206 protein-coding genes and 4 tRNA genes are annotated in these 207,304 nt (G+C 71.4%); 136 read left to right on the top strand and 74 right to left on the bottom strand.

All coding sequences use genetic code 11. The features are described from left to right. Positions 1–204 precede the first annotated feature (204 nt). Complete coding sequence (locus J2W20_RS11875) at positions 205–1,806, top strand: recombinase family protein (protein WP_307006836.1); 1,602 nt, start codon at positions 205–207, stop codon at positions 1,804–1,806. An 830-nt stretch (positions 1,807–2,636) separates the two neighbouring features. Then, the gene (locus J2W20_RS19220) at positions 2,637–2,954 is read left to right on the top strand and encodes an HNH endonuclease (RefSeq protein ID WP_373458014.1); all 318 of its coding nucleotides are present in this window, start codon (positions 2,637–2,639) and stop codon (positions 2,952–2,954) included. Between the two features lie 93 nt (positions 2,955–3,047). Here J2W20_RS19220 and J2W20_RS11880 read toward each other — a convergent pair whose 3' ends face one another. Together J2W20_RS11880 and J2W20_RS11885 are read right to left on the bottom strand one after the other, a co-directional pair. Then, positions 3,048–6,278 (bottom strand): N-6 DNA methylase, encoded by a 3,231-nt coding sequence (locus J2W20_RS11880; protein WP_307006837.1) that lies wholly within the window; start codon positions 6,276–6,278, stop codon positions 3,048–3,050. A gap of 161 nt (positions 6,279–6,439) precedes the next feature. Continuing rightward, the gene (locus tag J2W20_RS11885; protein ID WP_307006838.1) at positions 6,440–7,480 is read right to left on the bottom strand and encodes a hypothetical protein; all 1,041 of its coding nucleotides are present in this window, start codon (positions 7,478–7,480) and stop codon (positions 6,440–6,442) included. Between the two features lie 753 nt (positions 7,481–8,233). On the opposite strand from J2W20_RS11885, the gene J2W20_RS11890 reads away from it, so the two are divergent. Next, entirely contained in the window at positions 8,234–8,842 is a 609-nt protein-coding gene (locus J2W20_RS11890) for a recombinase family protein (RefSeq protein WP_307006839.1), read from the top strand. A 263-nt stretch (positions 8,843–9,105) separates the two neighbouring features. Here the strand turns inward: J2W20_RS11890 and J2W20_RS11895 are convergent, their stop codons facing one another. After that, complete coding sequence (locus J2W20_RS11895; RefSeq protein ID WP_307006840.1) at positions 9,106–9,519, bottom strand: hypothetical protein; 414 nt, start codon at positions 9,517–9,519, stop codon at positions 9,106–9,108. Between the two features lie 344 nt (positions 9,520–9,863). Here J2W20_RS11895 and J2W20_RS11900 point away from each other — a divergent pair, with 344 nt between their 5' ends. Next, the gene (locus tag J2W20_RS11900) at positions 9,864–10,703 is read left to right on the top strand and encodes an abortive infection family protein (RefSeq protein ID WP_307006841.1); all 840 of its coding nucleotides are present in this window, start codon (positions 9,864–9,866) and stop codon (positions 10,701–10,703) included. A gap of 124 nt (positions 10,704–10,827) precedes the next feature. On the opposite strand, the gene J2W20_RS11905 is transcribed toward J2W20_RS11900, so the two are convergent. Both J2W20_RS11905 and J2W20_RS11910 read right to left on the bottom strand, forming a co-directional pair. Beyond that, a complete protein-coding gene (locus J2W20_RS11905) occupies positions 10,828–11,484 on the bottom strand; it encodes a hypothetical protein (protein WP_307006842.1) in 657 nt (218 codons plus the stop codon). A 296-nt stretch (positions 11,485–11,780) separates the two neighbouring features. After that, positions 11,781–15,476: a bifunctional proline dehydrogenase/L-glutamate gamma-semialdehyde dehydrogenase gene (locus J2W20_RS11910; RefSeq protein ID WP_307006843.1), complete on the bottom strand. Its 3,696-nt coding sequence runs from the start codon at positions 15,474–15,476 to the stop codon at positions 11,781–11,783. 89 nt (positions 15,477–15,565) lie between these two features. Between J2W20_RS11910 and J2W20_RS11915 the strand changes: the two genes are divergently transcribed. After that, positions 15,566–16,477, top strand: a complete 912-nt coding sequence (locus J2W20_RS11915; RefSeq protein ID WP_307006844.1) for a LysR family transcriptional regulator — start codon at positions 15,566–15,568, stop codon at positions 16,475–16,477. Between the two features lie 9 nt (positions 16,478–16,486). Here J2W20_RS11915 and J2W20_RS11920 read toward each other — a convergent pair whose 3' ends face one another. Next, positions 16,487–16,945, bottom strand: coding sequence for a Dps family protein (locus J2W20_RS11920; RefSeq protein ID WP_307006845.1), 459 nt, complete (start codon positions 16,943–16,945; stop codon positions 16,487–16,489). 69 nt (positions 16,946–17,014) lie between these two features. Then, the gene (locus J2W20_RS11925; protein ID WP_307006846.1) at positions 17,015–17,998 is read right to left on the bottom strand and encodes a bile acid:sodium symporter family protein; all 984 of its coding nucleotides are present in this window, start codon (positions 17,996–17,998) and stop codon (positions 17,015–17,017) included. A 171-nt stretch (positions 17,999–18,169) separates the two neighbouring features. Here J2W20_RS11925 and J2W20_RS11930 point away from each other — a divergent pair, with 171 nt between their 5' ends. Beyond that, positions 18,170–19,816, top strand: a complete 1,647-nt coding sequence (locus J2W20_RS11930; protein ID WP_307006847.1) for a S53 family peptidase — start codon at positions 18,170–18,172, stop codon at positions 19,814–19,816. Between the two features lie 78 nt (positions 19,817–19,894). Here J2W20_RS11930 and J2W20_RS11935 read toward each other — a convergent pair whose 3' ends face one another. Beyond that, positions 19,895–21,001: a GTP pyrophosphokinase gene (locus J2W20_RS11935; protein WP_307006848.1), complete on the bottom strand. Its 1,107-nt coding sequence runs from the start codon at positions 20,999–21,001 to the stop codon at positions 19,895–19,897. Positions 21,002–21,071: 70 nt separating this feature from the next. Continuing rightward, positions 21,072–22,523 (bottom strand): sugar porter family MFS transporter, encoded by a 1,452-nt coding sequence (locus J2W20_RS11940; RefSeq protein ID WP_307006849.1) that lies wholly within the window; start codon positions 22,521–22,523, stop codon positions 21,072–21,074. A gap of 191 nt (positions 22,524–22,714) precedes the next feature. Between J2W20_RS11940 and J2W20_RS11945 the strand changes: the two genes are divergently transcribed. From J2W20_RS11945 to J2W20_RS11960, 4 genes are read left to right on the top strand one after another with little or no spacing between them, the layout of a single operon-like run. Continuing rightward, positions 22,715–23,734, top strand: a complete 1,020-nt coding sequence (locus J2W20_RS11945; protein ID WP_307007050.1) for a LacI family DNA-binding transcriptional regulator — start codon at positions 22,715–22,717, stop codon at positions 23,732–23,734. A gap of 17 nt (positions 23,735–23,751) precedes the next feature. After that, the gene (locus tag J2W20_RS11950; RefSeq protein WP_307006850.1) at positions 23,752–24,690 is read left to right on the top strand and encodes a carbohydrate kinase family protein; all 939 of its coding nucleotides are present in this window, start codon (positions 23,752–23,754) and stop codon (positions 24,688–24,690) included. Beyond that, complete coding sequence (locus tag J2W20_RS11955; RefSeq protein WP_307006851.1) at positions 24,687–25,214, top strand: YbhB/YbcL family Raf kinase inhibitor-like protein; 528 nt, start codon at positions 24,687–24,689, stop codon at positions 25,212–25,214. The genes J2W20_RS11950 and J2W20_RS11955 overlap by 4 nt, the downstream gene beginning before the upstream one ends. A gap of 42 nt (positions 25,215–25,256) precedes the next feature. Next, positions 25,257–26,090 carry an HAD-IIB family hydrolase gene (locus J2W20_RS11960; protein WP_307007051.1) on the top strand — a complete coding sequence of 278 codons (834 nt, stop codon included), beginning with the start codon at positions 25,257–25,259 and terminating at the stop codon, positions 26,088–26,090. Positions 26,091–26,269: 179 nt separating this feature from the next. On the opposite strand, the gene J2W20_RS11965 is transcribed toward J2W20_RS11960, so the two are convergent. Together J2W20_RS11965 and J2W20_RS11970 are read right to left on the bottom strand one after the other, a co-directional pair. Further along, the gene (locus tag J2W20_RS11965) at positions 26,270–26,419 is read right to left on the bottom strand and encodes a hypothetical protein (protein WP_307006852.1); all 150 of its coding nucleotides are present in this window, start codon (positions 26,417–26,419) and stop codon (positions 26,270–26,272) included. A gap of 85 nt (positions 26,420–26,504) precedes the next feature. Then, complete coding sequence (locus J2W20_RS11970; RefSeq protein WP_307006853.1) at positions 26,505–26,654, bottom strand: lmo0937 family membrane protein; 150 nt, start codon at positions 26,652–26,654, stop codon at positions 26,505–26,507. Positions 26,655–26,819: 165 nt separating this feature from the next. Between J2W20_RS11970 and J2W20_RS11975 the strand changes: the two genes are divergently transcribed. Further along, a complete protein-coding gene (locus J2W20_RS11975; RefSeq protein WP_307006854.1) occupies positions 26,820–27,779 on the top strand; it encodes a S1C family serine protease in 960 nt (319 codons plus the stop codon). Here J2W20_RS11975 and J2W20_RS11980 read toward each other — a convergent pair. Together J2W20_RS11980 and J2W20_RS11985 are read right to left on the bottom strand one after the other, a co-directional pair. Beyond that, on the bottom strand, positions 27,776–28,606 hold the full coding sequence (locus J2W20_RS11980; protein ID WP_307006855.1) for a PhzF family phenazine biosynthesis protein: 831 nt from the start codon (positions 28,604–28,606) through the stop codon (positions 27,776–27,778). The two genes, J2W20_RS11975 and J2W20_RS11980, sit on opposite strands and share 4 nt — an antisense overlap. Further along, complete coding sequence (locus J2W20_RS11985; RefSeq protein WP_307006856.1) at positions 28,603–29,085, bottom strand: NUDIX domain-containing protein; 483 nt, start codon at positions 29,083–29,085, stop codon at positions 28,603–28,605. Before J2W20_RS11985 ends, J2W20_RS11980 begins: the two co-directional genes overlap by 4 nt. Before the next feature lie 60 nt (positions 29,086–29,145). Here J2W20_RS11985 and J2W20_RS11990 point away from each other — a divergent pair, with 60 nt between their 5' ends. After that, positions 29,146–29,892, top strand: coding sequence for a glycerophosphodiester phosphodiesterase (locus J2W20_RS11990; protein WP_307007053.1), 747 nt, complete (start codon positions 29,146–29,148; stop codon positions 29,890–29,892). A 266-nt stretch (positions 29,893–30,158) separates the two neighbouring features. Further along, complete coding sequence (locus J2W20_RS11995; protein WP_307006857.1) at positions 30,159–31,817, top strand: alkaline phosphatase family protein; 1,659 nt, start codon at positions 30,159–30,161, stop codon at positions 31,815–31,817. Positions 31,818–31,941: 124 nt separating this feature from the next. On the opposite strand, the gene J2W20_RS12000 is transcribed toward J2W20_RS11995, so the two are convergent. Continuing rightward, positions 31,942–32,544 carry a TMEM175 family protein gene (locus tag J2W20_RS12000; protein WP_307006858.1) on the bottom strand — a complete coding sequence of 201 codons (603 nt, stop codon included), beginning with the start codon at positions 32,542–32,544 and terminating at the stop codon, positions 31,942–31,944. Positions 32,545–32,582: 38 nt separating this feature from the next. On the opposite strand from J2W20_RS12000, the gene J2W20_RS12005 reads away from it, so the two are divergent. Continuing rightward, positions 32,583–33,698: a glycerate kinase gene (locus J2W20_RS12005; protein ID WP_307006859.1), complete on the top strand. Its 1,116-nt coding sequence runs from the start codon at positions 32,583–32,585 to the stop codon at positions 33,696–33,698. Positions 33,699–33,797: 99 nt separating this feature from the next. On the opposite strand, the gene idi is transcribed toward J2W20_RS12005, so the two are convergent. Continuing rightward, positions 33,798–34,334 (bottom strand): isopentenyl-diphosphate Delta-isomerase, encoded by a 537-nt coding sequence (gene idi / locus J2W20_RS12010; protein WP_307006860.1) that lies wholly within the window; start codon positions 34,332–34,334, stop codon positions 33,798–33,800. Between the two features lie 28 nt (positions 34,335–34,362). Then, entirely contained in the window at positions 34,363–35,664 is a 1,302-nt protein-coding gene (locus tag J2W20_RS12015; RefSeq protein WP_307006862.1) for a uracil-xanthine permease family protein, read from the bottom strand. Between the two features lie 174 nt (positions 35,665–35,838). On the opposite strand from J2W20_RS12015, the gene J2W20_RS12020 reads away from it, so the two are divergent. After that, entirely contained in the window at positions 35,839–36,441 is a 603-nt protein-coding gene (locus J2W20_RS12020) for a malonic semialdehyde reductase (protein WP_307006863.1), read from the top strand. Between the two features lie 76 nt (positions 36,442–36,517). Here J2W20_RS12020 and J2W20_RS12025 read toward each other — a convergent pair whose 3' ends face one another. From J2W20_RS12025 to J2W20_RS12045, 5 genes are all read right to left on the bottom strand, one after another. Then, the gene (locus J2W20_RS12025; protein ID WP_307006864.1) at positions 36,518–38,002 is read right to left on the bottom strand and encodes an MFS transporter; all 1,485 of its coding nucleotides are present in this window, start codon (positions 38,000–38,002) and stop codon (positions 36,518–36,520) included. After that, entirely contained in the window at positions 37,999–38,466 is a 468-nt protein-coding gene (locus J2W20_RS12030) for a MarR family winged helix-turn-helix transcriptional regulator (RefSeq protein ID WP_307006866.1), read from the bottom strand. The genes J2W20_RS12025 and J2W20_RS12030 overlap by 4 nt, the downstream gene beginning before the upstream one ends. Before the next feature lie 133 nt (positions 38,467–38,599). After that, on the bottom strand, positions 38,600–40,252 hold the full coding sequence (pgm, locus tag J2W20_RS12035; RefSeq protein ID WP_307006868.1) for a phosphoglucomutase (alpha-D-glucose-1,6-bisphosphate-dependent): 1,653 nt from the start codon (positions 40,250–40,252) through the stop codon (positions 38,600–38,602). A gap of 77 nt (positions 40,253–40,329) precedes the next feature. Then, complete coding sequence (locus J2W20_RS12040) at positions 40,330–40,629, bottom strand: protealysin inhibitor emfourin (RefSeq protein WP_307006869.1); 300 nt, start codon at positions 40,627–40,629, stop codon at positions 40,330–40,332. Beyond that, positions 40,626–41,828, bottom strand: a complete 1,203-nt coding sequence (locus J2W20_RS12045) for a M4 family metallopeptidase (RefSeq protein ID WP_310077337.1) — start codon at positions 41,826–41,828, stop codon at positions 40,626–40,628. The genes J2W20_RS12040 and J2W20_RS12045 overlap by 4 nt, the downstream gene beginning before the upstream one ends. 144 nt (positions 41,829–41,972) lie before the next feature. Here J2W20_RS12045 and J2W20_RS12050 point away from each other — a divergent pair, with 144 nt between their 5' ends. After that, positions 41,973–42,683, top strand: a complete 711-nt coding sequence (locus J2W20_RS12050; protein WP_307006872.1) for a DUF4190 domain-containing protein — start codon at positions 41,973–41,975, stop codon at positions 42,681–42,683. Here J2W20_RS12050 and J2W20_RS12055 read toward each other — a convergent pair. After that, entirely contained in the window at positions 42,677–44,191 is a 1,515-nt protein-coding gene (locus J2W20_RS12055; RefSeq protein ID WP_373458007.1) for an amidase, read from the bottom strand. The two genes, J2W20_RS12050 and J2W20_RS12055, sit on opposite strands and share 7 nt — an antisense overlap. A 15-nt stretch (positions 44,192–44,206) precedes the next feature. Here J2W20_RS12055 and J2W20_RS12060 point away from each other — a divergent pair, with 15 nt between their 5' ends. The 3 genes from J2W20_RS12060 to J2W20_RS12070 are packed head-to-tail and all read left to right on the top strand — an operon-like array spanning position 44,207 to position 46,373. After that, on the top strand, positions 44,207–44,533 hold the full coding sequence (locus J2W20_RS12060; protein ID WP_307006875.1) for a rhodanese-like domain-containing protein: 327 nt from the start codon (positions 44,207–44,209) through the stop codon (positions 44,531–44,533). Between the two features lie 3 nt (positions 44,534–44,536). Beyond that, positions 44,537–45,472: a prephenate dehydratase gene (gene pheA / locus J2W20_RS12065; RefSeq protein ID WP_307006876.1), complete on the top strand. Its 936-nt coding sequence runs from the start codon at positions 44,537–44,539 to the stop codon at positions 45,470–45,472. Beyond that, positions 45,465–46,373, top strand: a complete 909-nt coding sequence (locus J2W20_RS12070; RefSeq protein ID WP_307006877.1) for an arylamine N-acetyltransferase family protein — start codon at positions 45,465–45,467, stop codon at positions 46,371–46,373. Before pheA ends, J2W20_RS12070 begins: the two co-directional genes overlap by 8 nt. A gap of 51 nt (positions 46,374–46,424) precedes the next feature. On the opposite strand, the gene J2W20_RS12075 is transcribed toward J2W20_RS12070, so the two are convergent. Next, positions 46,425–47,471 (bottom strand): diacylglycerol/lipid kinase family protein, encoded by a 1,047-nt coding sequence (locus J2W20_RS12075; protein ID WP_307006878.1) that lies wholly within the window; start codon positions 47,469–47,471, stop codon positions 46,425–46,427. A gap of 68 nt (positions 47,472–47,539) precedes the next feature. Here J2W20_RS12075 and serS point away from each other — a divergent pair, with 68 nt between their 5' ends. The 3 genes from serS to J2W20_RS12090 all read left to right on the top strand — a co-directional run bounded on the left by serS (position 47,540) and on the right by J2W20_RS12090 (position 51,144). Then, positions 47,540–48,826 (top strand): serine--tRNA ligase, encoded by a 1,287-nt coding sequence (gene serS / locus J2W20_RS12080; protein ID WP_307006879.1) that lies wholly within the window; start codon positions 47,540–47,542, stop codon positions 48,824–48,826. 235 nt (positions 48,827–49,061) lie between these two features. Then, on the top strand, positions 49,062–50,120 hold the full coding sequence (locus J2W20_RS12085; protein WP_307006880.1) for a hypothetical protein: 1,059 nt from the start codon (positions 49,062–49,064) through the stop codon (positions 50,118–50,120). Between the two features lie 187 nt (positions 50,121–50,307). Next, a complete protein-coding gene (locus J2W20_RS12090) occupies positions 50,308–51,144 on the top strand; it encodes an HAD family hydrolase (RefSeq protein WP_307006881.1) in 837 nt (278 codons plus the stop codon). Here the strand turns inward: J2W20_RS12090 and J2W20_RS12095 are convergent. Next, positions 51,141–51,788: a hypothetical protein gene (locus J2W20_RS12095; protein ID WP_307006883.1), complete on the bottom strand. Its 648-nt coding sequence runs from the start codon at positions 51,786–51,788 to the stop codon at positions 51,141–51,143. The genes J2W20_RS12090 and J2W20_RS12095 overlap by 4 nt on opposite strands. A 171-nt stretch (positions 51,789–51,959) precedes the next feature. Beyond that, on the bottom strand, positions 51,960–52,448 hold the full coding sequence (locus J2W20_RS12100) for an inorganic diphosphatase (RefSeq protein ID WP_307006884.1): 489 nt from the start codon (positions 52,446–52,448) through the stop codon (positions 51,960–51,962). A gap of 167 nt (positions 52,449–52,615) precedes the next feature. Between J2W20_RS12100 and dacB the strand changes: the two genes are divergently transcribed. From dacB to panC, 12 genes are all read left to right on the top strand, one after another. After that, positions 52,616–54,133 (top strand): D-alanyl-D-alanine carboxypeptidase/D-alanyl-D-alanine endopeptidase, encoded by a 1,518-nt coding sequence (gene dacB / locus J2W20_RS12105; protein ID WP_307006885.1) that lies wholly within the window; start codon positions 52,616–52,618, stop codon positions 54,131–54,133. A gap of 64 nt (positions 54,134–54,197) precedes the next feature. Further along, complete coding sequence (locus J2W20_RS12110; RefSeq protein ID WP_307006886.1) at positions 54,198–55,304, top strand: zinc-dependent metalloprotease; 1,107 nt, start codon at positions 54,198–54,200, stop codon at positions 55,302–55,304. Positions 55,305–55,390: 86 nt separating this feature from the next. Continuing rightward, entirely contained in the window at positions 55,391–56,473 is a 1,083-nt protein-coding gene (gene tilS, locus J2W20_RS12115) for a tRNA lysidine(34) synthetase TilS (protein WP_307007054.1), read from the top strand. Positions 56,474–56,525: 52 nt separating this feature from the next. Next, positions 56,526–57,077, top strand: coding sequence for a hypoxanthine phosphoribosyltransferase (gene hpt, locus J2W20_RS12120; protein WP_307006887.1), 552 nt, complete (start codon positions 56,526–56,528; stop codon positions 57,075–57,077). A 164-nt stretch (positions 57,078–57,241) separates the two neighbouring features. Further along, positions 57,242–59,272 (top strand): ATP-dependent zinc metalloprotease FtsH, encoded by a 2,031-nt coding sequence (gene ftsH, locus J2W20_RS12125; RefSeq protein ID WP_307006888.1) that lies wholly within the window; start codon positions 57,242–57,244, stop codon positions 59,270–59,272. 47 nt (positions 59,273–59,319) lie between these two features. Then, positions 59,320–59,934 carry a GTP cyclohydrolase I FolE gene (gene folE, locus J2W20_RS12130; protein WP_307006889.1) on the top strand — a complete coding sequence of 205 codons (615 nt, stop codon included), beginning with the start codon at positions 59,320–59,322 and terminating at the stop codon, positions 59,932–59,934. A gap of 10 nt (positions 59,935–59,944) precedes the next feature. Further along, positions 59,945–60,850: a dihydropteroate synthase gene (gene folP, locus J2W20_RS12135; RefSeq protein WP_307006891.1), complete on the top strand. Its 906-nt coding sequence runs from the start codon at positions 59,945–59,947 to the stop codon at positions 60,848–60,850. Positions 60,851–60,856: 6 nt separating this feature from the next. After that, the gene (gene folB, locus J2W20_RS12140) at positions 60,857–61,255 is read left to right on the top strand and encodes a dihydroneopterin aldolase (protein ID WP_307006892.1); all 399 of its coding nucleotides are present in this window, start codon (positions 60,857–60,859) and stop codon (positions 61,253–61,255) included. 3 nt (positions 61,256–61,258) lie between these two features. Continuing rightward, entirely contained in the window at positions 61,259–61,804 is a 546-nt protein-coding gene (gene folK / locus J2W20_RS12145) for a 2-amino-4-hydroxy-6-hydroxymethyldihydropteridine diphosphokinase (protein ID WP_307006893.1), read from the top strand. After that, positions 61,801–62,304 (top strand): DUF3180 domain-containing protein, encoded by a 504-nt coding sequence (locus J2W20_RS12150; RefSeq protein WP_307006894.1) that lies wholly within the window; start codon positions 61,801–61,803, stop codon positions 62,302–62,304. The genes folK and J2W20_RS12150 overlap by 4 nt, the downstream gene beginning before the upstream one ends. Continuing rightward, on the top strand, positions 62,297–63,268 hold the full coding sequence (locus tag J2W20_RS12155) for a Rossmann-like and DUF2520 domain-containing protein (RefSeq protein ID WP_373458009.1): 972 nt from the start codon (positions 62,297–62,299) through the stop codon (positions 63,266–63,268). The genes J2W20_RS12150 and J2W20_RS12155 overlap by 8 nt, the downstream gene beginning before the upstream one ends. 17 nt (positions 63,269–63,285) lie before the next feature. Continuing rightward, a complete protein-coding gene (gene panC / locus J2W20_RS12160; protein ID WP_307007056.1) occupies positions 63,286–64,197 on the top strand; it encodes a pantoate--beta-alanine ligase in 912 nt (303 codons plus the stop codon). Positions 64,198–64,231: 34 nt separating this feature from the next. Here panC and J2W20_RS12165 read toward each other — a convergent pair whose 3' ends face one another. Then, positions 64,232–65,080 carry an alpha/beta fold hydrolase gene (locus J2W20_RS12165; RefSeq protein ID WP_307006896.1) on the bottom strand — a complete coding sequence of 283 codons (849 nt, stop codon included), beginning with the start codon at positions 65,078–65,080 and terminating at the stop codon, positions 64,232–64,234. 164 nt (positions 65,081–65,244) lie between these two features. On the opposite strand from J2W20_RS12165, the gene lysS reads away from it, so the two are divergent. The 11 genes from lysS to J2W20_RS12220 all read left to right on the top strand — a co-directional run bounded on the left by lysS (position 65,245) and on the right by J2W20_RS12220 (position 77,335). Further along, complete coding sequence (gene lysS / locus J2W20_RS12170) at positions 65,245–66,699, top strand: lysine--tRNA ligase (RefSeq protein WP_307007057.1); 1,455 nt, start codon at positions 65,245–65,247, stop codon at positions 66,697–66,699. Beyond that, positions 66,699–66,845, top strand: a complete 147-nt coding sequence (locus J2W20_RS12175) for a hypothetical protein (protein ID WP_307006897.1) — start codon at positions 66,699–66,701, stop codon at positions 66,843–66,845. Before lysS ends, J2W20_RS12175 begins: the two co-directional genes overlap by 1 nt. A 147-nt stretch (positions 66,846–66,992) precedes the next feature. Further along, on the top strand, positions 66,993–67,334 hold the full coding sequence (locus J2W20_RS12180) for a histone-like nucleoid-structuring protein Lsr2 (RefSeq protein WP_307006899.1): 342 nt from the start codon (positions 66,993–66,995) through the stop codon (positions 67,332–67,334). Between the two features lie 315 nt (positions 67,335–67,649). Then, positions 67,650–70,169 (top strand): ATP-dependent Clp protease ATP-binding subunit, encoded by a 2,520-nt coding sequence (locus J2W20_RS12185; protein ID WP_307006900.1) that lies wholly within the window; start codon positions 67,650–67,652, stop codon positions 70,167–70,169. A gap of 188 nt (positions 70,170–70,357) precedes the next feature. After that, positions 70,358–71,689, top strand: coding sequence for an FAD-binding oxidoreductase (locus tag J2W20_RS12190; RefSeq protein ID WP_307006901.1), 1,332 nt, complete (start codon positions 70,358–70,360; stop codon positions 71,687–71,689). A 100-nt stretch (positions 71,690–71,789) separates the two neighbouring features. Next, positions 71,790–72,038 (top strand): hypothetical protein, encoded by a 249-nt coding sequence (locus J2W20_RS12195; protein WP_307006903.1) that lies wholly within the window; start codon positions 71,790–71,792, stop codon positions 72,036–72,038. A gap of 151 nt (positions 72,039–72,189) precedes the next feature. After that, complete coding sequence (dhaK, locus tag J2W20_RS12200; protein ID WP_307006904.1) at positions 72,190–73,191, top strand: dihydroxyacetone kinase subunit DhaK; 1,002 nt, start codon at positions 72,190–72,192, stop codon at positions 73,189–73,191. Continuing rightward, a complete protein-coding gene (dhaL, locus tag J2W20_RS12205; RefSeq protein ID WP_307006905.1) occupies positions 73,191–73,826 on the top strand; it encodes a dihydroxyacetone kinase subunit DhaL in 636 nt (211 codons plus the stop codon). The genes dhaK and dhaL overlap by 1 nt, the downstream gene beginning before the upstream one ends. Next, positions 73,823–74,497, top strand: coding sequence for a dihydroxyacetone kinase phosphoryl donor subunit DhaM (dhaM, locus tag J2W20_RS12210; protein ID WP_307006907.1), 675 nt, complete (start codon positions 73,823–73,825; stop codon positions 74,495–74,497). Before dhaL ends, dhaM begins: the two co-directional genes overlap by 4 nt. Positions 74,498–74,605: 108 nt before the next feature. Then, positions 74,606–76,708 (top strand): S9 family peptidase, encoded by a 2,103-nt coding sequence (locus J2W20_RS12215; RefSeq protein WP_307007059.1) that lies wholly within the window; start codon positions 74,606–74,608, stop codon positions 76,706–76,708. Positions 76,709–76,786: 78 nt separating this feature from the next. Then, positions 76,787–77,335, top strand: coding sequence for an amino-acid N-acetyltransferase (locus tag J2W20_RS12220; protein ID WP_307006908.1), 549 nt, complete (start codon positions 76,787–76,789; stop codon positions 77,333–77,335). Positions 77,336–77,343: 8 nt separating this feature from the next. Here the strand turns inward: J2W20_RS12220 and J2W20_RS12225 are convergent, their stop codons facing one another. Further along, the gene (locus J2W20_RS12225) at positions 77,344–78,279 is read right to left on the bottom strand and encodes an A/G-specific adenine glycosylase (protein WP_307007060.1); all 936 of its coding nucleotides are present in this window, start codon (positions 78,277–78,279) and stop codon (positions 77,344–77,346) included. 201 nt (positions 78,280–78,480) lie between these two features. On the opposite strand from J2W20_RS12225, the gene J2W20_RS12230 reads away from it, so the two are divergent. Further along, positions 78,481–79,191, top strand: coding sequence for a hypothetical protein (locus J2W20_RS12230; RefSeq protein WP_307006909.1), 711 nt, complete (start codon positions 78,481–78,483; stop codon positions 79,189–79,191). A 4-nt stretch (positions 79,192–79,195) separates the two neighbouring features. Here the strand turns inward: J2W20_RS12230 and disA are convergent, their stop codons facing one another. From disA to J2W20_RS12245, 3 genes are all read right to left on the bottom strand, one after another. Beyond that, the gene (gene disA / locus J2W20_RS12235; protein WP_307006910.1) at positions 79,196–80,272 is read right to left on the bottom strand and encodes a DNA integrity scanning diadenylate cyclase DisA; all 1,077 of its coding nucleotides are present in this window, start codon (positions 80,270–80,272) and stop codon (positions 79,196–79,198) included. A gap of 162 nt (positions 80,273–80,434) precedes the next feature. Then, positions 80,435–81,832, bottom strand: coding sequence for a DNA repair protein RadA (gene radA, locus J2W20_RS12240; RefSeq protein WP_307006911.1), 1,398 nt, complete (start codon positions 81,830–81,832; stop codon positions 80,435–80,437). 52 nt (positions 81,833–81,884) lie between these two features. Beyond that, entirely contained in the window at positions 81,885–83,036 is a 1,152-nt protein-coding gene (locus J2W20_RS12245; RefSeq protein WP_307006912.1) for an FUSC family protein, read from the bottom strand. Positions 83,037–83,259: 223 nt separating this feature from the next. Here J2W20_RS12245 and pstS point away from each other — a divergent pair, with 223 nt between their 5' ends. From pstS to pstB, 4 genes are all read left to right on the top strand, one after another. Next, entirely contained in the window at positions 83,260–84,375 is a 1,116-nt protein-coding gene (pstS, locus tag J2W20_RS12250; protein WP_307006913.1) for a phosphate ABC transporter substrate-binding protein PstS, read from the top strand. A 78-nt stretch (positions 84,376–84,453) separates the two neighbouring features. Beyond that, positions 84,454–85,470, top strand: coding sequence for a phosphate ABC transporter permease subunit PstC (gene pstC / locus J2W20_RS12255; RefSeq protein ID WP_307006914.1), 1,017 nt, complete (start codon positions 84,454–84,456; stop codon positions 85,468–85,470). A 1-nt stretch (position 85,471) separates the two neighbouring features. Beyond that, positions 85,472–86,578 (top strand): phosphate ABC transporter permease PstA, encoded by a 1,107-nt coding sequence (gene pstA, locus J2W20_RS12260; RefSeq protein ID WP_307006915.1) that lies wholly within the window; start codon positions 85,472–85,474, stop codon positions 86,576–86,578. 28 nt (positions 86,579–86,606) lie between these two features. Further along, positions 86,607–87,386 (top strand): phosphate ABC transporter ATP-binding protein PstB, encoded by a 780-nt coding sequence (gene pstB, locus J2W20_RS12265; protein WP_307006916.1) that lies wholly within the window; start codon positions 86,607–86,609, stop codon positions 87,384–87,386. A gap of 112 nt (positions 87,387–87,498) precedes the next feature. Here the strand turns inward: pstB and J2W20_RS12270 are convergent, their stop codons facing one another. The 3 genes from J2W20_RS12270 to J2W20_RS12280 form a co-directional block, all read right to left on the bottom strand. Beyond that, positions 87,499–88,515 carry an inorganic phosphate transporter gene (locus tag J2W20_RS12270; RefSeq protein WP_307006917.1) on the bottom strand — a complete coding sequence of 339 codons (1,017 nt, stop codon included), beginning with the start codon at positions 88,513–88,515 and terminating at the stop codon, positions 87,499–87,501. A 1-nt stretch (position 88,516) separates the two neighbouring features. Next, positions 88,517–89,134 carry a nuclease PIN gene (locus tag J2W20_RS12275; RefSeq protein ID WP_307006918.1) on the bottom strand — a complete coding sequence of 206 codons (618 nt, stop codon included), beginning with the start codon at positions 89,132–89,134 and terminating at the stop codon, positions 88,517–88,519. Positions 89,135–89,492: 358 nt separating this feature from the next. After that, positions 89,493–90,149, bottom strand: coding sequence for a hypothetical protein (locus tag J2W20_RS12280; RefSeq protein WP_307006919.1), 657 nt, complete (start codon positions 90,147–90,149; stop codon positions 89,493–89,495). Positions 90,150–90,288: 139 nt separating this feature from the next. Here J2W20_RS12280 and J2W20_RS12285 point away from each other — a divergent pair. After that, positions 90,289–90,361 (top strand) — tRNA-Lys (locus J2W20_RS12285). 355 nt (positions 90,362–90,716) lie between these two features. Next, positions 90,717–92,369 carry a substrate-binding domain-containing protein gene (locus J2W20_RS12290; protein WP_307006921.1) on the top strand — a complete coding sequence of 551 codons (1,653 nt, stop codon included), beginning with the start codon at positions 90,717–90,719 and terminating at the stop codon, positions 92,367–92,369. 6 nt (positions 92,370–92,375) lie between these two features. Here J2W20_RS12290 and J2W20_RS12295 read toward each other — a convergent pair whose 3' ends face one another. Next, positions 92,376–92,585: a dodecin gene (locus J2W20_RS12295; RefSeq protein WP_307006922.1), complete on the bottom strand. Its 210-nt coding sequence runs from the start codon at positions 92,583–92,585 to the stop codon at positions 92,376–92,378. Positions 92,586–92,632: 47 nt separating this feature from the next. Here J2W20_RS12295 and J2W20_RS12300 point away from each other — a divergent pair, with 47 nt between their 5' ends. Next, positions 92,633–93,466, top strand: a complete 834-nt coding sequence (locus J2W20_RS12300; protein WP_307006923.1) for a putative protein N(5)-glutamine methyltransferase — start codon at positions 92,633–92,635, stop codon at positions 93,464–93,466. A 7-nt stretch (positions 93,467–93,473) separates the two neighbouring features. Here the strand turns inward: J2W20_RS12300 and J2W20_RS12305 are convergent, their stop codons facing one another. Continuing rightward, the gene (locus J2W20_RS12305) at positions 93,474–94,175 is read right to left on the bottom strand and encodes a FadR/GntR family transcriptional regulator (RefSeq protein ID WP_307006925.1); all 702 of its coding nucleotides are present in this window, start codon (positions 94,173–94,175) and stop codon (positions 93,474–93,476) included. A 76-nt stretch (positions 94,176–94,251) separates the two neighbouring features. Between J2W20_RS12305 and J2W20_RS12310 the strand changes: the two genes are divergently transcribed. The 3 genes from J2W20_RS12310 to J2W20_RS12320 are packed head-to-tail and all read left to right on the top strand — an operon-like array spanning position 94,252 to position 97,500. Beyond that, the gene (locus tag J2W20_RS12310) at positions 94,252–95,769 is read left to right on the top strand and encodes a four-carbon acid sugar kinase family protein (protein WP_373458010.1); all 1,518 of its coding nucleotides are present in this window, start codon (positions 94,252–94,254) and stop codon (positions 95,767–95,769) included. Between the two features lie 12 nt (positions 95,770–95,781). Next, positions 95,782–96,705 (top strand): NAD(P)-dependent oxidoreductase, encoded by a 924-nt coding sequence (locus J2W20_RS12315; protein WP_307006926.1) that lies wholly within the window; start codon positions 95,782–95,784, stop codon positions 96,703–96,705. Positions 96,706–96,741: 36 nt separating this feature from the next. After that, positions 96,742–97,500 carry an SDR family NAD(P)-dependent oxidoreductase gene (locus tag J2W20_RS12320; protein WP_307006927.1) on the top strand — a complete coding sequence of 253 codons (759 nt, stop codon included), beginning with the start codon at positions 96,742–96,744 and terminating at the stop codon, positions 97,498–97,500. Between the two features lie 79 nt (positions 97,501–97,579). Here the strand turns inward: J2W20_RS12320 and J2W20_RS12325 are convergent, their stop codons facing one another. From J2W20_RS12325 to J2W20_RS12355, 7 genes are all read right to left on the bottom strand, one after another. After that, positions 97,580–97,777: a tautomerase family protein gene (locus tag J2W20_RS12325; protein WP_307006929.1), complete on the bottom strand. Its 198-nt coding sequence runs from the start codon at positions 97,775–97,777 to the stop codon at positions 97,580–97,582. Between the two features lie 66 nt (positions 97,778–97,843). Next, the gene (locus J2W20_RS12330) at positions 97,844–98,938 is read right to left on the bottom strand and encodes an LLM class flavin-dependent oxidoreductase (protein WP_307006930.1); all 1,095 of its coding nucleotides are present in this window, start codon (positions 98,936–98,938) and stop codon (positions 97,844–97,846) included. Positions 98,939–99,053: 115 nt separating this feature from the next. Then, on the bottom strand, positions 99,054–100,535 hold the full coding sequence (locus J2W20_RS12335) for an aldehyde dehydrogenase (protein ID WP_307006931.1): 1,482 nt from the start codon (positions 100,533–100,535) through the stop codon (positions 99,054–99,056). Beyond that, complete coding sequence (locus tag J2W20_RS12340) at positions 100,519–101,289, bottom strand: alpha/beta fold hydrolase (protein ID WP_307006933.1); 771 nt, start codon at positions 101,287–101,289, stop codon at positions 100,519–100,521. Before J2W20_RS12340 ends, J2W20_RS12335 begins: the two co-directional genes overlap by 17 nt. A 1-nt stretch (position 101,290) precedes the next feature. Beyond that, positions 101,291–101,842, bottom strand: a complete 552-nt coding sequence (locus J2W20_RS12345; RefSeq protein ID WP_307006934.1) for an amino acid synthesis family protein — start codon at positions 101,840–101,842, stop codon at positions 101,291–101,293. Further along, a complete protein-coding gene (locus J2W20_RS12350; RefSeq protein ID WP_307006935.1) occupies positions 101,839–102,459 on the bottom strand; it encodes an amino acid synthesis family protein in 621 nt (206 codons plus the stop codon). Before J2W20_RS12350 ends, J2W20_RS12345 begins: the two co-directional genes overlap by 4 nt. 47 nt (positions 102,460–102,506) lie before the next feature. Next, positions 102,507–103,196: a GntR family transcriptional regulator gene (locus J2W20_RS12355; protein ID WP_307006936.1), complete on the bottom strand. Its 690-nt coding sequence runs from the start codon at positions 103,194–103,196 to the stop codon at positions 102,507–102,509. 141 nt (positions 103,197–103,337) lie between these two features. On the opposite strand from J2W20_RS12355, the gene J2W20_RS12360 reads away from it, so the two are divergent. The 4 genes from J2W20_RS12360 to J2W20_RS12375 all read left to right on the top strand — a co-directional run bounded on the left by J2W20_RS12360 (position 103,338) and on the right by J2W20_RS12375 (position 107,008). Then, positions 103,338–104,282 (top strand): flavin reductase, encoded by a 945-nt coding sequence (locus tag J2W20_RS12360; RefSeq protein ID WP_307006937.1) that lies wholly within the window; start codon positions 103,338–103,340, stop codon positions 104,280–104,282. Positions 104,283–104,388: 106 nt separating this feature from the next. After that, on the top strand, positions 104,389–105,825 hold the full coding sequence (locus tag J2W20_RS12365) for a purine-cytosine permease family protein (RefSeq protein ID WP_307006938.1): 1,437 nt from the start codon (positions 104,389–104,391) through the stop codon (positions 105,823–105,825). Between the two features lies 1 nt (position 105,826). Then, positions 105,827–106,372 carry a cysteine hydrolase family protein gene (locus J2W20_RS12370; RefSeq protein WP_307006939.1) on the top strand — a complete coding sequence of 182 codons (546 nt, stop codon included), beginning with the start codon at positions 105,827–105,829 and terminating at the stop codon, positions 106,370–106,372. 87 nt (positions 106,373–106,459) lie between these two features. Then, positions 106,460–107,008: an NUDIX domain-containing protein gene (locus tag J2W20_RS12375; protein ID WP_307006940.1), complete on the top strand. Its 549-nt coding sequence runs from the start codon at positions 106,460–106,462 to the stop codon at positions 107,006–107,008. Between the two features lie 140 nt (positions 107,009–107,148). On the opposite strand, the gene J2W20_RS12380 is transcribed toward J2W20_RS12375, so the two are convergent. Continuing rightward, entirely contained in the window at positions 107,149–108,156 is a 1,008-nt protein-coding gene (locus J2W20_RS12380) for a D-2-hydroxyacid dehydrogenase family protein (RefSeq protein WP_307006942.1), read from the bottom strand. Positions 108,157–108,242: 86 nt separating this feature from the next. On the opposite strand from J2W20_RS12380, the gene J2W20_RS12385 reads away from it, so the two are divergent. Continuing rightward, positions 108,243–108,950 carry a pentapeptide repeat-containing protein gene (locus J2W20_RS12385; RefSeq protein ID WP_307006944.1) on the top strand — a complete coding sequence of 236 codons (708 nt, stop codon included), beginning with the start codon at positions 108,243–108,245 and terminating at the stop codon, positions 108,948–108,950. 6 nt (positions 108,951–108,956) lie between these two features. Here J2W20_RS12385 and J2W20_RS12390 read toward each other — a convergent pair whose 3' ends face one another. Next, on the bottom strand, positions 108,957–110,636 hold the full coding sequence (locus J2W20_RS12390; protein WP_307006945.1) for an MFS transporter: 1,680 nt from the start codon (positions 110,634–110,636) through the stop codon (positions 108,957–108,959). 335 nt (positions 110,637–110,971) lie between these two features. Here J2W20_RS12390 and J2W20_RS12395 point away from each other — a divergent pair, with 335 nt between their 5' ends. The 3 genes from J2W20_RS12395 to J2W20_RS12405 are packed head-to-tail and all read left to right on the top strand — an operon-like array spanning position 110,972 to position 113,117. After that, entirely contained in the window at positions 110,972–111,325 is a 354-nt protein-coding gene (locus tag J2W20_RS12395; protein ID WP_307006946.1) for an ArsR/SmtB family transcription factor, read from the top strand. Beyond that, entirely contained in the window at positions 111,322–111,741 is a 420-nt protein-coding gene (locus J2W20_RS12400) for an arsenate reductase ArsC (protein WP_307006947.1), read from the top strand. Before J2W20_RS12395 ends, J2W20_RS12400 begins: the two co-directional genes overlap by 4 nt. Next, positions 111,738–113,117, top strand: coding sequence for an FAD-dependent oxidoreductase (locus J2W20_RS12405; protein ID WP_307006948.1), 1,380 nt, complete (start codon positions 111,738–111,740; stop codon positions 113,115–113,117). The genes J2W20_RS12400 and J2W20_RS12405 overlap by 4 nt, the downstream gene beginning before the upstream one ends. Before the next feature lie 109 nt (positions 113,118–113,226). Here the strand turns inward: J2W20_RS12405 and J2W20_RS12410 are convergent, their stop codons facing one another. From J2W20_RS12410 to J2W20_RS12435, 6 genes are all read right to left on the bottom strand, one after another. Continuing rightward, positions 113,227–113,505, bottom strand: a complete 279-nt coding sequence (locus tag J2W20_RS12410) for an HPr family phosphocarrier protein (protein ID WP_066494625.1) — start codon at positions 113,503–113,505, stop codon at positions 113,227–113,229. Positions 113,506–113,582: 77 nt separating this feature from the next. Further along, positions 113,583–115,295, bottom strand: a complete 1,713-nt coding sequence (ptsP, locus tag J2W20_RS12415) for a phosphoenolpyruvate--protein phosphotransferase (protein WP_307007062.1) — start codon at positions 115,293–115,295, stop codon at positions 113,583–113,585. Between the two features lie 25 nt (positions 115,296–115,320). After that, entirely contained in the window at positions 115,321–117,351 is a 2,031-nt protein-coding gene (locus tag J2W20_RS12420; protein WP_307006949.1) for a PTS fructose transporter subunit IIABC, read from the bottom strand. A 12-nt stretch (positions 117,352–117,363) separates the two neighbouring features. Next, positions 117,364–118,326: a 1-phosphofructokinase family hexose kinase gene (locus tag J2W20_RS12425; protein ID WP_307006950.1), complete on the bottom strand. Its 963-nt coding sequence runs from the start codon at positions 118,324–118,326 to the stop codon at positions 117,364–117,366. Continuing rightward, positions 118,323–119,114 carry a DeoR/GlpR family DNA-binding transcription regulator gene (locus J2W20_RS12430; protein WP_307007063.1) on the bottom strand — a complete coding sequence of 264 codons (792 nt, stop codon included), beginning with the start codon at positions 119,112–119,114 and terminating at the stop codon, positions 118,323–118,325. The genes J2W20_RS12425 and J2W20_RS12430 overlap by 4 nt, the downstream gene beginning before the upstream one ends. Before the next feature lie 180 nt (positions 119,115–119,294). Next, complete coding sequence (locus J2W20_RS12435) at positions 119,295–119,549, bottom strand: DUF6458 family protein (RefSeq protein WP_307006951.1); 255 nt, start codon at positions 119,547–119,549, stop codon at positions 119,295–119,297. A gap of 189 nt (positions 119,550–119,738) precedes the next feature. Between J2W20_RS12435 and J2W20_RS12440 the strand changes: the two genes are divergently transcribed. Continuing rightward, the gene (locus J2W20_RS12440; protein ID WP_307006952.1) at positions 119,739–120,569 is read left to right on the top strand and encodes a hypothetical protein; all 831 of its coding nucleotides are present in this window, start codon (positions 119,739–119,741) and stop codon (positions 120,567–120,569) included. 67 nt (positions 120,570–120,636) lie between these two features. Here J2W20_RS12440 and J2W20_RS12445 read toward each other — a convergent pair whose 3' ends face one another. Further along, the gene (locus J2W20_RS12445) at positions 120,637–121,938 is read right to left on the bottom strand and encodes a DUF445 domain-containing protein (protein WP_373458011.1); all 1,302 of its coding nucleotides are present in this window, start codon (positions 121,936–121,938) and stop codon (positions 120,637–120,639) included. A 97-nt stretch (positions 121,939–122,035) separates the two neighbouring features. Next, on the bottom strand, positions 122,036–123,445 hold the full coding sequence (locus J2W20_RS12450) for an MBL fold metallo-hydrolase (protein WP_307006953.1): 1,410 nt from the start codon (positions 123,443–123,445) through the stop codon (positions 122,036–122,038). A gap of 108 nt (positions 123,446–123,553) precedes the next feature. Here J2W20_RS12450 and J2W20_RS12455 point away from each other — a divergent pair, with 108 nt between their 5' ends. The 3 genes from J2W20_RS12455 (at position 123,554) to J2W20_RS12465 (ending at position 125,587) form a co-directional block, all read left to right on the top strand. Beyond that, positions 123,554–124,426, top strand: a complete 873-nt coding sequence (locus J2W20_RS12455; protein ID WP_307006954.1) for a glycerophosphodiester phosphodiesterase — start codon at positions 123,554–123,556, stop codon at positions 124,424–124,426. A 73-nt stretch (positions 124,427–124,499) separates the two neighbouring features. Beyond that, positions 124,500–125,279, top strand: a complete 780-nt coding sequence (locus J2W20_RS12460) for an AzlC family ABC transporter permease (RefSeq protein ID WP_307007066.1) — start codon at positions 124,500–124,502, stop codon at positions 125,277–125,279. Further along, positions 125,276–125,587 (top strand): AzlD domain-containing protein, encoded by a 312-nt coding sequence (locus tag J2W20_RS12465; protein ID WP_307006955.1) that lies wholly within the window; start codon positions 125,276–125,278, stop codon positions 125,585–125,587. Before J2W20_RS12460 ends, J2W20_RS12465 begins: the two co-directional genes overlap by 4 nt. Positions 125,588–125,679: 92 nt before the next feature. On the opposite strand, the gene J2W20_RS12470 is transcribed toward J2W20_RS12465, so the two are convergent. Next, on the bottom strand, positions 125,680–126,306 hold the full coding sequence (locus J2W20_RS12470; protein WP_307006957.1) for a TetR/AcrR family transcriptional regulator: 627 nt from the start codon (positions 126,304–126,306) through the stop codon (positions 125,680–125,682). A gap of 94 nt (positions 126,307–126,400) precedes the next feature. Here J2W20_RS12470 and J2W20_RS12475 point away from each other — a divergent pair, with 94 nt between their 5' ends. From J2W20_RS12475 to J2W20_RS12490, 4 genes are read left to right on the top strand one after another with little or no spacing between them, the layout of a single operon-like run. Beyond that, positions 126,401–126,772 carry a thiamine-binding protein gene (locus tag J2W20_RS12475; RefSeq protein WP_307006958.1) on the top strand — a complete coding sequence of 124 codons (372 nt, stop codon included), beginning with the start codon at positions 126,401–126,403 and terminating at the stop codon, positions 126,770–126,772. 57 nt (positions 126,773–126,829) lie between these two features. After that, positions 126,830–127,492 (top strand): O-methyltransferase, encoded by a 663-nt coding sequence (locus J2W20_RS12480; protein ID WP_307006959.1) that lies wholly within the window; start codon positions 126,830–126,832, stop codon positions 127,490–127,492. Between the two features lie 6 nt (positions 127,493–127,498). Then, entirely contained in the window at positions 127,499–128,035 is a 537-nt protein-coding gene (locus J2W20_RS12485) for a GNAT family N-acetyltransferase (RefSeq protein ID WP_307006960.1), read from the top strand. Beyond that, positions 128,035–128,901 (top strand): spermidine synthase, encoded by an 867-nt coding sequence (locus J2W20_RS12490; RefSeq protein ID WP_307006961.1) that lies wholly within the window; start codon positions 128,035–128,037, stop codon positions 128,899–128,901. Before J2W20_RS12485 ends, J2W20_RS12490 begins: the two co-directional genes overlap by 1 nt. A 26-nt stretch (positions 128,902–128,927) precedes the next feature. Here J2W20_RS12490 and J2W20_RS12495 read toward each other — a convergent pair whose 3' ends face one another. Beyond that, positions 128,928–129,848, bottom strand: coding sequence for a LysR family transcriptional regulator (locus J2W20_RS12495; RefSeq protein WP_307006962.1), 921 nt, complete (start codon positions 129,846–129,848; stop codon positions 128,928–128,930). A 179-nt stretch (positions 129,849–130,027) separates the two neighbouring features. On the opposite strand from J2W20_RS12495, the gene J2W20_RS12500 reads away from it, so the two are divergent. Both J2W20_RS12500 and J2W20_RS12505 read left to right on the top strand, forming a co-directional pair. Next, the gene (locus tag J2W20_RS12500) at positions 130,028–131,404 is read left to right on the top strand and encodes an MFS transporter (RefSeq protein ID WP_307006963.1); all 1,377 of its coding nucleotides are present in this window, start codon (positions 130,028–130,030) and stop codon (positions 131,402–131,404) included. Further along, positions 131,401–132,144: a 3-hydroxybutyrate dehydrogenase gene (locus J2W20_RS12505; protein WP_307006964.1), complete on the top strand. Its 744-nt coding sequence runs from the start codon at positions 131,401–131,403 to the stop codon at positions 132,142–132,144. Before J2W20_RS12500 ends, J2W20_RS12505 begins: the two co-directional genes overlap by 4 nt. A gap of 113 nt (positions 132,145–132,257) precedes the next feature. On the opposite strand, the gene J2W20_RS12510 is transcribed toward J2W20_RS12505, so the two are convergent. Next, entirely contained in the window at positions 132,258–133,697 is a 1,440-nt protein-coding gene (locus J2W20_RS12510) for an amino acid permease (protein WP_307006966.1), read from the bottom strand. A gap of 253 nt (positions 133,698–133,950) precedes the next feature. Between J2W20_RS12510 and J2W20_RS12515 the strand changes: the two genes are divergently transcribed. Continuing rightward, entirely contained in the window at positions 133,951–134,742 is a 792-nt protein-coding gene (locus tag J2W20_RS12515) for an IclR family transcriptional regulator (RefSeq protein ID WP_307006967.1), read from the top strand. 31 nt (positions 134,743–134,773) lie between these two features. Here J2W20_RS12515 and J2W20_RS12520 read toward each other — a convergent pair whose 3' ends face one another. After that, on the bottom strand, positions 134,774–135,784 hold the full coding sequence (locus J2W20_RS12520) for an NADP-dependent oxidoreductase (protein WP_307006968.1): 1,011 nt from the start codon (positions 135,782–135,784) through the stop codon (positions 134,774–134,776). 98 nt (positions 135,785–135,882) lie between these two features. Here J2W20_RS12520 and J2W20_RS12525 point away from each other — a divergent pair, with 98 nt between their 5' ends. Continuing rightward, positions 135,883–136,479: a TetR/AcrR family transcriptional regulator gene (locus J2W20_RS12525; RefSeq protein ID WP_307006969.1), complete on the top strand. Its 597-nt coding sequence runs from the start codon at positions 135,883–135,885 to the stop codon at positions 136,477–136,479. Positions 136,480–136,585: 106 nt separating this feature from the next. Next, complete coding sequence (locus tag J2W20_RS12530) at positions 136,586–137,917, top strand: LCP family protein (protein WP_307006970.1); 1,332 nt, start codon at positions 136,586–136,588, stop codon at positions 137,915–137,917. Between the two features lie 24 nt (positions 137,918–137,941). On the opposite strand, the gene J2W20_RS12535 is transcribed toward J2W20_RS12530, so the two are convergent. Next, entirely contained in the window at positions 137,942–138,355 is a 414-nt protein-coding gene (locus J2W20_RS12535) for a hypothetical protein (RefSeq protein ID WP_307006971.1), read from the bottom strand. Between the two features lie 59 nt (positions 138,356–138,414). On the opposite strand from J2W20_RS12535, the gene J2W20_RS12540 reads away from it, so the two are divergent. The 4 genes from J2W20_RS12540 (at position 138,415) to J2W20_RS12555 (ending at position 142,801) form a co-directional block, all read left to right on the top strand. Continuing rightward, positions 138,415–138,828 (top strand): GNAT family acetyltransferase, encoded by a 414-nt coding sequence (locus tag J2W20_RS12540; protein ID WP_307006972.1) that lies wholly within the window; start codon positions 138,415–138,417, stop codon positions 138,826–138,828. A 137-nt stretch (positions 138,829–138,965) separates the two neighbouring features. Beyond that, positions 138,966–140,729 carry a urocanate hydratase gene (locus tag J2W20_RS12545; RefSeq protein ID WP_307006973.1) on the top strand — a complete coding sequence of 588 codons (1,764 nt, stop codon included), beginning with the start codon at positions 138,966–138,968 and terminating at the stop codon, positions 140,727–140,729. Positions 140,730–140,742: 13 nt separating this feature from the next. Further along, the gene (gene hutH / locus J2W20_RS12550) at positions 140,743–142,344 is read left to right on the top strand and encodes a histidine ammonia-lyase (protein WP_307006974.1); all 1,602 of its coding nucleotides are present in this window, start codon (positions 140,743–140,745) and stop codon (positions 142,342–142,344) included. A 220-nt stretch (positions 142,345–142,564) separates the two neighbouring features. After that, positions 142,565–142,801: a hypothetical protein gene (locus J2W20_RS12555; RefSeq protein WP_307006975.1), complete on the top strand. Its 237-nt coding sequence runs from the start codon at positions 142,565–142,567 to the stop codon at positions 142,799–142,801. An 85-nt stretch (positions 142,802–142,886) separates the two neighbouring features. Here the strand turns inward: J2W20_RS12555 and J2W20_RS12560 are convergent, their stop codons facing one another. The 3 genes from J2W20_RS12560 to hutG are packed head-to-tail and all read right to left on the bottom strand — an operon-like array spanning position 142,887 to position 146,095. Then, on the bottom strand, positions 142,887–144,569 hold the full coding sequence (locus J2W20_RS12560; RefSeq protein ID WP_307006976.1) for an MFS transporter: 1,683 nt from the start codon (positions 144,567–144,569) through the stop codon (positions 142,887–142,889). Next, positions 144,566–145,084, bottom strand: coding sequence for a MarR family winged helix-turn-helix transcriptional regulator (locus J2W20_RS12565; protein WP_307006977.1), 519 nt, complete (start codon positions 145,082–145,084; stop codon positions 144,566–144,568). The genes J2W20_RS12560 and J2W20_RS12565 overlap by 4 nt, the downstream gene beginning before the upstream one ends. A gap of 30 nt (positions 145,085–145,114) precedes the next feature. Next, the gene (gene hutG, locus J2W20_RS12570; RefSeq protein ID WP_307006978.1) at positions 145,115–146,095 is read right to left on the bottom strand and encodes a formimidoylglutamase; all 981 of its coding nucleotides are present in this window, start codon (positions 146,093–146,095) and stop codon (positions 145,115–145,117) included. A gap of 161 nt (positions 146,096–146,256) precedes the next feature. Between hutG and J2W20_RS12575 the strand changes: the two genes are divergently transcribed. From J2W20_RS12575 to J2W20_RS12585, 3 genes are read left to right on the top strand one after another with little or no spacing between them, the layout of a single operon-like run. Next, positions 146,257–148,371, top strand: coding sequence for an elongation factor G-like protein EF-G2 (locus tag J2W20_RS12575; RefSeq protein WP_307006979.1), 2,115 nt, complete (start codon positions 146,257–146,259; stop codon positions 148,369–148,371). A gap of 52 nt (positions 148,372–148,423) precedes the next feature. Next, entirely contained in the window at positions 148,424–148,744 is a 321-nt protein-coding gene (locus J2W20_RS12580; protein ID WP_307006980.1) for a PadR family transcriptional regulator, read from the top strand. Next, positions 148,741–149,529 (top strand): permease prefix domain 1-containing protein, encoded by a 789-nt coding sequence (locus tag J2W20_RS12585; RefSeq protein WP_307006981.1) that lies wholly within the window; start codon positions 148,741–148,743, stop codon positions 149,527–149,529. Before J2W20_RS12580 ends, J2W20_RS12585 begins: the two co-directional genes overlap by 4 nt. Here J2W20_RS12585 and J2W20_RS12590 read toward each other — a convergent pair. Both J2W20_RS12590 and J2W20_RS12595 read right to left on the bottom strand, forming a co-directional pair. Then, a complete protein-coding gene (locus J2W20_RS12590; RefSeq protein ID WP_307006982.1) occupies positions 149,507–150,073 on the bottom strand; it encodes an NADPH-dependent FMN reductase in 567 nt (188 codons plus the stop codon). The genes J2W20_RS12585 and J2W20_RS12590 overlap by 23 nt on opposite strands. Before the next feature lie 244 nt (positions 150,074–150,317). Then, on the bottom strand, positions 150,318–151,751 hold the full coding sequence (locus J2W20_RS12595) for an NCS2 family permease (protein WP_307006983.1): 1,434 nt from the start codon (positions 151,749–151,751) through the stop codon (positions 150,318–150,320). Between the two features lie 124 nt (positions 151,752–151,875). Here J2W20_RS12595 and J2W20_RS12600 point away from each other — a divergent pair, with 124 nt between their 5' ends. After that, a complete protein-coding gene (locus tag J2W20_RS12600) occupies positions 151,876–152,523 on the top strand; it encodes a copper resistance CopC family protein (protein WP_307006984.1) in 648 nt (215 codons plus the stop codon). A gap of 63 nt (positions 152,524–152,586) precedes the next feature. On the opposite strand, the gene J2W20_RS12605 is transcribed toward J2W20_RS12600, so the two are convergent. Then, positions 152,587–153,222 carry an FAD-binding protein gene (locus J2W20_RS12605; protein ID WP_307006986.1) on the bottom strand — a complete coding sequence of 212 codons (636 nt, stop codon included), beginning with the start codon at positions 153,220–153,222 and terminating at the stop codon, positions 152,587–152,589. Positions 153,223–153,488: 266 nt separating this feature from the next. Between J2W20_RS12605 and J2W20_RS12610 the strand changes: the two genes are divergently transcribed. Then, entirely contained in the window at positions 153,489–154,529 is a 1,041-nt protein-coding gene (locus J2W20_RS12610; protein ID WP_307006987.1) for a universal stress protein, read from the top strand. A 297-nt stretch (positions 154,530–154,826) separates the two neighbouring features. Here the strand turns inward: J2W20_RS12610 and J2W20_RS12615 are convergent, their stop codons facing one another. Next, entirely contained in the window at positions 154,827–155,201 is a 375-nt protein-coding gene (locus J2W20_RS12615; RefSeq protein WP_307006989.1) for a metallopeptidase family protein, read from the bottom strand. 63 nt (positions 155,202–155,264) lie between these two features. On the opposite strand from J2W20_RS12615, the gene J2W20_RS12620 reads away from it, so the two are divergent. The 5 genes from J2W20_RS12620 to J2W20_RS12640 all read left to right on the top strand — a co-directional run bounded on the left by J2W20_RS12620 (position 155,265) and on the right by J2W20_RS12640 (position 156,745). Beyond that, positions 155,265–155,337 (top strand) — tRNA-Glu (locus tag J2W20_RS12620). An 82-nt stretch (positions 155,338–155,419) separates the two neighbouring features. After that, positions 155,420–155,493 (top strand) — tRNA-Asp (locus tag J2W20_RS12625). Positions 155,494–155,543: 50 nt separating this feature from the next. Then, positions 155,544–155,616: transfer RNA gene (locus tag J2W20_RS12630), tRNA-Phe, on the top strand. A 257-nt stretch (positions 155,617–155,873) separates the two neighbouring features. After that, positions 155,874–156,203, top strand: a complete 330-nt coding sequence (locus tag J2W20_RS12635) for a cupin domain-containing protein (protein ID WP_307006990.1) — start codon at positions 155,874–155,876, stop codon at positions 156,201–156,203. Between the two features lie 209 nt (positions 156,204–156,412). Beyond that, positions 156,413–156,745: a hypothetical protein gene (locus J2W20_RS12640; RefSeq protein WP_307006991.1), complete on the top strand. Its 333-nt coding sequence runs from the start codon at positions 156,413–156,415 to the stop codon at positions 156,743–156,745. 375 nt (positions 156,746–157,120) lie between these two features. Here the strand turns inward: J2W20_RS12640 and J2W20_RS12645 are convergent, their stop codons facing one another. Further along, positions 157,121–157,843, bottom strand: coding sequence for a mycothiol-dependent nitroreductase Rv2466c family protein (locus tag J2W20_RS12645; RefSeq protein ID WP_307006992.1), 723 nt, complete (start codon positions 157,841–157,843; stop codon positions 157,121–157,123). A gap of 232 nt (positions 157,844–158,075) precedes the next feature. After that, positions 158,076–159,494, bottom strand: a complete 1,419-nt coding sequence (locus tag J2W20_RS12650; RefSeq protein WP_307006993.1) for an MFS transporter — start codon at positions 159,492–159,494, stop codon at positions 158,076–158,078. A 121-nt stretch (positions 159,495–159,615) separates the two neighbouring features. Here J2W20_RS12650 and J2W20_RS12655 point away from each other — a divergent pair, with 121 nt between their 5' ends. The 15 genes from J2W20_RS12655 (at position 159,616) to J2W20_RS12725 (ending at position 169,812) form a co-directional block, all read left to right on the top strand. After that, positions 159,616–160,164 carry a TetR/AcrR family transcriptional regulator gene (locus J2W20_RS12655; RefSeq protein ID WP_307006994.1) on the top strand — a complete coding sequence of 183 codons (549 nt, stop codon included), beginning with the start codon at positions 159,616–159,618 and terminating at the stop codon, positions 160,162–160,164. Between the two features lie 80 nt (positions 160,165–160,244). Beyond that, the gene (locus tag J2W20_RS12660) at positions 160,245–160,679 is read left to right on the top strand and encodes an Asp23/Gls24 family envelope stress response protein (RefSeq protein WP_307006995.1); all 435 of its coding nucleotides are present in this window, start codon (positions 160,245–160,247) and stop codon (positions 160,677–160,679) included. Next, positions 160,676–160,867, top strand: a complete 192-nt coding sequence (locus tag J2W20_RS12665; protein ID WP_307006996.1) for a hypothetical protein — start codon at positions 160,676–160,678, stop codon at positions 160,865–160,867. Before J2W20_RS12660 ends, J2W20_RS12665 begins: the two co-directional genes overlap by 4 nt. 5 nt (positions 160,868–160,872) lie before the next feature. After that, positions 160,873–161,301, top strand: coding sequence for a hypothetical protein (locus tag J2W20_RS12670; RefSeq protein ID WP_307007067.1), 429 nt, complete (start codon positions 160,873–160,875; stop codon positions 161,299–161,301). Then, the gene (locus tag J2W20_RS12675) at positions 161,294–161,923 is read left to right on the top strand and encodes a hypothetical protein (protein ID WP_307006997.1); all 630 of its coding nucleotides are present in this window, start codon (positions 161,294–161,296) and stop codon (positions 161,921–161,923) included. The genes J2W20_RS12670 and J2W20_RS12675 overlap by 8 nt, the downstream gene beginning before the upstream one ends. After that, positions 161,920–162,564 (top strand): hypothetical protein, encoded by a 645-nt coding sequence (locus J2W20_RS12680; protein ID WP_307006998.1) that lies wholly within the window; start codon positions 161,920–161,922, stop codon positions 162,562–162,564. Before J2W20_RS12675 ends, J2W20_RS12680 begins: the two co-directional genes overlap by 4 nt. A 119-nt stretch (positions 162,565–162,683) precedes the next feature. Further along, positions 162,684–162,956, top strand: coding sequence for a hypothetical protein (locus J2W20_RS12685; RefSeq protein WP_307006999.1), 273 nt, complete (start codon positions 162,684–162,686; stop codon positions 162,954–162,956). A gap of 216 nt (positions 162,957–163,172) precedes the next feature. Next, positions 163,173–164,465 (top strand): ABC transporter substrate-binding protein, encoded by a 1,293-nt coding sequence (locus J2W20_RS12690; RefSeq protein WP_373458012.1) that lies wholly within the window; start codon positions 163,173–163,175, stop codon positions 164,463–164,465. 92 nt (positions 164,466–164,557) lie between these two features. Then, positions 164,558–165,562 carry a carbohydrate ABC transporter permease gene (locus J2W20_RS12695; protein ID WP_307007001.1) on the top strand — a complete coding sequence of 335 codons (1,005 nt, stop codon included), beginning with the start codon at positions 164,558–164,560 and terminating at the stop codon, positions 165,560–165,562. Between the two features lies 1 nt (position 165,563). Beyond that, the gene (locus J2W20_RS12700; protein WP_307007002.1) at positions 165,564–166,445 is read left to right on the top strand and encodes a carbohydrate ABC transporter permease; all 882 of its coding nucleotides are present in this window, start codon (positions 165,564–165,566) and stop codon (positions 166,443–166,445) included. A 17-nt stretch (positions 166,446–166,462) separates the two neighbouring features. Beyond that, positions 166,463–166,717, top strand: coding sequence for a hypothetical protein (locus J2W20_RS12705; protein ID WP_307007003.1), 255 nt, complete (start codon positions 166,463–166,465; stop codon positions 166,715–166,717). 38 nt (positions 166,718–166,755) lie between these two features. Further along, the gene (locus J2W20_RS12710) at positions 166,756–167,775 is read left to right on the top strand and encodes a LacI family DNA-binding transcriptional regulator (RefSeq protein ID WP_307007004.1); all 1,020 of its coding nucleotides are present in this window, start codon (positions 166,756–166,758) and stop codon (positions 167,773–167,775) included. A 71-nt stretch (positions 167,776–167,846) separates the two neighbouring features. Continuing rightward, positions 167,847–168,755, top strand: coding sequence for a hypothetical protein (locus J2W20_RS12715; protein WP_307007005.1), 909 nt, complete (start codon positions 167,847–167,849; stop codon positions 168,753–168,755). Positions 168,756–168,859: 104 nt separating this feature from the next. Beyond that, complete coding sequence (locus J2W20_RS12720) at positions 168,860–169,231, top strand: phage holin family protein (RefSeq protein WP_307007069.1); 372 nt, start codon at positions 168,860–168,862, stop codon at positions 169,229–169,231. Further along, positions 169,228–169,812 (top strand): DUF3618 domain-containing protein, encoded by a 585-nt coding sequence (locus tag J2W20_RS12725; protein ID WP_307007006.1) that lies wholly within the window; start codon positions 169,228–169,230, stop codon positions 169,810–169,812. The genes J2W20_RS12720 and J2W20_RS12725 overlap by 4 nt, the downstream gene beginning before the upstream one ends. 29 nt (positions 169,813–169,841) lie before the next feature. Here the strand turns inward: J2W20_RS12725 and J2W20_RS12730 are convergent, their stop codons facing one another. From J2W20_RS12730 to nadE, 3 genes are all read right to left on the bottom strand, one after another. Then, positions 169,842–170,675, bottom strand: a complete 834-nt coding sequence (locus tag J2W20_RS12730; RefSeq protein WP_307007007.1) for a hypothetical protein — start codon at positions 170,673–170,675, stop codon at positions 169,842–169,844. Positions 170,676–170,715: 40 nt separating this feature from the next. Beyond that, complete coding sequence (locus tag J2W20_RS12735) at positions 170,716–171,528, bottom strand: exodeoxyribonuclease III (RefSeq protein WP_307007008.1); 813 nt, start codon at positions 171,526–171,528, stop codon at positions 170,716–170,718. Between the two features lie 75 nt (positions 171,529–171,603). Further along, positions 171,604–172,449: an ammonia-dependent NAD(+) synthetase gene (gene nadE / locus J2W20_RS12740; RefSeq protein ID WP_307007009.1), complete on the bottom strand. Its 846-nt coding sequence runs from the start codon at positions 172,447–172,449 to the stop codon at positions 171,604–171,606. Positions 172,450–172,467: 18 nt separating this feature from the next. Between nadE and dgoD the strand changes: the two genes are divergently transcribed. From dgoD to J2W20_RS12770, 6 genes are all read left to right on the top strand, one after another. Further along, positions 172,468–173,613: a galactonate dehydratase gene (dgoD, locus tag J2W20_RS12745; RefSeq protein ID WP_307007010.1), complete on the top strand. Its 1,146-nt coding sequence runs from the start codon at positions 172,468–172,470 to the stop codon at positions 173,611–173,613. A gap of 86 nt (positions 173,614–173,699) precedes the next feature. Next, a complete protein-coding gene (locus tag J2W20_RS12750) occupies positions 173,700–174,353 on the top strand; it encodes a bifunctional 4-hydroxy-2-oxoglutarate aldolase/2-dehydro-3-deoxy-phosphogluconate aldolase (RefSeq protein WP_307007011.1) in 654 nt (217 codons plus the stop codon). Further along, positions 174,350–175,303, top strand: coding sequence for a sugar kinase (locus tag J2W20_RS12755; RefSeq protein ID WP_307007013.1), 954 nt, complete (start codon positions 174,350–174,352; stop codon positions 175,301–175,303). The genes J2W20_RS12750 and J2W20_RS12755 overlap by 4 nt, the downstream gene beginning before the upstream one ends. Positions 175,304–175,395: 92 nt before the next feature. Then, on the top strand, positions 175,396–176,430 hold the full coding sequence (locus J2W20_RS12760; RefSeq protein ID WP_307007014.1) for a Gfo/Idh/MocA family protein: 1,035 nt from the start codon (positions 175,396–175,398) through the stop codon (positions 176,428–176,430). Positions 176,431–176,546: 116 nt separating this feature from the next. After that, positions 176,547–177,407 (top strand): sugar phosphate isomerase/epimerase family protein, encoded by an 861-nt coding sequence (locus J2W20_RS12765; protein ID WP_307007015.1) that lies wholly within the window; start codon positions 176,547–176,549, stop codon positions 177,405–177,407. Between the two features lie 12 nt (positions 177,408–177,419). Beyond that, the gene (locus tag J2W20_RS12770) at positions 177,420–178,583 is read left to right on the top strand and encodes a Gfo/Idh/MocA family protein (protein ID WP_307007016.1); all 1,164 of its coding nucleotides are present in this window, start codon (positions 177,420–177,422) and stop codon (positions 178,581–178,583) included. Positions 178,584–178,642: 59 nt separating this feature from the next. Here the strand turns inward: J2W20_RS12770 and J2W20_RS12775 are convergent, their stop codons facing one another. Next, positions 178,643–179,683, bottom strand: coding sequence for a LacI family DNA-binding transcriptional regulator (locus J2W20_RS12775; protein ID WP_307007017.1), 1,041 nt, complete (start codon positions 179,681–179,683; stop codon positions 178,643–178,645). Between the two features lie 141 nt (positions 179,684–179,824). Here J2W20_RS12775 and J2W20_RS12780 point away from each other — a divergent pair, with 141 nt between their 5' ends. The 12 genes from J2W20_RS12780 to J2W20_RS12835 all read left to right on the top strand — a co-directional run bounded on the left by J2W20_RS12780 (position 179,825) and on the right by J2W20_RS12835 (position 193,249). Continuing rightward, the gene (locus tag J2W20_RS12780) at positions 179,825–181,177 is read left to right on the top strand and encodes an ABC transporter substrate-binding protein (protein ID WP_307007018.1); all 1,353 of its coding nucleotides are present in this window, start codon (positions 179,825–179,827) and stop codon (positions 181,175–181,177) included. A gap of 27 nt (positions 181,178–181,204) precedes the next feature. Next, positions 181,205–182,233, top strand: a complete 1,029-nt coding sequence (locus tag J2W20_RS12785) for a carbohydrate ABC transporter permease (RefSeq protein ID WP_307007019.1) — start codon at positions 181,205–181,207, stop codon at positions 182,231–182,233. Further along, positions 182,230–183,156, top strand: coding sequence for a carbohydrate ABC transporter permease (locus J2W20_RS12790; protein WP_307007020.1), 927 nt, complete (start codon positions 182,230–182,232; stop codon positions 183,154–183,156). The genes J2W20_RS12785 and J2W20_RS12790 overlap by 4 nt, the downstream gene beginning before the upstream one ends. Continuing rightward, on the top strand, positions 183,153–184,010 hold the full coding sequence (locus tag J2W20_RS12795) for a sugar phosphate isomerase/epimerase family protein (protein ID WP_307007022.1): 858 nt from the start codon (positions 183,153–183,155) through the stop codon (positions 184,008–184,010). The genes J2W20_RS12790 and J2W20_RS12795 overlap by 4 nt, the downstream gene beginning before the upstream one ends. 49 nt (positions 184,011–184,059) lie before the next feature. Then, positions 184,060–185,481, top strand: coding sequence for a glucuronate isomerase (gene uxaC / locus J2W20_RS12800; RefSeq protein ID WP_307007023.1), 1,422 nt, complete (start codon positions 184,060–184,062; stop codon positions 185,479–185,481). 26 nt (positions 185,482–185,507) lie between these two features. Continuing rightward, on the top strand, positions 185,508–186,827 hold the full coding sequence (locus J2W20_RS12805; RefSeq protein ID WP_307007024.1) for a mannitol dehydrogenase family protein: 1,320 nt from the start codon (positions 185,508–185,510) through the stop codon (positions 186,825–186,827). 93 nt (positions 186,828–186,920) lie between these two features. Continuing rightward, positions 186,921–188,150, top strand: a complete 1,230-nt coding sequence (gene manD / locus J2W20_RS12810) for a D-mannonate dehydratase ManD (protein WP_307007025.1) — start codon at positions 186,921–186,923, stop codon at positions 188,148–188,150. Beyond that, positions 188,147–188,659 carry a gluconokinase gene (locus J2W20_RS12815; RefSeq protein WP_307007026.1) on the top strand — a complete coding sequence of 171 codons (513 nt, stop codon included), beginning with the start codon at positions 188,147–188,149 and terminating at the stop codon, positions 188,657–188,659. Before manD ends, J2W20_RS12815 begins: the two co-directional genes overlap by 4 nt. Positions 188,660–188,782: 123 nt before the next feature. Next, a complete protein-coding gene (locus J2W20_RS12820; protein WP_307007028.1) occupies positions 188,783–188,989 on the top strand; it encodes a hypothetical protein in 207 nt (68 codons plus the stop codon). After that, on the top strand, positions 188,973–190,622 hold the full coding sequence (gene uidA, locus J2W20_RS12825; RefSeq protein WP_307007029.1) for a beta-glucuronidase: 1,650 nt from the start codon (positions 188,973–188,975) through the stop codon (positions 190,620–190,622). The genes J2W20_RS12820 and uidA overlap by 17 nt, the downstream gene beginning before the upstream one ends. A 47-nt stretch (positions 190,623–190,669) precedes the next feature. Then, positions 190,670–192,097 (top strand): glucuronide transporter, encoded by a 1,428-nt coding sequence (gene uidB, locus J2W20_RS12830; RefSeq protein ID WP_307007030.1) that lies wholly within the window; start codon positions 190,670–190,672, stop codon positions 192,095–192,097. Between the two features lie 177 nt (positions 192,098–192,274). Next, positions 192,275–193,249 carry a phosphodiesterase gene (locus J2W20_RS12835; protein ID WP_307007031.1) on the top strand — a complete coding sequence of 325 codons (975 nt, stop codon included), beginning with the start codon at positions 192,275–192,277 and terminating at the stop codon, positions 193,247–193,249. A gap of 12 nt (positions 193,250–193,261) precedes the next feature. On the opposite strand, the gene J2W20_RS12840 is transcribed toward J2W20_RS12835, so the two are convergent. Further along, positions 193,262–194,878 carry a stealth conserved region 3 domain-containing protein gene (locus tag J2W20_RS12840; RefSeq protein WP_307007033.1) on the bottom strand — a complete coding sequence of 539 codons (1,617 nt, stop codon included), beginning with the start codon at positions 194,876–194,878 and terminating at the stop codon, positions 193,262–193,264. Between the two features lie 131 nt (positions 194,879–195,009). Here J2W20_RS12840 and lhgO point away from each other — a divergent pair, with 131 nt between their 5' ends. The 3 genes from lhgO to J2W20_RS12855 are packed head-to-tail and all read left to right on the top strand — an operon-like array spanning position 195,010 to position 197,867. Continuing rightward, entirely contained in the window at positions 195,010–196,212 is a 1,203-nt protein-coding gene (gene lhgO, locus J2W20_RS12845) for an L-2-hydroxyglutarate oxidase (RefSeq protein WP_307007034.1), read from the top strand. A gap of 37 nt (positions 196,213–196,249) precedes the next feature. Beyond that, a complete protein-coding gene (gene pyrE / locus J2W20_RS12850; protein ID WP_307007035.1) occupies positions 196,250–196,828 on the top strand; it encodes an orotate phosphoribosyltransferase in 579 nt (192 codons plus the stop codon). 37 nt (positions 196,829–196,865) lie between these two features. Further along, complete coding sequence (locus tag J2W20_RS12855; RefSeq protein ID WP_307007036.1) at positions 196,866–197,867, top strand: thioesterase domain-containing protein; 1,002 nt, start codon at positions 196,866–196,868, stop codon at positions 197,865–197,867. 64 nt (positions 197,868–197,931) lie between these two features. On the opposite strand, the gene J2W20_RS12860 is transcribed toward J2W20_RS12855, so the two are convergent. Continuing rightward, positions 197,932–198,690, bottom strand: coding sequence for an SDR family NAD(P)-dependent oxidoreductase (locus tag J2W20_RS12860; RefSeq protein ID WP_307007037.1), 759 nt, complete (start codon positions 198,688–198,690; stop codon positions 197,932–197,934). A gap of 116 nt (positions 198,691–198,806) precedes the next feature. Then, positions 198,807–199,637, bottom strand: a complete 831-nt coding sequence (locus tag J2W20_RS12865; protein ID WP_307007038.1) for an HAD-IIA family hydrolase — start codon at positions 199,635–199,637, stop codon at positions 198,807–198,809. A gap of 157 nt (positions 199,638–199,794) precedes the next feature. On the opposite strand from J2W20_RS12865, the gene J2W20_RS12870 reads away from it, so the two are divergent. From J2W20_RS12870 to J2W20_RS12885, 4 genes are all read left to right on the top strand, one after another. After that, entirely contained in the window at positions 199,795–200,202 is a 408-nt protein-coding gene (locus J2W20_RS12870) for a TOBE domain-containing protein (protein WP_307007039.1), read from the top strand. Then, a complete protein-coding gene (gene modA, locus J2W20_RS12875) occupies positions 200,199–200,999 on the top strand; it encodes a molybdate ABC transporter substrate-binding protein (RefSeq protein ID WP_307007040.1) in 801 nt (266 codons plus the stop codon). Before J2W20_RS12870 ends, modA begins: the two co-directional genes overlap by 4 nt. Before the next feature lie 97 nt (positions 201,000–201,096). Continuing rightward, positions 201,097–201,897, top strand: a complete 801-nt coding sequence (locus J2W20_RS12880; RefSeq protein ID WP_307007070.1) for an ABC transporter permease — start codon at positions 201,097–201,099, stop codon at positions 201,895–201,897. Beyond that, a complete protein-coding gene (locus tag J2W20_RS12885; RefSeq protein WP_373458013.1) occupies positions 201,894–203,015 on the top strand; it encodes a sulfate/molybdate ABC transporter ATP-binding protein in 1,122 nt (373 codons plus the stop codon). Before J2W20_RS12880 ends, J2W20_RS12885 begins: the two co-directional genes overlap by 4 nt. Here J2W20_RS12885 and J2W20_RS12890 read toward each other — a convergent pair. Next, complete coding sequence (locus J2W20_RS12890; protein ID WP_307007042.1) at positions 203,012–203,557, bottom strand: COG4315 family predicted lipoprotein; 546 nt, start codon at positions 203,555–203,557, stop codon at positions 203,012–203,014. The genes J2W20_RS12885 and J2W20_RS12890 overlap by 4 nt on opposite strands. Positions 203,558–203,726: 169 nt before the next feature. On the opposite strand from J2W20_RS12890, the gene J2W20_RS12895 reads away from it, so the two are divergent. From J2W20_RS12895 to J2W20_RS12915, 5 genes are all read left to right on the top strand, one after another. After that, complete coding sequence (locus J2W20_RS12895; RefSeq protein ID WP_307007043.1) at positions 203,727–204,302, top strand: hypothetical protein; 576 nt, start codon at positions 203,727–203,729, stop codon at positions 204,300–204,302. A 133-nt stretch (positions 204,303–204,435) separates the two neighbouring features. After that, positions 204,436–205,194: a hypothetical protein gene (locus J2W20_RS12900; RefSeq protein ID WP_307007044.1), complete on the top strand. Its 759-nt coding sequence runs from the start codon at positions 204,436–204,438 to the stop codon at positions 205,192–205,194. A gap of 31 nt (positions 205,195–205,225) precedes the next feature. After that, positions 205,226–205,963, top strand: a complete 738-nt coding sequence (locus J2W20_RS12905) for a class F sortase (protein ID WP_307007045.1) — start codon at positions 205,226–205,228, stop codon at positions 205,961–205,963. Positions 205,964–205,994: 31 nt separating this feature from the next. Next, the gene (locus tag J2W20_RS12910; RefSeq protein ID WP_307007047.1) at positions 205,995–206,441 is read left to right on the top strand and encodes a cupredoxin domain-containing protein; all 447 of its coding nucleotides are present in this window, start codon (positions 205,995–205,997) and stop codon (positions 206,439–206,441) included. 129 nt (positions 206,442–206,570) lie between these two features. Further along, a partial coding sequence (locus J2W20_RS12915; RefSeq protein WP_307007049.1) for an endolytic transglycosylase MltG occupies positions 206,571–207,304 on the top strand: 734 nt, incomplete at its 3' end.

Below are 207,304 nucleotides of genomic sequence, written 5' to 3' on the forward strand. Positions count from 1 at the left end.
ATCGCGTGTAACGGTGTTGTGGCGGGTTTGTTGGGGGGGCCCCCCCCCCCCCCCCGCGTCCTGGTAACTTCCGGCGGGGGGGGGGCGCCCCCCCCCCCCCGCCCCCCCCCCCTGCACCGCTCTGAGTCAGAGCTCCACGGTCATTGACGTCGGGTTCGGGTTCCCGAAGCGGTACTAGAGACACACATGGCATAGGGTGCTGTCATGGCTACAGATCCTTCGAAGCTCGCGTTCATCTACACACGAGTGAGTCAGGACCGAGAGGGCGGCGGCCTGGCCGTGTCCCGCCAGCTCGAAGACTGTGAACGTCTGGCTCGGGATCGCGGCCTGACTGTGGTGGACCACTTCTCGGACAACGACGTTAGCGCTTATACGGGCAAGCCCCGGCCGAAATACCGGGCCATGCTGGCCCACCTGTCCGACGTGCGGTCTGTGATCGTCTGGCACACCGATCGACTGCACCGGGACCCCACTGAGCTAGAGGAATGGATCGTGGCCACGGGCGGTGACACCGCCGCCAACGTGGCAACGCTCACGGTGCAGGCCGGAGACCTCGACTTGAACACTGCTGACGGGCGCTTGCGCGCCCGTATTAGCGGTGCGGTTGCCCGCCACGAATCGGAGCGCAAGTCTGAGCGCGTTCGGCGCAAGATCGCCGACAAGGTGGGGCGAGGGGAATGGCTCGGGGGATCGGTGCCGTTTGGGTGGGATGCAGTTGGGAGCGAGCTGGTGCTCAACGAGGAAGAAGCCAGCGTCGTAAGAGACTTCTCGATACGCGTCATCCAAGGTTCATCGCTCGGGTCACTTGCGCGCGAGCTGCAGGAGAGTGGACGTCCGGCCCGGAAGCCCCGCAAGGACGGCACACCGAGCAAGAGGATTGGACGGTGGACTCCCGAAAGAGTGAAGGAGATGCTCCTTAGGGCGCGAAATGCGGGCCTAGTCGAACTTAGGAACAAGACCACCGGTGAGATGGAAGTAGTTGGCACCACCAAGGCGCCGGCAATCGTGAGTGAAACGCAGTGGCGCGCCGTGGTCCGCAAGCTCACTGATCCCTCACGGCGGGTTCACACGAAGACGAACCGGCCCATCTACCTTCTCGGTGGCATCGGGCGCTGCAACTGTGGCGCACCCCTCCGGAGCGCGTCGGCTGCAAATGGGGGTCGGATCTACAAGTGTTCCCTTTATGGCACCGAGCGTGCGGCCACAGGGCCGCACACGAGTCGTAGCCAGAAGCCATTAGACGAGATGGTCCGTGAGTGCGCTGTCGCTGTTCTCAGCAACCAAGCGTTCATTGAGAGTCTGTCCGCCCCTGGTACCAGTGCTGAACGTCAATTGCTCAACGACGAACTCGCTGAGGTAGAGGCGCAGGAACAGGACGTGCTGGCTACTGTCGGCAAGTCTCGTATTGCTGGCCCCGTGCTGATCAAGCTAGCGGAAGAACGCGAACGCATCGAGCAGGCGCTCGCAGACCTCGAAGAACGTGGCGGGCGAGCCGCCACCGCGGATGCCATGATGGCGATGGCGGCTGTCGGGCAGTTCGATATGTTCCTCCACTTCGATGCCGTCGGTACCTGGGACTCATGGCCGATCGATCGAAAACGAGACTGGATCAGGCAGAATCTGCGGGTCACAATCCGCCCAGAGATTGAGAAGGACCCCCGAAAGTTCTGCCGTGAGTCCGTCGAGGTAACGCTTTGGGACGGCTCTCCCATCCCAACGCAGCACGCGCTCCCGCCTACGGGCGATGGAGCCGAGCCGGGTGGGCCGCCCGTGGGCGGCCGCCATCGTCGCCGCGGCTTGGGCTGACGCGGCCCTCATGACGTAGGAAGCAGAGGCTGGGGAATGAGGACCCGCCCGGGCTAGGCAAACTGTCGGACGCGCCGCCGGAGGAGCTAGACAGGTCGTGTCGTGCCTCTCCCTGTCCGGTGGCATCCGCCGGTAGACTGCTCCTCAGCACGCTGGCCCCCTAGGGCCAGCGACAACTTAATACTTCACACACAACAGAGCATCAGCCCCTACGTGGGCCGGTGCTCTGTTGCGTCTCGGGCCAGATCAAGAGAGGAGTTGAAGCCCGCGACAACGGCGACGGCCTGCCGGCCTCTGCCGAACCGAGAGTCGCAGCAGCTATTGGGCCACAGTGCCCGTCGCGCTCGGCTCCCGCCTCACACACCGGCCATCGACGGCCCTAGTCCACTAAGGAAGGACCACCTCTGACCATGCCCCCTCTGCTAGAAGCCGATCAAGCATCAGCTACCCCGCCACGGCAGAATGACCCCTCTGAGAGCAGCGCGCCATGGGGCGCAGTTCCCGCCCCAGCACTGGGCGAGACAGCCTCTCAAGAAACAATTCCACTGTTGCGTTCGGGACACATTCCCTGCGCCATCGAGGGATGCTCGTCGCCCCGCCACGCGGGCACGCCTGAGGGTCCGCTTTGCAACACCCACTACACGGCCTGGCGTCGAGCGCAGCCCAACAGGTGCTCCGTGCCCCGGTGCTCGGGGACCGCCCAGTTCGGGAAGGTCTGCCGACGACACGAGCCCACCCTCATCATGCAGGACAGGAAGCTTGCTGAGACCCTCGAACGGTTCTCGGCCAGCATCGGTGCCTACGCGGGCCACTGGCTGTGGACCGGCGCGATGAACGATGACTTGTACCCGACATTCACCGCGAACGGCCTCAAGTGGTACGCCCATCGGTGGGCGTACGCCTACTTCATAGGGCCCCACAGGGCCCGTCAGGAGCTCGATCACGTTTGCGGGATTGAACTGTGCGTACGGCCTGACCATCTGTTCCCTGTGGGCCACAAGGAGAACATCCGGCTCCGTGACCGTCGCTTGTACCTGCCGGATGCTTGGATCACGCCTAGGAACTATCGCCGTGTCTGGACACCCCGGGCAGACGAGTTTGCGCTACAGCACAACCTGCCAGCTCCGCGCTTTGGTCTCGCTAGCTGACTTGATCAGAGCGTTAGGGGAAGACGCTCGGTAGCGAGCTGGAGGGGCGCACTCCCTCCAGTTCGCTACCAAGCTGGCAGGACAATTCAACTGCTACACGACGAGAGAGGACTCTTCTAGAGCATCGCGAAGATCGTCCACGCTTTCTCCCTCAACGGTTGGGATAACATGCTCGATCGACCGCTTGAGTTCGACGGCCACGCCATTGGACGCTAGAGCCTGATCGATCAAGTTGCGCGCCTGTTGAAATGTCTTAGCGCCAGTCAAGTCCACACCTCGGGCTACATTCTCAGCGCGTTCAGCAAGAGTCGCAATCTCTTGATGATGCCGACTAGCCGAGTCCCAGGCGGGAAACGGAACCTGGAACACATACTTATCGAAGTCCCTCTCACCGAAGAGCCCGAGAGTCTGTAGCGGCTTTACCCGTTCTAGAAGCACCTCGCTATTCAAGATGGCTTCCAAGTACCTGGCTTCACCGATTGTGCTCGCGGACGCCCAGTAGAGCTTGTGCTCAACGATAGCCCGCGAGTCCTTTGTGATCGCGGCAGCTATCCGATTGCCTGAACTCGTATAGCAGACTCTGTACGTGGACTCTGTGACCAACTGTGCGCTCAGTTGCCCGTGGTAATCAAGGCGCTCGCGAAGCGGCCCAGCATTCGGATTTGAACGATTGCTCTCCCACGCAGTTTCCGCGGCCGACCACCAAGGGTCCAAGCCGGGATCGGCTTCCACTTCAGATCCCGAAAGTAGCTTCCTGTTCTTGATTGGAAGGACACACTCCAACGGCTCGGTCATCCTGTATGGCAGGACAGTTTCACCGAGGAGGAGCGGGAAGATGAAGTCTTCCGCCACGCTTGCCTCTATCGAGGGCAGGAACTTCCATGGCTTTTTATCCTGATTCGACCGTCGCGAAATCACCGACGTGCGGCCAGCGCCGGCCCCGAGAGGGCCGGGATCGGTTCGCAGCACGCAGACAAGAACACGGGGAAGAATCAGTGCGCCTTGTCGGAATCGCTTGGCATACGGAGAAACCGGCAGCGGATTATTCGGATCGTGCTGTACCACGACACCCGCGGACTCAGTCACACGGCCTTGCACCGCATCCCATGTCTGTGCATGATTAGAGAATTTTCCAGTCAGATACTTGGTCGCGGAGGGCAGTGCCTCCGCACCATTCCTGGCCTTCTGCCCGAAGACGACGCAGGACACCATCGGGAACCCCGTTTTGATCTTGACAAGTTCCCATGCTTCTCGAAATTGTGCGGTCAAACCTGCGACGGTCTGGCTGTTCGACTGCCAATTCCCCGTGCGGAACCCGTGATGCGGCTTCCTAGTGAGCGTCCCGTGCGGCATGATGAAAGCGAAGCTCCCGCCTACCTTCAAGTATAGTTCGATCGCACGGCAGACGAATAGTGTCGAGAGGTCGCGGCCGCTCGCTCCGAGGGGGCCTGACAGCAGATTCCTTTCACGCGCTAGGCGCTTGTATCGATCCTGCATGGAGCCAGTCATTTTTGAATAGCGGAGCCATGGAGGGTTCCCCACGAGGAGATCGACCCGGTTTTCGGGAAGAGACAGCCACAGTGGCCTGATTAGGTTTCGGACGTAGTACCCCCAAATGTGATCCCGTCCATTGAGGTGCAGCTGGCGAAGCGTAGAAAACGTCGCGCGCAACATCTCGCGGTCTTCTTCAGGGACGTCGTACCTAATGAGAATAGGATCAATGAGGTCGCGAACCTTACTGGAAGGCCCCGCTTTCATCTCACGCGCCCGCCTTCTAGGGTCCATCAGCTTGGAAGGCGCGAGCTCATTCTCCGCTGAACTAAGAACCTTGTCAGCCATCTCCGACACGATTGCGTCAAATCGTTGGGCGTCGTAAAGGATCGACTTCGGAAAAGCGAGATTGTCGTCGAACAGAAGTCCGCCGCCGGCGGACAAGAGATCTTCACCTGTAGTCTCGACTGTGATGGCCTCTTCAGACGACAGCAGGTTCGTTTGTTGCTCCCACTGGAGAGAGTCCCCGAGATACACGGGTATGGACACGGGTCCGCGCTTGGGGTGGCGGAGTCTCTCTGTTCCAATTGCTAGGAGATAGGTGACTCGCGCGAGCGTGACGGCCACCGGGTGTATGTCCATGCCGTATACCGAGCGCACTACCCCGTCAACGGCCTCGGGCACGCCCAAGCCGCTCGACTCAGCAGCATCAAGGTAATGACGGACAGCATGGAACAAAAACGTTCCCGAGCCGCAAGAGGCATCCAATACTTTTACTCGAAGGGGGTCGGGGTACTCATCTGCGAGTATCTTGTAGGCCAGCCAGTCGGGGGTGTAGTACTCGCCTAGGCTCTCGCGCGTGGCCTGACTGATGACGCTCTCGTAGAGGTGCTTGAGAACGTCGTGCTCGACTTGGTCCCATCGGAATTTTGCCACACGCGAGGCGAGGGACCGCACGAACTGCTCGCCGCCGTCAACCTCTAAAACCCAGTCGAAGAAGTCTGCCTCCACGACGCCGCGGATCTGGGCATGGCCAAACCGAGTTCCGTCTGCCAGATGCTGCGGGCTCACCGCATTAGGACCGCTCAGGTCGAAGCCCAGCACGGCGTGAGCGATCGATTCGGCCGTCAGCACAAGGAGCGTGTGGTCAAGGAACAGATGCTCGGCATCTTCGAACCCAGACCCGAATGCAGTACGAAGCAACTTCGCCCAGAGTTCGCGTTTGAGTGTCACCGTAGGGTTCGTTCGGTTCGCGTCCAAGAGCACCTTGAGCGAGGCATGGTCAGCGTGATGCCCTGGGGAATTCGAACCGAGACGCGCCTCGATTGCCTGTGGTGTCGGCTTAACCTGGGCGACCGTGGCAAGCACAGCGCCGAGCCACTCACGGAGCTTCTCAGCGTCGTCGGAACCGCGAATCAGCAGCGGCTCTGCGGCTTGAACGATGCCTCCCGCCGCTTGCGCGTCGGGGACATACAAGATCCACTCGTACCCGTCCGTAAGGACGCCAAGATAGCGAGCCCCAGTCTGCTGGCAGCGGGTCTGAACATACTGGCCAAGCTGTTCTTCAGCGGTGGCGAGGACATTGCCCGCTCTGAGATTCTTCTTGACCTCAATCACCGTTGTGCCCGACTCGACATCGATACGACGCCGGCTGCCGTCTCCGAGCTGAGCCTCCATCGCAACCGTTTGCACTTCGTCGGCGATGTCGTTTGCGTCCACGTTAAGTCCGGCCGCCAAGATGAATGCACGGACGTCTGCCTGTAGCGTCGCTTCGGACCTAGCCGGGTCCCGTCGAGCCATCCGTGCGGTCAGATCTTCAGGAGTCTCTGGCAACTCTCCCCCTCTTTGGTATTGAGAATGACACTACCGGTGACTTCTGCTTAGCCAGGACACCGCGGTCGCATGTCTCTAGGCCCAACCCCCAGTCGGCGCGACGGTTGGCTGATACCGAGTTCGGACGCCCGAGTTGCCGTCGGCACTCGGACCACTGCCGGCTACCTCAGGCGATCATTGGCGGCTAGAAGGTAGTACAGGTCGTGGGTGCGAGCAGTCCGCCGGCCCTCCGCAGCGTCACGGACAGCCTTGGCGGCGGAATGAACAACTGACCCTCCAGCCGCGGCAATCGCTGATCCGGACAACGCGCTGAGTTCCGCTATTGATCCAATTCCGAAAACTAGGGCGGCTCCGGCAGCACCTGTTGTGATTGCCTTGACGTCGGTCACGATGCTTAGCGCAGCATCCTTTGCGATCCGCGTTGCAGAGAGGTCCCGGCGCAGAGATTCGAGCGTTGGCTGGACCTCGTCGCGCCACAGATCATCCACTTCGGCTCGGAGCGCCGGGTCCAGAGGCCCAGAGACCAGTTTCGCTGAGAGATCAGCTATTCCCTTGCGATAGCTGATGAGGGGTACAGCGAGTTCTGATCGAGTTTCCAATATCGCCTCGATTGGCGCCTCTGGAAACGCTGGCAACCGCTCGACCAGTCCAATGCCTGTCGCTGCGCGTACGGCATGCTTCTCGGTCAGAGGATGAAGCTGGGCTTGTTCTTCTCGAAGCATGGCGTTCACGATGCCTGCGATCTGATCATCAAACATCAGGTGACTGCGGGGGTCACCCAATAGGCGCTTCAGAGTCTCGGCGTACTGATCCACAGTGAGACCCAAATCAGCGCTGATCTCGAAAGCATCGGCGGATAACGTGAGCAACCCGGCCTCGGCCGCGATGGCAAGGTCCGGCGCACCGGCCTGCTCCCACATCTTGCCGACTACGGCGTTGAAGCCATGGTCGCCGCCAAGAAAGCTGCTCACGAAACCGTTTACGGTCTCGCGGATCTGGCGGCTCCGCTCGGCCCCGAGAAGCCGCCGCCTCGCTTCTCGGTTGAGGTTGTTCAACTGTCTAAGAGCGTTGAGGGTCGCACGAAGATCAGCTATGTCACCGGTGAAGCCGAAGTGCCGGAGAGTTGCCTCGTCCAGTGCCCCCATCATTTCGAACACGAAGTCGGGACCTTGAGCTGCGCCAGCTGCAAAGGACGCGATCATAAAAGCACCTGGAGAGATGAGCTCTACCTCGTCGGCGTATAGGAGAGCAGACCGTACTAGTCGAGCATCTTCCTCAACCGACACTCCCCCTGGCCCCTCCTTGGGGCCAGTCGCTATCACGATCTTCAGACCGCCGCTTGCCTGGATGCGGACAGCAGCCTTGGGTCGTTTGACGCCCTGACGGCGTGGACGCTGGCGAGATGCTGGCACCCCAAGTCTCCCTAATTCAACGATCGTGCGGTCGTACTTTCTAAGGCTAAACGCGGGCGGCTCCGATGGACCGCAGCACCCTGCAGTGATCTGTACAGTTCGGCTGCATTCGTTGTCTATCCCGTACAGGCTTGGACGTGCGTTTCACCACCGGGTCGGAGAATCGTGTTATGGGGTCCTCCCCCTGGGGGGGCATGTCGGCTACTGCCCAACCGAGCACGGGGGTCCGACGGCGAGCATTGAAGCGAGCGCGCAGGCGCCATCCTCGCGGACTCACACCGACCAAACCCAGCCGAGCACGTCGGTGAGCCAGCCAAGCCCGCAGAACGGTACACAGCAAGCCGAGGAACTGAGGGCGACGGCGAGGGTGGAGAGCTGGAGCGCCCGAATTTCTCAGCTCTCACCTACCTATCAAAAAACCAAGGCTTGCTGACTCGGACCGCGACAGGCCTCCGGGCCTGTCAGATTTGCGAGAGCGAATGAGTAATTGATAGGTTCTCAATAACCCCTCAAACATGATGGGTAAACGCGAGAGGACCATCAATGGCCACGTACGGATACGCCCGAGTCAGCACGGCCGACCAGAACCCCCAGCTCCAGATCGATGCACTCGAGGCTCACGGCGTGGACGTGGACAACCCTAAGCGGCTCTACACGGAGCATGTCAGCGGCACCGTGAAGGCCAGCGACCGCGAACGCCTGGCGGCGCTCCTCGACCGCGTAGAGGCAGGGGACAAGATCATTGTCTGGAAGTTCGACCGACTGGGCCGCAACACCCTTGACGTGCTCTCAGTGCTCCAGACCCTCAAGGATCGGGGCGTCTATCTCGAATCCGTGACGGACAAGATCGACACCTCATCGCCCATGGGTGAGGCCATGTTCACAATCCTTGCCGCGTTCGCCCAGCTTGAGCGTGACCTCATCGCTGAGCGCACGACGGCGGGGCTGCAGGCTGCCCGCGAACAGGGCAAGCTTGGCGGCCGTCCCAAGGTCACCACGAGAGACCCCCGTGTCGCTCAGGCTGTCGCGTACCGCAAGCGCGGTTTCACCGTCGAAGAGACCGCCCACCAGATGAGCCAGGCGAACGGCAAGAGCATCAGCATCGCGACCGTCTATCGACTCCTGAGGCTGGGTCGCGATGCGACCCAGTAGGCTTGGGTCTCGTTCAACAGACCCGCGCCGGGGGTTGAGCGTTCAAGCAGGAGGGGCCCCGGATCATCACCTGATGACTCCGGGGCCCCTTCCGTTCCTGCGTTGTATGCGCTCAGCCGCCCGTACGGGCCCCTTCTAGGGCCCAGATCAGGCTTCCAGTCATCAGGGCTAAGTAGCGCCACCTGGGCTCTCTATGGGCCTCGCAGCGGCTCTCTGCGTGCGGCTGCCGTTTGCGGCTCGTGGCGTCGTCAGCGGGATGCTATTCAAAGCAGATTGGCGGCGTTGAATCGACGGCTGAACTCCGAGCGGGAACTGCCCCATGTGGAACCCATGAGCACGATTGGCACCTTGTATTCGGCCAAGAACTCATACACCGACTTTGCATCCATGCTCAACATCTCACCCATCTGGGTGACCGTCTCAAGGTCGCGATTCGGCGCTTCCATATGGGCGCCGCCTTGCGGGGCGCCTATCACGAGCTCCTCTTCGAGGGCCGGCAGATAGCTGGCAAGGAGCCGAAGGGCCTCGTCCCGGCCGATCCTCATTCGAAATGCAAAGTCGAATATTACGTCGGCAACGTCCTCCGAAACACTCATTATTGTGCGTCGAGGTGCAGCTGGACGCAAGTTCTTTTCTAGATTCATGGGCGCCAAGGTAGCACACATCTCGGCGGTCATGGAAAGATGTCCATTGTCTATTGGCATATGTTGCGAGTCGTGAAATATATATATGAATCTACAATTGAGAAATCTCTGATTCGCGCGGTTGGCTTTCCGGTCGCCGGCCGAAGGGGGAGGGGGATCGGCATGGAGGTTTGGCTCGCTCGGCTCAGGGCTTCAAACCGACCATCCCGAGCTCGCGCGGGCGCGACTCGGGCCCTCGCTCTGTCCCATAGGCTTCCTGCTGCCGAAGAGCCCGACGGTCATCCCGAGGTTCAGGGTGGTGAGCGGCTGCTCCCACATCGAGACCGACTGGTGCGGCGCGCCGCGCCGCCCGGCTTCCACCGCGAGATGATCGTCAGGTGACGACACAGCCGATCAGCCAGGAAATTGGAGCCGCGCTCGGGCGCTTCTTCTACTCGGGCGAGGGGCCTTCGCACTCAAAGCTGACTCGGGTGTTCATGGCTGGGGGATACGGGGACGACGATCCTTACGTGCCTGCTGCAAATGGTCGCCCGGCGAGCCCCAATAAGGAGCAGCGGGTGCTTCAAGTCTTCGGGGCAGCCGTCCGGAGGCCGGGTGGGGCGAGGGCTCTCGTGGAGGCGATGCTGACCGAGCTTCGGGTGCACGGGTCCTTCAGCCCCACAAGCTCTAAGTACAACCCTGAAGCCACAACCACTGCACAAAGGGCCTTCTCGCGGAAGGGGTGGCATCTAGACGAGGACGGACTTCTCCAGCCCATCGCTGGCATCGATGTCACTACGGGAGGGCGGCAGGCTCTTGATGAGCAACTTGAGAGACTACGTCGCAACAGTGAAGATCCGGGCGCGCTTCTAGGCACATCGAAGGATCTACTTGAAGCTGTCGCGAAGTTCGTCCTCAAGGAGATGGGCATGCCCCTCACCGGCAAAGAGAGCTTCAACCAGCTGTGGTACCTCGCACGAGAGCGACTTAATCTCTTGCCCCAGAACGTAGACACAAACGTCCCAGGTCATCTCTCAATCCGTGCGGTGCTCCAAGCGGCATGGGGCATCGCGGATCAGGTAAATGAACTTCGCAAGTTTCAAGGAACCGGGCACGGTCGGACGCTGCCTACTGGCGTAACCCGAGAACTGGCACTCTTGATCGTCCGCGAAGCGTGCAGCGTGGCAGAGTTTGTGCTGACCTCGCTCGACCGTCAGCTAGGTCGGCGCGCCGAGTAGTCCGCCACTCCACCATTCCCTTTAGAGAAGCACGAGCAAAACGGTGCGGCCCCCAGGCTGGGGCCCACCTGAGAGAAGCTGTCGGGGGCTGCCGCCCCGGCAAGCGTTCGAAGCTTCGAGAGCATCAGGGCATGTTTCTTTCCATCTCACCGAGCGCGTCCCTGACGCCTTCCATGACTGAATCTACGTAGTCCTCCACAGCGCCGAGTATGTCGAAGGCCTGTTTCAACATGCGGACGAGGTTGGGGAAGTCGATGCGTTCCTCTTGGGAAGGGTGATGGTCGCTTACGTACCGGAAGGTTGTGCCGCTCTCGTCCGCTTCGTGGAGTAGCCCGATGACTCGAACGACTTGCTCCGGAAACTCGGCTCGAAGATCGAAGCGCTCGTCCAGTTCATTGAAATGTGACCGGGCTTCTGCGAGCAGTGCGTCAAGATTGTGCCGATGCTTCAATCGCAATCTCTTGTTGACGTTCTCCCTGTCCAGGAAAGGATCGTTGGCGTCGGCCAGTTCGCGGCGAAGCCTCGTCCAATCACGGATTATTGACTTCAGTTCAAGCTCGTAAGCCTGTCTATACAGGGTTAGGAACGGCAGCAGGATCATGTCGTCCGCTGGCTGGCCCTTGAACGTGCCGGCCAAACGTTCGGCAGCTTCCGCGTAAAAGGCCGCTAGATGCCGGTCGGTCTCGTTCGATGCCTTGACAACTAGCCGCCTGTAGCTGGTCTCAGGCACCGCCTCAAGTAGCTGCCAGCTTTGCCGACTGTCAGAGTTCTCGCTGGTCATCCCGCTCTCTTTCGCATATTGCCTTACATGTGCGGTCAGTCTCCCATGCCCCACCTCTTGATTGCTTCCAGTCAATGATCTGGTCGACCTGAGGGGGTGGGAGTATCCCCGGCGGTGAGGAGCCCGCCGGGGCCGCCCCTGAGACTGGCGCCCGAGGGTCCCTATCGGTGAATCGCGAAAGACGCCGCGGCTGCCTTGAGCAGGCCAGACTGAGAAGCTGTCTGAGGGCTTAGGCAGCAAGGCCATCGGCATGGAGCCGGTGGCCTTGCTGCGACCTTAGAAGGCGGCACAGGGCGTTACAGCGTCACTGTCATCAATGTGGGGTTCGGGTTCCCGAAACGGTGCGCCGTCACCGAGACGGCCTGCTCGTGCAGGAACGGCAGGAGCTCCACCCGGCCGGCCGAGACGACCGGGTGCGCGTACACCGCCACGTCCGGGGTGCCGCCCACGGCCTCGGCGAGGGCCCGCGCGGAGGAGGCCGCGTCGTCGTCCGTGCCGGCGATCAGCCGCACGCGTCCCGCCCCGAGCGCCGCCGCGCGCCCCAGCCAGGAGGCGGAGTCCTCGACCGCCACCGTCACGCCGTGGCGGCGCAGGACGTCCGAGGCCGAGCCGGGAAGGCCGACGGCGGTGCTCACCGTCACGGCAGACCCGGCCACGAGCCCGGCCCCCGCAACCCGCAGCAGCTCGGCGACTCCGTGTCCAGAGGTCGGCGCCTCGAACCGGACCGTCACCGGGACGGGGCGGTAGCGGAACACGTTGCGCTCGCAGGCCAGGGCCGAGACGTCCTTCGAGACGCCGAACTCCTCGGCCCATGCCGCGGCGTCCGAGCCGAGGGCGGCAGCCAGCCACGCGGCGTCGTCCGCGGGGAGCGCGCCCTCGGCGGACGCGAGAAGGTCTGCGGCCGCCCGGCCGAGGCCCCGCTCCGCCGCTGGCGCGGTCCCGCCGGGTGCGTCCGCCCAGGAGCCGAGCCCCACGAGGTAGTTGGGACCGCCCGCCTTGGCGCCGGCGCCGACGGCGGACTTCTTCCAGCCGCCGAACGGCTGCCGCTGGACGATCGCACCGGTGATGCCGCGGTTGACGTACAGGTTGCCGGCGGCGATGTGCTCGGCCCAGTACGCGATCTCGCCGGCGTCGAGGGAATGGAGCCCGGAGGTCAGGCCGTAGTCCACCCGGTTGACGAGCTCCACGGCCTCCTCGAGCGTCCGCGCGGTCATGACCCCGAGGACCGGCCCGAAGTACTCGGTCAGGTGGTACTCGCTGCCGGGGCGCACGCCCGCGCGCACCCCGGGGCTCCAGAGTTTGCCGGAGTCATCGAGCTGGCGCGGCTCGAGCACCCAGTGCTCGCCGGGGCCGAGCTCGGTGAGGCCGCGGCGCAGCTTGTCTCCCGGCGGCTCGACCACGGGCCCCATCTGGCTCCGCGGGTCCCACGGGTAGCCCACATGGAGCGACTCGACCGCGTCGACGAGCTGGTTGCGGAACCGCCGGGACCGGGCGACCGAGCCCACGAGGACCACGAGCGAGGCCGCCGAGCACTTCTGGCCGGCGTGCCCGAACGCGGAATAGGCCACGTCCTTCGCAGCGAGGTCCAGGTCCGCGCTCGGGGTCACGATGATGGCGTTCTTGCCGCTGGTCTCGGCGAGCAGGGGGAGGTCGGGCCGGAACGAGCGGAACAGCTGCGCCGTCTCGTACCCGCCCGTGAGGATCACGCGGTCCACCTCGGGGTGCGCGATGAGGCGCTGGCCGAGCCCGCGCTCGGGCAGCTGCACGAGCTGGAGCACCTCGCGCCCGACCCCTGTCTCCGCGCGCGTCGCCTCGAGCGCCTCCCACAGCGCCGCGACCATCACCGCGCCGCTGCGGCGCGCCTGCTGGGCGGGCTTGATCACCACGCCGGAGCCGGCAGCCAGCGCCGCCAGCGTGGACCCCGCGGGGATCGCCACGGGGAAGTTCCACGGCGGCGTCACGACGGTGAGGCGGCTGGGCACGAACCGGGCACCCTCCACGGCGTCGAGCTCGCGGGCGAGGGTCGCGTAGTAGTGGGCGAAGTCGACGGCCTCGGACACCTCGGGGTCGCCCTGGTCGAGGGTCTTGCCCGTCTCCGAGGCCATGGCCTCGAGGAGGTCCGCGCGGTGCCGCTCGAGCGAACGGCCCATCTCGTCCAGCACCGCGGCGCGCTGCGCGCCCGTGAGCGCTCCCCAGACTCCGCCGGCTGACGCCGCCGCGCGGACGACGCCGTCGAGCTCGCCCTCCGTGCCGACCGTCGCCTTCTCGACCGTGTCCATGCCGATTTGGCTATATTCCGATCTGGCGATAATCGCTCGGCCCCACGCCCGATTGGCGGGAAGGTCCGGATCGGTGTCCGGGGTGTTGGCGAACCCGGCTCCCGCCCTCCATCTGGGAGTCACCTCCTGGGAGTCAGCTGAGGTGACCTCCAGAAGCTGACTCCCAGAAGGGGCGGGAAGGTCGGTGGTGCGGTCCTGGATCCGGTTCGGGGCCGGCATGGCCGGGGTACCGTCCGGACCGACGAAGGGAGCGGAGCCGAGGGCCGCGAGGGAGGCGAGGAAGCGTTCCTTCTCGCGCTCGAAGAGGGCAGCGCCGCGGGGGTCGTCCGAGCCCAGTTCGAAGACCGCGGACATGAAGTTGTCCTGGCTCGCGCCCTCCTCGAGGCGGCGGATCAGGTAGGCGATCGCGACGTCGAACTCGTCCGGGTGAACCACGGGCGTGTACAGCAGCAGGTGGCCCACGTCGGCCAGGACGGCCTGCGCCTGCGCGGACGCCATGCCGAGGAGCATCTCGAACTCGATGAGCCCGGAGCCTTCGCTTACCCCGGTGTCCACCCCGCGGGCCTTCGCGAGCAGCCACGCGAGGGCGATGTCGAACAGGTTGTGGCCGGCGACGCCCACGCGCACGTTGGCCAGACGCTCGGGCGTGAGCGCGTAGTCGAGGATCGCCTTGTAGGACGTGTCCGTCTCCCGCTTGGAGCCCCACGTCGCCGCCGGCCAGCCGTGGATCTCCGCGTCCACATGCTCCATCGGCAGGTTGGCCCCCTTGACCACGCGGACCTTGATCGGCGCGCCGCCGCCGGCCACGCGCTGCGCGGCCCATTCCTGGAGGTGGACCATGGCGCCGAGCGCGTCCGGCAGGTAGGCCTGCAGGACGATCCCGGCCTCGAGCCCCCGGAACTCCTCGAGCTCGAGCAGCCGCGTGAACACGGCGATCGTCAGGTCGAGGTCCTTGTACTCCTCCATGTCGAGGTTGATGAACTTGCGGGTGGGGGCCGAGGCCGCCAGGCGGTACAGCGGCGTGAGCGACTCGACGATGTGCTCCACGGCCTCCTCGAAGGCCCAGTGGTTGTGCGGTGCCACGGTCGCGGAGACCTTGATCGAGGCGTAGTCCACGTCGTCCCGGGCGAGCAGCCGGCGCGTGCCCTCGAGCCGCCGGGCTGCTTCGCCGCGGCCGAGGATCGCCTCGCCCAGCAGGTTCATGTTCAGCCGGATCCCGGGCTTGCGGATCTTGGCGATGGCGGGGCCCAGCCGGGAGTCCGAGGCATCGACGATCAGGTGGCCCACCATCTCGCGCAGGACCCGCCGGGCCACCGGCACCACCACGCCGGGGGCCGCCGGGGCGAGCGCGCCGCCCGCGGCAAGCGCCGCCCGCAGCGGCCAGGGGAGGAAGCGGGGGGCCTTGGCCGAAAGCGCCTTGAGGTTCTGCGCGGCGACGCCGAGGTCTTCCGGGCGCACCACGCCGTCCACGAATCCCACGGTGAAGGGCAGGCCGTCCTGGTCCTGGAGCACGCCTGCCAGCTGCGCCGCGGCCGCGTCGACAGGCAGCGCGGCGGCGGCGTCGAGCCAGCTGCGGACCTGCGCGACGGCGTCATCGGCGAGGTCCTGAGGACGGATCGGGTGCGGCGCACCCAGGGCGCGCGGGCCGGCTGCCGGAGCCGACGGGGCGGGGATGCTGCCCGCGGAGCTCGGGGCGTCGATGTGCGTGGTCATGAAGCCAGTATGTGACGCACAATACGAAAGGAGAAGCGATGATTTCCGATGGATACCCATGAGGAAACCCGATGAATTAAGGAGTCGCCGTGCTCGAGATCCGCCGCCTCAGGCTACTGCGTGAACTGAGCATCCGCGGGACGCTGGCAGGGGTCGCGGAGGCTCTCGCGTACAGCCCCTCCTCCGTGTCGCAGCAGCTGGCCCTGCTCGAGGGAGAGGCGGGCGTGCCGCTGACGCGGAAGTCCGGCCGCGGCGTCGTCCTCACCCCCGAGGCAGAGGTGCTCGTGGCGCACACCGAGAACCTCCTCGCCGAGCTCGAGCGCACCGAGGCGGCCCTCGCGGCGAGTGCGAGCGAGGTGCAGGGCACCGTGCGGCTGGCCGTCTTCCAGACCGCAGCGCTCGCGCTCATGCCCGCGGCCCTGCGCGCGCTCGGGGAGAGGCACCCGCTCCTGCGCGTGGAGATGGTCCAGCACGAGCCCGAGACGGCGCTGCGCGAGACCTGGGCGCGCAGCTTCGACATCGTGGTCGCGGAGCAGTACCCGCACCACGCGGCGCCCCGCTACCCCGGACTCGACCGGCAGCGGCTCACCCAGGACGCGATCCGGCTGGCCCTCCCGCCCGCGGGATCCGGCGGCGCGTTCGACGCCGTGGACGGCCTCGCCGCGGCGGCGGGCCTGCCCTGGGTCATGGAGCCGCGCGGGGCGGCCTCCCGGCACTGGGCCGAGCAGAGCTGCCGCGCCGCCGGCTTCGAGCCGGATGTCCGCTACGAGACCGCAGACCTGCAGGCCCACGTCCGGCTCGTCGAGTCGGGCAACGCCGTGGCCTTCCTGCCGGACCTCGTGTGGGTGGGGCGGACCCCGTCGGCGCGGCTCGTGGAGCTCGAGGCGGCCCCCCAGCGGACGGTCTTCACCTCGATGCGCTCTGCCGCGGCGCAGAATCCAGTCATGCTGGCCGTGCGGGGGGCGCTCGAGCAGGCGGCGCAGGCTGTCCTGCCGGCCTGACCAGGCGCCCTACGGCGCGGTGGTCTTGGCCTTCTCCGCGCCGACCATCCACGAGAGCTTCTCCAACTGGAGGAGGATCTGGTTGAGGATGTCGGTCGTGGCGGCGTCGTCCTTCTCCACGGCGTCGTACACCCCGCGCACCGTGGCACAGACGGAGTTCAGAGCGGCCACGACGGCGTCGACCGTGCTCGAGGTGCTCACGAGGCCGTCGGACGCCTCGGACAGGGAGGTGGTCTTGGCGATGGTGGCCGTCCGGCCGTCAGGAACCGCGTGGAGGGCGCGCATCCGCTCGGCGACCTCGTCGGCGTGCAGCCGCGCTGCCGACACCACCTCGTCGAGCTGCAGGTGCAGGTCGCGGAAGTTCGGTCCCACGATGTTCCAGTGCGCCTGCTTGCCCTGGAGCGACAGCTCGATCAGGTCCACGAGGATGGCCTGCAGTCCGTGGGCGAGCTGGTCGGAAGCCTTCATGGCGGGTCCTTTCCGTCGGGGCGAATCGGGATACCGGCCTCTTACCCCAGCCCGACGGAGCACAAAACTCTAGCGCCCGGCGTGCGGCGCCGGGCGGCGCGCGAGCCAGGCCGCCACCACCGCGCCGGAGACGTTGTGCCACACCGAGAACACCGCCGAGGGCAGCGCCGCGAGGGGCGTGAAGTGCGCGGCGGCAAGGGTCGCGGCGAGCCCGGAGTTCTGCATGCCCACCTCGAAGGCGAGCGCGCGCCGGGCCCTGCGGTCGAGGCGCCCGGCCTTGCCGGCGAGGTAGCCGAGGCCCAGCCCGAAGCCGTTGTGGAGCACCACCGCGAGCAGCACGATCCCGCCCGCCGCCACGAGCTTGCTGGCCGAGCCGGCCACGACGATCGCCACGATCGCCGCGATGACGACGGCCGAGATCCACGGCAGCGCCGGGAGGAGCGACGCCACGGCCTTCTTCAGGAACACGCGGACCACGAGGCCGAGGACTACCGGGATGAGGACGGTCTTGACGATGTCCAGGATCATCCCGCCGGCGTCCACGTGCAGGAACGACCCCGCGAGGAGGAGGGTGAGGGCCGGGGTCACGAGGGGCGCCACGAGGGTGGAGACGGTGGCGACGGCGACGGACAGCGCGACGTCGCCCTTGGCGAGGTAGGCCATGACGTTCGACGCCGTCCCCGAGGGCGCGCAGCCTACGAGGATTACGCCGACGGCCAGCTCGGGGGGCAGCTGCAGGGCCGTCGCGATGGCCCACCCTGCGCCCGGCATGATCACGTAGTGGGCCACGAGTCCGAGGGCCACCGCCCACGGGCGCCTGGCCACGGACGCGAAGTCCGGGGGAGTGAGCGTGAGCCCCATGCAGAACATGATGACGCCCAGGAGATACGGCACGGCCGGGGCGCCGGCCTTGACCGGTCCTGGGACCAGGAAGCCGATGAGGCCTGCGGCGAGCACGAGGACGGGGAAGACGGTGACAGCGAGCTTCGCGTCGCGGTCGGCCTTCGAGGGCGCGGGGGCAGGGGCAGTCTGCTGCGGGGGAGCGGGGGTCACCTCCCTATCGTTGCATCGGGCACCTAAAGGAGCGAGCCGCGCCCGTCATCCGGACCGCGAATCGCCGACGCCGGCCATGGTCCGGGTGCCGCCGTGGTCGTATCGTCGCCCGTACCGGATCGCACCCTCCCGCAGCAACGGGCCCGGTTGGGCCCACGAACGGAGAACGCCATGACCGACCAGCCCACCCCCGGGTCCTCCGCCGAGGAGCCCAGCGTCACCCTCGAGGGGTCGGAGCGCGCCCCCGCCCCCGGCCTCGCGGCAGGCCAAGCCGCCGACCCCGCCGAGCGCATCCAGGTCACCGTGGTGCTGCGCCGCAAGGCCCCGCTCCCCGAGGGGCCCGCGCAGGCCCCGCTCTCCCCGGAGGAGCTGGCCGCGCGCCACGGCGCCTCCGACGAGGACCTCCGGCTCGCCACCGAGACCTTCACCCGCCTCGGGGCCGAGGTGGTCGAGGCCGACGCCGCCTCGCGCAGGATCCGCCTGGCCGGCACAGTCGAACAGCTCAGCCGGATCTTCGGCACGAGCCTCGAGAAGGTCACGAGCTCCGGGCCGCACGGGCAGTCAGTCGCGCACCGCCACCGCACCGGGACCCTGCAGATTCCAGCCTCGCTGGACGGCGTGGTCACGGCCGTGCTGGGCCTGGACGACCGCCCCCAGGCGCGGGCCCAGTTCCGGGCCATCCCCCGCGCCGCAGCGGGCACGAGCTACAGCCCGCCGGACCTCGGCCGGATCTACGGCTTCCCGGCCGGGACCGACGGCACGGGCCAGACCGTGGCGATCCTCGAGCTCGGCGGCGGGTTCGGCCAGGCGGATCTCGACGCCTACTTCGGCGGCCTCGGACTGGCCACGCCCACGGTCACCGCGGTCGGCGTCGACGGTGCCCAGAACCAGCCGGGCCAGGACCCCCAGGGCGCGGACGGGGAGGTGCTGCTCGACATCGAGGTGGTCGGCGCCCTCGCCCCCCGGGCCGACATCGTGGTCTACTTCGGGCCCAACACGGACGCGGGCTTCCTCGACACCCTCGTCCAGGCCTCGCACGCGAGTCCCGCCCCGTGTGCCGTGAGCATCAGCTGGGGCCAGAGCGAGGACGCCTGGACCGCCCAGGCCCGCAACGCCATGGACCAGGCGCTCGCCGACGCGGCGGCCCTCGGCGTCACGGTCACCGCCGCGGCCGGCGACCGCGGCAGCACCGACGGCGTGGGCGACGGCAAGGACCACGCAGACTTCCCCGCCTCGAGCCCGCACGCCCTCGCGTGCGGCGGCACCCGTCTCGTCGCCGACGCGGCGTCGGGCACCATCACCTCCGAGACCGTCTGGAACGACTCGCCCACCACCTCCGCGACAGGCGGCGGGTACAGCGACGTCTTCCCCACCCCGGCCTGGCAGAACTCGTCGGCCGCGGCCCAGCACAGGAAGCCCGCACCCCACCCGGCCAAGCATGGGCGCGGCGTCCCCGACGTGAGCGCGGTCGCCGACCCGCAGACCGGCTACCGCGTCCGGGTGGACGGCACCGACATGGTGATCGGCGGGACGAGCGCCGTGGCACCGCTCTGGGCGGCGCTCGTCGCCCGGCTGGCCCAGGCCACGGGGCGGCGCTTCGGCCTGCTCCAGCCCGCGCTGTACACGCAGGCGTCCGCGTTCCGGGACATCACCTCGGGCACCAACGGCACCTACCACGCCGGCCCGGGGTGGGACCCGTGCACCGGCCTGGGCTCCCCGAATGGCGCAGCGCTCCTGGCGGCCCTGGGCGGCCAGACCTCCTCAGGCGGCCAGACCTCCTCGGGCAGCCAGTCCCCCTCGGGCGCCCAGTCCTCCTGAGCTGGCCGGGTGCCGGCACCGCGGACGACGCCGGGCGTCCCCCTCGTTCGGGCGGGCGCCCGGCGCCGTGGTCGCGGCCTACCGGCCCGTGAGCCGGTAGCGCTCGATCTGCTTGAGCCGCCGCTGGAGCGAGTCCCGCCGCGGGTGCGGCTCGACGTCGGCCGGTTCGGCGGTGAGCTCGATGTGCTCGCGGCCGTAGCGCCACAGCAGGAGATCGTCGAGGAGCCGGTCTGGGCCGGGAGAGTACCGGTGGTCGAGGGCCTTGCGGACGTCGGTGACCCGCTCGGCGTCGAGCAGCTCGACGAGCTGGCGGGTCTCGGCGAGCCCGTGCGCGGCCACGAGCTCGGCGGCCCAGCCCCAGTCGTCGTCGATCTTGCGGTCCACGTGCGGCAGGAGTGTCTGCCAGACCTCGCGGATGCGCTCGGGGGTGAGGGGTGCGGCGCCCTCGCCGGCCTCGTTCCAGAAGCTCACCACGGTCTCGTAGCGCTCGTGGAGCTCGGCGAACTCCTTCTCCACGACCTCGAGCATGGCCGCGGTGGCGGTGAACTGGCGGTCGAACTGGGGGCTCCAGGCCCTCGGGTCCTCGCCCTTGAAGCGGATGTCGTGCTCGATCTCGCTCCACGCGTGGGCGAAGACGGTGCGGATCTGGCACTCGAAGAAGTAGGAGCCGTTGGCCGGCAGCTCGGGGTTGAAGACGGCCTGGTAGGCGCGCACTGTGTCGTTCTGGAGGGTCCGCAGGATCAGGTGCCGGCTCGAGTACCCGTACGTGCCCGACTCGATCGAGCCGATGGCCTTCTCCCGGTCCCCGCGGCAGTCGAAGATCTGCCGCTGGCGCTTGATGAGGTTGGCCACCACCGCGTTCTCCGCCGGCAGCTTGGTGATGACCCGGACCCCGACCATGTCGTTCAGCGTCCGGAACGGGTCGGGGAACTTGAGCGTGGGCTCCCCTCCGGGCACGGCCGGGGGGTCGAGGCGGGAGATCTTCTCCCGGAAGGACTCGACCGTCTTGGTGCGGCCCGTGACGAACAGCGGCGTCACCTCTGCGTCCTTGAACATAGAGATGAGGGTCTGGATCATGTCCCTCGTGACGCTCTTGAGCATGGGCCGGACGCGCTCGTACGTCGCGACGGACGCGTCCACGATGGCGCGCTGCCCGGCGTCGAGGTGGTCATAGGTGGAGGCCATGCAAGAACCGTAGCAACCGGCGCCGACACCCGGCCCGGGCGGGAGCGACTCCCGCCCGGGCCGGCCGGGGCTACTTCTTGTGCACGAGGTAGATCGCGCCGGTGGTGACGTCCTCCTCGAGGGCCTCGAGGGTGCGCCCGCGGCTCTCGGGCACCTGGGTGATGACGAAGACCAGGGCGAGGGCGCCGACCGCAGCGAAGAGGAAGAACGTGCCGGTGATCCCCATCGCGGCGACCATCGAGGGGAAGTAGAGCGAGAGGAACCCGTTGACCACCCAGAGGGCGAACACCGCGACGCCGATGCCGAAGCCGCGCATGTGCAGCGGGAAGATCTCCGAGAGGTAGACCCAGACGGCGATGTTGAGGAAGGTCTGCATCGAGCCGACGAACGCCACGACGAGGAAGAGGATCACGAAGGGGCGGGCCGGGTTGCCGACCGGCAGGGCCATCGATGCGATGCCGATGAGGACGTGGCAGGCCGTGGTGAGCGAGAGGCCGGTGATGAAGGTGGTGCGGCGGTCGAGGCGGTCCATCATCTTCAGGGCGATGATGCCGCCGACCACGGCGATGACGCCGGGGGCGATGTTGGCGATCAGCGCGCCGTCCTTGCTGAAGCCGGACTCGGTGAGCACGGTCTGGCCGTAGTACATGATCGAGTTGATGCCGGTGAGCTGCTGGGCGACCCCGAGGCCGATCGCGACCAGGAGGATGCGCAGGAGGTTCTTGTTCGAGAAGATGGCGCGCCAGCCGATCTGGTGGCTCTCGCGCTCCTCCTTGGCGACGAGCTCGACGTCGGCGAGCTCGGCGACGGCGCGGTCGCCGGCCCGGACGGTCTTGAGCACGGCCAGTGCCTCCCCGTGGCGGCCCTTCTCGACGAGCCAGCGCGGCGACTCGGGCATCCGGAGCATGCCGAAGAACAGGGCGATGGCGGGCAGCGCGCAGATGGCGAACATGATGCGCCAGACGCCGGGGATGGTGCCGAAGACGTTGCCGATCACGGCGTTGATGACGAAGGCCGCGAGCTGGCCGATCACGATCGCGAGCTCGTTGCGGCCGGCGACGGAGCCGCGGATCTCGTAGGGTGCCAGCTCGGCGAGGAAGACCGGAACCACGGTCGAGGCGCCGCCGACCGCGAGGCCGAGGAGGATGCGGCCCAGGACGAGGACCTCGAAGTTCGGTGTGGCCACGACGGCGACGGTGCCGGCGAAGAACAGGACCGCGAGCATGATGATCGTGGTCCGCCGCCCCCACGTGTCCGAGAGGCGGCCGCCGAAGATCGCGCCGATCGCGGCCGCGAACACGAGCGAGGCGGTGACGACGCCCTCGGTGATCGGGGTCAGGCCCAGTTCGGCGGACATCGGGTTCAGCGCGCCGTTGATGACGCCGGTGTCGTAGCCGAAGAGCAGGCCGCCGAAGGTCGCGACGAGCGCGATGAGGCCGAGGCGCTTGGAGTGGGGGCCGGGGACGAGCGCGGGAAGCTTCGTCGCCGACGGTTGGTTGTGTGGTGCTGCCGTAGCGGACATCGGGGGACTCCTTTGTCTGAAGACTGCCGGGTCTGTGACCCGTCTCACTCCAGCCTAACGCGCGAAAGATGACTTTGTAAGGTCATATGGACAACATTTCAAAAAATCTCGAATGCCTCCAGGGTGGAACGATAGGGCACGTGCCCGCGCCGTCCTCCCCGCAGCCCCGGCGCCCCGCGACACAGGCCGACGTGGCGCGGGAGGTCGGCGTGTCCCGCACCCTGGTCTCCTTCGCCTTCCGCAACGCCCCCGGGGTGAGCGAGGAGACCCGGCACGCGATCTTCGAGGCCGCCCGCCGCCTCGGGTACCGTCCCAACCGGATCGCCGCGGACCTCGCCCGCAAGCGGGCCACCACGATCGGCCTCCACCTCCTCGACCTGCACAACGAGGTCTACGCCGACATCTTCGCCGGCGTCCGCGAGGCGCTCGAGGGCTCGGGCGTCCGGGTCATCCTGAGCGTCGGGGACGTGCGGGGCCGGGGAGGGACCGATCCCGGCGACGAGGTGGGCTCCCTGCTCGAGGCGCGGGTCGGCGTCGTCATCGCCGCGACCCTGACGGGGACGGACGCGAGCGTGCGGGAGGCGGCCGCTGCCGTTCCCATCGTGAGTGTGGCGCGCCGGATCGAGGGCGTGGACAGCGTCTACTCCGACGACGCTGCCGGGGCCCGCGCCGCCACCGGGCACCTGCTGGACCTCGGCCACACTCGGATCGTGCACCTCACCGGGCCGCACTGGGAAGGGCACACCGAGCGGCAGCGCGCTTACCGCGAGAGGATGCACGACGCCGGCCTGCCGCCCCGCGTCCTCGCCGCACCGGAGTTCACCTTCGAGGCGGCGCAGGCCGCCGCGGCCCGGATCCTGGACGGCCCGGACAGGCCGACGGCGGTGTTCGCGCACAACGACCAGCTGGCCCTCGGCGTGCGCGAGGCCGCCACGGACCTCGGGCTGAGGGTGCCGGAGGACCTCTCCGTGGTGGGCTACGACGACTCCCGCATCGCGCGGCTGGCGGGGATCCGGCTCACGAGCGTGGACCTCGACGCCCACGAGCTCGGGGCTGCCGCGGGGGCCGCGGCGCTCGCGCGGCTCGCGGATCCCTCGGCTCCTGCCGTGGACCGGTGCAGCGCCCCCCGTCTGGTGGTGCGCACCTCGACCGCGCCCCCGCCCGGATCCGCGCGCGAGATCGAGCGCTGCAGGGCCGTCCCGCACCCCTGACTGCTACCGTGAATGCCATGCTGACAGTCATCGGCGAGGGACTCATCGACGTGGTCCGCCGCCCCTCCGGCACCGAGTCGCACCCCGGCGGGAGCCCGCTCAACGTGGCAGTCGGCCTCGCACGCCTGGACCACCCCGTCCAGTTCATCGGACGCTACGGCGACGACTCCAACGGGCGGCTGCTCACCGATCACCTCCACCGCGCCAACGTGCTCGTGGCCCTGCCCGCGGACGGGAGCCCGACCTCCGTCGCGATGGCCGAGCTCGACCACCACGGCGCCGCGAGCTACCACTTCGAGCTCGAATGGCACCTGCCCAGCCTCCGCGACCGGCTCGACGAGCTCCTGGGCCCCACGACCCTCGTGCACACGGGCTCGATCGCCGCTGTCCTCGAGCCCGGCGCCGACCAGGTGCTGCACGCCGTGGAGCGCGCCCGGCCCCGGGCCACCATCTCCTTCGATCCGAACTGCCGCCCGACGATCACGACCGATGCCGACGTGGTGCGCGGCCGGGTCGAGCGGCTCGTGGCCCTCGCCGACGTGGTCAAGGCCTCCGACGAGGACCTTGCCTGGCTCTACCCGGGCGTGGACCCCCTGGACTCCGCCCGCCGTTGGCTCGGCCTGGGCGCCCCCGAGGGGCCCGCGTTCGTGGTCGTCACCCGGGGAGCGGAGGGGCCGTGGGCCGTGTGCCGCGACGGCGAGGCCTCCGCCCCGGCTCCGAAGGTGCGGGTGGCGGACACGGTCGGCGCCGGCGACTCGTTCATGGCGGCGCTGCTCTCCGCCATCGTGGACCGCGAACTCGACGGCGCCCAGCGCCGCCCCGAGCTGCGCCGCCTCGACGCCATCGAGCTCGGCCACATCCTCGACTTCGCCGCGCGCGCCGCCGCGGTGACCGTCTCGCGCCCGGGCGCCAACCCGCCCTCGCGCGCCGAGCTCCGCGCGGGAGGAACGCCATGAGCCAGGGGCCGTTCATGCTGACCAGCCAGGACCTCGTAGACGGCGCGGAGCTGCCGCGCCCGCAGGCCAGCGCCTACTTCGGGCTCGACGGGCAGGACCTCTCCCCCCAGCTGGCATGGAGCGGGGCGCCCGAGGGGACCCGCAGCTTCGCCGTGACCGTCATGGATCCGGACGCTCCCCGTGCGGGCAGCTTCTGCCACTGGGCCGTGGTGAACATCCCCTCCGAGGTCGAGGGGCTGCCCGAAGGGGCCGGTGGGGCACCCGACGGCATGGGTCCGGCCGATTCCGACGCAGGCCTCCCCAACGGCTGCCTCGAACTCCTCAACGACGCCGGCTTCACGGGGTTCGTCGGGGCCGGCCCGCCGCGCGGCTCGGGGCCCCACCGCTATGTGTTCACGGTCCACGCCCTCGACGTCGGCGCCGTGCCCGGCACCCCCCGCAGCAAGGGCTCGCGGGTCCTGCGGGACATCGCGGCCCACGAGATCGCGGCCGCGACCATCACCTGCACGTACGAGGTGCGCTGAATGTCCGGCACTGAGGGCGCCCGGGCCGCCGCCGAGCGGCTCATGCGGCTCGTTGCCAGCGACATCGACGGCACCATCCTGCGCCGGGACGGGCGGATCACCGAGCGCACGGTGCAGGCGCTGCACGCGTGCGAGGCGGCCGGCGTCGAACTCGTCTTCGTCACCGGGCGCCCGGCGCGGTGGCTCACGCCGCTGAGCGAGCAGCTCGGGCATGCCGGTCGGGTGATCTGCTCGAACGGCGCCCTCGTCTACGACCTCGAAACGATGTCCGTGGTCTCCTCGGAGGCCATCCGGCGCGAGACCATGCTGGAGGTCCGCGGCATCATCCAGGGGCTGTTCCCCGAGACGGCGTTCGCGGCGGAGACCCCAGCCGAGTTCGTCATGGAGACGGCGTTCGCGGAGCCCCGGCACCGGTCCCTGCTGGAGCAGGTCCGCCACGGCGACCTCGCCGAGCTGGTTCCGGGGGATGACGTCGTGAAGTTCATGGCGAAGATCGAGGGCATCACCGCCGACGAGTACCTGCGCGTCGTGGCGCCCCACGTCTCCCACCTCGTCTCCATCACGCACTCGGCCGTGGACCTGACGATGCTCGAGATGGCCCCGCTCGGGGTGAACAAGGCGGTGACGCTGGCCGAGTACGCGCATGCGCTCGGGATAGCGCCCGCCGACGTGGTCGCGTTCGGGGACATGCCGAACGACGTCGAGATGCTCGCCTGGGCGGGCGAGGGCTACGCGATGTCCTCGGGCCACCCCGAGGCGCTGGCCGCGACGGAGCTCCACGCTCCCGGCATCGAGGACGACGGCGTGGCCCAGGTCCTCGAGCGCAAGCTCGCCTCGGCCTCCCGGTCTCCGCGCTCCGGCACCCTGGCGCGGTAGACGGCGGTCGTCGGCGCAAGGCCCGGAGACGACAGGCCCGGAGACGCCAGGCCCGGAGACGACAGGCCCGGAGACGCCAGAGAGGGCCATGGGCGGGTTGTCCCGCCCATGGCCCTCTCCGCACGCCTCGTCCTGGACCCGGCCGGGACCGAGAGGCTGCCCGGCCCGCCGCTAGCGCATCACGCGCGCCGGTGGGACAGCTTCATCGAGCCGATGATGATCAGCACGAGGGCGGCCCACAGAAACATGTAGACGCCGCCGCCGATGTCCACCAGCAGGCCCAGGATGAAGACGGCCAGCATCACGAGGCCCCAGATCAACAGTTTCATCGACAACTCCCTTTGATCGCCCAGCACTCTGTCCGAATGCCTCCATTATGGCGGGAGCGGGGGCCGCGGGTGCAGGCGTGCCCGGTCAGACCGCCCTGCGGCCCCTGACGAAGTGCACGATCAGGGCGATGACGGCGAGCACGATGAGAATGTGGACAATGCCTCCGAGGCTCGGAAGCGCGATGAATCCGAGGAGCCAGAGGACGAACAGAATGAGTGCAATCCAGAGCAGCACGGTGATCTCCTAAGGTCGGTTGTACAACGTCTGGTTGTACAGCGATCCATCTCTTTCCCTGCACGTGCGTCATCCAAACAACCTCCCTTCCGCAGTTCTGCGGCCGGCGCCGTTCGCCCCGCGCGATACCCGGCATGCGCGGGACCTCCGCGGCGTTGGGAGAGCATGAGCGAGAACAGCGACGTCGGCGGCCCGGCCGGGGCAATCCCCTCCGGGGGACCGGCCATGGATGCCTACTCCCAGATCGTGACCGGCGTGGCCCGGCACCTGACGCCGCGCGTCGCCTCGGTGCGGACCGAGCGGGGGTCCGGGAGCGCCGTCGTGCTCACCGCCGAGCGGCATCTCGTGACGAACGCGCACGTGGTCGGGCGGCTCAACCACGGCGAGGTGGCGTTCGCGGACGGCACCGCAGGGCCGTTCGCGGTGGTGGGCCGCGACCCGCTCTCCGACCTCGCCGTCCTGCGCAGCGGCATCGACGTCCCCGAGCCGCCCGAGTTCGGAGACGCGGACACGCTGCTGGTCGGATCGCTCGTGGTCGCGGTGGGCAGCCCGCTCGGCCTCGAGGGCAGCGTCACCGCCGGCGTGGTCAGCGCCCTCGGGCGGTCCATCCCGGCCCGCGGGCGCACGGCGTCGCGCCTCATCGAGGACGTCATCCAGACCGACGCGGCGCTCAACCCGGGCAACTCGGGCGGGGCCCTCGCGGACTCGCGGGGGCGTGTGGTGGGGATCAACACCGCCGTGGCCGGATTCGGGCTCGGCCTCGCCGTGCCGGTCAACGCCACGACGCGCCGGATCCTCGACTCCCTCCGCCTCGACGGGCGGGTGCGCCGGGCCTACCTGGGCCTCGTGAGCGTGCCTACGCCGCTCGACGCGCGCTGGGCGGCCCGCACCGGGACGCGGCGGGCGCTGCGCGTCGCCGAGGTGGTGGGCGGGAGCCCCGCCGAGTCGAGCGGCATCCGGGCCGGCGACCTCCTGCTCGCCGTCAACGGCGAACCCCTCAAGGACGCCCAGTCGCTCCAGCGGCACATGTTCGCCGAGGCGATCGGGCGGCGCACCGAGATCAGCGTGCTCCGCGGCGAGGCCATGGTGGACGTCGTCACCGAGCCCACGGAGCTCGTGGACTAGAGGGACACCTGCCCCCGGATGCCCACCACCGTGTCACCGCCGACCCAGACGTCCGTGCCGTCCGAGGCGATCCGGACCAGGCCGCGCCGGCCGAGGACGGTGCCCTGCTGGGCCACGTAGGCGGTGGGCGCGCGGCCGCTGCCGATGAGCCACTGGGCGAGCCCCGCATTGAGGCTGCCGGTGACCGGGTCCTCAGGGACGGCAAGATCGGGGCAGAACGCCCGCACCTCGAAGGCGGCCCGGCCGCCGGGCGCGCGCGGGCCGATCACGCCCACCTGGTAGCCGCCCATGGCGGCGAAGTCCAGCCGCAGGCCGAGCACGGTGTCCGCGTCGCGGAGGAGAAGCCCCACCCAGCCCGGACCGTCGTCCACCCAGGCGGCCTCGACGACCTCCTCGGGAGCGAGCCCCAGCGAGGCTGCCACGGCGGCCAGGTCGGCCTCGTCAACCGGCCCCGAGCGCAGGAGGTCCGGGGCGGCGAAGGCGAGCCCCCCGGCGTCGTCCTTCACGGTCACGAGGCCCACGCCGCACTCCTGCACGACCCGCCCCTCAGTCGCCGGCACGCCGCCTGCTTCCAGCCAGGCCCGGGCCGAGCCGAGCGTGGGGTGCCCGGCGAACGGCAGCTCGCCGCCCGGGGTGAAGATGCGGAGGCGGTAGTCGGCGCCCGGCTGCGTCGGCGCGAGCAGGAAGGTGGTCTCCGAGAGATTGGTCCAGCGGGCGAACGCGGCCATCTCCTCTGCGCCGATCCCGTCGGCATCGTGCACCACGGCCACCGGGTTCCCGCGCAGGAACTCCGAGGTGAACACGTCGACCTGGCTGAACCGCCTCACAGGACCTCGACGCCGTCCTCGAGCTCGAGCGTGCGGGCCTCGGCGAGGCCGGTGAGCGCGGCCTCGATGTGCCGGGCACCGTGGTCGCCGAAGTACTCCCCGAACTCCTCCTCGCCCACGAACCGCCACTCCGTGAGCTCCTCCTCCTGGAGGGTGACCGGTGCGCCCTGGGGGAGCGCGCCGCCGTCGTACAGGAAGCTCAGCCCGTCCCCGACCGGGTCCGGGAAGGCCGAGTGGGCGATCAGCAGGAGCGCACCCGGCTCGATGTCGAGCCCGAGCTCCTCGCGGCCCTCGCGGCGGGCGGCCTTGCGCGGCGCCTCGCCCGGGTCCACGGTGCCGCCGGGCAGCAGCCACCCGTCCCGGTAGTTGGGCTTGACGGCGAGGACGCGGCCGTCCCCGTCGCGGATCACCAGACCGGCGGCGACCCGCCGTCGTGGAAGCGTGCGGAAGTACTCGCGGCTCGCGGCGCTCAGCTCCATGCCGCCAGCCTACTCGGGTGGCGGTAGCGTGGGGCCGTGCCGTTCCTCCACCCGGCCCCCATGGCCTTCGCGCACCGCGGCTTCTCGTCCGAGGGGCTCGAGAACACGCTCACCGCGTTCCGTGCCGCGTGGGACCTCGGCTTCACCCACCTCGAGACGGACGTCAGGGCGACGCGCGACGGCGCGCTGGTCGCCTTCCACGACGAGCGCCTGGACCGCGTCACGGACCGGACCGGGGCGCTGGCCGAGCTGGACTTCTCCGCCGTGGCCGCGGCGCGGATCGGCGCCTCCGAGCGCGTGCCCCTGTTCTCCGACCTCGTCGAGGAGCTGCCGGGGGCGTACGTCAACGTGGACGTGAAGTCGGCCGACGCCGTGGCGCCCCTCGCCGCGCTCATCGAGCGGATGCGCCTGCACGACCGGGTGCTCGTCACCTCGTTCTCCGACACGCGGCGCCGCGCCGTGCTGTCCCGGCTCTCCCGGCCGGTGGCGTCCTCTTCCGGCATCGAGTCCGCGGCCGTGATGCGGCTCCTCGGGGCGGCCCTGCCGGAGGCGCTGCTGCGCCGGGCGCTCGGGGGCATCGGCGCGCTCCAGGTGCCCGAGCGCTTCCGGGGCCTGCGCGTGCCCACCCCGGGGTTCGTGGCCCGCGCCCACCGGCTCGGCCTGCAGGTGCACGTGTGGACGGTCAACGAGCCCGCGGACATGCACCGGCTCCTGGACGCCGGGGTGGACGGACTCCTCACCGACCGGGCCGACGTCCTCCGCGGCGTGCTCCGCGCGCGCGGGGCCTGGCCCCCGTCTGGCCGCTGAGGGGTCTCTGGCGCCCACCTGCGGGGTCTCTGGCGTTCACGTGAGGGGTCTCTGGCGCCCACCTGCGGGGTCTCTCAGCGGGGAAACACCCCGGAGTTCTCCCTGAGTTCCCGGGGAACTCGGCAACGCCGAGCCGAACTCCCGGGGAACTCTCCGGCGGGGTGGCTCCACGGCGCCGGCCGCCCCGGCTGTACGTGGCAGCATCTGGGCGAGGCCGCATGCTGACGGCCCGACGCGGGGCGCCGAGGCGCCGGAACAGGAGAGCCATGAAGACCACCACGAAGCGCGCGGCTGCTGCCGTGCTCGGCGCTGCGCTGACCACGGCGGGCGCGGCCGGGGCCGCCGTGGCCGCCCCGGCGACGCCCCACAAGGCAGCCTCGGACCAGCACGTCCTGCTGCTCTCGGTGGATGGCCTGCACCAGTCCGACCTGGACTGGTACGTCCGCAGCCACCCCGGCTCCGCCCTCGCCCGCCTCGTGGGCCACGGCACGAGCTACACGGACGCCCAGACCCCGGTGCCCTCCGACTCGTTCCCCGGCATGGTCGGCCAGCTGACCGGCGGCAACCCCGGCACCACCGGCATCTACTACGACGACACCTGGAACCGGGCCCTCCTGCCCGCCGGCACCACCGACTGCACCACGGCGAAGCCGGGCGCTGAGGTGGCCATGACGGAGGCGGCGGACAAGAACCAGAACGCGCTCGACGCCGGCCAGGGCCTGACGGGGCTGCCGAACGGCATCCTGGCGATGACCGGCCAGCCCCGCTCGCTGCTCAACCCGGCGAGCCTCCCCGTGGACCCGACCACGTGCAAGCCGGTGTACCCAAACCAGTACCTCAAGGTGAACACGGTCTTCGAGGTCGCCAAGAAGGCCGGCCTCCGCACCGCCTGGTCGGACAAGCACATCGCCTACGACATCCTCAGCGGCCCCTCCGGCACCGGCCTCGACGACCTGTTCGCCCCCGAGATCAACTCCGATGCCTCGGCCGCGGGCTTCCCCGCCGGCAGCGACTGGACGACGGACAACGCCGCGACCCAGCAGTACGACGCCTATAAGGTGCAGGCCGTCGTCAACGAGATCGGCGGCAAGGACCACTCCGGGACCCAGAACGTGGGCGAGCCCGGCGTGTTCGGCATGAACTTCCAGACCGTCTCGACGGCGCAGAAGCTCCCGACGTCGGACGGCCTCGCCGGGGGCTACCTCGCCGACGGCGTCACGCCCGGCCCGCTGCTGACGAAGGCGCTCGACGACATCAACACGCAGGTCGGAAGGATGACCGACGCCATCGCGAAGTCCCCCGACGCGAAGAAGACCACGGTGATCCTCTCGGCCAAGCACGGACAGTCGCCGACGGACCCCGCCACCCTCAAGCGCATCGACGACGGCCCCATCATCGACGGCCTCAACGCCGCGTGGAAGGCCGCAGGCCACGCGGACGACCTCGTCGCGTTCTCCACGGACGACGACATCATGCAGCTCTGGCTCACCGAGCACACCCAGGCGGCCGCCGACTTCGCCAAGCAGTACCTGCTCGCCCACTCCGCGGGCGGCAACAGCATCAGCGGCTCGTCGCTCACGGTCCAGGACTCCGGCCTGTCCTCCGTCTACGCAGGCTCCCAGGTGGCAGACTTCTTCCACACGGCCGCCACCGACTCCCGCATCCCGGACATCTTCGGCGTCGTCCAGCACGGCGTGGTCTACACGGGCGGCACCAAGAAGATCGCGGAGCACGGCGGCGCCGACCCCCAGGACCGCCACGTCCCGCTCGTCGTCTCGCGGGGCACCGACACGAGCGCCTCGACCGTCGGCAGCAGCGTCGAGACCACGCAGATCGCCCCGACCATCCTGCGCGAGCTCGGCCTCAATGCCAACGACCTCCAGGCCGTGCAGATCGAGGGCACCCGGGCGCTCCCACAGCACTGACCGGGGCCCGCACCGGAGACCCCGCAACGGGCCGCCAGAGACCCCGCAACGCCTGCCCGGCGTTGAGGGGTCTCTGGCGCCGGCCTGTGCGGTCTCCAGCGCGGAGGCGAGGGACGCGCCGCCCTCAGGCGCCGTCGTCGGCCGCCGAGGAGCCCTCGGCGACGGCGCGCTCGATGCGCCGGTCCGGCACGATCCACAGGGCCGCGACCGCCACGTAGGCGGCCACGCTGATCCACACCGAGGCGAAGGCCCCCGCGCACCCGACCAGGTACAGGGCCATGGACCACTTGCCCTTGGCATCGTTGCGGATGGCCCGGGCGAGCCGGCTCCCGGCGCCCTGGAGGCGGATGAGCCGGGTCTGGAGGATCGTGTAGGAGACCGCGGCGGCTAACAGGTTGATCCCGTACACGAGCACCGGCAGCTCCGCGAGGCTGCTCTCGTCCATCCAGCGCGTGGTGAACGGGACCACCGACAGCCAGAACAGCAGGTTCAGGTTGGCCCACAGGGCACCCCCGTCGATCCTGCGGGTCAGGTGCATGAGGTGGTGGTGGTTGGTCCAGTAGATCCCGATGTACACGAAGCTGAGCACGTACGTGAGCAGCGTCGGCAGGACCGCGGCGAGGCCGTGCAGGTCCGGAGTCTCGGGGGTCTTGAGCTCCAGCACCATGATGGTGATGGCGATGGCGAGGACGCCGTCGCTGAACGCCTCGACGCGGTTGGTCTCCACGCGGACATTGTGCCAGCGGGTACTGGCAGGATGGTGCAATGCGCATCCTCATCGCCCCGGACAAGTTCAAAGGCTCGCTCACGGCCGCCGAGGCCGCCGACGCCATGGCCGAGGGCGCGCTGGCCGTCTACCCCGACGCCGAGATCGTCCGCGTCCCCGTGGCAGACGGCGGCGAGGGCACCCTCGAGGCGGCCGTCGCCGCGGGCTTCGAGGAGCGCATCCGCGCCGTCACCGGGCCGCTCATCAAGCCCGTCGGGGCAGCATGGGCCCTCCGCGGCGGCACCGCCGTGATCGAGACCGCGCAGGCGTCCGGTCTCGCGGCGCTCGGCACGGACCCGGATCCGGAGACCGCCGGCCGCGCCCACTCCTACGGCGCCGGCCAGCTCATCGCGGCAGCCATGGACGCCGGCGCCACCGAGATCGTGCTCGGGCTCGGCGGCTCCGCGATGACCGACGGCGGCTCCGGCGCCCTCCGCGCCCTCGGGCTCCGGCCGCTCGATGCGGCCGGGAACGTGGTGCCGCTCGGCGGGGCCGCGCTCGCGGACATCGCCTCACTCGACGACTCCGCCCTCGACCCCAGGCTCGCGGCGGCCACGCTGCGCATCGCCGTCGACGTCCGCAACCCGCTCATCGGGCCGGACGGCGCGGCCCACGTCTTCGGCCCGCAGAAGGGCGCGGATCCCGAGACGGTCGAGGCGCTCGACGCCGGCCTGCGCACCTGGGCGAAGGTGCTCGCGGGCGCGACGGGGCGCGACGTCGATGTCCCCGGCGCGGGCGCGGCCGGCGGCTTCCCTGCGGCCTTCCTGGCCTTCACCGGGGCGCGGCTCGAGAGCGGGTTCGACCTCGTGGCCGAGCTCGTGGGGATCGACGCCCGCCTGGCCGGGGCCGACCTCGTGATCACGGGGGAGGGCTCGCTCGACGGGCAGTCGCTCACCGGCAAGGCGCCGATCGCCCTCGCCGACCGCGCGCGGGACCGCGGCATCCCCGTCATCGCGGTGGCCGGCCGCATCCTCGCGGAGCCGGACCAGCTCGCCGAGCACGGGATCGAGGCCGCGGGCGCGCTCGTGGACCTCGCCCCGAGCCCCGCGGACGCGATCGCCCACGCGGCCCAGTACGTGCGCCGCGCGGTCGCCGAGCTCCTCGCCGGTGCCTGAGGCGCTCCTCGGGAGATTCTGCCTCCGCTTTCGGTCAAAGCCCCGCGCCGAAGCGCAGGGTTCTGTCCGAAGGCCAGGGTCGCCTCGGCCCGGGGACTCCTACCGCCCCTGGGCGCCCAGGGCGTCGAGCTGCAGGACGAGCCACGGGCTGAACGCGTAGGGCGCGGCGGCGACGGCGGCGCGGAAGTCGCCCGGGTCGGACCAGGCCCACTCGGCGACCTCGTCCGGATTGCCCTGGGGGTCCGCGGCGGCGACCGCCCGGAAGACGGGGCAGACCTCGTACTCGACGATCCCGGAGGCGTCGACCGCCCGGTAGCGGAAGTCCGGCAGGACCGGCTCGATCGAGTGGACCTCGAGGCCGAGCTCCTGCTGCGCCCGGCGCCGGATCGCGTCCTCGAATGCCTCGCCGGGGGCGGGATGGCCGCAGAACGCGTTGGTCCAGACCCCGGGCCAGGTCTTCTTGGCGAGGGCCCGACGGGTCACGAGCACCCGGCCGTCCGCGCCGAACAGGTGGCACGAGAACGCGAGGTGCAGCGGGGTGCTCTCGGTGTGGACGGTCGCCTTCGGAGCGGTGCCCAGCGGGGTCCCGTCCTCGTCGACGAGTTGGACGAGCTCTTCCGTGGGGGTGTCAGCCATGGGGCCATTCTTCCAGCAGGGGCGCGGCTCAGCGGTTGCGGACGGCGGGCTCGGTGGCATCGTCGGTCGCGGTGCCGCGCCAGCGGGCGAGCGCGCTCATGCCGTGGAAGACGACGAGGGCGGCAGCCGAGCCGAGCGCGATCCCGGCGAAGGCCAGGTCACCGACCTTCCATGTGTAGTCCGCGATGCCGACGATCAGCGCCACGGCGGCCGTGGTGATGTTCACGGGGTTGGAGAAGTTGACCCGGTTCTGCACCCAGATCTTCACGCCGAGGACGCCGATCATGCCGTAGAGCATCGTGGCCGCGCCGCCGAGCACTCCGGCCGGGACGGTGGCGATGAGCTCGCCGAACTTGGGCGAGAAGCTCAGCAGCAGCGCGGTGATGCCGGCGACCCAGTACGCGGCCGTGGAGTAGACCTTGGTCGCGGCCATCACGCCGATGTTCTCGGCGTAGGTGGTGGTGCCCGAGCCGCCGCCGAGGCCGGCGAGGACGGTCGCGGCGCCGTCGGCCATGAGCGCGCGTCCGGCCATGTCGTCCAGGTTCGCCCCGGTCATGGCGGCGACGCTCTTCACGTGTCCCACGTTCTCGGCGACGAGCACGAGGACCACGGGCACGAAGAGGCCGAGCACGCCGAGGTGGAAGGCGGGCGTCTGGAAGTGGGGCAGCCCGACCCAGGCGGCGGCGTCGATCTTCGAGAAGTCCACCTCGCCGCGCCACACGGCCACGATGTACCCGACCACCACGCCGATGAGGATGCTCAGGCGGCCCAGGATCCCGCGGAAGAGCACGGAGACGAGGATGATCGCCAGCAGCGTCACGAGCGCCGTGACGGGCGCGGCATCGAAGTTCTGCTTCGCCGCCGGAGCCAGGTTCAGGCCGATCAGCGCGACAATCGTGCCGGTCACCACCGGGGGCATCACCACGTTGATCCAGTGCGCCCCGAAGGCCTGCACCACGGCGCCCACGGCGGCGAGCACCGCGCCCGCCACCACCACGCCGCCGAGCGCCCCGGCGACGCCGAACTGCTGCTGCGAGGCCAGGATCGGGGCGATGAACGCGAACGAGGACCCCAGGTAGCTGGGCACCCGCCCCCGCGTGACCAGGAGGAACAGGAGCGTGCCGATGCCCGAGAAGAACAGCGTCGTGGCAGGCGGCATGTGCGTCAGGATCGGCACGAGGAACGTCGCACCGAACATCGCGACGACGTGCTGCAGGCCGACCCCGATGGTGATCGGCCACGCGAGCCGCTCGCCAGGGGACACCACCTCGCCGGGACGGACGGAGCGGCCGTCGCCGTGGAGCTTCCATCTGGTTCCGAGCAGGCTCATGGGGCGCCTTCCAAGCGTGGGGGGGGAGCGGGGATGCCGCAGGACATCCTACCGCCGGCCGGAAGCGCGGCCGCGATGTGGGCAACCTCACCCCCCGGTCGGGGATGCCCGCAGCATGTTCAGGGGTTGTCACCTTGATGAGGGCGGCCGCCGGGCCGCCGTGAGGAGACACGCATGAGCATCGCCCACCAGGAAGCTGCGCTCGACGCCGAAGCCGTCAACGCCCTCTTCGTCGAGGCCCGCACCGCCAACACCTTCACCGGGGAGGTGACCGACGAGCAGGCTCAGGCGATCTACGAGCTCGCCAAGTTCGGTCCGACCGCCTTCAACAACCAGCCGATGCGCGTCACGTACGTCCGCACGCCCGAGGCGCGCGAGCGCCTCGTGTCCCACATGAGCCGCGGCAACCAGGAGAAGACCCTCGCCGCGCCGCTCGTGGCCGTCCTATCCTTCGACACCGAGTGGCACGAGCGCTTCGAGACCTTCCTCCCGCAGGCCGCCGGGCTGAAGTCGATGTTCGACGACGACGTGGTGCGCTACGGCACCGGTCGCGACAACGCACACCTCCAGGCCGGCTACTTCATCCTCGCCGTGCGCTCGCTGGGGCTCGCCGCCGGTCCGATGACCGGGGCGGACTTCTCCGCGATCGACGCGGACTTCTTCCCGGAGGGCGGCCGCAAGAGCTTCCTCGTGGTCAACATCGGCCGCCCGGGCGAGGACGCGTGGGGCCCCGCGAAGACCAAGTTCGCCTACGAGGACGTCGTCGAGACCGTCTGATCCGGCAGTCCCCGACAAGGATCTGGCCGCCTGCCCGCAAGGGGCCGGCGGCCAGATCCGTTTCTGACGGCCGTTGCTAGTTCTTGGGGGCGACTGCCGGGTGCGAGCCGGTCGTCGGAGCCGGTGAGCGCCGCGGCAGGGGCCGTGACAGACGGGGCCGGGAGGCCAGCGGCTCGGCGGCAGCGTCGGGATCCGGTGCGGTCGCCGGGCGCGGCGCGGGCCCGCCGTCGTGCGCGGGAGGTGATGCAGGGACGCCGGAGGGCGGCCCCGCGTCCGGGGTGCGGGGGGAGGCGAGGGCGGCAGCCGCACGGGCCGCGCGCCGCTCGGCCCAGACGGCCCGGACCTGCTCGCGGAGGGTCCCCTCGCCCCAGCGCGCCAGCGCCCAGATCCCCACGGCTCCCGCCGCGAGCGCCGCGAGGCCCCCGGCCAGCACAGCCCAGCGGGTGCCGACCGCATTCGCGAGCCAGCCCACGAGCGGGGCGCCGATCGGCGTGCCGCCCTGGATCACCGCCATGTACAGGGCGAGGACGCGGCCCCGGTACTGGGGCTTTGTGGTGAGCTGCACGATCGTGTTGGCGCTGTTGAGGAAGGTCAGCGCCGTGACGCCGACGAACACGAGGACCACGGCGTACGAGACGTAGCCGGGCATGGCGGCCGCGACGATCGTGGAGACGCCGAGCCCCACCGCGGCACCCACAAGGAGTGTGAGCCGGGGCTGCTTCCGGCGCGCCGCCAGGAGCGCGCCCCCGAGCGTGCCGATGGCCTGGATGGAGCCGAGGAGGCCATAGGCGTCGGCGCCGGTGTGGAACACGTCGGCCGCCATGAGCGCGTTGGTGACCTGGAAGTTGAGCGTGAAGGTGCCCACGAGCCCGGCCATCACCAGGATGAGCAGGATGCGCGGCTCGGTGCGCACGTAGCGCACCCCGGCGATGATCTGGCCCTTGCCCCGCGCCAGCGGCGGCGTGCGGTGCAGGAGGTCCACCCGCAGGCGGGTGAGCGAGAACAGGACGCCGAGGAAGGTCGCAGCGTTGAGCATGAACACCCAGCCTGTGCCGATGAGGCCGATCAGCACGCCGGCGACCCCGGGCCCCGCGAGACGCGCGAGGTTGAAGGACGCCGAGTTGAGCGCCACGGCGTTGGGCACGTCGGCCCGGCCCACGAGCTCCGAGACGAAGGCCTGGCGCGGCGGGGCGTCGAAGGCGCTGGCCACGCCGAGCAGCAGCGCGATCGCGTAGATGTGCCAGAGCTGGGCCACGCCGGTGAGCACGAGGACGCCCTGCACGAGCGCGAGCAGCCCCATCGCGGTCTGCGTGGCGAGGAGGAGCTTGCGCTTGTCGAGGCGGTCGCCGAGGAGGCCCGCGTAGGGGCCGAGGAGGAGGATCGGCAGGAACTGCAGGCCCGTGGTGATGCCCACGGCAGCGCCGTCATGGTTGGTGAGCTGGGTCAGGACGAGCCAGTCCTGGGCCACGCGCTGCATCCAGGTCCCCACATTGGAGACCAGGGCGCCGGCTGCCCAGAGGCGGTAGTTGGGATGCTGGAGTGCGCGGAACATGCTGCTCATCGGGCGGTCATCTCCAGCAGCAGTTCGGCCGCGCGGTGCAGGGCGGCCTGGTCCCCGGGCGGGAGGGCGTCGAGGCGGCTCGCGAGCCAGGCGGACCGCAGGCGCCGGGACTCCTCGAGGACCGCCCGGCCGGCATCGGTGAGTCCGACGACGACGAGCCGCCCGTCCGTCGGGTGTTCCGTGCGCCCGACGAGCCCGCTGTCGCACAGGTGGTTCACGGTGCGCGTCATGCTCGGCGCCTGCACATGCTCGATGTCGGCCAGCTGGCGCATCGTGAGCGGCCCGCGCTTCCCCAGGACGGACAGCACCGAGTTCTGGCCGGGGCTCACCACATCGCTGGTCGCCTGCGTGCGCAGGATGCGGGAGGTGCGCATGACGGCGACGCGCAGCTCCGCGGCGAGCTCGAGGATGTCGGGAGATGCAGAGGTGGCCGGTTCAACGTCGGCAAGGTTCGGGGGAGTCATCGATACTTAGCTTAGCTCATTACCCGCGCTAAGGATATGATCGCGGTCACCCCACGACGATGTGGGGGCCACCCCCGGAGTCCACGCGAGGTGACTCCCAGGAGGTGACCGCCAGAAGGTGACTTTCAGATGGTCAGGCGATGACGGAGTCGACGAGCGCCTTCGCCTCGGCCTGCACCTGCTTGAGGTGGTCGGCGCCCTTGAACGATTCCGCGTAGATCTTGTACACGTCCTCGGTGCCGGACGGGCGGGCGGCGAACCACGCGTGCTCGGTCGTGACCTTCAGCCCGCCGATCTTCGCGCCGTTCCCGGGCGCCTCCGTGAGCTTGGCGGTGATGGGCTCGCCGGCGAGCTCGGTGGCCGTGACATCGCCCGCGGACAGCTTGCCGAGCTTCGCCTTCTGCTCCCGGGTCGCCGCGGCGTCGATCCTCGCGTACGACGGCGAGCCGTACTTCGCGGTCAGCTCGCCGTAGAGCTCGCTCGGCGACTTCCCCGTCACGGCCCTGATCTCCGAGGCCAGGAGGTTCAGGAGGATGCCGTCCTTGTCTGTGGTCCAGACGCCACCGTCCCGCTTGACGAAGCTCGCCCCCGCCGACTCCTCGCCGCCGAACGCGCCCTGGCCGGAGAGCAGGCCCGGCACGAACCACTTGAAGCCGACCGGCACCTCGACGAGCTTCTTCCCGAGCCCCTCGGCCACGCGGTCGATCATGGACGAGCTGACGAGGGTCTTGCCGACCACCGTGTCCGGGCGCCAGCCGGTGCGGTGGCGGTAGAGGTAGTCGATGGCCACCGAAAGGTAGTGGTTCGGGTTCATGAGCCCGCCGTCGGGGGTGACGATGCCGTGCCGGTCGGCGTCCGCGTCGTTGCCCGTGGCGATGTCGTAGCCCGCGCCCTGGGAGACCTTCTGGATGAGCGAGGCCATGGCGAACGGCGACGAGCAGTCCATGCGGATCTTCTCGTCCCAGTCCAGCGTCATGAAGGCCCACTGCGGATCCACGGTCGGGTTCACCACGGTCAGGTCGAGGTGGTGGCGCTCGCCGATCTCGCCCCAGTAGTCCACCGAGGCCCCTCCCATCGGGTCCGCGCCGATGCGCACGCCGGCGTTGCGGATCGCCTCGATGTCCAGCACGAGGGGCAGGTCGTCGACGTAGGAGGAGAGGAAGTCGAACTGGCCGGTGGAGTCCGCGGCGAGCGCGTCGGCGAGCTGGATGCGCCGCACGCCCGCGAGGTCCGCCTCGAGGAGCTCGTTGGCGCGGTTGGCGATCCAGCCGGTCGCGTCGGTGTCCGCGGGGCCGCCGTGCGGCGGGTTGTACTTGAAGCCGCCGTCCGAGGGCGGGTTGTGGCTCGGGGTCACCACGATCCCGTCCGCCCGGCCCGGGTCGTCCTCGGCGCGGCCGGCGTTGTACTTGAGGATCGCGTGGCTCGCGGACGGGGTCGGAGTGTAGCCGTGGCGCGCGTCGACGAGGACCTGCACGCCGTTCGCGGCGAGGACCTCGAGCGCCGTGTTGGTCGCGGGCTCGGAAAGGGCGTGGGTGTCCTTCGCGAGGAACAGGGGGCCCTGGATGCCCTGCCCGGCGCGGTACTCCACGATCGCCTGGGTGATCGCGGCGATGTGCTTCTCGTTGAACGAGGCCTTGAGGCTCGAGCCGCGGTGGCCGGACGTCCCGAAGGCCACACGCTGGCCCGGGTCGCTCAGGTCCGGCGACACGTCGTAGTACGCGTCGAGGAGCGCGGTGATGTCCACGAGGTCACTGGGGAGGGCTACGGTGCCTGCTCGGTTCGCCATGTGCCTAGCTTTGCAGAGAAGGCCGACAAAGGGTGGCGACTCGGTGAAGATTTCGCCCCGTCTCCCGCGCGGGGGGACTACTGCCCCTCGGCGAGGACCTTTTCCGCCAGCTGCCGCAGGGGGCCCCGCAGCGTGGCGTCGGGGACCTCGAAGCGTTCGCGCCCGAACCGCAGGGTCCACTGGAAGGCGTCCCGGACATGCGGGGCGGCCGACGGCTCCGGCGCTTCGGGCAGCCGCCCCCGCTCGCTGCGCGCCTGGCGGTACAGGGTGGCCCACTCGGCGTCGGCGGGCTCCCGCGCCCCACGCACCCTGAACTCGACCCGGCCGCGGCGCGGGATGCCGGCGACGCCGCCCGAGCGGATGACCTCGACCCTCATCGCCCCTCCTGGCGTCCTGGCCCCGGCCTCCTCCTCGGAGCCGGGGCGCCGTTCCCGGTGAGCCGTACCGTGATCCCGACGCCGCGCCATCCGGCGCGCACGGCCTTCTCCTCCGCGGACTCGCGTCCGAACAGCGTCCGGGCCACACGCACAGTCTCCCGTGCGAATCCGCGGAAGTCGACATCGAGGGGGAGCCTGCCGCGCGCGCCGGTCTCGAGCCAGACGCGGCCCGCCCGCTCCCACGCGTGGCCGCCGAGCGCCGCGGCGGCAAGGTAGAAGGCCCGGTTGGGGATGCCGGAGTTCAGGTGGACGCCTCCGTTGTCCTCGCGGGTGCGCACATACCCGTCCATGTGGTCCGGCTGCGGGTCCCGGCCCAGGACCGGGTCGTCGTAGGCGGTGCCGGGCGCCTTCAGGGACCGGACCCCCGCCCCCGCGATGCCGGGCAGGAAGATCCCCGGCCCCACGATCCACGTCGCCGTCTCGACGGTGTCCCCGCGCGAGAACTGGTCCACGAGCACGCCGAACACATCCGCGAAGGACTCATTGAGGGCCCCGGACTGTCCCTCGTAGGCCAGGGCCGTGGTGTGCTGCAGCAGGCCGTGGCCCAGCTCGTGCGCGATGATGCTCAGCGATCCAGTGAAGGAGCCGAACACCTTTCCGTCGCCGTCCCCGAAGACCATGCGCGACCCGTCCCAGAACGCGTTGTCGTAGCCCACCCCGTAGTGGACGGTGCCTTCGAGGGGGAGCCCCGCGCCGTCGACGCTCGACCGGCCGAGGACCTGCTCGAGGAACCGGTAGGTCTCACCGAACCCGTCGTAGGCCCGGTTGACGTCCGCATCCGCCACCGGGTGCTGTCCCTCCTTGCGCACGAGGCGCCCGGGGAGGTCTTCACCGGCCTCCGCGTCACTGATCTCGCGGTGGAGCGTCCCCGGGGCGACGCGCAGGCCGCGCTGGTCCTCCCGCGGACGCACCCGGCGCCGCTCGCGGAGGCGGGCGTCCTCGAGCAGCGTCCGGCGCGCGAGCTCGGCGACGGCCTCGAGGCCGCGCACGTCCGCCGCGGATCCATGGGCCGGGCCCTCCCCCGAGAGCGCCCGGGCCCGCCGTTCGCCAAAGCCCGCGAGGCGCTCGAGCAGGTACGGTGGCACCGCGCCCTGATGGCCCGGGCGGCTGGTCGTTGCTGCTGGGCACGTGCTGGACATCGTCGGTCCCCTTCCGCTGCGAGATGCGCCCAGGATGGCACCGGGCACCGACAGTTCTCGGACCCCTCCGAGCGGGTCCGGCGGGTACGCTGGGACCAGGGACCAGGGACCAGGGACCAGGCACGGAGTCGGGGAGGGGCATCGATGTCGGATCAGCCGGAGCGCCGGGACGAGGACGCACCGCAGGAGGGGCAGCCGGACACGGCAGGCGCCGCAGACGACGGGCGCGCCGAGCGCCCCCGCTACACCCCGCCGTCGTACGTCCCCCCGATCACCCTGGACAAGGACCGCGGCAACCCCACCGAGCCGATTCCCTCCAACCCCACCGAGCCGCTCCCGCCGGGTGCACCGCCCCGCCCGGGAACGCCCGAACAGCCAGCAGCCCTCCCCACACCCGGCTACCAGCCCCCCGGCTTCGGAGCGTCCGCCCACCAGCCGCCGGCCCATCAGGGGCCCGCCTATCAGAACGCCCCCCACACCGGCCCCGCCTATCCCGGCGCCGCCTACCCTCCCGGAGCCGCCTACCCTCCCGGGGCCTATCCGGGCCAGGGCTACGCCGCCCAGCCCTACCCGGGCTCGCCCGGCCAGCCGTACTACGCCGCCCAGGCGCCGCGCGGGCTGAGCATCGCCGCGATGGTGTGCGGCATCTCCGTGTTCGTGGGCTTCGGCTTCCTCGTGCTGCCGCAGATCGCCGCCGTGGTCCTGGGGCACCTCGGCCTCGCCCGGGAACCCGCAGGCCGCGGCATGGCGCTCGCCGGCCTCATCATGGGCTACGTCGGCATCGCGCTGACGCTCGCGTTCCTCGCGTTCTTCATCCTCGTGCTCAGCATGGCCCCGGCCCGCTCCAACTACTGACCGCGGCCCGGCTGACCCGCCCCCCGAGGCCCGGGGGCGGGCACGTGGAGCAACCGCGCCACCTGCAGCAGCAGCCCCTCCGCACCGGGTTTCCCCACGGCCTGCACGCCCATCGGCAGACCGGCCTCGGTCCAGTGCGTCGTCGCCACCACGGCCGGCAGCCCGCACACGTTCACCCAGGAGGACCAGGGAGCGAACTCGCACTGGCGGCGGTAGTCGTCGTCGGCCGTCCTGCGCCACTCGGCGCCGGCGAACCAGCCCACCGGCCGCGGCGTCTGGGCCAGCGCAGGGGACAGGAGGATGTCCCACTCGGAGAGCTCAGCCAGCATGTCGCGCTCGAACTGGCGCAGGAAGGCCAGCGCCTCGTCCAGCTTCGCCGGGGAGCGCTGCTGCGCCCGGCGGCGGAAGGAACGAGTGAGCGGGGTCAGGAGCGGCTCCCTCTCGGGGCGGATCCTCGCGGTCCCGACCCCCGCCGTCCACGCGGCGGTGAAGGCGTCCGGGTAGCGGTTGTCGAACCGCGGGTCGGCCTCGGCCACGAGGTGCCCGGCCGCAGCCAGCGCCTCCGCTCCCCGGCGCAGCGCCTCAAGCGCCTCGGGCTCGGGCTCGACTCGGTAGCGCCCGTCCCACGGGCTCGACAGCCCCACCGCGACCCTGAGACGCCCCGGTTCGCGCACGACGGCGTCCGCGAACGTCCCGGTGTGCCGGCCGTGGTGCGGGTGGTCGCCTCCCGCTGGCCCTGCGGGGTGGGTCCCGGCAACGAGCGCGTCGAGGAGCAGCGCGGCGTCCTCCGCGGAGCGCGCGAGCGGGCCCGCCACGACGAGCCGCGCGGCGTCCCCCGCGCTCTGCCCCGCCGGGATGAGCCCGCGGCCGGCCTTGAGCCCCACGATCCCGCACGCCGCGGCGGGGATGCGCACGGACCCGCCGCCGTCGGACCCGGGGGCGAGGGGCACGAGGCCCGCGGCGACGGCCGCGGCCGAGCCGCCGGAGGACCCGCCGGAGCTGAGGGCGGGGCCGTGCGGGTTGCGCGACGCGGGCGCGATCCGGTTCTCCGAATAGGCCGTGAGCCCGAATTCGGGCACCTGGGTCTTGCCCAGGGACACGACTCCGGCCGAGCGCAGGAGGGCCACGACGGGGGAGTCCTCGGGCGCGGGCCGGGCGTCGAGGGCCGCCGAACCGTGGGTCGTCGGCACCCCGGCGACATCGGCCAGGTCCTTGAACGCGGTCGGCATCCCGTGCAGCGGCGGCAGCTCGCCGAGGCGTCCCGAGCGGGCGAGGCGCGCGTGCAGCGCGTCGGCGGCAGCAGCGGCGTCGTGCGCCTGCTGGGCGGTAACGGTCACGAAGGCGCCGAGGAGGCGGTTGTGCGCCTCGATCCGGGACAGGAAGTGCGCCGCGGCCTCGCGGGCCGAGAGCTCGCCGGAACGGAGCGCGTCGCGGAGGGCCACGGCGCCCAGAGCCCCGATCCCGGCGTCGACTGTCACCGGGCCACTATAGGCTGGAGGAACAAGCATCTCCGGAGGGGAAGAATGTCTGATTTCGAGACCGTCCGCGTCGAGGCCCTCCCCGCGGGCGGCATCCTGCTCGACGTGCGCGAGGACTACGAGTGGGAGGCCGGCCACGCCGAGGGCGCCGTGCACATCCCGCTCGAGCAGCTGCCGGCGCGGCTCGACGAGCTGGACCCGGACGACAACCTGCTCGTCATCTGTCGCACTGGCGGCCGCTCGGCCCGGGCCACCCAGTGGCTCGTCGCGAACGGCTACTCGGCGGTCAACGTGGCCGGCGGCATGGACGCGTGGCTCACCGCGGGCCGGCCGCTCGTGGCCGAGAACGGCCAGCCTCCCACGGTGCTCTGAGCCGTGCGGTACACCTTCCTGGGTCCCGAGGGGACCTTCACCGAGGCCGCCCTCCTCAAGGTCCCCGGCGCCCGCGAGGCGGCGCGCGTGCCCGCCACCACCGTCAACGCTGCCCTCGACGCCGTCCGGGCTGGCACCGCGGACGCCGCCATGGTCCCGATCGAGAACTCGGTCGAGGGCGGGGTCACCGCGACCCTCGACGCGATCGCCACCGGCCCCGAGCTGCGCATCGTGCGCGAGGAGGTCGTGCCCATCACGTTCGTGCTCGTCGCCCGGCCCGGCACGCGGGCCGCTGACGTGCGGCGCATCTCCACCCACGGCCACGCGTGGGCGCAGTGCCGGGGCTGGGCTGCGGCGAACGCGCCCGACGCCGTCCACCTCGCCGCGAGCTCGACCGCGGCCGGGGCGCTGGCCCTCCTCGACCCCGCCTCCCGCCCGGGCGACGCCGCGATCTGCGCGCCCATCGTGGCCGAGGAACACCCCGAGCTCGAAGTCCTCGCCACCGACATCGGCGACAACCCCGGAGCGGTCACGCGCTTCGTCCTCGTCTCCAGCCCGGGCCCTCTGCCGCCGCGCACGGGGGCGGACAAGACGTCCGTGGCCGTGCCGCTGCCCGAGGACCGGGCCGGGGCGCTCATGGAGATCCTCGAGCAGTTCGCCGCCCGCGGCGTGAACCTCTCCCGCATCGAGTCCCGGCCCACCGGTCGGTACCTCGGGCACTACTTCTTCTCGATCGACGTGGACGGGCACATCCAGGACGCCCGCATCGCGGATGCGCTCGCGGGCCTCCACCGCATCAGCCCGCAGATCCGCTTCCTCGGCTCCTACCCGCGGGCCGACGGCGCGCGGCCGGTCGTGCGCGACCATGTCACCGACCATGCCTTCGCCTCCGCGCGCGGCTGGGTCGACGCGATCCTCGACGGCGAGCCCGATGGCTGAGGGCGCCGCGAGGACGGGCGGGGGCGAGGCGCGCTTCCTGGCCGCCTACTTCGGGCGCATCGGCTATGCGGGGGCTGCCGCCCCGACGCTCGCGAACATCGCAGCCGTCCACGCCCACCACACACGCGCCATACCGTTCGAGAACCTCTCGCCTGCCACCGGGGCGCCCGTCGACATCACGGACGAGGGCATCGAGGGCGTCCTCGTGGCGCGCCGCCGCGGAGGCTACTGCTTCCAGCACGCGGGCCTGCTCTCCCGCGCCCTCGCGGCGATGGGCGCGCGCGGCGTCGAGAACCACCTGGGCCGGGTCTACTGGGGCCGCGAGCCGGGGACCGGGGCGCCCGCCCGCACGCACCAGGCCACCGTGGTCGAGGCCGAGGGAGCCCGCTACCTGGTCGACGCCGGCTTCGGCGGGTTCAATCCCTCGGGCCTCCTCCCGCTCGGGCTCGCCGCGGAGGAGTCCGCGGTCGCGACGCCGCTCGGGACCTTCCGCGCGGTCGACGTCGCCGCGGCCGGCCTGCCTGCGGGCGACACGGCCGGCGTCGACCTCATGGTCCAGGCACGGCTGGGGGAGCGCTGGGCCAACCTGTACGGGGTCGGCCTCGGCGCCCACGCCCCGGCCGACTTCCAGGTCGCCAACTGGTACGTCTCGACCTCGGCCGTCCCGCCGTTCACGCGCTCGCTCATGTTCTCGATCCGCACCGAGACCGAGCGGATCACCCTGGCCAACCTCGAGCTCGGGGTGCGCACGTACACGCCCGATGGGGCGTCCGCCGCCAGCCGGCGCACTCTCGGCAGCGCCGACGAGCTCCGCGAGGCCGCCCGCGAGCTGTTCCGCATCGAGGACGCCGACCTGGACTGGGGCAGGGCTTTCAGGGTGGCTGCCCAGGCCCAGGCCTAGCCCCAGCCCAGGTGGGCCGGCCCGCGCGAGGCGGCAGGGCGGCGTCGTGCGTCAGGCCACGCGCACGAGCAGGCTCGAGGGGCGCACCTCGACGTCGACCCGCGTCGCGGACCCGACCACGTCGCCGTCCACCTGCGCCTGGATCGGCTCCGGGACGCGGATGGCCACCCTGTGCGCGCCGTAGAACTGCATGACCGGCAGCTGCCGCTTGTGCTGGACCATGATCTTCACGTACATCGCGATCCAGCCGATGAGGCTGCGGGGGCTCATGACGGCGACGTCGAGCACGCCGTCGTCGATGAACGAGTCCGGGATGAAGTCCACCCCGCCGGGCAGCTTCGAGCAGTTCGCGAAGAGGACGCTGCGGACCCGGCGGGTCTGGAAGTCGGCGCCGTCGAGCGAGATCTCGACGCGGCGGCGGCGCTGGCCCGGCATGTGCCGGATGCCCGCCTCCGTGTACGCCATCCAGCCGACCACCCGCTTGAGGTCCTCGCTCGTGTCATTGAGGATCTCGGCGTCCATGCCCACGCCCGCGATCACCAGGAACGTGTGCGTGGACCGGGTGCCGTCGGGCGCCGTGAGGACCAGGGCCGCCGTGTCGATGCGCCGCTGCCGGCCGAAGACCGCCGTGTGGACGCACTGCGCGAGCCGGGTGACGTCCAGGTCGAGGTTGCGGGCCAGGAGGTTGCCGGTCCCGAGGGGGACGAGCCCGAGGGCGGTGTCCGTGCCGGCCAGCACCTCGGCGACCACGCGCACCGTCCCGTCCCCGCCGCAGGGGATCACGACGTCGGCCCCCGCCTCGAGCGCGCGGCGCGCCGCGGTGTAGCCCGGATCGGCCTTGGTGGTGTGGAAGACGAGCGGCTCCGGCCAGCCCGCGCCCCGGCACGCGGCCTCGATGAGCATCCGTGCCTCGTCGGCACGCTCCTTGATGGGGTTGAGCACCACGGCGACCTGCTGCGGGCCCGCCGGCGGCGGCCCTGCGGACTCGGCCATGGCGCTGCGGGCGTGCTGCTCCTTGAGCCGGCGTACGCCCCACCAGCTGGCGACCGCAACGCCGCCAGCGGCGGTTACGGCACCCGCAATGATCCACCCGCGCATGATGCTCTCACTCTATCCCGCCCTGCTGGCGCCCCGATCCGCCCGCAGCGCCCGCTAGTCTTGGACTCGTGATCGACGTCAAGGACCTTACTGAGAATCCGGACAAGTACCGTGCGAGCCAGCGCGCCCGCGGGGCGGACGAGGCGCTCGTCGACTCGATCATCGCCGCCGACGTGCGGCGCCGCGCGTCGCTGACCGAGTACGAGATGCTGCGCGCCCAGCAGAACGTGTTCGGCAAGAAGGTCGCCGCCGCCAAGGGCGAGGAGAAGCAGGCCATCCTGGCCGAGGTCAGGGACCTCGCGCAGAAGGTCAAGGCCGCGCAGGCCTCCGCCGAGGAGGCGCAGGGCGAGATGGACCAGCTCATGCGCGTCGTGCCGAACCTCATCGTCGAGGGCATCCCGGCCGGCGGCGAGGACGACTACGCCGTGGTCAAGACCGTCGGCACGCCCCGCGACTTCGCGGCCGAGGGCTTCGAGCCGCGCGACCACCTCGAGATCGGCGAGCTCCTCGGCGCGATCGACATGGAGCGCGGCGCCAAGGTCTCCGGCTCGCGCTTCTACTTCCTGCGCGGCGTCGGGGCCCGGCTCGAGCTCGCCCTCCTGCAGATGGCCATGGACCAGGCCGTCCAGAACGGGTTCATCCCCATGATCACCCCCACCCTCGTGCGCCCGGAGACGATGCAGGGCACCGGCTTCGACGTGGCCCACGACGCCGAGATCTACCGCCTCGCCGAGGACGACCTCTACCTCACGGGAACCTCCGAGGTGGCCCTCGCCGGCTACCATGCCGATGAGATCCTCGACCTCGCCGGCGGCCCGATCCGCTACGCCGGCTGGTCCTCCTGCTACCGGCGCGAGGCCGGCTCGCACGGCAAGGACACCCGCGGCATCATCCGGGTGCACCAGTTCAACAAGGTCGAGATGTTCATCTACTGCCCGCCGGAGGAGGCCGAGGCCGAGCACGCCCGGCTCCTCGCGTGGGAGGAGGAGATGCTCGCCAAGGTCGAGCTGCCCTACCGCGTCATCGACACCGCCGCGGGAGACCTCGGCATGAGCGCGGCGCGCAAGTTCGACTGCGAGGCCTGGGTCCCCACCCAGGGCCGGTACCGCGAGCTGACCTCGACCTCGAACTGCACGGGCTTCCAGGCCCGCCGGCTCAACATCCGTGAGCGCGTGCTCGACGCCGAGGGCGCTTCCCGTGGGACGCGCGCCGTCGCGACCCTCAACGGCACCCTCGCGACGACACGCTGGATCGTGGCCATCCTCGAGCACCACCAGAACGCCGACGGCTCCGTGAACGTGCCGGCGGCCCTGCGCCCCTACCTCGGCGGCCTCGAGGTCCTCCCCGTCCTGTAGCGAGCCCGCCGCTGCCTTCAGCGGACGACGGCGGGTGCCCGCCCGCCGTCGTGCGCCGTCACCCGCCGCGGTCCGCGCCTTCTGGCACCAGCGCCCTGCGTTTCGGTCAACGCCCCGGTCTCTTCCCCCGGGCCTTGACCGAAGCGCAGGGTTCTTTCGCCGAGGTGCGGCCGGGGTTGTCCACATACGCTCCCACGGACCTCCGGGGCGCGGCTGGGGACGCTGTGCTGGTGCCGTGAGATTTCCCCAGATTGCCTTCGCCAGCTCCCTCTCGGCCGTGACGGGCCGCACCCCACGTCGGCTCGCTCGCGCGTATGCTGCGGGCGCCCTCGTCCGGTTGCGCCGAGGCGTCTACGTCGGCATCGACGAGTGGTTCGCCGGGACGGCGGCGGACCGCTACGCGATGACGACGGCGTCGCTCGCCGTCGGCGGCAACGCACCGGTGCTGTGCCGCGAGACCGCACTGCTCGCCTGGGGTCTGGAGCTCCCGAGCATGCCCAGCCACGTCCGCTACCGCACCGACCGCCGCGCGGCCGTGGGCGGGGGTCCTCCGCCGGCGCTCTACGGGAACCGCGAGTCGGCCGAACGCCTGTGGCAGGCGCGGACGCGCGAACGGCCCGGACCCCTCCCGCTGGGGTTTCCCGATGCGAAGCACCTGGGCTTCCCCGCGGCGGCCGCGGTCCCCCTCTATCTGCCCCACCTGGACCTCACGCTGCCCCTCGAGCCCTTCGACGAGGCCTTCGTGGACGCGGTGCCGAGGCTCAGCTTCGCCGAGGGCCTGGTCTTCGCGGACGCGGTGCTCGCCCGTCGGCCCGGTCTGAAGGTCACCCGGACGCTCGAGGATCTCCGGCGGCTGTGCGCCGCGATGGACAACCGGGCTGCGCAGGCTCGCCTGAACCAGGTCCTGGACCTAGCATCGGCGGCGTCGGAATCCGTGGGGGAATCCCTCAGCCGCGCCCTGATGTGGGAACTGGGGTTCGAGATGCCCACGCTCCAGGTCTGGATCACCAAGGACGGGCGGCGCATCGCCCGTGTGGACTACCGCTGGGCGCAGATCCGGCTCGTGGGAGAGTTCGACGGCCTGCAGAAGTACTTCCGGTCCCAGAAGCTCAGCGGGAAGTCGGCCTCGCAGGTGGTCGTCGAGGAGAAGCTGCGCGAGGACGAGATCCGCTCGACGGGGGAGCGCGTGGTGCGCTGGGTGTGGGCAGACCTTCTGGAGCCGGCCCGCTTCGCCGCGATCCTGCACCGCGCCGGTGTGCCGCGGCGCGCGGCGCCGCGGGCGGCCTGGCGCTGAGTGCCACTGCCAGAATGCCCTGCGTTTCGGTCACAGCCCCGGTCCCTTCCCGGGGGCGCTGACCGAAAGGGAGGGCGATTCGGGGCCGGCGGAGGGGGGGCCCACCGTCGTGAGTTCACCCCGATTTCATACCGCGTGTGTCATGAGTCCTACGGCATCCACAGGCCGGGGTGCTTAACTAGTACGCATGACTACAACGCTGAATGCTGGCATCGATGACCAGCGCACTGCCCTCAACCGCAAGCTCATCGGCCTCGACGTGGACGGGACCCTCGTCGACCACTACGGCCACATGTCCCCTGCCATCCGCGAGCTCGGCGCCGCGGTCGTCCAGGCCGGCCACGAGGTCGTGGTCGCCACCGGCCGCTCCCTCGGGGCCACGCTCCCCGTCGTGGAGCTGCTCGGGGTAGACCACGGGTACGCCGTCTGCAGCAACGGCGGCGTGACGGTGCAGATCCACGCGGGCGCCAACGGCGGGTACACCGTCATCGACCGGCGCTCCTTCGACCCGGCCCCGGCGCTGAAGGCCCTGCGCCACCGCCTCCCGAACGCGAAGTACGCCCTCGAGGACATCGAGGGGAACTTCCTCTCCACCGAGCGCTTCCAGGACGCGAGCTTCGGCGTCGAGGCCACCGGCGTCACCTTCGAGGAGCTCCTCGAGGCAGAGGCGGTCCGGCTCGTCGTCTTCTCCACCGACTCGACCGCGGAGGAGTTCGGCACCGCGGTGCAGTCGATCGGCCTGCACGGCGTCACCTACTCGGTCGGCTGGACCGCGTGGCTGGACATCGCGGCCCAGGGCGTGACCAAGGCCAGCGGCCTCGAGAATGTGCGCGAGCTGCTCGGCGTCGACCGTGCCCACACGGTCGCGATCGGCGACGGCCGCAACGACATCGAGATGCTCCAGTGGGCCGGCCGCGGCGTCGCCATGGGCCAGGCCCCGGCCGAGGTGAAGGCCGCCGCCGACGAGGTCACCGCGACCGTCGAGGAGGACGGCGCCGCCGCTGTGCTGCGCTCGCTCCTCTAGCTCCGCCCGCTCGCCGAGCGCAGCTCGCTCCTGGGGCGCGCGCCGTCCGCGAGCCACAGGAGCCGGGCAGCCGCGGGCCGTGCGGCCCACTCCTCGGGCCAGTGCGCCCGGGCGATCGCCTTGGACACCGCCTGCGTGGTGATCCCGAGCGCCTCGGCCACCGCCCTCTGCTGCCCCCGCACCCCGGGCGTGAGGAGGTCGAGGACCCGCCATTCGGCCGCGGTGCGCTTCGCCACCGCCAGTCCGATCAGACGGAGGACCCCCTCGGCGTCCCGCGCGAGCTCCGGGTCCGGCCCCGCCACGGCGATCGCCGGCCCGTCGCCGCTCGTCTGCGCGCGTTCGACGGCGCGCCGCGAGTGCACGAGTGCCTCGCCCCGGACCTCCGCGACCCCGAGCGGCAGCGGCTCGTCGAGACGCCCGACGCCGATTCCCACGTTCCAGCGCACGTCGCCACACACGTCAGGCCGGAGCGCGGTGAGGGCGGCGTCGACCACCGCGCCGGGCTCGGCGAAGACTGCCTGGGCCTCGTCGCCCACGGTCCGGTCGAACGGCACCTCCGGCCGCAGCCGGGCGAGGGCCCTGAGCAGCTCCGGGACACGGTCGCCCGGGCCGCGGTCGCGCTGGTTGATCGTGACCGTGTACATGGCGTCAGCCTAGTGGCGCGGCGCACCGGCGCCGCGGAAGGCGCGGACGCCGGAGGCGACGGCTCCGGAACGACGCGGAGGTGGCTCCCCAACGCTGGTTGAGGAGCCACCTCCGCGGCCTCGGGGAGTCACGTACGCGCCCCGGCGAGGGCTCACGCACGCGAGGAGGCCCTAGTGCCCCTGGGCCTCGAAACGCTTGATCGAGGCCTCGAGCTCGGCCTCGGCCGCCGCGCGGTCGTCCCAGCCGGCCGGCTTGACCCACTTGCCCGGCTCGAGGTCCTTGTACCGGGTGAAGAAGTGCTCGATCTCCTTGATGAGGAACTCGTCGAGGTCGGACGCCTCCTGGATGTGGTCGAAGCGCTTGTCCGCCGGGACGCACACGAGCTTGGCGTCGCCGCCGGACTCGTCCTCCATGTTGAAGATCGCGATCGGGCGCGCCTCCATGACGATGCCCGGGAACAGGTCCACGTCCGGGTACCAGACGAGAGCGTCGAGCGGGTCGCCGTCCTCGCCGAGGGTGTCCTCGAAGTAGCCGTAGTGCGTCGGGTACTGCATCGAGGTGAAGAGGACGCGGTCCAGGCGGACGCGGCCGGTCTCGTGGTCCACCTCGTACTTCACGCGCGAGCCGCGCGGGATCTCGATCGTGACATCGTGCTTCATGGGTGCTCCTTGCATGGCCCGAGGGGCCGGACGGCATCGTTCACGGCGGCCGCCGATGCCCGCGCGTGAGGGCCGGGCCACGGCGGCGACTACCATGAAGGATATCTGCCTTGGGGCCCTCGCTCCCCGTATCGAGGCCACACCTGCACCCGAGGACGGAGCCCTCCATGACTTCCGAGCGCGGCCGCCGCACGCCCTGGGGCGGCGCGTGGGCGCTCGTGGCCTGCGCCGTCGTCCTGGCAGTCGCGGTCGCCGCCGCGCTGCTGGCCACGGGCGCCGCGACCCGTGCGCGGGGGAAACTGTTCCCGGCCCCGACGCCCGCCGCGACGACCCCCGCATGGCTCGCCCCGCCGTCGTCCGTCCCCACGCTCGAGGGGGCCGCGGCGCTCTCCGCCGCCGCCTCGCAGCCCGCGCCCGCTGTCCTCGCCAAGGAGCTGGAGGACAGGCTCAAGCCCGCCGGGGACACCGTCAGCGCCACCGTGCTCGACGGCCTCACGGGCCAGACCCTCTACTCGCGGTCCGGCACGGAGGGGCACGTGCCGGCGTCGAACCTCAAGCTCCTCACGGCCGCCGCCGCCCTCACCACCCTGGGTCCCGACGCGACGCTCGCCACGAAGGCGGTGCGCGGAGCGGACCCGGGCACGGTGGTGCTCGTGGGCGGCGGGGACGTCATGCTCGGCTCCGGGTCATCCCAGCCGGGAGCCGTGATGGGCCGGGCCGGGATGGCGACGCTCGCGGAACGGACCGCCGCCGCCCTCCTCCAGGGCGCCGCGCCGTCCGCGCACGACGCCGGGGGGCCGCCCCGCGCGTCCGCCCCGCCGGCGGCGCCGCTCCCCGCCACGGTCACGGTCCGCCTCGACGACACCCTGTTCACCGGGCCGTCCCTCAACCCGGCGTGGGACCCCGAGGACGTCGCCGCCGGGGAGATGGCCCCCCTCTACGCCCTCGCCCTCAACGCCGGCCGCAGCGCCCCCGGCGCCGGCGGCCCGCGCCCGCAGGACTCGGCGATGGACGCCGCCACGGCGTTCAGGGCCGAGCTCGCCAAGGACCTCGCGGCCTCGGGCGTGAAGGTCGCGGACGGGGTCGAGCGCGGCGCCGCCCCCGCCGCTGCGCCCCAGCTCGCCGCCGTGGAGAGCGCCCCGATCGCCGACCAGCTCGGATACGCCCTGCGGGAGTCGGACAACTACGCGGCGGAGGCCCTCGGCCGCCTCGCCTCGCACGCCGCGGGCGGGCCGGCCAGCAACGACGGCGCGGTGGCCGCGCTGAAGGCCGCGGCCACCCGGGTCCTGGGCAGCGCCGACGGCTTCCAGCTCTCCGACGCGTGCGGGCTCGCGATCGCGGACCGGGCGGCCCCGGCAGCCCTCGCCGGCCTCGTCCGTGCCATGGCCCTCGGCCCCGACCCCCGCCTGCGGGCGGCCCTCGACGGCCTGCCCGTCGCCGGGCTCGACGGCACGCTCGCCGGACGGTTCGGCGGGGCAGCGGCGGGAGGGGCCGGCGTCGTGCGGGCCAAGACCGGCACCCTGAACACGGTGGCGGCGCTCAGCGGCTACGCCGTGGACGCCGACGGGCGCCTGCTCGTGTTCTCGGTCCTCGCCAACGGCCTCGACCCGGCCAAGCGCCAGCCGGTCCTCGCGGCCATCGACAACGCGGTCGCTGCACTCGCCGGCTGCGGCTGCAGAGGCTGATCGCCCGCCGCGAACCCCGGGCGGCCCCGGGCGGAATGTCAGCTGCGTGTGGTCGAATGGTGCCATGGATGCCCCGCAGATGGCCGGCCGACTGATCAACTGGGACCTCGCCGCCTCGACGGCGGCCCGGCTCACGCCTCCGGGCCCGGCGCTGAGCGCGGCCGAGGCCAGGGACGCGGTGGAGAGCCTGCGCCGGCTGGCGGACGCGTCCGTGCCCCACGTCCACCGCATCACCGGCCTCGCCGTGGCCGAGGACCTCCGCGATTCACAGCTGCTGGTCGTCGACCGGGCCTCGTGGGCCAAGGCGAACGCCCAGGGCTTCGAGGTCATGATGGCCCCGGTCCTCGCGCACCTCGTGGAGAAGAAGGCCAGCGAGCTCACGCCCGCCGCGGCCCGCGTGGGCGGCGCGATCACCGGCGCCCAGCTCGGCGCGATCCTCGCCTACCTCGCGAGCCGGGTCCTCGGCCAGTACGAGCCCTTCGCGGCCCTCGCGCCCGGGTCCACCGTCCCGCCGGCGGGCCGGCTGCTGCTCGTGGCCCCCAACATCGTCCACGTCGAGCGGGAGCTCGCGGTCGACCCGGAGGACTTCCGGATGTGGGTGTGCCTCCACGAGCAGACTCACCGCGTCCAGTTCGCCGCCGCGCCCTGGCTGCGCGGGCACATGACCGAGCAGATCGGCAAGCTCAGCGAGAGCCTCGTGGGCAACGTGGACAGCATCATGGAGCGGGCGACGGCGGCGGCGAAGTCCCTGCGCGACCGCACCGGCGCGTCGGCGAACCTGCCCAGCAAGGGCGCCATCCTGGACCTGCTCCAGGATCCCGAGGAGCGCGCGGCGATCTCCCACCTCACCGCCGTCATGAGCCTTCTCGAGGGGCACGCGAACGTGGTCATGGACGCCGTGGACGCCTCCGTGGTGCCGAGCGTGCGCACCATCCGCCAGCGCTTCCAGGCCCGCAACGAGAACCGCGGCCCGATCGAGACATTCGTGCGCCGCTTCCTGGGGCTCGAGGCGAAGATGCGCCAGTACACGGACGGCCAGGAGTTCGTCCGCCACGTCGTCGACACCGTCGGGATGGCCGGATTCAACCGGGTGTGGGAGGCCGCCGAGCACCTTCCCACCGAGGAGGAGATCCACGATCCCGGGGCGTGGATCGCCCGGATGGGGCTGTGAGCCCCGAGGGCCCCGGCGGAGACGGCCCCGCCTGGGACCCCTCCCGCGACGAGGCCTCCCCAGCGCGGCGCCGGCTGCACCCGGCCGTGGGCGCCGCCCGCAACGCCGTCAGGTCCGCCCTCGAGGAGGCCGGCTGGCCGCCCGTGGTCCTCGTCGCCTGTTCCGGCGGCCCCGACTCGCTCGCGCTCGCCGCGGCGGTGGCGCACTTCGCGCGCCGGGGCAGCGTCCGCGCCCCCGGCAGCGGCAGCCGCCCGCTGCGCGCTAGCGCCGTCGTCGTCGACCACCAGCTGCAGGAGGGCTCCGGCGAGGTCGCGCGCACGACGGCGGCCGTGCTGGCCGGGCTCGGCCTCTCGCCCGTGCGGGTGGTCCCCGTCGAGGTGCGGGCCGAGGGGGAGGGGCCGGAGGCCGCCGCGCGCACCGCGCGGCACGCCGCGCTCACCGAGCAGGCCCTCGACCTCGGGGCCGGTGCCGTGCTGCTCGGCCACACGCTCGACGACCAGGCGGAGCAGGTGCTCCTGGGCCTCGCCCGGGGCTCCGGGCCGCGGGCCCTCGGCGCCATGCGGCCCGTCCGTGGCCTCTTCGTGCGGCCGTTCCTCGGCCTGCGCCGGGCGGAGACCCTCAGCATCTGCGCGGCCGAGGGGCTCGCGCCCTGGTTCGACCCCACCAACGAGGACCCGCGGTTCATGCGCTCCCGCGTGCGCGCCTCGATCATGCCCTTCCTCGAGGCCGAGCTCGGGCCTGGCGTGGCCGAGGCGCTCTCCCGCACCGCCGCGCTCCTGGGCGCCGACGCGGACTTCCTCGATGCCCACGCCCGGAGCGCCTACCAATCCCTCGCGGAGGTCGTGGCCCCCGCACCGCCGCCCGCGGAGGCGACTGACGGCGGGACCCGGCCGCGCGCCGTCGTGCTCCCCGGCGAGGCGCTCCGCGAGCTGCCGCCGGCGATCCGCGGGCGCGTCATCGCCCTCGCCGTGGCCGAGCTGGGCGGCGAGGCGACGTACGAGAGGCTCCGGGCCGTCGAGCGGCTCCTCGACCGGCGCGGCTCGGCCGGCCCCGTCGAGGTCCCCGGACACGTGAGCGCCTACCGTCGGACCGCGTCCAGCGGTGCGGCGGGCAGCGGAGGAATCAGTCCCGGCGTACCCGGGGCGCTAGTCTTGGTATCGCACCGCTGAACCCAGCGGCCTCGCGCCCCAGCAGTCACGCTCGCAATCTCAGGAGCCGCAGGTGGAATCGAACGACGTCCACGCAGATCTCAAGCACGTCCTCAAGTCGAAGGACGAGATCCAGAACCGCATCGCCGAGCTTGCCGCGGAGATCGACCGCGACTACGAGGGGCGCGACCTGCTGATCGTGGGCGTCCTCAAGGGCGCCGTCATGGTCATGGCCGACCTGGCGCGTGCGCTCCACTCGCACGTGACGATGGACTGGATGGCAGTCTCCTCCTACGGCTCGGGCACCCAGTCCTCCGGCGTGGTCCGCATCCTCAAGGACCTCGACTCGGACCTCATGGGCAAGCACGTCCTCATCGTCGAGGACATCATCGACTCGGGCCTGACGCTCTCGTGGCTCAAGACCAACCTCGAGTCGCGCGGGACGGCCTCGGTCGAGATCTGCACCGCCTTCCGCAAGCCGGACGCCGCCAAGGTCGCGATCGACGTCAAGTACGTCGGCTTCGACATCCCCAACGAGTTCGTCGTGGGCTACGGCCTCGACTACGCAGAGAAGTACCGCAACCTCGACTTCGTGGGCACCCTCGCGCCGCACGTCTACGAGTGAGCGTTTCGCCCTGAGCGCACCCGCGGGAACTTCCGCGGCGCTGGGGGAACTTTTGCCCGTCTCCATGCGTGAACGCTTCCGAACGGTGTCATGCTGGTGGCCACACTCTGGTGCATGACGGTACCGGTGCATGAGAAGAAGGGACGGGGCCCAGCCCCGATTTCATGAACGTCAAGAGCTTCGTCAAGGGTCCGGGAATCTGGATCATCGTCGTGATCGTCCTGCTGCTGCTGGCCTTCGGGACCCTCGCACCGGGCGGCAGCACGCGCGTGGACACCTCGGTGGGGCTCCAGCTCATCAAGGACGGCAAGGTCTCCCAGGCCAAGATCTTCAACGGTGAAGAGCGCGTCGACATGGTCCTCAAGGACGACTATGTCGTGGACGGCCAGGACAAGGGCAAGAACGTCCAGTTCTACTACGTCACCCCGCGCGGCACCGATGTGGTCAACGCGATCGACGCCGCCAACCTGCCGCAGGGCTTCTCCGACCAGCCGGTCGAGAACAACTGGTTCAGCTCCATGCTGTCCCTCCTCATCCCGGTCGTGCTCCTCGGAGCGCTCTTCTGGTTCCTCCTCTCGCGCATGCAGGGCGGCGGCAGCCAGGTCATGAAGTTCGGCAAGTCCCGGGCCAAGATGATCACCAAGGACATGCCCCAGGTGACCTTCTCCGACGTCGCCGGCGCGGACGAGGCCGTCGAGGAGCTGCACGAGATCAAGGAGTTCCTCCAGGACCCGGGCAAGTTCCAGGCCGTCGGCGCCAAGATCCCCAAGGGCGTGCTCCTCTACGGCCCTCCCGGAACCGGCAAGACCCTCCTCGCCCGTGCCGTGGCCGGCGAGGCCGGCGTGCCGTTCTTCTCGATCTCCGGCTCGGAGTTCGTCGAGATGTTCGTCGGCGTCGGCGCCTCCCGGGTGCGCGACCTGTTCGAGCAGGCCAAGGCCAACGCCCCCGCGATCGTGTTCGTCGACGAGATCGACGCGGTGGGCCGCCACCGCGGCGCGGGGATCGGCGGCGGCAACGACGAGCGCGAGCAGACCCTCAACCAGCTCCTGGTCGAGATGGACGGCTTCGACCCGAAGGCCAACGTCATCATCATCGCGGCCACCAACCGGCCCGACGTCCTCGATCCGGCGCTCCTCCGCCCGGGCCGCTTCGACCGCCAGATCCCCGTCGAGGCGCCGGACCTCGCCGGCCGCGAGCACATCCTCTCGGTCCACGCCAAGGGCAAGCCGCTCGCGCAGAACGTGGACCTCAAGGCCGTGGCGAAGAAGACCCCCGGCTACACGGGCGCGGACCTCGCGAACGTCCTGAACGAGGCGGCGCTCCTGACCGCGCGCTCCAACGCCCAGCTGATCGACGACCGCGCCCTCGACGAGGCGATCGACCGCGTCATGGCCGGCCCGCAGAAGCGCTCCCGCGTCATGAAGGACCTCGAGCGCAAGATCACCGCCTACCACGAGGGCGGCCACGCGCTCGTCGCCGCGGCCCTGCGCAACTCGGCTCCCGTCACCAAGATCACCATCCTCCCGCGCGGCCGCGCCCTCGGCTACACCATGGTGGTGCCGGAGGAGGACAAGTACTCCGTGACGCGCAACGAGCTCCTCGACCAGCTCGCGTACGCGATGGGCGGCCGCGTCGCCGAGGAGATCGTCTTCCACGATCCGTCCACGGGCGCCTCGAATGACATCGAGAAGGCCACGGGCACCGCGCGCAAGATGGTCACCCAGTACGGCATGAGCGAGCGCGTGGGCGCGGTGAAGCTCGGCCAGGGCGGCGGCGAGCCGTTCCTGGGCCGGGATGCCGCCCACGAGCGCAACTACTCCGACCAGGTCGCCTACGTCGTAGACGAGGAGGTGCGCCGCCTGATGGACCAGGCCCATGACGAGGCGTACGAGATCCTCACGGACAACCGGCACGTCCTCGATCGCCTCGCCTCCGCGCTGCTCGAGCACGAGACGCTCAACCAGCGCGAGATCGCGGAGATCTTCACCGATGTCCGCAAGCGCGACTTCCGCGAGGTCTGGCTCTCGAAGGGCACGCGTCCGGTGCAGAACATCCCGCCGGTCGAGACCGAGGCCGAGCGCAAGGCCCGCGAGGAGGCCTCCAAGGCACGGCACGAGGAGCCCCTCGACGTCGGCCAGGCCCACCATCCGCACGGAGAGCAGGAGTACGTCAAGGACCGTCACGACGGGGTGTGACGGCCCCGAGGGGGACCTGCACGCCACCCACCGATAGGATCATTGACGTGACCCACTTCGATGACGACGACGTGTCCGCGCTGCCCGCCGAGGCCGAGAAGATGGATCTGCCGCGCATTGAGGCGGCCGTCCGCGAGATCCTCCTCGCGGTCGGCGAGGACCCGGACCGGAGCGGACTGAAGGACACCCCCCAGCGCGTGGCGAGGGCCTACGCCGAGACGTTCGCCGGACTGCACCACAACGCCGAGGAGATCCTCGGCGTGACCTTCGACATGGACCACGAGGAACTCGTGCTCGTGAAGGACATCCCGTTCTACTCGACGTGCGAGCACCACCTCGTGCCCTTCCACGGCGTCGCGCACGTGGGCTACATCCCCTCGCACGACGGCCGGGTGACGGGGCTGAGCAAGCTCGCCCGCCTGGTCGACGTCTACGCGCGCCGCCCCCAGGTGCAGGAGCGGCTCACCACCCAGGTCGCGGACGCCATCGTCAGCCACCTCAAGCCCCGCGGAGTGATCGTGGTCGTCGACTGCGAGCACATGTGCATGTCCATGCGTGGTGTCCGCAAGCCGGGCGCCCACACCGTCACGAGCGCCGTCCGCGGGCAGCTGCACGACCCCGCCACCCGCGCCGAAGCCATGAGTCTGATCCTCGGAAAGTGAGCACCCCATAGTGGACTCTCTCGCAGCAGCGCCCGGAACCGGGCCGAATACCTCCCCCCTCCCCGTGCTCCGCAAGCCGCGTCCCAAGGCGACCTTCGAGGGCCTGCCCCGGGACCGCGCCGTGGTCATGGGCATCCTCAACGTCACTCCGGACTCCTTCTCCGACGGCGGCGAGCACGGCCAGACGGACACCGCGATCGCCGCGGGACTGCGCATGTTCTACGCGGGTGCGGACATCATCGATGTCGGCGGCGAGTCCACGAGGCCCGGCGCCGAGGAGGTGCCCGAGGACGTCGAGCAGGCGCGCGTGCTCCCTGTCATCGAGGCCCTCGCCAAGGCAGGGGCCCTCGTGTCCGTGGACACCCGCCGGGCGAGCACCGCCGCGAAGGCGCTCGACGCCGGGGCCACGATCGTCAACGACGTCTCGGGGCTCGCCGTCACGGACGAGATGATCCGCCTCGTCGCAGACCGCGACGCCTACTACGTCCTCATGCACAACCGGGGCGACTCGAAGTCCATGGACGGGCTCGCCTCCTACGGGGACGTGGTCGAGGACGTCATCGCGGAAACCCTCAAGGTCCGCGATCGGCTGCGGGCCGGCGGGGTGGACGACGCACGCATCATCCTCGATCCCGGCCTCGGCTTCGCCAAGCAGGGCGAGCAGAACTGGGAGCTCGTCAAGCATGTCGGCCGGTTCACGGCGCTCGGCTACCCGGTGCTGGTCGCAGCCTCCCGCAAGCGGTTCCTCGGCGAACTGCTCACGAGCGCGGGCAAGGCCGCCGAACCCAGGGAGCGGGACGCAGCCACCGCCGCGATCACCGCGCTCGCCGCCGCAGCCGGTGCGTGGGGCGTGCGGGTGCACGACGTCGCAGCGAACCTCGACGCCGTCAAGGTCGCCGCCCGGGCGAAGGCCTAGGGCGCCATGGGCAACCAGCCGGGCGCCGCTGCGGCCCGGACCCGAAGGCCCGACCTGATCGCCCTCACCGGGGTCACGGCCGTGGGGCACCACGGCGTGCTGGACTTCGAGCGGCGCGACGGGCAGCCCTTCGTGGTGGACGCCGTCCTCCACACGGACTTCGGCGCCGCGGCGTCGTCGGACGACCTGTCCCGGACGGCAAGCTACGCCGAGGTTGCCGAGCGCATCGTCGCGCTCGTCGAGGGTGACCCGGTCGACCTGATCGAGACCCTCGCCGTGCGCCTCGCCGAGATGATCTTGGCCGAGTTCCCGGTCGACGCCGTGGAGCTGACGGTCCACAAGCCGCAGGCGCCCATCGCCGTGCCCTTCAGCGACGTGTCGGTGACCGTGTTCAGGGAGCGCTGAGAGATGGAGACGGGGCACCACGGCTGGGTCAGGTCCGTCCTGGCGCTCGGCAGCAACCTCGGCGCCCGCGCGGAGACCCTGGCGGAGGCGGTCGCCGACCTCGTCGACCGCCCCGAGGTGCGCCTCGTCGATGTCTCGCCCGTGGTGCAGACCAAGCCGGTCGGCGGCCCCGAGGGACAGCCGGACTTCCTGAACATGGTCATGATCGTCGAGACCACGCTGGGCCCGTACGAGCTGCTCGAGCACTGCCACGCCGTCGAGGCCAAGCACCACCGCACCCGCGAGGTCCGGTGGGGCCCGCGCACCCTCGACGTCGACATCATCACCTACGGCGACCTGCAGCTCGACGACCCCGAGCTAACCATCCCGCATCCGCGGGCCGCGGAGCGCGCCTTCGTCCTCTTTCCCTGGCTCGTGATCGAGCCCCTCGCGGTCCTCGAGGGGCACCCGATCGTCGAGCTCCTCGAGTTCTGCGCCGACGCCGACGGCGTCGAGGGCTATGACATGCTCACTGATGGAGGAAGCCAGACCGGAGGGGGAATCCAGTGAAGCCGCTCAAGCCGTGGGTGCTCGTGCTGGTGGCGATCATCGTGGGCCTCCTGGGCGTCGCCGCGAACGCGTTCGCGATGCGCTCGTCGGCGCCGACGCCCGTGCTCCCGGTCAGCGCCCTCGGCTCGATGGCCGTGATCGCCGTCGTGACGCTGGGCCTCGGCATCAGGGTGCTGAGGTGGCGGACCGGCCACCGCTCCCGCATGCTCGATCCGATCTTCGCGGCGCGGACCCTCGTCCTCGCCCACGCCTGCGCCTACGCGGGGGCTGTCCTCCTGGGCTGGCACGGGGGCGTCATCGCGGACCAGGTGCCGCAGCTCTCCGCCCGCGCGGGCACACCCGCGGTCGAGACCGCCCTCCTGCTGATCGGCGGGAGCGTCATCATGGTCGCGATCGGCTTCATCGTGGAGCGCTTCTGCCGCATCCCCCCGGAGGAGGGCGACGACGAGGGCCTCTCCGAGGGGGGCCGCGCGCCGGACGCCGAGGGCGGCCTTGCCTAGCTCCGCGCCTCAGCCCTCCGCGCCCCGGCAGCCCTCCCGCCCCGGGCGGCTCGGCGTGGGCGTCATCGGCGCCGGCAAGGTGGGCGCCGTCCTCGGGGCGGCGCTGCGTGCGGCCCAGCACGCCCTCGTCGGCGTCTCCGCGGTGTCGGAGGAGAGTCGGGAGCGCGCCGAGCTGCTCCTGCCGGGCGTCCCCGTCCTCGAGGTCCCCGACATCGTCGAGCGCTCGGAGCTCGTGCTGCTGGCCGTGCCGGACGACGCACTGGGGCCTCTCGTCGAGGGCCTCGCCAAGCTCGGCGCCTGGCAGCCCGGCCAGCTCGTGGCCCACACCTCCGGCCGCCACGGCGTGGGCGTCCTCGCCCCGGTGCGCGCCGCCGGGGCGATCCCGCTCGCGATCCACCCCGCCATGACGTTCACCGGGATGTCCCTGGACCTCGCACGCCTGACGGACTGCTGCTTCGGCGTCACCGCGGATCCGGCAATGCTGCCGATCGCGCAGGCGCTCGTGGTCGAGATGGGCGCCGAGCCGGTCGTGGTCGCCGAAGGGGACCGGGCCGCCTACCACGCCGCGCTCGCGCACGGATCGAACCACCTCGTCACCCTCGCCTCCCAGGCGGCGGAGATCCTCGGCAGGATCGGCGTGCCCGACCCGGGAGCCGTGCTCGGCCCCCTCCTGCGCGCCTCCCTCGACAACGCGCTCTCTGCGGGCGAGTCCGCACTGACGGGGCCCGTGGCCCGCGGGGACGTCGGCACCGTCGCCGCGCACGTCGCCGCCCTCAACGAGCTCGCCGCCGACCCGGACGGCCGGGGCGGGGCCGCCGATATCCTTGACGCGTACCGGGCCATGGCCCATGCGACCGCGGTCCGCGCCGAGCGCCGGGGACGCCTCACCGCCTCGGCCCGCGAGGCGATCGAGGAGGCGCTGGAGGGCATGGAGCCCGGCGACGAGACACGAGAGGACCTGTAATGCCTGCTGAGCCCGTTCTGGCCATCGAGGTGGTGCGCACGCGCGCCGAGCTCCAGCCGGCCATCGCCCGCCGGCTGGCGGCGAAGCGCCGCGGCCCGGGCCTGCCGTCCCTCGGGCTCGTCCCGACCATGGGCGCCCTGCACGCGGGGCACCGTGCCCTCGCCGAGGCCGCGGCCGCCCAGAACGACGTCGTGGTCGCGAGCGTGTTCGTCAACCCCCTCCAGTTCGGGGACGCCACGGACCTCGAGCGCTATCCCCGCACCCTCGACGCGGATGCCGCCCTGCTGGCGGACGCCGGCGTCGACCTGGTCTTCGCCCCGGACGCCGACGAGATGTACCCGGGCGGCGAGCCCGAGGTGCGGGTCACCGCGGGGCCGCTGGCCCAGAAGTGGGAGGGCGCCTCCCGCCCGGGCCACTTCGACGGGGTGTGCACGGTCGTGTCGAAGCTCCTCCACCTCGCGATGCCCGGCGGGTTCGACGGCGCACGGGCCGCCTACCGCGCCTACTTCGGGCAGAAGGACGCCCAGCAGGTCGCCGTCGTCCGCCGGATGGTGCGGGACCTGGACTTCCCCGTGGAGATCGTCGCCGTCCCGATCGTGCGCGACCCGGACGGCCTGGCCCTCTCGAGCCGGAACCGCTTCCTGTCCGAGGCTGAGCGCGATGCGGCGCTCGTCCTCTCCCGGGCCCTGGGACTCCTCGAGGACCGCGCAAGCGCCCACGAGCCCCTCAACCCGGACGACGCCGAGGCCCTCGTGCGGTCCCAGCCGCTCGTGGAGCTGGACTATCTGGACGTCGTGGACCCGGACACGCTCGAGCCGCTCGCGTTCGCCTGCCGCGAGACCCCGTTCACGGGGGAGGCGCTCGCGATCGTCGCCGCGAAGGTCGGCCCCGTGCGCCTCATCGACAACATGCCGCTCCGGGCCCGCTGACCCTCCGGGGCCCGCTCAGCTTCTGGGGGGGGGCTCAGCTCGCGAAGAAAGCCGCGAGGCGGTCGATGAGCGGCTTCGCGGGACGGGTCGGGGCGTCGTGCGCGAGCTTGGGCAGGATCGCGATGTCGGAGGCCGGCAGCACCCCGTCGAGCTTCTGGGCCGCCTCGGCGAAGTACTCGGGGCTCGCGCCGCCCACGAGGAACAGCGTCTCGAGGGGCAGCTCGTCGAAGCCCTTGGCCTCGGCGTCGGCCGCGACCACGGCGCGGATCTCGGCGGGACCGGTCGGAAGGAGCCGCGAGAGCTCCTTCCCGAGCGGGGTCCGGCTGCCAATGCGGTTGAGCACGGTCAGCACGGGCAGCGGGAGCTTGGAGATCGGGCCGGCCGTCTGCAGTCCGCGCAGGAGCACGGCGAGGGCCTTCTCCTCGTCCTTGGCCCGGAGGGCCTCCTCGAACTCCGGCATCCACCCGGCCTTGATGCTGCCCTCGAAGGAGATGATGGGGTCGTAGACGGCGATCTGCCCGATCTGCAGCTCGCGGCCGGCGTGCAGCGCGATGCACCCGCCGTAGTTGTGGCCGAACACGGCGTCGCTGCCGGTGTGGGCGAGCACGTCGCCGAGGTCCGAGACCTCGGTGGCGAGCGAGTAGTCCGCCGGCTGGGGGGAGGTGGCCCCGCGGCCCCGCCTGTTGTACACGTGCACGGGCACGTGGAGCTCCTCGGCCAGCCGGACCGCGAGGTCCTTGTACAGCTCGGCGGTCACCATCGACCCGTGGACGACGACGATGCCTCCCCGCGCGGTCAACCCGCCTTCGGGGGCGGTGAAGAGCTCGAGGGACGCGCCGTCCTTGGTGGCCACGGTGGACGAGGTCAGCTGCAGTACACCCATGCACAGAGCCTAGCCGCAATCGCCGCAGCAGCCCCATCCAGCACAGGGCGTCCGGACGTGCGCGGGCACCCCTCGGAAGCTCACAGCCGGCTGGCCTAGAATTGAATGCTGTGACTGCACAGAACCCCGCACCCGAGGCCCGGCCCGCCGACACGAGCGAGCAGATGCACATCCGCCGGGACAAGCGGGAGAAGCTCCTCGCGAACGGCGAGGCGCCGTACCCAGTCAAGCTGCCGCGCACGCACTCCCTCTCCGAGGTCCGCGCGAAGTACCCCGAGCTGGAGCCGGACACGGCTACCGGGGAGACCGTCGGCGTCGCCGGCCGCGTCGTGTTCATCCGCAACACCGGCAAGCTGTGCTTCGCCACCCTGCAGGAGGGCGACGGCACGCGTCTGCAGGCCATGCTCAGTCTCGCGAACGTGGGCGAGCAGCGCCTCGCGGACTGGAAGGCCCTCGTGGACCTCGGCGACCACGTCTTCGTCCGCGGCGAGGTCATCTCCTCCCGCCGCGGCGAGCTCTCCGTCATGGTCGAGTCCTGGCAGATGGCCTCGAAGGCCCTGCGCCCCCTGCCCACCCTCCACGCAGGACTGAACGAGGAGACGCGCGTCCGCCAGCGCTACGTGGACCTCCTGGTGCGGGAGGAGGCGCGCCAGATGGTCTACACGCGCTCCAAGATCACCAAGAGCGTCCGCGACACCCTCGACTCCCACGGCTACGTCGAGGTCGAGACGCCGATGCTCAACCTCGTCCACGGCGGTGCGACGGCCCGTCCGTTCGCGACTCACCTGAACGCCTTCGACCAGGACATGACCCTGCGCATCGCCACCGAGCTCTACCTCAAGCGGGCCGTTGTCGGCGGGATCGAGCGGGTCTACGAGATCGGGCGTGTGTTCCGCAACGAGGGCGTCGACTCGACCCACAGCCCCGAGTTCACCACGCTCGAGTGCTACGAGGCCTACGCCGACCAGTTCACCATGGCGGAGCGGATGAAGGAGATCATCCTCAACGTGGCTGACGTCATGGGCACGCGCCGCATCGAGACGCCCGAGGGCACGATCGACCTCGACGGCGAGTGGGCGTGGATCGGTGTGTACCCGGGCCTGTCCGAGGCGGCCGGCGAGGAGATCACCCCCGACACCCCGCTCGAGCGCCTCCTGGCCATCGGCGATGCGCACGGGGTCAAGACGGACCCGCTGTGGACCCAGGAGAAGGCCGTCATCGAGCTCTTCGGGGAGATCGTCGAGCCCACCCTGCTCAACCCGACCTTCGTCTACGACTACCCGCCCTCCGCGCAGCCCCTCGCCCGGCCCCACCGGGACGACCCCCGGCTCATCGAGGCGTGGGACCTCATCATCGGCGGGATGGAGCGCGGCACCGCCTTCTCCGAGCTGATCGACCCCGTGGTCCAGCGCGAGCGGCTCACCGAGCAGTCGCGGCTGGCCGCCGAGGGCGACGACGAGGCCATGGCGCTCGACGAGGACTTCCTCCGCGCGCTCGAATACGGCGCCCCGCCCATGGGCGGGATCGGCCTGGGAATCGACCGCCTGGTGATGCTGTTCACGCAGGCCGGTATTCGCGAAACAATCCTCTTCCCCCTTCTGAAGCCCGAGGCCAACTGATGGATTACGTCCTTGCCCTGCTCCCGCCGGTGGTGGTCGGGCTCATTTTCTGGTTCGCCATGCGCGCAATCTTCAATGCGGACAAGTCCGAGCGGGAGGCGCTCGCCCGCGCTGAACGCGAATCGCAGGAGCGCGCCGAGAATTGATCCGCGCGAGTCCTTTTGACTCGCGGGCTTTTGTGCCTTCATACTGTAATTGCTCAGCCGCTCCGGCGCCTCACGGGCCCCGATGCTGATTGCTTGAACTCACATTTGCTGAGTCCCCCCGGCGATGACAGAGAAGAGAGCCCAGATATGGCACAGAAGGTCCAGATCATCCTCGAGGATGACATCGACGGCGGCAAGGCTGACGAGACTGTCCGCTTCAGCCTCGATGGATCGAATTACGAAATTGACCTGTCCTCGGCCAATGCCGAGAAGCTGCGCAGTGCGCTGGCCCAGTTCATTTCCGCTGGCCGCAAGGCCGCCGCACGTACCGGCGCCGCTGCCCCGAAGGCCCGGGCGGCGTCCTCCGGGTCCCGGAATTCCGACTCTGCCAAGATCCGGCAGTGGGCCCGCGACAACGGGTACAACGTGAATGCCCGCGGGCGGATTCAGCAGGAGATCCAGGAGGCCTACCGCCAGGCCAACGCCTGACCGCCCCCGAATAGTCGGATAAGGCCCCAAAGGGGCCAGCAGGAATTCCCGGTGCGCCGCACCGGGAATTTGTGCTTTCGGGACCGATTTAATGCCGACCCGTGAATGCCGATTTTTCCGATCGGCGCTCCCCGGCCATCACGCCGCCGCGTCCTCAGCGCGGGGCCGTCCGCGCCCGGGGCGGGCGGCCGGCGTCGTCCGCGTGCCAGCCGGGCAGGGCGGTTCACCCTGTGGCGAACACCCCTACCGGCCGCGCCCCCGGCACGTAGCATCGAACTACGCAGTGCACCCAAGCTAAACCGGGGAGTCCGAGCAATGTTCGAGAGATTTACAGACCGCGCCCGCCGCGTGGTGGTGCTGGCCCAAGAAGAGGCCCGCATGCTCAACCACAACTACATCGGGACCGAGCACATCCTCCTGGGGCTGATCCACGAGGGCGAAGGGGTCGCGGCCAAGGCTCTCGAGTCCCTGAGCATCTCGCTCGACGGCGTCCGCGAGCAGGTGCAGGAGATCATCGGCCAGGGCCAGCAGGCGCCGAGCGGGCACATCCCGTTCACGCCCCGCGCCAAGAAGGTCCTCGAGCTGTCGCTGCGCGAGGCGCTCCAGCTCGGCCACAACTACATCGGCACCGAGCACATCCTCCTCGGCCTCATCCGCGAGGGCGAGGGCGTGGCCGCCCAGGTGCTCGTCAAGCTCGGCGCCGACCTCAACCGGGTCCGCCAGCAGGTGATCCAGCTCCTGTCCGGCTACCAGGGCAAGGAGACGGCCGCGACCGGCTCCGGCTCCGGCCAGCCCGAGGGCACTCCCGCCGGCTCGGTGGTCCTGGACCAGTTCGGCCGCAACCTGACCCAGGCTGCGCGCGAGAACAAGCTGGATCCCGTGATCGGGCGCGAGCACGAGATGGAACGCGTCATGCAGGTCCTCTCGCGCCGCACCAAGAACAACCCCGTCCTCATCGGCGAGCCCGGCGTCGGCAAGACCGCCGTCGTCGAGGGCCTCGCCCAGGCGATCGTGCGCGGCGACGTGCCCGAGACGATCAAGGACAAGCAGCTCTACACGCTCGACCTCGGCTCCCTCGTGGCCGGCTCCCGCTACCGCGGCGACTTCGAGGAGCGCCTGAAGAAGGTCCTCAAGGAGATCCGCACCCGCGGCGACATCATCCTGTTCATCGACGAGATCCACACCCTCGTCGGGGCGGGTGCCGCCGAGGGCGCGATCGACGCGGCCAGCATCCTCAAGCCGATGCTCGCCCGCGGCGAGCTGCAGACCATCGGTGCGACCACGCTCGACGAGTACCGCAAGCACATCGAGAAGGATGCCGCGCTCGAGCGCCGCTTCCAGCCGATCCAGGTCTCCGAGCCGTCCGTGGCCCTCGCCATCGAGATCCTCAAGGGCCTGCGGGACCGCTACGAGGCGCACCACCGGGTGACCATCACCGACGGCGCGCTCGCCGCGGCGGCCAATCTCGCCGAGCGCTACATCTCCGACCGGTTCCTGCCGGACAAGGCGATCGACCTGATCGACGAGGCAGGAGCGCGCCTGCGCATCCGTCGGATGACCGCGCCGCCGGAGCTGAAGGCCCTCGACGAGCGCATCGCCGGGCTCAAGCTCGAGAAGGAGTCCGCGATCGACGCGCAGGACTTCGAGGGAGCCGCCTCGCTGCGCGACAAGGAGCAGAAGCTCATCGCCGAGCGGGCCGAGCGCGAGCGCGCCTGGAAGTCCGGCGACATGGACGGCGTGGCCGAGGTGGACGAGGACCTGATCGCCGAGGTGCTCGCGAACTCGACCGGCATCCCGGTGTTCAAGCTCACCGAGGAGGAGTCGACCCGCCTGCTCCACATGGAGGAGGAGCTGCACCGCCGCGTGGTGGGCCAGGACGACGCCATCAAGGCGCTCTCCCGCTCGATCCGCCGCACCCGTGCGGGCCTGAAGGATCCGAAGCGTCCCGGCGGGTCGTTCATCTTCGCCGGCCCCACCGGCGTGGGCAAGACCGAGCTCGCCAAGGCCCTCGCCGAGTTCCTCTTCGGCGAGGAGGACGCGCTCATCACGCTGGACATGTCCGAGTTCTCCGAGAAGCACACCGTCTCACGGCTCTTCGGTGCCCCTCCGGGCTACGTGGGCTACGAGGAGGGCGGCCAGCTCACGGAGAAGGTCCGCCGCCGCCCGTTCTCCGTGGTGCTGTTCGACGAGGTGGAGAAGGCCCACGCGGACCTGTTCAACTCGCTCCTGCAGATCCTCGAGGACGGCCGCCTCACGGACTCCCAGGGCCGCGTGGTGGACTTCAAGAACACCGTGATCATCATGACCACGAACCTCGGCTCGCGGGACATCTCCAAGGGCGTCATGACGGGCTTCCAGTCGGGGACGGACACGAAGACCGGGTACGAGCGGATGAAGGCCCGCGTGACGGAGGAGCTCAAGCAGCACTTCCGGCCCGAGTTCCTCAACCGCGTCGACGACGTCGTCGTCTTCCCGCAGCTGACGCAGGAGGAGATCATCGAGATCGTGGACCTCATGGTCGTCCGCCTCGAGAAGCGCCTCAAGGACAAGGACATGGGCATCGAGCTCACCCAGGCCGCCAAGGTCCTGCTCGCCACGCGCGGCTACGACCCGGCCATGGGTGCCCGCCCGCTGCGCCGCACGATCCAGTCCGAGATCGAGGACCAGCTCTCCGAGAAGATCCTCTTCGGCGACCTCTCAGCCGGAGACATCGTGGTGGTCGACGTCGAGGGCGAGGGCGACACGGCCAAGTTCACCTTCACCGGCACCCCGCGCCCGGAGGTCCCCGAGGTCGTCTCGCTGACCAAGGGCGGCGGCAAGGAGCTCGGCGCCTAGCAGCAAGCCCGAACGGCGGCCCCCCACCTCCTCGAGGTGGGGGGCCGTTCCGCGTCTCCGGTGGCACCCGTCCGCGAGGATAGTCGCGCGATCGAATAAATCCAATCGCTAGACAAACTCCGGTCCCGCACGTAACGTCTTTCCTGGTCTCGGAAACCATCGCTGACGATTTCCACCAGAGAGACATCATGACCATCCAGCTCGAATTCATCACCCTGCAGGACCTCGTGCGCGGCGAGGTGCTCGACCCGCGCGATCCGCGCTACGCCGAGGAGGCCTCCGCCTTCAACACGGCGGTGGCGCACCGGCCGGACGTCGTGGTCGCGGCCGCCGACGCCGCGGACGTGGTCGCCGCCGTGCGGTGGGCCTCGCTGAACTCGGTGAAGCTGGCCGTCCAGGCCACAGGCCATGGGGCAGAGCGCGGGATTGCCGGCGGCGTGCTCGTGAGCACCAAGCGCCTGCGCTCGGTCTCGGTCGACCCCGCGGCACGGACCGCCACCGTCGGGGCCGGCGCCCGCTGGCGCGAGGTCATCGACGCCGCAGCCGAGCACGGCCTCGCCCCTCTCAACGGTTCAAGCTCGGACGTGGGCGTCGTCGGCTACACCCTGGGCGGCGGCCTCCCCGTCCTGGGCCGCACGTACGGCTTCGCTGCGGACTCGGTCCTCAGCCTCGACATCGTCACCCTCGACGGCGATGCGCGCACCGTGAGCCCGGTGCGCGAACCAGAGCTCTTCGGGCTCCTGTGCGGCGGCGGCCAGGGACTCGCCGTCGTCACCGGCATGACCTTCCGCCTCTACCCCGTGGCCCTCGTCCACGGCGGGGAGCTCGTCTTCGAAGGCCGGCACGCGGAGGCCGTGCTGCGGGCCTTCGCGGCCTGGGCACCCAGGCTCACCGATGCCTCCAACGCTGCCCTCCGCTTCCTCCGGGCCCCGGACGCGCCGGGCGTGCCGCCGGAGCTCGCGGGCAGGCTCACGGTGCACGTCGCCTTCGCCCACGTGGGCCGCGGCGGCGAGCGTGCCCTCGCTCCCCTGCGTGCCGCCGCCCCGGTGCTGCTCGACTTCGTCGCGGACCTGCCCTACACGGAGGTGGACCGCGTCTACTCCGACCCCGACCAGCCGATGCCGTTCCTCACGGGCGGGGCGGGCCTCGTGGACCTCGACGACCGGACCATCCGGGCCGTCCTCGCCCTCGCGGGGCCCGACGCCGGGTGCCTCCTCCCGCTCGTCGACATCCGGCTCCTCGGCGGTGCGATGGCGTCCGACGACGCGCGCACGGCGTCGGCGCACGGCCTCGCCTACGCGATGCACGCAGTGGGAGTCCTCGCGCCGCCGGTCGCCGATGCGGTTCCTGGTGCCATCGCCGAGGTCCTCGCCGGCGTTGCGCCCTTCGGCAACGGCCACTGCCCGAGGAACTTCCTCGGCGACCGCAGCGACCTCGCGCCGGCCTGGTCCGCCGAGGTCGCGGACCGGCTCGCGGCCGCCCGCGAGGAGCTCGACCCGGCGTGCCTGTTCGCCCGCTGAACTCGCGGCGGCCGACTCCCTCCGGTGTGTTTGGCCCACGCCGCGAGGGGGCACTGTCCGGGCGTCCGGAAGTCATGCGCGAGGGCCAGAGGAGGACTCGATGAGCAGCCAGAACCCGGAGAACCCGGAGACCACGGAGACCGGCGAGGGCGGCGGATACGGCGAGCCGACGCCCGAGCAGGAGCTGGGGCAGCGGGCCGGCGGGCAGGAGAAGCCCAGTCAGCAGGGCAGTCCGACCCAGGAGGGCGGTCAGGGGCGCGAGGCCCCCGCCGAGGAACGGGCCGGAGAGCAGCAGGATCCGGTCACCGGCGAGAGCCTCCGCCCGGGCCAGGCCGAGAGCCCGGGCTGATCCTTCCCTCGCCCGAGCGGCACGCACGGGCGGTGCCCCCGCACCCAAGGTGCGGGGGCGCCGTCGTGCGCCCTGTCCAAAGCACGCCGGGGGGCGGTACGCTCCGAAGCACACCCGGGACACCGTGCGAGACCGTGCGAAGGAGCGCGCCATGAAGAAGCTCATCAACGATCCACAGAAGGTGGTCGACGAATCGGTGGAGGGCTTCGGCCTGGCCCACGCTGACCTCGTCGCCGTCCACGCCGACCCGATCTTCATCAGCCGGGCCGGCGGCGCGGTGCAGGGCAAGGTCGGGCTGGTCTCCGGCGGCGGCAGCGGCCACGAGCCGCTCCACGGCGGCTATGTGGGCCGCGGGATGCTCGACGCCGCCGTCCCCGGCGCCGTCTTCACCTCGCCCACCCCGGATGCGATCATCCCGGCGACCCAGGCCGCGGACGGCGGGGCCGGCGTCGTGCACATCGTGAAGAACTACACCGGCGACGTCCTCAACTTCGAGACCGCGGGCGAGATGTGCGCGGCAGAGGGCATCGAGGTCCGCACCGTGCTCGTCAACGACGACGTGGCGGTCGAGGACTCCCTCTACACCGCGGGGCGGCGCGGCGTGGCCGGCACGGTCCTCGTGGAGAAGATCGCCGGCGCCGCGGCCGAGCGCGGGGACTCGCTCGACGCCGTCGAGGCCGTGGGCAACCGGGTCGTGGCGAACGTGCGCTCGATGGGGCTCGCGCTCACCCCGTGCACCGTCCCCCACGCGGGCAAGCCGAGCTTCGAGCTGGCCGAGGACGAGATCGAGATCGGGATCGGCATCCACGGCGAGCCGGGACGCCACCGCGTGGGCCTCGAGCCCGCGGACGCGCTCACGGAGCACCTGCTGACCCCCGTCGTCGAGGACCTCGGGATCGGCTCGGGCGAGAAGGCGCTGCTGTTCGTCAACGGCATGGGCGGGACGCCGCTGTCCGAGCTGTACATCGTGTACCGCCGGGCCGCGCAGCTGCTCGCCGACCGCGGCATCACGGTCGAGCGGAGCCTCGTGGGCAACTACATCACCTCGCTCGAGATGCAGGGCTGCTCCGTGACCGTCCTGCGGCTCGACGACGAGCTCACCGAGCTGTGGGACGCGCCCGTGCACACGCCCGCCCTCCGGTGGGGGGCCTGATGCCGGCACTGGACGCGGCCTGGGCCGAGCGGTGGCTGCGCGAGAGCGCCCGGGTCGTCGCCGAGCACCGCGAGGAACTGATCGACCTGGACCGCGCGATCGGGGACGGGGACCACGGAGAGAACATGGACCGGGGCTTCAGGGCCATCGTGGCCAAGCTCGACGGGGAGACGCCCGACTCGGTCAGCGCCGCGCTCAAGCTGGCCGCGATGATGCTCATGAGCAAGGTCGGCGGCGCCGCCGGTCCGCTCTACGGCACCGCGTACCTGCGCGCCTCGACGGCCGTCAGCGGCGCGGACGCCCTCGACGGGGCGGCCGTCGCGGCGATGCTCACCGCCGGCAGGGACGGGATCGTGGCCCGCGGCAAGGCCGAGTCGGGGGACAAGACCATGGTTGACGCCTGGACCCCGGCCGCCGAGGCCGCCCGCGACGCCGGCGACGGCCTGGCCGCCCTGTCCGCCGCCGCGGACGCCGCCGAGGCCGGCGCGCAGGCCACCAAGCCCCTCGTGGCCCGCAAGGGCCGGGCCAGCTATCTGGGCGAGCGCAGCGCCGGCCACCTCGACCCCGGGGCCGTCTCGAGCGCGTACATCCTGCGCGCCGCGGTCACCGCCGCCACGAGCGGGGACATGGCGTGACGCCGGTCGGACTGCTCATCGTCTCGCACAGCGCGCGCCTCGCCGAGGGCGTGGTCGAGGTCGCCGCCCAGATGGCCGCCGGGGTGCCCCTCGTCGCGGCGGGCGGGACGGACGACGGCGGGGTGGGCACCTCGTTCGAGAAGGTCATGGACGGCATCGGGGCCGCCGACACGGGGGAGGGGGTCGTGGTCCTGACGGACCTCGGCTCCGCAGTGATGACGGCCGAGTCGGTGCTCGAATTCCTCGAGCCGGACCAGCGCTCGAAGGTCCGGATCGCCGACGCGGCCCTCGTGGAGGGCGCGGTCGCGGCCGCCGTGGCGTCGAAGGCCGGCGCGGGCCTGGACGGCGTGGCCCGCGCCGCGGAGGAGGCCGTCCGCGGCGCCGAGGCCGAGGAGGCCCCCGAGCTCGCGGAGCCCACCGAGTCCGCCGTCCTGACCCTGAAGAACCCGCTGGGCCTCCACGCCCGCCCCGCAGCGGTCCTGGCCGGCCGGCTCTCGGCCTTCGACGCGGCGGTGACCGTCAACGGCGTCGACGGCCAGTCCGTCATGGCGCTCATGGCGCTCGGCGCGGGCCAGGGTGAGCAGCTCGTGGTCGAGACGTCCGGGCCAGAGGCCGCGGAGGCGCTCGCCTTCGTGCGGGAGCAGGTCGAGGCCGGCTTCGGCGAGCACTGAGGCCCCCACGGGTTGTGAAAGGACTGTTTCACCAAGAGTGAACGCCCCTGTGCTTCACGCCACATCGCGGGTTGAATCGGAGTCATGACTGCCGAGACCGCCGCCACCATGGCCGGCACCACGCCCGCGTCCGCAGAGCCCGCCACCCGGCCCGAGACGCCGTTCCACGACCTGGACCACTACGTGGCCATGCCCCGCCTCTCCGGGCTCGCCCTGAACCCCGACGGCACGCGGCTCGTCACCGCCGTCGCGACGCTGAACGGCAAGGGCACCGAGTACGGCTCCGCGCTGTGGGAGATCGACCCCGCCGGCGAGGCCCCCGCACGCCGCATCACCCGCAGCGCCAAGGGCGAGGCCGGGGCCGCCTTCGCGGCGAACGGCGACCTCTACTTCACCTCGGCCCGTCCCGACCCGGACAAGCCCGACGACGAGCCCGTCAACGCGCTCTGGCTCCTGCCGCACGCCGGCGGGGAGGCGAGGGTCGTGCTCAGCCGCGCGGGCGGCGTCGAACGCGTCATCACGGCCCAGAAGGCCGACGCGACGTTCCTCCAGGCCTCCGTGCTGGCCGGGAGCACCGACGAGGCCGACGACGAGGCGCGCCGCAAGGGCCGCAAGGAGGCCAAGGTCGCGGCCATCCTGCATTCCTCCTACCCGGTGCGCTTCTGGGACTCCGACCTCGGCCCCGCCCAGCCGCGGCTGTTCGCCGTCGAGCGCTCGACGGCCGAGCCCGAGCCCGGCAAGCCGGCCACGGTGGACGCCGAGCCCGCGCTCGAGCTCCGCAACCTCACGGCGGACATCGGCCCCGCCCTCCGCTTCGGCGAGGCGCACGCGAGCCCCGACGGCCGCACCATCTACGCCTCCGTCGCCAAGCCCCTCGCGAAGGGCGACCTCCGCAGCGAGCTCATCGCGATCGACGTCGCCTCCGGCGCCCGCCGCACGCTCCTGTCCGAGGACCGCATGGACTACATCGCCGGCCCGGTGAGCCCCGACGGTCGCACCGTCGCCGTGGTCGTCGAGCCGCATACGACGCCGACCAGCGCCTACCGCAGCGAGCTGCACCTCCTCGACGTCGAGACGGGGCAGCTGCGCCGGCTCGCGCCGGAGTGGGACCGCATGCCTCACCCCGAGGCGTGGCTGCCGGACGGCTCCGCGCTGCTCGTCACCGCGGACGACTCCGGCCGCTCACCCGTGTTCCGCCTCGACCCCGCCATCGGTGAGGCGACCGCCGTGACGCGCGACGACGCCGCCTACACCGACGTCCTCGTCTCCCCGGACGGGGCGACCGCGTACGCCCTGCGCAGCTCCTACCTCTTCCCGCCCGAGGCCGTCCGGATCGACCTCGCCACCGGCGAGACCACGCGCCTGGGCAACCCCGTCGACCGGCCCCAGCTCCCCGGCCGCCTCGAGGAGGTCACCGCAACGGCCGAGGACGGGACCCCCCTGCGCGCCTGGCTCGCCCTCCCCGCCAAGTCCCGCGAGGGTGGGAAGCACCCCCTCCTCCTGTGGATCCACGGGGGCCCGATCGGCTCCTGGAATGCCTGGACCTGGCGCTGGAACCCCTGGCTCCTCGCGGCACAGGGCTACGCCGTGCTGCTGCCCGACCCGGCCCTGTCCACCGGCTACGGCCAGCACTTCATCGACCGCGGCTGGGGCCGGTGGGGCGCGGAGCCGTTCACGGACCTCATGGCCGTCACCGACGCCGCCCTGGAGCGCGGCGACCTCGACCCCGACCGCACGGCGGCGATGGGCGGCTCCTTCGGCGGGTACATGGCCAACTGGGTCGCCGGCCACACGGACCGCTTCCGCGCGATCGTGACGCATGCGAGCCTGTGGGCCCTCGACGCCTTCGGCCCGACGACCGACATGGCCCTGTACTGGGCCAAGGAGATGGACGAGGCGATGATGCAGGCCCACTCTCCGCACCACTCGGTCTGCGAGATCCGCACGCCCATGCTCGTCATCCACGGCGACAAGGACTACCGCGTGCCGATCGGCGAGGGCCTGCGCCTGTGGTGGGAACTCCTCTCGGCCTCGCAGCTCGCCGCCGACGACGAGGGCAGGACCCCACACCGGTTCCTGTACTTCCCCGACGAGAACCACTGGATCCTGCAGCCCCAGCACGCGAAGGTCTGGTACGGCGTGGTCTCCGCCTTCCTCGCCGAGCACGTGCTCGGCGAGTCCCGGGACCTGCCGAAGGAGCTCGGGCTCTAGGGGTGCGGCCGCCCGGCGGGCGTGGGGCCACCCCGCGCGCGCCGGGCGGCGCCGGGCGCCCGAACTAGGATGGAATCCATGACCGAGACCGCCGCCGCCCCTGCCCAACCGTTCACCCTGAGGCGGGCGCGAACGGGAGACGTCGCGGCGATCAAGCGACTTGTTGCCCCGCTGGCCGAGCGGCGGATCCTCATCTCCAAGGAGTCCGTGGCGTACTACGAGGCCATCCAGGAGTTCCGGGTCGCGGAGGCGCCGGACGGCGAGCTGGTGGGCTGCGGCGCCCTCCACGTCATGTGGGAGGACCTCGCCGAGATCCGCACCCTCGCCGCCGCAGACACATGGCGGGGCCGGGGTGTGGGGCACGCCCTCGTGGAGCAGCTGCTGCAGGAGGCGCACGACGTCGGGGTGCAGCGGGTCTTCTGCCTCACCTTCGAAGTGGGCTTCTTCGAGCGGCACGGCTTCGAGGTCATGGCCGACCAGTCCGGCGTGGACCCCGAGGTGTACTCCGAGCTGCTCCGCTCGCACGACGAGGGCGTCGCCGAGTTCCTCGACCTCGCCCGGGTCAAGCCCAACACCCTCGGGAACACGCGCATGATCCGCTGGCTGCACGGGCGCGCCCGCGAGTAGTCCTCCGGTCAGGGCAGGCGCAGCCGCCCGTGCTCCTCGACTGCGAGCCCGTCGGCGAGCAGCCCCGCCAGGGCCCGCTCGAGCTGGTCCGGCCCCGTCCCCAGGGAGTGCAGCCTGCCCAGCGCGGCCGTGACTGCCCCGCCCCCGGAGGCCCCTGCAGCAGCCCCTGCGGGAGGGCCCGGCACGGGCGGCTCGAACAGGGCGCGGGGCACCGGATGCTCGGCGGCGCGGAGCACCGCCATGACCGCCCCGCGCACCTGCCGGTCTGTGCCGTGCCAGGCCTGCCCGCGGGGTGTGTAGGTGGGCGGCGGCTCGCCTGCGGCGCGCCAGGCGCACTCGGCGGCGACGGGGCAGGCGGAGCATCGGGGCGAGCGGGCCGTGCACACCACTGCGCCGAGCTCCATGGCCGCCGCGTTCCAGACGACGGAGAGGGCCGTGTCCTCGGGCAGCAGCGCGGCGGCCCGGCGCTGCTCGGCCGCCGTGAGCGCCGGGGCGGGCAGCGCCTCGCCGCCCAGGAGCCGGGCGTGCACCCGCCGGATGTTCGTGTCCACCACCGTGGCCCGGCGCCCGAAGGCGAACGCAGCGACCGCCGCCGCGGTGTAGGAACCCACCCCGGGCAGGGTGCGCAGCGCCTCCTCGGTGTCGGGCAGCTCCCCGCCGTGCTCGGCCACGATCACCGCCGCTGCCGCGTGCAGCCTCAGCGCGCGGCGGGGATACCCCAGGCGCCCCCAGGCGCGGACCGCCTCGCCGGCGGGCTCGGCCGCGAGGTCCGCCGGGTCCGGCCACCGCTCCATCCACTCGCGCCAGACGGGCAGGACCCGGACCACGGGGGTCTGCTGGAGCATGACCTCGCTCACGAGCACCCCCCAGGGGCTGCGGTCGGCTGCGCGCCACGGCAGGTCGCGCGCCTCGCGCGAGAACCAGTCGGCGAGCTCGGTGTGCAGGCGCTCGAGCGCCCCGGTCTTGGCGGATGCGGTCTCGGCGGATCCGGGCGCACGACGGCGGGTCGCGGCTGGAGCGGTCACGGGGGCCTTTCGGGACGCGGACGCCTCGTGGCGGTCCGGGCGGTGAGGGGTGCGTCCCACTGTAGCGGCCCGCGGCGCGCCGGGCGGAGCTGGCCGCCGATTGCTCCGTAGCCTAGGAGCATGGCAGGGCAGGGCAATGACAGGGCACGCATGCGCACACAACGGGGGTCGCGGCGCCAGAGCCCCGAGGTGTACCGGCGCCGGCGCATCGCCGTGGGTGTCCTCATGGCCCTCATCCTGATCGTCCTCGGCGGGGGCATCTGGGCGGCCGTGGCCGCCGTGAGCTCGAGCGCGGGGGGACCCGGGCCCGACGCGGCGCAGCCCGCGGCCAGCGCGAGTGCTCCCGCGACGGACGCAGCCGGAGCCAGCCAGACGGCGTCGGCCACGGCCAGCCCCTCCGCGTCCGCCTCCCAGAGTTCCGCGACCCCGAGCCCGAGCGCCACACCGGCTTGCGACCCGCACCTCATCACCGTCTCGGCGGCCACGGACAAGGCGAGCTACGCCCCCGCCGACAAGCCGGTCTTCACCCTCAAGGTGACCAACGGGAACACCGTCCCGTGCGGCGTCAACGTGGGCACTACCCAGATGGAGTTCCTCGTGGTCAGCGGCGCGGACCGCATCTTCTCGTCGAAGGACTGCCAGGCGGACGTGCAGGACCTGATCAAGACGATCCCCGCCGGCGGCTCCGAGACGGCCAACTTCCCCTGGCAGCGGGTGCGGAGCACGGAGGGCTGCAAGGCCGTGACCGGGGAGCCGAAGCCGGGCGTCTACGTGCTGACGGCCTCGCTCGGCCCTGTCACGAGCTCCAAGGCCGTGTTCGAGCTCAAGTAGCCGCTCAGAGGAAGCGGTCGAGAAGGCTGGCCTCCGCCATCCGCGAGAGGCCCTCCCGGACGGTGCGGGCACGCTGCTCGCCGATGCCGTCCACCGTCATGAGGTCCTCGATGGTGGCCGCCATGAGGTTCTGCAGGCCGCCGAAGTGGTCCACGAGGCGGTCCGAGACCGCGCGAGGCACGGACTTCAGCCCGGAGATGAGGCGGTAGCCGCGCGGCTGGACCACGGCATCGAGGGTCTCGGTGCCGCCCGCATAGCCGAGGATGCCCGCGATCTTGTTGAGGTCGATCAGGTCCACGCTCGTCAGCTGGGTCAGGGCCGCGGCGGCGGCGTCGATCGTCTCGAGCGGCACACCGTCCCCGGCGTAGTCGCGGATCACGACGTCGGCGCCGGGCCCTAGCCCCGTGGTCAGCTCCTCGAGCTGGAGCGCCAGGAGGCGGCCGTCATCGCCGAGCTCGAGGACGTACTGGGCGATCTCCTCCGAGATGCGCTGGACCATGACCTGGCGCTGGAGCGTCTGGGCGACGTCCCGCACCGTGACCATGGCCTCGATCTCGAGCGCAGACAGCGAGTGGGTGACCTGGTCGAGGCGCGCCCGGTAGCGCTCGAGGGTTGCGAGGGCCTGGTTCGCCCGTGCGAGGACCCGCTCGGAGTTCTCGATCACGTGCCGGATGCCCTGCACGTACAGGGCGATGATCTGCATGGACTGGCTCACCGAGATGACCGGCAGGCCCGTCTGCTTCGCGACGCGCTCGGCGGTGCGGTGGCGGGTGCCCGATTCGTGGGTCTCGATCGAGGAGTCGGGGACGAGGTGCACGGCGGCCTTGACGATGGTGCGGGCGTCCCGGTCGCAGACGATCGCGCCGTCCATCTTGGCCAGCTCGCGCAGCCTCGTGGGCGAGAACTCGATGCCGATCTCGAAGCCGCCCGAGCACAGCGACTCGACCGTCCGGTCATAGCCGAGGACGATCAGCGCACCCGTGCGGCCCCGCAGGATGCGCTCGAGGCCGTCGCGGAGGCCGGTTCCGGGTGCGACCCGGGCCAAGGTGGCTTTGAGCACGTCCTCGGGGGTCCGAGCCATGAGTGTTTCCCTTTCCTGCGCCGCGCGTGGCGCGGCGCACGGTTCCCATGGTATCCGCGCGTGTCGCGGGCCGAGCCGGTTGTCCGGGCACGGAAGGCAACGATTCGGGCACGACCCGGGCCCCTACGCCGGCCCGGCTGCTCCTCGGTGGCTGCTGGGCGGCTACTCGGCGCCGGGGATGAGGAGCTCGAGGGCCTCGGCGACGTGGCTGACCTCCTTCACCCGGAAGCCGGGCGGCACCTCGCCGGGCCCGTTCGGGCTCGCCGGCACCACGGCGTGGGTGAATCCGAGGCGATGCGCCTCCTGGATGCGCCGTCCGATCCCCGGGACCGGGCGGACCTCGCCCGCGAGGCCCACCTCGCCGAACGCGATGAGCCGCTGGGGGAGCGCCGTGCGGGTCTTCGCGGACGCGACAGCGAGCGCGACGGCGAGGTCAGTGGCCGGCTCGCTCAGCCGCACGCCGCCCACGGTGGCCACGTAGGTGTCGTCCTTGTGCAGGAGGCAGCCCGCGCGCTGCTGCAGCACCGCCAGGAGCATGGAGACGCGGGAGGAGTCCAGTCCGCTCGTGGCGCGCCGCGGCTGGGACGTGGCCGATTCGGCGAGCAGCGACTGCACCTCCGCGAGCAGCGGCCGCCGGCCCTCGAGGGTGACGGTGATGCACGTGCCGGAGACGGGGTCCTTGGTGCGGGAGACGAACAGCCCGGAGGGGTCTGAGACGCTCATGATCCCGTTCTCGGCGAGGTCGAAGCAGCCCACCTCGTCCGTGGGGCCGTACCGGTTCTTGACCGCGCGCAGCAGCCTGAGGCGCGAATGGCGCTCGCCCTCGAACTGGCAGACCACGTCGACGAGGTGCTCGAGCAGCCGCGGGCCGGCAATCGATCCGTCCTTCGTGACGTGCCCGACGAGGAGGGTGGTCATGTTGCGGCGCTTCGCCGCGGCGATGATCGAGGCGGTGACCTCGCGTACCTGCGAGACTCCGCCCGCGCTTCCGTCCACCTCGGGGCTCGAGAGCGTCTGCACCGAGTCCACGACGAGCAGCTGGGGCGAGACCTTCTCCACGTGCCCGAGGGCCTGGGAGAGGTCGGTCTCGGCGGCGAGGAACAGCCGGGGCGCCACCGCGTCGATCCGCTCGGCCCGCAGCTTGACCTGGGCGGCGGACTCCTCGCCGGTGACGTAGAGGACGTCCTTTCCGCCGCCGGCCACCTTGGCCGCGACGTCGAGCAGGAGCGTGGACTTGCCGACCCCGGGCTCGCCGGCGAGCAGGATCACCGCGCCCGGGACGAGGCCCCCGCCGAGCACGCGGTCCAGCTCTCCGACCCCGGTAGGCAGGAAGGCAGCGTCCGTCGCGTCGACCTCGGCGATCGGCCGCGCCGCCTCGAGGACGGTCGCCGCCGCCGTCGTGCGCGCCACGACCCCGCCGACCTCCTCCACGGTGCCCCACGCCTGGCACTCGCCGCACCGGCCTACCCATTTGGCGGTGGTCCATCCGCACTCGGCGCAGCGGTAGCCAGGTGCCTTCCCGGAGCGTGCCGCCGTGCGCGTAGAGGTCTTGGTCGCCATGGGCCAAGGCTATTCCAGGGTGCCGACACTTCTCGCGCCGGGGTCGCCCGAGCTAGCCCTCGAGCCTCGGCAGGAGCGCGACCGCCTCCTGGCGGTCGTAGCCGGTGGCCTCGAGGAGGTCGATGATCATGGGCCGCAGCAGGATCACGAGGGCCTCGCCCTCGAGCCGCTCGACCCGCAGCTCGCGGGGGTGCGTGCGGGCCGCGATCTCGGTCAGCGCCAGCCGGGCCGAGCGCATCTGCGCACTGCGCTCCTCGTGGCGCTCGGCGATGAGGCCCCGGGCCATGTCCTCGAGGGCGTCGGCGGTGTTCTCGAGGAGCTGGGCGATGCTCTCGGCCGCTCCCTGGGCGAGCGCCGCGTTGTTGATGACCGAGGCGAGGCGGCGTGCCACCACCCGTCCGTTGCGCAGGGCGAGGTCGAGGTACTCGACCGCCGTCTCGATCTCCTCCAGCTCTGCCCGGTGGCGGCGGTAGGCGGGGGCGAGCCTCGTGACCTCCGAGGACGTCACGAGGCTCGCACGGATCGCATCGACCTTGCCTTGGGAGCCCCGGCCCCGGACGAGGGCGTGCCAGGCCTGGGTCGAGTCGGCCTCGGCAAGGGCTCCGGCGCACTCGCGCAGCATGGTGGAGAACGTGTCCACGAGCTCGCGCAGGTCCCGTCGGGGCTGCACCCTGGGGTCCCGGGGGAAGAGGGCGGTGATGGCCAGCGCCATGAGGCCGCCGACGATCGCGTCGAGGCTGCGCGTGAACGGGCCGCCGCTCGCCGGGGGCAGCAGCACGACGAAGAGCGACTGGACGCCGAGCTGGGTGGCCAGGATGACCCCGCGGTCGATGAACCGGGCGAGGAGGATCGAGATGAACAGGATGATCCCGGCCTGCCAGAGCCCCGCGCCCAGCAGGTGCATGAGCAGGTCGCCCACCGCGATGCCGAGCGTGCAGCCTACCGCCACCTCGAGCACCTTCCGCACCGTGAGGTCACGGCCGAAGCCGAGCGAGACGAGCGCGGACGTCGCAGCGAAGATCGGGGCAGTGTGCCCGAGCCCGTACTCGGCGATGAAGTAGGCCAGCACCGCCCCGAGCGTCATGGCGATCGCGGGCATGAGGGACCGGCGCACCCGCACGACGCCCGAGGACTGCAGGTCCTTGAGGTAGTCGCGCGCGGTCGACCACGCTCCCGCCACCGCCGGGGAGGCCTTCGTCTCCATAGTCGCCCAGTCTAGGGAGCGCCCGGTCCGGAGGGGCCGCGGGGGAGGCTGCATTAGTGCGGTGTGATGAAGATGGCAAGCCCGCGGCGCCCCCGTCACGCGGAATCCGCGCGCAGTTCATCTTTCGTTAACCATGCGCGAGCAGACTCGTTACCTGTCGGCCCTAGCTTCGACAACAGTACGGCTCGTACGCACCCAAACCACCCAAGAAGGGGCATCATTCGTGAAGGCACTCCGTTTCGGCCGCCTCTCGGCCGTCGCTGTCGTCGCTGCGGGCGTGCTCGCGCTCTCCGCCTGCGGCTCTGACAACGCGACCGGCACCCAGAACTCCGCCGCCGCTTCCGGCTCCAAGGTCACCGGCACGCTCACCGGCACCGGCTCGAGCGCCCAGGCTTCCGCCATCGACGCCTGGAAGCAGGGTTTCACCCAGGCCAACCCCGGCGTGACCGTCCAGTACTCGCCGGACGGCTCCGGCGCCGGCCGCAAGACCTTCATCTCCGGTGCGAGCCAGTTCGCAGGCTCCGACGCGGCGATGAAGCCGGAGGAGCTCACCTCCGCCAAGCAGGTCTGCGGGCCCGACGGCGCCATGGACATCCCGGTCTACATCTCCCCGATCGCCGTGACGTTCAACGTCCCGGGCGTGAAGGAGCTCAACCTCAGCCCGGACACGATCGCCAAGATCTTCCGCGGCGCGGTCACCAAGTGGAACGACCCGGCGATCGCCGCGGACAACTCGGGCGTCAGCCTCCCCGACCTCAAGATCACCCCCGTGCACCGCTCCGACGACTCGGGCACCACCCAGAACTTCACGGAGTACCTGGCGGCGGCCGCCCCGTCCGTCTGGACCGACAAGGGCGCCCAGACCTGGCCGTCCTCGCTCCCGGGTGAGAACGCCAAGGGCACCTCGGGCGTCGTCAAGACCGTCACCGACACCCCCGGTGCGTTCGCCTACGCCGACGACTCGGCCGTGACGAGCAGCCTGGGCAAGGCCAAGGTCAAGGTCGGCGACACGTTCGTGGCCCTCTCCGCCGAGGGCGCTGCGAAGGCCGTGGCGCTGTCCAAGCCTGCTGCGGGCCGCGCCGCGAACGACCTGGCCCTGAACCTGGACCGCACGCCCACGGACTCCTCGGCCTACCCGATCGTGCTCGTCTCGTACCACGTGGTCTGCACGTCCTACAAGGACCAGGCCACCGCCGACCTCGTGAAGGCCTGGGAGACCTACGTGGTCTCCGACGCCGGCCAGAAGGCCGCCGCGTCTGCCGCGAAGAGCGCCCCGCTCTCCTCGGACCTCGCCGCCAAGGCCAAGACTGCGATCGAGTCGATCAAGGTCAAGTCCTGACCTTCCGCACCGTGCCCGCCCGTCCCGGCCATTCCGGCCGGGGCGGGCATTGCACTGGGTACCAGAGGACGTGACAAGATGACCAGAACTGACGGCGGGCATCTCGATGCCGCACTCGAGGGACCGGACGTGACAACCACCCAGACCGATACGAACTCCGAGCAGTCCGAAGGCCGCAGCCGCTTCGGATCCGGCGGCGGGGCCTCCGGCGACAGGATCTTCTCCGGCGCAGCCCTCGCAGCGGGCGTGGTCATCCTCGTCGTCCTGTTCGCCGTCGCCGCGTTCCTCGTCGCCCAGGCCGTGCCCGCGCTCGTCGCGCCGCAGGACCAGGTCGCCGGCGGGCAGGGCTTCTGGGCGTACATCGTCCCGCTCGTCATCGGCACCGTGATCGCCGCAGCCATCGCGCTCGTCATCGCGACGCCGATCTCGATCGGCGTGGCCCTCTTCATCTCGCACTACGCCCCGCGGAAGCTCGCGCAGGTCCTCGGCTACGTCATCGACCTCCTCGCGGCCATCCCGTCGGTCATCTTCGGCGCCTGGGGCATCCTCTTCCTCGCGCCCGCCGTCGTCCCCGGCTACACGTGGCTGGCCTCCACCCTCGGGTGGATCCCGATCTTCGCCGGCCCCGCGTCGGCTACCGGCAAGACCATCCTCACCGCGTCGATCGTCCTCGCGGTCATGGTCATCCCGATCATCACCTCGATCTCCCGCGAGATCTTCCTCCAGACGCCCAAGCTCCACGAGGAGGCCGCGCTCGCACTCGGTGCGACGCGCTGGGAGATGGTCCGCATGGCCGTCTTCCCGTTCGCCCGGCCCGGCGTCATCAGCGCGGTGATGCTCGGCCTCGGCCGCGCGCTCGGCGAGACCATGGCCGTGGCGCTCGTGCTCTCCTCCGGGCCGCTCATCGCAAGCCTCATCCGGTCCGGCAACCAGACGATCGCCGCCGAGATCGCCCTGAACTTCCCGGAGGCCTCGGGCCTCAGCCTCAGCACGCTCATCGCGGCGGGCCTCGTGCTGTTCGTGATCACCCTGCTGGTCAACGTCATCGCGCGCTGGGTCATCAGCCGCCACAAGGAATTCTCGGGAGCCAACTGACATGGCCACCAACGTCCTGCAGCGGCGCAGCTCCGCGCTGACCCGCAACCGCCTGCCCCGCTTCGCGCCCTGGGCCTCCCTCGCCGTCGCCCTCGTGCTCGGCGCCGCCGCCTCCTCCCTCGTCGGCTTCACCCTCTTCGGATGGGGCATCTTCGCCGCGATCGCCTTCACCGTGGTCTACGCCGGCTGGAGCGCCGCCGTGGAGGGCCCGCGCAAGGCCAAGGACAAGCTCGCCACCTGCCTCGTGGTCGGCGCGTTCCTCATCGCCCTGCTGCCGCTCGTCTCCGTCCTGTGGACCGTCGTGGTGGAGGGCCTCAAGGGCCTCACGACGCCGGGCTTCCTGGGCACCTCCATGAACGGCGTGAGCGGCATCCAGGACAACGAGTCCGTCAACAACGGCACCCACGTCGTCGGCGGCATCTACCACGCCCTCATGGGCACGCTGCTCATCACCCTCTGGGCGACGATCATCTCGGTGCCGATCGGCCTGCTCACCTCGGTCTACCTCGTCGAGTACGGCAACGGACGCCCCCTCTCGCGGGCGATCACGTTCTTCGTCGACGTCATGACCGGCATCCCGTCGATCGTCGCGGGCCTGTTCGCCGCGGCCTTCTTCGCCACGCTCCTGGGCCCCGGCACCAAGACCGGCTTCGTGGCGGCCGTCGCGCTGTCCGTGCTCATGATCCCCGTGGTGGTCCGCTCGAGCGAGGAGATGCTGCGCATCGTCCCCAACGAGCTGCGCGAGGCCTCCTACGCCCTGGGCGTGCGGAAGTGGCGCACCATCCTCAAGGTGGTGATCCCGACGGCGATCTCCGGCATCGCCTCCGGCGTCACCCTCGCGATCGCCCGCGTCATCGGCGAGACGGCGCCGATCCTCGTCACCGCGGGCTTCGCGACGAAGATCAACCTCAACGTGTTCTCCGACTGGATGTCCTCGCTGCCGACGTTCATCTACACGCAGATCCTGAACCCGACCTCGCCGTCCAACCCGGATCCGAGCACGCAGCGCGCCTGGGGCGCGGCCCTCGTGCTCATCATCTTCGTGATGCTCCTGAACCTCATCGCCCGGCTGATCGCCCGCGTCTTCGCCCCGAAGACCGGCCGCTGACGGCACGCACCGAACTACGAAGGAAACCATGTCCAAGCGAATCGACGTCAAGGACCTGAACGTCTACTACGGCGACTTCCGCGCCGTCGAGGGCGTCACGATGAACATCGAGCCCAAGTCGGTGACCGCCTTCATCGGGCCCTCCGGCTGCGGCAAGTCGACGTTCCTGCGGACGCTCAACCGCATGCACGAGGTCATCCCCGGCGCCCGCGTGGAGGGCGAGGTCCTCCTCGACGGCGACGACCTCTACGGCCCGGGCGTGGACCCGGTCGCCGTGCGGACCCACGTGGGCATGGTCTTCCAGCGCCCCAACCCGTTCCCCACGATGTCTATCCGGGACAACGTGCTCGCCGGAGTCAGGCTCAACGGGCGCAAGCTCTCGAAGGCGGACTCGGACTCCCTCGTGGAGCAGTCGCTGCAGGGCGCGAACCTGTGGAACGAGGTCAAGGACCGCCTGGGCAAGCCCGGCTCCGGCCTCTCGGGCGGCCAGCAGCAGCGCCTCTGCATCGCCCGCGCCATCGCCGTGAAGCCGGACGTCATCCTCATGGACGAGCCGTGCTCGGCCCTCGACCCCATCTCCACGCTCGCGATCGAGGACCTCATCGAGGAGCTCAAGGAGAACTACACGGTCGTCATCGTCACGCACAACATGCAGCAGGCCGCCCGCGTCTCGGACAAGACCGCGTTCTTCAACATCGCCGGCACCGGCAAGCCGGGCAAGCTCATCGAGTACGCGGACACGACCACGATCTTCAACAACCCGGGCCAGAAGTCCACCGAGGACTACGTCTCCGGCCGCTTCGGCTGATCCGCACTCCCGCAGCGGACGACGGCGGGCTGCCGCGCCTCGGGCGCGGCGGCCCGCCGTTCCGTTCGGTGCCGGTGGCCCCGTTCGGGCCTGTCATTCGGTTCGGGGGCTGCTACCCCAGGCCGGCGAGCGGCGCGAAGGCGAGGGCGAAGACCAGGCCGAGGGCCGCCGTCGTCAGCGGGGTCACGAGCCAGAAGCGGATGAGGCGCACCACGAGCGGGCCGTTCACGGACGCGTAGTCCTGGTTCACGCCGGCGCCCAGGACGGAGGCGACCACGGTGTGCGTGGTCGAGAGCGGCATGTGCAGCCCGAGGGAGCCGATGACGAGCATCGTGCTCGTGACGAGCTGGGACACGAAGGCCCGCAGCGGGTCCATGCGGATGAGCCGGTGGCTGAGGGTGTAGGTGATGCGCCAGCCGCCGGCGAGCGTGCCCGCTCCCAGCACGAGCGAGCCCAGCACCGCGGCCCACAGGGGGACGTGGTCGAAGCTCGCGCCGGAGCCGAGCGCCGAGATGACCAGGAGGGCCACGATCCGCTGTCCGTCCTGGAGCCCGTGCCCGAAGGCCACGACGGCGGCGCCGACCGACTGCGCCGCGCGCAGGCCCGCGTGCGCCTGGCTCGGCTGGGTGTAGCGGACCATCCACGTCACCATCGGCGTCAGGACGAACGCGGCGCCGAAGGCGAGCAGCGGCGAGAGGATGAGCGGCAGCCCGATGGCGAGCCAGAACACATGGTCGAGCTCGCCCGGGACGCGGCCGCCGAGGACCGCCGAGGCGATGCTCGCCCCGATGAGCCCGCCCACGAGCGCGTGGGTGGACGAGGACGGGTAGCCCTTCCACCAGCCCCAGACGCCCCACAGGATCGCTGCGACGAGCGTGGCCGCCAGGACGGTCAGGCCACCGCTTCCGGCCGGGACGGTCACGAACACGGTGCCGAGCGCCCTGTGCAGCCAGGCCCCGGCGAGGGTGCCGAGCACGTTGAACGCCGCCGTGAGGACGACGGCGATGCCGGGCGTCAGCGCGCGGGTGCGGACCGTGAGGGCCACGGCGTTGGAGGCATCGCGGAAGCCGTTGAGGAAGCCGAAGGCGCAGACCAGCACGATCGACGCGCCGACGAGCGCAGCGGCCACGTCAGGACTCCCTGACGATGATGCGTCCCACCTGGATGGCCACGGACTGGAACGCGTGGACCGCCTCGAGCAGCGACCGGGCCACCTCGACGGTGCGGGCGTACTGGGTGATCGAGAGCTCGCGGAGGGCCTTCGCGCTCCACACACGGTGCGTGTGCTCGGCGCGCTTGGAGAGCCGGACCGTGTCCGCCCAGTAGTCCTCGAGGTCCTCGAGCCGGGTGAGGCCGCGCATGGCCGCGGTCGCGAGCTCGGCCTGACGGTTGACGATGTCGAGCATGTCGGCGGCCTCGGACGGGAGCCGGTCGATCGCGTGCAGCTGGATGAGCTCGCCGACGGCCACGAGGTGCCCCACCGCCTGGGAGAGCCATTCGGAGAGGATGAGCAGGTCCTCGCGGGGGAGCGGGTTGACGAAGCTCGTGCGCAGGCGGGTGAGGAGCGTGCGGCGGAACTCGGTGGTGCGGGCATCGTTCGCGATGAGGGTGTCCACGAGCTGGTCGTAGTCGGCGCGGTCGGCGCCGAACATCTCCGAGAGCGTCTGCACTGCGAGCATGGACTGCTGCGCCATGGAGGCGAGCAGCTCGAGGCCTGCCGTCTCCTGGGGGAACAGCCTGAACTTCATGGGTCTCCGAGCGGGGGCGGTGCGGCCTTCCGGCCGCCGCAGTCCCCGGCGCGATGGCCTCGTGCCGGCGGGATGCCGGCCCCTCGCATCTTACGTGACCGGGGTGAACGCCCTGCCGCGGGCTGGATCCTCGAGGCCTGGATCCTCGCCGGGCCCGCTCCTGTGCGGGCTCCCCGGCGAGGGAAGCAAGGGCGCCGAACCGGGACCGCCTCTCGGCGGAAGGCCGCTCGAAGCGGCTGAGAGTTGGAGCCCGGGGGTGCCGCGGTCCGACGCCACCACCAGTGTTCTACGGCCGTTGGGGGAGAGTCAACCCGGGTGAAAGCTTTGGGTGTCTCGGCCGGGTCATGGCCGGGCGGGCTCAGTCCAGCTGCCCGCGCCGCCACGCCTTGGCGGACGCCTCCAGGTCCTCGGCCGTCTTCACGAGCTGGTTGGCGCTGCGCGTGAGCTTGCTGGCATGCTGCGAATTCGCCCACTCGGCGCTGTCCGCAACCGTGGCCTGGCCCAGCGCCACGACGCGGCAGAACGCCGCCGAGCGCTCGAGCGCTACGTCGAACTCGCCGTCGAACGCACCGGAGAGGATGGCGTCCGCCATGGCGGTGAGCTCCTCGGCCCCCGGCGGCTCGGCCACGCCGGCCACAGCGTGCGAGACCTGAGCGGTGTCCTTGCCCGCCCGGAAGTACACCGAGATGCGCTCCGGGTCCTGCTTGGTCGCCGCCCGCAGGGCATACAGGCGCCACAGGGCCCCAGGGAGGGACCGTGCCGGGCTCTCCGACCACATCTCGGCGATGGCCTCGAGGCCCTGCTCGTCGGCCAGCCGGACGAGCCTGCGCGTCACCTCCGGGTCCTCGCTCTCGCGGCCGCGGCGCACGAGCGCCTGCGCGGCGAGGTGCGCAGCCTCGGATACCCGGGCGGGGTCGGCACCGCCGGCGAAGGGCTCGAAGTCGATCGGCGCGAACGGCTTCGGCTTGTGGTGCCTGACCGGTCCCGACCCGCTGGATGCTGGGTTCTCGCTCATGCGGCTGCCTCGTCCATGCCCAGTACGGTACTCCTCTCGGACAGGCGTGCCCATGCAGGGTCCGAGCCCCGCCCCGGGCGCACGACGGCGCGTGGTTGCCCTGCGCTAGAGTTGTGCCGTCCGGCGCATGCCGGGCACCGGGCCTCTAGCTCAGTTGGTAGAGCAGCGGACTTTTAATCCGCGGGTCGTGGGTTCGAAACCCACGGGGCCCACCCATCACCGCAGGCAGCCGCCTGCTGCGGCATCCCTACGACCGAGACGCCCGGGCCCGTTGATCACGGGGCCCGGGCGCCTTGGCGCGACAACGACTTCCGCACCACTCCCCAGCAGTGGCGGCATGCCGCGCGGGGACGAGGCTATCAGCGAGCTATGCCCCGAGTGAAGGCTGTGAACGGGTGGGACGTGCGTGAAACCCGGCGCCCCCTGTGAGAGCGGTCACCCCGGCCTCCCGGGTCCGTCTATGATGGACGGGATCATTTGGCGTGCGGACGGCGGGGCAGCACCCCCGCGGGGCTCCCGTGTGCCCGAACAACCGAAGCGGACCAGGGGGGTGGGAGGAGTGCAGGGATGGGACGCAGGGTCGCAGGCCGGGCCAGGACAGAGGGCAGCCGGAGGGCGAGGCGCCGGAGGAACCGGTTCGCCCTGCTGGGCATCGTTGCCGCCTCCGCGCTCGTGGTCGTGGGTCTGGCAGCCTGGGCGCTCGTTCCCCGCCTGACCCAGGCGACGGCGGCGAACTGCGCCACCACCCAGACCTACACGCTCCTTGCCGACTCCACGACGCTGCCCGCGGTCAACGACGCCCTCGGCCGGGTCAGCCCGTCGGCGTGCGCGGCGTTCAGGGTCGACGTCGCCGACCAGGCCGCCATCGCCGCCAAGGTCGCCGCCGGCACGCAGGCACCCGACCTCTGGCTGGCGGACACCTCCGCACGTGTCTCGGCGGTCAGCGCCAGCCCGAAGCCCGAGATCGCGGTGCCGTCCGTCGCGTCCTCGCCCGCCGTGGTCGTCCAGAGCAAGGGCGCCCAGGCGCCCGCGACGTGGTCCGGCGTGCTGGCGGCCCCCGGGGTGCTCCTGGGTGACCCGCTCTCGAGCGCGAGCGCGGCCACGGCGCTCGCGGGCGCGGTGGCGGAGGGCCAGTCCGGCGCATCCGACCCGAAGGCGCTCGCGGGCTCGCTGGGACAGCTCGCGCAGACCGCCGCCCAGAGGCCCTCCGGGACGCAGTCGGACTCGGCGCTCCTGGACAGTGCGGAGCGCTCCGACTCGTCGGCGGTGGTGACCGAGAGCTCGTGGATCGACTACGCCTCGTCCCGCCCGTCCACCAAGCTCGCCGCGTCCCCGCCCGCCAGCGGATCTGCCCTCGCGGACTACCCGATCGCGGTCACGTCGCCCGACCCTGCCCGCAGGGCCGGGGCAGCGGACGCCGCGAAGGCGCTGGCGGCGGCCCTGACGGACGGCACCGGCCGCGCGGCCCTCGCCGCCCGCGGGCTGCGGGGTCCCGGCGGCAGCATCCCGGACCACGCCGCCGGCTTCGTCGGCACCGTCAAGACCCTCACGCCGTCCGCCGACGCCCTGACCCGCGCCACCAAGATGTGGGCGCTCCAGGCGGTGCCGTTCCGCTCGCTCGTGGTCATGGACGTCTCGGGCTCGATGGGGCTCGACGCCGGCGGGAAGAGCCGCATGCAGCTCACCCAGGAGGCAGCGCTGAAGGGGGCCGACCTGTTCCCGGACACGGCGCAGCTCGGGATGTGGGCGTTCTCGGTGGGGCTCGGCGGACCCGGCCAGGACTACCAGGAGCTCGACCCGATCCGCAGGATGGACGCCGTGACCGACGGCAGGACCCAGCGCGAGCGGATCCAGGGGGACATCGCCTCGCTCGGCGGCCTCGTGGGCGGGGGCACCGGGCTCTACGACACCGCGCTCGCCGCGTTCCGCACGGTCAAGGCCAACTACGACCCCCGGGCCGTGAACTCGGTGATCCTGTTCACGGACGGGTCCAACGAGAAGCCCAACTCGATGACCCTCGACCAGCTCCTCGCGGCCTTCGCGCGGGAGAAGGACCCGGCCAAGCCCGTCATCTTCGTGACCATCGGCATCACCGCGGACGCGGACGAGCCCGTGCTCAAGCAGATCGCCGCCGCCACCGGCGGGTCGAGTTACGTGGCGAAGGACCCCGCCGACATCTCGAAGGTGTTCAGCGAGGCCCTCCTGGCCAGGACGCAGTAGTGGAGGTCAGCGCTCGAGGCGGAATCCGATCTTCAGGGTGACCTGCCAGTCCTTGATCTCGCCCTCCTCGAGGTGGCCGCGTACGGACTGGACCTCGAACCAGTCGAGGTTCCGCACCGTCTGCGACGCCGCGGTCACGCCGTTGCGGATGGCCGCATCGATCCCGTCCGGGCTCGTACCGACGATCTCCGAGATGCTGTAGGTGTTGCCTGCCATGGCTCCTCCTCGGCTGGGGGTGGGATCAGTGCTGGCAGACTAACCCCGTGACCAGTGCTTGGCCAGAGTCGGCGCCGCCGCTCCTCGCCCACGTGGCGGGGCGGCTGCGGGCCGCCGGCTGCGTGTTCGCCGAGGAGGAGGCCGCCCTCCTGATCGAGGCCGCCGAGGACCGCGGGCACCTCGACCGGCTCGTAGCGCTGCGCGCCGCCGGAGAGCCGCTCGAGCACCTCGTGGGCTGGGCCGAGTTCGCCGGGCTCCGCGTTGCGGTCGGACCCGGCGTCTTCGTCCCGCGGCGCCGCTCGGAGCTGCTCGTCCGGCTCGCCGCTGCGGCCCTGGCGAACGACGGCGGCGCGCCGCCGGCCGTCGTCGTCGACCTCTGCTGCGGGTCGGCGGCCCTCGGGGCCGGCCTCGCCGCGGCGCTCGGCGCGCGCGGCTGGGCGCCCGGGGGGCTCGAGCTGCACGCCGCAGACCTCGACCCGGCGGCGGCACCGTACGCCCGCCGGAACCTCGCTCCTTGGGGCGGCCAGGTGCACACGGGGGATCTCTTCGCGGCACTCCCCGGGGCACTGCGCGGCCGTGTCGACGTCATCATCGGGAACGCCCCGTACGTGCCGACCGCGGCGATCGCGCTCATGCCCCCGGAGGCCCGGGACCACGAGCCCCGCGCCTCCCTCGACGGCGGCGCCGACGGGCTGGCCCTGCACCGCCGCATTGCCGCCGAGGCCGGCGGGTGGCTGGCCCCCGGCGGCACCCTGGTGATCGAGGTCGGCCGGACGCAGGCCGCCGCGGCGCTCCGGATCCTGGCCGAGGCGGGCCTCGTGGCGCGTGCGGAGGAGGACGAGGACCTCGGCGGCACCGCGGTCGTGGCAGTCAGCGGCTGAGGAGCGGTCAGCGGTCCAGGATGTAGGTCCTCAGGTCATCGAGGGTCTGCTGCATGTGCGCGTCCATGGCCGCCCGGGCCGCGACGGGGTCGTGGCGGCGCAGAGCCTCGCTCACGGCCACGTGCATCGCGATGGCGTGCTCCTGGATCTCGGGCACGGCTGAGGTCTCGGAGCGGCGCTCGGCGAGGATCCGGCTGAGCGGCTCGAACAGCACCGCGACGAACGGGTTCCCGGAGGCGTGCAGGATCACGTCGTGGAAGGCGAGGTCGGCCTCGACGAACCGCTCGAGGTCCTGGGCCCGGCGCGCCTCGCGCATCTGGTCCACGAGGGCATCGAGCGCCGCGAGGTCCTGGTCCGAGATCCGCTCGGCGGCGAGCTCGCAGGCGCCCGCCTCGAGCATCCGGCGCAGCTCGATGAGCTGGACGGCGGCATCGGAGGCGTCCGTGCCCTCGCTCGTCGCGCGGAGCACGGCGTGCAGCGAGCTCCACCGGTTGACCTGGTTGACGAACGTGCCCCGTCCGCGCTCGATCCGCAGGATGTTCTGGGCCGTGAGGGTCCGGATGGCCTCGCGCACGGTCATCCGGCTCACGTCATACCGCGAGCTCAGCTCGAGTTCGCCGGGCACGGCCGAGCCCGGAGGGAACTCGCCGGCCACGATCCGGTCCAGCAACCCGTCGGCGACCTCGCCCACGAGGGATTTGCGCGCCACTGGTCCTCTTCCTCTGGGCTGCGCCGGGCGGCCTTGCGCCGCCGCGGAGTGTGTGCCACTCTAGCAGCGACATTAGATGTCAGACATCTTACAGATGCCCGATCTTGCCCCGCACAAGGAAGTGTTCGCCGTGCTCCTCGAAGCCGAAGCCCTCGCCGACTACCCCGCCGAGTGCGAGATCGCCGCGCGGGAGGTCGCAGACGCCGTGGCCCGCTCCGGCCGGGTCCTCGTGGTCCTCGACGACGACCCCACTGGCACGCAGTCGGTGGCGGACCTGCCCGTCCTGACCCGGTGGGATGTCGAGGACTTCCGCTGGGCCTTCGCGGCCCGTCCCGGCGGAAGCCGTCCGGCGGCCGTCTACGTCCTCACCAACACCCGCAGCCTGGGCCCCGCCGAGGCCGCGGAGCGCAACCGCCAAGTGGTTGCCTCGGCCACCGAAGCGGCCGAGGAGGCGGGGGTCCCGCTCGCCTTCGTCAGCCGCAGCGACTCCACCCTCCGCGGCCACTTCCCGCTCGAGACGGACGTGCTCGCCGAGGCCATCGCGGCGCAGGGCGGGAAGCCCGTGGACGGCGTCGTCATGGTCCCCGCCTTCCCCGACGCCGGACGCGTCACGATCGGCGGCGAACACTACGTCCGCAGCGGCGACGGCGCGCTCACGCCCGTAAGCGAGACCGAGTTCGCGAGGGACGCCACGTTCGGCTTCTCCACCTCCTACCTCCCCGCCTACGTCGAGGAGAAGACCGCCGGCCGCGTGCGCGCCGCCGACGTGGTCGTGCTCGACCTCGGCACCATCCGCGCGGGAGCGGCGGCCATCGCCGACGCGATCGCCCGCGCCCACCACGGGACCCCCATCGTCGCCGACGTCACCGGCGAGAACGACCTGCGCGCCCTCGCCCTGGGCCTCGACGAGGCCGAGCGCCGCGGCGCCTCGCTCCTGTACCGCGTGGGGCCCCCATTCGTGCGCGGACGCATCGGGCAGGAGGTCCGCGCGCCCCTCACCGCTGAGGACGTGTACGGGGACCCAGCCTCGGGCGGCCAGCGAGAGGACCTCGCTGCGGGCGGCCTCATCGTGGTCGGCTCGCATGTGGGGCTCACCACCCGGCAGCTCGAGCGGCTGACGGCCCAGCACTCCTCCGCGCGCACCATCGAGATCGACGTCAACGAGCTCCTCGACCCGCAGAGGGCCACAGGGCACCTCGAGGCGACCGTCGGCGCCGTCGTCCGCGCCCTCGCCGACGGCGACGTCATCCTCCACACCTCCCGGGTCCTCGTGAAGGACGAGGACCCGGCGAAGAGCCTCGAGATCGCCCGGACGGTGAGCGCCGCCGTCGTCAGCGTCGTGAACCGCGTCCTGGCGGCCGCGCCGCCGCGGTTCGTCATCGCCAAGGGCGGCATCACTTCCTCCGACGTGGCCGCGCACGGCCTCGAGATCCGCCGCGCCGTGGTGCGCGGGCCCATGCTCCCGGGCATCGTCTCGCTGTGGGAGCCGGTCGACGGGCCCGCCCGCGGCATCCCGTACATCGTGTTCGCCGGCAACGTGGGCGACGACGAGTCCCTCGCCCAGGTCACCCGGACCCTCAGCACGACGTTCTGACAGGAGAGACCCATGACTGAGACTTCCCCGGCCGCCACCACCGTCGCCGTCCTCGGGCTCGGCGCCATGGGCCTGCCCATGGCCACCCGGCTCGCGACCGGCCTCACCGTCCATGGCTTCGACATCGCCCAGCCCCGCCTCGACCTCGCCGCAGCGGCCGGCATCAGGACCTTCGGCTCCGCGGCAGACGCCGTCGTGGGAGCCGACGCCCTGCTGCTCGCCGTCCGCAACGGCGACCAGCTCGATGAGGTCCTGTTCGGCGAAGGCGGAGTCGCCGCCTCGCTCCGCCCCGGCGCCGTCGTGATCCTCACGAGCACGGTCGGGACCGAGGCCATTCCCGGCACCGCCGCCCGCCTCGCGGTGCTGGGCATCGGCCTCGTCGACGCCCCGCTCTCCGGGGGCCCCGTGCGCGCCGGTGAGGGCGACCTCCTCATCGTGGTGGGGGCCGCGCCATCCGACCTCGAGAAGGCGCGCCCGATCCTCGACCTCCTGGCCTCCACCCTCACCGTGGTGGGCGACAGGCCCGGCGACGGGCAGGCGCTCAAGACGGTGAACCAGCTTCTGTGCGGCGTGCACATCGCCGCCGCTGCCGAGGCGCTCGCGCTCGCCGACGCGCTCGGCCTCGACACCGCGAAGACGCTCGAGGCCCTGGGCGCCGGGGCGGCGGGATCGTTCATGCTCTCCAATCGCGGCCCCCGCATGCTCGAGGCCTACTCCGAGGAGGGGGCCGAGGTCCTCTCGCGGCTGGACATCTTCGTCAAGGACATGGGGATCGTCGGGAAGGCCGCCCGCTCCGTGGGGCTCCCGGCCCCCGTCGCCGCGGCGGCGGAGCAGCTCTACCTGCTCGGTGCGGCCCAAGGCCTGGCGGCCGCGGACGACTCCGCCGTCATCAAGGTCGTCGCACCCGCCCCGCGGACCGCTGGACAGGCAGGCTGAGCGGGCATCCTGAGCCGGGTCGGTAGGCTGGTGCGCATGACGACGGCGCTCATCACCGGCGCGAGCAGTGGCCTCGGGGCCGAGTTCGCGCGTCAGCTCGCGGCCCAGGGGCACGATCTCGTCCTCGTGGCGCGGGGCCAGGACCGCCTTGATGCCCTGGCGAAGGAGCTCGGGGGGCGCCATGGCGTCGCGACCGAGGTCCTCGCCGCGGACCTCACCGACCCCGTGGACCTCGGCACCGTGACCACGCGGCTCGCGGACCCCTCACGGCCCGTCGGCATCCTCGTCAACAACGCGGGGCTGGGGCTCCTCCACGACTTCCACCACACCCCGGCCGAGGAAGAGGTGCACCACCTCCGGCTCCACGTCGAGGCCGCGCTCAGGACCACCAGGGCCGTTCTCCCGGGCATGCTCGCCCGCGGGGAGGGCCGGATCGTCAACGTGGCGAGCGTCGCGGCCTTCTTGCCGCGCGGGACCTACTCGGCGGCCAAGGCCTGGCTGCTCGCCTTCAGCCGCTGGGCCAACGTGCACTACCGGCGCTCCGGGGTGCTCGTCACGGCGCTGTGCCCGGGGTTGGTGCGGACCGAGTTCCATGCGCGGATGGGCATGGAGACACGATGGATTCCCGGCTGGGCCTGGCTCCGCGCCGAGCGGGTGGTCCGCGACGGGCTCCGCGACAACCTGGCCGGCAGGTCGGTGTCCGTCCCGTCGATGCGGTACAAGGCAGTCCGCGCGGCCGCGGCCGTGCTGCCGGACCGCGTCCTCGGCGGCCCGGCGCGGCGCCCCGAGCGCTAGGCGGCGCCGGGCCGCCGGCCGGTGAGGGGCCGGCAGGATCTGCCGGCCCCTCACCATGCCCGGTGGGCAAGTGCCCTAATCAGCGGCTGCCGTTCCGCTCCGCGATGGTCTGGTCTGCCTTGGACCAGAGCTCGGTGCTCACCTCCCGGATGATCACTGTGGTGTTCTCGGGAAGCGCGCCCACGCTCTCCTCGGCTGCTCTGTGGAGCGCGGAGATGAGCGAGCGCAGCTGCTCGGGGGTCCGGCCTTGGGCGATCGAGACGTCGATCAGGGGCATGGGGTGCTCCTCATGGTCATGGTCATGGTCATGGTCGGGAAGCCCGACCGATGCGGATGGTCTTGGTCAGCGCGCCGATGCCCCCAGAGACTCCTGGGACTGCTCGTGAGCGGCCTGCTCCGTGAACGCGGGGACCACGTGCTCGATGAAGAGCTGCAGCGACTCGCGCTTGGCCTCGTGGCTCATGCTGTTGTCGATCCAGAAGCTGTACTCGTCGACGCCGAGCGCCTCGTAGTCGCGCAGGCGGGCGATGACCTCGTCAGGCGTGCCGATCATGGCGGTCGTGTGCAGGGACTCCGGCTGGAACTCCAGACGTCCCTCGAACTTCGACTCGGGGCTGGGCTCGAGGAAGCCGTTCACCGGGGTGGACTTGTTGCCGAACCACGCGTCGAAGGTGCGGTAGAAGCGGTTGATCGCCTCCGCGGCGGGACGCCAGCCGTCCGGGTCCTCGGGGGAGTGGACGTGGGTGTGGCGCAGGACCATGAGATCGGGGCGGGGAACCTCGGGGTTGTTGGCGCAGGCGTCGTCGAACTTCCGCTTGAGGTCGGCGACCTCCTCGTCACCCTTCATCAGTGGGGTCACCATGACGTTGCAGCCCTGGGAGACGGCGAAGTTGTGCGAGTCGGGGTCACGGGCCGCGACCCACATCGGCGGGTTCGGCTGCTGGACCGGCTTGGGAACGCTGGTCGAGGTGGGGAACTGCCAGATCTCGCCGTTGTGCGCATAGTCGCCGCGCCACAGCTCGCGCACGGCCGGCACGAGCTCGCGCAGGTGCTTCCCGCCGTCGGTCGCGGGAAGGCCCCCGGCGATCCGGTCGAACTCGATCTGGTACGCCCCGCGCGCGAGGCCGACCTCCATGCGCCCGTTGCTGATCACGTCCAAGAGGGCGCACTCACCGGCGACACGGATCGGGTTCCAGAACGGCGCGATGATCGTGCCGGCCCCGAGTCGGATCGTCGAGGTCTGGCCGGCAAGATAGGCCAGCAGCGGGATCGGGCTGGGCGAGATGGTGTATTCCATGGCGTGGTGCTCGCCGATCCAGACCGTGCTGAATCCGCCGGCCTCCGCCATCAGCGTGAGTTCGGTGAGGTTCTCGAACAGCTCACGGTGGGTGACTGACTCATCCCAGCGCTCCATGTGGACGAATAGGGAAAATCGCATGAGTGCTCCTGACTGCGCTCGGTCCGCTCGCGGCGGAGATTGGTGCGGGAGGGCCGATGCCGGCCCATGGCGGGGGCGGAGGAGTGCCTGCTCTGCGTATGCAGCAGGCCGGAGGTCAGCTCCGCATGATGAAGGGGTCGGCGACAGGCTCCTCGCTGGTGTTGATCCACACGCTCTTGAGCCGCGTGTACTCGTGCATCGACTCGAGGCCGTGCTCGATGCCGACGCCGCTGGACTTGAAGCCCTCGCGGGGGGACATGGGGGACATGGCGCGGTAGGTGTTGACCCACACGGTCCCGGCCTCAAGGTGCCTGGCCATGCGGTGCGCCCGCGCGAGGCTCTTGGTCCAGACGCCGGCGGCGAGCCCATACTCGGTGTCGTTCGCGAGTGGGAGGACTTCCTCCTCGGTGTCGAACGGCATGATGGCGGCGACGGGCCCGAAGATCTCCTCGCGGACCACCCGCATGCGGTTGTCCACATCGGTGAGGACGGTGGGGGAGTAGAAGTAGCCCGGAAGCCCGGTGTCCGGGCGCTGGCCGCCATACGAGACCGTTGCGCCTTCCTCGACACCGAGGTTCACGTAGGATTCCACCTTGCTCAGCTGGTCGCCGAAGGCGAGCGGCCCGAGTTCGGTGGCGTCCTCGAGCGGGTTGCCGATGACGATCCGCTTCGCCCGCTCGGCGACGCGCTCGACGAGCTCGTCGTAGACGGACCGGTGGGCGAACACACGGCTGCCGGCGATGCAGGTCTGGCCTGCCGCGGCGAAGATCCCGGCGACGACGCCCAGGGAGGCACTGGCGACGTCGGCATCCTCGAAGACGATGTTCGGGCTCTTGCCGCCGAGCTCCAGGGTGCAGCCGATGAAGCGGGACGCCGCTGAGGAGGCGATCGCCCGACCGGTCGCGGTGGAGCCAGTGAAGCTGATCTTGGCGATCCGCCGGTCCTCCACGAGCGCTGCCCCGGCCTCGCGGCCGAGGCCCGTGACGACGTTGACGACGCCGTCGGGGAAGCCCGCCTCCGAGGCGAGCTCGGCGAGGCGCAGGACCGTGCGGGACGTGTACTCGGACGGCTTGATGACCAGGGTGTTCCCGGCGGCCAGGGCGGGGGCGAGCTTGGAGACGGTCAGCGTCAGCGGCGAGTTCCACGGGGTGATGGCGCCGACGACGCCGAGCGGCTCACGGACGGTGTAGTTCAGGATGGCCGGGTCCATCCCGGGGATCTGGCTTCCCTGGACCTTGTCGGCGAGACCGGCGTAGTAGTAGAGGTACTCCGGCAGCGTGCGCAGCTGCACCCTCATCTCCCGCAGGAGCTTGCCGTTGTCCTCGGTCTCGAGCCGGGCGAGCTCGTCGCCGTGCTCTCCGACGAGGTCGGCGAGGCGGCGGAGGAGGTGTCCGCGCCGGGTGGGGGTGAGGTTGGACCAGTCTGGGCCGTCGAAGGCCTTCGAGGCCGCATCGATCGCTGCCTCGATGTCGGCCTGAGTGCCTCGGGCGGCCTCGTAGAGCACCTCGAGGGTCGCGGGGTTGGTGCTTTCGAGGTACTGTCCTTCGGCTGGCGGCGTCCACCGGCCGCCGATGAAGTGGTCAATCCGTACTGGCATGGTGCATCTTCCTTTCGGCCTCGTCCGCGAACTCGGCGATGAGGCGGGCGAGCTGCTCGGGCTGCTCGAGGGGGAGCATGTGGCGCGCGCCGTCGACGACGAGGGTGCGGGCTCCGGGCACGAGCCGGCCGAGGCGCAGGGTCATCTCGGGAGTGGAGCCCGGGTCATCGCTGCCGGTCACCGCCAGAGTCGGCGCGGTGATGAGCGGCAGGGCGTTGGCGGCGTCGCGGTCACCGGTGGCGAAGACCTGGTAGGCGTGGAGGTAGGACTCGCGGTCGTTGGACAGCAGGACTTCCCGCACCTGCTCGACGAGGTGGGGCGCGACCCGATCGGTCTCGGGGAACCAGCGTTCGACTGCGGCCTCCGCGCTCGCGGCGAAGTCGCCGCGGGCCGTCCTGAGCCGGCGGCCGACGGCATCGGCCTCGGCCTCGGTGCGGTCGCAGACGGAGCTGACGCAGACGAGCGAGAGGATCCGTTCCGGCGCCCGCGCAGCCAGCTCCTGGGCGATCAGGGCACCGAGGGAGAAACCGACGAGGTGCGCCCGCGGCGGGAGCCGCCGCGCGACGTCGTCTGCCATCTTCGCCAGCGTGGTGGGCGTGCGCAGGTGAGGCTGGCCGCCGTGGCCGGGAAGGTCGAGGGCCATGACCTCCCGCCCGGCCAGCCAGAGCGCGCCGTCGGCGATGAGGGCGTCCCACATCGAGCGGTCCAGCCCCACTCCGTGGAGGAGGACGACCGGGGCCTGGGACTCCTCCACGCTACTGCTCGCTCGTCAGCGGGGCGAGGCGCTGCTGCGGGCGGCCCTGGGCCGCCGCAGCGAGGGCCACAATGATCTCCCCCGGGTGCGGCGCGTCGGCGATCCGCACCTCGATGCTCTGGTGGTGGGAGCGGACCGTTGCGTCGGTCTTGTGCTTGAGCGGGATGTCGAAGGTGACGCCTGCGCGGCCGCGCTTCTCAACGGCCGGCAGGAGGGTTGTGGCCTCCGCCGCCTTGCGGAAGTGGTCGCCGAACTGGAGGGTGTGGATCAGTGCGGAGCCGTGCTCGATCTCGCCGTCGAGGCCCACGATGGCCGCCTTGCCGTACGCCTCGACCGGAACGCCGAGCGCCTCGATCACCCGGGGCGCCAGAAGCGCGCCGATATCGGAGGCGTTCTCGCGGATGCCGTCGCTCAGGTCCTCGACGAAGGGCTGGCCGTCCCACGGGTTCTCGATCACCGCGGCGACCACGGCGACGCGGGCCGCGGGCTCCACGGCACGGCCGCCTTCGCGTGCCGTCTCGTCGATGAGGGTGACGATCTTCCTGACATTCATCTGGTTGCTCCTACGAGTGTGCTCCATGAGACCTGGGCATCGGTGGTCCGGTCTCCGATTCGGGCATGGGGGCGGGGGCCAGTCGACGCCGCCGCGACGACGACGATCTCATCCGGGCGCGGCGCGTCCGGGATACGGATGTCGACGGTCTGGTAGTGGGTCCGGGTGGCTGCCGCCGTCTTGTGCCACATGGGCACCACAAGGGCCTCTCCGGCGTCGCCCCGGGAGTCGGCGAAGCAGATGATCGAGGTGCCTTCGAGGGACTCGCGCAGCAGGTTCCCGAAGTAGGGCGTGTGGATGAGGGCGCCCCCGTGCTCGATCTCGCCGGCGGTCCCGACGATGGCGCCCTTGCCGAACGCCTCGACGGCATCCGCGCCGCCGAGCCCGGACAGGAGCCGGTCGATCAGCCTGGCGGCGATCGCCGGCGCGAGCCAGGCGGCCGCTTCCGAGAGGTCGGCGTCCGGGCCGAGGCGCGCCCAGGGATTGGCGACGACCGCGGCCGCGGCGGCTCGGGCGGCGGGGATGAGGGGAGCGGTCCCGTTTTCGAGCAGGACCTCCTCCCTGGAGAAGACGACCTTGCGGATCAGCTCCTCTGGCTGGTCTGGGAAGTTGCGCACTATGGGGCCATGACTTTCTGGTGAGGACAGCGAGAGGCTGTGGTGGTTCAGTTCCGGGCCGCGGAGCTCAAGGACGAGTCCGGCATCAGTGCCTCGCGGGAGGATGCATAGACGTGGTTCCTCATCGCGGATTCCGCGCCGAAGGGATCCTTGTGCTGGATCATCTCGAGCACGGAGCGGTGCTCCTGGGTGGAGGCAGCAATGCGCCCGGGGTGCTCGACCGTGCGCAGCACGAGCCGCTGGTAGGCGAGCTGGTTCATGAGCCGCTCGTAGTGTTCGACGAGCTTGTGGTTGTCCGACCCGTGCACGATCGCCCAGTGGAACTCGTGCACGAGGCGCGCGTAGCCGTCCGCGTCCCCGGCGAGGACCGCTTCCTCCGAGTCCGAGAGGTTGCGGCGCAGCACGGCGAGCTCGGGAACCTCGCCCCGGCGTGCCATGAGGGAGGCCGCGAGTCCCTCGAGGGACTCCTTGAGCTGGAACAGCTCGACGATCTCCCTGCGCGTTGGCTCCCGCACGAACGTTCCGACCTTGGGGCGGATCTCCACCAGGCCCTCATGCTGGAGCTGCTTGAGCGCTTCGCGGACGGGGGTGCGGCTGACGTCGAAGGCCTGCGCGAGGTAGGCCTCGGGCAGGAGGGCGCCCGGAGGGAAATCGCCGCCGAGGACGAGCTGGCGGATGCGGTCGAGGAGGCCAACCTGTTCGCCGTTGGCGGTGCTGAGGCCGAGAGCGTCTTGCATGCATCACAGCGTAGGTTGCATGCATGATGAGCGTCAAGAGGGTCTGCCGATTCCCTAGTGATCGACCGGTTTCCCGGGACTTTCCCCTAATTTCCGGCAAACCGTTGACCTGTCCATGTGAGCTGCCTTACCTTCGTTGGTATGCAACAGACGCTTGAACCGCTCATCACGTCCGCTTGGCTCGCCGCGTGGGACCAGGGTGACCTGGGCGCGCTCGATGCGCTCATGGCCGAGGGCTACACCCGGACGAGCAAGGCCACCGGTGCGGCCATCGACCTCGCCGGCCTCAAGGCAGAGATCGCGGCCGTCCGGGAGGCGTTCCCGGACCTGCGCACCACCGTCGACGACGTGGTCGAAGGCGAGGGCACCGTCGCCGTGTTCTGGACCTCGACCGGTACGCATACCCGCGAATACCTCGGTGTTCCGGCCACTGGCCTCACCGTCCAGACCCGGGGCTCGAACATCCTCGTGCTCGACGCCCAGGGCCGCGTCCTGAGGGAGACCGTGACCTGGGACGGCAGCGAGCTCCTGGCGGGCCTCGGCATCCGCCCCCTGCGGGGCATCGCCGCCCCTCCCGCCCCCGAACCGGAGGAGGAGGGCGCTGACCCGGCCCTGGACGTCATGAAGGCCTTCAACCGCCAGTTCGTCACCGGGGTCACTGTGGTGACCACCAAGGAAGGAGACACGCCGAAAGGCCTCGCCGCCAACGCCTACTGCTCCATCTCACTCGAACCGCCGCTCGTGCTGGTCTGCGTCCAGAAGACCTCCAGCACCTATCCGGCGCTCTTCTCCTCCAGCCACCTCGGCATCAACATCCTCGGCGCGGACCAGCGCTCCACAGTAGGGGTCTTCGCGTCGAAGTCGCCCGACAAGTTCGCGGAGGTCGACTGGCACGAGGGGCCGCACGGCAGCCCGCTCATCGACGGCTCGGCCGCCTCCATCGAGGCCGAGATCCAGGAGCGTTTCCAGGCGAAGACCCATACGGTCTTCATCTGCCGCGTCCGCCACGCCGAGGTCGACGGCGCCGCCCCCATGGTCTACAAGGCCGGGCACTTCTTCGACGGCGGCCAGCTCGTCGAACTCTGAAAGGCAGCGGCGCGGCTGAGACCTCGCACAGGACAGCAGCCGCGCCGAGCCCATCTGCTCAGACAAGCAGTGCACACAGGTGTGCACCTCCACTTTAGGACTAACCATGAGCCCAGACACCGTCCGCGCAGCAGCAAGCGAGGACAGCATCGCCGAGGACCGCGGATACCGCGACAGCCTCACCAAGATCGAGCCCTACGGCATTGAGCACATTCCCGACGTCGAACGGCACGGGCGCCCCCGGTCCCAGTTCTTCCTCTGGTTCGCGGCCGGGATGAACTTCCCCATCGTCGTCCTCGGCTTCAGCGCCGCCTACTTCGGCCTGCCCTTCTGGGCCGCCGTGCTCGCCATCGTGCTCGCAGGCGTCATCTCGTCGGCCGGCATGGGGTACCTCTCCGCCATGGGCGTCCGATTGGGCGTCCCGCAGCAGATGCAGGGCAGGGGCCCGCTCGGCTTCATCGGCAACCTGTTCCCGGTCGCCTACGTCAACGTCTTTGCCGGGATCGGCTGGGCGGCCGTGACGGTCATCCTCGGCGGCAAGGCCATCGCCCTCCTCACTGGCATCCCGTTCTGGATCTCATCCCTGGTCCTCATGGGAATCCAGCTGGGCGTCGCGGTCATCGGCTACAACCTCATCCACTTCCTCCAGCGGGTGCTCTCGTTCGTCCTCGTGGTCGGCTTCGTCTTCATCACCGCCGTCAGCGCCGTCAACGGGCACATCGTCAACGAGGTCAACACCGCCGCCAAGGGCTTCGACGGCATCGGCGGCTGGATCGTCTTCTTCGGCTGGTTCTTCTCGTTCATCGTCGCCTGGATGCCCTTCGCCTCGGACTACTCCCGTTATCTGCCGAACACCCCCGGAAATCGCCGCGGCGCGGGGTGGGCCACGATGCTCGGCAACGCCGTCACGATGATCTGGATGGGCGTCCTCGGTACGATCCTCGGCTCTACGGCGACCGCCAGCGACAGCATCGGCGCCCTCAAGGAGATCATGGGACCCTGGGCTCCGATCGGCCTCGCCATCGTCGCCATCTCCTCGTTCACCCAGAACTTCCTCAACGTCTACGGTGGCGCGATCTCCATTCAGACCATGGGAATCCCGGTCAAGCGCCACACCGGCGTCATCTTCATCTGCGTGATCTCCTACGTGGTCGCTCTCTGGGGCCAGGACGGCTTCAATGAGGGCTTCACCGCCTTCCTCAACCTCACCGCCTACTGCATCGCCCCCTACGTCGCCGTCCTCGTCTGCGACTACCTCTTCGGCGGCCGCCGCAGCGAACGCGGGCTCCGCGAGCTCTTCGACAAGAAGCGGAAGTTCGAATGGGGCTTCGTCGCCTGGGCCGTCGGCGTCATTGCTTCCTCGCCCTTCTGGATGTCCTCGATTTACACCGGCCCGATCGCCAAGGCCCTGCCCGGCATCGGGGACCTCTCCTACTACGTCGGCGCTCTCGTCGCTGCCCTCGTCTACTTCGCCACGTATCGCCTCAAGCGCCTCTCCGGACACGACATGCTCGACCGCACCGTCGCGGCGCGGCAGTTCTGAGATGGGGAGCCCGGACAGGGGCGGACGCCTGGTGGTCGTCGACATGCAGCGTGCCTTCCGGGGGAAGACCGCATGGCACGTACCACGCTTCGACGAGGCCGCCGCCGGAATCGCGAAGCTCAGTGAGGCCAGCTGGATCCCGCCCGTCTACACGCGCTTCGTCAGGGATGAGGCGGAGGCAGGCTCATGGTCCGCGTACTACGCGCGCTGGAGCGAGATGCGGCTGGCCTCCGGCTCAGAGGAGTGGGCACTCGCCGTGCCGCTTCCGCCCGGTGCGACGGTCCTCGACGCGCCGACGTTCAGCAAATGGGGTCCGGAGCTCGCCTCGGCCATCCCCGAAGGCGAGAGGATGCTCCTCGCGGGTGTGGCCACGGACTGCTGCGTGCTCTCGACGGCGCTCGCGGCCGTCGACGCAGGCCGCTACGTCACCGTCGTCTCGGACGCCTGTGCCGGGGCGAGCGACGACGCCCATGAGCAGGCCCTGGCCCTGATGCAGATGCTCTCCCCGATGTGCGAGACGACAACGGTGGCGGACCTGCTCGCGTGAGGCGAAGGGCCGGGGGCGCTCCCGCGACGGAGCGTCCCCGACCCCGCCTGCCCCAAGCACCACCAGACCGAATCCCCCGGAGGACCGATGACGATCACTGACGAGACGACAGTCTCCTCAGCTGAAGCCCCCAGAGCTGGGACAGCCGTCCGCGAAGTCGTGGCCATCGTCCTGGAACACCATGGCCGCATCGCCCTCCTCAGGCGGAGCAGCGCAGTCCACCACGATCAGGGGCTCTGGCACTGCGTCACCGGTTACCTCGATCCCGGGACCACTCCACGGCAGCAGGCCTTCGTGGAACTCTATGAGGAGACCGGCCTCACCCAGGAGGACGTCGTGCTTGAACGCTGCCGTCCGCTCCTCCTGCCCGACAGGAGCGGCGCGCCCTGGCTTGTGCACACCTTCAGGGCCTCCACCAGCCGGCGTCGCCTCCGCATCAATGGGGAGCACGACGCGTACAGGTGGGCAAAGCTCGCCAAGGTTCGCCGCTTCAGCAACCGAGTCGCATGGCTGGGCACAGTGCTCGAGGCTACTCTGCGTTGCGATCAGGGCCGCTCGCCGGGCGCACCCGAGGAACCTCGGTCCTCACCGGGCGACCTCGTGGAGTTCCGCAGGGAAGGGGGCCGCTCCGTCTAGGGGTGATAGAGACGGTCTCGGCAGGTGGCAACGGGGTTCTGGTTCGCGGCCTACGACGCTGACAGCCGCGTCTGCATCTCGCGAGGCGAACCGGGCCTCGACATCCGAACCCTAGATGCGGCGGGGCAGGCGTCGTCGCCCTATTTGGGCGGGAGCTCCATGACCCGCACCGGCGACCCATCGGCCCAGGCCTCGATGTCCTCCACCGAGTCCTGGTAGAAGACCCCGTACTGCTCGCGCGTGACATAGCCGATGTGCGGCGTCAGGAAGGTCCGCGGCGCACGCCGGAGAGGGTGGTCTGCCGGGAGGGGCTCGACGTCGTACACGTCGAGGGCCGCACCGCCGATCCGCCCCGCCTCGAGGGCGTCCACGAGCGCCGCCTCGTCCACAATCGGACCGCGCGAGGTGTTCACGAGCAGCGCATCCGGCTTCATGAGGGCCAGCTCCGGGGCGCCGACGAGCCCGCGCGTCCGCTTCGACAGGACCAGGTGGACCGAGAGGATGTCCGCCTCGGCGAAGAGCTCCTCCTTCCCGACCCGGCGCACGCCGACCTCCGCCGCGCGCTCGTCGTCGAGGTTCTGGCTCCACGCGATGACGTCCATCCCGAACGCGAGGCCCACCCGTGCCACGCGGCTGCCGAGGTTGCCCAGGCCCAGCAGGCCAAGCCGCGCGCCCTCGAGCCCGCGGCCCACGGTGTGCTGCCAGCCGGTACCGCCCGTCCAGCCGGATCCGCCCGAGCCGAGCTCGGCGTCGAGCCGACGCGTGGCCGCATGGATGAGCGCCCACGTGTGCTCTGCGGCGGGGGAGGGGAGATAGCCGGTGCCGCACACCGTGATGCCACGCGCGGCGGTCGCCTTGAGGTCGATCGACGCGTTGCGCCGGCCCGTCGAGACGATGAGCTTCACGTTTGGCAGCCGCTCGAGCCGCGCCGCGGTCAGGGGCGTGCGCTCGCGCATCGCCACGAGCACGTCGAAGGGCGCGAGCGCCGAGGCCACGGCGTCGTCGTCGTGCCCTAGATGCTCGCGGAACACGGTGACGTCGGCGCCCGCGTCCTCGAGCCGGGCGAACCCGCCCGCTTCCCGGGCCACGCCCTGGTAGTCGTCGAGGATCGCGATCTTCAGTCCCTGGATGCCTGTGGGGGAAGCCATGGGCCCAGCCTAGTTGCGGCGGGCCCACTTCAGGCGGGTGCGGAAGGGCCCTGCCGGGTTGGCGGCGGCGCCGCTACCCTCAATCCATGGCAGACTCGACCAGCTCCCCCCGCACCGCCCGGAACGCCGGCCCACGCGCCGCCCGGGCCCAGGGCGCCCCCCGCCTCGAAGCGCTCGTCCTCGACGGGCTCGAGCCCGGTCTCGCGGGCGACCCCGAGGCCGGGCACCGCACGGAGGGGCTCGCGTTCGACGGCGCCGACTTCACGGGCCTCGAGCTCGGCGCCGCCACCTTCTCGGAGTGCGCCTTCCGGGATGTCACGGCGCACGACGCCGACCTCGGCTCGGCCGCGTTCCTCGACTGCCGGTTCGAGCGGCTCAACGCCCCGAGCCTGCCTGCACCGCGGAGCCGCTGGCGCGGGGTGGAGATCGACGCCTCCCGGATCGGCTCGGCGGAGCTCTACGACGCCGAGCTCAACGGCGTCCTCGTGCGCGGCTGCAAGCTCGGCTACGTCAACCTGCGCGGCGCGCGCCTGCGGGATGTGAAGTTCGAGGACTGCGCGATCGAGGAGCTCGACCTCGGCCACGCCTCGGCCCTGCGCGTGGCCTTCGAGGGCACCCAGGTCGACGCGCTCGACGTCAGGGGCGCCTCCCTCGAGCACGTGGACATGCGAGGAGCCCGCCTCTCCCGGGTGACCGGGATCGACGGGCTCCGTGGGGCGACCCTGAGCAGCCTTCAGGCCGCCGAGCTCGCGGAGCTCATGGCCGAGCGGCTCGGGATCGCCATCGAGGGCTGAGGCCCCCTAGTTCTTCACCGCTGCGGGTGCCAGCGGGACCTCGGGCACCGGCCCGGAGATCGGGCCGGACGCCACAGGGGCCTCGCCGGAGACCTGCGCCTCGAGCGCGGTCGCCTCCAGGTCCACTCCGGCCTCCTCGGCGGCCTCGACGGCAGCCGGGTGGTCGAGCGGGAGCTGCAGCGCCACGCCGTCGTCCGCCACCGCGACGGGAACCTCCGGCAGCGGCATGTGCGCGAGGTCGATGTTCGGGTCCTCCTCCTGGTGCGCGACCACCTCGCGCGCCTCGGCCTCGGTGTCCACACTGGGCAGCGAGCCCGGCAGCGGGCGCTGCGACGACTCGCGCAGGAACCAGATCGCGACCGCCCCGACCACCGAGGTCGCCATCAGGTAGTACGCCGGCATCATGTCGTTGCCGGTGGACTGGATCAGGGCGTCGATGATGAACGGCGTCGTGCCGCCGAAGATCGCCACCGCGAAGTTGTACGCGATGCCCATGGCGCCGTAGCGGCTCGCCGTGGGGAACTGCGCCGGCAGGGCCGAGGCGAGGTTGGCCACGTAGAACGTCACGGGGAACGCGATGAGCGCGAGGCCCGCGAGCGTCGCGGGCACGGAGCCCACGCCGATGAGCAGGAACGCCGGGATCGAGAGCACGATCGTGCTCACGGCGCCGATCCACAGGACCGGGCGGCGCCCGATCTTGTCGGAGAGCTTGCCCGTCAGCGGGATGCACAGGCTCATGACCACGAGCACCGGGATGGTGAGGATGGTGCCGTGGAGCTCGTCGTAGCCCTTGGACTCGGTCAGGTAGGTCGGCATGTACGAGGTGAGCGCGTAGCCGACCGTGTTGGCCGCGGCGACGAGGACCATGGCCACGACGATCTGGCGCCAGTAGCTGCGCACGATCTGCAGTGGGCCCTTGGTGGCGACCTCGTCATGCGAGGCGAGCTCGCGGCTCATGTTCTCCTGGGCGTCGAGGGCCGCCTGGAAGGCGGGGCTCTCCTCGATGCGGAGGCGGAACCAGATCGCGATGGCGCCGAGCGGGCCCGCGATGAGGAACGGGATGCGCCAGCCGTACGCCACCATGGCGTCCTGGCCCAGGGTCAGCTGGAGCACCGAGACGATCGCGGCGCCGAGCGCGAACCCGATGTAGGAGCCCATGTCGAGGAAGCTCGCGAGGAAGCCGCGGCGCTTGTCCGCCGCGTACTCGCTCACGAACGTCGTGGCACCCGCGTACTCGCCGCCGGTGGAGAAGCCCTGGATGAGCTTGATGGCGACGAGGAGGATCGCGGCCCAGATGCCGATCTGCGCGTAGCCGGGCAGGAGGCCGAGGGCGAACGTCGCAGACGCCATCGTGATCAGGGTCATCGCGAGCACGCGCTGGCGCCCGATCTTGTCGCCGAGCCAGCCGAAGAACACGCCGCCGGCCGGGCGGGCGATGAACGTCGCTGCGAACGTCCCGAGGAGGAAGAGGGTCTGGACGGTGCGGTCTGCCTCGGGCAGGAACACCGGTCCCATAGTGGTGATGAGGTATCCGAAGACGCCCACGTCGAACCACTCCATCGTGTTGCCCACGATGGTCCCGCCGATGGCCCTCTTGAGCATCGGCTGATCAACGACGTTGACGTCGTCAACCCTCAGCTTTCGTTTGCGGAACACCACGCGCCGGGGGCGCTGTGGTTCGGTCATCTGACGCTGGTCTCGTGACATGGCATTCAAGTTTAGTCGAGGGTCCTTCGATCTGAGAGTTGAAGGTCGATTTCCGGCGTGGTCCGCCTCACGCCCGCGCGTGCGCCCGGACACTGCCGGGTCCTCGGCGTGAGAGTGCCGCGCACCGCCGGCAGCCGCATGGTTCCGGGGAATCGTGCGCGTACGACGCCGTCCTGCCGCCGCGCCCCGCCACCTCGCCCGATCGTGGCGGAGGTCACCGGCGGATGGTTATTGAGTTGTGATCTTCGGTGGGGTAGAGGCACGCGCATGCGGTGCCCTTGCGCCCAGATATGTAAACATGCAAATATCTCGATATGTCGTTCCTCGATGTCGCCCCTACGGCCGCCCCGGTGTGCTGCTCGCCCGTCTCCGGCAAGCCGCTCTCCCACGACGAGGCCGAGAAGATCGCACCCGTGCTCAAGGCGCTGGGCGAGCCGGTACGCCTGCGGCTCATGTCCCTCATCGCTGCCCACGCGGGCGGGGAGGCCTGCGTGTGCGACCTCAACGAGAGCTTCGACCTCTCCCAGCCCACCATCAGCCGGCATCTGAAGATCCTGCACGACGCGGGGCTGCTCGAGCGGGAGAAGCGGGGAGTCTGGGTGTACTACCGTGCCCGGACCGAGGCGCTGGGAAGCCTTGCGGCCCTCCTGAAGGGAGCGGGAGCATGAGTGGCAAGCCCTCCGTCCTGTTCGTCTGCGTCCACAACGCCGGCCGGTCCCAGATGGCCGCCGCCTACCTCGACCACCTCTCCGGCGGGCGGGTCGAGGTCCGATCCGCCGGCTCCGAGCCGGCAGCGACCGTCAACCCGGCCGCGGTCGAGGCGATGCTCGAGGAGGGCATCGATATCCGCACGCAGAAGCCCAAGGTGCTCACGACGGAGGCCGTGAAGGACTCGGACGTGGTCATCACCATGGGCTGCGGGGACACCTGCCCCGTCTTCCCCGGCAAGCGCTACGAGGACTGGCAGCTCGAGGACCCGGCGGGCAAGGGCGTCGACTCGGTCCGGCCGATCCGCGACGAGATCAGGTCGCGGGTCGAGGCCCTGATCGCGGACCTGCTCCCGGCGGGAGGCTCGGGCCGATGACCGCCGTCCTCGCCGACCATCCGGTCGCGGTCATCGGCGCCGGGCCGGTGGGCCTGGCCGCAGCGGCGCACCTCCTCGAGCGCGGTCTCGAACCGCTCGTGCTCGAGGCCGGTCCCGCCGTCGGCGCCGCCATGCGCGAGTGGGGGCACGTGCGGGTCTTCTCGACGTGGCGCTACAACCTCGACCCGGCCTCGGTGCGCCTGCTCGAGCGACACGGGTGGGAGCCTCCCAGGCCGACCGCCCTCCCGTACGGCGCGCAGATCGTGGAGGGCTACCTCGAGCCCCTCGCCGCCACTCCCGAGCTCGCCGGCCGCGTCCGCACCGGCCACCGCGTCCTCGCCGTCACCCGGAAGGACCGGGACAAGGGCAGCAGCGTCGGCCGCGATCTGGCGCCCTTCCTCCTGCGGGTGCAGGGGCCCGACGGCACCGTGGCCGAGGTCCTCGCCCGGGCCGTCATCGATGCCTCCGGCACGTGGGAACACCGCGCGCCGCTGGGATCCTCCGGCCTCCCGGCGCCGGGCGAGGAGGACGCCACGGCGGCGGGCCTCCTCACGGCGCCGCTGGTCGACGTCGCCGCGGGCGGCTTCGGCGGCCGCCGCACCCTCGTGGTGGGCGGCGGCCATTCGGCCGCGAACAGCGTCCTCGCGCTCACCCAGCTCGCCCGGACGGACTCCGGCACGGAGGTCGTCTGGGCGATCCGCGCAGCCACCCCGGCCCAGGCCTACGGCGGAGGGAATGCCGACGAGCTCCCTGCGCGGGGCCAGCTCGGCACCCGCCTGCAGGCCATGGTCGGTTCCGGCGCTGTCCAGCTCGTCACCGGCTTCAGCACCGCACGGCTCGAGGTCCTCGACGGGCGGCGCCTGCGGGTCCACGCCGCGGACGGGCGCACGCTCGAGGTCGACAGGCTCATCCCCGCCACTGGATTCCGGCCAGACCTCTCGGTCCTGTCCGAGGTCCGCCTCGACCTCGACCCCGCGGTGGACGCGCCGCGGCGCCTGGGACCGCGCATCGACCCGGACTTCCACTCGTGCGGGACGGTCGAGCCCCACGGCGCCGCGGTCCTCGCCCACCCCGAGAAGGACTTCTACATCGCCGGCATGAAGTCCTACGGCCGCGCCCCGACCTTCCTCATGGCCACCGGCTACGAGCAGGTCCGCTCGATTGCCGCCGCGCTCGCGGGCGACGCCGCGGCCGCCGAGGCAGTAGAACTTCAGCTCCCGGCGACGGGCGTGTGCTCGGGGGTCGGATCGGACGGCAGTGCCGACGAGGCCGCATTCGCCGGCTCGTGCTGCAGCGCACCCGACCGCTCGCCCGTCTCGGTCGGCTTCCCGACGGGGCTGCGCCACGGCCGCGCCGCCGAGGGCGCCGGCATCTGAACCCCGGCATCTGTGCCCCAGCAGCTGGACGCCAGAGGAGCGCGGCCGGTCCCCGTCAGGGATCCGGCCGCGCTCCTCTCTAGCCCGGTGGGCCAGAGGCCCCTAGGGCCTACTCGGCGTCGTGGTCCGTCTCGAGGACCGTCACGAGCTTCGCGAGGGCCTCGTCGGCACCCGGCCCCTCGGCGCGCAGCACAACCTGCTGGCCGTACTCGGCGCCCAGGCTCATGAGGGAGAGGATGCTCGAGGCATCCATGGCCTCGTCGGCGGGCTCCCCGACCTTGGCGATCGTGACGTCGAGGCCGGCCTCGCCGGCAGCCTCGGCGAAGATGGCCGCAGGGCGGGCGTGCAGGCCCACGCGCGAGCCGATCGTTGCGGTGCGTTCTGCCATGTGGTGCTCCTTGTTCGTGGGGGGTCGGGCTGGTGGGGGAAGCGTACTGCGTCGGTGCCGGGGCCGGTACCGGCGGGCTAGAGCCCGAGCTCGTCGAGGATGGGCAGGCCGCCGCGGACGGCGTCCCGGGCTGCCTCGGCGGACGGGGCCGCGAGGGCCTGGGCGGCGAGCTGCCTTGCCTCGGCCACGGTGACGGTGGCCAGGACCCGGTTGACGGCGGTCAGGGCGCGCGGTGACATCGACAGGGTGGTGACGCCGAGGCCCACGAGCACCGCGGCGAGGGCGGGATCGGCGGCGGCCTCACCGCAGACGCCCACGGGCTTGGCGGTGCCGGTGGCCTCGGAGGCCGCCGCGGCGCCGTCGCACGTGGCCTTGATGAGGTGCAGCACCGCCGGCTGCCACGGGTCGTTGAGGTGCGCGAGCGGGCCGAGCATGCGGTCTGCCGCCATGGCGTACTGGGTGAGGTCGTTCGTGCCCAGCGACGCGAAGTCCGTGTTCTTCAGGATGTGCGAGGACGTGAGGGCCGCCGACGGGACCTCGACCATGACGCCCGCCGTCTTCAGCCCGGCGTCCTTCGCCAGCCCGGTGAAGTGGGCCGCCTCGTCCGCCGTGGCGATCATCGGGGCCATGACCCAGACCTCGGCCTCGTTCTCCCGCGCCGCCTGGGCGATGGCGGCGAGCTGGCGCGCCAGGACGCCGGGGCTGGTCCAGTCCGTGCGGTAGCCGCGCACGCCGAGGGCGGGGTTGGGCTCGTCGGCGTTGGTCAGGAACGGCAGCGGCTTGTCGGCACCGGCGTCGAGGGTGCGGATCACGACCTTCTTGCCGCCGAACTCCTTGAACACGGCCGTGTAGGCGGCCACCTGCTCCTCGTGGGTGGGCTCGGTGTCCCGGTCGAGGAAGCAGAACTCGGTGCGCAGAAGGCCCACGCCCTCCGCGCCGGCGGCGGCGGCCTTGGCCGCGTCCTTGCCCGTGGCGACGTTGGCGAGCAGCGGCACGGCGTGCCCGTCGGCGAGCCGGTTGCCTCCGGCGAACCCCGCGGCCAGGGCGGCGGCCTGGGTGGCCCAGGCCGCCGCCGCATCCCGCTCGTGCTGCCCGGGCTCGGTCTGGACCGTGCCCGCGGCCCCGTCGACGTAGACCTCGGAGCCGTCAGCGATGGCGTCGACGCCGGCCGCCGCCACCACGGCCGGCAGGCCGAGGGCCCTGGCCAGGATCGCGGTGTGGGACTGGGGGCCACCGCCGCTCGTGATGAGGGCGGTGACCTTCGCTGGGTCGAGGGTCGCGGTGTCCGCGGGGGCGAGGTCTTCGGCGGCGAGGACGAACGGCTCGTCCGACTCGGGGATGCCCGGAGCCGGGAGCCCGCGGAGCTCGGCGACGATCCGGGAGCGGACGTCCAGGACGTCCGCGGCCCGTTCGGCCATGTAGCCGCCGAGCGACTTGAGCTTCTCCGCGACCGCGGCGCCGGATTCCCACACGGCCCGCTCGGCCGAGCGGGCCCCGCCGTCCGCGGACGGGTCGAGCAGCTTCACGGCGCCCTTGACGAGCATCGGGTCCGCGGCCATGAGGGCGGTCGCCTCGAGGACGCCCTTCGCGTCCCCCGAGGCCGACGCCGCACGGGCCTTCAGCGCCGCCTGGACCGCCTTGGACGCCGAGCGGATCCGCTCGCCCTCCGCGGCGGCGTCCGCGCCGCCGGGAACGGGCCCCGCCGGGGGCTCGCCGACCGGTGCCGGCATCTGCCGCACCCGCCCGATCACACGCCCCGGAGTGACACCGACACCGTGAAACTGCTCCATCATCAAGACCTCGAACTCTCTCTCGCTAGGCGGCGACGGGGACGGGCTCCGCGGCCTCGGGCGCCTTCTTGCCAACGTATCGCTTGAGGGCGATGGTTGCCAGAGCGGTCACCACGACTCCGGCCGCGATCGAGACGACCCAGAGGAAGAAGTTGTCGATCGCGAAGAAGACGAAGATTCCGCCGTGGGGGGCCTTCGAGGAGACGTTGAAGGCCATCGACAGCGCCCCGGTCAGCGCCCCGCCCAGCATCGACGCCGGGATGACCCGCAGCGGGTCCGCGGCGGCGAACGGGATCGCGCCTTCGGAGATGAACGAGGCCCCCAGGAGCCACGCCGCCTTGCCGTTCTCGTGCTCGGTCGCGTTGAAGTTCTTGTGGTCGAGCACGGTGGCGAGCGCCATCGCGAGCGGCGGGACCATGCCCGCAGCCATGACAGCGGCCATGATGTGGTACGGCGCGGCGTTGGTCGCGCTCGCCGCGCTGAGGCCGGCGACGGCGAACGAGTACGCGACCTTGTTGACGGGACCGCCGAGGTCGAAGCACATCATGAGGCCGAGGATGACGCCGAGGATCACGGCGGCGGCGCCGCTCATGCCCGTGAGCCAGTCGTTGAGGGCCTTCGTGACCACCGCGATGGGGCCGCCGAGCACCACGAACATGAGGCCGGAGGCCACGATGGACGCGACGAGCGGGATGATCGCGACCGGCATGAGGCCGCGCAGCCAGCGGGGAGCCGGGAGGGACGCGAGCCAGTGCGCGGTGTAGCCGGCGAGCAGGCCGCCCACGATGCCGCCGAGGAAGCCGGCCCCCATGAAGCCCGCCACAGCGCCGGCGGTGAAGCCGGGGGCGATGCCCGGCCGGTCAGCCAGGGCGTAGCCGATGTACCCGGCGAGGGCCGGGACGAGGAAGCCGATCGACAGGCCGCCGATCTTGAACAGCACCGCACCGAGGTAGGCGCCGAGCGGGCCCCAGGCCTGCGGCCCGAACTCGGTCGGCAGGCTGAACACGTTGTTCTTGAGGACGATCGTGTCCGCGTACTTCGTGATGTCGTAGCCGCCGAGGAGGAAGCCCAGCGCGATCAGGAGGCCGCCCGCGGCGACGAACGGGATCATGTAGCTCACGCCGGTGAGGAGCGCCCGCTTGAGCTTGGCGCCCCCGGACTCGCTCGTCTCGGCGCCGGAGGCGGACGACGCCGACCCGGCGGCCCCGCGGGCGATCCTCCGCCCGCTGGGGTCGGCGGCGACGGCCAGGGCCTCGTCGAGCATGACCCCGGGCTCGTCGATGCCGCGCTTGACCGGCGACTGCACGTACGCCTTCCCCGCGAAGCGCTCCTTGCCGCGCACGTCCACGTCCACCGCGAAGACCACGGCATCGGCCGCGTCGATCACGGACTGGGGGAGCGGCGTCGAGCCCGCGGACCCCTGGGTCTCGACCTGCACGTCGATCCCCTTGTCCTTGCCGGCGGCGACGAGCGAGTCGGCCGCCATGTAGGTGTGGGCGATGCCGGTGGGGCAGGCGGTGACGGCGACGATGCGCTTCTGCCCTGCCGCGGCGGCCGGTGCGGCGGGTGCCGACGCCGCCGCGTCAGCGGCCGGTGCGGTGCCGGTGAGGCCGAGGGCCTCGTTCACGAGCGCGACCACCTCTTCGCGGGTTGCCGCCGCGCGCAGGGACGCCGTGAAGTCCTTCTTGATGAGGCTCCGGGCGAGCTTCGCGAGGAGCTTGAGGTGCTCCTGGTCGGCGCCCTCCGGGGCGGCGATGAAGAACACGAGGTCGGCGTCGCCGTCCTTCGCGCCGAACCCGACCTTCTGCGACAGGCGAGCCATCGCCAGCGAGGGCTCGGTCACGGCGGCGGAGCGGCAGTGGGGGATGGCGATGCCGCCGGGGACGCCGGTGGCGGTCTTCTGCTCGCGGGCCCAGGCGTCCGCGAAGAGCCCGTCCACCTCGGTGGCGCGGCCGGCGTCGGCAACGAGGCCGGCCAGGTGCCTGATCACGTCGGCGGGGGAAGAGCCCAGCGACGCATCGAGCACCACGAGCTCGGGGGCGATGAGTTCGGTCATGATGAGTCCTTCTCAGAGGGCCGTGACGGTCACGGCAGAGGGGGTGGTCTGGTTCGCTGCCGGGACGGTAGACCCCGGCAGGGACGCGGCGGCGGCCCCGTGGGCCACTGCCTGGCGCAGGCGGCCCTCAGCGTCCGCCCCAGTCGAGTCGGCCAGGAGGTACCCGGCCAAGGAGGAGTCGCCGGCACCGACGGTGCTGACGGCCCTGATGGGCGGGTGCGTGGCGTGCCACGCACCGTCCCGTGTCACGAGCACGGCACCCTTCGACCCCAGGGTCGCGAGCACCGCTCCGACCCCGGCGTCCACGAGTGCCCGTGCCGCCTTCGCGGCGAGCGCCGGGGAGGCCTCGAGCTCGGCCGGCGTACCCGTGTCCTGCAGGCCCACGAGTCCGGCGAGCTCCGCGAGCTCGTCGGCGTTGGGCTTGAGGAGCTCTGGCCTGCCCGCGAGGGAGGCCGCGAGCGGCGCGCCGGAGGAGTCGACGGCGATCTTCGGCGCGCTTCCGTCGGCGGACGAGCGCAGGCGCTCGGCTGCCGTGGCATAGAAATCCTCGGGGACCCCCGGGGGCAGTGATCCGGCGAGGACCACCCAGGACGCCCCGCGGGCGCGGTCGACGAGGAGGGCGAGCAGGGCTTCCTGGAGGGCCAGGGAGAGCTCGGGCCCGGGCTCGTTGACCTTGGTGGTGACCCCGTCTGGCTCCGTGAGGGCCACGTTCGAGCGCAGCGGCGCCCCGATGGGCAGCGCCGCATACGGCACCCCCGAGGCGGCGAGGCCGGCGACGACGGGATCGGAGGCGTCGCCCGGGAGGACGGCGAGGGTGTCGAGACCGGAGGCCCGCAGCGCGCGGGCCACGTTCACGCCCTTGCCGCCGGACTCCTGACGCACCGAGACGGCACGCTGGACCTCGCCCCGCAGCAGGGGTGCGCCCAGCTCGACCGTGCGGTCCAGGCTCGGGTTCGCGGTGAGGGTGACGATCATGGCTTCCCTGCCTCTACAACGTCGACTCCGGCCTCCTCGAGGGCGTCGGCGACGTCCCCCTCGGGTGCCCGGTCGGTCACGATGGTGTCCAGCTGGTCGAGGCGCGCGAACTGCACGAGCGTCTCGACCCCGAACTTGGTGTGGTCCACGAGGGCCACGACGCGGCGCGCGCAGCGCACGAAGGCGGCCTTGACGGCGGCCTCCTCGGCATCCGGCGTGCTGAGCCCGAACTGGGCGTGCAGGCCGTTCGCCCCCACGAAGGCGAGGTCCGGGCGGAGGCGCTCGACGGCGTCGACCGTCGCGGGCCCCACGGCCGCCCGGGTGAGCGGGCGGATCCGTCCGCCGAGCAGCTGGACGTTGAGGTTGGCGTCCGCCGCGAGCTTGTCCGCGATCGGCAGGGCGTTGGTCACGACCACGAGGGGCGGCCCGTCCAGAGGGGTGCCCATGAGGCGCTCCGCGAGGGCTTCGGTGGAGCTGCCGGCGTCCAGGAGGACGCTGCCGGCCCGGGAGGACTCGATCAGGTCCGCCGCGGCGTCCGCGATGGCCCGCTTCTCGAGGAGGTTCTGGATCTGCCGCTCGAGGAGGCTCGCCTCCGCGGTCGCCCCGCGCTCGGCGGGGACGGCGCCGCCGTGGACGCGGCGGAGCACGCCCGCGGACTCGAGCGCCGCGAGGTCGCGACGCACGGTCTCGGTGGTGACGGAGAAGCGCTCGGCGAGTTCGGTGACGCTGACCCGCCCGACCTCGGCGACGCGGTCTGCGACGAGCCGCTGACGCTCTTCGGCGAACATCGACATGCCCGGCACCTCTCCTCTCTGAGCCCCTGATCCAGCCTGTGGTCTCCATCACACGAATGTGGGATTGATTGACTGTATCTGCGTTTGTGTTGGAAAGTCAAGAGGTTCCACATAAACACAGAAGGGCCCGGCGGAGCGTGCGCTCCTCCGGGCCTCGGGGTTCTGGGACGGCCGCTAGATCTCGCGGCTGTCGCGCCGGGTGACGGCCTCCCCGGTCTCGGGGTCCACCAGCTGCCGCGACTCCGTCACGCGCCGCCGCGGGCGCGAGCTGCCCATCATGACGAGCGAGACGATCAGACCGAGCACGCCCACCCCGATCAGGATGTAGCCGACAAGCGTCTGGTCAATGAAGGGGATGAGGCCAGGCGTCACCGCGAATGCGAGGATCGCGCCGATGGCGATGAGGAAGATTGACGCACCGATGCCCATAATGAGCTCCTTCCGCCGCTGCCGGTGCACTGGCAGCGCTCCAAGCCCGCGGGGCGCGGGTCGCCGGTCCTTTTCCCCGCCGGCCGCCCTCCGAAACAGTGGGCTCCGCCTCGGCCGGCCGGGCGCCCTCGGCTACGCCGAGCGCGAAGGGCGGGGGACATGTCCGGCGCCCGGGTCTAGCCTGTGCAGATGGTGAAGAAGAACATTGCCCTGCGGATCGCGCAGGACACAGCGCACCAGACGATGTTCGACGCCCGGGGCCAGGCGACTCCCCGCGTCCACCGGGCGCTCCTGGCGGCGGTGGACGTGCAGCGCCCGCTCGTGCTGGCCAACCTGCGCCGGCTGCGGCGCCAGCATCCGCACGATTCCCCCGCCCAGCTCGCGCGCCGCCTCGAGCGCCGGTACCTCACCGCGGTGGGCGGCACGGGCGCCGCCGTGGGCGGCACTGCGGCGATGCCGGGGCTGGGGACCATGACGTCGCTGGGCCTCTCCGCTGCCGCGACCGTGGGCTTCCTCGAGGCGACGGCCCTGTACGCGGCCTCGATCGCGGAGCTCCACGGCGTGCACCTCGAGGACCCGGACAGGGCCCGCACCACGATCATGGCGCTCATGCTGGGGGAGGAGGGCACGGCCCTGCTCTCCGCGCTGGGAGGCCAGGCCCTGGGCCGCGGCGGACACCCATCCAGCGCCTGGGGGGTGGCGCTGAACCGGTCCGTGCCGTCCTCGGCGGTCAAGGCCATCCAGGGCACCGTGCAGCGGCGTTTCCTCCGGTGGCTGCTCAAGCGGCAGGGCGGTGCGCTCGTGGGCCGCGCCCTCCCGTTCGGGGTCGGCGCGGTGGTCGGGGGTGCCGGCAACTTCCTGATGGGACGCGCCGTGGTGCGCGCGGCCCAGACGGCCTTCGGCCCGGCACCCGAGGTGCTGCCCGCGGAGACGCCCCAGCAGGCCGTCGAGCGGGAGATCGAAGAGCGCCGCACGAGGATGCTCGAGGGGCGGGCCGGCACCGAGCCGCTCGCGGACTGAGCCGCCGGCCGGACCCCGTGCGCGCCGGACGCCGCCGCGCCCGGGCCGGCCCCGCGCCGTCGTCCGCCTAGCCGCCGAACACGGCATGCGCCACGGCAAAGATCAGTAGCCCCGCGAGCGCGCCCACCACGGTGCCGTTGATGCGGATGAACTGGAGGTCCTTGCCGACCTGGAGCTCGATCTTCTCCGAGGTCTCCTGGGCGTCCCAGCGGGCAACGGTGTCCTCGATGACGCCCGCGATGTCGTCGCGGTAGGTCGCCACGACGTACGACGCCGCATCCGCGACCCACGCGTTGACCTTCCCGGCCAGCTCCTCGTCCTCGACCAGCCGCGCGCCGAAGTCCCGCACCGCGGTCGTGAACCGCTGGTGCAGTTCGCTGCGGGGGTCCGAGACGGCCTCGAGCAGCACCCGCTTGAGGGTGGCCCAGGTCCGGCCCGCGAGGCTGCGCACCTGCGGGTCGCCGAGGACCTGCGCCTTGATGCCCTCGACCCGGGCGATCATGACCGGCTCGTGCTGGAGGTCCTGGGCCAGCTCCCGGAGGTAGGCGTCGATGGAGCGGCGCACCTGGTGGTCCGGATCTGACTGCACGGCCGCGACGAACTTGGACAGCTCGATGTAGATCTTGTCGCCCACGAGGTCGTTCGCGAAGCTCGGCACCCACGAGGGCGAGCGGTCCGAGACCACGCGTGTGACGGCCTCGTAGTTCGCCGCGACCCAGTCCGCCGCCCGGTCCACGAGCAGGTCCACGAGCTGGTGGTGGTGGCCGGCCGCGAGGACCTGGTCGGCCACCCGGCCGAGCGGCGGCCCCCACGGCGGCGCGAGCAGATGGCGCCGGACCATGCCCTCGATCACGGCCTGCACGTCGTCGTCGTTGAGCACGGTGAAGGCCCCGCGCACGACGGCGGCCCCTTCCTTCGCGACCCGCTCGGCGCCGGCGGGGCTCGCCAGCCAGGTGCCCGCCTTCCGTGCCACGTCGACGCTGTCGAGCTTGGCGCGCACCACCGCCGAGGAGAGGAAGTTGTCCCGCACGAACCCGCTCAGGGACGCCCCGATCGCATCCTTGCGCGTGGGGATGATCGCGGTGTGGGGGATGGGGAGTCCCATCGGGTGCTTGAACAGCGCGGTGACGGCGAACCAGTCCGCGAGCGCTCCCACCATGCCGCCCTCCGCGGCAGCCCGCACGTACTGGAGCCACGCGTACTGCTCCTGGAGCGCGAAGGAGACCGCGAAGACCACCGCCATCCCCATCAGGAGGGAGAGGGCGAGGGCCTTCATCCGGCTCAGGGCGGCGGCCCGCTCGAGATCGGTCGGGCCGGGGCCGGACTCCGCTCCCGGGCGCGGGCCGGGGGTGCGGTTCAGCGTCACCATGACTCAACCCTACCGGCGGGGGCGGACAGCCGAACGCCCCGCCTGCGGGGGGACAGGCGGGGCATCCGGGGTCTGAGGGGGCTGGCCGGGGAGGGGCTCAGCGGGCGGCCACGGCCTCCTGGGCGTCCGCGAACGCCTTCCAGCCGAGGTAGCTGCCCTCGAGCTCGACGACGTCGTAGCCGGCGCGGCGCAGCGTGCTCGCCGCGACCGAGTTGCGGACGCCGCTCTGGCAGTAGCTCACGATCACGCCCTCGGACGGGAGCTGGTCCGTGTGCCACAGGACGCGGCCGGCGCTGAGCTGCTCGGAGCCCGGGATGTGGCCCGCGGCGTGCTCGGTCTTATTGCGGACGTCGAGCACGAGGGCGGCGTCGAAGCCCTCGAGCTCGGCGGGGTCGAGCGTGCGGGGGGTCGTCAGGGGCAGGCCCTCGAGGGTGGGCGTGAAACCCGCGACGTTGTCGATGCCCACGCGCACGAGCGAGTCCCACATGCGCCCGGCGGCTTCCTCGTTCTGGGCGAGGAGCACGAGCGGGCGGGAGTCGGTCTCGGGATCGTAGGCCCATCCGCCGTAGGTGGCCATCTTGCCGCCTGCGGGGATGTTGAGGGAGTGCGCCACGGTGCCCTGGTGGACATCGTTGTGGTTGCGGGTGTCCACGAAGGTGATCCGGTCCGCGGCCAGGTCTTCCGCGATGGCCTCGGGGGCGAGCTCGGGGAGTGCGCCGCGGCCGCCCATGACGGCGGGTCCGAGGCGGTTCTGGCGCTTCATCCGTCCGAAGTAGGCGTGGGCGTCGGGCTGGCCGTCGAGGAGCTCGCGGACAAAGCCTTCCTCGTCGTTCGCGGCGAGGTAGGGGGCCCACCAGGCGAACAGGCGCTCGTAGCCCACCGTGGTGGACGGGATGGCGCCGAGGGCCTTGCCGCAGGCGCTGCCGGAGCCGTGGCCGGGGTGGACCTGGAGGTGGTCCGGGAGGGTCAGGAACTTCTCCTTGAGGCTCGTGAAGAGCTGGCGCGCGCCCTCGAAGCGGGTGTTCACGCCGCCGGCGGCCTCGTCGAGCAGGTCGGGGCGGCCGAGGTCCCCCGAGAAGACGAAGTCGCCCGAGAGGAGGTAGCCGGGCTGGTCGCTGAAGGCGCCGTCCTTGACGAGGAACGAGAGGTGCTCCGGAGTGTGGCCCGGGGTGTGCACGGCGGTGACGGTGATGTTGCCCAGCGCGATGGTGCTGCCGTCCATGAGCCGCTCGGCCTCGAAGCCGTACTGCCAGTCCTCGCCGCCCTCGCCCGAGACATACAGCTCTGCGCCGGTGGCAGCGGCGAGCTCGCGGGACCCGGAGAGGTAGTCCGCGTGGATGTGGGTCTCGGTCACCGCGACGATCTTCATGCCGTTCGCGGCGGCGAGCTCGAGGTACGGGGCGATGTCGCGGCGGGCGTCGACGACGAGCGCCTCGCCCTTGGCCTGGCAGCCGATCATGTAGCTGGCCTGTGCCAGGTCCTGGTCGTAGATTCGCTCGAGCAGCATGGCTCTCCTTCCATCGAGATACCCCAGGGGGTATTGCTTCACTCAAGAATAGTACCCCTAGGGGTATGACGCAATCTGGGCGTCGGATGGGTCCGATACCCTTGCGCCATGACCACCCGCCCCCTTGTCTATGCCCATCGCGGCGCGAGCGCGCGCTTCGCGGAGCACACGCGTGCGGCCTACCTCCAGGCGCTCGCCGACGGCGCGGACGGCGTCGAATGCGATGTCCACCTCACCCGCGACCAGCACCTGGTCCTGCTGCATGACGCGAACCTGGACCGCACCTCGAGCGGCACCGGGCCCGTGGCAGAGCGGACCCTCGCCCAGCTCCGCGAGCTCGACTTCTCGTCGTGGAAGGGCGTCCGCGTCCCGGACGAATTCGGCGCCCAGAGCCAGCAGCTGCTGACGCTGCCCGAGCTCCTCGACCTGCTCACGGCCTCCGGGCGCGAGGTGGGGCTCGCGATCGAGCTCAAGCACCCGAGCCCGTACCGCCGGGCGCTCGAGGACCGTGTGCTCGAGGCGCTGCGCTCCCGCGGCTGGGAGCCCGAGGAGTCGCGGGTGGGCGGCATCCGGGTCAGCTTCATGAGCTTCGACGCCGAGGCCATCGAGTACCTCCTGGCCTCGGTCCCGGCGCGCCATGTCTGCATGCTCGTCGACGACGTCTCAGTCGAGGAGCTGCGCCAGTCGGCCGCGCTCGGGGCCCTCACCGGCGGGGCGGTCGCCAACGTGCTCAAGGCAGCCCAGATGGACGCCGAGGCGATCCTCGACGAGGGCCGCGCCGGGATCGCCGGTCCCGGGATCCGCTACGTCCGGGACCACCCGAACCGCGTGCGCGCCTGGCTCGGGGCAGGGCTCACCTTCCGTGTCTGGACGGTGGACGCGCCCGAGGACGTGGAGCACTGCCTCGCCGCCGGCATCCAGCAGATCACCACGAACCGCCCCGCCGAGGTGCTCGCCCAGCTGGGGACGGCCCTTGGCTGACGCGGATCCTCTCCCCGAACCCGAACCCGAGCCCGCGCACGAGCCCGAGCCTGCGCACGACGGCGCGGGGCCGGTGCCGCTGCGCCGCTCGCCTGCGGCGCGGATCGGCCTCTCGATCGCCGTCGCGACAGGCCTCTACGGCATCTCCTTCGGCGCACTCGGGGTCGCCTCGGGGCTCGACGTCCTCCAGACCGTGGCCCTGAGCCTGCTCATGTTCACCGGCGGCTCCCAGTTCGCCTTCATCGGCGTGCTCGCCGGCGGCGGCTCGGGGGCCGCGGCCACCGCCGCAGCCACGCTGCTCGGGGTGCGCAACGCGGTCTACGGCATGCAGCTCAACGCGATGTTCGCCCCGGCCGGCTGGCGCCGCTTCGTTGCCCCCCAGTTCACGATCGACGAGTCCACTGCGACCGCGGTGGGCCAGGAGTCGCCGACCGAGCAGCGCCGGGGATTCTGGGTGGCAGGGGTCGGGGTGTTCGTGCTCTGGAACGTCTTCACCGCGGTGGGCGCCCTGGCAGGCAACGCCCTCGGAGACCCCAAGCAGTGGGGGCTCGACGGCGCCGCCGTGGCCGCCTTCCTCGGGCTCCTGTGGCCGCGCCTCAGGGGCCGCGAGCCCTGGGCCATCGCCGTGGTCTGCGCGCTCGCGACCGTGCTCGCCGTGCCGTTCGTGCCTCCCGGGGTCCCGATCCTCATCGCGGCGCTCGTCGCCGCGGTCCTCGGATGGCTGAGCCACGAGCGGGCTGCCGCCGGCCGGCCCTCCGCGGGCGCCGGGGTGGAAGGGCTGGGGCCTGATCTGGATCCCTACTCCCGCCGCGACCCCCACGGGGACGAGGGCCAGGACGGGGAACGGGCATGAGCCTGTGGGCCTGGATCGTCCTCGCGTGCGCTGCCGCGTACGCGCTCAAGCTGCTCGGCTACCTGCTGCCGCGCCGGTGGATGGACAACGAGCGCATGCTGCGGGTCGCGGGCACGGTCACCATCGGGCTGCTGGCGTCCCTGACCGCCGTCAACACGTTCGCGAGCGGGCAGTCCCTCGTCCTCGACGCCCGCCTCGGCTCCCTCGCCGCAGCGGCCGTGGCACTGCTGCTGCGGGCCCCGTTCCTCGTGGTGGTCATCGCCGGCGCTGCAGCGGCGGCGCTCCTGCGCCTCCTCGGCTGGGGCTGACCGGCCCCCGCCCTTCTGGGGGTCACCTCCTGGGGGTCACCTTCTGGAAGTCACCTCCTGAGGGTCACCTCCCGGGAGTCACCCGGGGGGGGTCAGAGGGGGAGCTCGACGCCCGGGATCGGGCCGAGGGGCGGCAGCGGCCGGTTCTCGCGGTGGGTGCGGATGGCGTCCTCGACGAGCGCCACGTAGCGCTGCCACGCGAAGGACCCCGGCTCCAAGGTGTCGCCGGCGCCGATGAGCATCGCGACGAGCCGCACCATGTCGATCAGCTGGAGCTCCTCGCGCAGGGTCCCCTCCCGCTGGCCGCGCTGGAGCAGGACCCCGAGGGACTCGATGAGCTTGCCGGCAAGTCCCACGAGCAGGCTCCGCCGGCCCGCGACGGCGGAGAGCAGGTTGTGCTCGTCGTTCGCCACCTGCATGACCGCGCTGAGGACCTCGACGAGGCCGGAGGCGGCGTCGGGGTTCTCGAGGGCCATCTCGGCCACGGGCTCGACCTTGACCTTGATCTGCCGCTCGACGGCGGCGAGGACAAGCTCGTCCTTGTCGGCGAAGTTCCGGAACAGCGTGGCCGGCCCAACCCCGGCGCGGTCCGCCACGGTCTTGAGGGACACATTCGGGCCCTCCTCGCGGAAGCAGTCAAGGGCCGCCGTGATGATCTTCTCGATGTTGCGTGCCGCGTCGGCGCGCATCGGCTTGCGCCACGCCCGTTCCTGCTGCATGCCTCAACAGTACCCATCCGAGAGTCGGGGTGCCGCCTATATGACGGCACGCTCTCAACCTTGTCGCGGCCTCGGCGGTGGCACACTGGTGCGCATGATCGTCGCCTTTTCCGTGTCCCCGTCCGGCCCCGCGCCCGACGCCGGCCGCCCCGCCGAGGCGCCCGGCTCGCCGTCGTCCGCTCCCTCCGACTCCGTCCACGAAGCGGTCGCGGCAGCGGTCCGGGTCGTGCGGGAGTCCGGGCTGCCCAATCGCACGAGCTCGATGTTCACCGAGCTCGAGGGCGAGTGGGACGAGGTCATGGACGTCGTGAAGCGGGCCACCGAAGCCGTGGGCCGCTACGGCTCGCGGGTCTCACTCGTGCTCAAGGCCGACATCCGCCCGGGCCACACCGGCGAGATCACCGGCAAGGTGGAGCGGCTCGAGCGGGCGATCGCGGGCCGGGCACCGGAGCAGCCGGGCGGCTGACGCGCCGGTCGGGCGGGACGCTGTCGCGGCCCCGGCGCGAAGTGCCAGACTGGCGGCATGGTCGAACATGTCGCGCAGCCCGAATGGACCGAGGTCGAACGCTGGCTCACGCGGACCGTCGTCAAGCCAGGGCCCGAGCATGAGCGTGCCCTCGAGACGGCCGGGGCACGCGGCATGCCTCCGATCGAAGTCCAGCCCACATCCGGCAAGCTGCTGAACCTCCTCGTGCGGATCTCCGGCGCGAGGCGGGTGCTCGAGATCGGCACCCTCGCGGGTTTCAGCAGCATCTGGATGGGCCAGGCCCTGCCCGATGACGGACACCTCGACACGCTCGAGTACCTCCCGGAACACGCGGCCGTGGCCCGCGAGAACCTCGCCGCGGCCGGTCTCGCCGAGAAGGTGACCGTGCACGTGGGCCGCGCCCTCGAGACGCTCTCGGGCCTGTCCGGCCCCTACGACCTCGTCTTCATCGACGCCGACAAGCAGAACAACTCCCGCTACCTCGAATGGGCGGTCAGGCTCGGGCGGCCGGGCACCGTGGTGGTGCTCGACAACGCGGTGTGGGAGGGCACGCTCCTGCACCCGGAGGGCGGGGACTCCGACGCGCCGTTCATCGTGGAGTCCCTCGAGCTCCTGGGAGGCCCCCTCTTCGACGCGACCGTCGTGCAGACGGCCGGGTCCAAGGGCTGGGACGGCTTCGCCCTGGCCGTGGTGAGGTAGCGGGCGGTGGCCACCAGCAGCGCGGCGCCGGAGCCTGCCTTCGAGATCGCGGATGCCACGCCCGAGGACGCCGAGGCGCTGCTCGCGGTCAAGGACGCCTCGTGGCGCGAGGCCTATGCCCACCTTCTCCCGGCCGCCTTCCTCGAGGGCGGCCTCGGCGACTCGCCGGCCCGCACCGAGGGCTGGCGCAGGTCGCTCTCCCCGGAGTCGCCCGCACGGTTCGCGCTGGTCCGGTCCCGCGGGCGCGTGGTCGGGTTCGCGGGGGCCGGGCCCGCCCGCGACGACGATGCCCCCGCCGCGGAGGAGCTTTATACCGTCTACGTCTTGGCCGAGCTGCACGGCACGGGCGCCGGGCAGGCGGTCGTCGAGCGCGTCCTCGCAGACCGCCCGGCCTCCGTGTGGGTCTTCGAAGACAACCCGCGGGCCCAGGGGTTCTACAGCAGGCTCGGCTTTATGCCCGACGGTGCCCGCCACCTCGAAGAGGTCGGAGGGACGCCCGTGTACGAGATCCGCATGGTGCGCGGCGCCGGCGGGGGTGCCTGATGCCCGCCCAGCAGGGGCCGGGCCCGTCGGCGGGCCTCTACCCCATCAGCACCGGCAGCGCGGAGCTCGTGCCGGACGGCGACTCGCGCGACGGCTGGCTCCTGAAGATCAACGGCGTCCAGAGTTCGCACATCGTCCTGTCCGACCCGCTCCGGCTCGACTTCGAGTACATGCGCTGGATTGTGGCCCTCATCGAGGACCGCTTCGACCCCGCGCGCACCGACCGGCTCCGCGCCCTCCACCAGGGCGGGGGCGGCTGCTCCATCCCGCGGTACCTCGCTGCGCGCTACCCGGACGCGCGGCAGGTCGTCGTCGAGCTCGACGCGAAGCTCGCCGAGTACGTGCGCGGATGGTTCGACCTGCCGCGGGCACCGCTGCTGCGCCTGCGCGTCGGCGAGGCCCGGGAGGTCACCGAGGCGCTGACCCCGGCCACCCGGGACGTCGTGGTCCGCGACGTCTTCGCCGGGTCCACCACCCCTGATTCCCTGACCACCGTCGAGTTCATCGAGGCCTCGGCCCGCCTGCTCGACGCGGGCGGCCTGTTCCTGGCGAACATCGGCAGCGCTCCGGACCACGTCTCCGCGAGGACCGAGGCGGCCGCGATCGCCGCCGTCTTCCCGCACACCGCCGTCGTCGCCGACTCGGCCATGCTCAAGGGCCGCAGGTACGGCAACTTCGTGATCGCCGGAAGCACGACGCCGATCCCCGCCTCACCGGCGCTCCGTCGCCGCCTGCTCGGCGGCGGACTGCCCGCCCAGGTCTGGGACGACGCTCAGGTCCGCGCGTGGATCGGGACCGCCGAACCGCGCCGCGACCCCGCCCCTCCACCGGAGGTGGACGCGGTGGATCCGGACGCCCTGCCCTGATCGCCTCCCCGGGGCCGCCACGGCGGTCAGCGCTCAGGAGGCGGATCCGCGCGGCCCAGGAGCAGGGGGCGCGAACGCTCCATCTGGGCCCGCAGCGCGTCCGCCACGGCCGCGACGGCTGGCTGCCGGTAGGAGTCCGGCCGCAGCACCATCCAGTACGGAAGCTGCTCGCGGAAGTAGTCGGGGAGGAGCCGCACGAGGTCGTCGTGGCGGTCCGCCATGAAGCACGGCAGGAAGCCGATGCCGGCGCCGGCCCGGGTCGCCTCGACGTGCACGAACACGTTGGTCGACGTCAGGCCGTCCCGCATCTCGGGCGCGAGGCGCCGGGGGGCGTCGAGGTCGTCGATCTGGAGCATCGAGTCGACGAAGTAGACGAGGCCGTGGCGGGCCAGCTCCTCGGGAGTCTGCGGGGCGCCGTGCCGGGCCAGGTACCCGCGGGAGGCGTACATCCCCAGCGTGTACTCGCCGAGCCGCACGGCCTGGGCGCGGTGGACCTGCGGCTCACCCTCCACGACGACCTCGATGTCCACCCCGGAGCGCTGCTGGAGGGCCCGGCGGGTGACCGTGACGAGCTCCACCGTCAGTCCGGGGTGCTCGGCCCGCAGCCGAGCTATCGCGGGAGAGGCGATGTAGGCGCTGAAGCCGTCCGTCGCCGTCATGCGCACCACCCCGGTGATCGGGTCCTCCCCGCCGGGTCCCAGGCGCCCCACCGCGTCGGCGACCTGGGCCGCCACGCCCACGGCGCGCTCGCCGAGCGGCGTGAGCTCCCACCCACCCGCGGCGCGGGCCAGCACGCGGCCCCCGAGCGACTTCTCGAGGGCCGCGATCTTGCGCGCCACGGTGGTGTGGTTCAGGCCCAGGCCCTCGCCCGCCGTCGTGAATTTCCCGGAGCGGGACACCTCGAGGAGCACGAGGAGGAGATCTGCTGAGGGCGGGGCCGGCGTCATGGGGAAAGCCTAGGGCCCCCTCTGCAAATCTGCACATGATCCGTGCTGGATTGCCCATTGAAGGCGCAGACCTGCGCAGGGAATACTCGTCGGGACATGTGATGGGCGTCATACCGTGAAGACGCCCGCGAGGCCCCGTTTGTGAGCCGTGTCAGCGACGACACCCCAGGAGGCACCCCATGAGCGTGAACCAGCGCTCCGCCGGCAGTACCGAGCAGCCGCTGCTCAAGAAGATCGTCTCCGCCTCGATGGCGGGCACGGTGGTCGAGTGGTACGACTTCTTCCTCTACGCCACCGCGTCCACGATCGTGTTCAACAAGATCCTGCTGCCCAAGATGGGCAACGAGTACGACGCGATCATCGCCGCGTTCCTCACCTACGCCGTGGGGTTCATCGCCCGCCCGCTCGGCGGCATCGTCTTCGGCCAGATCGGCGACAGGATCGGGCGCAAGCAGACCCTGCAGATCACCATCATGCTCATCGGCGCCGCGACCGTGCTCATGGGCTGCCTGCCGACCTACGCGCAGATCGGCATCTGGGCGCCCATCCTCCTCGTCCTCCTCCGCTTCATCCAGGGCCTCGCCCTCGGCGGCGAATGGGGCGGCGCCGTCCTGCTCGTGGCCGAGCACGCCCCGGACGAGAAGCGGGCCTTCTGGTCCTCATGGCCCCAGGCCGCGGTGCCGCTGGGCAACGTCCTCGCGACCGTGGTCCTGTGGATCATGACCTCGGCCCTCTCCGCCGATGCCTTCCTCGTCTGGGGCTGGCGCGTTGCCTTCTGGCTCTCCGCCGTCGTGGTGATCGTGGGCTACGTCATCCGCACCAAGATCGACGAGGCGCCGATCTTCCAGGCCGCCAAGGCCGAGCTCGAGACCGAGAAGGCCGCCGGCTACGGCGTCTTCGAGGTCCTCAAGCGCTACCCGCGCGGCGTCCTGGTCGGCATGGGCCTGCGGTTCGCGGAGAACATCATGTACTACCTCGTGGTCACGTTCTCGATCGTCTACCTCGGCACCGGCCTGAAGATGAACACCGCCTCGATCCTCGGCGTCATCGCGATCGCGCACATCTGCCACTTCTCGATCATCCCGGTGATCGGCCGCTTCGCCGACCGGATCGGCCGCAAGCCGGTCTACCTCGCCGGCGCGATCCTGGGCGGCACGTGGGGCTTCTGGGCCTTCCCGGCCTTCGGCACCAAGAATGTGCTCGTCATCCTGTTGACCATCATCGTGGGCCTGGTCTTCCATGGCCTCATGTACTCCGGCCAGCCGGCCATCATGGCCGAGATGTTCCCGACCCGCATGCGCTACTCGGGTGTCTCGATCGCCTACCAGGTCACCTCGATCGTCGCAGGCTCGCTCGCCCCCGTCTTTGCCACCGAGTGGCTCAAGGCCACGGGCTCCTGGTGGCCGACTGCGGTCTACCTCGCCGCAGCAGGCGTCATCACCGTCATCGCCGTCCTCGCCATGCGCGAGACCAAGGGCGCCTCGCTGCACGCGCTCGACGCCGCCGACGCCGCCCGCTTCCAGGGCAAGGTGTCCGAGGCAGGGGCCCGCGCATGAGCCTCGACGGCCGCAAGGCACTGGTCACCGGCGGTGCGGCGGGGATCGGCGCTGCGGTCGCGCGCGGGCTCGCCGACCGGGGCGCGCACGTGGTGGTCGCCGACCTCGACGGCGGCGCCGCCGAGAAGCTCGCCGCGGACCTCGGGGGCAGCGCATGGGCCGTGGACCTGCTCGACACTGCCGCGCTCGAGGACCTGCGGCTCGACTGCGACATCCTCGTGAACAACGCGGGGATCCAGAAGGTCGCCCCCATCCAGGAGTACGACCCGGAGGCCTTTCGGCGGATCCAGAGGCTCATGGTCGAGGCGCCCTTCCTCCTGGTCCGCGCCGCACTGCCGCACATGTACGAGCGCGGCTGGGGCCGGGTCATCAACCTCTCGTCGGTGCACGGCCTCCGCGCCTCGGCCTTCAAGAGCGCGTACGTCACGGCGAAGCACGCCCTCGAGGGCCTCTCGAAGGTCACCGCGCTCGAGGGCGCGGAGCACGGAGTGACGTCCAACTGCATCAACCCGGGATACGTCCGTACCGCGCTGGTCGAGAAGCAGATCAAGGACCAGGCCCAGACCCACGGCATCCCCGAGTCAGAAGTCCTCGAGAAGGTCATGCTGACCGAGATGGCGATCAAGCGGCTCGTCGAGCCCTCCGAGGTGGCCTCCCTCGCATGCTGGCTTGCCTCAGACGACGCCGGCATGGTCACCGGGGCTTCCTACACGATGGATGGCGGCTGGTCGGCCCGGTAGGGCCGCGCCCCGTCCGCCAACCCGGGCACAACGACACAACTCAGCGCCGTTTCCGCCCCGAAAGGGGCCGAAGCGGCGCTGAGTTGCGTCGGAATGCCCGCGGGCGCCGAGGGCTACGCCCGCACCCGGTCCCCATCCGGTGAGACCACGGGCAACGGAGCCGTCTCATCCCGCAGCCCCGGGCGCCGCCGCCCGTCGCCGCGGACCCACAGGGCATACGCGCCAGCCAGGAGCGCGACCCACACCCCGCCCACCACGAGGGCCACCCGGGTGTCCTCGAACCAGCCCAGGAGCACCGTGACGAACACCATGAATGCGATCGCGAGGACCGAGGCGGCGGGCCACAGCGGGGACGGGAACTCGCTCGGCGCGAGCGCGTACCGACGGATCTCGCGCTTCATAGCCACGTGGCTCGCGAGGATCATGGCCCACACGAACACGGTCGCGAAGGTCGCGATGGAGGCGATGACCGTGAACACGTCCGCGGGGATCACCGCGTTGAGCACCACGCCGACGGCGAGCACGCCGGTCATGACCACCACGGTCATCCACGGCACCCCGCGCGCCGACACCTTCCCGAACGAGGCTGGCGCATGGCCCTGCTGCGCGAGGCCGAACAGGACGCGGCCCGCCCCGAAGATGTCGGAGTTGATCGCGGAGAGCGCTGCGGTGATGACGATCGCGTTGAGCACATTGGCCGCCCCGGGGATCCCGAGACCGCTGAAGATCTGCACGAAGGGGCTGCCCTGGGCGCCCACCTGGTTCCATGGGAACAGGCTCATGAGCACGCCGAGTGTGAGCACGTAGAAGAGCAGGATCCGCACGGGCACGGTGTTGACGGCCTGCGGAATGGCCTTCTTCGGGTCCGCGGCCTCGCCGGCCGTCACCCCGATGGTCTCCACGCCCCCGAAGGCGAACACCACCACCGAGAAGCAGGCGAGCAGGCCCCCGAAGCCGTTCGGGAGCAGGCCGCCGTTCGCCACGAGCTGGTGCACGCCCGCCTGCCCGCCTGAGGGCGACGAGAAGCCGAACGCGATGAGGGCCGCGCCGCCGGCGATCATGGCGATGATCGCGGCGACCTTCACGAGGGAGAACCAGAACTCGAGCTCGCCGAAGACCTTCACGCTGAGCAGGTTGATGGCGGTCAGGACCAGGATCACGGCGGCGATCCACACCCACCGGTCCACCTGCGGGAACCAGAAGCCCATGTAGATGCCGAACGCGGTGATGTCCGCGAGGGCCACGATCGCCATCTCGAAGACGTAGGTCCAGCCCGTCGCGAAGCCCCAGAAGGGGCCGAGGTACCGGCCGGCGTACTGGCTGAATGACCCGGAGACGGGGTGGCGCACGGCCATCTCGCCGAGCGAGCGCATCACCATGAACACGGCGGCGCCGGCGATCATGTAGGCGATCAGGACCGCCGGGCCAGCCGCCTGGATGGCCTCGGCGGAGCCGTAGAACAGCCCGGTGCCGATGGCCGACCCCAGGGCCATGAACCGGATGTGCCGGACGTTGAGGCCGCGGCTGAGCGCGGCCGGCTGAGTGGTCTGCATGGGATCCTCACGTCGTTGGGAAGGGCCTTCGGGCCAGGCTCCTCCCACTGTGCCGGGCCCTGCGCGGCTGTGAGTGGCGTCACCACCAGAGGGTGTCTCGCATCCCAGATGCCGGCATGGTGCGGAAGTGTCCGGAATCCCGGACGGTGAGCGGACGACGGCGGCTGCGCGCCCGGCGTCGTCCGGCCCACACTGGGGGTGGTCCGGGATTGCAGACACAGGCGCAACCCGACCGAGACCGGAAGGAGTCCCCATGCCCACCACCGAGGGGCGGGAGAAGTCGAAGGTGCCCGCCGCGGAGAGCACGCTGCGGATCCTGCGCCTGCTGGCCTCCCGGCGCGGGCCGCAGCCGGCCTCGGCGATCGCGGCGCAGCTGGGCCTGCCTCGCTCCACGGTCTACCACCTGCTCGCGGTCATGGAGGAGAACGGGTTCGTCCTCCACCTGCCCGAGGAGCAGCGGTACGGCCTCGGGATCGGCGCCTTCGAGCTCTCGAGCGCCTACTCCCGGCAGGAGCCGCTCTCGCGTCTTGGGCGGCCCCTGCTGGCCGCGCTCGTGGATGCGATCGGGGAGAGCACCCACCTCGCCGTGCTGCACGGCCGGGACGTGCTCTACATCGTCGAGGAGCGGGCCAAGAACCGGCCCTCGCTCGTCACCGATGTGGGGGTGCGCCTGCCGAGCCACCTCACCGCGAGCGGGCGCGCGATCCTGGCAGCGCTGCCGAAGTCCCAGGTCCGCGCGCTCTACCCCAACGCCGCAGCCTTCAGCTCCCGCACGGAGGAGGGGGAGCAGATCCGGTCGTACTCGGCCCTGCAGTCGGAGCTGGACCAGGTGCGCCAGCGCGGCTATGCGACCGAGGGCGGCGAGGTGACGCCGGGGCTCGCCTCGGTCGCGGCCGTGGTCCGGGACCACGCGGGCTGGCCCACGGCGGCCGTCGCAGTGACGTTCGAGGCCGAGCGCGTGCCCGCACAGCGGCGCGAGGAGCTCGCCGCCCGGGTCCAGAAGGCGGCCGGGGACCTCGCCGCAAGGATCTACGGACGCGGCTGAGCTCCCCACCCCCTCCGCGGGCGGCGCCGGCTCACACGCGCACGAGCATCTTGCCGGTGTTCGCCCCGCGCATCATGTCCAGGAACGCATCGACCGTGTGCTCGATCCCGTCCACGATGGTCTCGTCGTAGGCGATGCTGCCCGCGGCGAACCACGCCGTCATCCGCTCCGTGAACTCGGGGGCGAGGTGCAGGTAGTGGCCGAGGGTGAAGCCGCGCAGGCTCAGCCCCCGGGTGATGAGGTTCGACATGTTGTCCGGGCCTGCCGGCCGCTCGGTCGCGTTGTAGGCGGAGATCGCCCCGCACAGGGCCGCCCGGCCGCCGTCGTTGAAGGCCTCGAGCGCGGCCTCCAGGTGCTCGCCGCCCACGTTGTCGAAGAACACGTCGATGCCCTCGGGGGCCGCGGCCGCGAGCTGGCCGCGCACGTCACCGTCCTTGTAGTTGAACGCCGCGTCGTAGCCGTACTTGTGGGTGAGGAGCGCGACCTTCTCGGCCGAGCCCGCGGAGCCGATCACGCGCTTGGCCCCGAGCAGCTTGGCGATCTGCCCGGCGGCGGTGCCCACCGCGCCGGCCGCGCCGGAGACGAACACCGTCTCCCCGGCCTTCAGGCCCGCGATCGCGGTGAGGCCCACGTAGGCCGTCATGCCGGTCATGCCCAGGATGTGCAGGCGGGCCGAGAGGGGCACGCCGGGGACGTCGGGCAGCACCCGGAAGGTCCCGGCGTCGGCCTGGATGACGTCGGTCCAGCCGTGCTGGTGGAGCACGATGGCGCCCTCCGGCACCTCGTCGGAAGCGGACTCGACGACCCGGCCCACGGCTCCGCCGGTGATGGTCGCGCCGAGCGCGTACGGGGCGACGTAGCTCCGGGAGTCGTTCATCCGGCCGCGCATGTACGGGTCGACCGAGACGAACTCGTTGCGCACGCGGACCTGTCCGGGCTCGAGGTCCCCGTACGGGACGGTCACCGTCCGGAAGTCCTCGTGGGTCGGCCACCCCGAGGGGCGGCGGACAAGTTGGATCTGCGTGCTGGAGGTCTGCGACATGCTGGGGGTCCCTTTCGCCGGAACTGAGGTCCATCCGTATTCTGTAACGACCGGTCCACCATATACTGGACTGAACGTTACAGAAAGTGGGGTGGCCCGTGGGCAGGACGCAGGCCTTCGACCGGGATACAGCGGTGCGCGCCGCCCGCGCCGTGTTCTGGCAGTCCGGCTACGAGGACGCCTCGGTGCCCGACCTCGAGCAGGCCACCGGGCTGAGCCGCTCGAGCATCTACAACGCCTTCGGGTCCAAGCGCGGGCTCTTCGACGTCGCCGTGCAGAGCTACCTCGACGAGGTCGTCCGCCCGCGCCTGCGCCCGCTCCAGGGCTCCCACGTCGAGCCGGAGGCAATCATCGGGTACCTCGACGGGCTCCGGGAGGCGCTCGCCGGCGCCGGGTCCGCGCCCGCCGCCAACGGCTGCCTGCTCATCAACGCCGCCGGAGCGCCGATCGCCCACGACGCCGAGGTGGCCCGCGTGATCGCGGACTACCGGGACGAACTGCGCGCCGCCGTGGGCCGCGGGGTCCGGGCGCACCTGCCGGCGGCCACGGCGGTTGAGAGGGACCGGCTCGCCGACGCCGTGACGGGGCTCGTGGTGGCAGCCTTCGCCCTCGTGCGCATCGCCCCGGACGAGGCCTCGCGGAGCCTGCTCACCGCCCGCGGCCTCATCGGCTCGTTCCAGACGCAGGCGCAGTAGCCGCAGAGGCTGATGCGCCCGAGGGGCGGCGGCGGTATGGTGTGCATCACATGGATGCCCGCCGGCCGCAGGCGCAGCCGGGCGCGTCCTGCCGAGGGGGCTGCGCATGGCGGAGCAGGGAAGCGGCGCGGACCGCACGCGGCCCGCGCGCCGGCGCAGGTGGCTGCGCGTGGTCCTCGTCGTCGCGACGGTGCTGGCGCTCGCGGGGGCCGGCGCAGTCGTCTACGTCGTGCAGCTGGCCGGGCGGTTCAACGCGAACGTGCACCGCTCCGATGCGCTCTCGGAGGCGTTCGCCGAGACGGCGAGCCCCACGCCGTCGGCCTCCTCGCCCTCGGTGCCGAAGCTGTCCAAGGACACCAACATCCTCATCATGGGCCTCGACTCCCGGCTCGACGAGAACGGCAGGGCGCTGCCCCAGGACATCCAGAACGCGCTCCACGCCGGGGACGACAGCGGCGGGTTCTACAACGCCAACGTGCTCATGCTCGTGCACATCCCGGCAGACGGATCGCGGTCCACCGCCATCTCCATCCCCCGCGACGACTACGTCCAGACCGCGGGCTTCCCCGGCGCCGGCTTCAAGACCAAGGTCAAGGAGGCCTACAGCTACGGGTTCGCGGCCAAGCAGGCCGCGCTCCTGGGAGAGGGCAGGCCGAACGACGACGCGACCTACCAGGCGGCGCGGGACGCCGGCCGGGCGGCCGAGCTCGCCACCGTGTCGGCATTCCTCGGCGGGGTCCGCATCGACCACTTCGTCGAGATCACCATGGTGGCGTTCTACCAGGTGGCCCTCGCGATCCAGCCCATCACCGTGTGCGTCAACCGGGCCACCCAGGACACCTTCTCCGGGGCAGACTTCCGCGCCGGGACGCAGCAGATCAACGCCCAGCAGGCCATGGCGTTCGTCCGCCAGCGCCGCGACACCTCGGACCCCAGCTACGACTTCACCGACCTCGACCGCACCCGCCGCCAGCAGGCCTTCATCGTCTCGGTGCTCCACCAGCTCAAGCAGGCGGGCACGTTCACGAACCTGCCGAAGATGGAGGGCGTGCTCGACGCGGTGAGCAAGAACATGGCGGTGGACCGCGGACTCGACCTCCTGCAGCTGGCCCAGCAGGCCACCTCCCTCACCGGCGGCAACATCTCCTTCAGCACGCTGCCCATCCTCGGCTTCGGCACCTCGCCGGACGGCGCCTCGGTCAACCTCGTGGACGTCCCGCAGATCCAGGCCACCGTCCGCGCCCTGCTCGCGCCACCGGCGCCGCCGGCGCCGAAGGCCACGCGGACGACGGCGGCCCCCACGGCCGCGGAGACCTCGCCGGCGGCGGGGCCCGCCTCGCCGTCCTCCGCCGCGAGTGCGACGCCGAAGCCCGCGACGACGACCTACGCGGACTGGCAGGGCCAGCTCCAGGGCGGCAGCGTTCCCTGCGTCAAGTAGCGGCCCCGGCGCCGCGGGCGCCCTCTACAGATGGTTGAAGAAGAACAGGCCCCACGCGTTGAGCGTCGCCGCGAGGGCCGCGGCCGAGAGCGTGAGCCCGACGACCGTCAGGCCCAGCGACCAGCGCGCCGCGAGCGAGGCGATGCCCGAGCCGAGCCCCGCGACCGCGGCGCCGGCGCAGAGCCAGACCACCACCAGCGAGTCCCACTGGAGGAGGAGCCAGGTGCCGACCTCGGGGGCGCCGCGGGGGCCGTACCAGCCGAGCTCGGTGGTCAGGACCATCGTCACCGTGAGAGCACCCGCGAGGGACAGCGCGCCGCACACGGTCGAGGCGATGCCGAGCACGTGCCGGCCGCGTGGATTGCCGCGGTGCGCCGACCGGCCCCAGCCGCCGCTGAGCAGCAGCCCGCGCCACGCTCCAGGATTCCCGTAGTCCACCGATCCCCCTCCCAGAGACAGTCAACACGGTCCGCGGCCCCGCGCGGTAGCGTGGCGGGATGATCCTGCGCACGTACGCCGAGCCGGACCGCGAGGCCGTGATCGCCCTCTGGCGCGCCGCGGGGCTCACCCGGCCCTGGAACGACCCCGGCCGGGACATCGACCGCGCCACCTCCACGTGGCCCGAGCTCTTCGTCGTGGCCGCGGCCGAGGAGGTCGTCGGGACGGCGATGGCGGGGTACGACGGGCACCGGGGCTGGGTCTACTACCTCGCGGTGGAGCCCGGGCGGCAGGGCGAGGGGATCGGCCGCGCACTCCTGGCCGAGGCCGAGTCGCGGCTCACGGCGCTGGGCTGCCCCAAGGTCATGCTCATGGTCCGGCGCGGCAATGAGGGCGCCCACGGCTTCTACGGCGGCCTCGGGTACAGCGAGGACGAGGTCGCGACGTTCGGCAAGCGGCTCATCCCGGACTGAGGGGCGATCGGGCACGTCTGGGATGCCGGACGACGCCCTGCGGGAACCCCTGTTCGCACCCGGCGCGGCGCGGTGTGATGGATGCAGAGGATCGAACGGTCCAGCAGACACCCACCCATCACGACGCAGGAGTCACGATGACGGAGACCACCAGCCCCGCCGCCAAGGCCGACTTCACCACCGGCGCCCGCCCGGTCCGCGCCCCCCGCGGCACGGAGATCACGGCCAAGTCCTGGCAGACCGAGGCCCCGATGCGCATGCTCATGAACAACCTCGACCCCGAGGTGGCCGAGCGCCCCGACGAGCTCGTCGTGTACGGCGGCACCGGCCGCGCCGCCCGCTCGTGGAAGGCCTTCGACGCGATCATCGCGACGCTGAAGGACCTGGACGACGACGAGACCCTGCTCGTGCAGTCCGGCAAGCCGGTGGGCGTCTTCCGCACCAACGTCTGGGCCCCGCGCGTGCTCATCGCCAACTCGAACCTGGTGGGCGACTGGGCCACCTGGCCCGAGTTCCGCCGCCTCGAGGCCGAGGGCCTGACGATGTACGGCCAGATGACCGCAGGCTCGTGGATCTACATCGGCACGCAGGGCATCCTCCAGGGCACCTACGAGACGTTCGCCGCGGTGGGCCGCAAGCTCATCGCCGAGGGCCGCCACCCCGCGGCCCCGGCCCACGGCTCCACCGAGGGCCCCCTCGCCGGCACCCTCACCCTCACCGGCGGCTGCGGCGGCATGGGCGGCGCCCAGCCCCTCGCCGTGACCCTGAACGACGGCGCGTGCCTGATCGTCGATGTCGACGAGACCCGCCTCCGCCGCCGCGTCGGCAAGCGCTACCTCGATGAGGTCGAGACCGACCTGGACACCGCGATCGCCAAGGTGTGCAGGGCCAAGGAGGAGCGCCGCGGCTGGTCCGTGGGCTACGTCGGCAACGCCGCCGAGGTCTTCCCCGAGATCCTCCGCCGCCACCGGGCCGGCGAGCTCACCGTGGACGTCGTGACCGACCAGACCTCCGCCCACGACCCCCTCAGCTACCTGCCCACCGAGTACACCGTGGAGCAGTGGAAGCCCGAGGCCGAGGCCGATCCGGAGGGCTTCACCAAGAAGGCCGAGAACGCGATGGCCCGCCACGTCCAGGCCATGGTCGAGTTCCAGGACGCGGGCGCCGAGGTCTTCGACTACGGCAACTCGATCCGCGACGAGGCCCGCAAGGGCGGCTACGAGCGCGCGTTCGCCTTCCCCGGCTTCGTCCCCGCCTATATCCGCCCGCTCTTCTGCGAGGGCCTCGGCCCGTTCCGCTGGGTGGCCCTCTCCGGCGACCCGGAGGACATCAAGGTCACCGATGCGGCCATCAAGGAGCTCTTCCCCGAGAACAAGCACCTGCACACGTGGCTCGACGCCGCCGAGGAGCGCGTCGAGTTCGAGGGCCTCCCCGCACGCATCTGCTGGCTCGGCTACGGCGAGCGCCACCAGGCCGGCCTGCTCTTCAACCGCCTCGTCGCCGAGGGCAAGGTCAAGGCCCCGATCGTGATCGGCCGCGACCACCTCGACTCCGGCTCTGTCGCCTCCCCGTACCGCGAGACCGAGGCCATGAAGGACGGCTCCGACGCGATCGCAGACTGGCCACTCCTCAACGCCCTGACCGCGGCCTCCTCCGGCGCCACGTGGGTATCGATCCACCACGGCGGCGGCGTCGGCATCGGCCGTTCGATCCACGCCGGCCAGGTCTCCGTCGCGGACGGCACCGAGCTCGCGGCCGCCAAGCTCACCGCCCTCCTGACCAATGACCCGGGGATGGGCGTGATCCGCCACGTCGACGCCGGCTACGAGCGCGCCGCCGAGGTCGCCGCCGAGCGCGGCGTCAAGATCCCCATGAACCCGGCCACCCGCTCGGCCCAGTAAAGGACTCCACGCCATGACCCTCACCGCCCCCGAGACCCACCTCCCTACCCAGGTCACGCTCTCCACCCACGGCCTCACGGCCGAGGACGTGGTCGCCGTCGCCCGCCACGACGCCACCGTGGCGGTCGCGCCCGAGGCGCTCGACGCCGTCGCCCGCGTCCGCGCCCACGTCGAGGAGCTCGCCGCGTCCGAGGTCCCCGCCTACGGCATCTCCACCGGGTTCGGCGCCCTCGCGAACCTGCACATCCCGCAGGAGAAGCGCACCCAGCTGCAGAAGTCGCTCATCCGCTCGCACGCCGCCGGCATGGGCCCGGCCGTGGAGCGCGAGGTGGCCCGCGCCCTCATGTTCCTGCGGGCCAAGACCCTCGCCTCGGGCCGCACCGGAGTGCGCCCCGTGGTCCTGGAGACCTTCGTGGCGCTGCTCAACGCGGGCATCACGCCCGTGATCCGCGAGTTCGGCTCGCTGGGCTGCTCGGGCGACCTCGCACCCCTCTCCCACGTGGCCCTCGTGCTCATGGGGGAGGGCGAGGCGTTCGGGCCCGACGGCGAGCGGTGCGGCGGCGCGGGCGAGCGCACCGTCGCGCAGCTGCTCGCCGAGCACGGCATCGAGCCCATCGTGCTGGCGGAGAAGGAGGGTCTGGCCCTCGTCAACGGCACCGAGGGGATGCTCGGCATGCTGCTCATGGCGCTCGCGGACCTCCGCCAGCTCGTCACGACCGCGGACGTCACGGCGGCCCTGTCCGTCGACGGCCTCATGGGCACCGACCAGGTGTTCCTCCCCGAGCTGCACGCTCCGCTGCGCCCGCACCCGGGCCAGGCCGACTCGGCGGCCAACATGCTGGCCGTGCTGCGCGACTCCGCGATCGTGGCCTCGCACCGCGAGGGCGATTCCCGCGTCCAGGATGCGTACTCGCTGCGCTGCGCGCCGCAGGTGGCCGGCGCCGTGCGGGACACGATCGCCCACGCGCAGGGCGTGGCCGAGCGCGAGCTCGAGGCAGCGATCGACAACCCGGTGGTCCTGCCGGACGGGCGCGTGTCCAGCAACGGCAACTTTCACGGAGCCCCCGTCGCCTACGTGCTCGACTTCCTCGCGATCGCCGTCGCGGACCTGGCCTCGATGGCCGAGCGGCGCACCGACCGCATGCTCGACCCGGCCCGCTCCCACGGCCTGCCGGCCTTCCTCGCGCACGACCCGGGCGTGGACTCCGGCCTCATGATCGCCCAGTACACCCAGGCCGGGCTCGTCTCGGACTGCAAGCGGCTGGCCGTCCCGGCCTCCGTGGACTCGATCCCGAGCTCGGCGATGCAGGAGGACCACGTGTCCATGGGCTGGCATGCCGCGCGCAAGCTCCGCAAGGCAGTGGAGAATCTGCGCCGCGTGCTCGCGATCGAGCTCGTCACGGCCGCACGCGCCATCGACCTCCGCACCGAGGCCTCCGGCGGCGCACTCGTCCCGGGGCCCGGGGGTGCCGCGGCGCTCGAGGTGCTCCGCCGCACGGTGGCCGGCCCGGGCTCCGACCGGTTCATGTCCCCCGAGCTCGAGGAAGCGGACCGGGTGCTCGCCCGGGGCGAGCTGCTCGCGGCGGTGAGTGCCGCCGTCGGCGGCCTCCGCTGACGCACGGGACGTCCGACCGGGAGGCGTGGCCCGGCGCGCGCTGGAAAGGTGCACAACGATTCGTGGGAATCGTGGTCAGACCCTACATGGCGACGCGCCGGGGAACCCGATAGAAAGAGGTGTCCGCGGTGGCGCGGACCACACTGGGGCCATGAAGGCGTGGCCTGGATCACAGAACAACAACGGGCAGCAGGTTTCTGCACAAGGGAGTGAAGAGGCAATGAAGGCACGTGGAGCGGTACTTTCCCGGCGCGGGGCATATCAGGCACCGGTCGAGAACTGGACCGAGCTCGCAGTGGGGGAGGTTGTCGAAGTGGTCCGGCGTGCGCAGGTCGTGGCCCGCGGGACGGTCGAGGAGGTCTCCCTCAGCGGGAACGTCCTCTGGATCCTTCCGCAGGGCCCGCAGGACCGCCAGCTGTGCCTGAAGTCGGACGGGGTGATCGTCCGCCGCGGCTGAGCCACCGCTCGCCGCTGCGGCTGCCTCGCAGAGGCTCGCAACGCGAAGGGGCCCGCACCTACAGGTGCGGGCCCCTTCGCATCCTTTACGCCTGTGAAGCCTCCGGCTCGAGGTCGATCACCACGAGCTCCGGGGCGGCCGCGCCGTCCGCGGCGGCCGCCAGGGTCGGGCCGAGGTGCCTGCTCACCGGGCCGTGGGGGACCTTGCGCACCACGACCGCGCGGGCGCCGACCTGCGCCGCGTGCCGGGCGATCACCTCGGCCGACGCCGCGTGGTCGCCCACGCTGTGCAGGACGAGGCCCCGGACGGCGAGGCCCGCGCCGGCAAGACGGTCCATGTGCCCCGCGACGGCGGCGCGCGCCTCGTCCTCCGTCTCCGGGCTCACGGCGAGCTCCTCGATGATCTCGGTCTCGCGGACATGGACGACCTCGAGCGGCGCACCGACGCGGGAGGCGAGCTCGGCGGCGCGGTCCACAACCTCGGCAGCGGCCGGGTTGGCCCGGACGGCCACGACGATCGGCCGCTCATTGGAGGGCGCCGCCCCGAGCGGCTCGAGCGCCGGCAGGACGGGCTGGGGCTCTTCGCCCCCGCGCTCGGCCGCGGTGACGAGCCTGGCGCCCGAGGCGAGGACCGGCACCGCGAGCAGGAAAGCGGCCGCGCCGACCCAGAACGCGACACTCTGGGCGGTGGCCTCGGCGATCTTGCCCGCCACGAAGGGCGCGAGCCCACCGCCGATGAACCGGATGAATCCGTAGGACGATGAGGCGACGGACCGCTCGACGGGGGCCACGAGCATGACCGCCTGCGTGGTGAGCGTGTTGTTGATGCCGATGAACGCCCCGCTCACGATCACGGCCACCATCACGACGCCGGGCTGGTTCACCCCGAGCGCGATGACCGCCATCACCACGGCAAGGCCCACCATGTTCGCGTACAGCACGGCCACCGTGCCGAACCGGCGCTGGAGCCTCGGGGCGAAGAACACGGCGAAGAGCGCCACGAGGACGCCCCAGCCGAAGAAGACGAGGCCCAGCTCGTGCGGTCCGAGCTTCATGGGATACGGCGCGTACCCGAGCATCGTGAAGAAGCCCCAGTTGTAGAGCAGGGCCATGATGCCCATCGTCAGCAGGCCGCGGTGCCTCAGCGCCGTCAGCGGGGCGCTGAGCTTGGTCTTCTGGGCCGGTCTGGGCTGCCGGGGCACGAACAGGAGCGTCGCGATGAGGGCGACGCCCATGAGCACCGCGACGCCGTAGAACGGACCGCGCCAGGAGATGCTGCCGAGCTCCCCACCCAGCAGGGGCCCCACCGCGATGCCGATGCCGAGAGCCGTCTCATAGAGGATGATCGCTCCGGAGAAGCCGCCCTTCGCCGAGGCGACGATGACGGCGAGGCTCGTGGCGATGAAGAGCGCGTTGCCCAGGCCCCATCCGGCGCGGAAGCCGATGATCCCGCCGATCGTGCCGGAGGTCCCGGCCAGGGCGGCGAAGACCACGATGAGGACGAGGCCCACGACCAGGGTCCACTTCGACCCGATCCGGCTCGAGACCCAGCCCACCCCGAGCATGGCCACCGCCGTCACCACCAGGTAGCTCGTGAACAGCAGCGAGACGTCGCTCGGCGAGGCATGCAGCCCCGAGGCGAGGGCGGGGAGGATGGGGTCGACGAGGCCGATGCCCATGAAGGAGATGACGCACGCGAACGCCACGGCCCACACGGCGCCGGGCTGCTTGAAGGGGCTGGCTGGGGCGTTTCCGTGGGGCGCACTCATGGCTGGTCCTCTTCCTCCTGGCTCGGGGTCCCGCGCTGGTCCGGGTTCTCGCGCTGGTCCGGGCCGCGGGAAGGCGGCGCATCGGAGCCCACGAGGCGCTCGAGCGCAGGGAGCGCCGCGGCGACCGCCGCCCGGTCCGCCGGATCGAGGCCGCCCAGCAGCTCGTCGAGGAACGCCACGCGCCGGGCGCGCCGCTGCCCGAGGACGTCCCGGCCGCGGGCCGTGACGCCCACGAGGACGCCGCGGCGGTCGCCCTCGGCGGTCATGCGCTCCAGGAGACCGTCGGCGGTCATCCGGCCCACGAGCTGGGTCATGGCCGGCTGCGAGACGCCCTCGGCCTGGGCGAGCTCGGTGACCCTCAGGGGGCCTTCCGCCCCGAGCCGTCCGAGCGCGCTCGCGGCCGAGGTGCTGATCCCGCCCACCGACGAGATGGTGCGCAGGCGCCGCACGAGCTGCTCGAGCAGGAGCGAGAATCGCCCCACGAGCTGCGGATCGGACGGGCGCGCTGACGGCATGCGGAGATTATTGCATAAGGCACTTATGGATCATGCGAGGAGGGTGGCCACGAGTCGCGCCGCGACCCGCGCGGTGCGCCCGTCGAGGTCGAAGGCGGGGTTCAGCTCCGCGATGTCGGCGTGGAGCAGCTTCCCGCTCGCCACGACCCGGCGCACGACGGCGATGATCACCTCGAGCGGTACCCCCACCGCGGCCGGCGCGGACACCCCAGGGGCCACCGCGGCCGGCAGCACGTCGAGGTCGATCGTGAGGTAGACCGCGTCCAGGTCGGCGAGGAAGTCCTCGACGAACGACTCGGCGGTCTCCCGCGTCGCGTACTCGTCGAGCAGGTAGCGCACCCGCAGCTCGTCCGCCCGCTGGAACAGGGCACGGGTATTGTTCGGCTGCGAGATCCCCAGCACCGCGTACTGCAGCTCGCGGCCCTCGGCGGCCTCGGCCCGGGCCATCTGGAGGAACGGCGTCCCGGAGGTCGCGCGGTCCTCGTTGCGCAGGTCGAAGTGCGCATCGAGGTTGAGGACCCCGACCCGGGCCCCACCGGTGCGCTCCGACTGCACGAGGCCCACATAGCTCGCGTAGGCCGTCTCGTGGCCGCCGCCGAGCCCCACCGTGAGCGCGCCGGCGTCGAGCGCGGCGGCCAGTGCCGCGCCGAAGCGGTCCTGGCCTCCCTCGAGGTCCCCGGGGAACTCGTCCCCGCCGGTGACCACGGCGACGTCCCCGGCGTCGAACACCTCGCGGTCGAGGTGGAAGGCGAGCGGGCCGAGCGCCGCGCGGATCGCCCCCGGACCCTCGGCCGCGCCCAGCCGCCCCTTGTTGCGCCGCACGCCCTCCTCCGAGCGGAAGCCGAGCAGCACGGCGGGACGCGACCGGGCGCCGTCGTGCGCCGCGACCGCCGCGGCGAGCGCCTCGCGCGTGTAGGGCCGCACGGCCTGCCACCAGCGGCGGTGCTCCGCGGAGTCTCCGTCGTTGCGGCCGAGCCACGGCTCGCACGGGATGTCTATGGGCTCGCTCATCCTCCCAGCACACAGCATCGGCCCGGCCCCACGCCAGTGCCCGCGGCCTTCGATGTCCGGGGCCCCGGATTCGATGCCGGCCGCCCCTCGCCTCAGCGCCGCGGCGGGGGCAGGATAGGGACACCACACGGCCGGCTGGGGAGCAGGAGCAGGAGGAATCCATGGCGGGCAAAGGGACCAACGGGTCCACGAAGGCCCCCGGGGCCGCGGACCGTTCGGAGTTGATCCGCAATGTGGTGCTCGTGGGCCACTCGGGTGCGGGGAAAACAACGCTCCTCGAGGCGATCCTCGCCTCGACCGGGGCGATCGCGCGCCGGGGCACGATCGCGGACGGCACCACCGTGGGGGACTCTGACCCGGCGGCCGTCCGCCAGCAGCGCTCGGTGGCGCTGTCCCTGGCACCGGTGATGGTGGGGGAGACCAAGGTCAACCTCCTGGACACCCCCGGGTACGCCGACTTCGTGGGCGAGCTCCGCGCGGGGCTGAGGGCCGCGGACGCCGCCCTCTTCGTCGTCTCGGCCGCCGAGGAGGTCGACGCTGCGACCGCCGCCCTGTGGGACGAGTGCGCGCGTGTGGGGATGCCGCGCGCCGTCGTGGTCAGCAAACTCGACCATCCCCGCGCCGACTACGATGCCGCCCTCGCCCGCTGCCAGGCCGCGTTCGGCGATTCCGTGCTCCCGCTCTACGTCCCCGTGGCATCCGGCGGCGCGCCGACCGGCCTGCTCGGTCTGCTCACCCGGACCGTCTCGGACTATCCGGACGAGGCTGCGCAGCCGGGCACGCCGCCCCAGACGCGGCCCGCCACAGTCGAGGAGCTTGACGGCAGGGACGAGGTACGCGGGGCCCTCATCGAGGGCATCATTGCCGAGAGCGAGGACGAGACGCTGATGGACCGCTACCTGGGCGGCGAGGACATCGGCCTGGACACGGTCATCGGCGACCTCGAGAAGGCCGTGGCCAGCGGCTCCTTCTTCCCGGTGGTGCCCACCGCTGCGCTCGCCGGGATCGGGACGGCGGAGGTCCTCGAGGTCATCCGCCGCGGCTTCCCGTCCCCCGCCGAGCATGCCGTGCCCCCGGTCACGGACCTCGGAGGCAGACCGGTCAAGGGGCTGCGCTGCGACCCGGACGGGCCGCTCGTGGGTGAGGTCGTGCGGACCACCGTGGACCCGTTCCTGGGACGGGTGTGCCTCGTGCGGCTCTTCTCCGGCACGCTGCGCGAGGACACCCCCGTCCACGTGGCGGGGCACGGCCTCGCCGAGCGCGGCCACCCGGATCACGACGCCGACGAGCGGCTGGGCCACCTCTACACCCCGTTCGGAGCGACGCTGCAGGCCGCCCCCTACGCCGTGGCGGGGGACCTCTGCGCGGTCGCGCGGCTGGGCGCGGAGACCGGGGACACGGTCTCCGCGCGCGAGACGCCCCTCCTGGTCGCGCCCTGGGAGATGCCGGAGCCGCTCATGCCCGTGGCCGTGGAGGCCGCCTCCCACGGCGACGAGGACGCGCTCGCCAAGAGCCTCGCGAAGGTCGCGGCCGGCGACCCCACCCTGCGGGTGGAGCGGAACCCGGAGACCCACCAGCTCGTCCTGTGGTGCATGGGCGAGGCGCACGCGGAGGTGGTGCTGGACCGGCTGCGCGACCAGGGGGTCAAGCTGCAGACGGTCGACGTCGTCACGCCCCTGCGCGAGACCTTCGCCGCCCCGGCGGCCGGGCACGGCCGGCACGTCAAGCAGTCCGGCGGCCACGGGCAGTTCGCGATCTGCGACATCGAGGTCGAGCCCCTCGAGCGCGGCGCCGGGTTCGAGTTCGCGGACCGCATTGTGGGCGGGGCCATCCCGAGGCCGTTCGTCGAGTCCGTCGAGAAGGGCGTCCGGGCGCAGATGGCCAAGGGCGTGGCGGAGGGCTTCCCCGTGGTCGACATCCGGGTGACCCTCGTGGGCGGCAAGACGCACAGCGTGGACTCCTCCGACGCCGCCTTCCAGGCCGCGGGGGCCCTCGCGCTGCGCGAGGCGGCGGCCGCCGCGAGGATCCAGCTGCTCGAGCCGGTCTCGGCCGTGACCATCAGTGTGCCGGCCGACTACGTGGGCGCGGTCATGAGCGACCTCTCGTCCCGGCGGGGGCGCCTCACCGGGACGACCTCCGCCGGCGAGACGACCGAGATCAGCGCCGAGGTGCCCGACGCCGAGCTCCTGCGGTACGCGGTGGAGCTGCGCGGGCTCACCGCCGGCACGGGGACGTTCCGGCGCGAATACCTCCGCCACGATCCAGCGCCGCGCTGACCTCGGGCTGGACCCTTGCGGGCCGGCTGTGCGCTGCCTAGATTGTCTAGGTATGGGACGCAGTGGCGTGAACGGGCAGCTCGACCTCCTCCTCCTCGCCTCGCTCGGTGCGGGCGAGGCCCACGGATATGCGCTCATCGCGCGCATCCACGAGCGCAGCGGAGCCCGGTTCGAGCTCCAGGAGGGCTCGGTCTACCCCGCGCTCCACAAGCTCGAGGCCGCGGGCTGGGCCGCGAGCCGGTGGGCGGACGCCGCCGCGCGACGCCGCGTCTACTCCCTGACTACAGCGGGGCGCACGGAACTCGAACGCAGGACGCGGGAATGGAACGGATTCGCCTCGGGGGTCCGCGGCGTCCTCGGAGCGGCGCAGTGAACGCGCGGCCGGAAGACCAAGACGCCATCGAGGCCTACCTCGACGAGCTCTTCGCGGCGGCCAGGGACGCCGAGCCCGCGGCCGCCCGCCGGCTGCTCGCCGAGGCCGAGGCCCACCTGCGCGAATCGGCAGCCCGTCTGGCAGCCCAGGGCCTCGGGCCCGAGGATGCCGAGACGGAGGCGGTGCGCCGGTTCGGGCCCGTGGCCGCCGTGACTCCGGCGCTGCGGACGCCGCTGCGCTCGGTCGGCCGGCTGCCGCTGCATGCGCTCGTGCGGCCGGCCGTGGGGCTGGCGGCCCTCGGAGCGATCGCCGTGGGGCTCAGCGGTGTGCTCTCCGAAGTGTTCGGACGGCTGTGGGGCGCAGGGTTCGTGTCCGGCGATCTCCCAGGGGTCGCCTACACGGCCGCGCGCTGCGCCGTCCTGCAGGCGCCCTATCCGGGCCTCGACTGTGCCCAGGCGGCCGCCCAGCACCACTGGGGCGAGGTGGTCGAGGGCCGCGTGTTCCTCGGCGCGGTGGGGATCGTGCTGCTGGTCCTGTGGCGGATCCTGCCTCCAGACCTCCCGCTCCCCGCGGGGCTCGTCCCGGGGCTCGGCGCTGCGGCCTTCCTGCTGGCCTCTGCGGCAACCGGCCTCGCCGCCGGCAGCGCCGCCGTCCAGGGCGGGCAGGGGGTGGGCGCATGGCTCAGCGCCACGAGCGTCGCCCTTCCGCTCGGCCTGGCGCTGGGCGTGCTCGCCGCCGTCCGGGCGCGCCGGCAGTCGGCCCTCAGGGACGCGGCAGCACGGTGAGGACCCGCTCGACGAACAGGGCGAACTCGTCCATGAAGTGCCGCAGGAACTCCTCGGTGCTCGGGTCGGTGACCTCGCCGTCCTCCGTGATGAGGCCTGGGAGGAACTGCAGGTACGCCTCGGGCGCGCTCATCTGGGGCGAATTGCAGAAGGCGAGCACCCCGCGCAGGTTCTGCTGCGCCACGGCGGTGCCGATCTTGCCCGGGGAGGTGCCGATGATGGCGGACGGCTTGCGGTTGAACGAGTTGGTGCCCCAGGGGCGGGAGGCCCAGTCGATGGCGTTCTTGAGGGCGCCGGGGATGTCACGGTTGTACTCGGGCGTGACGAAGAGGACGGCGTCGACGCGCTCGATCGCCTCCTTCAGGGCCCGCCCCTCCGGCGGGTAGTCGGCGTCGAAGTCGTGGTTGTACAGCGGGAGGTCCTTGATCGGGATCTCCTCGAACGCGAGCGAGTCCGGGGCGAGGCGGATGAGCGCCTTGGAGAGCGTGCGGTTGATCGACTTCTGGGACAGGCTGCCGATGAAGTAGCCGACGGTGTAGGCCATTCGCGTGGTCCTTCCGGTGCCGGCGCCGCAGGTGGGGGTGCAAGCGGTACGGCCGCGGCGCCGTCGTCAGCGTACGACGCCGGCCCTGCCTGCCGAAAGGCTTCAGGCCCGGGCCGGCGCCCGCTGCCGGGACCCGGCCTAGGGGGTCCCGACCCCAAGGCTGGACGAAAGAGCCCTCCCCTTCGGACAATGCCCCGGGGTGCAGACCGAGGCTCTGACCGAAGGGGAGGGCGGAAGTCGACGCCTAGAAGCCGAGGACCTTCTCCACGGGACCGATCCCGAAGAAGATGAGGAACGCGGCGGCCACAGCCCACATGAGCGGGTGGATCTCCTTGGCGCGGCCCTGGAAGAGGCGCACGAGCACGTAGGAGATGAAGCCGGCGCCGAGGCCGTTAGCGATCGAGTAGGTGAACGGCATGAGGCCGATCGTGAGGAATGCCGGGATCGCGATCCCGAGGTCGTGCCAGTCGATCCTCGCGACCTGCTGGAACATGAGGAAGCCCACGATCACGAGCGCGGGGGCCACGGCCTCGAACGGAACGAGGTTGATCAGCGGGGTCAGGAACATCGCCACGAGGAGCAGCGCGCCCGTGACCACGGAGGCGAGGCCCGTCCGGGCGCCCTCGCCGATGCCCGCGCCGGACTCGACGAAGATCTGGTTGGAGGAGATCGACGTGCCGCCGCCGGCGATCGCGCCGAACGCGTCCACGAGGAGCACGCGGTCCACATTCGGGATCTGGCCGTTCTCGTCCATCGTCCCGGCCTCGCGGGCCAGGCCCACCATCGTGCCCATGGCATCGAAGAAGATGCTCAGCAGGATCACGAACGCCATGAGGAGGGCGCCGAGCGTGCCCAGGTGCGCGAAGGCTCCCAGCGGATTGGCCTGGCCGAACAGGCTCAGGTCCACGGGAGCGATGTTGCCGAGGCCGGGGACCACGAGCGACCAGCCCGCGGGGTTGGGGGCCTGGCCGGGGGCCACGGACGGGCCCACGTGGAAGACGAGCTCGACGATGTTGGCGAGGATGGTCGCGGCGATGATGCCGATCAGGAGCGCGCCGCGCACCTTGCGGACCATGAGGGCGATCGTGAGGACCAGGCCCACCACGAACACGAGCGTGGGCCAGCCCACGAGGCGCCCGGCGTCGCCGAGGCCCAGCGGCACGGTGGTCCCGGCCGCGTCGGGGATGCGGCGCACGAAGCCCGCGTTGACGAGCCCGATGAGGGCGATGAAGACGCCGATGCCCACCACGATCGCCGTCTTGAGCCCCTCGGGCACCGCCTTGAACACCGCGGTACGGAAGCCGGTGAGCACGAGCACGAACATGACCACGCCGGCCACGAGCACGAGGCCCATCATGTCCGGCCACGTGACGCTCGGGTGCGTCGCCACGGTCACGGCCACGAACGCGTTCACGCCCAGTCCCGTCGCGAGCGCGAACGGGTGCTTGGCCCACACGCCCATGAGGATCGTCAGGATGCCGGCCACGAGGGCGGTCATGGCCGCGACCCGCGGGATGCCGAGGTGGTTCCCGGCCGCGTCGGCCCCCGAGAGGATGAGCGGGTTGAGGACCACGATGTAGCTGAGCGCGAAGAACGTCGCGAGGCCGCCGCGGATCTCGCGGGCCACCGTCGAGCCGCGCTCGCTGATCTTGAAGTACCGGTCCACTGCCGATGCCATGGGCGCTCCTGATGAAGGGGATTGAGGGAGGGCGGGGTGGGGCGTGGCGTCCCGGGCAGCCGGAAGGCCGGGTCAATACTACTCGCCAGTTGTGGGCCCTCTGGCCGGAAAATACGCTGGTGTGATGCAGATCCTCCGCCGCCTCCGCGTGTCCTCGGCCCGTGGGACCGCGGCGGCGTCCGCAGCCCTGACGGTCCTCGCGCTCCTCCTGGTCGCCCCGGCCCCGGCCTTCGCCCACGACGCGCTGGAAGGCTCCGCCCCGACGTCGGGCGCGACCGTGGCGTCGGCGCCGGGGGAGGTGCGGCTGGACTTCAGCGAGACGCCCCTCGGCGTGGGCGCGCAGATCACGGTGAAGGACCCCGCCGGGACGGACGTCTCGGACGGCGCTCCCGAGGTGGCCGACCGCAGCGTCCACCAGAAGCTCCGCGCCGGCGTCCCGGCCGGCGCCTACACCGTGGTGTGGCACGTGGTGAGCTCGGACTCGCACCCGATCGAGGGATCCTTCACCTTCACGGTCGCCGCGGGAAGCACGACGCCGGCCTCCGGCGCCGGCGCGTCCGCGGGGCCGGGCGCGCCGCCCGGCATCCAGGCCTCGCAGCCGGGCACTGCGCAGACGGCCCCTCCCGCGCCGGCGGCCCCGTCGGAGCCGTTCCCGTGGATGGTCGTGGTGTTCGCCGTGGTCGCCGTCGGACTCCTCGCGGCGCTCGGGGCGGGCGCGCGACGCCGGCTCTCCCGCGGGGAGGAAACGCCCGGGGACCCGGAAGGGGAGTAACCCGGAAGGGACCGACCCGGAGGGGAGAGGGCCGGCCGGCTTGCCGGAAGGGGGTGCCGCGCGTCAGGCCGGCTGCAGGCCGGCGCCGACCTGCGCGGACACCTCGGCGCCCACGTGCTTGGCCTGCAGGAGCACCTCGCGGGTGCTGGGTGCGGCGAGCCCGGTCACGCCCACGAGGTAGAGGCCGATCTGCCCGAGGGCCTCGAGCAGGTGCTCGCCGAGGGAGTAGCCGAGGTCGGCGAGGAAGCGCCGCAGCTGGTTGTGCGCGCAGCGGGTCAGCACCACAGCGTCCGCGTAGAGGACACCGGTGTCGGTGCGCACGGCCCACCGTGCCGGTGCCCCGGGCTCCTGCGCCTCGACGAGGGCGAGGTGGCGCGCGGTGAGGTGGTGCCGCACGTCGAGGCCGTGGCTCACGGCGTGCTTGCGGAGGTGGCGCAGCACCTCGAGGTACTCCATCGACTCGGCGCTCGAGAGGTCCGCGACCCGCAGGGCGCACGTGGCGGTGGTGGGGGCGGAGCTCTCGAGCCCGTCCACGGTGACCGCGGCCACGGCGTGGCGGGCGAGCTCGGCGGCGACGGCGAGCCCCGACAGGCCCGTCCCGATCACGATGGCACTCGTCGACTCGGAGCAGGGGTCCTCGTCCTGGAGCGCCCCGGCCTGCGGGCTCGGCGCGTCCTCAGAGCGCGATGGCTTGGGCACGGGGCTGGTCCTCCTGCGGAGTTGCATGGTCGGTTGCTGCTCGCGCGGTTCCCCCGACACTGCTTGCAGAACACCACCCCGCATCCGAAAGGTTCGTTCCAGAACGGGGTGACGCACTCGACCCTACAGAAAATCCGAGCGCTTCGGTAGACCGTTCTGTGACCTTGTGGACGGTTCCTCCGGGCGGCCTTGACCACCCCCCTGTCACGGGGGACATTGGCCATGTGGACGCCGTGTTAGGCTCCCAGCGAGTCGAGGAGGATGCCATGGACGCCCAGCTCCACCCCCAGGACGACGCAGCCGGCGGAGAGCCGGCCGGAGCCGATCTCCCCACCGGGATCGTGGTCGGCGTCGACGGCTCCGAGCATGGCCGGTGCGCCCTCGCCTGGGCGGCCCAGGAGGCCCAGCGGCGCCGGCGCCCCCTCCACGTCGTGACCGCCTACAGCGTTCCCCTCTTCGCGGCGTCGGGCCTGGACGGCGGCTACGCGACCTTCGACGACACCGTGATCCGCGACGGCGCGGAGGCCGTCCTCAGGGAGGCGATCGAGCAGCTCGGCGACGTCGAGGGCCTCGAGGTCACCTCCTCCGTCGAGTCCGGCGACGCAGCCGGAGTGCTCCTCGAGTTCTCCAGGGCGGCAGAGCTCCTCGTCTTCGGGTCCCGCGGCCGCGGCGGGTTCGTCGGCAGGCTCCTCGGCTCCGTCTCGAGCGCCCTCCCGGCCCATGCGCACTGCACCACCGTGACGGTTCCGCTGCGCTTCGCGGAGCGGATCGGCGGCGTCATCGAGGACCGGCATGTCCGCGAGGAGCAGTCCAAGGAAGGCCCGGTGCACGTCGAGGACGTGGTGGCGGTCGGCGTCGACGGCTCCGACCAGGCCCGCGTGGCGGTGCTCGTGGCGGCCGAGGAGGCGATGATGCGGGGTGTTCCGCTGCGGGTCGTCTGCGCGGTGCCGCAGTTCAGCGGAAGCCTCGCGTGGGTGCCCGCGCCGGTGGACCGGGAGCAGCTGTTCCAGGACATCCGCGCCCAGCTCAAGGCGGGCACGGCGTGGCTCCAGAGCCACTTCCCCGACCTCGAGGTGCAGACGAGCCTGCTCGACGGCGCCCCCGTCGACGTCCTCGTGGACGTCTCGCACACCGTCGACCTCCTCGTGCTCGGCACGCGCGGCCGCGGCGGCTTCACCGGCATGCTGCTGGGCTCGACGACGGACGGCGTCCTCCACCACGCCAAGGGCCCGGTCATGGTGGTTCCCGACAGCGCCGACGAGCGCCTCGCCGATCGGGCGTCCTTCGGCCCGATGCTCGCCCCCTAGCCCCACCCCACCCCCGCACCCCCACCGTTTCGGGTACGCATCTCGTCGCCCTTTCCCCCTTCCGGGTACGCATCTCGGCGGTCTTTCGGCGTTTCGGGTACGAGACGGCGTTGCTTCTGGCCGCGGTGCGCACGACGCCGGTCCCCGCCTTGGTGCGGTTCCGAGCGGCAGCCCGTGGTCGCCGTCGTACCCGGAATGCCAGAAGGGCGACGAGATGCGTACCAGGAACGTCAGGACGGCGACGAGATGCGTACCCGAAACGCAGGAGGAGGCGGGATGAGGAAGGTGGGCGGCGGCTCAGCCCCAGCCCAGCTCGTGGAGGCGGGCGTCGTCGATCCCGAAGTGGTGCGCGAACTCGTGCACCACGGTCACGAGGATCTCCTGGACGACCTCCTCGCGGGTGGAGCACATCTGCAGGATCGGCTCGCGGAAGATCGTGATGCGGTCGGGGAGCGAGCCTGCGGCGTACCACTCGCCCCGCTCGGTGAGCGGCGTCCCCTCGTAGAGGCCCAGTAGGACCGTGTTCGGGTCCTCGTGGGCGCCCGGGACGTAGGTGTCCTCGATGAAGACGGCCACATTGTCCATGTGCTTGGCGACGCGCCGCGGGATCCGGGCGAGGGCGGCGTCGACGGCCGCCTCGAACTCGTCCTCGCCCATCCATGCGCCGCCCATGCGGCCCACTCTACTGATTTGTCTGGCCAGAGAGGCCGGCCCTATAGTTTGATGGTCTGGCTGGCCCCCATCGTCTAGTGGCCTAGGACACCGCCCTTTCACGGCGGCGACACGGGTTCGAATCCCGTTGGGGGTACGCAGGATGAGGATTTGGGAAGGCCCCGAAGGGTCTGCTAGGATCTAAGTCTTGTGAGCGGGGATCAAGCCCGCAAATACGAGGCCCTGTAGCGCAGTTGGTTAGCGCGCCGCCCTGTCACGGCGGAGGTCGCGGGTTCAAGTCCCGTCAGGGTCGCTTCGGCGACATGGCCCACGGTCAGTTGCCTTTCGATGAGAGATCATCGAGGCTCTGTAGCTCAGTTGGTAGAGCGTTCGACTGAAAATCGAAAGGTCACCGGATCGACGCCGGTCGGAGCCACTGAAACCCCCGGGAGACCGGGGGTCTTCTGTTTTAACAGTCGGTCGCCCCGCATCAACCCCCCCCAGGGCCGTGCTCTCCCCGTTGGCGAGCATTGGGCATTCCCACCGCACCTGTGGGGAAGCCGTCCGCGCGTCCCCGGCCATCCCCCGAGGACTGCATCCGACGGCGCAGAGTGGTCCCGTCTGTGCTGTCGGCGCGGCCCGGGGTAAGTAGGGCCTGTGTTCCGGTCGCGCATCGACTACGGAAAGGCGGCCATGCTGAATAGCTCTTTGGACGCCCTGGCCCGGGAGCAGCTCGAGAGAGCCAGGAATGCACCCGCCGGGCGGAGCGCCGCCACCGTCTACGGCGGGCACGAACAGGTCCTGCGCCAGACGCTGGTCGCCCTCCGGGCGGGCACATCCATGACCGAGCACAACAGCCCCGGCGAGGCCACCCTGATCGTGCTCAGCGGGCGGGTGCGCCTGAACACCAGCGGCGACTCCTGGGAGGGAAGGACCGGCGACCTCCTGGCCATCCCGCCGGCCCGGCACAGCCTCGACGCGATCGAAGACGCCGCGGTCCTGCTGACTGTCGCCAAAGCGTAGTCCAGGGCCTTGCGAAGGCTCCGACCGCTTCCTCCGCGGCACCGAGGTGCTCCGCATCTGCGGCTGGAACTCGCTCCGCAGGTTCCAGCTGCCCGGTGGTGGGGGCCCTGGCGGCCGCGGGCTATCTCCGGGTTCCTCGTTCCCGTGGCCTGATACAGGCTCTACCATGTGGCCATCCGATGCCGGGACTGACGGAAAGGACATCACTCATGGCCGTGATCGAGCACGTACGCGAAGGAATGCAGGTCGTCGGGCCGGATGGGGAGAAGATCGGCAAGGTCGAAGACCTCAAGATGGGCGATCCGGAAGCAGTGACAGCGGAGGGGCAGACCGATCCCGAAACCGGGGGACTGGTCAACACCCTCGTCGACCAGTTTGCGGAGACCTCCAAGATGCCCCACCACGTCGCCGAGAGGCTCCTGCGCCTGGGGTACGTGAAGATTGACAAGTCTGGCCTGTTCGCAGGCCACGAATTCGTCGCTGCGGATGAGCTGGACCGGGTTGACGGCAACACCCTCTGGCTCAAGGCACGCCGATCCTGAACTTCCAGGACCCGACACTGCGCGGTCGGGCTCAGCCGCACCACCAGGACCCCGTTTCAGAGGTGGTGCCCGTCGGATGGCTCGGGCCCGAAGGGGCGGCAGGACCCCAAGATGAAGGGAGACCGCCGTGGGCGCGGCAGGCTAGTCCCCGGCGCCGGACTCCCTCTTCTCGCGCACTGGCTGCGCGGCCCAGGCGAGCGTCCACCCGCAGATGAGGTGTGCGACGAATACGCTCCCTGCCTTCCCTGCCGGTCCTCGTGCGCCGGCGCCAGGATGCCCGTTGACGGAAGCCAGCCTTCGCAGCGGCAAGCCAGACCATGGAACCGAACAGCGTCCCGCCCTGCGGTCACCACACCGCAGGGCGGCCCCCGTGGGTCAGTGCTTGAGTCGTCTGCTCCCGCCGTGCCAGTCCTCCTCGCGGCCGGCCTCGTCCTGGGTCACCCCGAAGCTGCGCAGCTGGGGGCGCTCGCGAAGGCTCCGCTTGAGCTCGGCGAAACCCGGGAACTCGGCGAGCCCGACCACGTGGTCCCAGAGGGGGCCCGCGTCCTCCTCTCCGGGGAGGCGGCTGATCACCGGGCCAAAGAAGGCTGTTCCCTCAGGGGGACGGAAGTGGATGATCGGCGTTCCGACGTCCTTCCCGGTCAAGGAGAGCGCGTGATCGGTCTCCGCGCGCAGTTCCGCATCCCGGCCTGGGTCCTCGAGCGCGCCGGCCAGGGAGGCAGGAAGACCCACCTGCACCAGCAGCGGCTCCACGAACGCGCGGGTGCCCCGCTCCGCCGGATCAAGGGTTGCGGCTCGCTCGGAATCGAAGACCTCACGGCCGATCGCCTCGTAGAGCGGGCCGACAGCGGCCTCTCCATGCTCCTCCCGGGCTCGCGCGGCGACCCGGAGCAGGCGCAGCCCCGAGGTGTGTCCGGCCTCGTACCCGGGCGGGAACTGGGCCTCGTAGTCCACGTGGGCATTGAGCATCCGCAGCGAGATGAACCGCCACCTCACGGTGTAGCCGCGCTGATCCGCGACCATGCGTACCCACTTGCTCGTCATCCAGGCGAACGGGCACACGGGGTCGAAGTAGTAGTCGATGTCCGGATCAGCCATGGCCTGCCTGTCTTCTCAGTTCTTCCGTGGTGTCAGTGGGGGCCTTGCTGGGCTCCCACGTGAAGGGTCACACCTGGCCCAGGCTCGGTTGTTGCCCGTGGACCGCCAGAGGCAAACCGGCACTGGAGGTCGTGGTGGGTGGATCCGGGCGAGGCCGGGAGGGTCGGGGGCGACGGCGGTCCGGGTGCCGTGGTGGAGCGCAAGCCGGCTGAGCACGTCCGCCCGGCGGCACTCACCCGTGTCGCGCCCGGAGGGACAGCGCCACTGCGGCGATCAACGCGAGCCCCGAGAGGATGGCGGCGGAGACGAACCCGGCCCGGCCTCCGGCGAGGAAATCGCCCGGGACCGCGAAGCCAGCATAGGTCGATGCAACGATGGCGAGGCCCACCGCGCCGCCGAGCTGCTGCATGGTCTGGAACAGGCCCGACGCCGCACCGGCATGCTCGGGCTCGACGTCCCGCAGTGCGAGGGTCGTGAGCGGCATGAAGGTCAGGCCCGCGGAGATCCCGGTGCACAGGAGCGCGCCGACGATGACCGCAAACGGCGTCCCTGGCCCCAGCTGGGTGAGCGGGATGAACCCCACAACCCGCAGCAGGGCGCCCGCGGTCACGAGTCGCTCGGGGCCGAAGCGCTCGACCAGCCGGGAGATGATCCGCGAGACAGCGAAGATGCTCAGCGGCATCGGAAGGAACGCGAGCCCTGTCACGAGCGGGGACAGGCGGAGGACGTCCTCGACGTACTGGACCATCAGGAAGAACATCGCGAGCATGCCGCCGAAGGTCGCCGCCATGGCCGCGAGGGCGCTGAGCCGGCTGGGGCTCCGGAGCAGCTCGGGGCGCAGGAGGGGGTGCGCGACGCGGAGTTCGGTGACGCCCAGCGCAGCCAGCAGCGCCGCGCCGACGGCTAGGCCGCCGATCGTCCGGGCGTCCGCCCAGCCGAAGTCCGCTGCCTGGAGCAGCGCCCATACGATCGCGACCGCCCCGCCGGTTGCGGTCACGGCGCCGAGCACGTCGAAGCGGCCGGACCGGCGCGGGGTCTCGTCGACGAGCCGCGGGACGGCAACGAGGATCAGGGCCCCGATGGGCACGTTGATGAAGAGTGTCCACCGCCAGTTGGCGGCGTCGGTGAGGATGCCGCCGAGGATGAGGCCCAGCGCGCCGCCCATGGAGGCAATGGCGGAGAAGAGGGCGAGCGCGCGGTGGCGCGCGCCGTCGTCCTTCGCGGAGGTGGTGACGAGCGCGAGCACGCTCGGTGCGGCGAACGCGGCCCCGAGGCCCTGGAGGGCACGGGCCACGACAAGGACGACGGGTGAGGCCGCGAGGCCCCCGAGGAGCGAGAAGGCGGTGAAGGCGCCGACTCCCATGAGGAAGGTGCGGCGGCGTCCGAGGACGTCTCCGACCCTGCCTCCCAGCAGCAGGACGCCGCCGAAGGCGAGGGCGTAGGCGTTGAGCACCCAGCTGAGTTGGGCGGGGGAGAAGCGGAGGTCGACGGCAATGTGCGGGAGCGCGACGTTCACCACGGTTGCGTCGAGGACGAGCATGAGCTGGGCGAGCATGACCAGCCAGAGGCCGGCGTTTCCCGCGCGGCTGCTTCTGGCGGGGCCGGTGGACTGCCCGGCTGCGGGCATGCGGGCTGCGGTGGTTTGTGGCATGGGGAAGTGTCCTGTTCTGGCCGAGGGGCTGACGTACACTAAAGAGGAGAGTTCCTCCGGTTAGAACTATACGGAGAGGGTCTCCGTTTGGCAATCCGTCTCGAGGAAAGGTGTCCAGACCGTGCGCGCTGATGCCCGCCGCAACCGCGACCGCATCGTGGAGATCGCCCGCGCCCTGTTCAAGGAGAAGGGCTTCGCCGGGGTGTCGATGGACGAGGTGGCCAAGGCCGCAGGGGTAGGTGCCGGGACCCTGTATCGCCACTTCCCCACGAAGGAGGCGCTGTACGACGCCGTGCTCGAGGCGTGGACGGACAAGGTCAAGGCTGCCGTGGACCGGGCCCTCGGGCTCGACGCCTCCGCGAGGGACAAGCTTGTGAGCTGGTTCGGCGACTATGTCGACCTGCTCAACGGGCACAAGGGCGCTGCCGCGCGCATCACCCTCGCGCTCGGCGACCCGGCCTCGCCCTTTGCCGCCAAGTGCACGCGCTACCTCGGCGCCAACCAGCGGGTCATCGACGAGCTGGGCCCCGCGCTGCGCCCGGGCGTGGATGCGATGGAGATCTCGCGACTCGTCGGCGCGGTCGCCGCGGTCGCGGACGGGAGCGGGCTCGGGCCGGACGAGGTCGCCTCGATGCTCGGCGTCGTCGCGGACGGGCTCGTCGCCGCCTGAACACAGCCCGCGCGGCGCCTCAGGTCCAGTGTCGGCGGTGCGTACTAAGGTAGTGCGCAGAGGCGACGAGGGGAGGCCGGATGACCCAGGAACCAGGCGCGCTCGGTGATGAGTTCAGCGCTGCTGTCGCCGCCACGGGACGGACCGTGGTCCACGAGAATGCTGTGGCCAAGGTCGCCGCGGCGGCCGCGCGGGCAGTCCCGGGCGTCCACTCCCTCGGGTCGGCCCCCTCGCGCGCGCTCGGGGCGATCCGCGAGGCCGTCGGTCCCGCGCTGAGCGACCATGCGGCGGGCGTCCGCGCAGAGGTCGGCCAGGCCCAGGCGGCCGTCGACGTGACGCTCGTGGCCGAGTACGGCGTCCCGCTCCAGCAACTCGCCGACCAGATCCGCACGGCCGTGTACCACGCCGTCGAGGGGCTCACGGGGCTGCAGGTCATCGAGGTCAACGTCGAGATCGCCGACGTCTTCATCGGCGAGCCGCGCCAGGGCGCCAAGCCCGGAATCGAGGTGCAGTGAGTCTGGTCGTCGTGGGCATCGGCGCAGGAGCATTCCTGGCCTTCATGTCCTTCCAGTTCGGTGTATGGGGCTTCCTCGTCTCCCTCCTCTTCATGGCCATCGGCGCGGTGCTGGGCCGCGCGGCCGAGGGCCGGCTCGACCTTCGGCGTGTCTGGGAGGCTCTGCTGGGGCGGCGATCCTCCTCGTGAGCCAGATGCCCCCGCCCGGCGCGGCGCCGGTGCCAGCGCCACCCTCGCGGCCTCCCGGCAGCGCCTATGCCGGGCTCAACCGGGTGAGCACCCAGGCCCTCACGAGTCTCGCGCAGGCGGCTGCCGGCGCCGAGCTGGGCATCCGTCCCGGCGACGTCCGGGCGGACTGGTCGGACGACGCCGGCCTGCTGGCTCTGCGGATCGTCGCGCCGATCGCGATTCCGGACCTCTCTGCAGCCGGTGCGCCGGTGGACGTCCCGGCCTGGGGCGGGAGCGTGTGGGAGCGCTGCGCGATGGCGAAGGGGCGCATCCTCGAGTCTGTCTCGCGCCTGAGCGGGGCAACGCTCTCCCGCGTCGACATCCGCGTCTCCGGAATCCGGACGGAACGTCGGCCGGCCGTCCTCGGCCGCCCCGTGGAGGGCCTGCATGGCTGAGCGCCGAGCCACCCGGTCCGAGGACGTCGCGGCGCCGTCGGCAGACGGAGGCCACGGGCTCGACTCGGCGGTCCGTCGTGAGACCAGCTCATCGAGGGCCTACGTGGCGGCCCTCGTGGCTCTCGTCGTGGCGGCCGTCTGCGCGTACGGCCTCCTCGAATCGACGCTGCAGGCCGTGGGCCAGCCAGCGTGGCTCATCGACCCCGAGTCCGCTGCCCGCGCCGTTGCTGGGCTCCCTGCCGGGGTCAACCGTGGGCTCCTCGGGCTCGGCGGCGGGGTCCTCGCGATGGTTGGCCTGGTCCTGGCTGTCGTCGCCGTGCGCCCAGGGCGCCGGGGGCGCCGGTCGCTGCCCGGCGTCAGGATCGCCGTCGTGGTCGACGACGAGGTGCTCGCCTCCGCGCTCGCGCGGCGAGCGCGGGCGGCAGCCGTGGTCCGGCCCGAGCAGGTGAACGTGGTCATGACCGAGCGGGAGGCGATCGTCTACGTCCGCCCCACCTCGGGCATTCCAGTGCGGGCCGAGGACGTGCTCGCCGCGACCGAGGACGAGCTCGCACGCCTGCGCCCGGAGCCCCACGTCCAGCTGCGGGTCCGGGTCGAGGGGGCCGGGGTGGTCGGCGCATGAACGGCACGCCCCGGGCTCTCAACCGGGTCCTCATCTTCCTGTTCGGCCTCGTGATCCTCTCGGTAGGCGTCCTGCTCGTGCTGCTGGCCGCCGTGCCAGCGGTGGCGTCGTGGTGGCACGGCTGGGCGCCCTCCGCCGCGGAGTCGGCCGGAACCGTCTTCGTCGGATCCCGGGTGCCCGGGACCACGGTCTCCTGGCTGTGGCTGCTGCTCGCAGCGGCCGCCGTCGTCGTCGTGCTCCTGATGGTGTGGTGGGTCGCCCAGCAGGGGAAGGGGCGCAGCGACGTGGTTGCCGCGACGGGACCCGAGGGAGGCGCAGGGCCGGACGGAGAGTTCCTGCCCGGCGAGGCGCGGGGCCGGGTGAGCATCGCCGCCGCGGCCGTGGAGCAGGCGGTGCGGGCAGCCCTCGCCGCCCGCAAGGACGTCCTGGGCAGCAGCGTCGTGGCCGTGGACTTCGAGGGCCGCACCGCCCTGCGGATCCGACTCGTCGCGCGCCAGGGTGCGGACCCGGCCGCGATCGCCCAGGACGTCGAGCGGCTCGTGGACCGCCTCAGGCAGGTGGTCGGCGTCTCCGTCCCCGTCCTCCTGCACATCACCTCGGGTGCCCGCACCCGCTTCAGCCGCGCCGAGCGTGTCCGCTAGCACTGCCGCAGGCCCGGGCCGGATCCTTGCAGCCCCGCGGCGCCTCCGCCTACCGTGAGCGCGGGGGCGCAACCCTGCCCACCCGGAAGAGGCCACCATGGGCCCGACAGGAGGACCAGATGAGCGGGAACGGAACAGAGGGAGCGAAGGACGGCCTCGAGGCCGCGGTCGAGAAGGGCAAGGAGTTCGCGGCGGACGCGGCCGAGAACGTGAAGGAGTTCGCGGTGGACGCGACGGAGAACGTGAAGGAGTTCGCGGTGGACGCCACCGAGAACGTCAAGGAGTTCTTCTCCGGCGACGTCGGGCAGCACGCCAAGGACCTCGCCGAGGACGTCACCGAGAACGTCAAGGAGTTCGGCTCGAAGATCGCCGGCATGTTCAAGGGGGACTAGGCCCCGTCCTTCTGCTGCCCGCCGCGGGCGCCCTCCTCACCGGAGGGCGCCCCCGCGGTTGGATTTCGGCGCGTCGCAAGAGGCTTAGGTCACGGTGAGAAAACGATCTGCGTAAGCGCTTGCACAGATCCTTGCATCGCCCCTAATGTGAGGGCCACCACACATCACTGGGGCGGCGGAGCGTGAGCGCTGCCTCGACCGACACAGGAGTCGAGCATGAGAATCCGAACCTTCTCCAGGTATGCCTCTCCTCTGGCCGCGGCAAGCGTACTGGTGCTGGCCCTCTCGGCCTGCAGCGGAGGATCCAGCGGAGGCGGGGGAAGCACCGGCGGCGGGGATGCGGCCAACAACCTCGATGGGCGCGGCCCGATCACGTACGTCCAGGGCAAGGACAATTCGAACGTGGTCCGCCCGCTCATCGACAAGTGGAACGCGGCCCACCCGGACCAGAAGGTCACGTTCAAGGAGCAGTCGGACCAGGCCGACCAGCAGCACGACGACCTCGTGCAGCACTTCCAGGCCAAGGACCAGAACTACGACGTTGTCGACGTCGACGTGGTCTGGACCGCCGAGTTCGCCGCGAAGGGCTGGCTGCAGCCGCTCAAGGACAAGATGGCCATGGACACCACGGGGATGCTCCCCGCGACGGTGAAGACCGCCACCTACAACGGCACCCTCTACGCGACGCCGCAGTCCTCGGACGGCGGCCTGCTCTACTACCGCAAGGACCTCGTGCCGAACCCGCCGAAGACGTGGGACGAGATGATGAGCATGTGCTCCATCGCGAAGCAGAACAACATCGGCTGCTACGCAGGGCAGTTCGCCCAGTATGAGGGCCTCACGGTGAACACCGCGGAAGCCATCAACTCGTTCGGCGGCAAGATCGTGGACGACTCCGGGAAGGCCGTGGTCAACTCGCCCGAGGCCAAGACCGGGCTCAGCAAGCTCGTGGACGCCTACAAGAACGGCAACATCCCGCAGGACGCGATCACGTACCAGGAGGAGCAGGGCCGTACGGCGTTCGAGAACGGCAAGCTCCTGTTCCTGCGCAACTGGCCCTACGTCTACAACCTGGCCAAGACCGACGGCTCCTCGACGGTCAAGGACAAGTTCGGCGTCGCCCCGCTTCCCGGCAAGGACGGCCCGGGCGCATCCTCGCTGGGCGGCCACAACGCCGCGATCAGCGTCTACTCGCAGCACAAGGCGACCGCGCTGGACTTCCTGAAGTTCATCGCGAGCTCGGACACGCAGAAGTTCTACGCGACCCAGGGCTCCCTGGCCCCGGTGCTGTCCTCCCTCTACACGGATCCGCAGCTGACGGCGAAGCTGCCGTACCTGCCGACCCTTCTGACCTCCATCCAGAACGCCGTGCCGCGCCCCGTCACGCCGTACTACCCGGGTGTCACGAAGGCGATCCAGGACAACGCCTATGCAGCGCTCAAGGGGTCGAAGTCGGTTGACCAGGCCCTGACCGACATGCAGTCCGCCATCACCGCGGCAAGCCAGTAGCCACTGCGGGGCGGGCGGTCCGGGTGCCTCGCGGCGCCGGGCCGTCCGCCCCTTCCTAGAGCCGACAAAGTCCTCACAGAGGAGTCACACCCATGTCCACTCAGGTCCCGCCCCGGGCCGCCGCCACGGCGGCAACGCGCGAGCCGCACCACACCCCGGGCAAGGAGAGCGCCGACCGCAGACAGGTCACCCAGGGACGCACGGCCGCGATCCTGCTCGTGCCGACGATCATCCTTCTCGCGGTCGTCATCGTCTACCCGGTGGTCAACGCGATCATCATGTCCTTCCAGAAGGACGCCGGGCTCGTCAACGGCTTCTTTGTCCAGGGCGGCGCGGCCGGGTTCGACAACTACGCCCACTGGCTTGCGCAGCAGTGCAACGGCCAGGCATGCCCCCCGGGCACTCTCGGATCCCAGTTCTGGAACGCGTTCGGGACCACCTTCTTCTTCTCCATCGTCACCGTGGCCCTCGAGACGGTCCTCGGGTTCTGGATGGCCATCATCATGGCGCGGACGTTCCGCGGGCGCAGCGCCGTGCGCGCGGCCGTCCTCGTCCCGTGGGCCATTCCCACCGCCGTGACCGCGAAGCTGTGGTTCTTCATCTTCGCCGTCGACGGCATCGCCAACAGCCTCTTCGGCACCCACATCCTCTGGACCGGGTCCGAATGGCCCGCCAAGTGGGCCATCATCATTTCCGACGTCTGGAAGACCACGCCGTTCATGGCACTGCTGATCCTCGCTGGCCTCCAGCTCATCCCGGACGAGGTCTACGAGGCGGCGAAGGTCGACGGCGCCTCCGCGTGGCAGCGCTTCACCCAGATCACGCTCCCGCTCGTCAGGCCGGCCCTCATGGTCGCCATCCTCTTCCGCATGCTCGATGCCCTGCGCATGTTCGACCTGCCGTACATCATGACCCAGGGCGGCAACAACACCACGACCCTCTCGATCCTCGTCGTCGACCAGATCAGACAGGGGTTCAACAGTGCGGCCGCGCTCTCGACCATCACCTTCCTCGTGATCTTCATCGTGGCCTTCATCTTCGTCCGCTTCCTCGGCGCGAACGCCGTGGGCGCGGCCACCTCTGCGGGAAGGAAGTAACATGGCCGCCACCGCCACCCTGCCCCGGACCGCCGCCGTCCCAGCGCGCCGCAAGGGCTTCGACTGGGCCGCACTGCGCACCTACATCTCGGCGGCGATCATCCTCGTCTGGTGCCTCGCCCCCTTCTACTGGATGGTCGTCACGGCGTTCCGCGACGTGGGCTACACGTTCGACCCGACGTTCTTCTTCACGCACGTCACCCTCGACAACTTCAAGACCGTCTTCGACACGAGCCTGGGGAACCACTTCGCCCAGAACCTGCTCAACAGCTTCATCGTGGCGGGAGTGACGACCGTGGTGGCGCTCGTGGTCGGCGTCTTCGCCGCCTACGCGCTCGCGCGCCTGAACTTCCGGTTCAAGTTCGCGGTCATGGGGTTCATCCTCGGGGCGTCGATGTTCCCGGGCGTCGCGCTCGTGACGCCGCTGTTCCAGCTGTTCACCAACATCGGCTGGATGGGCACCTACCAGGCGCTCATCATCCCGGACATCTCCTTCACGCTGCCGCTCACGGTGTACACGCTCACCTCGTTCTTCCGTGAGATGCCCTGGGAGCTCGAGGAATCGGCACGCATTGACGGGTGCACGCCGGGCCAGGCCTTCCGGAAGGTCATCCTCCCGCTGGCGGCGCCCGCCACGTTCACGACGGCGATCCTCGCCTTCATCGGCGCGTGGAACGAGTTCCTCATCGCGAGCCAGCTGTCCTCCGACGCCACCAAGACGGTGACGGTGGCCATCGCCTCCTTCGCCGGCTCGCAGCCGCACGTCGAGCCGTACACCGCCGTCATGGCGGCCGGCACGATCGTGACGATCCCGCTCGTGATCCTCGTGCTCGTGTTCCAGCGCAAGATCGTGGCGGGGCTCACCGCCGGTGCGGTCAAGTGATCAACCACCACGATCCGATGTCCGTGGGTGGAGCGGCGTACCGCCGCTCCACCCCGCACCGGAAGGCCGTGATCGAGCAATTCGAGATCTTCATGGGCTTCCTGGGCTTCTGGGGCCTCATCCTCCTCGTCGCCACGGTCTGGCTGGAGGTCACGGGACAGCCCGCGCTCGGGTGGGCACTCGGCCTGCTCGCCGTCCTGCTCGCGATGGCGGGCCTGTGGAAGCTACGGGGCAGGGTGCTCCGCGGCGAGAAGGACGAGTTCAAGGGCTGAATCACCGGCCGCCGCGGCGGCCCCCCTGGGGAGGGAACATGGTAGGGATCGACGACGTCGCCGCCGCCGCGGGGGTGTCGACGGCGACGGTCTCGCGCGCCATCCGGGGCCTGCCGCGCGTCTCTCCCCAGACCCGCGCCAAGATCCTCGCGACGGCCAAGGAACTGGGCTACGTGCCGTCCTCGGCCGCCTCCCGGCTGGCGAGCGGGAAGACGCGCACCGTCGGGGTGCTCGCCCCTTACGTCGACCGGTGGTTCTTCGGGAAGGCGATCGCCGGCGTCGACCAGGAACTGCACGGACACGGGTACAACCTCTCCCTGTTCAATCTCGGGGGGCGCTCCTCGCCGCGCGAGCGGCTCTTCAGCAAGGCCATGGTGCACAAGCAGATCGACGCGCTCCTGCTCCTGTGCATGTTCCTGCGCCCCGAGGAGATCGAGGACCTCCACGCGATCGACATGCCGCTTATCGTGGTGGGCGGCCCGGTGCCGGGCTGCCCCAACGTCGGGATCGACGACTACCTCGCCGCGCGCTCCATCACCGAGCACCTCATCGGCCTCGGCCACCGGCACATCGCTCTCCTGCACGGGCAGGACGATTCGGACCTGAACTTCTCCGTGCCGCAGATCCGCGTCGAGGGGTTCAACGACGCCGTCCACGCTGCCGGGCTCGAGCTCCATCCCGAGGCGTCCTTCTTCGGCAACTTCACGGTCGCGAGCGGCGTTGAGGCCCTCCACCGCTTCGTCGCGCTGCCCGAGCCGCGGCCCACGGCGATCGTCTGCGCCTCGGACGAGATGGCCCTCGGCGTGCTCTTCGAGGCCCGGCGTCTGGGCCTGCGCGTGCCGGAGGACCTGTCGGTGGTGGGAATCGACGGCCACGAGATGGGAGCCTCAGCAGGGCTCACCACGGTCTGGCAGGATCCCCGGGCCCAGGCGCGCCGCGGGACCCAGATGCTGCTCGCCGAACTCGGCGGTGAGGCCGGAGCGGTCCACAGCGAGGTCGCCGAGCAGCGGCTCATCGTCCGGGAGTCGACCGCCCCGCCGCCCGCCCCTTTCGTGTGAACTTCGCGCGATCGGGTATTCGACCATGCGTCAGGTACTCGACCGAGTGACGATCGCGAAAGGAATAGACCATGAGCGAATCTCTGTCCGGACATCCCGGAGGACCGCAGCAGTCGCCATCCACGACGGACGCGGTGAAGGGCGAGGCCCAAGGGGTCGCGGGCGACGCGGCATCATCCGCCGGAGCCGTGGGAGGCGTGGCGAAGCAGGAGGCCACGAACGTGGCCCACGAAGCGAAGTACCAGGCCAAGGACCTCTACCACCAGAGCCGTCAGGAGCTCATGGAGCAGGCCGCCGCCCAGCAGTCGAGGGCCGCGGACGGACTCCGCTCCATCCACCGCGAGCTGCATTCAATGGCCTCCAACAGTGAGGAGCCGGGGGTCGGAACCGATCTGGTGCGCCAAGCGGCCAGTCGCGCAGGATCCTTCGCGGACTGGCTCGATGCCAGAGACCCGGGCTCCCTCCTGGAAGAGGTCAAGGGGTACGCGCGGCGCAAGCCCGGCGCGTTCCTTGCGATCGCTGCCGGCGCCGGCCTGCTCGCCGGCCGCCTGTCCCGGTCGCTGGCCGCGAACGCGTCAGACGGCGGAGCCCAGGCCCAGTCCCGGCCTGCCCAGATTCCGGCCCGCCCCAGCCAGGCGCCGGTACAGCCCGCTGCTCCTACCGCCGCGTACCCGACGGGGGAGGGCTTCCCGACTGACGGAGGCTACGCGGCCGGCGCGGGATCGGCAGCTGGGACCGGCTATCCGCCCGGTGCGGAGTACCCCGAGGAGGCCGGCTACGGTACCGGTGCCGGCTACGCCCAGGGCGGAGCGCGCGCCGGCGAGGGGTACCCGGAGGAAACCGGCTACGCCGAGCAGGCCGCGGGGACGGTGGGCAACCCCGACTACGCGGCGGGGCCCGCTGACGCCGACGGCTACACGGGCCGGCATGCCTCCGGCCTCGTGGAACCGCGCGACCCGGAGCGGGGTGAGCTTCCGTGAGCCACAGCCCCGGGTATGAATCCGCCGGGGTCGCGGGCGGCCCCGGCTACGCCCCCGGAGCCGCTGCTACGCCGCCGGCCGAGGAGAAGGCCGCATCCAACTCGCTGGGCGATCTCGTCAAGGACGTCGCGGGCGACCTCTCGACCCTGGTGCGCCAGGAGCTCGAGCTGGCCAAGGCCGAGGCGCGGGAGACCGCGACGCGCGCGGGCAAGGGTGCGGGGATGTACGGCGGGGCCGGGATTGCCGGCCACTTCGTGCTCCTCTTCCTCTCCCTCGCCCTGTGGTGGGCCCTCGGGTACTACCTCGTCGGTCTCGGCTGGTCGGCCGTGATCGTCGCCGTGCTCTGGGGCATCGTGGCCGCCATCCTGGCGGTCCGGGCCAAGAAGGAACTGCAGGCAGCCAAGGGCCTTCCGCGCACCGCGGAGACCGTCAAGAAGATTCCGGAGTCGCTCAAGCCGAGTGAGGAGCCACGATGAGCCAGAACCCCGAAGAAGTCAGGCAGGACATCGAGCAGACGCGCGCGCGGCTGGGCTATGACGTGGATGCCGTGGCAGACAAGGTCACGCCCTCCCACATAGCGCACCGCCAGACCGAGAAGATCAAGGGGGCGATGTCAGGAATGAAGGACAAGGTCATGGGAACGGCCGATGACGCGAGGGCCTCGGCCAGGGACACCGTCCACGGCGCGGGCGACACCGTGGAGCACGCCCAGCAGGGCGTGGCCCGCAAGACCCGCGGGAACCCCCTCGCGGCAGGGCTCATCGCCTTCGGCGCCGGCCTGCTCGTCTCCTCGCTCATCCCGGCCAGCGAGAAGGAGCAGGAGCTCGCCGACACGCTCAAGGAGAAGGCGCAGCCACTCACGCAGGAAGTCGCGGGCGCTGCCCGCGAGGTGGCCGACCACCTGAAGGAGCCGGCCCAGGAGGCCGTCGCCTCTGTGAAGGACACCGCCTCCTCCGGGGCCCAGAATGTGAAGGACGAGGCCCAGACCCAGGGCGGCGCTGTGCAGGACCGCGTCCAGGAAGCCCGCCAGAACGTCAGCGACGCCAGCGGCAGCTGACGTAGCACCCGCCGGTCTTCCGGCTGGCCTCAAGAAGCGCGGGCCAGCTGGCGGATCGGGATCCACCGGGAGGCGAGGCGCCGGTATGCGGCAGCGGCGCCCGTCATGTCCCCCTCGGCGAGGCATTCGATGCCAAGGAGCACGTCCGTCGGCGAGTCGTCGGGGAACACCCTGTCTGCCACACTGCCGTAGTCGAGTTCCACCATGGAGTCGGGGCTGAACTCCTCGAGCCACTCCGTGAGGGTCGTGAGCTCGTCGAGCAGATTCATCTCGGGCGCGGCGAGGGCGAGGTTGGCCACCGCGAAGCGTGCCCGGCTGATCGCCTTGGCCCACGTGGCGGTGATCCGGACCGTCGCCACATGGTCGTCCTCCTCGACGACGTCCGTCGGGTCACCCTCATGGAAGAGCACGAACCAGCTGAACGGGATGCCCCAGAGCGACTCGCGGGTGTTGATGCGCGGCGTCCCGGACTCCTCGGCGAGCCGGTCCACCCGCTCCTGGTGCCGTGCGCGGGCCGCCTCCGGAAGGAGGACGGACGCCAGGGGGGCGGGCGCCGTCGTGAGCACCGACTCCGCGGCGAGCCCGGAGCGCAGGACGAGTTGCGACGGGCAGTAGACCGTCTTCCCATCGGCGGTGATGCTCCGCGTGAACTCGGCGTGCCCGTCAGGGAACGGGTCGCCGGAATGGCGGGCGATGCGGCGCAGCGCGTCCTCGGCCTCCGCCCGGTCGAGCTCGTTCCGCCCCTGCTCCGAGAGCCCGCGCCTGATCCGCTCCTGCTCCTCGGCCGTGAAGGCGGAGAGGGGCTCGTAGACGCGCAGCTGGGAGGCGAGGGGGCGTCCCGCGCGGACGCGCCGCGCGCTCATCCCGTTCCGCTCCAGGCGTGGGCCGCCGCAGACGGCGAGGTCACGAGGGGTCCGCCACGTCCACGACGACGGGCGCGTGGTCCGAGGCGCCCTTCCCCTTGCGCTCCTCGCGGTCGATCATCGCGCCCGTGACCCGCGAGGCGAACGCGGGGGAGCCGAGGACGAAGTCGATCCGCATGCCCTCCTTACGCGGGAAGCGCAGCTGGGTGTAGTCCCAGTAGGTGTACACACCGGGTCCCGGAGTGAACGGCCGCACGACGTCGGTGTAGCCCGAGGCCTCGAACGCCCGGAAGGCCTCCCGCTCGGGCTCGCTGACGTGCGTGAATCCCTGCGTGCGGAACAGGTCGATGTCCCACACGTCCTCGTCCCTGGGCGCGATGTTCCAGTCCCCGACGAGGGCGATCTGCGCATCGGGATCCTCGGCGATCCACTCGGCGGCGTGGCCGTGCAGGACCTTGAGCCACTCGAGCTTGTACGGCATGTGCTCATCGTCGAGGGCGCGGCCGTTGGGGATGTAGAGGCTCCAGACCCGCACCCCGCCGCAGGTGGCCGCGATGGCGCGCGCCTCCTGGGCCGTGTTCTCGCCGTTCTTGCCGAACGAGGGCTGGTCCGGGAAGGTCCGCTCGACGTCGGTCAGCCCCACGCGGGAGGCGATCGCCACGCCGTTCCACTGGCTCAGCCCGAAGTGCGCGACCTCGTAGCCGTTGCGCTCGAAGAGCTCCCACGGGAAGTTCTCGTCCTTGCACTTGGTCTCCTGGATCGCGAGCACGTCCACATCGCTGCGCAGGAGCCAGTTCTCGACGCGGTCGGCGCGGGCACGGAGGGAGTTGACGTTCCAGGTAGCAAGCTTCACGCCGCCCACGCTATCAACCGCGCAGCGAGTCGGCACCGTGGGCAGCCGACGCGCTGCCGTCTGGCGGCCGGCGCGCTACTTCGACCAGCTCGTGGCCCCTTCGCGCCACCACGTGTCGAACAGCGTCACAGGGGTTGCGCGCTTGTGGCGCGTCATGAGGTAGCGGCGTTCGATGGACTCGGCGACCTCGTCCGAGACCTCCCGCCCCTCGAGGTAGTCGTCGATGTCGTTGTAGGTGATGCCGAGCTCGTGCTCGTCCGTGCGGCCCGGCTGGAGATCGAGCAGGTCGGCCGTCGGGATCTTCTGCCACACCTGTTCCGGGGCGCCGAGGTGCTGCAGGAGAGCACGGTTCTGGCGCTTGTCGAGCCCGAAGAGCGGAAGGATGTCCGCGCCCCCGTCGCCATACTTGGTGAAGAACCCCGTCACGGATTCGGCGCCGTGGTCGGTGCCGATGACCAGGAGCCTGCGCTCGCCGGCGATCATGTACTGGGCCGCCATACGGGCCCGGGCCTTCGTGTTCCCGCGGACGAAGTCGCTCAGCTCGCCATCGCACGAACGCTCGTACTCGGACTCGAACCCGTCCACGGCGGCCTTGATGTTGAAGGTCCGCGTCGACCTGGGCCGGATGAAGTCGAGGGCGGCCTGCGCGTCCTCCTCGTCATGCTGGACCCCGTGGGGCAGGCGGACGGCGACGAAGTCGGCCTCGACGCCCTCCTCCGCGAGGGATTCGACCGCGAGCTGGGCCAGCCGGCCCGCGAGCGAGGAATCGAGGCCGCCGCTGATGCCGAGCACAAAGCCCTTGGAACCGGTCGCACGGAGGTAGTCCTTGAGGAACGCGACGCGCGCCTCGACCTCCTCGGCGGGGTCGATCTCGGGCTTGACGCCCATCTCCTCGATGATCTTCGCCTGGAGTTCGCGCATGGGGATAGCGTACTTGCCATGGAGATTGCCCGCATCGAGACCTTCCTCGTGCCGCCACGCTGGCTCTTTGTCCGGATCGAGACCGACACCGGGATCGTGGGCTGGGGCGAGGCGACCTGCGAGGGCCGCTCGGAGACGGTCCGCACCGCCGTGGACCAGCTCTCCGAGCTCCTCCTCGGCCAGGACCCGCTGCGGATCGAGGACCACTGGCAGGTGCTCACCAAAGGCTCCTTCTACCGGGGCGGCCCCGTGCTCGCGAGTGCCGTGGCAGGACTGGACCAGGCCCTCTGGGACATCGCCGGGAAGCACTTCGGCGCCCCCGTCCACCAGCTCCTCGGCGGCCCCGTGCGGGACCGGATCCGCGTCTACGGGTGGGTCGGCGGCGACGAGCCGGACCAGGTGGCCGAGGCGATTGCCGCGCAGGTCGAGGCAGGGCTCACGGCCGTGAAGATGAACGCGTCCGGGCGCATGTCGGCGAACGGCAGCATCGCCGAGCTCGACGGCGTCGTGCGCCGCGTCGCCGCGGCCCGCGACGTCCTCGGGCCGGACCGCGACGTCGCGGTGGACTTCCACGGCCGGTTCACGCTCGCCACGGCGCGGCGCGCGGCCTCCCTCCTGGCGGACCTGCACCCGTTCTTCCTCGAGGAGCCCGTGGTGCCGGAGAACTCCCACCTGATCGGGCGCATGGTCGAGTCGACCACGATCCCGATCGCCACCGGGGAGCGGCTCTACTCGCGGCAGGAGTTCCTCCCCGTGCTCCAGGCCGGGATCGCCGTCGCCCAGCCGGACCTGAGCCACGCGGGCGGCATCACCGAGGTGCGCAAGATCGCCGCGCTCGCCGAGGCCTTCGACGTCCAGCTCGCCCCGCACTGCCCCCTCGGCCCGATCGCGCTCGCGGCGTGCCTGCAGGTCGGCTTCTCGACCCCGAACTACCTGATCCAGGAGCAGAGCATCGGCATCCATTACAACCGGGGCGCCGAGGTGCTGGACTATGTGCTGGACCCCGGGCCGCTGGCGTTCGTGGACGGCTGCATCGAGCGGCTCACCGGCCCGGGCCTCGGCATCGAGGTCGACGAGGCGGCGGTCCGCGACGCCGACCGCCGGGGCCACGCCTGGCGCGGGCCGGTGTGGCGGCACCCCGATGGGTCGTTCGCCGAATGGTGACCCGGCCGCAAGCGATCGGCCAGCCCAGCGATCGGCCAGCCCAGCGATCGGCCAGCCCAGCGGTCGGCAGCGAAGGAAAGGCAGTCATGAGAACTCTCGACAACCCCGCCCTCCTCGAGGTGGTCCGCGCGAGCCGCATCGTCGCCGTCATCCGCGGGGATTCGCCCGAGCATGCCGCCGGCGCCGCGCGCGTGCTCTTCCGCGAGGGCATCCGGCTCGTGGAGATCGCCCTCACCACTCCGGGCACGCCCGACGCGATCGCGTCCGTGGCCCCGGACGTCCCCGAGGGCGCCTACCTCGGGGCCGGGACCGTCCTGACCCTCGAGGACGTCGACGCGGTCGTCGCCGCGGGGGCGGCGTTCGTCGTGACCCCGTCCGTGAGCGAATCCGTCCCCTACGCGGCCGGCCGGGGCGTCCCAGTCCTCGCCGGCGCCTTCACGCCGACCGAGGCCTACGAGGCGTGGCGGCAGGGCGCCGCCGCCGTCAAGCTCTTCCCCGCCTCGGCGGTCGGCCCCGGCTACCTCAAGGCCCTCACCGAGCCCTTCCCGCAGATCCCGTTCCTGGCCGTGGGCGGCATGGGGCTCGAGCAGCTCCCGCAGTACATCGCCGCGGGAGCCCTCGGGATCGGCGCCGGGGGGCCGCTCGTCGGCGACGGCGCGCGGGGCGGCAGCGCCGAGGCGCTCGCCGAGCGGGCCCGGGCCTTCGTCTCCGCCGCCCGGGAGCTCGAGGGCGCCGCATGAGCACACCGGCCGGCAGCGTCGTCACCGTCGGGGAGGCCCTCGTCTCGCTGAGGTCCGTGGGCCCGCTCGCGATCGGCGGCCCCCTGACCATGCACGCCGCGGGGGCGGAGCTCAACGTCGCCGTGGCCCTCGCCCGGCTGGGCCACGAGTCCTCGTGGGGCGGCGTGCTGGGCGACGACGAGCTGGGCGAGTTCATCCTGCGCAGCCTCGCCGCCGAACGCGTCGACTCCTCCCGGGTGCGCCGCGACGCCCGGCCCACCGGGATCATGTTCCTCGAGGCGCGCACACCGGAGGTCTCCCGGGTCTTCTACAACCGCCGCGGGTCGGCGGGCGCCCGGCTCTCGCCGCACGATGTGGACCGCATCCTCGACAGGGACCTCGCCTGGCTGCACCTGACCGGCATCACCCCGGCGCTCTCGGACGTGGCCCGGGCCGCCGTGCTCCACGCGGCAGAGCTCTGCCGACGGCGCGCCGTCCCGTTCTCCGTCGACGTCAACTTCCGCTCCAAGCTGTGGAGCACCGAGGAGGCGGCGGAGGTCCTGCCCTGGCTCATCGAGGGCGCCGAGGTGGTCATCGGCTCCCCGGCCGAGCTCGCGCTCGCCGCCCCCGAGGGCGCCACGCTCGAGGCCGCCGCCGAGGAGCTCCTCGGCACCGGCGTGGGCGAGGTCGTGGCCAAGCTCGGCGCGGACGGGGCGCAGGCCTTCACGCCGCACGGCGCGCTCCACGCCCCCGCCTTCCCGGTCAGGGCCGTGGACACGGTCGGCGCCGGGGACGCGTTCACCGCCGGGTACCTCTCGGCGAGGCTCGACGGCGACGACGTGGCGGGGCGGCTGCGCCGGGGCTGCCTCCTCGGGGCCTTCGCGGTGGGGCACCTCGGGGACTGGGAGGGCCTGCCGCGCCGCGACGAACTCGCCCTCCTCGATCTGGGCGACGGCGAGACGCACCGCTAGGACGGCGGCCGTTGGCGGCGTCGGCCCCGGTTCTCGGTGGCATCCGGCGGCAACCGATTGCGGGCCCGGGGGCGGCTCACTAGCGTGGAGGGATGCAGCCTGAGGATACGCCCGTGCTCCGCGCCGCCGTGATCGGCTGCGGCGACATCTCCGCCCAGCACCTCGCGGCGATCGCGGCCCACGGCGCGGTGCGGCTTGTCGGCGTCGTCGACCCCGACCCGGCGCCGCGCGCTGCCGCCTCCGCCGCCCACGGCGTGCCCGGCTACGCGAGCGTCGGCGAGCTGCTCGCCGAAGGAGGCACCGACGTCGTCCACGTCTGCACTCCGCACAGCGAACACGCCCCGGCGGTGCTCGAGGCGCTCGCCGCGGGCGTGCACGTCCTGACGGAGAAGCCGCTCGCGCACACCCTCGCGGACGCCGAGCGGCTCGTCGAGGCGGCCGACGCCGCGTGGCTGGCCGGGCGGACCCAGCTGGGCGTGTGCTTCCAGAACCGCTACAACGCCCCCGTCGCGGCGATGCGCGACCTCCTGGCATCCGGCACGCTCGGCGCCGTGATCGGGGCGCAGGCCACGGTCATGTGGCACCGGCCGCCCGAGTACTACGCTGCCCGGCCGTGGCGGGGCACCTGGGCGGGCAGCGGCGGCGGCCTCCTCATGAACCAGGCGATCCACACGCTCGACCTCCTCCAGTGGCTCGTCGGGCCCGCCCAGGTTGTCGACGGGCGGGCCTCTGCCCGGGTCCTGGGGGACGTGATCGAGGTCGAGGACACCGCGGACCTGGTGCTGGAGCATGCCGGGGGCCAGCGCAGCGTCTTCTTCGCGACCAACGCCAACGGACTCAACGCTCCCGTCACCCTGGACGTCCAGACGGAGTCCGCGGAGCTGAGCCTGCGGGGGGACCTCACCGTCCGTTTCGCCGACGGGCGCGTGGAGACGGTCGAGGAGTCCGGCGTCCTCCCCGGGGAGCGCAGCTACTGGGGCGCGTCCCACCGGCTGCTCATCGCTGACTTCTACCGGTCCGTCGCCGCCGGGGAGCGGTTCTGGATCGGCGCCCAGGAGGCCTCTGAGTCGCTGCGGCTCATCAAGGACGTCTACGCGCGCTCCTATTCGCCCGGCGCCTGGGCCTGAGATCCGGCAACTTCTGGCAAACGTTTACCATCCGACTGACTGCCTGCCTAGAGTGAAAGCACTCTGTGACGGCCGCCACTGGATGCGCTGGCCGTGAGGAACGATTGAGGAGACCCATGGCCAAGATCGGCGTGCAGGCAATGATGCTCAAGGAGAGCTTCGCGGACATCGGGCCGTTCGAGACGCTCCGCAAGGTGGCGGAGATCGGCTACCGCGCCGTCGAGGTCTCCCAGATCCCCATGGACGGGCCGAATGTTGCCGAACTCGAGCGCTCCCGCGGGGAGCTGGGCATCGAGTTCGCCGCCCTGTCGGCCCAGCTCGACGGCGAGGCGGGAGCCACGCCGTACCCGCTCGCCGTGGACGTGGAGCGGGCAGCCTCCGACTGCGCCCGCCTCGGCACCGACATGCTCCGCATCGGCATGCTCCCCATGTCCGAGCTGCGCAGCGAGGACCGGGTGGTCGACTATGCCCGCCGCGTCGAGAAGGCAGCGCTGGCCCTCGCCGACCACGGCATCACCCTCTACTACCACAACCACCACGTCGACTTCGCCAAGATGGGCGGACGCTACGTGATGGACATCCTCGCCGAGGAGGCGCCCAGCATCGGCCTCGAGGTGGATGTCCACTGGGTCCAGCGCGGCGGCCTCGACCCCGTGCGCACGCTGGCGAAGTACGCCGGCCGCACCGCCATGGTCCACCTCAAGGACTACCGCATCGGCGCCCTGCCCGAGGAAGGCATCGCCGCCTACGAGGCGGGGGACTCCGAAGCGTTCCAGCGCCACTTCAAGGACGTGGTCCAGTTCGCCGAGGTAGGCGAGGGCAACCTGGACTTCGCGGCGATCGTGCCCGCCGCGGTCGACGCCGGCGCGCGCTACCTCCTCGTCGAGCAGGACCTGCTCTACGGGCGGACCGTGTTCGAGGCCCTCACCACCTCCCACGACAACCTCGTCGCCCTCGGCTTCGGCGACCTCTTCTAGGAAGGCAGCAGCATGAGCAGGAAAGTCCGCCTCGGCATCGTCGGGTTCGGCAACCAGGGCAGCCAGTACGCAGCACTCGTCGCGGATGGCCGGGTGCCGAACATCGAGATCGCCGCGATCGCCGACACGGATCCGGCGCGCCGCGAGCTCGCGGCGGAGCGGCACCCGGAGGCCGCGCTGTTCGACGACTATGCCGCGATGCTCGAGTCCGGGGCGGTCGAGGCCGTCGTGACGACCGTGCCCCACTACCTCCACCCGCAGATGGGCATCAAGGCACTCGAGCGCGGCATCCACGTGCTGGTCGAGAAGCCGGCCGGCGTGTACACCCGGCAGGTCCGCGAGCTCAACGAGTTCGCCGCGGGCAAGCCGGAGCTGACGTTCGCGATCATGTTCAACCAGCGCACCAACCCGCTCTACCGCCGGCTCAAGGAGATCGTCGAGGCGGGGGAGATCGGCGCGATCCGCCGCACCAACTGGATCATCACCACGTGGTACCGCCCGCAGGCGTACTACGACCAGAGCGACTGGCGCGCCACGTGGGGCGGCGAGGGCGGCGGCGTGCTCGTGAACCAGGCGCCCCACCAGCTCGACCTGTGGCAGTGGATCTGCGGCGTGCCCCAGCGGGTGTTCGCCAAGGCAGGCTTCGGCTTCCGGCGGAACATCTCGGTGGAGGACGAGGTCGTGGCGGTCGTCGACTACGGCAGCGGTGCCACCGGGACGTTCACCACGGCGACCCACGAGCTGGTGGGCACGGACCGCTTCGAGATCACCGGCGACGCGGGCAAGATCGTGGTCACAGACTCGAAGACCGCGGTCGTGACCCGCTACCGCCGCCCGGAACAGGAGATCAACGCGGGGATCCCGACCGAGGACATCTGGAAGATGACGAGCGACCAGTTCGACCCCAATGAGTACTACACGCACGAGACGCTCGAATTCGACACCGCCTGGGGCGGCCAGCACGCCACCGTCCTCGAGAACTTCGCCGCGAACATCCTCGATGGCACCCCGCTCATCGCGCCCGGAAGCGACGGGATCCTCGGCGTCCGGCTCGCCAACGCGATCCACCTCTCGGCCTGGACCGGCAAGGAGGTCACGATGGACTTCGACGAGGGCGAGTTCCTGGCCGAGCTGAACAAGCGGATCGCCGAGGAGGGAAAGTTCCCCCAGCGCTGAGGGGCTCCCCGGAGGGCGGCCAGGGGGCGCCAGCGCGCCGGGCCGCCCTCCGGCGCGTGTCAGGCCAGCTTCGCCGGCCCTGTCGAGGCGCGCACCTGGAGATGGGTGGGCATGACGGCGAGCTTGCGCGGCGTGCCGCCATAAAGCGGATCGAGCTGGGCCAGCAGCATCGACACCGCGGTGCGGCCCGCCTGCTCGATGGGCGAGGAGATCGTGGTCAGCGGCGGGTTGCAGAAGTCCGCCCCGAAGATGTCGTCGCACCCCACGATGCTCACGTCCTCGGGAACGCGCACGCCGCGCTCGCGGAAGCGCTGGAGCATGCCGATCGCGATCAGGTCGTTGAACGCGATGAACGCGGTGGCGCCGGTGCCCAGGGCGGCGTCCGCGGCCGCGGCCCCGGAGAGCGTCTTGGGCGCGTAGGGGCCGATCCGCGTGACCTCGATGTTCCGGCGGGATGCGGCCTCCTGGATGGCCTGCCACCGGCGGTGCGTGGACCAGGAGCTGGTCGGGCCGCCCACGTAGGTGACCTTGGTGTGTCCGAGGGAGGCCAGGTGCTCGAGGGCCTGCACCATGGCGCCCGGGGTGTCGATGAGCACGGTGGGCGCGTCCGCCGTCGCCCGGTTGATGGTGACGAGCGGCTGCCTGCCGGCCACCTCGGCGAGCTGCGCATCGGTCAGGCGGGAGGCGGCGAGGATGATCCCGTCCGAGGTGCGGCGCAGCCTCCGGAGGGCGTCGAGCTCGACGTCGGTGGCTTCCTCGGTGTCGACGAGCAGCTGGGTGTAGCCGGCCGCCTTGAGCTGGTTCTGGGTGCCCCGGATGATGTCGAAGTAGAACGGGTTCGTGACGTCCGGCACGAGCACGGCGATGGCTCCCGTGCGGCCGGAGCTGAGCCCCCGCGCCTGGGTCGAGGGCACGTAGTTGAGCTCCGCGGCGATCTTCTCGATCCGCTCCCGGGTGCGGGCGTTGACCCGCTGGGGATTCGACAGGGCGCGCGAGACGGTCGACGTCGCCACGCCGGCCCGCTCGGCGATGTCACGGATTGTCGGCATGCGCTGGTCGGCGCCCTCGGAGGCTGCCGGGGGGGCGCTCGTGTCACTCATGGCTCCATTCCAGCAGCACTGGCAACTTTTGGCAATCGCTTGCCGGTGTGTTCTCCTCTTCCTAGGCTGAGGGTCATGGGAAGGGCCAGTGAGCTGGATCACAGTGCGTCCTGGCTCGCAACGTACTCAAGGAGGAGACATATGCGAATCCGCAGCACGGCCACGGTGGCATCGCTCGCTGTCATGGCGTCCCTCGCCCTCGCCGCGTGCGGCTCGGGGTCGAGTGGAGGCTCGTCGTCCGGCGGGGCGGTGAACGGGGCGGGCAAGACGCTCGACGTCCTCGTGAACGTCAACACGAACTACCCGGAGCAGCAGAAGCAGTGGTTCACGGACACCGCCAAGAAGTTCAAGGACCAGACCGGCGCAGACCTCAAGTTCGAGACGTTCACCTCGGCGAACGACGAACTCACCCGGATCCAGACCTCTGTGGTCTCCGGCCAGGGCCCGGATGTGTACTCGCTGGGCACGACCTTCACCCCCACCGCCTATGCCACGAACGCCTTCGTCACGCTCTCCGATGACGACTGGAAGAAGGTCGGCGGGAAGGACCGCTTCAACCAGGCCGCGCTCGGGATCTCCGGCCCGGACAAGGACCACCTCGCGGGCATCCCGTTCGTGAGCCGGCCGTTCATCATGGCGTACAACAAGGACCTCCTCAAGGCGGCAGGGATCGACAAGCCGGCCACCACCTGGGACGGACTGCTCGACCAGGCCAAGAAGCTCACCGATCCGGCCAAGGGCCAGTACGGCATGGCCGTGGCCTACAAGGACAACTTCGATCCCTGGAAGTACATCTGGGCCATGTCGGTGCAGGCCGGCAACCCCCTCGTGGACGGCAAGACCGCCAAGCTCGACGACCCGACGGTCCAGAAGGCCTACCAGACCTACTTCGGCTGGCTCACGAAGGACAAGGTGGTCAACCCTGCTGCCGTGGGCTGGAGCAACAGCCAGGCGCTCGCGGACTTCGCGTCCGGCAAGTCTGCCTACTTCCTCATGACGACCACGACCTCGCTGCCGACGCTCGAGAAGTCCGCGATCAAGGACAAGTTCGAGTACTCGCTCATGCCGACCGTGGCGCCCGGTGAGACATCGTCGAAGTCCGACCAGCCGGCGGCCTCGATCCTGTCCGGCGACAACCTCGTGGTCGCCGACTACTCGAAGAACAAGGACCTGGCCTTCGCGTACGTCAACCTCGTCACGAGCAAGGACGAGCAGCTCAATTACCAGAAGACCTTCGGCGACCTGCCGGCCAACGCGGACGCCCTCGCCTCGCTGGGCAGTGCCCCGCACATGGCGGCGAGCACCCAGTCCGCCAAGGAGTCCAAGGCCACCCCGTTCACCGGCGCGTGGGGCGACATCCAGCTCGCCCTGCTCAACGTGACGGTGCAGTCCCTGCCCGACCTTGCCTCGGGGAACGTCTCGGATGCCGCTCTGAGCCAGCGCATCAAGGACGCCCAGACCAAGTCCCAGCAGTCCCTCGACAGGGCCAAGTGAGAGAGCGGGACCTCCCGCGTGACTGACATGAGCACTGCAAGCACCCCGAAGCCGGAGACCCGGCCGGCCGTACCCGCGGCCGGCCGGGGCGCCCGGCGCCCCCACCCCGCCGATCCGGGCGCCGCCGTCCGCGAGGAGCGCACCCCGCGCCCTCCGCGCCGACGCGGCCTCTCCGAGCGGAACCGTCCCCTGTGGATGCTCCTGCCCGGAGGCATCCTGATGACCATCGTCATCCTGGTCCCCCTCGCCCTGGGCATCTTCATGTCCGCGCTCGACCTCGACCAGTACACGCTGCGCAAGTGGGTCTCCGCGCCGTTCATCGGTGCCGCCAACTACATCGAGGCCGTCACCCAGACCGAGCTGTTCCACGCCGTCTGGCTCAGCGTCTCCTACTCGTTCATCGCCACCGTCCTCGCGCTGCCGATCGGCATCGCGGCCGCCGTGGCGACGCAGAACGCCTTCAGGGGCCGCGCGGTCGTGCGCTCCGTCTTCCTCATTCCGTACGTGCTGCCCTCGTTCGTCGTGGCGACCGTGTGGCGCACGATGTTCCAGCCGCAGGGGGTGGTGGACCACTCCTTCGGCGCCTTCGGGATCGATCCGGGGCTGTGGCTCAACGGCCCCAACACGTACTGGGCCCTCATCTTCGTCCAGCTCTGGGCGTCCTGGCCGTTCGTCTACCTGCTCGCCCTCGCGGGCCTGCAGTCCGTGGACCACGAGGTGCACGAGGCCGCCGCCCTCGACGGGGCACTGTGGTGGACCAAGCTGCGGTACGTGGTCTTCCCCTACCTCAAGGGCCCGGTGTCGCTCGCCTTCATCATCGGGATGCTCAACCACATCAACAACTTCACCCTCCCGTTCGTCCTCTTCGGCATCCCCGCCCCCCACGATGTGGAGCTCCTGCCCGTCCTGACCTACGTGACGAGCTTCCAGAGCTTCCGCTTCGGTCTCAGCGCGGCCATGGCGGTCGTCTCGCTGATCCTCATCCTCATCCCGCTGTTCATCTACCTGCGCGCCGTCAAGCTCGACGACGCCGAAGCCCCGGGAGGCCGCAAGTGACCCTCTCACAGTCCGCCACCAGGGCCGTCACCCCCGGCGGCCTCGTCGACAGGCCGGGTTCACGCCAGCAGTCGGAGGTCACCCGCCTCCTGCCCGTGTGGGTGATCGCGCTCGTCATCGCGGCGATCGGCCTGTTCGTCCTGGCACCGCTGCTGTACATCTTCCTCGCGAGCATCAACTCGGACATCTCCGTGGCCCGCGGCGACTTCTGGCCGGCCGAGTTCACCCTCGAGAACTACTCGAAGATCTGGTCCAGCGTGGGCCTCGCGAACGCCCTGACCAACTCGATCATCGCCGCCGGAGCCACCGCGGTCATCTCCGCGGTCCTCGCCATCGGGACGGCCTACGTGCTCGTGCGGTACCAGTTCTTCGGCCGCCTCACCATCCTGCGCGCCCTGCTGGGCCTGCAGTCCGTGCCGGGCACCCTGCTCGTCCTGCCGGTGTTCGTGCTGTTCTCCTCGGCAGCCACCACCCTGGGCATCACGGTGATCGGCACCCGCTGGGGCCTCATCGTCACGTACCTCACGTTCGCGCTCCCGTTCTCCACCTGGGTCATGGTCACCTACCTGCGCGGGCTGCCGAAGGAACTCGAGGAGGCGGCGAGGATCGACGGTGCCAGCAACCTGGGCATCCTGACCAGGATCATCCTGCCGCTGAGCTGGCCCGGGATCATCGTCTCCGCCATCTTCGCCTTCCTGCTCGGCTGGAACGACGTGCTCTTCGCCTCGGTCATGACCCGGCCGGACACCCAGACCGCAGCCGTCGCGCTGCAGATCTTCGCCACCGGGACGGAGGGCGGGGCCATCCCGTTCTACGGCCAGATGATGGCGGCCTCGCTCGTCTGCGCGGCCCCGGTGGTGATCCTCTACCTGTTCTTCCAGAAGTACCTAGTGGGCGGCCTGACCGCCGGAGGAGTGAAGTGAGCATCCAGGGAAGCCAAGCAGCGGCACTGCGCTGGGACCTGTCCGGGTTCGGCGACGAGATCGACGACGACCCGCGCGTCCAGGCCGCGGTCATGCGGGCCCTCGGCGCGAGCCACATCGAGGTCCGCAGCGCGTGGGGCACCAACATCGTGGACCTGTCCGAGGAACAGCTGGCCCAACTCAAGGGCGTCCTCGACGAGGCAGGCCTGAATGTCTCCGCGATCGCCTCGCCGATCGGCAAGGTGGACGTGGAGCTGCCCGTCGAGCACGAGGTCGAGCGCCTGGGCCGGGCCCTCCGCGCCGCGGAAGTCCTCGGTGCCCCCTACATCCGCATCTTCTCCTTCTACTACGAGGGGAAGGCCCCCGAGCAGGTCCGCGAGGCGGTGATCGAGCGCATGGCCGCGCTCGCCCGGCGCGCGGAGGGCACGGGCGTCACGCTCGTGCACGAGAACGAGAAGGACATCTTCGGCGACATCCCGTCCCGCGTCGCGGACATCGTCACGAGCGTGGGCTCTCCGGCGCTCAAGCTCGCGTGGGATCCCGCGAACTTCGTCCAGGTCGGCGTCAAGCCGTTCACCGAGGGCTACGAGCTCCTGCGCCCGCACGTGGTCTACCTCCAGGTCAAGGACGCGCTCTTCGCGGACGGCAGCGTGGTCCCCGCTGGGGAGGGCGACGGCGAGGTGCTCCGCACGGTCGAGGCCCTGCGCGACAGCGGGTACACCGGCTTCGCCTCGCTCGAGCCGCACCTGGCCGAGGCGTTCTCGCTGGGCGGGTTCAGTGGGCCCTACGCCTTCGGGGTGGCCGCCCGGGCCTTCGCGAAGGTCCTCGAGGCCGCCGGCGTCGAAGCGGGCTGACAGCGCCGCGAGAGACCGACAGACCAGCGCACAGAGAAGAGAAGCACCCATGAGCCAGTCCATCGCCACCCATCCGGACCGCCTCCTGCCGGCAGACCCCGGAACCCGGGCGATTGCGCGCGAGCTGCTCGCCGAGGTCGAGCACCTGCCGCTCATCTCCCCGCACGGCCACGTGCCCGCGGAGATGCTTGCGGAGGACACCCCGTTCCCCGACCCCACGGCCCTCCTGGTCAGCCCGGACCACTACGTCACCCGGCTCATCCACGCCGGAGGGGTGGGCCTCGACCAGCTCCGCGTGGGCCCCGGGCCCCACGGCACGGACTCGCGCAGCGCGTGGCGGCACTTCGCCGCCGCGTGGCCGCTCTTCGACGGGACCGCCTCGGGCTACTGGATCCGCAGCGAGTTCGAGCACGTCTTCGGCCTCTCCGCCGAGACCGTGGACTCCTTCGGCGCCGAGACGGCGGACACCGTGTACGACGCGATCGCGGCGAAGCTCGCCGAGCCGTCCTTCCGGCCGCGCCAGCTCTTCAAGGACTTCGGCCTCGAGGTCCTCGCCACGACCGACGACCCGCTCGACGCCCTCGAGGCGCACCGGCTCCTGGCCAAGGACGAGTCGTTCACCGGGCGCGTCCTGCCGACCTTCCGCCCCGACCCCTACCTCAACGTGGCCCACCCCGAGTGGGCCGGGCGGGTGGACCGGCTCACGGCGGAGGCGGGCGACGGCGTCGACGGCTACGCGGGCTACCTCCGGGCGCTGGAGAACCGGCGCCGCTACTTCGTCGAGAACGGCGCGGTCTCCGCCGACCACGGCGTCCGCACGCCGCTCACGCTCAAGCTCGACGCCGCGGAGGCCGCGGCGCTGTTCGCCAAGGCCCGCCGCGGCGAGGCGACCGCGGCGGACCGCGACGCGTTCGAGGCGCACATGATGTACGAGATGGCCCGGATGAGCGTCGAGGACGGGCTCGTGATGACGGTCCACCCCGGCTCGTTCCGCAACCACCACACCGCGACGTTCGAGAAGTTCGGCGCGGACACCGGCCACGACATCCCCTTCGCGGTGCACTACACCGAGGGCATCCGCCCGCTCCTGGAGGACTTCGGCACCGCCAAGGACTTCCACCTCGTCCTGTTCACCCTCGACGAGACGGTCTTCAGCCGGGAGCTCGCCCCGCTGGCCGGCTTCTACCCCTCCGTGTACGTGGGCGCCCCCTGGTGGTTCCTCGACGCGCCGGACTCGATCCTGCGCTTCCGCTCGGCCGTCACCGAGACCACCGGCTTCACCCGGACCTCGGGGTTCATCGACGACACCCGCGCGTTCTGCTCGATTCCCGCCCGGCACAACATGAGCCGCCGCATGGACTCGGCCTTCCTCGCGAAGCTCGTCGCGGAGCACCGCATCACCGAGGGCCGGGCCCACGAGATCATCGTGGACCTGGTCGACGGGTCGCCGCGGCGCGTCTTCAAGCTCTAGCTCCCAGTCCCGAAAGGGGAATCCCCATGCATGCCACCGCCTCCACCGAGGTGCTTCCCCTCCTGGGCAGGTCCGGCGCCCCGGCGCCCCCGGTGCGGATCGTGCACCTCGGCCTCGGCGCCTTCCACCGTTCCCACCAGGCCTGGTTCACCGCCCACGCCTCCGACGCCGCCCAGTGGGGGATCGCCTCCTTCACCGGCCGCCGGCCCGACGCGGCCCGCGTCCTCGCGGCACAGGACGGGCTCTTCACCCTGATCGAGCGCGGCGGCGACGGCGACCGCTTCGAGGTGGTCGGCTCGATCGCCGAGGCGGTCGACGGCGCGGACACCGCCCGCCTCGACGCCCTGCTGGCCGCCCCGGCCACCGCCATCGTCACGCTCACCGTCACCGAGGCGGTCTACGAGAAGCACGACGCCGACTCACCCCTCGCGCGCCTGTGCCACGGACTCGAGGCGAGGCGCGAGGCGGGAGCCGGGCCGATCGCCGTCGTGAGCTGCGACAACGTGGCCGGCAACGCCGAGGTGGCCGAGAAGGCGCTGCTGTCCATCGCCGAGGGCCTCGACACCGGCCTGGCCTCGTGGGTGCGGGAGAACGTCAGCTTCGTGGGCACCTCGGTAGACCGCATCACCCCCCGCACGACGCCGGACGACGTCGCCCTCGTCGCGGCGCAGTGCGGGTACCGCGACGAGTCGCCGGTGGTGGCCGAGCCGTTCGCGAACTGGATCCTCGCCGGCGACTTCCCCGCGGGACGCCCGCGCTGGGAGGACGCGGGCGCCCAATTCGTGACGGACATCGAGCCGTTCGAGAACCGCAAGCTCTGGCTCCTCAACGGCGCCCACTCGATCCTCGCGTACGGCGGGCAGCTGCGCGGCCACACGACCGTAGCCGAGGCCGTGGCCGATCCGGCGTGCCGCGAGGCGGTGGAGGCCTTCTGGGACGAGGCGGCCCGGCACCTGACCCTGCGCGAGCTCGCCGTCCCGGACTACCGGAACGCGCTGATCGGCCGGTTCTCCAATCCGAGGATCGCCCACCACCTCGCCCAGATCGCCGCCGACGGCACCACCAAGCTGCGCATGCGCGCCGTGCCGGTGCTGGCGGCCGAGATCGCCGGCGGCCGCACGGGCGTCGCCGCGGCGCGGATGATCGCGGTGTGGATGGACTTCGTCTCCGCCGCGGCCCCCGGCGACTTCCAGGACCCCCTCAAAGACCGGGTCCTCGAGGCGGCCTCGCTCGAGGGCAGGGAGCGCACCCAGGCGCTCGCGGAGCTCGTGGCCCCGGCGCTGGCCGGCGATCCGGTCGTCGTGGACCGCATCCACTCCCTGCGCGGCACGCTCGCCCGGGAGTGATCCTCCCGGCAATTTGCGGCAAACGTTTGCCATCATGGACCCGTCCTCAGTATGCTGAACGCGAGCCCCCGGCCCCAGTGAAAGGAAGCGACGATGAAGATCGTCTCCGCTGAAGTCTTCGTGACGAGCCCGACGCGCAACTTCGTGACCCTGAAGATCACCACGGACGAGGGGGTCACCGGGATCGGCGACGCCACCCTCAATGGCCGCGAGCTCGCCGTGGCCGCGTACCTGAAGGAGCACGTGGCCCAGCTCCTCATCGGCCGGGACCCCCACATGATCGAGGACACGTGGCAGTTCCTCTACCGCTCCTCCTACTGGCGGCGCGGGCCGGTGACCATGGCCGCGATCGCCGCTGTGGACATGGCCCTGTGGGACATCAAGGGCAAGATCGCGGGCCTGCCCGTGTACCAGCTCCTCGGCGGTGCTTCCCGCCGGGGGCTGCGCGCCTACGGGCACGCCTCCGGCACAGACCTTCCCTCGCTGTTCGACTCGATCCGCGAGCACCTCGAGCTCGGCTACAAGTCCATCCGCGTCCAGACCGCCATCCCGGGCATCAAGGCCGTCTACGGGGTGGCCGCCCAGGCGCAGGCCTCGGGGGAGCGGTACGACTACGAGCCCGCGGGCCGCGGCGCGTACCCGCAGGAGGAGGACTGGGACACCCGGGCCTACCTGCGCCACCTCCCCACCGTGTTCGAGGCGGTGCGCAACGAGTTCGGCCCCGAAATCCCGCTCCTGCACGACGGGCACCACCGCATGACCCCCATCCAGGCAGCCAAGCTCGGCAAGGCGCTCGAGCCCTACGACCTGTTCTGGCTCGAGGACTGCACCCCCGCCGAGAACCAGGAGGGCCTGCGGCTGGTCCGCCAGCACACCACCACCCCCCTGGCCATCGGCGAGATCTTCAACACCGTCTGGGACTTCCAGCTGCTCATCCGCGAGCAGCTCATCGACTACGTCCGCGCCGCCTCGACCCACTTCGGCGGCATCTCGCCGCTGAAGAAGGTCATGGACTACGCGGCCCAGTACCAGATCAAGTCCGGCTTCCACGGCCCCACGGACATCTCGCCGGTCGGCTTCGCCGCCCAGCTGCACGTGGGCCTCGCGATCCACAACTACGGGATCCAGGAGTACATGCAGCACTCCGAGAAGACCAACACCGTCTTCGAGCAGTCCATGACCTTCAAGGACGGCTACCTCCACCCCGGGGACAAGCCCGGCCTCGGCGTCGACTTCAATGAGGAGGCCGCGAACTCCTTCCCGTACCAGCAGGCCTACCTGCCGTACAACCGCCTCATCGACGGCACGGTGCACGACTGGTGACCGACGCAGCGGACGGCGGGGCGTTCCACGTCGTCGCCATGGGGGTCTCCGGATGCGGCAAGAGCACGGTGGGCCGGCTCCTCGCCCAAGAGCTGGGCGGGGAGTTCCTCGACGGCGACGACCTGCATCCGGAGGCCAACGTCGCCAAGATGGCGGCGGGCATCCCGCTCGACGACGCGGACCGGGAGCCCTGGCTGCGCCTGATCGGGGAGAAGATGGCCGGCGCCTCGGGGACCATGGTGATCGGCTGCAGCGCGCTCAAGCGCGCGTACCGGGACATGATCCGCGACGCCGCCCCGGACACGGCGTTCGTGCACCTGCACGGCACGCGGGAGCTCCTCGCCGCGCGCATGGCGGCGCGCCCCGGCCACTTCATGCCCGTCTCGCTCCTGGACTCGCAGCTGGCCACGCTCGAGCCGCTGCAGGAGGACGAGCGCGGCCGGGTGTTCGACATCGCAGAGCAGCCCGTGCAGATCGCGCGCGAGGCCGCGGAGTGGCTCCGCTCCTGAGCCGACGGGCCCCCTGGGCCGAAAAGGTGCTTGGCAATTCTTGGCAAACGGTTGCCGCAACTTTCCATCCGTTCTTACGCTGGAACCGGACCTGATTCCTCCAGCCCAAGGACGTGCAGCACCATGCTCAAGCCGCAAGACGGACCTACCCGCGAACTCGTGAGCCTCGACGGGCTCTATGCCTTCCGGGTCGACGCCGCGAACGAGGGGCTCCGCGGGCGGTGGCAGGACGCGCCGCTGGAGACGCCCCTCGAGATGGCCGTCCCTGCCAGCTACAACGATGTCTTCGCCGATGCGTCCGTGCGCAGCCACGTTGGCTGGGTCTGGTAGCGAGGTCCGCGTCCCGCGCGGCTGGGCCGGCGAGCGGATCGTCCTCCGCTTCGCCTCCGTCACCCACGGCGCGAAGGCCTTCGTCGACAGCACCCTCGTGGCCGAGCACCAGGGCGGCTACACGCCGTTCGAGGCGGACATCACCGACCACGTCACGGCCGGCAGCACGTTCCGCCTCACGGTCGCCGTGAACAACGAGCTCATCCAGGCCACGATCCCGCCCGGCAGTGTCGCCGAGGACGCCTCGGGGCGGCGCACGCAGACGTACATGCACGACTTCTACAACTACGCCGGCATCCACCGCAGCATCGCCCTCTACACGACCCCCGCTGTGCACGTCGAGGACGCCACGGTGGTCGCGGGCTTCGACGGCGACGGCACCACCGGCACGGTCGACTACGCCGTCCTCGTTGCGGGGGAGGGCGCCGACATCCACCCCGTGCGCGTCCGCGTCCTGGACGACAGCGGAACCGAGGTGGGCACCGCCGAGGGGATCTCCGGCACCGTGGCGATCCCCGACGTCGTCCGCTGGCAGCCCGGGAAGGGCTACCTCTACCGCCTCGTCGTCGAGGTCCTCGCGCACGACGCCGATCCCGGCACGGGTGCCGAGGCCGGCGGTCCCGCCGTGGTCGACTCCTACACCCAGACGTTCGGCGTCCGGACGGTCGAGGTCCGCGGCACCGACTTCCTCATCAACGGCGAGCCGTTCTACTTCACCGGCTTCGGCATGCACGAGGACCACGGGACGATCGGCAAGGGCCACTCCGGCGCCCACATGGTCAACGACTTCTCCCTCCTGGAGTGGATCGGGGCGAACTCCTTCCGGACCTCGCACTACCCGTACTCCGAAGAGGTCATGGACTACGCCGACCGGCACGGGATCGTGGTCATCGACGAGACCCCCGCCGTGGGGCTCAACGCCGACTTCGCCGGGTTCTTCGGCACCGGCGCGAAGAAGACCTACGGACCCGACTTCGTCAACGGGGAGACCGCTGCGGCGCACCGCCAGGTCGTCGAGGAGCTCATCGCGCGGGACAAGAACCACCCGTCCGTGGTGATCTGGTCCATCGCGAACGAGCCGCAGTCCTCCGAGGAGGGTGCGCGCGGGTACTTCGAGCCCCTCGCCGCGCTCGCCCGCGAGCTGGACCCCACCCGTCCCGTGGGCTTCGTCAACGTCATGTTCGATGGGCCGGACAAGGACACCATCACGGACCTGTTCGACGTCATCATGCTCAACCGCTACTACGGCTGGTACGTCAACACCGGCGACCTCGTGGCCGCCGAGGCCGCGCTCGAGGCCGAGCTGCGCGCGTGGGACGCCAAGCTCGGCAAGCCCATCATCATGACCGAGTACGGTGCGGACACCCTCGCAGGCTTCCACTCCCTGTACGACCAGCCCTGGAGCGAGGAGTACCAGGCGGACCTGCTGGACATGTTCCACCGCGTGTTCGACCGGGTCGACGCGATGGCCGGCGAGCACGTGTGGAACTTCGCCGACTTCGCCACGTCCAACGGGATCATGCGCGTGGACGGCAACAAGAAGGGCGCCTTCACCCGGGACCGGCGCCCCAAGGCCGCCGCCTTCGCCCTGCGCCGGCGCTGGACCCAGAACAAGACCACGTCCCAGGCCTGAGCGCCGCGCCCCAGGCCGCACCACAGCAAGCACCAAGGACCACGACAATGACGTCTTCACCCACCCCCGCCCCATCGCAGGCCGGCAAGCTCAGCCTGACGAGCATCATCGGCTACGGCGCGGGCGACGCCGCGAACAACCTCGCGTTCACCACCACCACGATGTTCCTGCTCGTCTACTACACGGACGTAGCGGGCATCTCCGCGGCCGCCGCGGGGACCCTGTTCCTCGTGGTGCGCATCTTCGATGCCTTCTCCGACCTGCTGGCGGGGCGGATGGTGGACCGCACCTACACGAAGCGCTGGGGCAAGTTCCGGCCGTTCATCCTGTTCGGCGCCCTGCCGCTTATGGTGCTCACGTTCCTGAACTTCCACATCCCCCAGATCGGCGCGGACGGGAAGCTGGCCTACGCCTACATCGTCTACGCCGCCCTGGGGCTGGCCTACTCGCTCGTGAACATCCCGTACGGCTCGATGGCCGGGGCCATGACCCCACGGCCCAAGGAGCGCGCCAAGCTCGCGTCCTCGCGGACCATCGGGGCGCTGCTGGTCGGCTCGGCGCTCGGGATCTTCGTGGCCCCGCTGCTCAAGGCGGGGGCCAACCTCCAGCCGATCTTCACGGCCGTGACGGTCGTCTTCATGGTCCTCGGCACGGCCCTGTACCTGTTCACGTTCTTCACCACCCGCGAGAAGGTGGTCCGCGACGTCCCCAAGGTCTCCTTCAAGCAGAGCATGCAGACGCTCAAGGGGAACAAGCCGCTGCTGATGCTGTGCCTGTCCTCGGTGCTCTTCCTCTCCGGCTACCTCTCGCTGACCACCGTGCAGGTGTACTACTTCCGCGACGTGCTCCACAGCCTGGCCCTCATCCCGGTGCTCTCGATCGTCCAGCTCGTCGTGACCCTCGCCCTCGGCGCCGTGATGCCCGCCATCGTCGCGCGGACCGGCAAGCGCGCCGTGTACATCGCCTTCGTCGGCGTCCTGGTGGTGGGCGGCGTGATCGTGCTCTTCTCGCCGGCCGCCCTCGTGTGGCTCGGCTTCCTCGGCTTCGTGGTCGCAATGGCCGGCGTGGTGGGCGTCAACATCGTCGTGTGGGCCCTCGAGGCCGACACGGTCGAGTACGGCGAGTGGAAGACTGGCGTCCGCTCCGAAGGCATCATCTACTCGCTCTTCTCGTTCACCCGCAAGACCGGCCAGGCGATCGGCGGGGCCCTCGCCGGCTACGCGATCGCGTGGGGCGGCTACAACGGCCACGCGGCCCAGCAGTCAGCCCAGGCGGTGCTCGGGATCCAGATCGCCGCGGGCCTCATCCCCGCCGTCCTCGCCATCTCCGCCGGCGTGATCATGTTCTTCTACGACCTCACCGACGAGCGGCACGCCAAGATCGTCGCCGAGATCCGCGAGCGGCACGTCCAGGCCGGGGCCGGCCTCGGTGCGGACCCGGAGACGGTCGCGCTGCACTCGCAGCCGGAGGCCTGAGCCGGAACCGGCCCCAGCGGAAGGGCGGACGACGGCGGAACTCCCGTTCCGCCGTCGTCCGCCCCTGTGCTTCCTCAATGTTTCATGGTTTGTGGCGCGTTAACTGGACATTCACCCGCGCGATGCCTTGGATGTGTGCACTGGGGAAACTGACTCCGAGACGATAGAAGGGTCCCGATGGGCACCATCCAGGCCGAGCATCCGCGGCCGCGCCACTTCCTCCTCCATGTCAGCGACACGCACCTGCTCGGCGACGGACTCCTCGCGGGCTCCCTCGACTCCGAGGCACGGCTGCGCCGCCTGTTCGCCCAGATGCACGACGCCGGCGGCTCGCCCGAGGCGATCATCGTCACCGGCGACCTCGCGGACCGGGGGGAGCCGGAGGCGTACACGCGGCTGCGCGAGATCGCGGAGCCGGCCGCCGAGGCCCTCGGCGCCCGCCTGATCTGGGCCATGGGAAACCACGACTCGCGGCCCGCACTCCGGGAGCACCTGCTCGGCGAGGAGCCGTCCGCGGAGCCGTTCGACCGGGTGCACTGGATCAACGGGCTCCGCGTCGTCGTGGTCGACACGAGCGTCCCGGGCGCGCACCACGGCGAGCTCTCGCCCGCACAGCTCGGCTGGCTCGAAGAGGAGCTGAGCTTCCCGGCGCCGGACGGCACGATCCTGGCCATGCACCACCCGCCGGTGCCGTCCGTGCAGGAGCTCGCGGTGCTCGTGGAACTCCGGGGCCAGGCGGCGCTCGCCGACGTGCTGCGCGGTTCGGACGTGCGGGCCATCCTCGCCGGCCACCTGCACTACTCGACCTCGGGACTGTTCGCGGGGATCCCCGTCTCCGTCGCCTCGGCCACGTGCTACACGCAGGACCTCGCCGCCGCCGTCGACCCGGCCACGGGCCTGCGGGCCACGCGCGGCCGCGACGGCGCCCAGGCGTACAACCTGGTCCACGTGTACGCGGACTCCGTGGTCCACTCGGTGGTGCCGGCCGCGGGCGGCGACACCGTGGGCAGGTTCGTGCCAGCGGAGGACGTCGAGCGGATCCTCGCCGAGCACGGGATCACCTTCCCCGCCGACGACGGCGCGGGCCGGCGGACGCGCCGGGCCACGTCCGAGAAGGTCGGGCCGGCCACCGGCATGCTGCCCACCGTCTGAGGCAGCGCGGCGCTACCCTGCCGCCGGCCGCTCCCAGGGCGCCGGGATCGGGAAGTACTTCTCGAGGAAGTCCGTCACCCGTTCCTGGCGCTCCTCGCCGGAGACCTCCGGGTATGAGCCGTCGTTGAGGCAGAAGAAGTCCTGATTGCGCTTCTTCAGCAGCCTGGGCAGCGCGTCGAGACCGGCACGGACCGTCGTGTCGATGTACTGGACCTTCGCGCCCACCTTCGTCACCGCGCGGCCGGTGAGCAGCGCGTAGTAGTGGTAGAAGGAATTGGTGACCGAGATGCTGTCCCACGAGCGGAAGCGCGCGGCCGCCGTCCGGGCGAACTCCTCGGGGAACTCCTGCTCCATCTCCAGCAGCACGGACTTCCGCAGGGGCGCCGCGGTGTGCTCGAGGTGCCGGGTGGTGATGCGGCCGAACCGCTCGTAGAGGAGCCGCCGGTTCACGCGGGCAGCGTTCTCATGGCCCGAGCGGTCGAGGTGGTTGTCGCCGAGCCCGATCCGGGTCGAGGCCTCGATGAACTTGGTGATCCCGCCGGGGGAGAAGAACATGTCCGGGCCGAGGGGCCGGCCGAAGAACATGTCGTCGTTCGAGTAGAGGAAGTACTCGGAGAGGCCCTCGATGTGCTGCAGCTGGGACTCGATGGCCTGGGAGTTGAAGACCGGCAGCACCGAGGGGTCCTTGTAGTGGTCCGCGGCCGGGACGATGGTGATCCGCTCGTGGGAGGTCTCGAGCCACGCCGGCGGCTTGGAGTCGGTGCAGATGAAGATCCGCCCGATCCACGGGGCGAACATGTGCACGCTGCGCAGGGCGTACTTGAGCTCGTTGATCTGCCGCACGCGGGCGTCGGCGTCGTCGCCCTCGCCGTGGACCACCCCAGGCAGGAAGGACTCGCGGTAGCGGCGCAGCTCGGGGTCCGCGCCGTCAACCCACGAGAACACGATGTCGATCGTGAAATCGATGTCCGTCGCGTGGTCCGCGAACATGTTCTCGATGGTCGGCCAGGTCCGGCCGAAGCGCTCCACGGTGCCGCGGACCGCCTCACTGCGCGGGAGCGTGCGCCGGGTGAGGGAGTTCTCGATGGGCAGCTGGAGGGTCTCGCCCTCCCACTTCCACAGCTCCACCTGCACGCCGGTCTCGTGGCCGTACCGCAGCCCGCCCGCCGGCTCGATCCGGGGCCGGTAGAGCCGGAACATGCGGGCCTGCCCGGACTCCGCGAGCCGGCCGTCCGCGACGAGCAGTGCTCGGTCCTTCCGCGCGTCCACCGTCAGGGAGTAGAAGGGCTCGTCGCGGCACGCCTCGACGAGGGCGCGGCGCAGGTCCTTGCGCCGGGTCCAGTCCACCGCGATCACCGGGCGCGCGTCGTTGCCGCGCACCAGGAGGTAGGGGATGTCCGCATGGTCCAGCACGTCGCGGACGAACAGCAGGTCCTCCACCATCGCCTCGTGGGGCGTCTGCGTCCGGTTGACCAGCGCGTAGCCGCGCTTCTTGTGCCGCAGGACGTCGTCCCTGTCCGCGAGCCGCCGCCCTGCTTCGGCGGAGGTGACCTCGAGCGCAGCGGGGGCCGGTTCCGTGGTGTCTGGAGTCGCATGGTAGACCTCGGCAGGCGTCGGGGACGTGTTCACTGGCCTCCTCTGGGAAACATTGGGGTTCTCGGCACATGATAGGCCCCGTGGGCCCGCGCCGGGGGCCCGCTCCTCGCTAGGCTGGGCCCAGCAGCGGCCGGCCGGGCGACCGGGCCGGGGAGAGGAGCACCGTGGGCGCAGGGGAGTCGTTCGCCGTGGTGGGAGCAGGGATCATCGGGGCCGCCGTCGCACGCGAGCTCACCCGCCGTTTCCCGGGCGCCGCGGTCACCGTGTTCGAGAAGGAGCCCCGCGCTGCCGCGCACCAGACCGGGCACAATTCCGGGGTCGTGCATGCGGGCCTCTACTACGAGCCCGGCGGCCTCAAGGCGCGGCTGTGCCGCCGCGGCGTCGGGCTCCTGCGCGACCTCTGCACCGAGCGCGCCCTCCCGTACCAGGCCTGCGGGAAGGTCGTCGTCGCCCTCGACGCCGGCGAGGAGGCACGGCTCGAGGGGATCTTCGAGCGGGCGGTCGCCAACGGCGTCCCCGGCGTGCGCCTGGTCGGCGCCGGCGAGCTGCGCGAGATCGAGCCCAACGCCGTCGGCCGGCGCGCGCTCTACTCGCCCGAGACGGCGATCGTGGACTACGCCCGCGTCACCGAGGCCCTCCTCGACGACGCGCGCGCGGCCGGCGGGTCCGTCCGGTTCGGCACCGAGGTGCGGGCCGTGGCCGAGGCCGGAGCGTCCGCGACCGTGGAGACGGCCCACGGGTGCGAGCGGTTCGACGCGGTCATCGCCTGCGCAGGGCTGCAGTCCGACCGCCTCGCCGCCCGGTCCGGAGAGGAGGAGGGGCCGGCCATCGTGCCCTTCCTCGGCCAGTACTTCGTCCTCGAGGCCGCCTACCGCGAGGTGGTGCGGGGTCTGGTCTACCCGGTCCCGGACCCGCGGTACCCGTTCCTCGGGGTGCACCTGACGAAGCGGGTGGACGGGGAGATGACCGTGGGTCCCAACGCCTTCCTGTCCCTCTCCCGCGAGGGGTACGCGGGGCTCGGCCTCGACGTGCGGGACGTCGCCAGCACGCTGTCCTTCGGCGGCTTCTGGCGGTTCGCGGCGGGCAACCTGGCCACGGCGGCCCGGGAGGTCCGCACGCTCGCCTCGCCCGCGCGCTTCATCGCCGAGGCGGGACGGTACGTTCCGGCGCTCGCCGGCGCGCGGGCGGTGGGCGCCTCCCGCGGCGTCCGGGCCCAGGCCATGAACCGGGACGGCAGCCTCGTGGACGACTTCGCGATCCAGCGCCGCGGCCGGATCACGCACATCCGCAACGCGCCCTCGCCCGGCGCGACCTCCTCGATGGCGATCGCGGAGCACATCGTCGGGAGCCTCGCCCTCCCCGCCTGACCTCGCGCCGTCGTGCGTCGCCACTAGAATCGGTGCCATGACTGACGCCGCACCCGTTGACATCGCCGCCGCCCGCGCCCGCCTGCTGGAGCTCATCAAGGAGCTCGCCGTGGTGCGGGGCTCGGTGATCCTCTCGAGCGGCAAGGAAGCGGACTACTACGTGGACCTGCGGCGCATCACGCTGCACCACGAGGCGAGCCAGCTCGTGGGCCTGGTCATGCTGGACCTCATCGACCACGCCGGAGTCCAGGTGGACGCCGCGGGCGGGCTCACCATGGGCGCCGACCCGGTGGGCACCGCCGTCATGCACGCCGCCCGCGAGGCCGGCCGCGCCGTCGACGCGTTCGTGGTGCGCAAGGCGCAGAAGTCGTACGGCATGGGCCGGCAGGTCGAAGGCCCGGGCGTGGAGGGCCGCAAGGTCGTGGTGCTCGAGGACACCTCGACCACCGGCGGCTCGGCGCTCGCGGCCGTCGAGGGCGTGCGCAACGCGGGCGGGGAGGTGACGGCAGTGGCCGTCATCGTGGACCGCGCCACGGGCGCGAAGGAGCGCATTGAGGCCGAGGCCGGCGTGCCGTACCTCTTCGCGTTCGGGAAGGACGAGCTCGGTCTCGACTGAGGGACCTGGCCCGGGCAGCGACGTGGGGGGACCATCCGTGGACCCGGCGCTCCTCCGGGCCGCGCTGCGGGTCAAGGCCTTCTCCCGCCGCGCCTTCCTCGGCGGCGCGACGGCCTCGACGCTGCTCGCCGCGGACCTGTTCGTCACCCGCGAGGTGCAGAGCCGACGCCGCCAGACGGTGCTGCTCGACCTCGCCGACGACACCGCACGGGAGCGCTTCCCCGGCACGTCCTGGATCCTGTTCCCCGGCTACAAGACGAGCTGGGAGGAGGCGCGGATCATCCTCGCCTCCCTGCGGTCCTCCCTGTCGGAACGAGGCCAGCTCGCCGCGGTGGGGTACTCCAACCTGGGCCTCGACCTGGACGAGATCCTGGACACCCTGCGGGTCTACATCCGCCAGCGGCGCCTGCGCACCCTCTACTTCTACGGGCACTCCTTCGGCGGGATGGTCGCCGTCGAGGCCGCCGCGCGGCTGCTGGCCGAGGACGGCCTCCAGGTCGAGGTGATCCTCCTCGACTCGACGCCGGCCTCGAAGTTCGACGTCCTCGACCAGGGCTGGTTCGACTCGGTCGTGTACCTGTACGACCTCGGCATCCGGATCCCGTCCGTGGTGCGCGGCGGGTACGAGTTCGGCGAGCGGGTGGCGCACAAGAACGAGCGCACGTGGGGCCAGATCGTCAACCAGACCCTCGAGCAGCTCTCCCCGCTCGCGCCCTCCAACGTGCTCATCCAGAGCGAGTCGGAGTACATCTACCAGTGGGACGCCACCCGTTTCACCGACTCGCTCGGCACGGTCCAGATGGCCTTCATCGGCAACCCGGGAGACCAGACGGTGGACTACGCCTCAGCCCGGTCCCGCTGGGAGCGGCTGTTCGCGAAGAACATGGTGAGCTCGGACCTGCAGACGATCGGGGCCTTCCCGGCGCACGCGAGCCCGCAGTGGAGCGGCATCGTCTACAACCGCGTCCTCAACCGGCTCCTGCCCCAGCTGCTCCCGCTGCCCCGGAGCGTGGGAGGAGCCGGAGGCGGGACCGGGTAGGGGGCACAGACGGAACGGCCGGCCACCCGCAGGGGGTGACCGGCCGCCGTCGTGCGCGGGTGGTTCAGACTGTGGTGTAGCCGCCGTCGATGAGGTAGTAGCCGCCGGTGACGAACGAGGCGTCCTCCGAGAGCAGGAAGACGACGACGTGCGCGACCTCCTCGGGCCGACCGAGCCTGCCGAGCGGGTGCTTGCCCTTGAGGAGCTCCAGCACCTCGGGGGTGAGGTTGTTCTCCAGCAGCGGGGTCTGGATGTAGCCGGGCCCGACCGCGTTGATGCGCAGCCCCTGGGCCCCGTACTCGGCGGCAGCGTTCTTGGTCACGCCGACCACGCCGTGCTTGGCGGCGGTGTAGGCGCTGTTGCCGAGGGCCGCGACGGCGCCGTGGATCGAGGCCATGTTCACGATCGCGCTCTCCGCGGCGCCAGCCTTGAGCATCTCCGGGATCTGGTACCGCATGCCGTACAGAACGCCGTTGAGGTTGATGCCGATGACCTTGTCCCAGTCGTCGAGGTCGATCTCCCCGGTGGGGGCGTTCTTCCCGCCGATCCCGGCGTTGTTGACGGCGTAGTTGAGCTTGCCGTACGTCTCCACGGCGAACTGGACCGACTTCTCTGCGTCTTCCTTCTTCGACGTGTCGGCCCGGAAGGCCGAGGCCGTCCCGCCTGCGTCGGTGATCTCCTTGGCCACGCGCTCGGCTGCTTCGAGGTTGATGTCGGTCAGGACCACGCTCGCGCCCTTGGCCGCGAGCTCCTTGCCGATCGCCTCGCCGAGGCCCGAGCCGCCGCCCGTGACGAGGGCTACCCTGCCGGTGAACTGTGCCACGTCGATCTCCTCTGTCTTCGCTGGATTCTCAACTGCTCAGTGCAGCGCACCGCGATGAATGCGCATTCCGTCCGGGGGTGTCTCGTTGCGGACACCCAGGGGTGACCGGCCAGACACTAGAGCTGCTGCAGGAGGTCCTTCACCGATGCGAGGACCTGGTTGGGCCGGAACGGGTAGGCGGAGATGTCCTCGCGCCGCGTGATGCCCGAGAGGACGAGCACGGTGTGCAGCCCGGCCTCCATGCCCGCGATGATGTCGGTGTCCATCCGGTCCCCGATCATGGCCGTGGTCTCGGAGTGCGCATCGATCTGGTTCATGGCCGAGCGGAACATCATGGGGTTCGGCTTGCCGATCGTGTAGGGCGTGCGGCCCGTGGCCTTGCTGATGAGCGCGGCGATCGCACCGGTGGCCGGGAGCACGCCGTCGCGCGAGGGGCCCGTCGCGTCGGGGTTGGTGGCGATGAAGCGGGCGCCGTCGAGGATGAGGCGGATGGCGGTGGTGATTGCGTTGAACGAGTACGTGCGCGTCTCGCCGAGCACCACGTAGTCCGGGTCCTGGTCGGTGAGGATCATGCCGGCCTCGTGCAGCGCCGTGGTCAGCCCCGCCTCGCCGATCACGTAGATCCTGGCACCCGGCATCTGGTCCTTGAGGAACACCGCGGTGGCCAGCGCGGAGGTCCAGATGTTCTCCTCCGGGATGCTCAGGCCCGAGGAGGCCAGGCGCGCGGCCAGGTCGCGGGGGGTGTAGATCGAGTTGTTCGTCAGGACCAGGAAGCGGCGGGAGGTGTCCACCCACCGCTGGATGAGTTCGGCGGCGCCGGGGACCGGGTGGTTCTCGTGGACGAGCACGCCGTCCATGTCCGTCAGCCAGCATTCGATCTCCTGGCCGCTGCGGTAGACCACGGGGCCGGCGGGCTGCGTCGGCTCGACGTCGGGGGACTCGCTCATGAAACGCTCCTCGGGTCGGGGGGAGGGTGCGCGCACGACGGCGGACGCACCCTTAGTCTTCCATCCCGCCGATCATTTGAGGCTGATTTCCGCATTTGCCTCCAGAATGCAAGGGATTCCTCCGCAGATGCGGAAGTACGCCCTCTAGACTGTCGCCATGGCACTGCTCCGCATCGCCGACGCCGCCCGGCTCACCGGCGTCTCCGACGACACCGTGCGCCGCTGGGTGGACGCCGGCGCCCTCGGCGCCCACAAGGACGAGTCCGGCCGCGCCGCGGTGGACGGCGCCGAGCTCGCCGCGCACGCGCGCGCCATCGCGGCCGCGCCCTCGGACCCCTCGGGGGTGGGGCGCTCCGCCCGGAACCAGTTCGTGGGCCTCGTGACGGCGGTGACCGTGGACAAGGTCATGGCGCAGGTGGAGCTCCAGTGCGGCCCCCACCGCGTCGTCTCGCTCATGAGCTCCGAGGCCGTCCGGGAGCTGGGCCTGGAGCCCGGGTCCGTGGCGACGGCGGTGGTCAAGGCCACCACCGTGATCGTCGAGACTCCGGGCGGGAGGGCGCTGTGAGGCGGGCAGCGAGGACGCTGGCCGCACTGGTGCTCGGGGCGGTCGCGTCTGCCGGGCTGCTCACCGCCTGCGGCGGGACGACCGCGGGGGGCGGCCCCGCGGCGTCCTCCGGGAACGGCGCGGCCCGCACCGTCACGGTCTTCGCCGCGGCGTCCCTGAAGCAGAGCTTCACCGCGATCGGGCGGCAGTTCCAGGCCGCCCACCCCGGCACCACGGTCGCGTTCAGCTTCGCCGGGTCCTCCGACCTCGCCGCGCAGATCGCGAACGGGGCGCCCGCGGACCTCTTCGCGTCCGCGGACACGAGGACCATGGACAAGGTCACCGGGTCCGGGCTGGCCGACGGCACCCCCGCGGACTTCGCCACCAATGTGCTCACGATCGCCGTGCGCCCCGGCAACCCCGCCGGGATCAAGGGCCTGGCGGACCTCGCCCGGCCCGGCCTCAAGCTCGTGGACTGCGCGCCGCAGGTGCCGTGTGGGGCGGCGGCGCAGGCGGCCGCGGTGGCCGGCCACGTGGCGCTGGCACCGGTGTCGCAGGAGTCGAACGTGACCGACGTCCTCGGGAAGGTGGCAGCCGGGGAGGCCGACGCCGGGCTGGTCTACGTCACCGACGCGCGCGGAGCCGGGGGGAAGGTCGCCTCCGTGCCGTTCCCCGAGGCCGCGTCCGCGGTGAACCGCTACCCCATCGCGGTGCTGCGCGACGCGAAGGACAAGGAGCTCGCGCACGAGTTCGCCGACTACGTCGCGGGCCCCGAGGGACGGAAGGTGCTGGCCGATGCCGGCTTCGGCGCGCCGTGACCCCTCAGCGCAGGGAGGTGACCCCTCAACGCAGGGACATGACCCCTCAACGCAGGGAGGTGACCCCTCAGCGCAGGGCGGGTCTGGGGGTCACCTCCTGAAGGTCACGTCCCGCGGGTTCACGGGGCTTCCTGCCTGGCTCTGGGCGCCGGCGGCGGTGGGCGCGCTGTTCGTGGCCGTGCCGCTGGCCGGGATCCTTGTCCGCGTGGACTGGGCGCACTTCGTCCCCCTCGTCACCTCGGAAGCGTCCCTCGCGGCGCTCCGGCTGAGCCTGACGACGGCGGGGGCGAGCACCGCCGTCGTGCTCCTGCTCGGGGTGCCGATGGCGATGGCCCTCGCCCGGGGCAGCGTGCCCGGCCTGCGCTGGCTCCGCACGCTCGTGCTCCTGCCGCTCGTGCTGCCGCCCGTGGTGGGCGGCCTCGCGCTCCTGTACACGTTCGGCCGGCTGGGCCTCGTCGGGCGCTGGCTGGACCTGCTCGGCGTGCAGGTCGCGTTCAGCACCACCGCCGTGGTCATGGCGCAGGCGTTCGTGTCCCTGCCGTTCCTCGTGGTCTCCCTCGAGGGCGCGCTGCGCACGGCCGGCGGCCGCTACGAGGCGGTGGCCGCGACCCTCGGGGCATCGCCGACCCATGCCTTCCGGCGCGTCACCCTCCCGCTCGTGCTGCCCGGCGTGGCCTCCGGCCTCGTCCTTGCCTTCGCCCGCTCGCTGGGGGAGTTCGGCGCCACCCTCACCTTCGCCGGCAGCCTCCAGGGCGTCACCCGCACGCTGCCGCTCGAGGTGTACCTGCAGCGCGAGACGGATCCCGACGCCGCCGTGGCCCTCGCGCTGCTGCTCGTCGCCGTCGCCGCGGCGGTGGTGGGCCTCGCCTACGGACGCCGGGCCGGGGGAGCGCGGTGACCGCGTCACGGGAGGACCTGCTGACCGTCGACGCCGGCCTCGCCGCCCGCGGCGTCCGGCTCGCCCTCGCGGTCGGGGAGGGCGAGACAGTGGCGGTCATGGGCCCGAACGGTGCCGGGAAGTCGACCCTGTTCGGGCTGTGCGCGGGGCTGCTGCGGCCGGACGACGGAAGCGTCGCGCTCGCCGGCCGGGTCCTCGCCGACGGCCGCGGCACCTGGGTTCCCCCGCACCGCCGCGGCATCGCGCTGCTGGCCCAGGAACCGCTCCTCTTCCCGCACCTGGACGTGCTCGGAAACGTGGCCTTCGCCCCCCGGGCGGCCGGTGCCCCGCGCGCCGAGGCCCGCGCGGCCGCCGCACGATGGCTGCGCGAGGTCGACGCCGAGGAGCTGTCCGGGCGTCGCCCCGCCGAGCTCTCGGGCGGCCAGGCGCAGCGCGTCGCGATCGCCCGGGCGCTCGCGGCCGAGCCCCGGGTCCTCCTGCTCGACGAGCCGTTCGCGGCCCTCGACGTCGCGGCAGCCCCCGCCCTGCGCCGGCTGCTGCGGCGCGTCCTCGCGGACCGCACGGCGCTCATCGTCACGCACGAACCGCTCGACGCGCACCTGCTCGCCGACCGCGTCGTGGTGCTCGAGTCCGGCCGCGTCGCCGAATCCGGGCCCACGTCCGGCCTCCTCGACCGCCCCCGCAGCCGCTTCGCCGCGGGCCTCGCCGGGCTCAACTTCGTCCAGGGGCGTGCCGTGCCCGACCCCGCGGCCCCGGCCGGCCGGCTCAGCGTCGACGGGCTCGGCGAGCTCTCGGGCACGCTGCCGGACGGGGCGGAGCCCCCGGGCCCGGGCGAGGCGGCCATCGCCGTGTTCCGGCCCGCCGACGTGGCCCTCTACCCGGTCCCCACGGCCCCGGGCGGGGCCGGGGTGCCGTACGGGTCGCCGCGGAACGCCTGGGCCGGCATCGTCCGCGAGCTCGAGCCGCGCGGCGCCCAGGTGCGGGTGCACTGCGACGCCGCCGGCCACGCCCTCGTGGCGGACCTCACCCCGGCGGCGGCCGCCGAGCTCGACCTCGGCCCGGGGGCCGGCGTCGTGCTCGTCGCGAAGGCCGCCGCCGTGACGGTCTACGGCGCCTAGTAGCCGGCGGTCCCCGAGCTGGCGGAGGCGAGCGGCGTCTGGATCATGGTCCCGTCGGCGCCGATCACATACCACACGTTGGCGACGCCCTGCCCGTTGAACTGTCCGGGGCCGGTGTCCTTCGCGTAGTAGTAGATGGGCATCCCGTTGACCGTGATCTGCTGCTTGCCGCCGACGCCGGTGATGCTGCCGATCTTCCCCGTCACGCCCTGCAGCGTCGGGGCGCCGGCGCTGGTCACGGCGGGCCACAGGGACGCGCACCCGCCGGTGCAGGCGCTCGTGGTCGCGCCGGCGTTGTCCCGCGTGTACACGTAGACCGCCTTGCCCTCCCCGTCCACGACGACGGTGTGGCCCGCGACGGTAGCAGTCTTGAGCGTCTCGACCTCCTCCGACGACGACGACGCTGCCGACGACGCCGAGGAGGGCGCTGCGGCCGGGGCGCTCGACGAGCCCGTGCTGCCGCTCCCACCCCCGCAGCCGGCGAGGGCGAGGGCGGAGGCCGCCGATGCCGCGGCCAGGAGGAGTGCTGCTCGCTTGTTCATGGTGTCGCCTTCCCTGATCCGGCGGCTGTCTGCCGCTGCCCATGAGACGCCGTGCGCAGTGATCCGGTTCATCGCCAGTCCGCGAGGGGGCCGGCTCCGAATGATGGAGCAGCAGCAACCATGGTGCCGAGGTCGCGGGGCGACGCCGGCGGAGGGAAAGGACACGACGATGGGCGCACGCCTCGTTCGCCGCCTCGTCGCGCTCAGTTGCGCGGCGCTGATGATGAGCGGCTGCGCGGCCGCTCAGGGGGCACCCGCGCCGCAGGAGGCGGCGCAGCAGTCCGCCGCGGCACCCTCCTCTTCCGCGTCGCCGGCGGGGCCGCCACCCGCGGCGGCGATGGTCTGCGGGCAGGAGATCAGGGCGAAGATCGCCCAGATCCTGGCGCTGCCCGCCGACCCCTCACCGTCCTCGACGTGGGCGGGGAGCCGCTACACCTGCACGTACCGGCTCCCCTCCGGCGCTCTGGTGCTCGCCGTCCAGGAATCCCCGGATCCGGCGGCGGCCCGCGCCGCCGCCCACGGCGCGGTCGCGGCGCTGCCCAGCGCTGCCCCGATCGAGGGGCTGGCGAACCTCGGCCTGCCCGGCTACCAGAGTCCAGCGGGCACCGTGGCATTCGCGAAGGACAGCTTCGCCCTCACCGTGGACGCCACGGGCCTGAAGGAGCCAGTGGGCCCCCACGGCGTCTCCCGCAGCTCCCTCGCCTACCAGATCGCCACCGACGTGCTGGCGTGCTGGAGCGAATGAGCCGGCGGACACGCATCGGTCCAATCCGTGATCCGGACCACTCCGAACAGTAGCCGTCGGACAGTTCCTGAGCCCGGCGACCGGCGCCACCAGGAGCCGGCGACGCGACAAAGAGCATGGAGGAATCACCATCATGAAGAAATCTGCCTTCCTGATCGCCCCGGCCCTCGCCCTCGGGGCCGTGGCCCTCTCCACGAGCCCGGCACTGGCGGCCGACAGCACCACCTACCAGGCGAATCTGGGGGCCATCAACGGCTCCCATGCCTCGGGCACGGCCATGATCACGCTGAACGGAAACCAGGCCACCGTGACCGAGAAGGTCTCGGGCCTCGCCGCGACCTTCAGCGGCAAGCCCTACCCGCACGTCCAGCACATCCACATCGGCGCCAGGGGCACCTGTCCTGGGCCCTCGGCCGACACCAGCGGCGACGGGGTGATCAGCACCACCGAGGGCGCCCCGTTCTACGGGGGCATCGGCGCGACCCTCTCCACGAGCGGTGACACCAGTCCCGCGGCGGGCACCGACCTGGCTGCCGCAGGGATGGGCTCCTCCTTCACCTATCAGCGCACCATCACGCTGGACGCGAAGACGCTGGCATCGCTGCAGTCCGGCACGGCGGTCGTCGTCGTGCACGGCCTGGACCCGGCGACCCTGCCGGCCGGAGCCCAGAAGGAGCCCAGCGACCTCGTGCCCTCACTGCCGCTGGCGGCGACCTCGCCCGCCCTCTGCGGCACCCTCACCGCGATGCCCGCCGGCGCCCCCGGGACGGGCATCGCTGCCCCGGCACAGCAGCAGGGAGCCGATCTGGCTCTCATCGCGACGGGTGCGGGCCTGATCGCCGCCGCAGGCGGGGTCTACGGCATCCGCCGCCGTCTGGCAGCCAAGGCCTGATTCCGCTATGCGAGCAGGAGGGTCAGGCCCGATGAGAGAAGGTGCCCCCAGCGGCGGCCATGGGCGCCGGCTCGCCTCCGTGGGCGCCACGCTCCTGCTCGCCGCAGGCCTCGCGGGGATCGGCCTCGGTCTGGCCCACGGGAGTGCCCCCGTGGGCCAGACCGGAGCCCCCACGGGGGTTCCCGCGACGGCCGCTGCCTCCCCGCCCGCGCCGTCCCCCACGGCCGGGGAGAGCACGCCATCACCGGAGGCACCGAGGTCGGCGCAGGCGGCCCCGCCCCCCGCCCACTCCGGCCCCGTGCTGCCCGCCTCCGCCCCCACCCGCCTCCAGGCGCCCTCCATCGGAGTGGACACCCCCCTGATCCAGCTGGGCAAGCAGCCCGACGGCGAGGTCGCCGTTCCGCCGGGAGCACCCGGGTCCCCGGCCGGCTGGTACACCGGGTCGGTCGCGCCCGGCGCCTCCGGGTCCGCCGTGGTCCTCGGGCACGTCAACGCCATCGGCACACCCATCGGCGTGTTCTACCGCCTCCACGAGCTCGCGCCCGGTGCGCAGGTGACGGTGGTGCGGGCCGACCACACCGCAGCCGTGTTCGTCGTAGACCGGACCGACGTGTACCACAAGTCCCAGTTCCCCACCGTCGAGGTCTACCGCAACGCGGACCGGGCCGAACTGCGTCTGATCACCTGTGGCGGCTACGACCCGGCGTCGGGCCAGTACCTGGACAACACGGTCGTCTACGCCCACCTCGTCTCGAGCCACCCGGCATGAACCGGCCCGACCTTCCTGAAGGACCCTGACCATGGAACTGTCCCCACCCTCTCGCCGGCGCCTGGCCGGCCTGGCCCTCCTCCTCAGCGCAGTATCGCTGGGGGCCGCTGCCTGCTCCGGCGCAGCCATGGGCAGCAGCAGCTCCGGCAGAGGCGCGGCCCAGTCCGCGCCTGCCGCGACGGCCTCGATGGAGCCGGGCATGGCCATGGGCCCCTCGCGGACCACCGCCGCGGCGGCGGTCACCATCCACATCAGCGCCTCGGCCTACTCCGATCCCGGCACTGTCGCCCCGGGCGCCACGGTCACGGTCATGAACATGGACGCCCGAACCCATACCGTCACCGCGGACGGTGGCGCCTTCAAGGTCACGGCCCCGTCAGGCAGCAGTGTCACCTTCACCGCCCCGACCACGCCCGGCACCTACCCCTACCACTGCGAGTACCACGCCGACATGCACGGAAGCCTCACCGTCGGGTGACGCGGACGCCCCGCCGGCAGCTTCCGTGTTTGATCCCGGCGGAGGCGGGGTAGAGTTCCGGGTGGCCCATGTGGGCTGGGCCCTCCCTCCCGGGCCGACAGAGGCCCAGGAGCTAGGAGCATTGATACGGTGACCATCCCGAGGCGACCCGGCAGGCCCCCGGCCGCCGATCCGGTTCCGGCCGGCGGCGGCGAGGCCATCACGGCCGGCCCGGGCGCGCCCGAGACGCCCGTCAGCGCCCCGGCAGCACAGCGTCCTCCGGCCAGGCACCCGCTCCGCACCGCAGCCATCGCGATGGGCGTCGTCATCGCCCTCACGGTCGCCGGCTCCATCCTGCTCGGGCTCGGACTCCGCGCGGCCCTGAAGATGGACAAGGTGACGGACTACCCCGGCCCCGGCACCGGACAGGTCCAGGTGACCGTCCAGCCCGGCGCGGGGCCCTTGACCGTGGCGCAGGAGCTCCAGCAGGACGGGGTCATCGCCGACCCCGAGACGTTCGTGCGGGCGCTCTCCGGGGCCGGCGGGAAGATCAGCCCTGGCGACTACACGTTCAAGAAGGAGATGAAGGCCTCGGATGCGGCGGCGATCCTGGCCGGCACGGACAGTGCGAAGGTGGTCTACTTCGCGCTGAGTGCGGGGATGCGGGTGGGGGACTCGCTGGATGCGATCGCGAAGGCGGCGTCGGTGGACCGCAAGGACCTCGATGCGCTCAATGCGAAGCCGGGGGACTTCGGGCTGCCGGCCAAGGCCAAGAGCCTGGAGGGCTATCTGGCCCCGGGGGAGTACCGGTTCCCGGTGGGGACCTCGGCCAAGGACATCCTGGCCAAGCTGGTCTCGACCACGGTGGACGAGCTGAAGCAGGA

The organism is Sinomonas atrocyanea (assembly GCF_030812675.1).
In the GTDB taxonomy this organism is placed as follows: Bacteria; Actinomycetota; Actinomycetes; order Actinomycetales; family Micrococcaceae; genus Sinomonas; species Sinomonas atrocyanea_B.

Bases quoted from the DNA above. Each gene is read 5' to 3' on its own strand.
- J2W20_RS12715 (WP_307007005.1), top strand. From the start codon at position 167,847: ATGAGCGAATCTCTGTCCGGACATCCCGGAGGACCGCAGCAGTCGCCA.
- J2W20_RS12370 (WP_307006939.1), top strand. From the start codon at position 105,827: ATGGGGAGCCCGGACAGGGGCGGACGCCTGGTGGTCGTCGACATGCAG.
- dacB (WP_307006885.1), top strand. From the start codon at position 52,616: ATGACTTCCGAGCGCGGCCGCCGCACGCCCTGGGGCGGCGCGTGGGCG.
- ftsH (WP_307006888.1), top strand. From the start codon at position 57,242: ATGAACGTCAAGAGCTTCGTCAAGGGTCCGGGAATCTGGATCATCGTC.
- J2W20_RS12435 (WP_307006951.1), bottom strand. From the start codon at position 119,549: ATGGGCATCGGTGCGTCAATCTTCCTCATCGCCATCGGCGCGATCCTC.
- J2W20_RS11955 (WP_307006851.1), top strand. From the start codon at position 24,687: ATGAGCCAGGGGCCGTTCATGCTGACCAGCCAGGACCTCGTAGACGGC.
- J2W20_RS12890 (WP_307007042.1), bottom strand. From the start codon at position 203,557: ATGAACAAGCGAGCAGCACTCCTCCTGGCCGCGGCATCGGCGGCCTCC.
- pstC (WP_307006914.1), top strand. From the start codon at position 84,454: ATGACCAGAACTGACGGCGGGCATCTCGATGCCGCACTCGAGGGACCG.
- J2W20_RS12755 (WP_307007013.1), top strand. From the start codon at position 174,350: ATGAGCACACCGGCCGGCAGCGTCGTCACCGTCGGGGAGGCCCTCGTC.
- folB (WP_307006892.1), top strand. From the start codon at position 60,857: ATGGGCAACCAGCCGGGCGCCGCTGCGGCCCGGACCCGAAGGCCCGAC.
- J2W20_RS12060 (WP_307006875.1), top strand. From the start codon at position 44,207: ATGTCTGATTTCGAGACCGTCCGCGTCGAGGCCCTCCCCGCGGGCGGC.
- J2W20_RS12390 (WP_307006945.1), bottom strand. From the start codon at position 110,636: ATGACCGAACCACAGCGCCCCCGGCGCGTGGTGTTCCGCAAACGAAAG.
- J2W20_RS11975 (WP_307006854.1), top strand. From the start codon at position 26,820: ATGAGCGAGAACAGCGACGTCGGCGGCCCGGCCGGGGCAATCCCCTCC.
- J2W20_RS12480 (WP_307006959.1), top strand. From the start codon at position 126,830: ATGGTCGAACATGTCGCGCAGCCCGAATGGACCGAGGTCGAACGCTGG.
- J2W20_RS11885 (WP_307006838.1), bottom strand. From the start codon at position 7,480: ATGATCGCGTCCTTTGCAGCTGGCGCAGCTCAAGGTCCCGACTTCGTG.
- J2W20_RS12565 (WP_307006977.1), bottom strand. From the start codon at position 145,084: ATGCCGTCAGCGCGCCCGTCCGATCCGCAGCTCGTGGGGCGATTCTCG.
- J2W20_RS11940 (WP_307006849.1), bottom strand. From the start codon at position 22,523: ATGTCCGCTACGGCAGCACCACACAACCAACCGTCGGCGACGAAGCTT.
- J2W20_RS12725 (WP_307007006.1), top strand. From the start codon at position 169,228: ATGAGCCAGAACCCCGAAGAAGTCAGGCAGGACATCGAGCAGACGCGC.
- J2W20_RS12315 (WP_307006926.1), top strand. From the start codon at position 95,782: ATGACTGAGACTTCCCCGGCCGCCACCACCGTCGCCGTCCTCGGGCTC.
- J2W20_RS12310 (WP_373458010.1), top strand. From the start codon at position 94,252: ATGTCAGACATCTTACAGATGCCCGATCTTGCCCCGCACAAGGAAGTG.
- J2W20_RS12330 (WP_307006930.1), bottom strand. From the start codon at position 98,938: ATGCGATTTTCCCTATTCGTCCACATGGAGCGCTGGGATGAGTCAGTC.
- J2W20_RS12835 (WP_307007031.1), top strand. From the start codon at position 192,275: ATGGGCACCATCCAGGCCGAGCATCCGCGGCCGCGCCACTTCCTCCTC.
- J2W20_RS12070 (WP_307006877.1), top strand. From the start codon at position 45,465: ATGGCTGAGGGCGCCGCGAGGACGGGCGGGGGCGAGGCGCGCTTCCTG.
- J2W20_RS12275 (WP_307006918.1), bottom strand. From the start codon at position 89,134: ATGAAGTTCAGGCTGTTCCCCCAGGAGACGGCAGGCCTCGAGCTGCTC.
- J2W20_RS12425 (WP_307006950.1), bottom strand. From the start codon at position 118,326: ATGATCGTCACCCTCACCGCGAACCCGAGCCTGGACCGCACGGTCGAG.
- J2W20_RS12540 (WP_307006972.1), top strand. From the start codon at position 138,415: ATGATCCTGCGCACGTACGCCGAGCCGGACCGCGAGGCCGTGATCGCC.
- J2W20_RS12175 (WP_307006897.1), top strand. From the start codon at position 66,699: ATGGATTACGTCCTTGCCCTGCTCCCGCCGGTGGTGGTCGGGCTCATT.
- J2W20_RS11920 (WP_307006845.1), bottom strand. From the start codon at position 16,945: ATGAAGGCTTCCGACCAGCTCGCCCACGGACTGCAGGCCATCCTCGTG.
- J2W20_RS11985 (WP_307006856.1), bottom strand. From the start codon at position 29,085: ATGGAGCTGAGCGCCGCGAGCCGCGAGTACTTCCGCACGCTTCCACGA.
- J2W20_RS12395 (WP_307006946.1), top strand. From the start codon at position 110,972: ATGTCGTTCCTCGATGTCGCCCCTACGGCCGCCCCGGTGTGCTGCTCG.
- folK (WP_307006893.1), top strand. From the start codon at position 61,259: ATGGAGACGGGGCACCACGGCTGGGTCAGGTCCGTCCTGGCGCTCGGC.
- J2W20_RS12345 (WP_307006934.1), bottom strand. From the start codon at position 101,842: ATGAATGTCAGGAAGATCGTCACCCTCATCGACGAGACGGCACGCGAA.
- J2W20_RS12905 (WP_307007045.1), top strand. From the start codon at position 205,226: ATGAGAGAAGGTGCCCCCAGCGGCGGCCATGGGCGCCGGCTCGCCTCC.
- J2W20_RS11995 (WP_307006857.1), top strand. From the start codon at position 30,159: ATGAAGACCACCACGAAGCGCGCGGCTGCTGCCGTGCTCGGCGCTGCG.
- J2W20_RS11990 (WP_307007053.1), top strand. From the start codon at position 29,146: ATGGCCTTCGCGCACCGCGGCTTCTCGTCCGAGGGGCTCGAGAACACG.
- J2W20_RS12005 (WP_307006859.1), top strand. From the start codon at position 32,583: ATGCGCATCCTCATCGCCCCGGACAAGTTCAAAGGCTCGCTCACGGCC.
- J2W20_RS12575 (WP_307006979.1), top strand. From the start codon at position 146,257: ATGGCGGGCAAAGGGACCAACGGGTCCACGAAGGCCCCCGGGGCCGCG.
- J2W20_RS12375 (WP_307006940.1), top strand. From the start codon at position 106,460: ATGACGATCACTGACGAGACGACAGTCTCCTCAGCTGAAGCCCCCAGA.
- J2W20_RS12030 (WP_307006866.1), bottom strand. From the start codon at position 38,466: ATGACTCCCCCGAACCTTGCCGACGTTGAACCGGCCACCTCTGCATCT.
- J2W20_RS12910 (WP_307007047.1), top strand. From the start codon at position 205,995: ATGGAACTGTCCCCACCCTCTCGCCGGCGCCTGGCCGGCCTGGCCCTC.
- J2W20_RS12705 (WP_307007003.1), top strand. From the start codon at position 166,463: ATGTCCGTGGGTGGAGCGGCGTACCGCCGCTCCACCCCGCACCGGAAG.
- J2W20_RS12760 (WP_307007014.1), top strand. From the start codon at position 175,396: ATGCAGCCTGAGGATACGCCCGTGCTCCGCGCCGCCGTGATCGGCTGC.
- uidB (WP_307007030.1), top strand. From the start codon at position 190,670: ATGACGTCTTCACCCACCCCCGCCCCATCGCAGGCCGGCAAGCTCAGC.
- J2W20_RS12580 (WP_307006980.1), top strand. From the start codon at position 148,424: ATGGGACGCAGTGGCGTGAACGGGCAGCTCGACCTCCTCCTCCTCGCC.
- J2W20_RS12685 (WP_307006999.1), top strand. From the start codon at position 162,684: ATGAGCGGGAACGGAACAGAGGGAGCGAAGGACGGCCTCGAGGCCGCG.
- J2W20_RS12075 (WP_307006878.1), bottom strand. From the start codon at position 47,471: ATGCGCGGGTGGATCATTGCGGGTGCCGTAACCGCCGCTGGCGGCGTT.
- J2W20_RS12020 (WP_307006863.1), top strand. From the start codon at position 35,839: ATGAGCATCGCCCACCAGGAAGCTGCGCTCGACGCCGAAGCCGTCAAC.
- pstB (WP_307006916.1), top strand. From the start codon at position 86,607: ATGTCCAAGCGAATCGACGTCAAGGACCTGAACGTCTACTACGGCGAC.
- J2W20_RS11950 (WP_307006850.1), top strand. From the start codon at position 23,752: ATGCTGACAGTCATCGGCGAGGGACTCATCGACGTGGTCCGCCGCCCC.
- J2W20_RS12110 (WP_307006886.1), top strand. From the start codon at position 54,198: ATGGATGCCCCGCAGATGGCCGGCCGACTGATCAACTGGGACCTCGCC.
- J2W20_RS12770 (WP_307007016.1), top strand. From the start codon at position 177,420: ATGAGCAGGAAAGTCCGCCTCGGCATCGTCGGGTTCGGCAACCAGGGC.
- J2W20_RS12410 (WP_066494625.1), bottom strand. From the start codon at position 113,505: ATGGCAGAACGCACCGCAACGATCGGCTCGCGCGTGGGCCTGCACGCC.
- J2W20_RS12675 (WP_307006997.1), top strand. From the start codon at position 161,294: ATGGCTGAGCGCCGAGCCACCCGGTCCGAGGACGTCGCGGCGCCGTCG.
- J2W20_RS12325 (WP_307006929.1), bottom strand. From the start codon at position 97,777: ATGCCCCTGATCGACGTCTCGATCGCCCAAGGCCGGACCCCCGAGCAG.
- J2W20_RS12215 (WP_307007059.1), top strand. From the start codon at position 74,606: ATGGCCGGCACCACGCCCGCGTCCGCAGAGCCCGCCACCCGGCCCGAG.
- J2W20_RS12645 (WP_307006992.1), bottom strand. From the start codon at position 157,843: ATGGCTGATCCGGACATCGACTACTACTTCGACCCCGTGTGCCCGTTC.
- J2W20_RS12185 (WP_307006900.1), top strand. From the start codon at position 67,650: ATGTTCGAGAGATTTACAGACCGCGCCCGCCGCGTGGTGGTGCTGGCC.
- J2W20_RS12475 (WP_307006958.1), top strand. From the start codon at position 126,401: ATGATCGTCGCCTTTTCCGTGTCCCCGTCCGGCCCCGCGCCCGACGCC.
- manD (WP_307007025.1), top strand. From the start codon at position 186,921: ATGAAGATCGTCTCCGCTGAAGTCTTCGTGACGAGCCCGACGCGCAAC.
- J2W20_RS12865 (WP_307007038.1), bottom strand. From the start codon at position 199,637: ATGAGCGAGTCCCCCGACGTCGAGCCGACGCAGCCCGCCGGCCCCGTG.
- J2W20_RS12680 (WP_307006998.1), top strand. From the start codon at position 161,920: ATGAACGGCACGCCCCGGGCTCTCAACCGGGTCCTCATCTTCCTGTTC.
- J2W20_RS12560 (WP_307006976.1), bottom strand. From the start codon at position 144,569: ATGAGTGCGCCCCACGGAAACGCCCCAGCCAGCCCCTTCAAGCAGCCC.
- J2W20_RS12785 (WP_307007019.1), top strand. From the start codon at position 181,205: ATGAGCACTGCAAGCACCCCGAAGCCGGAGACCCGGCCGGCCGTACCC.
- J2W20_RS12895 (WP_307007043.1), top strand. From the start codon at position 203,727: ATGGGCGCACGCCTCGTTCGCCGCCTCGTCGCGCTCAGTTGCGCGGCG.
- J2W20_RS12365 (WP_307006938.1), top strand. From the start codon at position 104,389: ATGAGCCCAGACACCGTCCGCGCAGCAGCAAGCGAGGACAGCATCGCC.
- J2W20_RS12420 (WP_307006949.1), bottom strand. From the start codon at position 117,351: ATGACCGAACTCATCGCCCCCGAGCTCGTGGTGCTCGATGCGTCGCTG.
- J2W20_RS12055 (WP_373458007.1), bottom strand. From the start codon at position 44,191: ATGCTTGTTCCTCCAGCCTATAGTGGCCCGGTGACAGTCGACGCCGGG.
- J2W20_RS12495 (WP_307006962.1), bottom strand. From the start codon at position 129,848: ATGACGCCGGCCCCGCCCTCAGCAGATCTCCTCCTCGTGCTCCTCGAG.
- J2W20_RS12100 (WP_307006884.1), bottom strand. From the start codon at position 52,448: ATGAAGCACGATGTCACGATCGAGATCCCGCGCGGCTCGCGCGTGAAG.
- J2W20_RS12765 (WP_307007015.1), top strand. From the start codon at position 176,547: ATGGCCAAGATCGGCGTGCAGGCAATGATGCTCAAGGAGAGCTTCGCG.
- lysS (WP_307007057.1), top strand. From the start codon at position 65,245: ATGCACATCCGCCGGGACAAGCGGGAGAAGCTCCTCGCGAACGGCGAG.
- J2W20_RS12615 (WP_307006989.1), bottom strand. From the start codon at position 155,201: ATGGGCGGCGCATGGATGGGCGAGGACGAGTTCGAGGCGGCCGTCGAC.
- J2W20_RS12900 (WP_307007044.1), top strand. From the start codon at position 204,436: ATGAAGAAATCTGCCTTCCTGATCGCCCCGGCCCTCGCCCTCGGGGCC.
- J2W20_RS11890 (WP_307006839.1), top strand. From the start codon at position 8,234: ATGGCCACGTACGGATACGCCCGAGTCAGCACGGCCGACCAGAACCCC.
- J2W20_RS11905 (WP_307006842.1), bottom strand. From the start codon at position 11,484: ATGACCAGCGAGAACTCTGACAGTCGGCAAAGCTGGCAGCTACTTGAG.
- ptsP (WP_307007062.1), bottom strand. From the start codon at position 115,295: ATGGAGCAGTTTCACGGTGTCGGTGTCACTCCGGGGCGTGTGATCGGG.
- J2W20_RS11935 (WP_307006848.1), bottom strand. From the start codon at position 21,001: ATGGCCTCCACCTATGACCACCTCGACGCCGGGCAGCGCGCCATCGTG.
- J2W20_RS12650 (WP_307006993.1), bottom strand. From the start codon at position 159,494: ATGCCACAAACCACCGCAGCCCGCATGCCCGCAGCCGGGCAGTCCACC.
- J2W20_RS12360 (WP_307006937.1), top strand. From the start codon at position 103,338: ATGCAACAGACGCTTGAACCGCTCATCACGTCCGCTTGGCTCGCCGCG.
- J2W20_RS11910 (WP_307006843.1), bottom strand. From the start codon at position 15,476: ATGACCACGCACATCGACGCCCCGAGCTCCGCGGGCAGCATCCCCGCC.
- nadE (WP_307007009.1), bottom strand. From the start codon at position 172,449: ATGCGCGAACTCCAGGCGAAGATCATCGAGGAGATGGGCGTCAAGCCC.
- J2W20_RS12400 (WP_307006947.1), top strand. From the start codon at position 111,322: ATGAGTGGCAAGCCCTCCGTCCTGTTCGTCTGCGTCCACAACGCCGGC.
- uxaC (WP_307007023.1), top strand. From the start codon at position 184,060: ATGAGCCAGTCCATCGCCACCCATCCGGACCGCCTCCTGCCGGCAGAC.
- J2W20_RS12780 (WP_307007018.1), top strand. From the start codon at position 179,825: ATGCGAATCCGCAGCACGGCCACGGTGGCATCGCTCGCTGTCATGGCG.
- J2W20_RS12335 (WP_307006931.1), bottom strand. From the start codon at position 100,535: ATGCCAGTACGGATTGACCACTTCATCGGCGGCCGGTGGACGCCGCCA.
- J2W20_RS12090 (WP_307006881.1), top strand. From the start codon at position 50,308: ATGACTACAACGCTGAATGCTGGCATCGATGACCAGCGCACTGCCCTC.
- J2W20_RS12530 (WP_307006970.1), top strand. From the start codon at position 136,586: ATGGCGGAGCAGGGAAGCGGCGCGGACCGCACGCGGCCCGCGCGCCGG.
- J2W20_RS12295 (WP_307006922.1), bottom strand. From the start codon at position 92,585: ATGGCAGGCAACACCTACAGCATCTCGGAGATCGTCGGTACGAGCCCG.
- J2W20_RS12045 (WP_310077337.1), bottom strand. From the start codon at position 41,828: ATGTCCAGCACGTGCCCAGCAGCAACGACCAGCCGCCCGGGCCATCAG.
- J2W20_RS12320 (WP_307006927.1), top strand. From the start codon at position 96,742: ATGACGACGGCGCTCATCACCGGCGCGAGCAGTGGCCTCGGGGCCGAG.
- J2W20_RS12690 (WP_373458012.1), top strand. From the start codon at position 163,173: ATGAGAATCCGAACCTTCTCCAGGTATGCCTCTCCTCTGGCCGCGGCA.
- J2W20_RS12405 (WP_307006948.1), top strand. From the start codon at position 111,738: ATGACCGCCGTCCTCGCCGACCATCCGGTCGCGGTCATCGGCGCCGGG.
- J2W20_RS12590 (WP_307006982.1), bottom strand. From the start codon at position 150,073: ATGGCCTACACCGTCGGCTACTTCATCGGCAGCCTGTCCCAGAAGTCG.
- J2W20_RS12545 (WP_307006973.1), top strand. From the start codon at position 138,966: ATGACGGAGACCACCAGCCCCGCCGCCAAGGCCGACTTCACCACCGGC.
- pgm (WP_307006868.1), bottom strand. From the start codon at position 40,252: ATGGCGAACCGAGCAGGCACCGTAGCCCTCCCCAGTGACCTCGTGGAC.
- J2W20_RS12660 (WP_307006995.1), top strand. From the start codon at position 160,245: ATGACCCAGGAACCAGGCGCGCTCGGTGATGAGTTCAGCGCTGCTGTC.
- J2W20_RS12180 (WP_307006899.1), top strand. From the start codon at position 66,993: ATGGCACAGAAGGTCCAGATCATCCTCGAGGATGACATCGACGGCGGC.
- J2W20_RS12040 (WP_307006869.1), bottom strand. From the start codon at position 40,629: ATGAGGGTCGAGGTCATCCGCTCGGGCGGCGTCGCCGGCATCCCGCGC.
- J2W20_RS11960 (WP_307007051.1), top strand. From the start codon at position 25,257: ATGCGGCTCGTTGCCAGCGACATCGACGGCACCATCCTGCGCCGGGAC.
- J2W20_RS12220 (WP_307006908.1), top strand. From the start codon at position 76,787: ATGACCGAGACCGCCGCCGCCCCTGCCCAACCGTTCACCCTGAGGCGG.
- J2W20_RS12820 (WP_307007028.1), top strand. From the start codon at position 188,783: ATGCTCAAGCCGCAAGACGGACCTACCCGCGAACTCGTGAGCCTCGAC.
- J2W20_RS12505 (WP_307006964.1), top strand. From the start codon at position 131,401: ATGAGCCTCGACGGCCGCAAGGCACTGGTCACCGGCGGTGCGGCGGGG.
- J2W20_RS12195 (WP_307006903.1), top strand. From the start codon at position 71,790: ATGAGCAGCCAGAACCCGGAGAACCCGGAGACCACGGAGACCGGCGAG.
- J2W20_RS12500 (WP_307006963.1), top strand. From the start codon at position 130,028: ATGAGCGTGAACCAGCGCTCCGCCGGCAGTACCGAGCAGCCGCTGCTC.
- J2W20_RS12095 (WP_307006883.1), bottom strand. From the start codon at position 51,788: ATGTACACGGTCACGATCAACCAGCGCGACCGCGGCCCGGGCGACCGT.
- J2W20_RS11930 (WP_307006847.1), top strand. From the start codon at position 18,170: ATGACCGACCAGCCCACCCCCGGGTCCTCCGCCGAGGAGCCCAGCGTC.
- J2W20_RS12710 (WP_307007004.1), top strand. From the start codon at position 166,756: ATGGTAGGGATCGACGACGTCGCCGCCGCCGCGGGGGTGTCGACGGCG.
- J2W20_RS12355 (WP_307006936.1), bottom strand. From the start codon at position 103,196: ATGCAAGACGCTCTCGGCCTCAGCACCGCCAACGGCGAACAGGTTGGC.
- J2W20_RS12385 (WP_307006944.1), top strand. From the start codon at position 108,243: ATGGCAGACTCGACCAGCTCCCCCCGCACCGCCCGGAACGCCGGCCCA.
- dhaK (WP_307006904.1), top strand. From the start codon at position 72,190: ATGAAGAAGCTCATCAACGATCCACAGAAGGTGGTCGACGAATCGGTG.
- dgoD (WP_307007010.1), top strand. From the start codon at position 172,468: ATGGAGATTGCCCGCATCGAGACCTTCCTCGTGCCGCCACGCTGGCTC.
- J2W20_RS12165 (WP_307006896.1), bottom strand. From the start codon at position 65,080: ATGGGTGTACTGCAGCTGACCTCGTCCACCGTGGCCACCAAGGACGGC.
- J2W20_RS12510 (WP_307006966.1), bottom strand. From the start codon at position 133,697: ATGCAGACCACTCAGCCGGCCGCGCTCAGCCGCGGCCTCAACGTCCGG.
- J2W20_RS12450 (WP_307006953.1), bottom strand. From the start codon at position 123,445: ATGCTGCTCGAGCGAATCTACGACCAGGACCTGGCACAGGCCAGCTAC.
- J2W20_RS12805 (WP_307007024.1), top strand. From the start codon at position 185,508: ATGCATGCCACCGCCTCCACCGAGGTGCTTCCCCTCCTGGGCAGGTCC.
- J2W20_RS12380 (WP_307006942.1), bottom strand. From the start codon at position 108,156: ATGGCTTCCCCCACAGGCATCCAGGGACTGAAGATCGCGATCCTCGAC.
- pyrE (WP_307007035.1), top strand. From the start codon at position 196,250: ATGACTGACGCCGCACCCGTTGACATCGCCGCCGCCCGCGCCCGCCTG.
- J2W20_RS12190 (WP_307006901.1), top strand. From the start codon at position 70,358: ATGACCATCCAGCTCGAATTCATCACCCTGCAGGACCTCGTGCGCGGC.
- J2W20_RS12700 (WP_307007002.1), top strand. From the start codon at position 165,564: ATGGCCGCCACCGCCACCCTGCCCCGGACCGCCGCCGTCCCAGCGCGC.
- J2W20_RS12600 (WP_307006984.1), top strand. From the start codon at position 151,876: ATGCAGATCCTCCGCCGCCTCCGCGTGTCCTCGGCCCGTGGGACCGCG.
- radA (WP_307006911.1), bottom strand. From the start codon at position 81,832: ATGGCGACCAAGACCTCTACGCGCACGGCGGCACGCTCCGGGAAGGCA.
- J2W20_RS12455 (WP_307006954.1), top strand. From the start codon at position 123,554: ATGACCACCCGCCCCCTTGTCTATGCCCATCGCGGCGCGAGCGCGCGC.
- J2W20_RS19220 (WP_373458014.1), top strand. From the start codon at position 2,637: ATGAACGATGACTTGTACCCGACATTCACCGCGAACGGCCTCAAGTGG.
- J2W20_RS12440 (WP_307006952.1), top strand. From the start codon at position 119,739: ATGGTGAAGAAGAACATTGCCCTGCGGATCGCGCAGGACACAGCGCAC.
- hutH (WP_307006974.1), top strand. From the start codon at position 140,743: ATGACCCTCACCGCCCCCGAGACCCACCTCCCTACCCAGGTCACGCTC.
- J2W20_RS12280 (WP_307006919.1), bottom strand. From the start codon at position 90,149: ATGAGCGAGAACCCAGCATCCAGCGGGTCGGGACCGGTCAGGCACCAC.
- J2W20_RS11895 (WP_307006840.1), bottom strand. From the start codon at position 9,519: ATGACCGCCGAGATGTGTGCTACCTTGGCGCCCATGAATCTAGAAAAG.
- J2W20_RS11875 (WP_307006836.1), top strand. From the start codon at position 205: ATGGCTACAGATCCTTCGAAGCTCGCGTTCATCTACACACGAGTGAGT.
- J2W20_RS12430 (WP_307007063.1), bottom strand. From the start codon at position 119,114: ATGTTCGCCGAAGAGCGTCAGCGGCTCGTCGCAGACCGCGTCGCCGAG.
- dhaL (WP_307006905.1), top strand. From the start codon at position 73,191: ATGCCGGCACTGGACGCGGCCTGGGCCGAGCGGTGGCTGCGCGAGAGC.
- J2W20_RS12595 (WP_307006983.1), bottom strand. From the start codon at position 151,751: ATGGCATCGGCAGTGGACCGGTACTTCAAGATCAGCGAGCGCGGCTCG.
- J2W20_RS12050 (WP_307006872.1), top strand. From the start codon at position 41,973: ATGTCGGATCAGCCGGAGCGCCGGGACGAGGACGCACCGCAGGAGGGG.
- J2W20_RS12635 (WP_307006990.1), top strand. From the start codon at position 155,874: ATGCTGAATAGCTCTTTGGACGCCCTGGCCCGGGAGCAGCTCGAGAGA.
- J2W20_RS12775 (WP_307007017.1), bottom strand. From the start codon at position 179,683: ATGAGTGACACGAGCGCCCCCCCGGCAGCCTCCGAGGGCGCCGACCAG.
- J2W20_RS12490 (WP_307006961.1), top strand. From the start codon at position 128,035: ATGCCCGCCCAGCAGGGGCCGGGCCCGTCGGCGGGCCTCTACCCCATC.
- J2W20_RS12750 (WP_307007011.1), top strand. From the start codon at position 173,700: ATGAGAACTCTCGACAACCCCGCCCTCCTCGAGGTGGTCCGCGCGAGC.
- J2W20_RS12245 (WP_307006912.1), bottom strand. From the start codon at position 83,036: ATGGAGACGAAGGCCTCCCCGGCGGTGGCGGGAGCGTGGTCGACCGCG.
- J2W20_RS11965 (WP_307006852.1), bottom strand. From the start codon at position 26,419: ATGAAACTGTTGATCTGGGGCCTCGTGATGCTGGCCGTCTTCATCCTG.
- hutG (WP_307006978.1), bottom strand. From the start codon at position 146,095: ATGAGCGAGCCCATAGACATCCCGTGCGAGCCGTGGCTCGGCCGCAAC.
- J2W20_RS12730 (WP_307007007.1), bottom strand. From the start codon at position 170,675: ATGAGCGCGCGGCGCGTCCGCGCGGGACGCCCCCTCGCCTCCCAGCTG.
- J2W20_RS12610 (WP_307006987.1), top strand. From the start codon at position 153,489: ATGGACGCCCAGCTCCACCCCCAGGACGACGCAGCCGGCGGAGAGCCG.
- J2W20_RS12640 (WP_307006991.1), top strand. From the start codon at position 156,413: ATGGCCGTGATCGAGCACGTACGCGAAGGAATGCAGGTCGTCGGGCCG.
- J2W20_RS12555 (WP_307006975.1), top strand. From the start codon at position 142,565: ATGAAGGCACGTGGAGCGGTACTTTCCCGGCGCGGGGCATATCAGGCA.
- J2W20_RS12515 (WP_307006967.1), top strand. From the start codon at position 133,951: ATGCCCACCACCGAGGGGCGGGAGAAGTCGAAGGTGCCCGCCGCGGAG.
- idi (WP_307006860.1), bottom strand. From the start codon at position 34,334: ATGGCTGACACCCCCACGGAAGAGCTCGTCCAACTCGTCGACGAGGAC.
- J2W20_RS12465 (WP_307006955.1), top strand. From the start codon at position 125,276: ATGAGCCTGTGGGCCTGGATCGTCCTCGCGTGCGCTGCCGCGTACGCG.
- J2W20_RS12695 (WP_307007001.1), top strand. From the start codon at position 164,558: ATGTCCACTCAGGTCCCGCCCCGGGCCGCCGCCACGGCGGCAACGCGC.
- J2W20_RS12015 (WP_307006862.1), bottom strand. From the start codon at position 35,664: ATGAGCCTGCTCGGAACCAGATGGAAGCTCCACGGCGACGGCCGCTCC.
- J2W20_RS12520 (WP_307006968.1), bottom strand. From the start codon at position 135,784: ATGTCGCAGACCTCCAGCACGCAGATCCAACTTGTCCGCCGCCCCTCG.
- J2W20_RS12230 (WP_307006909.1), top strand. From the start codon at position 78,481: ATGGCAGGGCAGGGCAATGACAGGGCACGCATGCGCACACAACGGGGG.
- disA (WP_307006910.1), bottom strand. From the start codon at position 80,272: ATGGCTCGGACCCCCGAGGACGTGCTCAAAGCCACCTTGGCCCGGGTC.
- J2W20_RS12670 (WP_307007067.1), top strand. From the start codon at position 160,873: ATGCCCCCGCCCGGCGCGGCGCCGGTGCCAGCGCCACCCTCGCGGCCT.
- J2W20_RS12290 (WP_307006921.1), top strand. From the start codon at position 90,717: ATGGGACGCAGGGTCGCAGGCCGGGCCAGGACAGAGGGCAGCCGGAGG.
- J2W20_RS12470 (WP_307006957.1), bottom strand. From the start codon at position 126,306: ATGCAGCAGGAACGGGCGTGGCGCAAGCCGATGCGCGCCGACGCGGCA.
- J2W20_RS12445 (WP_373458011.1), bottom strand. From the start codon at position 121,938: ATGGTGACGCTGAACCGCACCCCCGGCCCGCGCCCGGGAGCGGAGTCC.
- pstA (WP_307006915.1), top strand. From the start codon at position 85,472: ATGGCCACCAACGTCCTGCAGCGGCGCAGCTCCGCGCTGACCCGCAAC.
- J2W20_RS12025 (WP_307006864.1), bottom strand. From the start codon at position 38,002: ATGAGCAGCATGTTCCGCGCACTCCAGCATCCCAACTACCGCCTCTGG.
- J2W20_RS12870 (WP_307007039.1), top strand. From the start codon at position 199,795: ATGGCACTGCTCCGCATCGCCGACGCCGCCCGGCTCACCGGCGTCTCC.